Origin of the sequence: Streptosporangium canum, from assembly GCF_900113865.1 — a bacterium.
Lineage (GTDB): Bacteria > Actinomycetota > Actinomycetes > Streptosporangiales > Streptosporangiaceae > Streptosporangium > Streptosporangium canum.
The window spans coordinates 57,539-288,224 of the sequence record NZ_FOQY01000002.1; the positions used below are offsets into that span (position 1 = coordinate 57,539).

Genomic DNA, 230,686 nt, shown 5'->3' on the forward strand with positions numbered 1-230,686 from the left:
TGGTCGGGTTCGTCGCCCAAGTGCTGCTGGGCTCGCTGCTGCACCTGCTGCCCGCGGTGCTGGGCGGCGGGCCGGCCCGGTTCAAACAGAACGCGGCGCTGCTGGAACGCGGTTGGGCGGTCCGGCTGGCGGCCCTCAATCTGGGGGTGCCGCTGCTGCTGCTACCGCTGCCGCGGCCGGTGACATCGCTGGGCTGGGCGCTGGTGCTGGGCTCGGTGCTGGCCTTTGTCGTCTTGGCCGTGATCGCTTTGACCCGAGCCCGCCTGGCCGGTACACAGCCTGCGGTCGCCGCAGCGGCCACGGGGGCAAGTGGCCTGGCGAAGGGCGGCAGGACGTGGCGGCGATCGCTGCCGGTCGTCGCCGGGGTTGCCGTCGGCTGCCTGCTGACGGCTGCCGCGATCGTCGTCGCCACGACCGGCGGATCCGGGCCGGCGACGACGGTGACCGCGACCGGTTCCCGTACGGTCGAGGTGACGCTGTCCGGGATGAGCATCCGCCCCGCCGTGATCGAGGCGCCTGTAGGGACCGTGCTGACGTTGCGGGTCACCAACGCCGACGCGCAGCGGCACGATCTGCGCCTGGCGACCGGCGAACGCACCCCGATGCTGGCCCCGGGCCAGAGCGCCACGCTGAAGCCGGCGCCGCTGGGCGAGCCGGTGGACGGCTGGTGCACGGTGGCCGGGCACCGCGCGGCGGGCATGACCATGCGCCTCGTCCCGACCGGCACGGCCGCGGCGTCCCGGCCGCAGCCGAGCACCGGTCACAACGGGCACGGGCCGGCCGCCGACGGACTCGCCCGGCTGGACCTGGCCGCGCCCATGTCACCGGGCTGGAAACCGTACGACGCGACGCTCAAGCCCGTCTCCGGCGGCGCGGAGCACCACGTCGAGATCCGCGCCGACGACACGCTCGTCCAGGAGGTCGCGCCCGGGGTGCGGCAACGCGTGTGGACCTTCAACGGGACCATGCCGGGGCCGGTGCTGCGCGGCAAGGTCGGCGACGTGTTCGTCGTGACGTTCGTCAACGGCGCGACGATGGGCCACGGCATCGACTTCCACGCCGGGGCGACCGCGCCGGACGGGCCGATGCGCACGATCCAGCCGGGCGAGCGGCTGACCTACCGCTTCCGCGCCGACTTCGCCGGCGCGTGGCTCTACCACTGCTCGACCATGCCGATGACCCAGCACATCGCCAACGGCATGTACGGCGCCGTCATCATCGACCCGCCGGACCTGCCGAAGGTGGACCGTGAGTATCTGCTGGTCCAGGGCGAGCTGTATCTCGGCGAGCCGGGCAGCCAGGCCCAGGTCGCCAAGATCCGGCAGGGTGATCCCGACGGGTGGATGTTCAACGGTACCGCCGCCGGCTACGACCACGCCCCGCTGCGGGCCGAGGCCGGAGAGCGGGTACGCATCTGGGCCGTGGCCGCCGGCCCCAGCTCGGGCACCGCACTACACGTGGTGGGGGCGCCGTTCGACACCGTCTACCAGGAAGGCGCCTACCGGCTCCGCGCCCGGGACCCGGGCGGCGCGCAGGTGCTCGACCTGGCCCCCGCGCAGGGCGGCTTCGCCGAGCTCGTCTTCCCGGAGAGGGGCACCTACCCGGTGGTGGACCACACGATGCGCCAGGCCGAGGCGGGCGCACACGGCCTGTTCAAGGTGACCGGGCAGTGAACCTTCCGTGCGAGTCGCAGGCACATTCCGGCGTTGTCCCGCAGGGCCGCACGTCGCCTTACGACTCCTAACGGAATGATCCGCGTTGTGCTCCGCTCTCCCGCTGTAACGACAGCGGGGGAGCGGAGCCGATTGGCGCGGCTGAAGCCGTGGGAGGCCGGCGACAAGCTGGGGGCGATCATCGAGCCGCTGCCGCCCAGCCATCCGCGGCGAGTCCGCCGGCCAGGCTGAGAGCCGCCGATCCGCCGCAGGCCGTTCCGCATGTCGCGGCGGCCGGGGCGCCTACGGCATGTTCGGCGGCCGGCCCGCCGCCGGCTCTCCCGGCACCGGGCAGGGCGCCGGCCGGCCGTGACGTGGAGCCGGTCGTTTTGCCGGATCGGCAACGAGGTTTGTCGAACGGCGAGGTGTGGGCGGACCATCTTCATGAACGGAGGTGCTTCGCATGATTGCGCGAACACGGCAGATCTTGACATCCTCCCCCGGCTGAAGCGGGGGATTCCCGCCCTCGCAGGTGGGATCTTCCTGTTTCACCGCAGACCGCCCCCGGGACGGCCCCAAGCCGAGGTCTCACCCCCGCTCCGCGGGCGTTTCCCCGGCCCGGCGGCCAGGACCCGGACAGGCCGGCTTGACCATCGCCCGCCCGAATACACCGACCACACCAAGAGAAGGACGACGACATGCGGAAACCCCGAGGTCACCACACCCCCCGGGCCCTGCCGGCCCTCCCACCCTCCCCGTTCCTCCCCAGGGCCGAAGCCCGGGATCTCCTGGGGGGTTCCTGATGAGCGACGACCACCCCACCTCGGATGAGGAGTTCTGGGACACCCGCTACCGTCAGAGCGACCAGATCTGGAGCGGGAACCCCAACGCCGTCCTGGTCCGGGAAGTCACCGGCCTGGAGCCGGGCAGCGCCCTGGACCTGGGATGCGGCGAGGGAGCCGACGCGATCTGGCTCGCGCGGCAAGGATGGCGGGTCACCGCCGTCGACATCTCCCAGGTCGCCCTCGACCGTGCGGCCCGGTACGCGGCGGAGGCGGACGTCGCCGGCCGCGTCGACTGGCAACGGCACGACCTCGGGGTGTCCTTCCCCGCCGGGACCTTCGATCTCGTCTCCGCCCACTTCCTGCACTCCCATGGCGACATGCCGCGAGAGAGGATCCTGCGGACCGCCGCCTCGGCCGTCGCGCCCGGCGGAGTGCTCCTTGTCGTCGGACACGCGGGACACCCCTCCTGGGAGCACGATCCCCATTCCGGGGTTCGCCTGCCCACCCCGGAAGAGGTCCTCGAAGCCCTCGAACTCCCGGACGGGCAGTGGGAGGTGCTGCTCAGCGAGGAACATCAGCGGAGCCAGACCGGCCCCGACGGGCGACCGGGCACCCGTACGGACAACACCCTCAAGGTCCGGCGGCTGATCGGCTGAGCCCTCCGCGCCGAGTCCCGCCCCCGGCGCCCGCCGTCGCAAGGGGGGCGGGAGTCCGGTGCCGGCCTCCGAGCCTGTGCTGGGGAGAGTCGTCGTCTCCTCCGGCCGGCCACGGCATCCACCGACAAGTAGAGCAGTCTTGACAATAAAAATTTTCGGTGAGATCGTTGTCGCATGCGATCGGGAACCCGGTCGCAGCCGATCAGCCGTCACGCGAAAGTGCGCGACGACGACGTCGAAGCTCGCGGCACCTGGAGCTGAGGCGGCCGTCGCGCCCTCCGAGAGGACCGGCGGGCCGGAGGGTACGGCGCCGCCGTGGAGCCCGCCGGGTCGCCGTCGCCTTCGCGGCGGCGCCCACCCGGGCGCCGGAGCTCGGCGGCGGCGACCCTCGCTGACGGCGAAAGCGCACTTCCAGCACCGATGTCCGACGACCCGCACGACCGGGAGACCGATTCATGAGCACCGTAGTCTCGAAAGACGGCACCACCCTCGCATTCGACCGGATCGGAGAAGGGCCGGCGGTCATCCTGGTCGACGGTGCGCTCTGCCATCGATCGTCCGGACCGAACGGACCGCTGGCCGCGCTGCTGGCGGAGCGTTTCACCGTATACACCTATGACCGCAGGGGCCGTGGCGACAGCGGTGACACCGCTCCCTACGCGGTCGAACGCGAGGTCGAGGACCTCGAAGCCCTCATCGCGGAGGCCGGCGGATCGGCGTTCGTGTACGGCATCTCCTCCGGTGCGGCCCTCGCGCTCGAGGCGGCCGATCGCGGCCTCGCCATCGGCAGGCTCGCTCTGTACGAGGCGCCGTTCATCGTCGACGACAGCCGCCCTCCCGTGCCGCGGGACTACCGGGCCCAGATCTCCGAGCTGCTCGCGGCCGGTCGGCGGGGCGACACGGTCAAGTACTTCATGAGGAGAGCCGTCGGCCTTCCCGCCCTCGTCGTGGCCATGATGCGGTTCATGCCGGCCTGGTCGGGGCTCACGGCCGTCGCGCACACCCTCGCCTACGACGCCGCCGTCGTGGCCGGCACCCAGTCCGGGGAGCCCCTGCCGGCCGGCCGGTGGGCCTCCGTCACGCTGCCCACGCTTGTGGCGGTCGGCGGGAAGAGCCCCGGGTGGATGCACAACGCGATGGCGGCCGTCGCCGACGCCCTCCCCGACGCCCGGCACCACACCCTGAAAGGCCAGACCCACATCGTCAAACCGCAGGCCCTTGCCCCGGTGCTGATCGACTTCTTCGCCGGCTCCGGGCAGTTCGCCGGGCAGGGAGCGGACCGGATCTCGGCGGCGGGCCTCCCGGGGGGCGGTGGACAGCACGCCTCCGGCGGGCGGTCCCGGTAGCGGGCCGCCCTCCGGCCCCCGTCCCCGGCGATCTCGCGGTGCGCCGGGCCGGCGGGTGCGTAGGCTGACCCGGTGACGGAGACGCGGGCCACGGGATACGACTGCCTGTCATCCCGGTTCGTCCCGGAGGCCGAGCTACGGGAATTCCTGCTGGACTGCTTCGGGATCGCCGGGCACGAGCTGTTCGTCGGCCACGCCGACCGGGTCGCCGAGGGCCTGCCGGACGTCCCGCAGGACGTGGTGTTCGCCGCCTTCTGCACCTACCGGCAGGCCCGCGGCCACTTTGCGATGATCTTTGACGTCGGCGTCGAGGGACGTCTCGCCGACCGGGTGGGCCGCCGGGAGTTCGCCGAGAGGTTCGCCGCGCGCTTCGGCGCGTACGTGCTGTACGGCGACACCGAACCGCCGGGCCTGTGGACGGTGGTCCTGGCGGACGGCGGCCGTCTCCGCGCCGCGATGGAGGAGCGGGACGGCCGCTCCGTGCTCTACGCGGTCACGGCGCCGGTGCCCGGCCTCCCCGAGGTCCGGGTGGACGAAGGACTCCGGCGGATCCGATGAGCCTCACGGCTTCCCGGATCGGCCACCGCCCGCCACCTCCCGGACACGCCGTGCGGCGTGGTGGGGAGGCTCATCTCGGGAGCCGGACGCCCGTCGCGGAGGCGAGCCACGGACGCATCACCGGCAGGACGTGCGCGGCCTGCATGGCCTGGGTGTGGTCGAGCCCCTCCAGGACGCTCACCTCCCAGCCGAGGTCGCCGAGCTCCGCACGCCGGTTCACGACCGGGCCCGCCATGCTCACGTGCACCCCGCCCCACCGCTCGCCGTACTCTATTTCGTCCGCCGAGCCCACGAAGCAGAGGCGGGGACAGCTGATCCGCGCCTGGGCGGCGCGGTCGTCGAACCCCTGCAACGCCTGATACAGCGTGACGAACTGCCGGGTCTGCGCCTCCGTCATGGACACCTCCACCGACGACCAGTCGGGTTCCTCCGAGTTCCGCGAGGTCTGCGGGGTCGCGGGGGGGCTCTGGGGTGAGACGGCCATCTCGTGGGTGGCCATGGTCACGCGAAGCATCTCCGCGTACGGCCCGCCGAGCGGCGGGAAACCGCCCATGACGAGCGCCGAGAGCCGGTCGGTCCTGATCGCGAGCTGAAGCCCGCTCAGCGCCAGCCAGGAGTATCCGTAATAGGCGAACCGGTCGGCCCCCACCGCGTCGGCCACGGCGAGCAGGTCTCCGGCGACGTTGGCGGGTGTCAGGGTGTCTGGTTTGGGGGTGCCCAGGACATGACCTTCGTAGTCGAAGGCGACCACCTGGAACGCGTCGCTGAGGCCCTCGATGAGGGAACGGCCCAGGGCCGGGTCGGCGCCCCACTTCCGCATCGCCTCGGCCTGCGGCCCCTCCGCCGGACGCGGGTTGACCGGGAGCAGCACGGTGGGGCCCGCGCCGTGGACCTCCACGTCGACAGTGCTTCCGTCATGCAATTTCGCCTTGGTCATTGAAACCATCTCCAATTTCGATCCGCCACGACGGCAGACAACTCCTTAGGCCGTAAAGTATGGCCTCATGCCACAATAGTTTATAGCGTAAGGAGTTGTGTCGCGGAAACCTCGTCAGGAGGGGCGGCCGGCGGCCGCGCTTCAGGGGGCCCCGCGGGCGCGGGCCCGGGGGGAGGGGATCACGTCCCGGCTCTGTCCACGGTCGCCTCGATCCCGTCCAGCAGGACGGCGAGCCCGGCCTCGAAGGTCTTCCTCGCCTCCCGCTCCAGGTAGGGGACGCTCTCGTCCTCAGGAGGGGACGCCGGCCCGCTCTCGAGCCAGGCCACCATCGGGAAGCGCTCGGCGAAGTCGGGCGCGACCTCCCCCAGCAGGGCCGCGCGGGCCGGCCACCACTGCTCGTCGGACACCCCGGTCGCCGCCGCGGCCTGCCGTGACTCCGCGACGGTCTGCGCGGCCCCGCGCACGAAGTAGAACAGCGTCCCGACGACGCGTCGCAGCGGGCCGGCCTCCAGGCCGGTCGCGCGCAGGACGCCCACCACCGTCTCGAGCATGACGTACTCGTTGGGCCCCAGCACCGGCCGTACCTGCGACACCTGCAGCACCCACGGATGCCGCAGGTAGAACGCCCAGGCATTCTCGGCCCAGGACGTCACCCCGGCCCGCCAGCCCGCCCGCGGGTCGTAGCCGGCGGGCAGCTCGGCCAGGGTCCGGTCGTACATCAGGTCGACCAGCTCGCTCTTGCTGGGGACGTAGGTGTACAGGGCCATGGCCGTGCGCCCGAGCCGCTCGCCCACCGCGCGCATGGAAAGCGCGGCCATCCCCTCCGCGTCGGCGACGGCGATCGCCGCGTCCACGATCACGTCCACGCTCAGCCCCGGCTTGGGGCCCGGCCGCGCGTCCCCCGGCCCCTCGGTGCGCCACAGCAGGGCCATCGAACGGCGCGCATCGCCCTGTCCGGCAAAGACGACCACTTGCAGCTCCTTACAACATAAACTAACCTTGTCGATCGATCTCTTTATGGCATAAGGATATCAGCGGGCGGCGGCGCGGGCCGGTGGGGGACTGCGGGCGCGCCGTCCGGCGGCCGGCGGCGGGCCGCGGTGCCGTCACGGATGGCGAGGCGCTCGCTGGGCGGTCGCCGGCGGCTTGCCCGTCATTTCTCCTCCTGCCTGAACTGCTCCTCAAGTTTCAGGAAGAGGCGGCGTTCCCGGTAGGGCAGGTGCTCGTGGGAGGTGATCCGCTCGGGGTGCGGTGGCCGGCCGGGTGCCCGCTCCGGCCCGTGACGCGCCGGCCGCGTGGAGAGCTTGGCGGCCTCCGCCCGCAGGGCGGCCAGGACCTCGGGATTTGGCCACGAGGCCGCTCCGAGATACATCAGACCTGTTCCGAGGTAGGTCAGACCTCTTCTGAGGCGGTGTTTCATCCGCCGCAGAGCCCCTCTCTCCGGGGTGTCGTCGCGCATCCGGGCCTCCGGTGATCGATCCCGCGTCCGAGCCTGGCCGTGGCACCTCTCGGGCCGCTCGAGAACCGCTGGACTCCCACTCCCGCCGGCCGTACGGGCCCTTCTGGAAAAACGCGAAAGTGTGAAACGAGAGGAAGTGGTGTCAGAAGAGCATGGTGACGGCGATGCTGTTGGCGACGAGCGCCACCATCGCGAGTGCGGTGCGCAGCATGTGCCAGCGCCGCCACAGCGGGCGCGGATCCTGCCAGCCGGGCGGGATCGCGTCCGGATCGGTGCGGTGCACCCGCCTGTTGATCGGCACGTTGCGCAGGTGGGAGACCAGCGAGACCCCGGCCAGGCACACGGCCGCGCCGATGATCAGCGAGCGGGCCGTGGCCGCGGACGCCTGTACGGCGAGCACGATGTCCAGCAGCGTCGTGCTCAGCACGATGATCGGCATGGTGGGATCCCAGTTCCTGCCCAGCAACGTGTGCGTGTAGACATAGCGGTCCGGTGACATCGCGGCCAGGGCCGGTACCGTGCTGAGGGCCACCGCGAACAGCACACCGGCCACCGTTCCGCTGCCGAGCAGGGCCAGCACGCTGAGCACATGCATCATCGTGATCACCTCCAGACCGCACCGGCGATCAGATCCGCCTGAGCCGGGTCCGGGACGCACGGGAACAGGATCAGCTCGTCGCAGCCCGCGGCCCGGTAACCGGCGGCGAACTCCTGGAGCCGCCGCGCGTCGGTGAGCACGCCGCGCACGGCCATCTCGGCCTTCCAGCCGATGAAGGAGTAGTAGTCGAGCAGGTAGCGCTCGGCCTGCTCGCGCGCGCCCGGCCCCAGTGCCACATAGGCGATCGCCGCCAGGCGCGGCCGGTCGGCGCGGCCCGCGGCGCGCCAGGCCGTCCGGACGCGCTCGGCCAGTTCGGCGTAGCCCGCGGCCGAGCTGCCTCCGGCGATCCAGCCGTCGCCGAAAGCGGCGGCACGCCGCATGGCCGCGGGGGAGTGGCCGCCGACGAGCAGCGGCGGGCCGTCCTTCGCCCAGCGCGGGCCGGGGACCGGGCCGGCGGCCGTCCCGTCCCAGGACCGCCGCAGCTCGCCGAGCAGGTCGTCGAGCCGGCGCCCCCGCCCGGCGTACGGCGTCCCGCACGCCTCGTAGTCGTCCGGCCGCCCACCGGCCGCGACGCCGACCACGAGCCGGCCGTCGGAGAGCCGGTCCAGGCTGGCCAGCTGCTTGGTCAGCAGCGCCCTGTCACCCCGGTACGCGGCGATCAGGATGGTCGTGGCCAGCCGGATCCGGCTCGTCGCGCCGGCCGCGGCGGCGAGCGCGATCAGGGACTCGTAACCGTCGTACATCAGCCGGTCGAGCACGCCGAGGGAGGAGAATCCGAGTTCCTCGGCGCGCTGGGCCCAGACGAGGACGTCCCGGCCGGTGATCCCGGGGATCATCGTCGGCAGCCCGATCCCAACCTCCATGCCACCCTCCATGTCTCAGCCCGGCTGGGCGTCCTGGCCGGCTCGCGCCGGCGGTCCGGCTGTCACGGCTGCGCCCTCACCGCTCCACCGGGTGGGTGTCCACCGACAGCTGGGAGACGCAGCGCATGACCGCGTCGCGGAAGTAGGCTCCGAACGCCCCCGGCGTCGAGGTGTCGCGCTGCTCGGCGAGGTAGGGCGCGAGCTTCTCCTCGATCAGGTGCACGCCCCGCTGTCCCGCCATGTGCGCGGCCACGGCCCTGAAGTCGCCCTCGTAGTGGATCACGCGGACCATCACGTCGTCCTTGATGAAGACGGCCGTGCCGAGCAGGCGGCCGGCCTGCCCGCCCTCCTCGTCGCGCATGACAGGGGTGTCCACCCGCTGGAATCCGGCGAAGATTTCCGCGATCTCGTCCTCGTACCCGAGTTTGACCCGGTAAGTGATGGCAGCAAAGGGCATCAGATGCCTCCGTCCACGTTGAGAGTGACACCGGTGATGTACCGGGACACGTCGCTGGCCAGGAACAGCACGGCCGCGGCCACGTCGGCGCCGGTGCCCAGGCGGCCGAGCGCGGTCACGGCGCGGATGAGGTCGGCGACCGGGGGCGGCGGCCCGCCGCCGGGTTCGGTCACGATCACGCCGGGCGCCACCGTGTTGACCCGGATGCCGCGGCCTCCGAGCTCCCTGGCCAGTGACCGGGTCAGCCCGACGAGCGCGGTCTTGGAGGCGCCGTAGTGCGCGCTCTCCGGCCGCCCGCGCATGCCGGCCGAAGCTCCGATGTTGATGACCGAGCCGTTGTCGGCCAGCAACCCGAGCGCGGCCTGGGTCACCAGGAAGCAACTGGTCAGGTTCGTCTCGATGACCCGGTGCCACTTCTCCCCGGTGAGCTCCCCGAACGGCGACCGGCCGTCGACGCCGACGTTGTTGACGACCACGTCGAGCCCGCCCAGCGCCTCCCGGCAGGCGTCCGCGAGCGTGGCCACGCCGGCGGTGTCGGTGACGTCGGCCTGCACCACGCGGTGGCCGTCGCCCAGCCCCTTGAGCTCATGGGCGAGGGCGTCGGCCGCCTCGCCCGGGCTGCGGTTGCAGGCCACGACGCAGGCCCCGGCCCGGGCGAACGCGAGCACGGTCTCCCGGCCTATCCCGTGAGTGCCGCCGGTGACGAGGACACGTTTGCCGGCCAGTCCAAGATCCACGATTAACCTCCGTCAGGCAGTTACCTGACGAAGATGGTCCGGGTCACTCGCGATGGGCTGGAGTCCCGCTGGGCCGGCCCGCGAGGCGCCGGATCCGCGGCAAGCGGACCCCGTCCCGCCGGCCGATCACCGGCAGCTCACTGACCCCGCGCCCCCTCCAGCCCCTCCGCCGGGCGCCCCCTCAAGCCACCCTCGAGCCGTCCCCGCGCCACCGGTGGGAGTCTTCTGCGGCACGCACCCCCACCGCTCGGCCGTACGCCCTGACGACGCATCATCTGGAGGTCCTCCGATGACGACCACACGGAAAGCCCGCCGGCGGCGCCGGCCGCCGTCCGCTCCGGGTCCCCGGCGGTCACGATGACCGGCGCCAAGGTCGCGCTCGTCAGCGGTGGATCGCGCGGCATCGGCCGCGCGATCGTGCTGAGGCTGGCACAGGACGGGTTCGACGTCAGCTTCTGCTACCGCAGCGCCGAGGGACCGGCCGCGCAGCTCGTCAAGGAGGCCCGGCAGTCCGGCGGACGGGTGCTCCCGGTGCGGGCGGATGTGTCCCGCGGCGAGGAGATGCGCGCCTGGGTCACCCGCGCGGAAGAGGAGCTCGGCCCCGTCGACGCGGTCGTGACGTCGGCCGGCATCACCAGGGACGGGCCGCTCGTGCTCACCGAGGAGGCCGACTGGGAGGAGGTGACGCGCACCAATCTCGGGGGCGTCCACCACCTGTGCCGCGCCGCGGTGTTCGGCATGATGAAGCGCCGGTCGGGCTGCATCGTCACGATCTCCTCGGTGTCCGGGGTCTACGGCAACGCGGCGCAGACCACCTACTCGGCGTCCAAAGCCGGCGTCATCGGCTTCACCCGCGCGCTGGCGAAGGAGGTCGGCGGCCGCGGCGTGCGGGCCAACGTGGTCGTGCCGGGACTCATCGACACCGACATGACCGGCAAGCTCAGCGAGCAGGTCAGGCGGCGGCTGACGGAGGCGACAGCCCTGAGGCGGTTCGGCCGCCCGGAGGAGGTGGCCGAGCTCGTCGCCTTCCTGGCCTCCGATCGCGCCGCGTACATGACCGGAAGCGTCGTCGAGATCCACGGCGGGATCGCGATCTGAATGCGCGACACGACATGAACGTCCCCGTCGAGAGACGCCCGCCCGCATGGGACGTGATCGTCATCGGGGCGGGGGTGGGCGGCCTGGTGTGCGCCGCCTACCTCGCCGCTCCGGTCGTCGTCTCCAACGCCGACTACCGCCGCACGATCCTCGAACTGTGCGATGACGGCGCGGGGTTCCCGCCGAGACTCCTCGCCCGGGCGAGAGCCTCGACGATGCGCCTGCCGTGGGCGGTGCTGTACATCGCTCTCGACGTCGCCAAGCCGTACACCCCCGACGCCAACGTCTGGTGGTTCCCCGGGGAGGACATCGAGCGGAGCTACGCGCGCCTGCACGAGGGCGTCCGCGACGAGCTGCCGTTCGTGTTCGTCTCCTTCGCCCCCGAGGACGGCGGACGGGCCCATCCGGCCGGGCACAGCAGCCTTCAGGTGATGACCGTGTGCCCGCCCGGCCACGGATGGTGGGGGATGCCGGGCGGCCCGGCCGACGGCGTCCGCTACCGGCGCGATCCCGCCTACCTGGCGGCGAAGCGGGGGCTGACCGAGGCGATGCTGACGGCCGCGGAGAAGGCGGTCGGGCCGCTGCTGCCGGAGGTGCACGCGGGTGCGACGCTCGGCGATCCGTCGCTGCTGCCCGCCCGTCCGGCCGGCTGGGATCCGCCGGCGGTCTCACGCGGCCGCGGCAGGCGCGGGGCCCGCGGCCGCCCGCGCCTGCCGGAGGCCGGCTGACCTCAGCGGACGGCGGAGCGCAGCTCGGCGACGACGGCGGCGTCCTTGTCGCCGTCACCGGCGAGGACCGCCTCGGTGAACCGGTCGGCCGCGCCCGCCGTGACCGGCAGCTCAAGGCCGTGCAGGGCGGCCTCGCCCACCGCGAGGCGCAGATCCTTCTCCATCAGGGCGCTGCGGAACGCCGGGGGCTCGTAGTGGCGGGTGCGCATCAGCTCCGCCCGGAACGCCAGCGTCGGCGAGCTGAACCCGCTCTTGGTGACGGCGGCGAGAAGGAGGTCCCGGTCGAGCCCGGAGCTTTCGGCCAGCAGCACCGCCTCGGCCAGCGCGGCGACCTGGTTGCCGAGGATCAGGTTGAAGGACAGCTTCAGCACGCACGCCGAGCCGGCCGGGCCGACGTACAGCACGTCCTGGCCGAGTGCCTCCAGGACGTCGTGGGCCTCGGCGGCGTCCGCACGCCGTCCGGCCGTGAAGATCCGCAGCTTGCCCGCCCGCGCCATGGCGGGGTTTCCGAGCACGCAGGCCTCCACGCGCCGGGCGCCGGTCCGGGCCAGCCGCTCGGCCGCGTCCGCGGAGTAGGCGGGCGAGACGGTCGAGGTGTCCACGACGAGCGCGCCGGGACGCAGCCGCCCGGCCAGCTCGCCGAAGAGGACCTCTTCGACCGCCGCCTGGTCGCTCAGGCTGAGGATGACGATCCGCGCGCCCTGGGCGGCTTCGGCGCCCGAGGCGGCGACGCGCGCTCCCGCCTCGGCGAGCGGCGCGGTCTTGGCCGCGGTGCGGTTGTGCACCACGAGAGGGAATCCGGCGCCGCGCAGGCACAGTGCCATGCCGGCGCCCATACCGCCGAGTCCGACGAACGCCAGCTCGTTGTCGCTGCTCACCACGGTCACCCTTCGACGATGACGGTCCGTTGGCGCTGATGTGCCTGCCGTCACCCTGTGGCCCCGTACTCGAGCTGCGCTCGGAGCGCGGTCCAAGGCGTGCTCGGGTGACCTCGCGGCCGTCCCGGCGGTCGGTCCCCGCCGGGGCGGCGCCGCGCACCGAGGCCCGTGACACCTCCGCCCGGCCTGCTTCCCGGCGGCCGCCCGCCGGCATGCCCGGCGGACCTCCGGCCCGCCGCCGGACGTCCGCGCCCCGAGGGAGACGGTCCGGCGGCTGTTTCGAGCCGGATTCGACCGTAACCAGACACAAGGGCCTCAGCATGGCGGCACCGAACGAGAGGAGTTCCGGGGTGCATCGGACATTGATCGTCGCCCGGATGGAACCGGCCGAGGCAGACAACGTGGCGCAGATATTCGCGGACTCGGACGCCAGCGACCTGCCCCGGATGGTCGGAGTGTCACGGCGCACGCTCTTCCGCTTCCACGACCTCTACTTCCACCTGGTGGAGGCGGACGAGGACATCACGCCGAATCTCTACAAAGCACGCAGTCACCCGCTCTACGACGAGATCAACCAGCGGCTGTCCAAGCACATCCGGCCGTACGACCCGAACTGGCGGGAGCCCAAGGACGCGATGGCCAGCCCCTTCTACGTCTGGGAGGCAGACGGTGAGTGAGCCAGTGGACCAGCTGTCCGCGCCGGCGAAGGTCGCCGCGTGCGACGTCGCGCCGAACCGGCGCCGCGGCGGTGACATCCGGGTGGTGCTCAGCCCGAAGACCGTCGCCTCGACCTCCGGCTTCATGGGCACGCTGACGCTCGCGCCCGGCGAGTACGTGGCCGAGCACTACCACCCCTACTCGGAGGAGTTCCTCTACGTGGTGCGTGGCCGGCTGACCGCCCGGATCGACGGCGCGCGGATCGTCGAGCTGGCGGCCGGTGAGGGGCTGATGGTCCCCAAAGGGCTGCGGCACCGGGTCTGGAACGCCGGCGACGAGGAGATCCACGCGGTCTTCCACCTGAGCCCGCTGGCGCCGCGACCCGACCTGGGCCACGTCGACACCGAGCCGCTGCCGAGGTCGGGGATCGCCGAACCCGTACCCGACGTGGGAGGGCCGCGCTGATGGTCAACGACAGGCGCGTCGTCATCACCGGGATCGGTGTGACGGCGCCGGGCGGCATCGGGACCAAGGCGTTCTGGGAGCTGCTCACGGCCGGCCGTACCGCCACCCGTACCATCACGCTGTTCGACGCGTCCGGGTTCCGCTCCCGCATCGGGGCCGAGTGCGACTTCGATCCCGTCGCGGAGGGCCTGAGCCCGCAGGAGATCCGGCGGATGGACCGGGCCGCGCAGTTCGGCGTCGTGTGCGCCAGGGAGGCCCTGGCCGACAGCGGCCTGGAGGAGGGCGCCGTCCCGCCGGAGCGGATCGGCGTCAGCATCGGCAGCGCCGTGGGCTGCACGATGGGCCTGGAGCAGGAGTACGTCGTGCTGAGCGACGGAGGCCGGCGCTGGCTCGTCGATCCCGCCTACGCGGTGCGGCACCTCTACGGCTACATGGTGCCGAGCACGATGGCGTGCGAGGTCGCGTGGGCCGCGGGGGCCGAGGGGCCGGTGTCGCTGATCTCCACCGGGTGCACGGCGGGGCTGGACGCGGTCGGCAACGGCTGCCAGCTGATCTGGACGGGCCGGGCCGACGTCGTGATCGCCGGAGCCACCGACGCGCCGCTCTCGCCGATCACGGCGGCGTGCTTCGACGCGATCAAGGCGACCTCACCGAACAACGACGACCCGGCGCACGCCTCCCGGCCGTTCGACGCCGATCGGGACGGGTTCGTGCTCGGCGAGGGCGCCGCCGTCTTCGTGCTGGAGGAGCGGGAGGCCGCGCGCCGGCGCGGAGCGCACATCTACGCGGAGATCGTCGGGTTCGCCGGCCGCAGCAACGCCTACCACATGACCGGCCTCAAGCCCGACGGGCGCGAGATGGCCGAGGCGATCCGCCAGGCCATGCACCTGGGGAGGGTGGACGCCGCGGACATCGACTACATCAACGCGCACGGTTCGGGCACCAAGCAGAACGACAGGCACGAGACCGCGGCCTTCAAGCGCGCACTCGGCCGGCGTGCCTACGAGGTGCCGGTCAGCTCCATCAAGTCGATGATCGGGCACTCGCTCGGGGCCATCGGGGCGATCGAGGTGGCGGCCTGCGCGCTGGCCATCGAGCACCAGGTGGTGCCGCCGACGGCGAACCTGCACACCCGCGATCCCGAGTGCGACCTGGACTACGTGCCGCTGACCGCGCGTGAGCATCCGATCGACTCCGTGCTCAGCGTCGGCAGCGGATTCGGCGGCTTCCAGACCGCCATGGTCATCGTGCGGGACCGGGCGGCATGAGCAGACACGCTGTCATCACCGGGATCGGGGTCACCGCACCGAACGGGCTCGGGACCGAGGCGTACTGGGCGGCCACGCTCGAAGGGCGCAGCGGCATCGGGCCGATCAGCCGGTTCGACCCCGCCGGCTACCCGGTCCGCGTGGCCGGGGAGGTGAGCGACTTCACCGCCGCCGAGCACGTGCCCAGCCGCCTCATCCCGCAGACCGACAACTGGACCCACCTCGGACTGACCGCGGCCGCCTGGGCCCTGGACGACGCGGGCGCCGATCCGGCGGCGTTCCCCGAGTACGAGATGGCGGTGGTGACCGCCAGCTCCTCCGGGGGGACCGAGTTCGGGCAGCGGGAGATCGAGCGGCTGTGGACCAAGGGGCCCTCCTGGGTCGGCGCCTACCAGTCGATCGCCTGGTTCTACGCCGCGACCACCGGGCAGATCTCCATCCGCCACGGGATGCGCGGCTCGTGCGGGGTCGTCTGCGCCGAACAGGCGGGGGCCCTGGACGCGGTCGGGCAGGCGCGTCAGCTCATCCGGACCGGGACCCGGCTGGTGGTCACCGGCGGCGCCGACGCGTCGCTGTGCCCCTACGGCCTGACCGCGCAGTACAGCAGCGGCAGGCTCAGCCAGGGCGACGACCCCGGCCGGGCCTACCTGCCCTTCGACGTCGGCGCGGCGGGCTACGTGCCCGGTGAGGGCGGCGCGATGCTGGTCGTGGAGAACGCGGCCGACGCGCATGCCCGAGCCGCGCCGGTCATCTACGGGGAGATCGCCGGTTACGCCGCGACCTTCGACCCGCGACCGGGGTCCGGCCGCGAGCCGGGGCTGCGCCGGGCGATGGAGCTGGCGCTGGCCGACGCCGGCCTCGCCGCCGGCGGAGTCGACGTGGTCTTCGCGGACGCGGCCGGGGTGCCGGAACTCGACCTGCAGGAGGCCACCGCGATCCGCGCGGTCTTCGGCCCGGACGGGGTGCCGGTCACCGCGCCCAAGACGATGACCGGCCGGCTCTACGCCGGCGGCGCTGCGCTCGACCTGGCCGGCGCGCTGCTGGCCATCCGCGACGGTGTCATCCCGCCCACGGCGGGCGTCACCGAGCTGGCGCCGGGCTGCGACCTCGACCTGGTCCGCGGCGCGGCCCGCGAGGCGCGGGTCGGCACCGCCATGGTCGTCGCCCGCGGCTACGGCGGATTCAACGCGGCAATCGTCGTAACGAAGACCGACTGACGGAGCAACCCATGGCACAGCTTGGCTCATTCACCCTCGACGACCTGAAAGAGGTCATGCGCGCCTGCGCCGGGGTCACCGAATCCGTGGACCTCGACAGCGATATCGCCGACGTCACGTTCGAGGATCTCGGATACGACTCGCTCGCGGTTCTGGAGATGGCGGCGAAGCTCCAGAACCACCTGGGCGTCGTGATCCCCGACGACGTGGCGGAGCAGCTGCCCACGCCGCGCGCGCTGGCCGAGTACGTGAACGTCCGGCTGGCGGCCTGAGAGCAGGGCCGGACCAGCGTCGCGCAGCGGCCGCGGAGGCCAGACAAGGAAGAACCTCATGGCAGGACACACCGACAACGCCATCGTCATCAAGGCGCCCATGGAGCTGGTCTGGGACATGACCAACGACGTCGCGTCGTGGCCCCAGCTGTTCAGCGAGTACGCCGCCGCGGAGATCCTCGAACGCGGCGGCGACACGGTCACCTTCCGCCTCACCATGCATCCCGACGAGGAGGGCAGAGTGTGGAGCTGGGTCTCGGAGCGGACCGCCGACCCGGTGAAGCGCGAGGTGCGCGCGCACCGGATCGAGACCGGCCCCTTCGAGTTCATGAACATCTACTGGGAGTACCGCGAGGTCGAGGACGGCGTGCGGATGCGCTGGGTGCAGGACTTCCACATGAAGCCGCAGGCGCCGGCCGACGACGACGGGATGACCGAGCACCTCAACCGCAACACCGCGATCCAGATGGACCGGATCAGGGGGCTGGTCGAGGCGGCCGCGGCGGCGTTCGCCGGACCGGGCCGGCGGGCAGTGGAATGATCCGGGCGCTCGTCCCGCTGGCGCTCCTCGCCAACGGCATCGCGGCGGGCGTCATGCTCGGCAACGCGATAGGGCTGGCGGCGCACGCCCTCCGGCTGCCGTACGCGGGGTACGTCGATCTGATCAAGTTCATGTGGCCGCGCTACGACCCGTTCCTGCCCATCACGAACGTGCTGGGGTTCGGGCTGGACGTCGCCATCGCGGTGATGGTCCACGGCGAGCGGGGCGCGACCGGCGCCTCCGGCCTGTTCGGGCTGGCCGCGGCGCTGCTCGCCGTACTCATGGCGATCTCGCTGATCAAGAACGTTCCGATCAACAAGTACGTGACCGCGCTCGATCCGGCCAGCCCGCCGGACGACTGGCCCGAGCGCGATCCACGCGCCAGCTGGAAGAACTGGAACAACGTGCGGGTGGTGCTCTCCATGACCGCGCTGATCGCCAACCTGGCGGGAGCGGCGGTCCTCCTTTAGCCGCCCCGGCGGCCGATCCAGAAACGTCACAGAGATGGCAGAGGGACGATGGAACTCAAGCTGACAGGCAAGAAGGCGCTCGTGACCGGAGGCTCACGCGGTATCGGGCGGGGGATCGTCCTCGGCCTCGCCCGCGCGGGCGCCGACGTGGTGACGTGCTACCGCACCGAGAGCGAGGCCGTCACGAGCCTGGCCCGCGAGCTCAAGGAGACCGGCGGCGACCATCAGCTCGTCAAGGCGGACGTGAGCGATCCGGCCGAGGTCGACGCGCTCGTCGAGGACTGCCGCACCTCGCTCGGCTCCCTCGACGTGGTCGTGCACAACGCGGGCGTCATCAGCCACGTGCCGTTCGCCGAACTCCCGGTCGAGGAGTGGCGGCGCGTGGTGGAGAACAACCTGGGCGGGCCGTACCTGGTGACGCAGCGGGCGCTGCCCCTGCTGTCGGCCGGCGCCTCCATCATCTTCATCGGCTCCAGGGTGGCCACCGTCGGGATCCCGCTGCGCTCCCACTACACCGCCACCAAGGCCGGCCTGGTCGGGCTCACCCGCTCCCTCGCCAAGGAGCTGGGCCCGCGGGGGCTGCGCGTCAACGTGGTGGCGCCGGGGCCGATCGAGACGGAGGAACCCGCTCCGGCCGAGGTGCGGGAGCGCTACCGGAAGATGATCCCGCTCGGCCGGCTCGGCACCCCCGAGGACGTGGCCGGGGTCGTGGCGTTCCTGGCCAGTGACCTGTCGCGGTTCGTGAACGGCGAAACGATCAATGTCGACGGAGGGATCTGATGTACGACGAGAACGTCCCGGTACTGATCGTGGGAGGCGGCCCGGTGGGGCTGTCCACCGCGGTCTTCCTCGGCCGGCACGGCATCAGGTCCCTGCTCGTCGAGAAGCGGGCCGACACCTCCCTGCTGCCGCGCGCCCCCGGCCTGCAGGCGCGCACCATGGAGCTGTTCCGGGCGGCGGGACTGGGCGGGGAGATCCGGGCACTGGAGATCGGCGACTCGCACCCGTTCTTCGAGGGCGGCATCCTGCGGGTCAACACCTTCTCGGAGATCGTGGACGCGGAGGTCCTGGAGGCCCCCTCGCTGGACGGCCCCGACATCAGCCCGGAGCGGGTCATGGGGTGCGGCCAGGACCGTTACGAGGTGGTGCTGGCCGAGAAGGCGAGGGAGTTCGGCTGCGAGGTTCGCTTCGCCAGCCGGCTGCGGTCGATCGAGCAGGACGACGACGGGGTGACCGCCCACGTGGAGGACGTGGAGACCGGTGTGGTCCGCACGGTCCGCGCGAGCTACCTGGTCGGCGCCGACGGCGCGGGCAGCTCGGTCCGCCGGGCGCTGGGCGTCTCCCGCTCCGGCCGGGGCACCGTGTTCAACGCGCTCAGCATCTACTTCCGCGCCCCCGAGCTGGAGGAGATCCTGGCGGACCGGCCGTTCATCCTGTGCTACGCGACCGCCGGGGGGACGATGACCGGGCTGTCCCGCCTGCACGGGCGGGATCCGTGGCTGGCCGCCCCGGTGTACCACCCCGAGAAGGGCGAGTCCCCGGCCGACTTCACCGACGAGCGCTGCGTCGAGATCGTCCGGACGGCGTCCGGCAAGCCGGACATGCACGTCGAGATCATGGCGAAGGTCCCCTGGGAAGGCTCCCAGCTGGTGGCGGAGCACTTCAGGGTGGGCCGGGTCTTCCTGGCGGGGGACGCCGCCCACGTGCACCCGCCGGCCGGCGGGTTCGGCGCCAACACCGGCATCCACGACGCGCACAACCTGGCGTGGAAGCTCGCGGCCACGCTGCACGGCTGGGCGGGTGCCGAGCTGCTCGACACCTACCACGACGAGCGTCACGCGGTGGGCGAGGCGATGGCCGAGCAGGCGATGGTCCGCAACCGCATCCGGCACGGGTACGCCGGCGACGAGGTCCGCGCCCGGATGGTCGACGACATCATCATCACCCTCGGCTACCGGTACCGCTCCCAGGCGGTCGTGACCGAGGAGCACCGGCCGGTGCTGACGGCGCCGCTGGAGCTCACCGGGGAGCCCGGCACCCGGGCGCCGCACCTCTGGCTCGAACGCGACGGTGAGCGGCTGTCCACGATCGACCTGTTCTGGGACTCCTTCGTGCTCCTTACCGGGCCCGAGGGCGCGGCGTGGCACGAGGCGGCCGGCCGGCTGGCCGGGCGCACCGCGGTGCCGCTGCGCGTCGTGCGGATCGGTGCCGGCGGGGACTGCGCCGCGGTGGACGGCGACTGGGCCGCGGCCTTCGGCGTCTCGGCCCGCGGCGCGGTCCTGGTACGGCCGGACGCGTTCGTGGCCTGGCGGAGCGGCGACGGCCGGCCCGAACCCGAGAAGGTGCTCGCCGACGTCCTCGACCAGGTGGCCGGCACCGCGACCGTGGCCGCGATGGCGCGCTGACGATGACGGCGCCGGCCGGGGAGCACAAGACGATGCACGAGGAGCTGTCGGCGATCGCCGGCCCCGTACTGGCCCGGATCAGGGAGCATCCCTTCTGGGCCGGGCTGCGCGACGGCACGCTGCCGCCTGCCTCACTGTGGTACTTCGCCGAGCAGGACGCCCGCCACGTCGTGCCCGCGTACGCGCGGGCACTGGCCCGTTGCGGCGCGGTCGCCGACCACGACTCACACGGCGCGCTGCTCTGCTCGGCGGCCAGTGCCACGTTCGGCTCGCTCTCCCGGCTGGACAGCGAGCTGACCAAGCTGGCGGAGGCGCTCGGCAAGCCGCCGGGTGCCGCCGCCGTCACACCCGCCCCGCCGATCCACGCGCACACCTCCTTCATGCTCGCGGCGCCCGCCGTCTCGTTCGCCTCCGGCGTCGGCGGGCTCCTGCCCATGACCTGGTTCCATCTCGAAGTGTCCAACGATCTGCGGGAACGGCACGAGCCCGGATCCCGCTACGCCGCCTGGATCGACCAGTACTGCCCCGAGGGGGGCTTCTACCAGGAGTACGTCGCGGCGTACCTGGACATGGTCGACGAGGTGGGCGGGCAGTGCTCGGCCGGCGAGCGGGACCGGCTCGTCGACCATTTCCTGCTCGGCGCTCGCTATGAGTTTTCGTTCGTTGACGCAGCGTGGCGGCGGAGGGGGTGGTCGGTGTAGGACCATGCTTCGGGGCGGCGTTTCGAGCAGGCGTCGAGCCTGCCGGACCAGACTCGGCCCGACAACTCCCGGTTTATCCGGTGACCAGCACATTCTTGGAGTATGCGGCATGGGTATCACACCGAGTTCGACACGGAGAAATCGCGGTGCCTGGTATCGGACACGAGCCATTCGAGCACTCATACTCGCTGCCGGTATGAGCGTCGCAATCGCGTCCGTCGTGCCAGGCGCCTCGGCACAGGCCGGATCACAGGCGTCGAGCGGCAAGAAGTACTACCTCGACTGCGGTGCCGGCAACGACTCCGCCGCCGGTACGTCGGCCGGGACCGCGTGGCGGACCCTCGCCCGCGTCAACACGGTCACCTTCCAGCCCGACGACTCCATCCTCCTGCGCAGAGGCAGCACCTGCAACGGTGTCCTGCAGCCGCAGGGGTCCGGTACGGCGGGCAAGCCGATCACCGTCAGCGCCTACGGCAGCGGCGCCCGCCCGGCGATCGTCGGGGGCGGCGCCCGCGCGGCCGTGTTCCTGCGCAACGTCCAGGGCTGGGAGATCCGCAACCTCGACGTCTCCAACCCGGGCGCCGCCGACGGAACCCCGCGCACGGGCATCTACGTGCTGCTGGAGAACTATGGCACCGGCAAGCACTACGTGGTCGAGGACGTCAAGGTCCATGACGTGCCCGGCTGCGACTGCCTGCAGCCGGAGCTCGAGAACAGCGGCGGCATCCTGTTCAAGGCCGCCGGGTCGGGCACGCCCACCGGCTTCGACGAGATCCGGGTGTCCCGCAACGTCGTCTCCGGCGTCGACAACATCGGGATCGGCACCCTGTCGCAGTGGTCGCGCCGTACGCCCCTGTATCCGGCCGGCTCGAACTCGTTCGTCCCGATCACCAACGTGCACATATTCGCGAACAAGCTCAGCGACATGGGCGGCGACGGCATCCTCGTGCAGAACGGCGTGGACTCGCTCACGGAGTTCAACATCGTCAACGGGTTCGGCCGCCGCGCGACGGCCTCACACGCCGCGATCCTCGCGTTCAACTCCGACCGCCCGGTGATACAGCACAACGAGGTGACGGGCGGGGCCGCCTTCCCGCCGTCCTTCGCCTTCAGCGTCGACGCCGCCAACTCCGACATCGTGTACCAGTACAACTACAGCCACGACAACAACGGCCCGTTCATGCTCCTGTGCGCGTTCACCGGAACGAACACCGACGGAGCGACGATCCGTTACAACGTCAGCCAGAACGACAAGGACCTTCTGCTGGGGACATTCCAGATCCCCGTCATCGCCAACGGCTGCGACGTCCCCGTAACGGATGTGAAGATCTACAACAACGTGGTCCACAGCACATCCGCCACGGCGCTCGTCGGGACCCTCCACCCCACCCCGATGACGGTGAAGAACAACATATTCGTCGGCCGGCCGGAAGGGTCGACGATCATCGACACGGTGGGGGTGTACGACCACAACCTTTACCGCAACATCACCGCGGTGCAGCCGGGCGACACCCACGCGGTGACCGGCGACCCCCTGTTCACCAGGCCGGGAGCCTCCGGGACCGCCGGCGTCCTCGGATTCCGGCTCAAGTGCGGCTCCCCGGCCATCGGCGCGGGCACCGTCATCCCGGACAACGGCGGCCATGACCTCTACGGCTTCCGGGTGCCGAGCGACGCGGCGCCGAACGTCGGCGCCTACCAGGGGCCGTGCGCCGGCCGCTAGCTCCGCGCGGCTCACAGCGGGCAGCCTCCCCGTCCGGGGAGGCTGCCCGTCCGCTGTCCGGCCGCGGCCCGCGGGCGGCGGCGACAGGGCCGCCGCGCCACGCTCGCCCGGCACCCGAGGGGTTCTCGATCCGGGTCCGTCAACATCGGCAGACCCCTGAGATCGGAGACCGCCATGACGCCCGTGACCTCACCGGTCGGCCTGATCGGCCCGGACGAGTTACTGATCTTCCTGCTGCAGGTCGGGCTGCTGCTGCTCTGCGCGCTGCTGCTCGGCCGGCTGACCCTGCGGCTGGGGATGTCGGCCATCGTCGGCGAGCTGTGCGCGGGCGTGCTCCTCGGTCCCTCGGTGCTGGCGCGAGTGGCGCCGGGACTGAGCGACTGGCTGCTGCCCCGCGACACCGCCCAGTTCCACATGCTCGACGCGGTCGGTCAGGTCGGCGTGCTGCTGCTCGTCGGCATCACCGGCATCCACATCGACCTGCGGCTGGTGCGCCGCCGGGGGGTCACCGCGGCCCGGATCAGCCTCGCCGGAGTGGCCATCCCCCTCGGGCTCGGCGTGGCAGTCGGGCTCCTGCTGCCGGCCTCGCTCGTCCCCGGCTCCGCCGACCGCAGCACGTTCGCGCTGTTCCTGGGGGTGGCGATGGGCGTCAGCGCCATCCCGGTCATCGCCAAGACGCTGATGGAGATGCGCCTGCTGCACCGCAACATCGGGCAGTTGATCCTGTGCGCGGTCACGGTCGACGACATCGTCGGCTGGCTGCTGCTGTCCGTCGTCTCGGCCATGGCGACCACGGGAGTGCGGGCGGGGAACATCGCCCTCTCCATCGGCTACGTGGCTGCCGTCATCGCCGCCGCCGTACTCGCCCGCCCACTCGTACGGGGCGCGCTGCGGGCGGCGGACCGCTCCGACAGCAGGCGGGACGGCGGCGTGACGGTCACGCTGGTGGTCATCCTGGTGCTGCTGGCGGCGGCCGCGACGCAGGCCATGAAGCTGGAGGCGGTGTTCGGCGCCTTCGTGTGCGGGATCGTGATCAGCAGTTGCGGCACGCTGAACCCCGCCCGGCTGGCGCCGCTGCGCACGACGGTCCTGTCCTTCCTCGCCCCGCTGTTCTTCGCGACCGCCGGGCTGCGGATGGACCTCACCGCCCTGGCCCAGCCGACGGTCCTGCTGGCCGGGCTCGGCGTGCTGGTCACCGCGATCCTGGGCAAGTTCGCGGGAGCCTACCTCGGAGCCCGGCTCAGCCGGCTCGGCCACTGGGAGGCCCTCGCGCTCGGCGCGGGCATGAACGCCCACCTGAACACGTCGGCGGCGGCGCGGGGCGCCGCCGTTGAACGGTGCTCGAGCGGTCTTCCAACCGGAGCGGCGAGCATGCGGTCATGCGTGAATCGACCCAGATCCTGATCATCGGTGGTGGCCCGGCGGGCTCGACCGCGGCCGGCCTGCTGGCCCGTGAGGGCTTCCAGGTGACCCTCCTCGAACGCGACCGCTTCCCCCGCTACCACATCGGCGAATCGATCCTGCCGTCCTGCCGCCCGATCTTCGAGATGCTCGGAGTCTGGGACAAGGTCGAGGCCCACGGCTTCCAGCCCAAGGGCGGCGCGTTCTTCCAGTGGGGTCCCGAGGAATGGGAGGTGCGCTTCAGTAACCTGGGCGATGACACCCCCAACGCCTGGCAGGTCATCCGCAGCGAGTTCGACCAGATCCTGCTCGACCACGCCCGCGAGCTCGGCGCCGAGGTGATCGAAGGGGTGAGCGTCCGCGACATCGAGTTCGACGGCGACCGGGCCGTCGCGGCCCGCTGGTACGACACCAAGGATCCCGAGCGCGGCGGCCGCATCGAGTTCGGCCATGTCATCGACGCCTCGGGCCGCGGCGGCGTGCTGGCCACCCGCCATCTCAAGAACCGCCGGTTCCACGACGTGTTCCGCAACGTCGCCGCGTGGACGTACTGGAAGAACGCCAAACCGCTCGGCAAGGGGCCCAGCGGCGCGATCGCGGTGTGCTCCGTCGAGGACGGGTGGTTCTGGGCCATTCCCCTCCACGACGGGACGCTGAGCGTCGGCCTGGTGACCGGACGCGACCTGTTCAACGACAGCCGCGGACGGCTGAACGGCGACATCCAGGCGGTCTACGACGAGGCGCTCGCGAAGTGCCCGACCGTCCTCGAACTGCTCGACGGCGCCGAGCAGGTGAGCGGGATGAAGGTCGAGCAGGACTACTCCTACGTCGCGGAGAGCTTCGCCGGCCCCGGCTACCTGCTCTCGGGCGACGCCGCCTGCTTCCTCGACCCCCTGTTGTCCACCGGCGTCCATCTCGCCACCTACAGCGCGATGCTCGGCGCGGCGAGCCTGTCGAGCGTGCTGCGCGGCGAGGTCGCCGAGCAGGACGCCTGGCGCTTCTACAACACCATCTACCACCACGCCTACCAGCGGCTCCTCATCCTGGTGTCGGTGTTCTACGAGAGCTACCGGGGCAAGGAGCACCACTTCTACAACGCGCAGCGGCTGACCTCCGACGAGCGCGATCATCTGAACCTGCAGGCGGCCTTCGACCGCATCATCACCGGCATCGCCGACCTGAACGACGCCGAACAGGCCTACCAGCTGGTCCAGGACCACCTGCAGGGGGCCGAGAGCGGTGATCCCAACCCCCTGAACAACCTCAACCGGGTGCACGAGATCAAGCAGTCGCCGTTCGATCCGGCCAATGCCGTCGGCGGCCTGTACCTGGTGACCGAGCCCCGGCTCGGCCTGCGCTCCAGCGAGGCCCCGCCGCCGCCCGGCCCCTCCTGAGCGCACCGGACCCGCCGAGCCGCCTCCCGCGGCCGGCGGGCCGCATGCTCACGTCCTTGTACGGCCGGTGGGTTCGAGGGTCCGCACGATGACCGGCCCGGCGGCGATCAGGTGGAGGCCGCCGCCTGGCCGAGCCTGCGGAGCGTCCCCTCCGGATCGGCGAGAACGGGGAGCGCCGCGAACACCCCCGACACGCCGATCGACTCCAGCCGCTTCAGATGGGCGGCCACCCCGGGGACGTCCCCGGTCACGCCGGTCAGCCCGGCCGCGAAGTCGACGAGTCCCAGCTCCTCCAGCAGCCTCGCGTTCTTCCCCCCGACGGCGAAGTCCCAGACGTCGTAGCGGCGCTCCATCTCCTCGACCGCGCCCAGGAGGTCGGGGGGAATGATCGCCCGCATGTGCGGCGCCTTCAGGCGCAGGGCGACGTCGGAGGCGAGAGCCGCGCCGAGCTCGGCGTTCGCCTCGGCACGGGTGTCCTTGACCGAGATGAAGCTGAATCCCCAGATCTCGATCGCCTCGGGATCGCGCCCGGCCTTCTCCGCCGCCGCCCGGACCGTCGCCACCTTCCGCTCGACGAGCTCGGCCGACATGCCGACGGTGGTGACCACCCCGTCGGCGATCTCGCCCGCCAGGCGCAGGCTCCGGGGGTAGTCCGCGGCGAGGTAGACCGGCATGGGATGGACCCGGGTGAGAGGCTCGGTGGTGTGGCCGTCGACCTGTGCGGTGCCGCCGCCGAGGATCGCCCGCACCGCCGTGACGTAGTCGTGCAGCTCCTGCGGGGTCCCGACCGGGGACCGTCCGACGACCCGCCTGGTGCTGCCGCCGTTCCCGACGGCGAGCATGACGCGGCCACCCGTCAGCTCGTGCAACGTGGAGATCGCGGTGGCGGTGGCGGCCGGGTGACGGAGAAACGGCGTGGTGACCATCGGCGTCAGAATCGCGTTCCGGCTTTCCTGCGCCGCCACCGTGAGCGACACGTACAACTCGTATGCGCGGGCCGGTGTGTCCCCGACCCCGATGACGTCATATCCGAGATCGTCGGTCAGCCGGACCAGATTTCGGAATGTGGAGAGGTCGTCCATCCACTCGATGATCGCGCCTAGTTTCACGAATCATTCCTCCACGCAATAATCACGCTCGGCTTCACGAGGAACATAAATAAATCAATATGGCGCGCGCAATATGGTTCGAGATGCCGTCAAGCGGCGCTCGATGGCGGCCACCGGCAGCTGAATGCCGTATTCCAGTGACAAGGAGCCACCTGTCCCGGCGTCGCGGAGCCGTACACGCTCCGGGGGGCCTCCCCGTCAACGCCGGGCGGCGCGCCCGCGCGCCCGGCTGGGCGGTGCCGTGCCCGGGACGTCCGCACATGCTGCCCGGCGGATGCCGGCGGCCTCGCCGGGACGCTCCGGCGACGCGTGTCGACCGGGGCTCGACCACGGCCCCAGCGGCCGCCCGGACACTTGCTCACGTTGGTAGCCCGGCTGCTGGCGCGGCATGCCGCGTGAGACCTGCCCGTCGGCCGCGTAAGAGTCCAAGAGGAGCGTAATGGATATCGGAGTCTGCCTGCCGACCACCATCCCCGGTGCTGACGGCAGCCAGTTGATCGAGTTCGCACGCCGCGCGGATCGCCTCGGATTCCACAGTCTGACGGTGGTCGACCGGGTGGTCTACGACAACTACGACGGCATCGTCGCGCTTTCCGCCGCGGCCGCGGTCACCGAGCGGATCAAACTCGTCACGGCGATCCTGCTGGCCGCCTACCGGCCGAGCGCGGTGGAGCTGGCCAAGCAACTCGCCAGCCTGGACCGCCTCTCCGGCGGCCGGCTCATCCTCGGCGTCTCCGCCGGGATGCGGCAGGACGACTACGTCGCGACCGGCGCCGACTACAACACCCGTGGCCGGCGCCTGGACGCGATGATCGAGGAGATCAGGGAGGTGTGGAAGGGGGAGGGCCCGGTACCGGGTGTCGGCCCCCGCCCCACCAACGGCGACATCCCGATCTGGGCCGGCGGCCACTCGCCGGCCGGTCTCCGCCGGTCCGCCAAGTACGCAATCGGCTGGATCTCGCCGGGCGGCCCGCCGCACAAGTACCCGGAGCTGGTGACGAAGATCAAGGAACTCTGGGCCGAGGAAGGCCGCGCCGGTTCACCGAGGATGGGCGCCAACTGCTACGTGTCGCTCGGCCCGGACGGCAAGGAGCACGCCACCGAGCACATGCTCAGCTACTACTCCTACATGGGCACGATGGCGCAGCATCTCGTGGCGGGAGCCGTCACGGACGAGGGCAGGCTGCGCGACGTGGTGGACGGCTACGCGGCCAACGGCTGCGACGAGCTGCTGCTGCTGTCGTGCACGGCCGACCCCGACCACCTCGACCGGATAGCCGACGTGGTGCTGCGCTGACTCGGAGGACCTGATGGACACCCCTCGCGACCGGGGCCGGCCGCTGCGGATCATCATCATCGGCGGCGGCATCGGCGGACTGTGCCTCGCTCAAGGGCTGAGGCAGGCCGGTATCGACGACATCGCCGTATACGAACGTGACGGATCCGCTCGGGGGCGGATGCAGGGATACCGGCTGCGGATCAGTCCCGAGGGGGAGCGGGCACTACGGCAGTGCCTGCCCCGCCAGGCGCAGGACCTGCTCACCGCGACGTCGAACACGCGGCAGGAGGAGGGCCTGGCGGCCTACGACGAGCAGCTCAACCCGCAGTGGGCCCCCGCGTTCGACGATCCGCGCGGCGACGCGCCGGACAAGGTGGACGCGGTCGACCGGGTGACGCTGCGCCGCATACTGCTCGCCGATCTCGACGGCGTGGTGCGCTTCGGCAAACGATTCACCCACTACGAGCAGGTGGACGGGCGGGTCGTGGCGCACTTCGCCGACGGCGGCTCGGACACCGGCGACGTGCTGGTGGCCGCGGACGGGGCGAACTCCCAGGTACGTGCCCAGCTACGGCCGGCCGACCGCGCCCATGACCTCGGCGTGCGCGCGATCCTGTCCCGCACCTCGAGGGCCCGCGCGATCGAGGCCGGGTTGCCGGAGGTCCTGCGCGACCGGTTCGTCAACGTGACGGGATCGAACGGACTCCGCCTCGCGCTGATGCCCATGGTCTTCCGCACCCCACCGCGGGAGGCCGCCGAGCGGCTCTGGCCCGGCCTGGGATTCGACGACACCGAGGACTACTACATGTCGGTGTTCAGCGTGCACCGCGAGGTGCTCGGGCTGCCCGACGACTCGTTCTTCGCCATGACCGGCGAGGAGCTCCGCGAGCTGGTGCTCGAGCGCACCGCCGGCTGGCACCCGCACCTGCACGGCGTGTTCGCCCACGCCGAGGCGGAGGAGACCTACCCGCTCGCGCTGCGGGCCACGCTGCCCGTCGAGCCCTGGGCGCCGGGGAACGTGATCCCGCTCGGCGACGCGGTGCACACGATGCCGCCGACCGGCGGGGTCGGCGCCAACACCGCCCTGCGCGACGCCGCCTCGCTGTGCCGCGCGCTGACCGCGGCGACGCGCGGCGAGCGGCCGCTGCCGGCCGCCGTGGCCGAATACCAGGCGGAGATGGTCCAGTACGCGACCGAGGCGACGAACATGTCGCTGAAGATCGCCAAATGGTCCATGCAGAAGATCGACCTCAATGACAAGAAGCTCTCCCAAGCGTAGAAGGAGCCACGCAAGTGACGAGCATTCCCACGGACACCAGCCGTCCAGCCGGAATCCTGCGGCTGGCAAATTCCTTCTGCGACGCCAAAGCGCTGCTGACCGCCGTAGAACTCGACCTGTTCACCGTCCTGCACGCCGGCCCGGCCAGTGAGGAGGAGATCCGCCGCCGCCTCGAACTGCACGGCCGGGGCCTTTCCGACTGGCTCGACCTGCTCGTCGAACTGAACCTGCTGGAGCGGGACGGCGTCCGCTACCGCAACGGCGCGGGCGCCGACCGCCATCTGGTGCGCGGCGCGGACTCCTACATCGGCGGGTTCATCGAGCGGTCCAACCGCAACCTGTATCCGGCGTGGGGCAGGCTGTCCGAAGCGCTGCGCAGCGGCAAGCAGCAGTCCGGGAGCGACTTCGAGGCGGTGGTGGACAACCCGAAGGTGCTGGCCCAGTTCATCAACTCGATGGACGCGCTGACCGGCGTGCTCGGCCCGCAGCTGATCGAGGCCTACGACGGATGGTCCGGCTACCAGTCCGTGCTGGACGTCGGCGGCTGCCGGGGCGCTCTGGTGTCGCAGGTCGTCAGGGCGTATCCGCACCTTTCCGGTGCCGTCTTCGACCTGCCGCAGATGTCGCCCTTCTTCGAGGAGAAGGTCGCCGAGCAGGGCCTGGCGGGCAAGGTGACATTCCACGGCGGCAGCTTCTTCACCGACCCGCTCCCGTCGGCGGACGTCGTGATGCTCGGGCACGTGCTGCACGACTGGGACCCGCAGCAGCGGAAGTTCCTGGTGGAGCAGGCCTACCGGAGCGTCAACCCCGGAGGCGTGCTGCTGGTCTACGACCGCATGCTCGACCGTGCGTCCAGCCGGGTCGAGAACCTGGTGATCAGCCTGGACATGCTGCTGGTCACCGACGGCGGCTCCGAGTACACCGTGACCGAGCTGCGAGGACACGCCGAAGGGGCCGGATTCGCCTCGGTCGAGGACCGCCCGCTCGGCGACGACGACACGCTCGTGGTGGCCCGCAAGGCGCGCTGACCGCGGGCCCCGGTCACGGCGGGCGAGCAGACGCGGCCTCGCCCGCCGTGACCGTCCACTGCGGGAGAGCGATGTGCCTGCCGCGGCCGTTCACCGTGGAAGGACGGCGTGCCTGCCGCGGCCGTCCACTGCGGGAGGGCGATGTGCCTGCCGCGGCCGTTCACCGTGGAAGGGCGGCGTGCCCGCCGTGACCGGCCGAGGACCTGTCTGGAGAGTTCCGCCGAAGGAGGCGACCGATGATTGTGGTGTTCGGATCCACCGGCAATGTGGGACGGCACGTCGTGACCGGGCTGGTGGCCGCCGGCGAGCGGGTACGCGCCTTCACCCGCGATCCCGCCCGCGCCCGGTTCGATGAGAGCGTGGAGGTCGTGACGGGAGACCTCAAGGACCCCGGCACCGTGCTCGCCGCGCTCGCCGGCGCGGACGGCGTCTACGTGGCGACCAGCCCCGACGCGCTGGCACACGAACTCACCGTGGCCGCGGCGCTGCGCCGGTGCGGCGTCGGCCGCGTGGTGAAGCTGTCGTCCGTCGCCGCCAACGCGCCGGTGACCGACTCCTACGGAGCGGCGCACGCGGCCGCCGAGAACGCCTTCACGGAGTCGGGGGCCGAATGGACGGCGTTGCGCCCGGCCGGATACATGTCGAACGTGCTGCAGTGGAGATCGTCGATCACGTCGCAGGACAGGGTCTACCAGCCCTACGGAAAGGTCCGGCGGGCAGTGATCGATCCGGAGGACGTGGCCGCCGTCGCGGTCGCCTGCCTGACGACGGCAGGCCATCACGCGAAGGCCTACCAGCTCACCGGGCCCGAGGCGCTGACCGCACCCCAGCAGACGGCCAGGGTCTCCGCCGCGCTCGGCCGCCCGCTGGAGTTCGTCGACGTCGATCCGGAGCAGGCCAGGAACGGCATGATCCGCGCGGGGATGCCGCCGGAGCTCGTGGACGGGCTGCTCTCCTCGATGGCGGATCCCGGCCCGCTACGGGGCGGCACGCCGCAACCCACCGTGCGGCAGATCACCGGCCGCCCACCGGCGACGTTCGGCTCCTGGCTGGCCCGGCACCTGACGGAACTCCGCGGCTGACCTCCCGGGGAGATCAGCCGCGCGAGGGCGGCCGGACGCCGGCTTTGCGGCAGAGGACCAGCGTCTCGTTGTCGTCGAGCCGCCGGTGACTCACGGAGGCGAAACCGGCGGCCCCGGCGAGTTCGGTCAGTTCGCCGATCGTGTACTCCGAGCCCTCCTCGGTGACCAGCGCCATGATGAGGCTCGCCAGCAGGTTGTCGATGTCGGGGTGCTCGTCGTCCAGCATCCGGTCGTGCACCAGCAGCACTCCACCGGGGTTGACCGCCCGGAAAGCCTTGCGCACCAGCTCCTCCCGCTGCCCGTGCGGCCAGTTGTGCAGGATGTGCCCGAGGATCAGCACATCGGCGCGGGGCAGCGGGTCGCGGAAGAAGTCTCCGGCGTGGAAGCGCACCGCCCCGGCCGTGCCCAGCTCGGCCATGTGCTCCCGGAACAGCGGCTCCATCTGCGGCAGGTCAAATACGTGCCCGGCCAGCCCGGAGTGCGTGACGACGAGCTGCCCCGCCAGGCCGCCGCGGCATCCCCCGACATCCAGCACCGAACGGTATCCCGACCAGTCGACCGCCTCGGCCAGCAGCGGGATGAGCGGCCGCAGCGTGCCCTCCATCATGCGCACATAACGCCGCAACTGTTCTGGATCGTCCAGCATGGCGGCGAAACCGTCGGCAGCCGAGCGCGGCCGGCCGCTGCGCAGCGTCTCGGTCAGCCCGTCCCAGACCGGGTACAGGTTAGCCTTGGCCCCCAGCAGGGCGCCGCCGACGTAGCCGGGCAGCCCGCTGACGAGGTAGCGGTCCGGGCCGGCGGCCGCGCGGTAACGGCCCTCTTCCTCCTCCAGCAGGCCGAGCGCGACCAGCAGTCGCAGGAAGTCGCGCAGCCCGCGGCCGTGCAGCCCCAGCCGACCGATGATCTCCTGCTCGGTGGCGGGGTCGTCGTGCAGCACGGTGAACAGATCGAGCTCGACCGCCGTGAGCAACGCCTGCGCCTGGCAGAAGGCATTACCGAGCCGGAGAATGCCGTGCACAGAGCCGATGCCGGGGGCTGTGCTCACCATCGGCGGGCCTCCTTTCCCATCGCCGACCACAACGCCGCGATCGTGCCGCACCACCTTGGAACATCACTCGAAGGCCCGCGACCGCCGCCGGCGGCCGCTACACCGGTTCTCGAGCCCGGCACGAAGATCCGGTCGCACAGTACTCCTGGCGACGTACCGACGACCTTGGGAACGGTGATGGCGATGCACGTGAGCGCGACCAAGGAAACGTGCGCGGTGAGCAGTATGTGCGTCTACCGCGCGCCCAGGGTCTTCGATCAGGACGAGGACGGCACGGTCGAGGTCATCGACCCGAATCCCCCCGCTGAGCTGCACGAAGACGTCCGGAGCGCGGCGCGTGGCTGCCCGACCAGGTCGATACACGTCGAGTGATCGTCGAGGGCGTCTGGAAACACCGGCCGCATGCTGTGGAGAGCTGCGGAACCAACCGAAGGAGACGTGGATGTGCGGCATCGCCGGCTGGGTGGACTTCGGGCGCGACCTGACGCGGGAGCGGCCGACGCTGCAGGCAATGACCGATACGCTGGCCAACCGGGGTGTGGACGACCAGGGGCTGTGGGTGAGGGGCGACGTCGCGCTCGGGCACACGCGCACCGCCGTCATCGACCCGGCCGGCGGCGCACAGCCGCTGACCGTCGAGGAGGACGGCCGTCCCGTCGCGGTGATCGTCTACAACGGCGAGGTCTACAACTTCAAGCAGCTGCGGACCGAGCTGCAGGCGCGGGGGCAACGCTTCCGCACCCGCAGCGACACCGAGGTGGTCCTGCGCTCCTACCTCGAATGGGGGCCCGACTGCGCGAAGCGGCTTGAGGGCATCTTCGCCTTCGCCGTCTGGGACCTGCGCCGCGAGGAGCTCGTCCTGGTCCGCGACCGGCTGGGCGTCAAACCCCTGTTCTACACCCGGCTGCCCGAGGGCATCCTGTTCGGGTCCGAGCCGAAGGCACTGCTGGCCAACCCGCTGGTCCGCCCGGTCGTCGCCGTCGAAGGGCTCCAGGAGCTCTTCGCCACCGCCAAGAAGCCGGGACAGTCGGTCTTCCGTGACATGCGGGCACTGCTGCCAGGTCACACGCTGACCGTCGGCCGCGGGGGCGTGGTGGACCGGACGTACTGGACGCTGGAGGCGCGGCCGCACACCGACGACCTCGACGGGACCATCACCAAGGTCCGCTCGCTGCTGGAGGACATCGTGCTCCGCGAGCTGGAGGCGGACGTCCCGCTGTGCACGGCGCTCTCCGGGGGCGTGGACTCCAGCGCCATCACCGCGATCGCCGCCAAATGGCGCCGGGAGCTGGACGGCGAGCGGGTGCGGACCTTCGTGACCACCTTCGACGACTACGCCAGGAACTTCCAGCCCGACGACGTCCGGTTCTCCCCCGACGAGCCGTACGCGGCGGAGGTCGCCCGGCACCTCGGCTCCGATCACGTCAAGATCATGCTGAACACCCAGGACCTGATGGATCCGCAGACGCGTCTGGCGGTGCTGCTGGCGCAGGACATGCCGACCACGCTCGGCGACATGGACACCTCGAACTACCTCACCTCGCGCCAGATCAAGACCCACTCCACCGTGGCGCTGGCGGGGGAGGTGGCCGATGAGATCTTCGGCGGATACAACTGGATGTACAACCCGGACCTGCTCGACGCCGACGTCTTCCCGTGGGTGGCCAACGAAACCCGCCAGCAGGGCTCTCCCACGGGCCAGGGCAGGAGACTCTTCGACCAGGGGCTCATGCGCAAGCTCGACATGAACCACTACTACGCCGACCACTACCGCCAGGCGCTGGCCGAGGCGCCGCACCAGGACGGGGAGGACGCCAAGGAGCGGCGGATGCGCTCGGTCGGCTACGTCACGCTGACGCGGTGGCTGCCCATGCTGCTCGACCGCGACGACCGGCTCTCCATGGCGCACGGCCTCGAACTGCGGGTGCCCTACGCCGACCACCGGCTCGTCGAGTACATGTACAACACCCCCTGGAGCTTCAAGACCTTCGACGGCAGGGAGAAGAGCATCCTGCGCGCGGCGGTGCGCGACCTGGTGCCGCCGTCCGTCCTGGAACGCACGAAGAGCCCGTGGCCGGTCACCCAGGACCCGGCCTACACCAAGATGCTGCACGACGAGCTGTCCGCCCTGGTCGCCGACCCCTCGTCACCGGCCCTGCCGTTCCTGGACACCGACGCGGTACGGCACACACTCGACCATCCCTCGAGCATCGCTCACGAGTGGGTGAGCAGGATGCACATCGAGATGGCACTGCAGTTCAACACATGGCTGAGGCACTACAACGTAGAGCTGGCGATCTGACATCCGCGAGGTGGTCAAGCATGGATTTTGCCGATGTGCTGCGCAGGCGCCAGATGGTGCGCAGCTACACCGATGAGCCGGTGTCCGACGACGCGCTGAACCGCATCCTGCAGGCGCTGCGCCGCGCGCCCAGCGCGGGGTTCAGCCAGGGGCACCGGCTGGTCGTCGTCACCGACGCCAAGCTCAGGCAGCAGGCCGCCGACATCGCCGAGGGCCGGTATGTCGAGCTGGGCTTCCCCCCGTGGATCTCCGAGGCGCCCGTGCACATCTACGTCGGCACGCGCGAGAACTCCTACCACGAGCGCTACGGGGGAGCCGAGCAGGTCCGGCCCGGATACACGGAGATTCCCTGGCCGGTGCCGTTCTGGTGGTTCGACTGCGGCGCGCTGTTCATGCTGCTGCAGCTCGCCGCGATCAACGAGCGACTCGCGACCGGGTACTTCAGCTCCGTCTACACCGACGAGCTGGCCGCCCTGGCACAGGTGGCCGGCCTGCCGGACGACGTCGCCCTCGCCGGCGTCCTCACCGTCGGGCACCCTGACAACGGCCGCTCCCTGCCCATCCCCGCGAACGCCGTCTTCCGCAAGCCGAACGACGAGCTCATCGAGTGGCGCCGGTAGGCCGGGCCGGGCGGGCCGAGACGGCGGCGTCCAGGGACATCATCGGATAGGGAGCGACAACTGTGCGGAAAGTTGCGGCAACTCCGGCGGACCGGCGCATCGTCGTCCTCGGCGGGGGCATCGCCGGCCTGGCGGCGGCCATCGCCCTGGCCAGGCGCGGCTATCCGGTCACGCTGATCGAGCGGGACCCGCCGCCGCCGGCCGGCCGCGACCAGGACCCCTTCCTGGCGTGGAAACGCCGCGGCGTCCCCCAGTTCCGCCTGCCCCACGGCTTCTCGGCCCGGGCCCGCAGCCTGCTGGCGGCCCACGCGCCCGACGTCCTCGAACGGCTCCGGGCCGACGGCATCGAGGAGATCAACGTCTTCAAGCAGCTCGTCGCCCCGGACCTCTGGCAGCCCTCCGACGACGAGTTCACCGTCGTGTGGGCCCGGCGGTCGGCCTTCGAGCTCGCCCTGCGGCGCAGCGCCGAAGCCGAACCGGGCATCCGCCTGCTCAGTCCCGAGGTCGCGAGCGGGCTGTGCTTCGAACGGTCCCCCGGCGGCCCGCCGCGGGTCACGGGGGTCCGCCTGGCCGACGGCCGCGAGCTGGACGCGGACCTGGTGCTCGACTGCGGCGGCCGGCGCTCACCCGTGTCCCGGTGGCTCGCGGCCGAGGAGGCCCACGTCCGCACCGACCTCCAGGACTGCCAGACCGTCTACTTCAGCCGCTACTACCGCTTCACCCCCGGCTGTGCCCTGCCCAAGACCGCTGTCGCCGTCCTGCGGGGAGAGCTCGAAAGCGTCATGTACCTTGGTTTCCCCGGCGACCACGACACTTTCGCCATCTGCCTCGAAGCCCGTCCCGATGACAGGGACATGCGGCTGCTGCGCCACACGTGGGCATGGGAGGCCACCGCCCGCAGCATCGAGGAGGTGGCGCCCTGGATCGACCCGGCCAACGCCACCCCCGTGAACGAGGTCCAGACCATGGGCGGACACCACAACGTCCGCCGGCGCTACGTGGTCGACGGCCATCCGATCGTGCTCGGCCTGCTCGCCGTCGGCGACGCCCTGTGCACCACCAACCCCGCCTACGGCTGGGGGGCGTCGATGGCACTCACCTACGCCTTCGCCGCCGCGGAGGCCGTCGCCCGTCACGACCCGGATCCGGTCGCCGTGGCGCTCGCCTATGACGCCGCCACCGCGAGCGAGGCCGACGCCGTCTACCGGGAGTCGGCCGCCATGGACCGGGCCCGCATCTACCGCCACACAGGGCAGGAGGTGCCCGAGCACGACCGGGCCGAGATGGAACGCCAGCACCTCATCGCCGAGGCCGTCTCGGCCGGGGTGTTCTTCGACCTCGAAGTCGGCCGGGCCTTCTGCCGCCGGGTCAACCTCGCGGGCCCCGCCGATGCCGTGCTCGACAGCCCCGACATCACCCCGGGGGCCAGGCGCGCCCACGACCCGCCCACCTCCGCGCCGGCCCCGAAGGCCGGGCCCGACCGCCAGGAGCTGCGCTCCATCGTCCTGGCGGCCCGGCCGAGATCCACCGCCTGAACCGCAGGCTTCACCCCCGGACGGGAACGGGGGAGGCCGGGAGACGGGTCTCCACCTGAATCGCAGGCTTCACCCCGGACGGGGGCGAGGGCGGAGTCGCGGTAGGCCGGGAGACGGGCCTCCGCGCTGAGCCGGGCGGCGGCCTCCGCCGGAACCCCCGCTCTGACGTGCGACATGACGGTGCCGGGAGTTCCCTCCCGGCACCGTCACGTATCAGAAGGACGACGCGGTGGTGGGAGCATCACGTCCCGGCCACCCGGAGCCGGGCATCCGGCCGCGTCGTGCTCCGCCTGCCGTACGCCGCGCCGGGAGGATCCACGCCGCCCCTGCCCGGCAGCGGGAACAGGGGCCTCGGCGCGCGTCGCCGCCGAGAACGACGCGTTCACCTGGGCGGCTCCGGGCCGGCGTGCGGCTCAGTAGACGGCGGTCACCTCGTAGACGCCGAACGGCCTGCCGTCCGGCGCCCGCTGGTAGCGGCGGAGCGGAGTCGTGGTGCCGCGGTGCGCCGCGCCCTCCTCCCACGAGCGGAACGCGGCGAGACTCTCCCACTCGCTCATCACCACGAACGCCGCCGGGTCGTCGGCCGCGCGCAGCAGCTCGTTGCCGAGCAGGCCCGGCGTGCCCGCGAGGTCACGGCTGATCTGGTGGTAGGCCTCTTCGACGGCGCCGGGCTCCTCCGAGGGCGCGGCGGTGTAGATCAGCACCCTGGCCCGCGAGGCTCCGGATCCGCCGGCGCCGTTCGCTGTGGTGGAGGCGGAGGTGGAGGCAGGAACGGGGGCGGGACCGTCGGACGTCACAGGCCCGCCCCGGCGCCGGTCATCGCGTACACCACCCGCATGGTCGTCATCGATCCGCCCGAGCGGAACGGGTGCAGCCTGGTGCGGTGCGCCAGGTGCCCCTCGCTGTGCTCGAACTCCCGGAAACGCCGCTCGTCGGCCCAGTCGCTCACGATGTAGTACACCCCTTCCTCCTCCTGGCTCCTGGACAGCCACTGGCCCAGGTTGGCCGGATGATCGGTGACCGCCCTGCCGACCTGGAGCCAGGTCCGCTCGAACTCCCGCTCCATGCCCGAACGGATCTGCATCCGCAACAGCACACGGAACACCGGCGACCCCTCGGGCGACCCCGAAGGCGACTCCGACGGCGACTCCGACGGCGACCCGGACGGCGATGCGGACAGAGACCCGGACGACGCCTCGGACGGCGGTGTGGGCTGTGCCCCGGACGGCGATGCGGACGGCGTCTCGGGCTGTGACGCGGACGGCGATGTGGACGGTGCCTCGGACGGTGGTGCCGGTTGTGGTGTGGACATGGTGTGTTCCTCCCTCGGGCTGCCGGATCCGGCAGGTGAGCGCGTGCCTTCCAGCGGGCGGCCATGGTGCGGGCCGTCACCGACAAGCAGACCCCGTCCCGCTGGTCGATCGCTGGCAGCTCACTGACCCCGCGCACCCTCCCGCCCCTCCGCCGAGCGGCCCCCTCAAGCCACCCTCGAGCCGTACGGCCGCCGGCCTGCGACGGAGAGGTCCGCTGGGAGCCTCAGGCGGAGTGGTCGTGCTGCGGGGGAGAGCTCATCTCGGGTTGGATGAACTCGCGGTTCAGCCGTTCCCTTGCGTAGAGCCGGGTGAGCTTGTGCATTTCGTAGCGGATGCCGTCGATGCCGCCTTCTGACTTGACGTCGAGCAGGTGGCAGCTGACCAGCCGGGTGAGCTGGGCCTCTACGGCGTCGGCGGCGCTGCCGAGCAGGCCGGCGGCTGTCGCGGCGGTGAAGTCCTGCGGGGGGAGCAGGCTGAGGAGACGGAGAGCGCTGCGATCGTGGGGATCGAGCCGGAAGTAGGTGTCGTCGTAGTCGGCCCGCACGTCGAACTCCGCGAACCGCAGCTGGTCGAGGGGGGCCGGACCGGACTCGATCAGCGCCGCCATCTTCTGCAGAGGCCAGGTCCGTGCGGCGGCCAGGCGGGCGCCGACGGACCGCAGCGCCAGCGGCAGGTGCCCGCACAGATCGACGATCTTCTCGGCCTGCTCCCGCTCGGCGGCGACGCGGTCGGTCCCGATGATGCGGCCGAGCAGCTCCACGCCTTCGGTCAGGTTCATGACGCCGAGTTCCACGGTCTGCACGCCGGGCAGGCTCTGCAGTCCCTCGCGGCTGGTGATGATCACTGTGCACTGGGGGGTGGCGGGCAGCAGTGAGGCGACCTGGGAGGCCGCGCACGCGTCGTCGAGGATGACCAGGACCCGCCGGCCGTTGCTCCAGGTGCGGAAGAGGTTGCTGCGTTCCTCCAGGGAGGGGGGGATCTGGTGGTCGGGTACGCCTACGGCGCGCAGGAAGCTGGCGAGGACGTCGGTCTGCGGTGTGGGGGTGGCGGAGGCGCCGCGCAGGTCCGCGAAGAGCTGCCCGTCGGGGTACTGCGCCCGGTTGAGGTGGGCGGCGTGCAGCGCCAGGGTCGTCTTCCCCGCTCCGGCCATGCCGCAGATCGACACCGCGCGGGCTGTGGTGCGGTTGTCCTGGCCGGCGGCGAGTATCCGGCGGATGTGAGCGAGAGGTTCAGTCCGGCCGGTGAAGTCGGAGATGTCTGGCGGTAGCTGTGCCGGGACGGTCAAGGTGGCGGCGTACCGCGTGGCGGTGGCCACCGGCGGGACCGGCCTGGCCTTGGCCGGGCCGGCGGAGTCGGCGCTCAGCAGTGACTGGTGGAGGCGTTGCATGGCGGTGGACGGCTCAAGCCCGAGCTCGTCGATCAGCACCCCACGCAGCTGCCGATAGACCTCCAGCGCCTCATATCGGCGCCCGGACCGGTTCAGGGCCGTCATGAGGTCCCCGTGGAAACGTTCGTGGAGGGGGTAGGTGTAGACGAGCACTTTCAGCTCGCTGATGAGCTCCTGGTAGCGCCCCAGTCGCATGTCCGCCTCGATGTGCATCTCCAGCGCCCGCAGCCTGTTCTCCTCCAGGCGGGTCACGTGGGCGGACAGGATCTCTCCCGCGGTGACGCCGACGAGTGCCTGACCGCGCCACAGGCTCAGCGCCTCGGTCAGCAGCTCGCTGGCGTGCAGCGGGTCGCCTTTCTCCAGCGCGAGGCGTCCCTGCCGCGACAGCCGTTCGAAGTCGCAGACGTCGATGGCCTCGTCGGCGACGTCAAGGAGGTATCCGGACGGCTGGGTGTGCAGGCGGGCCAGCCCGGAAGGGTCCAGCACGTCTTTTCTGAGCTTGTAGATGTAGGTCTGGAGAGTCGTCATGGCGCTGTCCGGCGGATGACTGCTCCATAGCTCATCGACGAATTCGCTGACTTGCACAATCTGATTCCTGCGCACCAGAAGAAACGTCAGAACCTGACGAACTTTGGGTGCCGTCGGAGTGATATCCCGGCCCTCATGGGTTACGGCTAGCGGGCCGAGAATGCAGAAACCCATTTTGCCCCCTCCGATCACATATGTTCACATATGTTCACAATGAGCACACGCCTAGGATGCTAACCTCGCCCCACTAGAAATACACTCGAAGCCTAGTTGACCTCATTGTGTTTTCCATCCCCGTTTCGCCCCCGTTTCTTGCCTGTTTCGAGATATCGCCCAGTCCCGGTCATTTACGATCTTCACCGGGCGTCTGTCGCGGTCCCGGGTCGTTTGACCTTGGTGGCCTGCGTGCCGGCCCGTCCGGCTCCGCTCCGGGTAAGGCGGGTTTCCGGGTGGGGGAGTCCCGGAGGTCGCGACGTCGGCCGTGCCGTACAGCGGTCGGGTCAAGGATCTGTCAGGTGAATATGCGTGCGGTCCATAGTCGGGTCGCAGTGATGGTGGATGTTGCTTCCAGGTCGACCCGAGGCCAAGCCTAGTCGCATTCTTCCCCGTTTCAATATGCCGTCTAGAATGCGCCGACTGTCCTGATCCGACTCCGCTCCGCGATAATATCGGATGCGACAAAACGGCATGCTGAGCGTAAGCTCAAGATAAGCGGAGTGTGATCGCGGGTCGCTCTCTGCGGTCGTTTCGGGCGGGGTGTTTGATGTCCGCGGGGAAGATGTCCGTTTCCGGCCGATGGTCGATGGGGCATTTGCGCTGATGGTGGGCGGGTTTACGGGTTCATGCCGCATGGGTGGGGTGCCCGTCGCCCTCGGGATGCCTGGCAGGTCCGGTGGTGCCGCCGATTTCGAGCGGCTTTACGGTCAGGACGTAGTCGAGCGATTACTGTGTGATATATCCGCTGGAAGACGGGGTGTGCCAACAAATCATTCGCGCTGGATCAAGAACACGGTAAATGTGATGATCGTGGCATGTGAAATGTAGCGTAAGCACAAACAACCGACGAGTTCCACGGGCCTGGCCGGTTGAGGCCGCGGCTCACGACATCGGTTGGTCTCCGCGATCCGCCGTGTTAACGCTCGACCGCGTGACACGGCATCGCGCCGGCCGATCCGCCGCGGCCGATCGAGGACGGCCACGATCAGCCGGGCACACGCGCCGCCGCGTTCAGGGCCGGTGCCGCCGCAGCCGGATGCCGGCTCCCTGACCGGTCAGCGCCCGCCGGCGGTGTGGACGACCTCGCCGTTGATGTTGCCGTTCGCCTCGGAGCAGAGGAAAACGATCACGCGCGCGACCTCCTCGGCGGTGCTCAGACGCCCGCTCGGAGTCTCCCGCGCCGCCTGCTCCAGCAGCTCCGGGGCCACCGCCTCAAGGCTCTCCGTCAGCGTGCCTCCGGGCGCGACCACGTTCGCGAGCACGCCGTCCCGGGTCCACATCAGCGCCCGCGCGAACCCGTGCAGCGACGCCTTGGCCGCGCTGTAGAGCTCCGAGCCCGGATTCCCGTGGGTCGCGGTGACCGAGGACAGCAGCACGATCCGCCCCCAGCCGCGTTCGCGCATCCCGCCCAGGGCCTGCCGGACGGTCCACATGTGGCCTTCGACGTTCTCGCGGAACCGGGCGAGCCAGTAGTCCATGGGGAAGTCCTGGTAGGCGGGCATGTCCTCGGGGTTGACCCACACCCACGTCTGGGCGTTGGCCACGACGACGTCGACTCCGCCCCAGCGGCTCTCGACCGCGCCCACCGCCTCCCTGATGGAGGCCGGATCGGCGAGGTCGCACCGGAGGGCGCACGCACGGTCGTCGCCACCGAGCTCCTCGACCACGCGCATGGCCGCGGCGTCGGAGGTGTGGTAGGTGATGGCGACCCGGGCCCGTTCCTCGGCGAACACGCGCGCGGTCGCGAGGCCGATGCCGCGGGTGGCGCCGGTGATCAGTACCCGCTTGTCTTCCAGGCCAAGGTCCATCGCGTATTCCTCCGGCTCCGCCGCTCGGCTGTGTCTGCTGCCCGGCATCGAGGACATGCCAGTCATCACTCTCCGTCGCCGGGCTCGAAGAAGGCTGGAGCGCGCCGGCCGGGTGCGCCGGGGCCGGAACTCCAGGAGGCGTCAAGCAGGGGCCGCTACCGTCCCCACCGGAGTCCGCACCGTGACGGAGGAAGGCCCATGCTGCAGGAAGAACTCATGGAGATCAGGGACCCGCTGCTGCGGAAGGTGCAGGACCACCCCTTCTGGTCCGGCCTCCGGGACGGCTCGCTGCCGGCGGAGGCGCTCGCCCGCTTCGTCCGGCAGGACACCGGGTTCCTGCTGCCCGCCTACGCCCGCGCCCTGGCCCGGTGCGCGGCGGTCGCCCCGGACGACGCGGACACGCTCCTGCTCGGGCAGTCGGTCGCCGGCACGCTGACGGCCAGGGACAGGCTGCGCCAGGCATACACCACCCTGGCGGGCGAGCTCGGCCTGCCGGAACTCGGGGTACGGCTCGCGGCGGACCCGGCCACCCAGGCGCACATGTCGTTCTTCGCGGCCGCCGGCGCGCGGTCCTTCTACGCGGGCATCGGCGCGCTGCTCCCCATGGTGTGGTTCAACGCCGAGGTGTCCGACAACCTGAGGGACAACGCGGTGCCCGGCTCCCGCTACCTGCCGTGGATCGAGGTCTACCACCCGGGCGAGTCCTACGGGTACGCGGTGCGGGCGTTCCTCGACATGGTCGACCGGGCCGGCGAGAGCTGCTCGGCCCGGGAGCGTCGGCTGCTCGTCGAGCAGTTCTCCATCAGCGTCCGTTACGAATGGGCATTCGCCGAATGCTGCATACGACAGCCCTCATGGCCGGTGTGACACGTGGGTCCCGGACACGCGCAGCCGACGAGAAAGGTCACCAGCGAGATGAACACCAGAAGTCCGATCCCCTACCCCTTCCAGTGGACGCCGCCGATGGAGGTCCCCGACGGGCTGCGCGGGCTGCGGGAGAAGGCCCTCGTCGAGGTCAGGCTGCCCAGCGGCGACACGGCGGTGATGGTGACCCGCTACAAGGACGTCAGGAGGCTGTTCGCGGACGAACGGCTGAGCAAGAACATAGCCAGGCCGGGTGTCGCGAGGATCTCCGCCGACAACGAGCTGTTCGTCGACCCCGAGATCGACGCCGACCCGCCGGACCACACGCGGATGCGCGGCCTGGTGACCAAGGCGTTCACCGCGCGCCGGATAGAGCTGCTGCGCCCGTTCGCGCGGGCGGTCACCGATGACCTGGTGGAGAAGATGGCGCAGGGGCGGGGGCCGGTCGATCTGAACGAGGCGCTCGCCTTCCCGCTGCCGATCCTGGTGATCTGCAAGCTGCTCGGCATCCCGCCGGAGGACAGGAACAAGTTCCGCGGGCTGGTGGACGGATTCCTGTCGGTGACCAAGTTGCCGCCGCAGGAGGTCGAGGAATGCCGCAAGGGCCTGTGGGACTACCTCGTCGAGCTGATCGCCGCCAAGCGGGCGGATCCGGAGGACGACCTGATCGGCGCTCTGATCAAGGCGCGGGACGAGGACGACAACCGGCTCTCCGAGCACGAGCTGCATTTCTGGACGCAGAGTCTGCTCATCGCCGGCTACGTCACCACGGCGAGCCAGATCGGCACCGGGACCGCCGTGCTGCTGCACCGGCGGGATCTGGTCGAGGAGATCCGGGCCGACTACTCGCTGGTGCCGTCGGCGGTGGAGGAACTGCTGCGGACACAGATCATGGGGTCCTCGATCGGCACGCTGCGCTACGCGCTGACGGACATCGAGCTGTCCGACGGCACGATGATCAAGAGCGGGTCCAGCGTCCTGCTGTCGGAAGAGTCGGCCAACATGGACGAGAGCGTCTTCACCGACCCCTTCACGCTGGACATCCGGCGTAAGGAGAACCACCACATGACCTTCGGCGCCGGCATCCACTACTGCGTCGGTGCGGCGCTGGCCCGGATGGAACTCCAGGTAGCGACCGAGAGCCTGCTGCGCCGGTTCCCGGACATCCGCCTCGCGGTCCCCGCCGACGCTCTGCCCCGGGGTCTCGGCGGATTCATGGAGGGCTTCAGCGAGATCCCGGTCACCTGGTGACCGGATGATCCGAGCCGGCGCCGGCCCCTCCGGAACGCGACCGGCCCGCTACCCCATGGAGGTAAACGGATGACTCACGGCAGCGCGGCGGCCGGGCGGCGCACCGCTCTTGTCACCGGAGCCAACCGCGGCATCGGCCGCGCGGTCGCCGCCGAGCTGTACGGCCGGGGCCTGCGGGTGGTGGTGACCGCGCGGAACGCCGACGAGGCCCGCGCCGCGGCCGCCGAGATCGGTCCCGGCGCGCGCCCGCACGAGCTGGACGTCACGGATCCGGACGGCGTCAGCCGGTTGACCAAGGAGACGGGCCCGGTCGACGTGCTGGTGTGCAACGCCGGCGTGCTGCTGGACGCGGGCACCGATCCGCTGGCCGTGCCGCTCGAACTCGTCGAGCGGACGCTGCGGGTGAATCTGCTCGGGTCGTGGCGGGTGGCGCAGGCGTTCGTGCCGCCCATGGTCGGCCGGGGGTGGGGCCGCGTGGTGCTGATCTCCAGCGGCACCACCGCCGAGTTCGGCGGCGCCCTGTTCACCGGCGCGCCCGGCTACTCGATATCGAAGAGCGCGCTGAACGGGCTCACGACGATGCTGGCCGCCCAGACCGCCGGGTCGGGGGTGCTGGTGAACGCGGTGAACCCGGGACGGGTGCGCACCAGGATGATGCCGACCCAGCAGACCACGCCCGAAGAGGCGGCCCGGTTCATCGCCGACGTGGCGACCCTTCCGGACGGCGGGCCGACCGGGCAGTTCCTCACCGAGAAACGCGGCCAAGGCTGAGGCCCGCGTCCCAAGAACAGGAGACGGCATGGAATTCGACCTTTCCGGTAAGAAGGCCGTGGTCACCGGCGCCGGCGCCGGCATCGGGCTGGCGGTCGTACAGGCACTCGCCTCGGCGGGCGCGGACGTGTTCGGCGGGGCGCGCACCATCACCCCGGAGCTGCTCGCCGCCACCCCGCACGTGTTCGAGGTCGACCTCGTCACCCCGAAAGGGCCGCAGCTGCTGGTGGAACGGGCGCTCGCCGAGTTCGGCGGCGTCGACATACTCGTCAACAACGTCGGCGGCGGCGTGAAGCTGGCGGCCGGCTTCCTCGACATCGAGGACGAGGTCTGGCAGCACACGTTCGAGCTCAACGTCTTCACCACGATACGGGCGACCCGCGCGGCGCTGCCCAGCCTGATCGAACGCAACGGCGCGATCGTCAACATCGGATCGATGAACGCGAGCATGGTGGATCCCCGCCTCGCCCACTACTCCGCGGCCAAGGCCGCGCTCGCCAACATCGGCAAGGCGCTCTCCGCGGAGTTCAGCCCGCTGGGCGTCCGCGTCAACACCATCTCTCCCGGACCGGTACGGACCCGGCTCTGGACGAATCCGGAGATCGCGCGGCGAGCCGGGCTGTCACCGGAGGAGTTTCTCGCGTCGGTCCCCAAGATGGCGGGGCTGTCCACCGGCAAGATAATCGAGCCCGACGAGGTGGCGGCACTGGTGGTGCTGCTGGCGTCCGGCAGGGTGCGGAGCATAACGGGTTCGGACTACACGATCGATGCCGGCATGGCTCCTCCGGCGCACTACAACCGTCCGGCGTGAGAGGCCTCGCCGCGCGCCGGTGACGTCCTGCGAGCGGTGTGAACGCCGCGGCCGCGGGCGGGTGTCCAGCCCGCCTCCGGCCGCGGCGTTCGTCGCCGTCGCCCGCGGGTCAGCCCGCCGTGCCGAGGAGGCGGTGGAGCGCGCCGGTGAGCAGCGCCGCGGGGTCTCCGCCCGGGGAGGCGCTCCGCCAGGCCACGTAACCATCGGGGCGGACGAGCACCGCGCCGTCACGGCCGAGGTCGTAACGGGGCTGCCAGTTGCCGTCGAGGTCGACCAGTTCGGCGCCGGCCGGGGCCGGGCCGACGCGGTAGGCCCGCAGCGGGACGGAGGTCCGGCCGGCGACCTCGCGCACCGCGTCCGTCCACGCGGTGCCGGCGGACCCGGTGAGCAGGACGAAGGCGTCGTGGAAGAGGTCGTGCACGGCGATCGTGCCGCCGTCCAGGCCGAGCCGGAGATGCGGCGCGCGCGTGCCGGGGACGGCCCGCTGTTCCAGCTTGTCGCCGTAGACCGTGTCGTGCCCGGCGCCGGCGACCGCCGAGGACCGGTACCGCTGGCCGAGGGTGCACAGCACGTCGTCCACGTCGTCGCCGTCCGGATCGCCGCCGAACCGGGCCTGCTGGCGCCGTACGGTGATGTCGGCCAGGGCCTCCGCGACCGGACGGCGCTCGGCTCCGTAGGAGTCGAGCAGGCTGTCGCCCGCCCAGCCGTTGATCGCGGCGGCGAGCTTCCAGGCCAGGTTGTGGGCGTCCTGCACGGCGGCGTTCGCCCCCATCGCGCCGGCCGGCGGCCACACGTGCGCACTGTCCCCGGCGAGGAAGACCCGGCCGCTGCGGAACCGGTCGGCGACCCCGACCGCCTCCTCCCAGCTCGCGATGTCCAGGATCCTGACGGCGACGTCCCGGCCGATGACCGCCCTGGCCACCTTGGCGCACCGCTCGGGCGTGAAGTCGGCCGCCGACTCCTTCCCGGGGTCGTAGGCGACACTGATCGCCCACTGGTCCGGGACCGCCGTGGTGAGGAACGAGCCGAGCCCGATCTCGGGGTTGACGACGATCCAGAACAGGGCCCTCTTCCGTACGATCTCCGACAGGTCGGCCTCGACGACGAAGGTCACCCAGTGCTGGGTGACACCCGGTCCGGAGCGGGCGACGCCCAGCCGCCGCCCGATGGTGCCGCGGAAGCCGTCGGCCGCGATGAGGTAGTCCGACCGCACGGTGCGCCGTCGCCCGGTGCCGCGGTCCTCGGTCACCGCCGTGACGCCGCCGGCGTCCGCCTCGACCGAGACGCACCGCGTGCCGAACCGGATGTCGGCGCCTTCGCCGCGTGCGGCGTCGATCAGGATGGGCTCCACGCTGCGCTGGTCGGCCATGCCGAACTCGCAGGCGGTCAGCTCGGGCAGTGCCCCGCGCGTGTCCTCCTCCAGGATCCAGTTCCAATCGCCCGCGAGGTTCTCGCAGCGGACCACGCCCGCCTCCCCGTCGAAGGGCCGGCCGACCTCCCTGACGCGCGCCTCTATGCCGAGCGGGCGGTAGATCTCCATGGTCCGCTGGTTGATCCCGCGCGCGCGGCCCTGGATGGACACGGCCGGATGGCGGTCCACCAGCACCGAGCGCACACCGTGATGCGACAGGAACAGCGAGGACGCCAGGCCCGCGTATCCGCCGCCGACGATGAGGACCGGCGTGGTCTCGTCATGCGCCGTCATCTCGCCCCCCCTTTTCCGGTGCTTTCCCAGCGCGCCAGCCGGTTGCTCGGCATATTCGACCTCCAGCCTTCCTTTTGTGAGGTTTGCACGGCCGGCTCGAACATCGCTGGGGCGGTTGACCGGCGCCCGCGGCCGACCGCCGATCGAGCCGCATCCGAGCCAGGTCGCGCATTCTCGGCACATCGACGGATGCCGAGGGAGAATGCGATGCCGTTCGTAGCGATCACCTATGACATAAAGGGCGGGAACGAGGACAGGGTCGCCGAGGTCTTCAGCGATTTTCAGCGGCCGAAATCCGCTGTGGTCCCCGGCGCCGACGGCAGGGCGGCCGGCCGGATCCTGGCCACCGCGGTGTTCATCAGGGACAGCCTGCTGGTGCGGTTCATCGAGTTCGAAGGCGACCTGGACGCGGTGGCGCGGCACATGGCCGCCCAGCCGGGCGTCCAGGAGGTTGAGCGCAAGCTCAGGCCGTACCTCAACGCGCCGCGCGACACCACCACGGTCGAGGGGTTCGTCCGGACGTTCAAGAGCAGCATGCTGCGCTGCGTCATCCAGCTGTCGGTGCCCCGGCAGCGCGCCTGATACACGCTTGCCATGACAAGGATGATTCCGCTGGAGGCCGGGGTCACATCTCCTGCTGGTCGAGCCGGTCGAGTTGGGCGGCGGACCGGGCCGGAGCCGCCGCCGCGGGTGACGTCGGCCGGGCCGGTGGTTCGAGGACGGCACCAGCGGGTCTCGAGGGAAGCGCCGGCCGGGCGGATCGCCTCCGGCCGCCGGGGGAGGGGGCACCGAGGCCGCCGGCCGGGGACGCCCCGGAGGCGGATCAGCTCCGCCGGAAGCGGGCCACGGCCAGGGCGGAGAACACGATCATGATGCCGGCGGCCCATATCAGCGAGTACGTGACGTAGTACGCGGCGCTGTGGCCGAGGAAGTCCCGGGCGTGGTCGCCGAGGGTGAGCGCCCGCACGGCGTTGGCCATCCAGGTGACCGGCTGGTTGTCGGCGAACGCGCGCAGCCATCCCGGCATGGTCTCGACCGGCACGTACGCGCTCGACCCGAAGGTCAGCGGGAAGACGAGCATCGCCATGCCCTGCGCGGCCTGGCCGTTCCCGGCGATCAGGCCGAGGGTGATGAAGACCCAGCTGAAGGCGAGCCCGAACACCAGGCACAGCCCGAACGCCGCCAGCCCCTGCGCGATCGAGCCGTGCAGGCGGAAGCCGATGGCGAAACCGACCAGCGTCGCGATCGCCAGGCTCCAGGTGAGCACCACGCTGTCGGCGAGCACGCGTCCGGTCAGCACGGCCGCGGACGGGAACGGCAGCGAGCGCAGACGGTCGACGAACCCCCTCCGGAGATCCTCCGCCATCACGACGGCCGTGCCGATGAGGGTGAAGGGCACTCCGGCGGCGATGAAGCCGGGAACGGCGAAGTCGACGTAGGGCAGGCCCCGGCTGGTCCCGAACGCCCCGCCGAAGACGTAGCGGAAGGTCACCAGGAACCCCACCAGCTGCACGGTGCCGACGATGACGAGCTGGGGCGTCCGCAGGAAGGTCAGCACGGCCCGCTTGGCGACGAGCACCGTGCCGGTCGCCAGGCCCGCCCTGCGCAGGCCGGCGGCCGCGGCGGAGGGCATGGCCGTCTCCTTTCCCGAGCTCATCGCATCGCCTTACCGCGGGTGCCGGGCATCCCGTCCACCTCGTCCTGACCGGTCAGCGCGAGGAAGACCTCTTCGAGCCCGGGCTGGCGCACGCTGATGCCGGCGAGCTCCACCCCCGCGTCCTCGACGGCCCGCAGGCCGGCCAGCAGCCCCCCGACGGCGTCCCCGTCGCCCGCGCCCACGCTGACGCGGCGGGTCGCCTCGTCGACCTGCGGCGCCGTGTGACCGGGGCGGGCCAGGGCGGCGGTGACCGCCGCCAGGTCCGCGCGGTCACGCACGTGCACCTCCAGCACGTTGCCGCCGACACGCCGCTTCAGCTCGGCGGGCGGCCCGGAGGCCACCGCCCGCCCGCGATCGATGATCACGATGTGCCCGGCCAGGCGTTCCGCCTCGTCCAGGTACTGGGTGGTGAGCAGCACATCGGTCCCGTGTTCGACGAGACCGTCGATCGCGTCCCACAGCTCGATGCGGGAGCGCGGGTCCAGGCCGGTCGTCGGCTCGTCCAGCAGCAGCAGGCGGGGCGTGCTCACCAGGCTGGCTCCCAGGTCCAGCTTGCGCCGCATCCCGCCCGAATAGGTCCGCGCCAGCCGGTCGGCGTCACCCGCGAGGCCGAAGCGCTCAAGGACGCCGGCGGCGCTGGCGCGGGCCGTACGGGCCGGCTGGCCGTAGAGCCGCGCCACCATCTCCAGGTTCTCCCGGCCGGTCATGGCCGGCTCCACCGAGGCGTACTGGCCCGCGAGCCCGATCGCGCGGCGGACCTCCTCCGGCTCGCGCCGGACATCGAAGCCCGCCACCCGCAGTGTGCCGCCGTCGAGGCGCAGCAGAGTCGCCACCGCCCGGACAAATGTCGTCTTCCCTGCGCCATTGGGGCCCAGGACCGCCATGACCCGCCCCGGTTCGACCGCGAGATCAAGCCCGTCCAGAGCCGTTCTCCTGCCGAAACGCTTGACCAGTCCCCGCGCCTCGATCGTGAGCTCCGCCATTGCATCACCTCGAACGTCGTTTTGTCGGTGGCCTGCCGGCCCGTCAAGTAATATCTCGAACAGTGTTCCGGCCGGGCGTTGTCTCCGTTCGCCGGCATCCAACCGGGACCGCTCGCCCGCCCGTGCGCCGGGAATCGACCCCGTTCGCCGGCCCGGACGGCGGGCCGGCGTCCGTCCCGGAGGGGCCTCCCGGGGGAGGCCCCGCCCGCCGTCCGTGACGAGGAGATGGTGACCGCCCGGCCTTGAGCGGCGGTGGAGGCGTTGACAAGCGGCAGGTGCTGCCATGGGCGGATGCGCATACTCTTCACTGCCTGGGCATGGCCGTCACACCTGTACGCGATGGTTCCGGTCGCGTGGGCGTGCCGGGCCGCCGGCCATGACGTGCTGGTGGCAAGCCAGCCGGAGCTCACCGACGCGATCTCACGCACCGGCCTGCCCGGGGCGTCGGTCGGCCGCGACGTGGACGCGGTGGCGACCTTCCGGGACATCGTGCTGCCGCCGCCGGGTCGGCAGCCGGGCGCCGGCGGCCCGCGCGTCCTCGGCCTGCTGACCGCGCTGGCCGAGGCCATGGTCGACGACCTCGTCGAACTCGGCAGGAACTGGCGCGCCGACCTCATCGTGTTCGAGCCCACAGCCTTCGCCGGGCCGCTGGCGGCCGCCGCGCTGGGCATCCCGGCCGTACGGCACCTGTACGGCACCGACCTCATGAGCGTCGTCGGCCGGTTCCTCCCGGACGCGCTCGGTCCGCTGTCCGGAAAGCTGGGCCTGGACACCGTCGACCCGTTCGGCGTGGCGACCGTGGACCCGTGCCCCGCCGGGCTTCAGGTACCCGTCGGCTCCCGTCGGCTGCCGGTGCGCTACGTCCCGCACAACGGGCCGGGCATGCTGCCGCCGGAGCCGCCGGAGCCGTCCGGCCGCCCGCGCGTGTGCGTCACCTGGGGCACCACGCTGAGCCGGGTGGACCCCGGGCTCTTCCTCGCCGGCCAGGCCGTACGGGCGATCAGCGCGCTCGAGGTGGACGTGGTGGTGGCCGTCACGCCCGGCCAGCGGGCACTGCTCGGCCCGCTGCCGTCCGAGGTGCGCGTCGCCGAATCCGCGCCGCTGCATCTGCTGCTCCCCACCTGCGACGCCGTGGTCGCCCACGGCGGCGCGGGCACGTTGCTGACCGCCGTGGCGTACGGCCTGCCGCAGCTCCTCCTCCCGCGCCTGCCCGACCACGTGCGTCACGCGGGCCGGCTTGCCGAGGCGGGGGCCGGCGTCGTGCTCGCGGCACCGGTGGAGGACCCGGCGGCGATCAGCGATCGGCTGGCCGAGCTGCTGGCCACGCCCGCCTACCGGGCCGCCGCCGAGGAGCTGCGGCAGGAGATGCGGGGCCGGCCGTCGCCGGCGCAGGTCGTGCGCGAGCTCGAACTCCTCGCGGCGGGTGCCGTCCGGCCGTGACCGGGACCGGCCGCTGTCGAGCCGTCCACGAGCCGCTCTCGATCTTCCGGTGCGAGTCTCTGAACGAGACCGGCCGGGTTGAGCGGAAAGCCGGACCGGGTCACAGGCGTCGCCTCCAGCGGCGTGCGGCCGATCCGCGACGGGCTCCGCGGCGAGCCCGGCCGGACACGGCGCGGTACCGGAGACGAGCTGTCAATCCTTTCGAGACCTGGTACGGGAGCACCACATGAACTCCTCTCCCAATTTCGAACACGAATCCTTCGCGCAGCGGCATCGCGGGGGGATGCTGCTCGAGAGGCACGGCCTTGACCTCTACCTGCATCCCTTTCTGGGATTCACCCTTGCTCCGGGCCACCGGTCGGCCGTGCTCAACACCGATGAGGAGGGCTTCCGCCTCTCCGACTCACCGTTCGGCACGGTCGACAGCGCCACCTGGCTCTCCGCCGGCGGGGGCGGACTCGTGCTCGGCAACTCGGTGGCCATCGGCCTCGCGGCGAGCTCCGACAGCGCCACCCCGGCGTCACATCTCGCTTTCCTGACCGGGGTCCGGCAGCTCAACCTGGGACTCTGCGCGGCGGTCTCCCTTCAGGAGCTGATCGCCGCCATGCCTTTCCTGCACGCCGCGACCGCTGTGGTGATCATTGGCGGGGGTCCCGACTTCGTCAACCTGGTGGGCTCGCTGACCCCGGACAACCTGTTCGGCACCGTGTCCTACGAGCGCACGTTCGCCGAGCTGGCGGAGGTCCCGCTGTTCGACCTCGCGACGCTCGCCTCGGGTAAGGCCCTCCCCGACCTCGATGCCTATCGCCGTACGCACCGGAAACCCGCCGCGTGGGACCTCGCCGACACCCTGCCCCGGATGGAGGAGGCCGCCCGCAGACGCCTGCGGGACCTCGCGTTCCTGTCCCGGGCGGCAGGCGAGGGGACCCGGATCCTCTTCTGCCTCCAGCCGTTCGCGAGCTCCCGCACGCGCGCGATCACCCCGGAGGAGAGGGAGCGCTACGACTTCGACGCCCCCGTCTTCGGCATCCTGCACAGCGCCATCGAGAAGAACTGGGACTCCTACGCCGACCGGCTCGCCGAGGGCTGCGCCGCACTGGGGGTGTCCTTCCTGAACCTGGCCGCGGACCGGTTCACGGGAGACTCCTTCGCCGACACCGTGCACTTCACGGACGGAGGCAACCGGCAGGCCGCGGAGATGATCCACCAGGCCCTCGCAGGGCCGCCGGCCGCCGGGAGCGTGCCGCGCCCGCGGTGAGAGCCGCCGCTCCGTCGGTGTCCGCCGATCGATGGCCGCGCGGTCGCCCAGACGGCACGGCACGGGTCAGATCCGAGTCGCGCCTCCTCGAAGTCGCACCTCCTCGAAAAGGAAGAACAATGTCTCAAGCGGCAACGACCCGGTACGAGCGGCTCCAGCAGCTGCGCGACATCCTCACCGACGTTCTCGACCTCGAACCAGGTGAGCTCACGGAGACCAGCAATTTCGTGAACGACCACGGTGCCGACTCGTTGCTGGCCATCGACATCATCGCCAGCATCGAGCGGGACATGGGCGTGCACATCCCCAGCGAGGCCCTCCCCGAGATGATCAACCTGAACGCCGTCCTCGGCCTCGTGACGCGCTACGCGAAAGAGGCGGACCTCGATGCCTGAAGGCGCCTCGCGCCGCGTGGCGGTGACCGGCCTGGGGGCGGTGAGCAGCCTCGGAACGGGGGCCCATACCTTCGCCCAGGCCATCCGCGAGGGGCGCAGCGGCGTGTCGCCCATCCGGAGCTTCGACGCCAGCGGGTTCCCCTACACCTTCGCGGGCGAGGTTCACGACTTCGAGCCGGAACGGCTGCTGCGCAGGCTGCGCATCGACGAGTGGGGCCGCAGCAGCCTCTTCGCCGCCTCGGCCGCGCGGCTGGCGCTGATGGACGCCGACATCGACCCCGGCCAGGTCTCGGCCGCCCGCGCCGGCTCCGCGATGGGGACCACCCTCGGCGAGTCGGCGGTCATCGAGGCGCTCACGAGCCAGTGGGTCCACGGAGGCCTGAAGGATCTCGACCCGGCGCTGGTGCGCCAGGCTCCGGCCGGCCGGATCGCCACCGCGGTCAACGCCGAACTCGGGCTCACCGGTGAGGCCCACACCATCGCGACAGCCTGCTCGGCGAGCAACTACACGCTGGGCTACGCCTACGACATGGTCCGGACCGGCGAGGCCGAATTCATGATCAGCGGTGGGGCCGACTCCGTCAACCGGTGGGAGCACGCCGGCTTCTACCGGCTCGGCGCCCTGGCCGAGTCGGTGTGCCGGCCCTTCGACACCCACCGCTCGGGAATCCTCACCGCCGAAGGCGGTGTGGCGCTGTTCCTGGAGCCGTTCGAGGGCGCGGTGGCCCGCGGGGCGCGGATCTACGCCGAGGTGCTCGGATACGGCGTCAACTGCGACGCCAGGCACCCGGTCGCGCCCGACCCCACCAGCATCGCCGAGTGCATCCGAGCCGCACACCGCAACGCAGGCGTGCGCCCGGAGGACATCGACTACATCTGCGCGCACGGCACGGGGACCCCGACCAACGACGCCACCGAGGTCAAGGCGGTGCGGGAGGTGTTCGGCGACGCGCTGCCGCCGATCAGCTCGATAAAATCCATGATCGGCCACACGATGGGCGCCGCCAGCGGCTTCGGCGCGCTGATCTGCTGCATGGCGCTGCACGACGGCTTCCTGCCGCCCACGGCCAACGTGACGGAGACCGATCCGGCGCTGGGCTCGGGCGTGGACTGCGTCCCGGGCACGGGCCGCGCGGCCTCGCCGCGGATCGTGCAGAACCACGGGTTCGCCTTCGGCGGCAACAACGCCATCACGATCCTGGGGAGAGCCGCGTGACGACCGTGACGACCGTCGCTCCTCTGGTGATCACCGGCTGCGGGGTGGTCTCGCCCGCGGGCGTCGGCCTGGAGCCGCTCGCCGCCGCGGTGAGCGGGACCGGGCGCGAGGAGGCCGATCTGGCGGCGATCGGCGGGGAGTTCCCGCCCATGCCGCTGGCCGCGACGCCGGACCTCCGGCCGGAGGAGTACCTGGGCAGGAAGGGGATCCGCTCCCTGGACCGGACCACGCAGCTCGCTCTGGTGGCGAGCAACCGGGCGCTGGCGGGGCTCGGCGCGCCGCTGGCGGACCGGGACCGCGCGCGGACCGGCGTGGTGATCGGGACCAGTACGGGCAGCATCCGCAGCTCCAGTGAGTTCTCGCGCGAGACGCTCGTGCGGGAGAAGCCGTATCTGGTGCGGGCCAGCTTCTTCCCCAACTCGGTGATGAATTTCTGCGCGAGCCAGATCGCGATCTGGAACGCGCTGCGCGGCGTGAACGCGACGATCGCCGACGGCCGGGTGTCGGGTCTGGCCGCGGTCCGGTACGCCCGCAACGCGATCGTCCAGGGGCATGTCGACCGCGCCCTGGTCGGCGCGGTGGAGGAGCTGTGCCCCCAGTCCGCATGGGCCTGGTACCTGTCGGGCGCGCTCACGCCGGCCGCGGCCGTCGGGGAGGGGGCCGCGGTGTTCGTCGTCGAGACGTCCGAGGGCGCCGCCGCGGCCGGCCGGGCGCCGCTGGCCGAACTGCTCGCCTGCGAGGTCGGCACCCTGGGCATGTCCGATGTGCGCCGCGGCCTGACCGTGTGCGTCGAGCGCGCCCTGCGGCGCAGCGGCGTGCCGGCTGAGGCGGTCACCGCGGTCTCGCTGAGCGCGACGGGTCTGCGCGGTCTGGGACCGGCCGAGGAGGACGGAGTCCGCGGCGCCCTGGGCGACCTGCCGCCCCATCGGATGAGGACGGCCGCTCTGGTGGGCGAGAGCTTCAGCGCGAGCGGCGCTCTGCAGATCGCCGGGCTGCTCGCGGAGTGGCGGGCCGGCGCCGCCATCGGCCCGGTGGCCCTGGTGACCTCCGTCGGGGACGACGGCAACATCGGCTGCCTGGTGGTGCGCCGCCCCGCCCTCTGACGGGCCCTTCCCCCGGAGGCCGGTCATCGGCCGGCGGCGCGTCCGGACCGCCCCCGCCCGCCAGGTCGCGGCGGCCGTACGGCAGGCCGTCCGGACCGCCGTCCAGGGCCGATTCCGATGGCGGAGCACCCGCCGGTACCGGTTCGCGCGCGATGCCGGGCCGGTGGACCTGGTGACCGGGTGAACCCAGGTGGGCCGGCGGACCCGGTGGACCGGATGGCCACCGGGAGGGCCGGTGACCGGTGGACCGGTTGGACACCCGGAGGGCCGGTGGGCCCGCGACGGCCCGGGGCGATCACGGGGCGGTTACTCCCCGAATCATTCCTGTCACGTTACGCGCCGGCACTCTTACGTAAAACCTTGTCGACGCCACGCACGCGTCGGTGCGTCCAAAACAATGGTCCGCGCCCCGGGTGGCGTTTTCGCGGTGCCGGAATAGGGGAGTCCGCCGGCGGCCGGGTCTCCGCAGTGGCGCCCGCGCCTGATATGGCGCGCCCGCGGGCCGGGAAAAGGACGTGCGAGCCTCCGCCGCCATCGGCGCGGCGCCGTACCCGTGGCGGGCCGGTGATGGTCCCGGCAGCCGCAATGCCTCCGATCCCCGCGCCTGCGGATTCAGTGCGCGGAATCAGGGCATGTGATGTATTGCGATCCTGCCGTCCATGTGTGGCGTGCGGCATTCTGTGCGTGCCGCAGACAGCCGGTCGGGCCACTGGCGCGGGTCGACTCGTGTATACACGGTGAGGCAAGGTAAGTGTGGCCGTTAAAACAGATCCCCCCGTTCGATATCCGCCCCTGCATAACCTGTTCTCGCGGTGTCACCTGTTGTCACGATATTGATCCGGCAGAACACTATTTACATAACGGCCACCAAGGAAAGTGGCGGTTGACTAATGATGTTACCGATAGTAAATATGAGATATATCTCGATGGGCCGGGTGCTCATCGGCCTCTGTCCCGGTAGGTGGTCATCGCGAGCTCACGTTGCCCACCGACCCACCCGCTCGGGGCGGCGATATCCGGGGCGCCGCCACGTCTCGTAGAACCGCGCCGAGCCGACTCCGCGGCACAGCCGCGTCAGTCGAGGCGGCAAGGAAGGTGCTCCAATGTCCGAACACGCACTTCACGTTGTGATCATCGGGGCCGGTCTGGGCGGTGCGAGCCTGGCGCACGGGCTCAAAAAGGCCGGCATCAGCGTGGCCGTCTATGAGCGCGAACCGGCCAGGCATGACGGCTCCTTCGGTTTCCGCGTCGCGATCGGGCCGGGCGGCAGCCGTGCGCTGCGCGATGTCCTCCCGCCTGACCTCTACGAGACCTTCGTCGCGACCTGCGCCAAGCCGCCGCGGCACCTGACGGTCTATTCGGAAGGGCTCGACGAGCTGTTCACCACCAGCCTGCCGATGGCAGGGCAGGCGGGCGCGGCCGCCGCTGTGAACATGAAGTCGGCGAGCCTCATGACGTTGCGGCAGCTGCTGCTCACCGGGATCGAGGACGTCGTCCGGTTCGGAAAGGAGTTCACCCGTTACGAGCGGCGGCCGGACGGCCGGATAACCGCGTTCTTCGCGGACGGCACATCCGCGGTCGGTGACGTACTGGTCGGCGCCGACGGCCCGCATTCCCAGGTACGGCACCAGTACCGGCCCCAGGCAGACGTTCAGGACTGCGGTCTCGTCGCCGCGTACGGGCAGGTGGACCTTGACGAGGCGGCCCGGCTGCTGCCGTGGGAGAAGATGCTCCGGGGGATATCGCTGGTGCGCAGCCGTCAGGGGCTCTCCTTCATCGCCCAGCCCATGGAGTTCCGGTGGGACAGCGAGGGCGAGTTGAAAAGCCGCATCGGCACCGTCGACGCGGCCCTCATCAAGACCTGGTCCGGCATGCGGTACGACAACACCCGCGACCACCTCATGTGGGGCATCATGGGCTCATCGCGTCTGTTCCGGGCCGAGCCGGAGGCGCTGCGCGGAACCGGGGTCGTCGACGCCGTCGCGGACATGACCAGGCGGTGGGATCCGGCCCTGCACGCGCTGGTCACCATGACGGATCCGGCCACGGTCGCGGCGACGCGGGCCGTCGTCTCACGTCCGGCCGATCGCCGGGAGGCGACCAAGGTCACCCTGCTCGGCGACGCCGGCCACGTCAGGTTCCCCGCGCCGGGCACGGGGGCGAACGCGACGCTCCGCGCGGCCGGGCTGCTGTGCCGCCTGCTCACCGGGGCCGTGACGGATCAGTGGCCGGTCGTCGCGGCCATCCGCGACTACGAGGCGCAGGTGCTCGGGTCCGGCTTCGGAGCCGGACGCTCATACTGGAAGTGCCTGAGCCGCAAGGTCCGGATGAACAGGCCGGTCATCGGCCCGGTGCTCGCCGCGGGCACCCGCACCCGCCTGCGGGTGGCCAACCAGGTCCCGAGCCTGAAGAGGCGGGTGGCCGGGGAGTTCAGCTGGGTGCAGGGCGGCAGCGCGGCCTGAGCACGCGGCTCCCCGCAGGGCCGTGACCCGGCGGCGGCGCGAGGCGCCCTCGAGCGGGTCGAGAGCGCACGAGGTCACCCGGGCCCGCGCCCCGCCGCCGCCGGGACGGGAACGCCGTCGCCGCACCCGGAGTCGTCCGCGGCCGGACCGGCGACGGCGCTCACCCCTCCGGCCGCGGACGCCCGGGGGCGAGCCCCGCGCGGAAGGTTCAGCCGCCTTCCAGCGGTCGTTGAGCCGACGGTGTCAGCCTGCCGGGGTGAGCGTCCGAACAATGGCTTCCGGAGCGGCGGAGTGGGTCAGCTGTGCCCGGTGCCGAGAACTGACCTACGGCAGGCGTTTTGAACGCGACCTGCGAGTATGCCCGGGGTGTGGTGCGCACAGCCGCCTCACCGCCTGGCAGCGCATCGGCCAGCTGCTGGATACCGGCTCGGTCCGGCAGCTCGAACAGCCGGTGGTGGCCGAAGATCCCCTCGGTTTCATGGACTCCCGCCCCTACCCGGAACGGCTGCGCCAGGCGCGCGAGCAGACGGGAACGGAGGAGGCCGTCATCTGCGTCACGGGCACGCTGATGGGGCATCCGGTGGTGGCGGCGGTCATGGACTTCCGCTTCCTGGGCGGCAGCCTCGGGGTCGGAGTGGGCGAAGCCATCGCGGTGGCCGCGGAGACCGCCCTGCGCGCGCGCAGCCCCCTGATCATCGTCACCGCTTCGGGCGGCGCCCGCATGCAGGAGGGCGCCTTCTCACTGATGCAGATGGTGAAGACCAGCCAGGCGCTCGCGGAGCTGGACGAGGCGGGGATTTTCACCATCTCGATCATCAGCGACCCCACATACGGGGGTGTGGCCGCCTCCTTCGCCACGCTGGGAGACGTCATCCTGGCGGAGCCCGGAGCGCGTATCGGCTTCGCGGGTCCGAGGGTGATCGAGCAGACGATCCAGGCCGACCTCCCCAAGGGTTTCCAGACGGCCGAGTTCCTGCTGGCCCGCGGCCTCGTGGACGCGGTGGTGCCGCGCTCCGCGCTCCGGCCGACGATCGCGTGCCTGCTCGACGCCCAGGCGCCCGCACAGCCCTCCACGGCGACCGGAGCGGGGGAGGGCCTCATCCGTGACCCCGGCGACCTGCCCGAACGGGAACCCGAGCAGGTGGTGGAGGCGGCCCGCCACCAGCAGCGGCCGACCGCGCTCGACTACATGAACCAGTTGCTGGACAACTTCCAGGAGCTGAGAGGCGATCGGATGTCCGGCGACTGCCCGGCTATCGTGGGCGGCCTCGGCCGCTTCGACGGCCGGCCGGTCATCGTCCTCGGACACCAGAAGGGCCGCGACACCACCGAACGGGTCCAGCGCAACTTCGGTATGGCACTACCCGAGGGGTACCGCAAAGCCGCGCGGCTGATGCGGCTGGCGGTCAAGCTGGGGCTGCCGATCGTCACCCTGGTCGACACGCCCGGCGCCCATCCCGGCATCGGCGCGGAGGAGCGGGGACAGGCGTGGGCGATCGCGGAGAACATCCGGCTCATGTCCGGACTGCCCGTTCCGATCGTGGCGGTGATAACGGGCGAGGGCGGCAGCGGCGGCGCGCTCGCCCTGGCCGTGGCCGACCGGGTGCTCGCCTGCTCCGGCGCGATGTACTCGGTGATCAGCCCGGAGGGCTGCGCGGCCATCCTCTGGAAGGACCGGTCCGCGGCCCCGATGGCGGCGGCGGCGCTCCAGCTCGGCGCGCGCGACCTGCTCCGGCACGAGATCGTCGACGCGGTCGTGCCGGAGCCGGAGGGCGGGGCGCACCGAGACCCCGTGGCAGCCGCCGAACTGCTGCGCGCGGCGCTCTCGGAGACCTTGCGCGAGGTCGTCGCCATCTCCCCTGACGATCTGGTGGCACAACGCCGACGACGGTTTCGGCGATACGGCGTCGAGATGCCGAGGTGCATATGAACAACGAATCCACTGGTGCCGCGCCGAGCGGGATCGACGAGCTCTGCCGGCAGGCCGCCAACCTCATCGAGGCCGCCAAAGGGCCGCTGAAGAGCGTGCGGGTGCAGGCGGGCGACCTGCTCGTCCAGGTCGAGTGGCCCGAGCCGGGCCCCGCTCCGAACACGCAGGCCGCCCCGAACACGCAGGCCGCCCCGAACACGCAGGCCGCCCCGAACGGGCAGGCCGTTCCGAACGGCCAGGCCGTCGCCTGGGGGCGTCCCGAGGCCGCGGCGCCCGCCGGACCGGAGGCCGGCCCGGGGGAGGACGACGGTCCGTTCGTCGTCCACGCGCCCCTGGTCGGAACGTTCTACCACGCCCCCTCACCCGGTGCGCCGCCGTTCGCCGCCGTCGGGGACGAGATGGTGGCGGGGCAGCAGGTGGCGATCGTGGAGGCGATGAAGCTGATGAACGCGGTCGAGGTCGATCGGCCCGGCCGCGTCGTCGAGGTGCTCGTGCCCGACGGGTCACCGGTGGAGTACGGCGAGGCGCTGTTCGTCCTCGCCCCCGTGTGAGCCGAGTCCTCGCAACCACCGCGATTGAGAGGAACCCATTGTTTTCGACGATCCTGATCGCGAACCGAGGCGAGATCGCGCTCCGTGTCGCCCGCACCTGCCGTGAGATGGGCATCCGGACCATCGCGGTCTGCTCGGACAGCGACCGTGAGTCCGCCGTCGCCCGCTTCGCCGACGAGTGCGTCCGCATCGGCCCCCCGTCCCCCCGGCTCAGCTACCTCAACGCCGCCGCGATCGTCACGGCGGCGCTGCAGACCGGTGCCGACGCCGTGCATCCCGGGTACGGCTTCCTGTCGGAGGACCCCGACTTCGCGGAGATCTGCGAAGCCGAGGGGCTGACCTTCATCGGTCCCTCCGCTTCGCTGCTCAGCCGGCTCGGCGACAAGGCGCAGGCCCGGGAGATCGCCCAGGCAGCCGGGCTGCCGGTGGTTCCCGGCAGCTCACGGTCGCTCGTCACGCTTGAGCAGGCCAAGTCCGTCGCCGGCGAGATCGGCTATCCGGTGATCATCAAGGCCACCGCCGGCGGAGGCGGGCGCGGTATGACCGTGGTGCGGGACGCCCGGGAGCTGCCGCGCGCCTACGCGCAGGCGCGTGCCGGCGCCCAGGCGGCCTTCGGCGATCCCCGCCTCTACATGGAGACGTTCCTGGAGAACGCCCGGCACATCGAGGTGCAGGTGCTCGGTGACGGCGCGGGAGGCGTGGTCCAACTCGGCGAGCGGGACTGCTCGGTGCAGCGGCGCCGGCAGAAGCTGATCGAGGAGACGCCCGCCCCGGGGCTCCCCCGGGAGCTGGCCGACCGCATCTGCGCCGCCGCGGTGCACGCCGCCCGGGAGGTGAACTACGCCGGGGCGGGCACCTACGAGTTCCTCGTCGACGGTGACGACTTCTTCTTCATGGAGGTCAACTGCCGGATCCAGGTCGAGCACCCGGTCACCGAGCTGGTGACCGGTGTCGACCTGGTCCGGGAGCAGCTCCGCGTCGCGGCCGGGTACGGGCTGTCCATCCGCCAGGAGGACGTCCGGCCCCGGGGCGTGTCGATCGAGTGCCGCGTCAACGCCGAGGATCCCCGCCGGGGGTTCCTGCCGACGCCCGGCGTGGTCGAGGAGTTCCTGCCGTCGAGCGGTCCGTTCGTGCGGGTGGACACCCACGGCTATCCCGGCTTCCGGGTGACGGCGGACTACGACCCGCTGCTGGCCAAGGTCGCGGTCTGGGCCCCGGACCGCCGGCAGGCCATCGCGCGGGCCGGCCGCGCCCTGGAGGAGTTCCGCGTCTCCGGGCGGGGGGTGCACACGACCAGGGACTTCCTGCGCGAAGTGCTGGAGAACCCGGTGTTCCGCGCGGCCAAGCACACGACGGCCCTGGTCGACGACATGGGTACCGGCGGCGCCTGACCGCCGCGGCCCGGCGGAGCCGCCTGCCGGACGGGGACGGCGGGCCCCGTCAGGGGGTGGCGGTGTAGGTGGCCGTGATCCGATCCGCCGCGGCCCGCGCCTCGGCTCCGTCCGTGCCCGCGGCGATGCTCGCGTCGCACCACTGCCGGCTGCTGAGCGACATGAACCGCCTGCCCTGGTCGGACGCGGTCCATGCCGCGCTCTCCTGCGGGTCCACGGCCTGTCCGGAAGACAGGTGGGTGGCCAGGCCCATGAGTCCCAGGTCCCAGCCGACGCCGACCATGCCGGGTCCGAACTGGGCCCACTGTTCGTCGTCGACGTGAGCGGTGTGCTCAAGCTCGAACCGGGTGCCGCCCTCGGAGGCGGGCGTCAGCCGGACCTCGATCCAGCTGACGTTCCCGCCGTACTCCCAGGTGGCCGAGAAGCTCGCGGGCGGGTCGCAGCGCTCGATCCTCCCGCCCGCGTTGCCCTGAAGCTGGTAGCGGCCGTTCAGGCGCAGGTCACCCGAGACGGGCAGGAACCACCGGGAGATGCGCTCAGGATCGGTGCAGGCGTCCCAGACGTCGTCGACACCGGCCTCGTAGGTCTGGCTGATGGTCACGATCCGGGCCTCACCCGCCTCCAGCACGCGCTTGCCGACCTCGCGCCGCACGGCGTTGATCTGCTGAGTGACATCGATCATGAAGTTCTCCTCTGACCTGGTTTCTCGCCGGGATCGCGAGCCGGCATTCACGTCCGCCCCGGACCGCTTCCGCTGCGGGCGGCTCCGGGTGCGGAGTGCGGGGATGCCGGACGGGATCGCACCGCGCGCCGGCGCCTCGAACGCCCACATGACGAGAGAAAATATTAGATACTGCTTATATAAGTCAAGGCCGTGCGACGGCCTCTCCGCCGGTTCTGGTCCGCCTCCGGCGTGGTGCCGTGGCGGTCGGGCCGCATCCGCGACGACGGTGCGCGGATGGTGTCGCCCGCAGGCCTGTGGCCAGGTGGAAGTTAAACTCGCCGCCGGTGGCGTGGTGGCGCTCGGCCTGACGCTGGCGGAGTACGGGAACTTCTGGATCGCCAACGCGCTCTACCTGGCATTCGTCCTCGACGCGCTCGCCTCTTCGATCACGAAGATCGTCGCGTACCGCCGAGGCTTCTAGCCGTGGTCAAGCCCACCAGAGTCACGAACGCGATCCGGTCCCTCCGGTTCGCGCACGGAGAGATGACGCAGGCGGACCTGGCGGACCGCATCGGCGTGACCCGCCAGACCGTCATCGCCATCGAGGGGGGACGTTACTCGCCCTCGCTCGAGATGGCGTTTCAGATCGCCCGGGTGTTCGGGGTCCCGCTCGACGAGGTCTTCCAGTATCCGGACACCGAGGCGTAGCCGTCCTCGCCGAGCCCGGCACGCGCGACCGCGCCGTCCCCCGGCCGCGGCCCGAGCCGCGCCCACCCCGAAAGACCCACCATCACGCCCACTGGCACCGGAGGCGACATGACGACGATGAAGGCGATGGTTCGAGACGCCTACTGCTCACCTGACGCGCTGCGGCTCGGCGACATCGACAGGCCGGTCGCCGGGGACGACGACGTGCTCGTACGCGTCCACGCGGCCGGCGTGGACCAGGGCGTCTGGCACCTCGTCACGGGCCTGCCGTACGTCGTCCGCGTCGCGGGCTTCGGGCTGCTCAGGCCCGCGTCCCGGGTGCCGGGCCTGGACGTCGCCGGGCGCGTCGAGGCGGTCGGCCGGAACGTGACCCGGTTCCGGCCCGGCGACGAGGTGTTCGGAACCTGCGGCGGCTCCTTCGCCGAGTACGCGTGCGCCCGGGAGGACAGGCTCGCGGGGAAGCCGGCGAACGTCACCTTCGAGCAGGCGGCGGCGGTCCCCACCTCCGCCGTCGCCGCCCTTCAGGCACTCCGCGACCGGGGACAGGTCCGGGCGGGCCAGAAGGTGCTGGTCATCGGCGCGGGCGGAGGCGTGGGGACGTTCGCGGTGCAGCTGGCCAAGGCGCTCGGCGCGGACGTCACCGGCGTGTGCGGCACGACGAAGACGGACCTGGTCCGGTCGATCGGCGCGGACGACGTCATCGACTACACACGCGAGGACTTCGCGGACGGGGCGCGCCGCTACGACCTCATCCTCGACACCGCGGGACGCCGCCCGCTGTCCCGCCTCCGGCGCGCCCTCACCCCCCGGGGAACCCTCGTCATCGTCGGCGGCGAAGGGGAAGGGCGGTGGTTGCAGGGTACGGACCGCCAGCTCCGGGCACTCCTGCTGGCGCCGTTCGTACGCCAGAGGCTGCGCGTGCTGATGTCGGCGGAGCGCGAGGAGGACCTCCGGTACTGCGGGGAGCTCATCGAGGCCGGCGAGATCACGCCGATCGTCGACAGGACCTACCCGCTGAGCGAGGTCCCCGAGGCCATCCGGTATCTGAGAGGAGGCCACGCGCGCGGCAAGGTCGTCATCACCGTGTGAGGCGGCAGTCCCGGCGGTCCGACCGCCGGCACGCTACCGTTTCGCGGGGAGGGGAACAGTGGGCTGGTGGCAGGTCAACGCGGACACCCTCGCGGGAAGCCGGTTCGTCGTCTCCCCGCTGGCCGAGGCGACCGCGAGGCTGAAGACCCTGGAGCGCGGGACGGCCGCGCACCCGGGCGAGCGCGCGTGGCTGGACGCCCACCTGCCCGGCTACCGGGAGCGGCTGGCCGGCGACCAGGTCACCGCGCTGCTCGTACGGGCCGCTCTGGGGCGCAGCTGGAACGCGACCTTCCTCACTCCCACACCGGCGGGCGAGGGCGAACAGACGTTCGAGGAGGAGCTGGCGCGCATACGCGAGACGCCACCCGAGGCCGCCCGCGCCGACCTGGCCGTGTCGCTGGGCGGCCCGCTCCCCGCCCGGCTGCACCGTTGCGACCTGCCGGCCCGCGCCGCCGAGCTCCTGGAGTGGGTGTGGACGGAAGCGGTGCTCCCCTCCTGGCCGCGGAGCCGGCGGATCATCGAGGCCGACGTCATCGCGCGGACGGCGCGGCTGGGCCAGGGCGGCTGGAGCGCCGTCCTGGACGGCATGCGCCCGGGGATGCGCTGGCTCGGGGAGAGCCGGTTACAGATCACCACGGGCGACGACCCGCCGCGAGAGCTCTCCGGGGCCCGGCTGATGCTCGTCCCGGTCACGCCGGGCCAGAGCTGGGTCTCGTGGGACGCGCCGCACCGGTACGCCGTGGTGTACCCCTGTTCGGGCGCCCTGGCCGAGGCGGGCCGGGCGCCGGCGCCCGGCACCCTGCGCGTGTTGCTGGGGCCCGCGCGGGCGGACGTCCTCGTCCTCCTCGACACCCCGAAGAGCACCTCCCAGCTGGTGGCGCTGACCGGCCAGGGGCTGGGGTCGGTGGGCCGCCACCTCAAGGTCCTGTTCGACGCCCGGCTGGTCCGGCGCCGGCGTGCCGGGCGGTCCGTGCTCTACTACCGGACGGACGCCGGCGAGGTCCTGGTGGAGGCGCAGGGAGACGGATGAGCGCGCGTCCGGCAGCGAGGGTCAGGGATCGAGCTCGGCCGTGAGGCGCAGGAGGAGCAGGGCGATGTCGTCGCCGCGGCGGCTGGTCCGCCGGGCGTGCCGGATCATGGCGTCGGCCAGCTCGTCGAGGTGCTGATCGCCGAGGCGCGCCAGCTCGACGCCGAGTTCGGCCAGGGCGTCGTCGAGATCGGTCCCGGGGGTCTCGATCAGGCCGTCGGTGTAGAGGGCCAGGACGGAGCCGACCGGCAGGGGGATCTCCGCGCACGGATACTCGGCCTCGGGGTCGAGGCCCAGCAGCAGGCCGCCGGGCACGTCCAGTACCCGCACGCCGCCGTCGGGGTGGCGCAGGAGGGGCTGGGGATGGCCGGCGCGGGCCAGGCACGCCCTGCGGCGGCGCAGGTCGAGCTGGACGTAGACGCAGGTGGCGAACAGGTCGAGGTCCAGGTCGGCCAGCAGGCGGTTGGTGCGGGCCAGGACCTCGCCGGGGTCGGCGCCGGTGGTGGCGTAGGCGCGCACCGCGGTGCGCAACTGGCCCATGAGGGCCGCGGCGGTGACGTTGTGCCCTTGGACGTCGCCGATAATGGCGGCGACGGTGCCATCGGTGAGCCGGATGACGTCGTAGAAATCTCCTCCGATGTCCATGCCCGCGGTGCTGGGCAGGTAACGGGCGGCCGCGGTCAGGCCGGGCAGCCGGGGGAGGGCGTGGGGCAGCAGGCTCTCCTGCAGGCCGTGGGCGAGCTCCAGCTTGGCGTCGTAGAGACGCGCGCGTTCCAGCGCCTGGGCGATGAGCCCGCCGAGCGAGGTCAGCACGGCGCGTTCCTCGACGGTGAAGCGGTGGGGCCGGGAGAAGGCGAGCACGCAGGTGCCGACGGGCCGGCCCGAGGCGATCAGCGGCATGAACGCCCAGGCCGCCATCCCGTCGTCCGGAGCGACGGCCAGCGGGTAGATCTGGTCCAGTGCCTCGGCGGATTCGAAGAAGCTGGGCACTCCGGTGACCATCGTCCGCACGCTCGGGGTGGGCGAGGTCAGCGGGAGACGGTCGTACTGCTCGATGATGTGGGGCGGGTAGCCCCGGTGGCCGACGACGCCCAGCCGGCCGTCCTGGGCCACCAGCAGGGCCAGGGCCTGACCGCCGAAGGCGGGCATGATCTGGCCGGCGACCAGGTCCACCACGTCCTGCACGCAGGCGGCCTCCGTCAACGCGCTGGCCAGATGCAGGACGTGGTAGATCGCCCCGACGCGGGTGGGCATCGCCGGGTCGACCGCCGACGTGCGCACCGGGACGTTCTCCGGCTCCACCGGAGCCGGGGTGATGCGCGCGGTGATGCCGGAGACGGTCGGATACAGCTCGAAGCACAGCCAGCGGTCCGGAGGGCGCAGCGCCACGAACGAGGCCGGCTGCTGAGTGATCATCGCTGCGCGGTAGCGGTCCTCGTACACCGGATCGTTCAGCCAGGGCAGCACCGTCCAGGGCTGGGCGCCGATCAGCCGCCGGGGCGACTCGCCGATCAGCGCGGCCCCCCGCGGGCTGATGAAGGTGAGGCGGCCGTGGTCGTCCATGGCGCATATCCCCTCGGGCAGGCGTGCCACCATCGCCCCGAGCCCTTCGGGGGGGACCGCGCCGGCCGGGACGGGGGTGCGCGGTCCCGGATCCGGCGGGCCCGGCCGGCCGGACTCCGCGAGCTTCCGCGCCAGGCCGGCGACCGCGGCCGTGAGACGGCCGCGTTCGCCGGAGGACAGCCGCGGGGGATGGGAGCCGGGCCACAGCACGAATATCACTCCGTAGTCGGCCGTGGCGGTGGCCAGCGGCAGCGCGGCCAGGCGGAAGTCGTAGGGCAGGGCGAGCGCGATGCCCGGGTAGCGGCGCACCATGTCCTCCTCGCCGCCCACCCACACCAGCCGCCCCTCCCGTGAGGCGTCGGCCACCGGGACGGGAGCGGTCAGGCTCACTCGCTCCCACGGCCGGACGAACTCCCGCGGCAACCCCTCCAACACCGTCATCTCCAGCACCTGGCGGTCGGGGGCCAAGCGGTAGATCGCCCCCGCGTGGGCGCCGACGTCCTCCAGTATGGACAGGAGGCTCCCGGCCAGCCCGTCGGGGCCGTCCCCGCCGAGCCTGCCGTCCGGGGGAAGGAATCGTCCCGCCACGGTCAGCGCCTCATTCCCCGGCCCGCGACCGCGGGGCGATCATGTCGCTCCGCCGCACGCGGGCTCCCCGGCCGGCGGCAGGACGGCCAGGCGTTGCTTTCCGCCGTGTCGATCGACGTGACCCAACGCACATATATCGACGTGACTTAACGCACATATATGGACGATACCTTCGCTGACCAGCAGTTTTGTAGACTCTTCCCAAGTCGGGGCCGGAGCCCCGAGACCGCCGGCCGGCGGAGCCGCGGACGGATCGCCGAGGGCCGCCGGGGGGCGCCGCCCGTACGGCGGACGGCGCCCCCGGGGCTCAGCGCCCGGCGCCCGCGCCGGCGATCCGGTCCGCGAGCTCGCCGTGCCGCTCCCGGAGCTCACGCTTAAGGATCTTGCCGCTCGGGTTCTTCGGGAGCGCGTCGACGAACGCGAACGCCTTGGGGACCTTGAACGGCGCCAGCCGTTCACGGGCGTGCGCCCGCAGCTCCTCCTCGGTGACGGCCGCACCGGCCTTGGCCACCACGATCGCGACGACCGCCTCGATCCAGCTCGGATGCCTGACCCCGACGACCGCCACCTCGGCGACGGCGGGGTGTTCGTAGATCGTCTCCTCGACCTCGCGGCTGGCGACGTTCTCCCCGCCGGTCTTGATCATGTCCTTGATCCGGTCGACGACGGTGAGGTAGCCCTCCTCGTCCATGGTCCCCAGGTCGCCGGAGTGGAACCAGCCGCCGCGGAACGCCTCGGCGGTCTTCTCCGGGTCGTCGAGGTATTCGAGGATGGCGTGCGGGCTCCGATGGACGATCTCCCCGATCTCGCCGGCGGGCACGTCCCGGCCCTCGGCGTCCACGACGCGGGTCTCCACGTTCAGGGCGGCCTGCCCGGCGGAACCGGCCTTGCGGATCTGGTCCCCGGGCTGGAGCATGACGGCGACGGGCGCCATCTCCGTCTGGCCGTAGAAGTTCCACAGGCGCACGCCGGGCAGCCGCTCGCCGATCTCCCGGAGCACCTCCACGGGCATGATCGCCGCTCCGTAGTAGCCCTTGCGCAGCGAGGAGAGGTCGCGCCTGTCGAAGTCCGGGTGGCGCAGCAGGGCGATCCAGACCGTGGGCGGCGCGAAGAACTTGGTCACCCGGTGGCTCTCGATGGCGGCGAGCACCGCGGCCGGGTCGGGGCCGGGCAGGATGACGCTGGAGGCTCCGAGCTGGATGTCGGGCACCAGGAAGCAGTGCTGCTGCGCGCAGTGGAACAGCGGCATCGAGTGCAGCTCGACGTCGTCGCGGTCCATGCCGCCGTCGATGACGCAGCTGCCGTACTGGGCGATCAGCGCGGCGTGGGACAGCACCGCGCCCTTGGGGCGCGACTCGGTGCCGGAGGTGTAGAGGATCTGGGCCGGGCCGTCCGGCGCGATGGGCACCGCGGGCTCGCGGGAGTCCCGGTGCTCCAGCAGGGCCGAGAACGGCTCCCAGTCTCCGGCCGCCTCGCCGTACACGATCCGGGTCCGCAGGCGGTCCGTCGCCTTGGCCGCCTCTTCGGCGACGGGGAGGAGCTCGTCCTGCGCGATCAGGGCGACGGCGGAGGAGTGACCGACGACGTATCCGACCTCCTCGCCCCGGAGCATGAAGTTGATCGGCACCAGTACGGCGCCCGCCCGGGCGACGGCGAAGATCGTCTGGACGTACGCGACGCTGTTGCGCGAGAGCACCGCCACCCGGTCGCCGGGGCCCACCCCCCTTTCCAGGAGCGCGTTGGCGATCCTGGAGACGTCCTCGTCGAGCTGGGCGTAGGTACGGCCGCTCGCGCCGTCCGACACGGCGAGCCGGTGGGGATGGCGCCGGGCGGACCGGCGGAGCAGGTCGGCCAGCGATTGGCGGCGGGCGAGCGCGACATCCGCCTGCTCCGGGGCTCCGGCAAGAGACATGGGCTTCTCCAGAGTGTCTGCTACAGACAAAACTTCTGGTAAGCGTAGCGATATCCGCCCTTTCTCGGCGCACAGCGGGCTCTGACCGGCGACTGCCACCCGAACGCAGAGCTGCCGGGTGGCGGGGAGATCCCCACCACCCGGCGGACTCTTCGATCAGCGGACGGTTCAGCGCAGGTTGAACAGGCGGGTGCTGGTCTGCTTGAGGCGGTTGCCCTCGGCGTCCCAGGCTTCGACCTTCAGGCTGACCGCACCCTTGGTGTCGCGCAGGGACGGGTAGCGGGTGCTGGCGGTGTAGGCGCCGTCACGGTCGCGCTTGACCGAGACGGGCGTCCACTTGGCGCCGTCGTCGGTGCTCATCCACAGCTTGAGCCCGGCGATCTTCGGCATCTTCGCCGCGGACGGCGAGTGGTAGGCCTCGACGGTGAACCTGTGGGATCGGCCGGCGCGGACGGTGTTGTCCATCGCCAGGGTGTCGCCCAGGTCGTAGCCGGCGAAGACGACGGGCGTGGGCCGGCACTGCTCGGTGACTCCCTCGATGATCCAGTACTTGCAGAACGATCCCGGCAGTACGTGTTCCTTGGCCGGCGGGGCGCGGAACGTCCACTCGGTGTCGTGCTGGGCGTTCTTCGCGGTCAGCCGGTAGGTGCCGGAACCCTCGGGCAGGGTGAACGCGGGGAGCTTGTCCAGGCCGGGCACCGTGACGCGCGGGATCTCCGTGCCGTCCCGGTAGAGATGCAGGTCGTAGTCAGGGGTGAGGAGAGCGTCGTGCTTCCAGAATCCGTCGCTGACGGGGTGGCTGTCGGTCGTGCCCGCCGGGAAGAACTCGGCCCAGAGGGTATCGCCCTGCACGCAGAGCGTGCACGTTACGCTGATGCCCTGGGTCGTGAGGGGCGGCGCGTCCTTGTCGGCGCGCGCGTAGACCTTCTGCGACGCGGTCTGGGCACCCGGCGTCAGGCCCGCGGTGAACCACTGCTGCCGGGTACGACCGGGCCGGTCGAACACCTCGACGCGGAACCGGGTGTCGTAGAAGGTCGTCCTGTCGAGGTTGGACGAGGACATGCCGTGCGAATGGATCACCGTGGGATCGAGCGGCCCGACCCATTCGGTCCGAGTGGTCGGTCCGGTGAAGGCCATCGCCCCCCAGGACGAGACGGACGTCGTCGTATCCGTGACGTCGTCCTGCTTGTAGATCGTGCGCCAGTGGTTGAACTTGGTGGGCTGGGAGGCGTGGACGTCCAGGTCGACCTGGGCGAGCTGCCGGTCGGTGAAGGTGTAGTGCATGGACTTCGGCACGCCGCCCTCGGCGTACGGCTTGAGGACGTAGCTGTAGGGCGTCTCCGGCGTGCCCGTCACCTGGACGGGGACCGCCTCGCGGGCGAGCTGCGCGCGCAGCTGCAGTCCCTCCTTGTTCGACAGGGACACGTTCGGGATGCTGATGGGCTTGGGGTCGCCGGTGTTGATCTCCTGCCCGACGTCGAGCGGAAGGGCGCAGAGGCCGCTCTTCGACGGGAAGGTCGCCAGTCCGGCCGCACCGGCCTCACGGATCGGAATGATCCGGCTGATCCAGGTGAAGCAGTTCACGGTGCCGTTGGGCGCGAGTCCCGTCTCCATGAGGACCAGCTTGCCGCGCAGGTCCTTCCCGGCGATGTCCTCGGGCCGGCCCTCACCGACGTCGACGAGCGGCAGGTTCTGTGTCCCGGTGAACGGCTTCCAGTCGGGCTGGCCGTTCTGATGGGGCCCGGTCCCGTAGTCGCTGTGCGGTGGAGCGATCGGATGCAGGGTGATCGGCTTGCGCCTGCCCGCGGTCATGGTGACCTGGGACTGTCCCAGCGTCCACTGGCTGGCGAAACGGAACTCGCCCTTGGTGACCGGCTTGGTGGGGGTGACCCACATCTTCGACCATGCGCCCTGCTGCATGCCGGGGGTCAGGGTCATGCCGAACGTCTGGCCGTTGATAACGGTCCGCTGGTGGGAGGCGACCCATATGTTGTTCAGCGGCTCGGCCGGCTTCGGGGTGGTGAAGCGGACCTGGGAGGCCTGCCGGGCGTCGAGCGTGATCTCGGTGTCACCGGTGACGGTGACCTCCGGGTTGATCAGGAACGTCTCGTTGTTCCGGTCGTCCTCGTCCATCCAGGTCAGCCACTGCAACACCGAATGCGTGCCGACCGGAACCCGGGTGACCGTGGTTCCCTCCTTCGACACCACGGTGTTAAGGAGGTATCCCTTCGCGCCGTCGACGTCGAGAGTCTGCTGGTACCACGGCGTGGCGGGCTTGCCGTCCCTGCCGATGGTGTGGACGGTGAGCTGGACCAGCGGAGCCTCGCGCACCATGCCCACCGGGGTGGTCAGCCGGACACCGTCGGCCTCGGCCGTCACGGAGCCGGAGTAGGTGCCGAACTTCAGACCGGTCGGGTCAAGAGTGACGATTGCCGAGGCGGTGCCGCCCGCGGGCACGGTGAGGGTCGCATCGGTGCTCAGCCTGCCTTCCACCGGGTTCCCGCTCACCGTGCGCAGGGCGGGGGTGAGCGTGAGGGTGACCGGCCGGTCGGTGAGGTTGGTGTAGGAGAGCTCACGCCGCAGCGACTCGCCCTCCTCGGTCACCGAGCCGAAGTCGATCCCGCCGGTGGTGGCGAAGACCCGCTGGGTGTACGCCTTGGCGAGGTCCACCCGCCCGGCGCCCTGCTCGTACACGGTGAAGCCGTCGTCCTTGGAAGTGGACATCAGCGCGGCCTTGAGCAGCGGCCCCTTCCAGTCGGGGTGCAGCTGTGCCATGATCGCCGCCGCGCCCGCCACGTGCGGCGTGGCCATCGAGGTGCCGGACGCCCCGGTGTAGTGGTCGTCGACGGGGGTGCCCATCGCGGTGCCCGTGGCGCGGGCGGCGGCGATGTCCACGCCGGGCGCGGCGATGTCGGGCTTGAGCCCCGAGTCGCCGAACCGCGGCCCCCGGCCGGAGAAGCCGGCCATCTGGTCCTGCTTGTCGACCGCGGCGACGGTGAGCGCCGCCTCGGCCGTGCCGGGCATGGACACGCTCCCGGGCAGCGCGCCGGAGTTGCCCGCCGCGATGACGAACAGGGTGCCGGTGGACGCGCTCAGGCCGTTGACCGCCTGGCTGATCGGGTCGGTGCCGTCGGTGGGGCCGGCGCCCAGGCTCATGCTGACGACCTTGGCGCCGCTGGACGCGGCCCACTCCATGCCCTCGATGATCCACGAGTCTTCGCCCGACCCGGCGTCGTCCAGCACCTTGCCGACGACCAGTTGCGCGCCCGGAGCCACGCCCTTGTACTTGCCGCCGGACGCCGCTCCGGAGCCGGCGATCGTGGAGGCCACGTGGGTGCCGTGGCCGTGACCGTCCTTGACCGGCGCGTCGGGGACGAAGGACCTGGAGTCCGCGATCTTCCCTGCGAGGTCGGGGTGGGTGGCGTCGACGCCGGTGTCCAGCACCGCGACCTTCACCCCGGTGCCGTCGTGCCCGCCGGCCCAGGCCTGCGGCGCGCCGATCATCGCCACGCTCTTGTCCAGGATGGCCTTGACCTTGCCGTCCAGCCACACCTTGGCGATCCCGCCGCGCAAGGTGTCGGGCACCGCTCTCATGCCCTGTCCGCCCGATCCGGTGGGGACGGCGCGTACGGCGTTCCAGAATGCTCCGGACTCGGCCTTGGCGACGTCGAGGGCGGAGGCGTGGATGCTCTCCAGGTCATGGGTGGGGACGCTCGCCGGGATCGCGGCGGCGGCGCTTCGGACCGCGGCGAGACCGTGCTTCTCCGGGTACTGGACGATGACCGGGACCTGCTTGGTCCGGTCGTCGGTGTAGCCGTTCTCCGCCAGGTACTTGACGTTGAACAGCCGCATGTCCAGCCGCCCCGCCTGAATGGCGGGCATCGCGTCGGACGGGAGGACGAAGACGCCCTCGGGGGTGGTCTGGGTGAGCAGCTTCGGCCGGTGGCCGTCCTGGCGGACGGCGGGTTCGGTCTTCACGTCGAAGCGGCCGGTGACAGCCTGGGTGAGCGTGACCTTGTCGCCGGTGATCAGGGTGATGACGTGCGGACCCGGGCCGACGCCCTGGAGTGCGAGGGGAGCCGCCGGGGGCGGCTGCGCCGGCTCGGCGGCCAGCGCCGACGTCTGCGGCAGCGCGGTCGCGGCCAGCGCGAGGAGCGAGGTCAGCAGGACGGCGCGTCTCACGCGGTCCTCCCGGGAGGTGACGGCCGGAATCCGTTGTCGGACATGGCGGGGCACTGCCTTTCTGCGTGATCACGATGGGGGGAGAGCGGGGAGAGCGGGATCACAGGGGCTCGAATCCCTCGGGGAGCCGGGGTGCTACGGCGACCGGTTGGGTCACCTCTTCGGACTGCGCCTCGTGGCCGGGGCCCTCGTCCGATGCGGGCTCGGGCGCATCCTGGTCAGACATGAGGCAAGCATCGTCGCCACCCCCTCGTGGGGGTATGGGGTGACAGATGGGGTAAACGCCCCAACTTTCCCGATCAAGGTCCTGCGGGGTGGTCCAGGTGGCGGGCGAGCTCCGTGCGCGAACGCGCGCCGAACTTGCGCATCGCCGCGCCGAGATGCTTGTCGACGGTCTTCGGCGACAGGAACATCTCTTTGGCGATCTCCTGGTTGGTGAGTCCCGCCGCGGCCAGCCGCGCCACCTGCTGTTGCCGTGCCGACAGGGAGTCGTTCGCCCCGTCGCGCGACGGGGCGGGAGGAGCCGGGCGCAGGCCCCATCGCCGGGCCAGCCGGGTGGCCCGATCCAGGTCCCATCGCGCGCCCATCCCGCCGTACACGGTGATGGCCGCCTTGAGGGTGGGTTCCGCGGCGGGATCGCCGAGAGCGAAGAGGCAGGCCGCGGCCTGCTCGTCCGCCTGGGCCGCCTCGTAGGGGGCCGGTAGCCGCCGGAAGTCGGCGGCGGCGGCCGTGAAGTGCTCCGCGGCCTCGCTCCACCGCTGCTCCGCGGCGGACATGAGCCCGCGGGCCTGCCGTAGCCCCGCCGGAGCCAGCGGCGCGTCCAGCCCCAGCAGCCGGGACTCGTACCGAACCACCACCTCGGCCGCCTCCGCAGGCCTGCCCGCCGCCAGCAGCGCCTCGACCAGCGAGGGAACCGCCCGGACCCCCACCGGCCAGAAGCCGTTGGCCTCCCACATGGCGACGGCCTCCGAGGTCCCCGCGATCGCCGCGGCGGCCTCACCGCGGGCGGTGGCCACCCGCAGCAGCATGCTCACCGGAAACGGGAGCAGATCGACGTCTCCCATGCCCCCCACCCGCTGGACGACGTCACGCAGGAGATCCTGAGCGGCGTCCAGACGGCCCGGGGAGGGCGACAGGCAGGCCGCCACGGCGTCCAGGAGGTTCACTTCGACCGGGCGGTCACTGCGCCCGTGGCGCAGCGCCTCGACCTCCTCGCCCAGCCCGTCCCAGGCACCCCGGCAATAAGCCACGATCGTCATCGAGGCGCGGCAGCGGAACTCCGCTCCGCCGGTGACGTCAGCGCTCGCCGCACTCTCCAGCGCCTTGGACAGCAGGCGGAGCGCCACCTCGTGATGTCCGCTGAAACAGGCCTCGTCGCCGATGGAGCGATAGGCGTTGACCTCTCTGCGGCGACCGGCGTAGCCGCCCGTCTCCCGCACGACGCGGTCGGTCAGCTCGGCCCAGCGCGGGTCGCCGACCACGGTGAACACCATCGCGACCTTGCTCAGCACGAGGAGACGGGTCGCGGGGTCACCGACCTCGGGCAGCGTCTCCAAAGCGCGCTCCAACCACCCCAGACGCTCATGGGACGGCACGTCCATGGTGGCCGGCAACGCCAGGGCCACCATGGTCCAGGCCGCCAGGTCCGGCCGCTCGGCCAGATCCTCCAGGGCGTCGGTGAACATCCGATACCTGCGCGCCGGGTCCGTCCGGGTCACTTCGAGCTGCATCCCCAGCAGGAACCGCAGCTCGCCGCGGACGGGCCCGGCAGGGGCCTTGTCGAGCGCCTCGGCGAGCAGGTCGCCGACGTCCGGCAGGTGCAACAACTCCGAGGCGGCCCACCCCAGCCTGATCGTCAGGGCCGCCCGGCGCTCGGGCGCCAGATCCGCGTGGCGCAGCACGTCCTCCAGCAGCCGCGCCACCTCGGCGTCGTCACCCAGCGCGAAGGCCTGGTCGGCGGCGCTCTCGGCGGCGTCCACCCAGTCCCCGAGGCGACCGGCCTGCCGGAGGTGGTACGCCACCCGCCCCAGCGGCACCGGGCGCAGGTCACGCACGGCGGTCGCGGCGGCGGCGTGCAGCGCCTGCCTGCGCCCCAGCGAGATCCCCTCGTGGACCGCCTGGGCCGCCAGCACGTGCCGGAATCGCACCGTCCCGTCCCGCTCGACGAACAGGCCGGAGTCCAGCACCTCGTCCACCCCGTCGGCCGCCTCCGCCGGGGACAGGCCGGTGACGCCGGTCAGCACCGCCACGGGCGAGGCCAGCTGAAGCGCCGCGGCCGCCTCCGCCACCCCCCTGGCCGCGGGTGACAGCCGTCCCACCCGCTCCTGCACCGACGCCCGCACCCCCACCGGCACGTCCAGCGCGTCGAGGGCGCGCCGCGCCCAGCCGCCCTCCCAGCGGATCAGCGCCCCCCGCGTCCGCAGCAGCGCCAGCAGCTCCTGGATCGCCAGCGGCAGTCCCGACGCCCGTACGCACAGGTGCGCCGCGAACTCCGCGGAGACCTCCTCGCTGCCCAGGATCGCCGCCGCGAGCGCACGCGTCTGCGCCTCGTCCAGCGGTGCCAGCTCGACATGCTCGTGGGTGATCGCATCGGCTGGGCGCGCGGTCAGCGCGCGCACCTCGGCCGGCGCCTCCTCGCCCCGGTAGGTCAGAACGACCGACAACGTGCCGGGCGGGTTCGCCAGCAGGTACGCCAGGAACTCGACGGTCTGCTCGTCGGCCCAGTGCAGGTCCTCGACCACGAGTACGGCGGGACCGAGCGCGGCCAGCACCGCGCCCAGCCCGCGGAACAGCCGGTGCCGCTCGGCCGCCCGGTCGTCCAGCGGTCCGGGCGCGCCGGGAAGAACGTCCGCCAGCTCGGGAAGGAGCGACCGCAGCGCGCCGGCGACCGGCGACAGCGCCGCCCCGGCCAGGTCTCCGCCGCGCGACCGCAGCGCCTCGACGAGCGGCCCGAGCGGGAACGGCTCCCTGATCTGGCTGCACCCGCCGCTCAGCAACCGCAGCCCCGCCACCTCCGGCCGCGCGGCCAGCTCCGCGACCAGCCGGGACTTGCCGATGCCCGCCTCACCCTCGACCACGACCACCGAAGGCCGCGCGGCCACCGCCGCCGCCAGCCGTGCCAGCTCCGCGTCACGCCCGACCAGGACCGGAGAGACCGTCCGGCCCACGCCCCTACGTCCGTCCGCGCTCATCCGCTCCGCATCCAGCCACCGGCCCCGCCATTAAGTTCTCGCCGTAATCACGCGATATTTAAGTCCCTAATGCCACAAAAGTCACTATCGCCGAGGCCTTATGCCGGTGCCGGGCCGGCCGGACCGGCATGCGGGCGGATGAGGTCGCGCCTACACCCACGGGTGTACATCCCGTGCCCCGCAGGCCCGCCGTACATCCTGGGATGTACGGCGGAGAGCCACCCGGGGGAGGACGATCTCCCGGATCGGGCGCGCCAGCATGGTGCCCATGAGCCTCCCCTCCACCGCCCACCGGACACGTGCCCCCGGCTGGATCGTCTGGTCGTTGCGCGCCGGCGCCACCCTGCACCTTCTCGGCGTGCTCGGGCAGGCGGTCCTGGCCGGGCTGTTCGTCACCGGCGACGTGGACATGCTTACCGCGCACCGTGACAACGGCGGGTTCACCTACGCCATGCTGTACGTGCAGCTCGTGTCCGCGGTCCTGCTGTGGCGCCCCGGAAGGGGCCCCCTGTGGCCGGCCCTGGCGAGCGCCGGGCTCGTGGCCGCCGAGACGCTGCAGATCGTGCTGGGACAGGAGCGCGTCATCGCCGCGCACTTCCCGCTCGGCGTGGCCGTCTTCGGCGCCGCCGCGGTGATGACCGCCTGGACCTGGCGGGGGACGGCGTGATCTCCCGGCGGGGCTTCCTCGGCCTGCTCGGCGGCACCGGGCTCGCCGTCGCCGGATGCGGGACGTCGGCCGGCGAGACCGCCGGCCAGACCCTGGCCAGCGCGCTGGCGCCGCCCGCGCCGTTCACCGTGCCGCTCCCCGTCCCCGAGACCGCCGTTCCCGTACGGCCGGGCCACTACGAAGTGGTCCAGCGCGCGGCCCGGGTGGAGATCATCCCGGGTACGACGACGGAGATCTGGGGATACGACGGCACCTTCCCCGGCCCCACCTTCGACCTGCGCCGCGCCGGCCGTACCGTCATCCGGGTCCGCAACGAGCTGCCCGTGCCCACCTCCACGCACCTGCACGGCGGGGTCACCCCGCCCGGCTCCGACGGCTACCCCACCGACCTGGTGGTGGCCGAGGGCAGGGGGTTCCGGCCGCCGCCCGGCGCGCACGCCGGCCACGACCTGTCGCAGTGGACCTTCCACTCCGGGGCCAGGGACTACGTCTACCCACTGGACCAGCGGGCCGCCACGCTCTGGTACCACGACCACCGGATGGACTTCACCGCCCCGCAGGTCTGGCGGGGCCTGGCCGGCTTCCTGCTGGTCCGCGACGACGAGGACGACGCGCTGCCGCTGCCGAAGGGCGCGCGGGACCTCCCGCTGATGATCTGCGACCGGTCCTTCGAGGAGGACGGCGCGTTCCGCTACCCGGAGGTGGACCCGAGCCTGCTGGTCAAGGCGGGGGTGGAGGAGGACTTCATGGAAGGGGTCGAGGGCGACGTGATCCTGGTCAACGGCGCCCCCTGGCCGGTGGCCGAGGTGGACGCCGCCCGCTACCGGCTGCGGCTGCTCAACGCCTCCAACGCCCGCCGCTACCGCCTCGCGCTGACCCCCGGCGGCAGGTTCGTGCAGGTCGGCAGCGACCTCGGGCTGCTGGCCGCCCCGGTGACCCATGAGGCGATCACCATCGCCCCGGCCGAGCGGTTCGACGTGGTCGTGGACTTCTCCGCCTACCCCGTCGGCACCGAGGTGACGCTGGTCAACACCCTGGGCACCGGATCGACGCGCGACGTGATGCGGTTCCGCGTCACCCGCAAGGCGAAGGACGACAGCGCGGTACCCGGGCGGTTGTCCCGGATCGACCCCCCTGACCGGTCCCGAGCGGTGGCCACGAGGGTCTTCGACTTCCGCATGACCGGGCAGGGCGGTGGAGCGGCCTGGACGATCAACGGGCGGCCGTTCCGGCCCGGCAGGCCGCTGGCCAGGCCGCGGCTGGGCACCACCGAGGTGTGGCGGTTCACCAGCGACTTCCATCACCCCGTGCACGTGCACCTGGCGCACTTCCAGGTGCTGTCACGCGGCGGCAGGCCGCCCGCCCCGACGGACGCGGGCTGGAAGGACACCGTCGACGTCCGGCCGTACGAGGTCGTCGACGTCCTGGTCCGTTTCGAGGGATACCGGGGCCGCTACATGCTGCACTGCCACAACCTCGAACACGAGGACATGGCGATGATGGCCGACTTCGAGGTGGTCTGACCGGCCGCGGCGGCCCGCCCGCGGGACGGGGCTCAGCCGAGCCGTACGGTGACCGTCTTCGAGCTGCCGCCCCGGTCCGACAGCCGCCCGAAGGCCAGCGTGAGCTTCGCGCCGGTCGTGGCGCCCGCCAGGAGCGGGTGCCCACGGAGCACCTCGGTCACCGGCCGGTCCCAGGTCACGGTCAGCCCGTCCAGGTCGCGCCGCGGGTCCGACACGGTCAGCGTGGCCGTGCCGTCGCCGCGCTCCCTGACGAGGACCGCGCACGGGGCGGAGGCGGTCAGGCCGCCGGCGGCTCCGTCGTTCCAGAAGTTCACGGCGGTGATCCCGAGCGACGGGACCCGGACACCCTGCTGGCGGGCGGTGTTGGCGAGCACGCGCGCCCAGCCGGGGTCGGCGGCGCGGGCCCGGGTCCGCGCCAGGCTCGCACCCGGCAGGAGCAGGTAGACGTAACCGGCCGAGCCGGGGTCGACGCCGTGGTCGAGCCAGAGGGTCACATAGCTCCGGGTGACCGGTTCCGGGCCGCCGGTGCGTTCCTCGCGCAGCGTGCGCAGGCGGGCGCAGGGCACGACGTAGCCGCCGTGCCCCTCCAGGTGTGCCCAGCCCGCCCTGTTGTCCACGGTGAGGAACGCGTCGGTTCTGCGGTTGTCCACGACGGTCTCGACCGGGACGCCGTCCTCACTGGTGATCGCGGCGCCCAGGCAGACCACCGCGTCGTCGAAGAAGAACCACGACTTGAAAGCCTCCATCGTGCTCTCGAAGCCGTTCAGATGCTGGCCGACCGTCGCGTACGTGCCGTCGGTCGCGCCGCCCACCCAGCGGCCCGGCGGGCAGGTGTCGCCCCACTCCTCGCCGGCGCCGTCGGCCAGCCGCCGGGTGGAGACGGTCGTGCCCGGTAGGCGGTAGGGGTCGACGGTGGCCCAGAAGGAGTCGGAGTACTGGTCGCCGTGGCCCTCGCCCCACCAGTAGAGCATTCCCGAGCCGGTGTGCCAGCCCCGGAGGTTCTCGCCGTTGCCGTGCTCGTAGTGGCCGATCCGGTGGGAGGCCATGCTGAGCCCCGCGCACCAGCCCGGCCTGCGATGGACGGCGCGGGCGCTCATCGCCGGCAGCCGGTGCCCGGTGGGCTCGTCCGCCGCGGGGATCGCGTCGTCGTCCAGGACCGCGGCGAGGCGGGCGTGGAACCCCAGATCGCTCCGCTCGGCCGCGCCGAGCATGGGCCGGCAGGTGTCCCGCAGCGCCCACCCCTTCACCATGCCCTGCCAGCGGGCCCGCTCGGCGGCGGAGGCCGCGTCCCCCAGCAGCAGGATCGAGGAGGCGATCCCGTGGCCTCTCCTGTGGTCACCGTACGGCTCCCTGCCGATCCCGCGGCCGCTGACGAGGTCCATGCAGAAGCCGTCGTGGACGAACGGCGCGAACGACCTCTCGACGGCGTCGAAGACGATCTGCCGGCCCGGGTCGGTGACCTCCCACCGCGAGCCGCGCAGCACCGCGAACAGCGTCGCGAGACCGGACAGCATCACCGCCCCGTACCCGCCCTGGTAGGGGACGGAGGTGTGCTGGACGAACGAGCCGTCCCGGTAGATCCCGTCTCCCTCGGAGACGTAGGGGAAGACCGGGGAGAGGGCCGAGGCGGCCAGCGCGGCCTTCGCCGGGTCGGACCCGAGGATGGCGCGCAGCAGCGTCACCGTGCACAGGTCCACCCGGTTGGCCCCGGTGCTGGTGCCGCTGTAGTCGTTCAGGCGGCACTCGGGGAGGAAATGGTCCACCGCCTCCCCCAGCGCCCGGCTCTGCCGGTCCGCCAGGTGCGGGCCGATCAGCACGGCCGCGTCGAGGAGCCTTCTGGGGGTGCCGATCTGCCAGTTCCACCAGTTGCCGGCCGGGTCCGCGCCCGCGGCGTACACCCGCCGCCGGTAGTGGTCGACGCCGGCGGCGACGGCCGCGGCCAGGTCCGCGTCACCGGTCAGGCCGGTCCCCGGCAGGGCGTACGCGCGGGCCATGGTCCGCAGCCGCGCCGGGGTGGCGGTGAAGGAGGGGAACGCCAGATCGGGCCAGAGCGACGCGCCGGCGGGCGCCATGGTGTCCCGGTATCCGGCCGCCGCCGTCCCCAGCTCCGCGAGCCGGGTCCGGTACGGTTCGGCCGCAGCGTCGAATCCCGACCCCGCCGTCACGTCCCGCCATCGGCGGCGCAGCAGGGCGAAGGGATCGTCCTGCGCGTGCGCGGAATGCGGCCGGATCAGCGTTCCAACCGTGGCGACCCCGCTGAGCTGCAGAAATAATCGCCTGGAATATCCGTTCACGCGTAGATTTTCGGGTGGAAATCGCCGCGGCCCCGGATGCCACGCCGTACCGCCTGGCGTTGCCGTTCCGGAGGCGGACCGGGAGGGCGGCACCTTCCTCCGGGACTCAGGGAAGGCAGCCGACGTGCGCGAGGGCCTGCTTCAGCAGGACGCCGTGGCCGCCGGTCATCTCCTGCTGCACCAGCGGCGACGCGGCCTCCTGTGGGGTGAACCAGACCAGGTCGAGGGCGTCTTGCCGGGGCCGGCAGTCACCCGCGACCGGGACGACGTAGGCGAGGGACACCGCGTGCTGCCGGGGATCGTGGTACGGGGTGACGCCCTGCGTCGGGAAGTATTCGGCGATGGTGAACGGCTGCGGGGAGGCCGGCACGTGGGGCAGCGCCACCGGGCCGAGGTCCTTCTCCAGATGGCGCATGAGCGCGTCACGGACACGCTCATGGTGGAGCACGCGACCGGAGACGAGGGCGCGGCTGACCGTCCCGGCCGATCCGATGCGCAGCAACAGGCCGACATGCGTGACCGCTCCCGTGTCGTCGACTCGCACCGGAACGGCGTCGACGTACAGGATCGGCATCCGCGCGCGCGTCGACTCCAGCTCTTCGGGGGAAAGCCAGCCGGGCTTGGCTTCGGTCATTTCGGTCATTGACCGATCGTACTTCGCGGCCGGCTCCGGAGATGCGATGACTCTCCGGAGCCGCGGCGACCGGCGCTACCGGGTCCGGGACGCCCGCCCGCGGATGAGAGCCGTCGCCATTTCACCGGGTTTGGTAATAGCCGATTATGTCCGGCCGCTCTGCGGCCGGAGGCGGTTTCGGGGCAACGGGTCCATACGTGGGTGTGCTGTTTCGGGGTCACGGGTCCGTACGTGGGTGCGGTGGTAATGCCTCCGGCTCCGCCGAGAATGGCCGGCCGGAATGCGCGGGCCCGCTTCATGCTCCAGATGGTCGGCCTTTCCGCAGGTGGCCGTCGTTCGGGCGGCGAAGGAGTCGTCGGGGTGGGGGCATGGTCCGCCGGAATTGCGGAGTAGCCCGGCCATTTCGACGGCCGCGAAATTCGGAAGAAACATCGCGGTCCATCGCCTTATGTTGTGAGCGTTTGACGATCTTGTCAAGGCTGTCCCTATACGGAATATAGGGCTACAGTTCTGATCGCTTAAACCACGTTTCGCGAGGTTGTTGTCGTGCCTTTGAGGAGATGGCCATGACGCAAGACCACACCGTGCAGGTCCCATCCGAGACGCCCGGCCGCGCAGGGGCGCAGGTCGCGCCGGTGGCCACGTCCATCTTCGTCAACGGGCGGTTCCCCCGCAGACGCGGACTGATCATCCTGGTCAGTGCTCTGGTGGGCTTCCTGCTGACCATCGTCTGGTCGGCCGAGTTCGTCGATCAGACGATCGGCGACAACGTCGCCAACACGCTGCTCGGGCACGACGCGAAGGAGACGCCGATCGCCGGTATCGCCGCCGGTATCGCGTTCGCCTTCGTCAGCGGGCTCGCCGGCTCGTTCACGGCCTGCAACATCGCCGCGTTCGGCGCGGTGGCCCCCATGCTGGGCAACGTCGGCAGCCGGTGGGGCCGTCTGGCCCACGCGCTGAAGCCGCTGGGCCGGCTGTCGATCGGCATGATCACCGTGTCGGCCGTCTACGGCGCGATCGTCGGGTTCGTGGGCACGAGCATGCCGCAGTTCTCCACCGCGCAGAACACGCCCGGAACGCTCTCGCCGCGAGGCATCCAGTCGATGGTGGTCTATGGCGTGATCGGGCTGGTGATGCTCTACCTGGGGCTGGCCGCGCTCGGCGTGGTGCGTGACCCGTTCGCCCGTATCTCCCGGCGCTTCCCCAACGCGCCGATGGTGTTCATGGGCGCGTTGATCGGCGGGTTCCTGATCGGGCGGCCGTTCGCCCTGTTCAGGCAGATGTTCCGGGACGCGGCCGAGAGCGGCAACCCCCTGTACGGCGCGGCGGCCTTTGTCCTGCAGTCGCTCGGCAACATCGTCATCATGACGGTGCTGTTCCTGATCCTGTCGTTCGTCGCGGGCAGCCGGCTGCAGCGGTGGCTGACGGCCAAGCCGAGCCGGATCGCGGTCCTGACGGCATCGTCCCTGATCGTCGCCGGGGTGTTCACCTTCCTGTACTGGGACGTGCGGATGCTCGCCCGGCGAGAGATCATCCCGTGGTACCCGACGGCACCGTGGTCGTGACCCGCGTCCGCGCCACGGTCCCGGCCCGGTCACGCCGCGGAGGGCCGCGCGCGGGTGAGGAGTGGTTTGCCGCAGGCAGGCGGAGCCGTCATGCGGTGTACGGCCGAGCACCACGCGGCCGAGCGCGCCCAGGGTGACACCACGACCCTGCGCCGCGACTCCGCCGCGATGGTCCGTGACCAGGTCGGCCCGGCCCTGGCGGCCGGCGTCGACCCGGCCTCGCCGCAGGCCGGTCCGATCGTCGCGGCGGTCACGGCCCAGTACGCGCACGTCTTCGGCTGTCCTGACGACGCCGGTCTCCGGGACCGGCTGCTGACCCGGCTGGAGACCGCGAACGACCCCCGCAGGGATCAGTACCTCCAACTGCTCGCAGTGATCAACGGCTGGCCGGCCCCGGGGAGCCTGGCGCCGGTGTTCGACTGGTTCATCCAGGCCCTGCGTGCCCAGGCGACCGCCCGCGAGGCCGTCCGGCGCGGCTGATCTGATCCGCTCGCGGCGGTGACGTGTCGACAAGCGCCGGTGCCGGGCCGAGGGCGAAGGCTTGCGTGCTGTCGGATTTCGACCGGTGTGAGATCGGCTCGGAGCCGGCCCGACGGCCCGGGGCCGGTCCCTCATCGCGAGGCGGACGCAACGGTGAGGTTACGGGCGCTGTCATGCCCCGCGCGCCGGACCTCTCAGGCCGGGGATGAGCACCGCCGCGACGACCAGGTGCATGCCGGCCAGCGTCACCGTGCTCGCGGTGCCGACGGCGCCGCCGAGCGGCCCGGCCAGCGACAGCACGAGCACCACGACCGCGATGACCGTCCAGGTCCGCCCCGGCCGTTTCAGGATCCGTTCCAGCGAGGCGAGCAGCGCCCAGCCTGCCAGCCCGGCGAGCAGGCTCGCCACGACGACCGCACCCGGCCCGACGGGCTGGACCCCTCCGTCGATCCGGACGGTCAGGTCGATTCCGGCCACCGGCCCGGCCAGCGCCCAGAGGGCGAGGGCCGCGGCCGTCGCGCCGGCCACCGTCAGCGCCCGCCGGGCGGCGCTGCCGCCGGCGCGCCCCGGTACGGCACGGGTGGGAGTGGTCTGACTGGACACGAGTTTCCCCTTTCGAAGCACGGGGCGGGCCGTCCCGCGAGCCATCCGCCGATGGTCGCCGCGGCCGGTCCCCGTCTGGTTCACGTCCACCAGCCTCCCCGTCGCGGTGCGGTCGCCGCATCGGGCGCGCGGCGGCGGCGAGTCCGACCGCGGGAGGGCCGGACACCTACTTTGGTAGGTGTCGGCGCCGTGGCACCCGGAGTTACCCTTGGCCCGTGAACGGCGACATCTACTGCGACGCGGAGGCGGGATCCACGCGCCGGCGCGCCCTCGGGACCGGGATACCCGCCGTGGCCGCCGTGCTCGTCGGGATGGGCGCCCTGGCCGCGCTGACGATCTGGGGCCTGTCCGACGGGCGTCCGACGGGGGAGTCGCCGGCGCTTGACATCGCGGCCGGGGTGCTGGGATGCGTCCTGTCGCCGGTCCTGCTGTGGCGGCCGGCCATCGGCGCGCTGGGGCTCACGTTGCTGGCGACGCTGTCGCCGGCGGCCACCCCGGCGGCCACGCTGGGCGCTCTGCTGGTCGCCCAGCGGCGCGATTTCCCGGTCGCGGTCGCGGTGGCCGCGGCGGGGATCGCGGCCCACGCGGTGCAGGGCATGTGGCGGCCGAACGGGGGGATCTCCTTCGGCTGGTGGCTGGTCCTGATCACCGTCGGGTACGGCGCGCTGGTCGGCTGGGGCGCGCTGGCCCGGGCGCGCCACGCGCTCATCGCCTCGCTGCGCGAACGCGCCCGCCGCGCCGAGGCCGAGCAGGGCCGGCGGGTGGCCGAGGGCCGGATGCTCGAGCGGACCCGGATCGCCCGGGAGATGCACGACGTGCTGGCCCATCGGCTGTCCCTGCTGGCCACATACGCGGGTGCGCTGGAGTACCGCCCGGACTCCCCGCCCGAGCAGCTCTCCCGCGCCGCCGGCGTGGTCCGCGCCGGAGCGCACCAGGCGCTCGACGAGCTCCGGGACGTGATCAACCTGCTGCGCGACGAGGACACGGCCGAGGGTCACGATCCCGGCGGGCGGCCGCAGCCCGTACTGGCCGACCTTCCCCGGCTGGTCGACGAGTCCCGCGACGCCGGAGGGCGGGTGCACCTGCGCGACGGTGTGGTCGACCCGGACGCCCTGCCCGCCGCCGCCGGCCGGACCGCCTACCGCGTCGTGCAGGAGGGGCTGACCAACGCCCGCAAGCACGCCACGGGCCGGCCGGTCCAGGTGAGGCTGGAGGGCCGGCCCGGCGCCCGGCTCGTGATCGACATCCGCAACCCGCTGCCGGAGGACGGAGCCGCCACGTCGAGCACCCCCGGCACCGGCACCGGCCTGGTCGGGCTCACCGAGCGGGTGCAACTCGCCGGCGGGCGGCTCGACCACGAGGTGACCGCCGGCGAGTTCCGCCTGCGCGCCTGGCTGCCATGGCCGGCGTGAGCCGCCCGCTGCGCGTCCTCGTCGTGGACGACGACGCCCTCGTCCGCGCCGGGCTGTCCATGATGCTCGACGGGATCCACGGCATCGCCGTGGTGGGCGAGGCCGCCGACGGCGACGAGGTGCCCGCGGCCGCTGACGCCTACGCCCCCGATGTCGTGCTCATGGACCTTCGGATGCCGCGTGTGGACGGCATCACCGCCACCCGCAGGCTACGGAGCCGCCGGCACCCGCCCGAGGTCATCGTGCTGACCACCTTCGACGCCGACGAGAACATCCTGCACGCGCTGCGCGCCGGCGCCGCCGGCTTCCTGCTCAAGGACACCCCGCCCGCGCAGATCGTCGAAGCGGTCCGCCGGGTCGCCGCCGGAGACCCGGTGCTGTCCCCCCGGATCACCCGCCGGCTGATGGATCGCGCCGCCGTCCAGGCCGGGGCCTACCAGCGGGCCCGCGCCGCACTGGCCACCCTCAGCCCTCGCGAGCACGAGGTGGTTCTCGCCGTGGCCCGGGGACGGACCAACGCCGAGATCGCCGAGGAGCTCTCCATGAAAGTGACCACGGTCAAGGCCCACGTCTCCCACATCCTCGGCAAGCTCGAACTCGACAACCGGACCCAGATCGCCCTGCTCGCCCACGACGCCGGGCTCGCCTGACGCGGGGCGGGCTCTGATCCACAATGTGTCGGTGGCGACTGTCGTGGCGGGGGCCGGCCCGCCCCTTCCTCATGACCGCGGGAGAACTTCTTCCCAACCGGCCGCTCAGGCGGCCTCTCCGACCCTCTCGGCATGTCACACGCCTAACGGTCGAGAGCGGCCTGTTCACACGCGTGGTCCCGGGAGCCGCCGTCGTCGATCGGGGCGACCGCGCCGGAGGTGACGAACCGGCGGCCGAAGGAGCGCCAGGCCGCGGCCGTGAGCACGGCCATCACCACCGCCGACGCCCAGAAGGGGCCGGTGATGCCGGTCCAGCCGGCGATGGGCCCGCCGACCAGGGCTCCCAGCGCGGAGCCGCCGACGGCGAACATCATGTACACGCTCTGCACGCGGCCCCGCAGTTCGTCGGGCACGGCCCGCTGGCGCAGCGTGACGCTGACCGCGCCGAAGATCGAGCTGTGGACGCCGAAGGCGATCAGGACGGGCCCGGCGACCCACACCGTGGTGGCGAGCGCCAGCCCTACGTGCGTCAGCGTCTCGATGATCAGGCCGGTCCGGAGAAGCAGCGAGTCGGAGAACCGTGCTTGGAGGCGAGGGGCGATCGTCACACCGACCAGCGAGCCCGCCGCGGACGCCGTGATGAGAACGCCGTAGCCGTACTCGTTGAGCCCGAGCCGGTCACGGCTGTAGAGCACGAGGATCGAGAAGCCCGCGATGAGCGTGACGTTCATCAGGCACAGCGCGAGGGAGAGCATCCGGATCGCCGAGTGGTTCCAGAGCCAGCGCATGCCCTCGCCGATGTCGGCGCGTACGGACCGCCGCTCGGCCGGAGCGCTCTGCCGTATCCCGCGCAGGGTGGAGATCAGTACGGCCGCCAGCACGAACGTCGCGGCGTTGATCCCGAACGGCAGCGCCGCAGCCACCACGAACAGGGCGGCGCCCAGCGGCGGCGCGGCGAACTGGTTGACCGCGAAGAAGACGGCGTGCATGCGTGCGTTGGCGCGGGGGAGATCCTCCGACTTCACGACCATCGGGACGAGCGTCCCCGAGGCGTTGTCACCGAGGGTCTCGCACGTGCCGAGCAGGAACCCGGCGGCGTAGATGACCGGGATCGTCGCCGCGTCCCGCCACACCGCCAGCGCCAGCACGCCCACGACCAGGCCGCGGAGCACGTTGACCACCACGATCAGCCGCCGGCGGTCGAGACGATCCACATAGACGCCGCTGACCAGCGAGAACAATACCCAGGGCAGTTGCTGGACGAACACGGCCAGGCCGACCAGCACCGGATCGTCGGTGACCGAGGCGACCAGCAACGGCGCGGCGGCCGCCGCTATGCCGTCGCCGATGTTGGAGACGGTGGTGGCCGCCCACAACGTGTTGAAGTTCCTGCCGAGTCCGGCCACCTTCTGCACTCCTGTCTTTCGGATGTGGAGAAGCATGGCCTGCCGAGACGCGTCGCGGGGTGGTCGGAATGATGAAATACGCAAATCAGCGTAGGCGGCGAGCACCGTGACACCGGGGATCCCGGGCGGGGCCGCCCTGGCCCCGCCAGAACCCGAAGGTCACGTAGGTGGAGTAGGCCTTGACGTAGCAGACCGGGGTCCTGCCCGGGGCCGGGCCCAGGCTCCACACCGTGTGCCCCTACCAGACGGCACCGGTCCCCGGCAGCGCCGCCTCGATGAGCGGCAGGAGCTCGCCGGTGATCTCGCGCTGGGACTCGGGGAGGGAGGCGAGGTAGTCCGGCACGGTGGCGAACTTGGTCATGTCGATGTCCTTGCTGCTGGTGGGAGGGGTTCAGGCGGGCCGGTAGGTCAGGGGTCCCGCACCGGGCCGGTGCGGGGGGCAGGGTGCGGGCGGTCATGCCGTCCGGCGGAGGCGGGCGGCGGTCAGGGAGACCCAGAGCATCGCGGTGATGGCGCCGACGGCCAGGGCCAGGGACCCGGCCGTGCCACCGCTCATCGACCAGCCGTTGCCGGCCAGGAGGGCGGTGCCGGCGACGCGGGAGGCGATGGCGTGGCCGCGGTTCCCGGCGCGGCTGAAGTGGCGGCCCAGGACGTAGCAGGCGGCGATCAGGGCGATGAAGGCGATCGAGCCGGCGGCCATGTGGCCGTAGCTGTGCCAGGTGAGCGTCTCGGGCATCCCGTAGGGGGTGCCGGCGGGGAACCCGTCGGCCGGGTCCATGACGAAGACTCCCGCGGCGATCATGCCGATGCCGTTGACCCGGACCAGCCGTGGCGCCCACCTGCCTCCGGGGGCGCCGTGCAGGGCCCGGCGCAGGCCGGCCGCCCCGGCGATGGTCAGGACGCCGGCGACCATGAAGTTGGTGATCTGCAGCCAGCCGAGGGAGCCGGTGCTCAGCAGGCTCAGCGGGTGGCGGGTCAGGTCGAAGCCCTCGCGGGTGGCGGCCTGGGTCAGCGCCACGACCGCCCACAGGGGCCCCGCGACGGCCGCGCAGGTGAGCAGGGAGCGGGTGGCGGCCGAGGTGCCGGTGGAGGCGGTGGTGGCGGGGATCTGGATGGCGGTCATGGCCGGTGCCTTTCGCGGGTTCGTCTTCTTCGGTTCTCACTCACTCGTCGATTCGGCGATGTGACAGGGAACGCCGCCGTTACCTGTCACATACGTTTGTTCGACGTATGGGCAGAACCCGATGGAGAAGGAGACACGGCGGTGCGATTCCTCATGACGAGCACGAGCGAGCAGGCGGCGGACGAGACGCTCTACATCGAGATGGGCGAGTTCATCGAGGAGCTGACCAAGTCCGGTGTGCTGCTGGCCACCGGCGGGATGGAGCTGGAGGGCAGTCTGATCAGGTCCTCCGGCGGCGAGATCACCGTGATCGACGGCCCCTTCACCGAGGCGAAGGAGGCGGCCGGCGGGTTCGCGCTGATCGAAACCCGGTCGAAGGAGGAGGCGCTGGAGGTCTCCCGCCGCTTTTTCAAGATCTTGGGTGATGGCGAGGGGCGGATCCAGCAGATCTTCGGATGACACTCCGGAGGAGCGCCGCCCCCGGCTTGCACGGGAGCCGGGGCAGTGCTCTCATCGTGCCCATGGTGGCCCGGAACGCCCATGATGCGATCGACGCGGTCTGGAAGTTCGAGTCCGCGAGGATCATCGCCGGGCTCACCAGGATGGTCCGCGACGTCGGCCTTGCCGAGGAGCTCGCGCAGGACGCGCTGGTGGCCGCGCTGGAACAGTGGCCCGGACAGGGTGTCCCGGATAATCCGGGCGCATGGCTCATGACCACCGCCAAACGCCGAGCCATCGATCACATCCGCCGCGGCGAGCGGCTGGAACGCAAGCACGAAGAGATCGCCCACGCGCTGGAACAGCAGAGTCTCGAAGAAGGCGTGGACGACGACGTCCTGCGTCTGATGTTCATCTCCTGCCACCCGGTGCTGCAGGCCGAGGCGAGGGCCGCGCTGACGCTCCGCCTGCTCGGCGGTCTGACCGCCCTGGAGATCGCCCGGGCGTTCCTCGTGTCCGAGCAGGCCGTCGCCCAGCGCATCGCCGGCGCCAAACGCACTCTCGCCGACGAGAGGGTTCCGTTCGAACTGCCTCCCGGGCCGGAACTCGCCGGACGGCTGGCGTCCGTGCTCGAGGTCATCTACCTGATCTTCAACGAGGGCTACTCGGCGACGTCCGGCGACGATCTGATGCGCCCGTCCCTCTGCCTGGAGGCGCTCCGGCTGGGCCGGCTGCTGGCCGAGCTGGCGCCCCGGCAGGCCGAGGTCCACGGCCTGGTCGCGCTGATGGAGATCCAGGCGTCGCGTTCGGCCGCGCGGACCGGCCCCTCGGGCGAGCCCGTCCAGCTGCACGAGCAGAACCGCGGACGCTGGGATCAGCTCCTCATCCGCCGCGGTTTCGCGGCGATGTTGCGGGCGAGGGAGGCCGGCGGCCCGCCCGGCCCGTACGTGCTGCAGGCCGCGATCGCCGTCTCCCACGCGCAGGCGAAGACCGCCCAGGAGACGGACTGGGGGCAGATCGCGGCCCTCTACGGAGCGCTGGTCCGGCTGGTGCCGTCGCCCGTGGTCCAGCTCAACCGTGCCGTGGCGCTGGGGATGGCCCGCGGGCCCCAGGCGGGGCTGGACATCGTCGACACGCTGACCTCCGATCCCGCGCTCAAGAACTACCATCTGCTGTCCGGCGTGCGCGGCGACTTCCTGGCCAGGCTCGGACGGCATGACGAGGCCAGGACGGAGTTCGAGCGCGCGGCCTCGCTCACGCACAACGCCCCCGAACGCGCTTTCCTGCTCAAGCGGGCCGCTACCGGCACAACCCGGGTGGCGGGAGTCACGCTGGGCCAGGCCGCGGAGAGGTTCCTGGCCCGCGAGGATCTGGACGCCGAGACGATCCGCTCCTACGGCCAGACCCTGCGCCGGATGTGCCTGGACCTCGGAGCGGGCACCCCGCTGGCCGAAGTGACCGCAGGGAAGATGTCCACGGTCTTCGCCGTCGTCTGGAACGGGGCGGCCGCCAAGACCTGGAACCGGCACCGCGCGGCCGTCCGCTCCTTCTCCGCCTGGGCGTCCGTCGACGATCTCTCCGCCGGACTGGCCCGAAAGCCGGAGAGCCGCGAGCGCAGACCGTCCATAGGTCCGCCACAGCTCGACGCCCTCTGGGAGCGTCGGGACACGGCACCGCGCGAGAAGACGTTGTGGCGGCTCCTTCACGAGTCGTCGGCCGCCGCCAGAACGGCTCTGTCCCTCAACGTCGAAGATCTCGACCTGGAGAACCGGCGCGGACGCGTCACCACCAAGAACGGGCCGGTCTGGCTGTCCTGGCGGTCCGGCGCCGCCCGCCTGCTGCCCCAACTGGTGGAGGGCCGGACCCGAGGCCCGCTGTTCCTGGCCGACCGGAGACCCGCACCGGCCCGGATGCCCCGACCCGCCGACCTCTGCCCCGACACCGGGCGGGGACGGCTCTCCTACGAACGCGCCGAATATCTCTTCAAACAGGCCACCAGGTCACTCGACCCGTCAGGCGCGGGCTACACTCTCCACCAGCTCGGCCGCTCCGCCCTTGACCGTCGGCGAGATTCTCCGGTGCCCCGCTGACCTGTGGCGGAGGTGGGGAGAGACCGAAAACGGGTCGACAGAAGACGCGCCGGACGATGGTATGAACATCGGCCGGGGACGTCGGGCGGACGGCGGGTGCGGGCCGTATCGGGTCAGCCACCAGACCGGCCCTGACCGGCATGGTTATTCATTCCGGTATGGGTCTCATCCTGCTATCGATATTGGACATGACCCGGACCGGCCTGGTCTGCTCTCACCGTTCACCGACAGCGAGGAGTCCCCATGTCACATCGCCTCACCCCCACCCGAGGGCCGCGGTTCAGGACGGAGCCGGGTGCCGCCGTCCTGACCGTGTCCGGGTGAATTCTCCTCGGCGGTCCGTGGTCCGCCGTCGCCGGGCGGGCAGGCCATCGGATCGGCGGGTGATCGTGGTGGTCGTGGGAGTGCAGTTCGCCATCTCGCTCGGATTCTTCGCGGTGATGGCGCACCTGGTGTCCCATCTGCGACATGATCTCGGCATGCTCGCCGGGACCATCACCCTGGTGCTCGGCGCGCGGATCGCGGTCCAGTACGCGCTGTTCCTGCCGGTGGGCGCGGTGACCGATCTGATCGGCGCGACCAGGGCGGGGGTTCTGGCCTGCTCGCTGCGCGCGGCGGGATTCGTGCTGCTCGGGACCGCGGACGAGCTCGCCGGGCTGCTCGGTGCGGCCGTGCTGCTGGGAGCGGGCGGTGCGCTGTTCCATCCCACCGCCCAGTCCCTGCTGGCCGGGCTGGCACCCGCTCGCCGCTCCCGGGGATTCGCGGCCTACGTGATCGCCGGGCAGGTGGCGGCGGTGGCCGGTCCACCTGCGGGGCTGGTCCTGCTGAGCGCCGGATTCTGGGTGCTGTCGGCCGCGGCGGCGGCCGCGTGGGCGATCGCCGCCGTGCTGTTCATCCTGCTGGGGGAGGAGCGTCGCACCGCTCCCCACCCGGACCCGCGTCCCCCCGCGGCGCGATGGGCCGGCGTCCGGCTCGGCACGCGGATGGTCGCCGAGGGAGTGGCGGAGGCGCTGCGCGATCGGCGGTTCGTGCGCTTCGCCATGGTCGCCGCGCCCAGCACGTTGCTCGTCGACCAGATCGTGACCGTCGTCCCGCTCAAGGACGTCGGGGCGGGCGCGACGACCCTGTTCTTCTCGGTGGTGGCGATGGTCGCGACGGCGGTGCAGCCGTGGTGCGCGGCGGGCGGGCGGGGGGAGCGCCCGTGGGTGCTGCGGGGCGGGCTGCTCTGCGCGGCAGCCGGCTATCTGGTGCTGCTCGCCACGCCGTCGGAGGGCGGCGGCCAGATGGCCGGGATCCTGGCGGCCGCCGTACTCAACGGGCTGGGCAACGGGCTCATGCAGCCGGCGCTGTTCCAGACCGTCACGCGGTGCGCGCCGGCCCATCGGTTCGGGGCTTATCTGGGGGTGCTCAGCTTCCTGTCGGGCGGGTGCGCCTTCCTGGGAGGGCTCGCGGTGGGCCGGCTGTTCGACGCCGGGGAGTGGGGGCCGTCGTTGGCGCTGGCAGCCCTCGGCCTGGTCGCGCTGCTGTCCGCCGCGGCCTGCGGCCTGCTCGACCTCCGGCCCGCCGGGAGCGGAGCCGTGCCTCCGCACCGCCCCCACCCCGTCCCGGCCACGCCCGGCGCGGCTGAGGGATCCGGCGGTCGATGATCTCAGCGCCGGCCGTCCGTCACCGGGCCGCGGGATCGGCGCCGGCGTCCGTTCTCCTGCCTGCGGCACCGGGCGTGATCAAGGTCGACGCGTCCGGGCCACGTGCGTCACGTCCGCTCACGGGGGCGCGGCACGACGGGTCCCGTTCGGGGGCGGGTCCGGTGAACGCCCGGCGGCTGTGCACGAGCAACTCGCGCATCGCGGGGCTGTGCGTGTCCTTCCAGATCAGGGCGAGCAGGGCGGGTGTTTCGACGTCGTCGACGGTGAGGGCGGTGAGCCGGTCGCGGTGGTGCGCGGCCATCGAGTCGCTGAGGACGGCGACGGCGAGCCCGCGGGCGGCGAGGTCGGCGATGGCGTCCGCGGCGCTGGCCTGCAGCGCGATCACCGGCTGGATGCCCTGTGCCGCGCAGGCCTGGTCGAACACCGTGCGCAGGCCGGTGCCGGGGGGCATGCACACGATCGGGTAGGCGCTCAGGTCGCGCAGGGTGACCCGCTCCTGTTCCGTCAGGGGGTGCCCGGCCGGCACCGCCGCGACGAGCCGCTCGCTGATGATCGTCAGCGCGTCCAGCCCGCCGGGGGTGGCGGTCGCGGTCCCGACGAGAGCCAGGTCGAGGGTGCCGCCGCGCACCCCCTCGATGAGCCGGTCGGAGTTGTCCTCCAGCAGCGAGATCTCCACACCGGGATGCGCCCGGTGGAAGGCGGCGAGGGCGTCGAACAGCGGCGTGACGGTGCAGCCGATGACCATCCCGACCGTGAGCCGGCCCCGGATCAGGTCGGTCACCTCGCCCACCGCCTGGCTGAGGGCGCCGACGGCGGCGAGCGCGGCGCGGGCGTGTTCGAGCGCGGCCTTTCCCGCGACGGTGAGGGTGGCGGTGCGCGCCGACCGGTCGAACAGCTCGGCGCCGAGCTCGCGTTCCAGCTGGCGGATCTGGGCGCTGACGCCGGACTGGCTGATGTGCACCCGCTCGGCCGCCCGGGTGAAGTTCCGCTCCTCGGCGACCGCGACGAAGTATTCCAGCTGCCTCAGTTCCATGAATACGGATTCTAGCTTTTAGTAGATCCATCTGTTGAGCTTCTGGCCATCGGGTGACCAGGGGTGGTGTCCAGGCCCGGCCTCGGGAGGAGGCCGCGCGCCAGCGCCAGCGTGACCGTCACCGACGCCCCGGCCATGACGGCGATCGCCGTACCCGGCGAGGTGTGCTGAGCGAGCGTGCCGGCGAGGGCTGCGGCGACGCCCTGCATGGTGATCATGCCGGAGGAGTGCAGTCCCAGCGCGTGCCCGCTCATCTCGGCCGGGGTCAGGTCCATCAGCCGCCGCTGCAGCACCAGGCTCGCCGCGTATCCGATCGAGGCCACCGTCACGGCCGCGACGGCGAGCGGCACCGGCGGATCCACGGCGAACACCAGGTACGGCGCGGCCAGCAGGAGCAGCAGCGCGGTGCCGAGCCGTGCCTGCCACCGCGCCGGCACGAACCGGCCGACCAGAACGTCCCCGGCCAGCATGCCGGACGCGGCGCAGGCGAAGAGCGTCCCGGCCTGCTCGGGCGCGAACGGTACGAACAGCGACTCGCAGCCGACGATCAGCCCGTTCGGCACCCACAGTGCCAGGTAGACGCGGCGGCGGGGCGCCGAGGACCACAGCCGCGCGTTGGAGCGCCACGTCGCGGCCGCCGACGGCCGCCCCGAGGCCCGCGGCGCCCGCGCGCTGAGACCGAACCTGGCGGCGCCCGCCGCGACGAGGTACAAGGCGGCGCCGGCCAGCAGCGTGCCGCGCGGCGACAACGCCGACACCAGCACGCCGCCCGCCGCGAACCCGCAGACCTGCATGATCCCGACGGACATGTTGACCAGCGACCGCCCGAGCAGGTAGCCGTCCGCGGGCAGGATCTCGTTCAGCAGCCCGTAGCGCACCCCGCCGCCCACCGAACCGACCAGGCCGAGCCCCAGGATGATCGCGAAGACGCCCGGCAGCGGCAGACCGGGCACGGCCAGGACCGCGGTGCCGAGGCAGAAGGCCAGCGCCACTCCCGTCATCGCGGCGCGCGGCGGAAGCCGGTCGGCGGCCGACAGCAGCACGGCCGCGCCGATCACCTGGGCCAGCGAGGAACCGAACATGCTGAGGGCGGCCAGCAGCGGTGACCCGGTGGCCGCGTACACCAGCACGCCCAGCGCCAGCCCGCTCACGGTCATGGCCGCCACCTGCGCGGAGACGGCCAGGAAGAGCGGAGTGAACTCCGGCGTGCGCAGGAGTTCGCGGTAGGTACGCATGATCGGATTCTGGGTGAGCCCGCCGTACGGGCAGTAATGTTTCGCGGAGGGGCGAAACGGTGGGCCGGGTCGGGCTCACGCCGTGAGCACGATCTTGCCGCGGGCGTGCTCCGCCTCGAGGAGGCGGATGGCGTCGGCGGTCTCGCTCAGTGGGTACGTCCGTTCGATCACCGGGGTGATCTTTCCTGTCGCGACGAGCCCGGCGAGGAGGGCCAGGTCCTCGGCGCTGCGTCTGGCGGCCAGTCCGCGGAGTCTCTGGCTCAGGAACGGCGAGGTCACGGCGGCGGCGATCAGTCGTGGCAGGGGACCGAGCACCGCGCCGCCGGCGCCGCTGGAGGAGACGTAGACACCCTTCGGCGTGAGCACCCGGCGGAACGCGGAGAGCCGGTGGTTGCCTGCGAGGTCGATGACGACGTCGAATCGGCCCGCGCCCCGGGTGACGTCCTCGCGGGTGTAGTCGATCACGTGGTGGGCGCCGATCGAGCGCACCAGATCCAGGTTGCGGGTGCTGCAGACGCCGGTGGCCTCCGCGCCGAGCGTCCTCGCGAGCTGGACGGTGAAGGTGCCGACCCCACCGGAGGCTCCGTTGACGAGCACCGTCCGGCCGGGTCCGGCCTCGCCGAGCCGTAGCGCCTGCAGCGCGGTCGTCGCGGCCACCGGCAGGGTGGCCGCCTGCGCGAACGTCACCTCCGCGGGTTTCGGGGCCAGGTGCGCTACCGGCGCCGCCACGTACTCGGCGAAACCCCGCTGGCTCATCTCGCCGAACACTTCGTCGCCGACCCGCAGCCCCGTCGCTTTCGCGCCGACCGCTTCCACCGTCCCGGCGACGGCGCGCCCCAGGATGGTCTGTCTCGGGCGCCGGAGCCCGAACGCGAGGCGCAGGAGGGCGGGGGAACCGTGCATGGCGGCCAGGTCGCCGTGGTTGACGGAAGCGGCGCGGACCCGCACGAGCACCTCGTCGTCGCCGATGGCGGGCTTCTCGACATCGGTGTGGCGCAGGACCTCGGCTGAGCCGTACTCGTCGTAGACGATCGCTTTCACGCGTGCTCCTCGTTTCGGTGGCGGATCGGCGCGGCCCCCGGGGCGGGGGACGTCGCGCGGGAGACGTTCGCCCGGTGTGGTTCTCCAGGGCCGGTGTGGTTTTCCAAGGCCGGTGTGGTTCTCCAGGGAGGGCATCGGCGGCCGCTCAGCGGCGACGCGCTCGGGCGATCCCCTCGGCGACGGTGTGGACGAGCGTGCCGACGGAGGTCACGACGAGTCCCGTGCCGATCCACTGAGGTACGCTCTGCGGCCACCCGGCCGCCTCGACGAATGCCGGGTTGAGCACCCTGTCGTTCACCGCGAGCCAGATCAACGTGACCGCGCAGGCGATGAGGACCAGCGACCCGGTGACGGCGAGGGGAACGCTCCAGCGCGCGTAGTACTTCGCGAAGGAGAAGCCGAGGCTCGCGATCACCAGGGCGATGAAGAGGTACACGATGCCGGTCTCCCACAGCCAGGGCGAGAGCACGCCGATGGGATCGCCGGCCGCGTCCGTCTCGGTGCTCACCGCCGGTGAGAGCAGCACGAGGGTGGTGAAGAGGACCAGCAGCACCGTCTGGGTGATCAGCTCGCCGTACCGGGCGCGGCGGCTGGGCGGCTCCGGCAGCGCGGCGGGGGTCCAGGGCCGTGCCGGCGTCCGGCGCGGTGCGGCGGTGCGTTCGATGATCGCGAAGAGGAGCGTCGTCCAGAGGACGATGTGGGCGCCGGCCGTGAGGGCCGCGCCGAGGGGGTCGCCGATCAAGCGGGGGGCGGTGGCGCCCTGGAGGCCCCGCACGAGTCCGACGACCGCGGCGACGGCGGGCACGATCGTCGTCAGCAGGGTGGCCAGCAGCCGCGTGTAGTCGAGGTACAGTGCGGGGCCGATGAGCTGGAGCGGACGATCGGCGTAGCCGGCGGCCAGCCGCGCCGGGTCGCCGAGTTCGGTGAGCGCCGCGAGCTCCGCTTCGGCGGGGCCGCTCCCGGCTTCGAGACGATCGTCGACGGCGTCCGCGATCGAGGCGCGGAGTTCCTTTTCGATGCCGGGGCGCTGCCTGCCGGGCAGGTGGCGCAGGATCGCGTCGACGTAGCGGTCGGTGAGGGTGCTCGTGGTGGTCATGACTCGCCCTTCAGGGTGCGGAACGCGGTGTCGAGCTCATCCCAGCCGCGGCTCAGGGTGTCGGCGAGTGCGACGCCCTTGTCGCTCGTGCGGTAGAACTTGCGCGGCCGGGACTCCTCGGTGTTCCAGTCGCTGGTCAGGAGCTCCTGTTTCTCGAGGCGGCGCAGGAGCGGGTAGAGGGTGTTTGCGTCGACGGTGAAACCACGCCGGCCGAGCAGGTCGAGCAGGGCGTATCCGTAGTTCGGCTGCTTCAGGATGAGCAGGCAGGCGAGCACGACGGTGCCCCGTCGAAGTTCCTGCAGGTGGGTCGAGAGCAGCTCATCGTCCAGCATGGAAACACAATATTGTGTGCCACACAGTAATGCAATGCGCCGGCCGGAGGAACGGATCTCCAGCCGGGCCGCGTAGCACGCCGTCGTCTCCGACCATCAGGGGCAGGAAGTCGGCGTACAGGAGGCGCCGCCGGTGGTGCGCCGGGTACGGTGGCCCCCGCCCATGACGTCATGGCTGGGAGACAAGCTGGATCCGGATGCCGTTGTCATAGGGAACGACGATCGTCTGGTCACGGCCGAGGGTCCAGGTCCCGCTGACGAGGAAGAGACGGCCGCCGGAGGCCAGGAGCAGCCGGAAGCCGCGATACCGGTAGGCGGAGGCGGGATCCTTCAACAACAGGCTCTGATTGGACAGACCCGTCATCTCCAAGGAGACGCCGAAGCAGTCGAAGCGGGCGCGTGTGGCGACATAGCCGAAGTAGATCAGCAGCGCGGTCGCCGGCGTCGTCGGGCCGACCGCCTCGGTGAGCTGCCGGATCCGGGCCGAGATCGGTTCCTGCGGCGGCGGCTCCTGGCTCGTCACTCTCCCCCGGCGACGGGCCGGGGCTCTCCGGGAGCCGGTTACACGGTGCGGGCGAGCCACGAATACCGCGCCGGGGAGGTGCCTGTCGAGGCGGTGAAGTCGCGGGTGAAATGGGCTTGGTCGGCGTAGCCGAGTTCGGCGGCGAGGGCGGACCAGTCCTGTGGGGCGGCGGCCGCGCGTGCGGCGGCCTCCTGCATGCGGGCACGGCGGATCACCCACTTGGGGCCGACACCGACGTACTCGGCGAACAGCCGCTGCAGTCGGCGCGTGTTCACGCCGGTGGCCGCGGCGAGCTGGGACACCCGTAGGACGGAGGGGTCACTGATGATCGCCGCGACCAGACCGGCGGCCTCGTCGACGGCCGGGTCCGGCTCGGGCTGACGGCTCCGCAGCAGTCCGGCCGCGAGGTCGAGCGCGGCGGGGACCGAGGGTTCGGCGATGATCGCGTCCGCCGTCGTACGGGCGTCCGGGCCGAAGACCTTCTCGATGTCGAGGGTCCGGCCGGTGAGGGCGGACACCGGGGTCGTGAGGAAGGGGCGGAAGCCTCCCGGCCGGAACCGTACGCCCACGACCCGGCCGGCGCCGGAGATCTCCTCGGTGAACGCGTCACGGACGACGCCGGTGACCCGTGCCCGCCCGCCGGTGGTGAAGCTCAGATGAACCATCGGATGGGTGAGGACCCGCTGCCGGTGCGGCCCGGTCAGGTCCCAGTGGAGGATCCAGTAGCCGTCGACGAACCGCGCCAGATCCGCGGGGGCCGGTTCCCGGGTGAGCCGGAACCGCTCGGCGGCCGTCCGGGGGTTCAGGATGCCCCGCTGTCGCGTTTGTTCAATACCGCCCATCGTCGTACGTCTACCGTGTCCTGGGTGAGAGCGAGAAGGGGATGACATGGAGCTGAGATCTCTGATGACCCGCGCGTCGGAGGCGGCCGTCGAGGTCGTGCGGGGGCTGGAGCGGGACCGGCTCGACGGCCCCACGCCCTGCCCGGAGCTGGATGTGCGGGCGCTGGTGAACCACCTGATCCTGTGGAGCGGGTTCCGAGGGTACACCGCGGGGCTCAAGCAGCCGCCCGGGGGCCCGGCGGACGATCATGACTTCACCGCGGAACCGGGCTGGGCCGACGCGTACGCCACCCGGTCGGCGGAGGCCGCCCGGGTCTGGAGCGATCCGGAGGCCTGGACCGGTGAGACCGGGGTGACCGGGAAGGGGCTGATGCCCGCGCCGTTCGTCGGCGGGATCGTGCTCGGCGAGTGGCTGTTGCACGGCTGGGACCTGGCCGTCGCCACCGGTCAGACGCTGACCGTGGACGAAGAGCTGGCGGTGGCGCTGTACGGCACCATCGCGAGCAAGGCCGAGATGGCCCGGCAGTACAAGGTGTTCGGCCCCGAAGTTCCCGTGAGGAAGTCCGCGCCGTCGTTCGAGCGCGCCCTGGGGCTGGCCGGCAGGGATCCGTACTGGAAGCCCTGAGGTACGAGGGTCGCGGCAACCGCGACGTATTTCCCGAAGGGCTCAGATCTCCGGCCGGAGGGGGGCTTCGAAGCGGGTCAGCCAGGTGGTGAGGAGTGCTTCGAGGTGTGCGGCCTCTTCGGGGGGCAGCTCCTCGACGAGGCGGCGTTCGTTGCGCATGTGTTCGGCGAACGCCCGGTCGATCAGCTCCTTGCCCGCGGCGGTGAGCGCGACCACCCGCCCTCTGCCGTCGCTCTCGCTCGGGCGGCGGGTGACAAGCCCGTCGCGTTCGAGCCGGTCGACGCGTTTGGTCATCGCGCCGGTGGTGACCATGGTGAAGGCGGCGAGCTCTCCGGGAGCGCGCTCGAACGGCGCGCCGGCGCGCCGGAGGGCGGCGAGGACGTCGAACTCCCCCTCTCCGAGCCCGTAGCGCCGGTAGACGACACAGAGCTGTTCGGTGAGGTGTCCGGCGAGGCGGTGGAGCCGGCCGATCACTCCCTGCGGGCTCACATCCAGGTCCGGGCGCTCGCGCGCCCATTCCTGCTGGATGCGGGCGACGTGATCCAGCGGTTCGGTCATGAAGACAATATAGCTTCCAAGGAAGCTATATTGTCTTCCGTGGAAGCTACCTTTCGCTGGGCGTTGGTCACCGCGATAGCGCCGGTCGCGTGGGGGACGAACTACTTCGTCACCCACCGGTTCCTCCCGTCCGGCTACCCGCTGTACGGGGCGGCCATCAGGGCGCTGCCCGCGGGACTCCTGCTCCTGCTCGTCAGCGGGAAGCGCCCCCGCGGATCGTGGTGGTGGAAGTGCCTGGTTGGCCACCGGCACCGCGAACACGCCTGGCCGGGAGGTCATTCACAGGGGACGCCGAGCTGGGCGCGCAACTCCAACTGATCGAAGTAGAGACGCAGGCTCACGATGAGCCCGTTCTCGACCGTGCAGACATAGCAGCAGCGCAGTGAGACGGGGCGATCCGTCGGCGTGATCACTTGACCGTCGGGCATCGTGTACGGGCCCTTGTGGGTGCCCACCATCAACAGCTCGTCAACCGCCACGTCACCGACGTCGAACGACTCCACGACCATCGCGTAGACGTCCGGAAAGGCTTCCCAGAACTGTCCTATGTATGAGGCGAGTTCCTCATGGCCCTGGGACAGGCCTTCCGGGCTGACGGTCACCCCGGTCGGGCTGACGGTGCGCAGCAGCGCGTCCATATCGTGAACGTTGAACGCGGCGGTGTATCTGTCGCGTACCTCCCGGGCATCGGTCATGGTGTCGCCCTCCTCCTCCCGAGTCGGCGCGTGCGACGCGGCCGCCTCCCCTCCGGCCGGCCGCCTCTCCAAGGGAGGCTGTCGTATCGATCGCCACGACGACTGAGGCGAACCTCTCGCCGAACCCGCTCATCCCAAGCATATGACCAGGGCGGTTCCGCCGGCCCGGCGCCAAGCCCGGTCGAGGTCCACGCGCCGCCAGGCGCCGGCGGCGACGCGCGGCCGCGCGGTCGGCGCCGGTTCAGCCGGGGCCGGCGGACCGATCTGCGCCGCCGCCTGGGTTACCTCCCGCAGGAACCGGGCTTCTATCCCCACTTCACGCTCTTCGAGCTGGTCGACTACGTGGCGATCCTCAAGGAGCTGACGGACCGGCGCGAACGCCACCGGGAGGTGCGCCGGGTCCTCGCGGAGGTCGGCCTGGCCGACCGCGCCGGGACGAAGGTCCGCAAGCTGTCCGGCGGCATGAAGCAGCGGCTGGCGCTGGCCCAGGCGCTGCTCGGCGCGCCCGACCTGCTCATCCTCGACGAGCCCACCGTCGGCCTGGACCCCGAGCAGCGCATGCGATTCCGCGCGCTCGTCTCCCGGCTCGGCGAAAGCCGTACCGTGCTGCTGTCCACCCACCAGGCCGAGGACGTCGCCGCCTTGTGCGAGCGCGTGATCGTGATGAACCGGGGACGCGTGGTGTTCCAGGGAACCCCCGCTGAACTCGCCACCGCCGCGTCCGGCCAGGGGTGGCTCTCCGACGCGCCTCCCTCCGGCTCCCACCTGTTCTGGCGGACCGCGGACGGCCGCTACCGGACCCTGGGAGTCCGCCCGCCGGGCGCGGCGCCCGCCGTGCCGGCCGTCGAGGACGGTGGGAGGGCGGCCGCCCTCGCGGGGATGGGCGGTCTGCTGGTGATCGTCTCGGTGAGCCTGGTCCTGCGGGGACCGTACTGGCCGTGGCTCTATCCGGAGGAGGAGAACTGGGAGATCGTGCACCACGGATGGCTGGCCGTGCTGCCGCCCGTGCTCGCCGCACTGAACTGGGCGGGCCGGGATTTGCGCTGAGGAGACGGACGGGGGCGTCGCCGGCGGCCCGGGGCTCGCGTACGGTCACCCGATCGCGGTCCGCCGCCGCTCACACGGTCTGGTCCGGAACATGTTGCACGCAGTCAAGACCATGTGCGTCCCGCGGGGAAGGTCGGCCACACGCGCCCGTGGCCGACTACCACCGGGGCATCGTCACAGATCGGTGGCTATGATCTTTTCGATGTTCCGTTCGGCGAGCGCCGTGATGGTGACGAACGGGTTGACGCTGGTGTTGCCGGGGATCAGCGAGCCGTCGATGACGTACAGGCCGGGATGGCCGGTGAGACGGCCGTAGTTGTCGGTGGCCTTGTTCAGGACCGCGCCGCCGAGCGGGTGGTAGGTGAGGTGGTCGCCCCAGATCTTGTAGGTGCCGAAGAGGTCGGTCCGGTAGATCGTCCCCTCCTTTGAGTTGATCTTGTCGAAGATCGTCTTGGCCATGTCGATGGACGGCTGTTTCCAGGAGGTCTGCCAGTTCAGGTCGACCTTGCCGGTCGCGGCGTTCCAGGAGAACTGGGCGCGGTTCGGGTTCTTGGTGATCGACAGGTAGAACGAGGCGTAGGTCTCGATCCCGGTGGGCAGCGGTGCGACCTCGGCGAACGCGCCGCCGGCCGCCCAGTTGTCGATGCCGGAGCAGGGGATGGCCGACTGGAGACTGCCGGTCGGGTCCCACATGTGGTTGGCGCGGCCGCACATGACGTTGCCGTTGTCGCCCCAGCCTTTGCCGACTTCGTCGTTGAGGTTGGGCAGTGCGCCGGTGGCCTTCAGCTTGACCAGCAGCTTGCTGGTGCCGACGCTGCCGGCGGCGAAGAACACCCTGTCCGCGGTCACGGTCTTGGTGGCCGTGGTGTCGCCGTTGGTGTTGATCTGGTCGATGACGACCGTGTAGCCGCCGCCGGCCGCCGGAGCGACCGAGGTGACCTTGTGCAGCGGCGAGATGGCGACCCTGCCGGTGGCCTTGGCCCGGGCGATGTAGGTCTGCTGCAGTGATTTCTTGCCGTGGTTGTTGCCGTAGAGGATCTCGCCGGCCAGTGCCGACTTGGTGACGGTCCCGGCCGCCTCCTGCTTCATGTAGTCCCAGTCGTAGACGTCGGGCACGAAGACGAAGGGGAAGCCGGAACGCTGGGCGTGCTTGCGGCCGACCCGGGCGTACTGGTAGCAGGCGGTGGAATCGAACCAGGCCGGATCGACGGAGTTGACCCCGAGCCCGGCGTTGGCGCGCGGGTAGTAGATGTCGTACATCTCGGCGGCGTTCACCGAAGGGAGGACGGCGCCGAAGTTCTCGCGCCTGGGGGTGACCGCCATGCCGCCGTTGACCAGCGAGCCGCCGCCGACGCCGCGACCCTGGTAGACCGTGATGCCGCTGAAGTCCTCGGCGTCCAGGATCCCGGTGTAGCGGGAGATGTTCCTGTCGATCGGGAAGCCGAGGAAGTAGTTGAGGGGCGCCTTGCTCTTGGTGCGCAGCCAGTAGGACCGGTGGTCCGGCTCGCGCGTGTTGCAGAAGATCTTGCCGTCGGGGCCGGGGGTGTCCCAGGCCATGCCCATCTCGATCATGTGCACGTCGACGCCCGCCTGGGCGAGACGCAGGGCGGCGACGGAGCCGCCGTATCCGGTGCCGATCACCAGGGCCGGGACGTGGGCCCCGCTGGTGATCGGAGCGGCCGTGGGGAGGGCCGCCGCCTGGGCTGCGGTGGCGCGGCCCGTGAGGGCCGCGACCCCCAAGATGGAACCGGTTCCAGCGATGAATCCACGACGTGAGATCCCTTTGGAGCCGGTACTGCCCGAGGTGCTGTCGCTCATGTGCTGTTCCTCACTCTCAATGAAATGAGAACGGGTTCTACATATTGCTCACGCGTTGAGCCGCTCCGTGCCTCACCGGTGCTTTCTGTCCGACCGGATGCCTGGAGCGCCAGGTCACCGCGCGTCTGCCCGCCTGGCGGAGGGTGATGAGCCGCCGGGCAGCGCGCACACGGTGTCGAGGCCCAGCACATGGTTGAGCCGGCCGAACGCCAGCCAGGAGCCGATGCTCATGCTCAGCTCCACGATCTCGAGCTGGCTGTAGTGCGCGGTCATCCGAGTCCAGAACTCGTCGTCGAGGCCATGGTGATCCAGGGCGTACCGCTCGGCGTACTCGGCGGCCAGCCGGGTGCGGTCGTCGAAGGCGTCGGTGGTGCGCCACCGGGTCACCGCGTCGGCGAACTCCTCCTCGACCTTCTGCCCGTCCCGTTCGGTCCGCCAGTCGAGGCAGAAGACGCACCCGTTGATCTGCGCGATCCGCAGCCGAGCGGCCTCGAACTCGCGGAGCCCGAGGGTGGTGTGGGCGTACACCGACAGTGAGAAGTTCGAGGCGGCGATCCCGATGCCGGGAACCATCTCGCCCCACACGTACTCGATCGCGTCCCTGCCCTCGGGGATGTCGATGTTCATGGTTGTCTCCTCCCGAGTTTGCCGACCGCGGGACGCAGCGGGACGTCGAGCGCGTCGTAGAGTCCGGGTTCCGCGTCCAGGAGCCAGTCGATGGCGCTCACCAGCCGGCCGACCGCGGTGGCGTTCCCGCCCGCGGCCCGGCTGCCGCCCTCGTCGGTGGCCTCGACCGTGACCTCGATGCGCGGGCGGCCCTCGATGATCACCCGGTGTGCCCCGTCGCCGTCGGGCGGCGTCGGCCAGTCCGGCGCGCAGGACGGGTGGATGCGGGTGACGTGCTCGATGACGATGCGGGGTTCGCCCTCGACGACGCCCTGCACCTCGAACCGGACCGCGCCCTGGGTGCCGGCCTCGAACTCGCCCATCGTCGCGGTGCTCACCGTGGAGTCGAGCGGGCGCCGGTCCAGGGTCTCGCGGATCTCGTCGAGTTCGACGCCGAGGGCCCTGGCCATCAGCCGTACCTGCCCGCCCCACACCATGGTCGGGACCGTCGGCGCGATCATCGGCGGCTCGTAGTCCATCGGCTGGCCCATGCCGACCAGGTGGCGGACCGAGTCGGGCTGGTCGTAGGTGGAGTAGTCGAAGATCTCCTGGCAGCGGATCACGTCCACGACGGTGCCGAGCCCGCTGATCAGCAGTGGCAGCACGTCGTTGCCCCAGCCGGGGTCGACGCCGGAGACGAACAGCGAGCCGCCGCCGTCCGCGATGGCGGCCAGCACCGGTTCCCGCAGCTCCGGCGGGGCGTTGCGCTGGTCGTAGAGCGCGTACATCGCGGGGGTGACGACCACGGCTCCGGCCCGGATCGCCCTGGTGATGTCGGCGAGGGCCTCGTCGGGGCGGATGTCGCCGGACGCCGCGTACACCACGGCGCGGGGGCCGGTGGCCAGCACCGCGTCGATGTCGTCGGTCGCCGCGACCCCCAGATCGCGGTCGAGCCCGCCGAGATCGCCCGCGTCGCGGCCGACCTTGCCGGGGTCGTGGACGAGCACGGCCGTGAGTTTCAGCGCCGGGTGGGCCTCGACGGCGCGGATGGCCGCGCGGCCGACGTTGCCGGTACCCCAGACGATCGTGGACACCATGGCCGGAGCGTAGCAAGCGCTTGGTTCAGTGTATAGTGCCGCGGCGACGGCGCCTCCTCCGCCCTGCTGTCCCACTGAACGGGTGGATATCGCAACCTGGTGTGAGACAGTGGCAGACGTGCTCATCCTGGCTGGATGTCCCGTGCACGAGCTGCTGGAACGCCAGGCGACCAGCCTGGCCAGGCAGCTCGTACACGTCTTCGTCGAAGAGATCCCCATCTACCGGCGACTGCCCAGGGAGGAGCTCGACGGCGACATCACCATGATCACCGAGCACAACCTGCGGATGATCTGCGAGATGTTCCGCCACGGGCACCCGCCCTCCTCCGCCGAGCTGGCGCCGTTACGCGCCTCGGCCGCGCGCCGCGCCCAGGAACGGGTACCGCTCGAAGCCCTGCTGGCCGCCTACCACCTGGGCGCCCGCTGGATCTGGGACCGCCTGATCGCCACCGCCACACCGGCCGACTTCGCGGCGGTGGTCGACATGAACCGCCTCGTCCTGGTCTATATCGAGGCGGTGACCTCCGCTGTGGGCGCCGCCTACCTGCAGGAGCGCGAGGGCATGCTCAGCCAGGAGCAGCACGCCATGCACGCCGCCGTCTCCGCGCTGCTCGGCGGCGATCACACGGCCCTGGCAGCGGTACGGCTGGCGCCCGGCTACCTGGTCATGGCGATCGCGGTGGGCACGCACCCTGACGAGAAGCAGGACGAGCCCGGCGGATCGATCGCCGCCCGGCGCAAGCTGGCCAGGATCAGGGCCGCCGTGCAGCGTTACGCCTCCGAGCAGGTCCTGTTCGTGCTCGACGCGACGGGCGGTCTCGTGCTGCTCCCCTGCGGCGGCGAGGCGCCGGCCGTGACCGAGGTCGTCGAGGCGATGTCCAGGGCGGCGGGGGTGCCGGTCTGGGCGGCGGCCGAGCAGGCGACGCCCGCCGAGGTCTCGGCCGCCGCGCGAGTGACGGAGGAGGTGCTGGAGGTGGCGCGGATCTTCGGGCATCCGCCGGGCGCCTACCGGCTGGCCGACGTGCTGCTGGAGTACCAGCTCACCCGGCCGAGCAGGGCCACCGCCAGGCTCGCGGGCCTGCTCGACCCTCTGCTGGACAACCCCGACCTGCTCAGGACGCTGAAGGTCTATCTGGAGACCGGGCTCGACCGCCGCCGCACGGCCGAGCTGCTGCACGTGCACCCGAACACCGTCGACTACCGGTTGCGGCGGGCGGTGAGCTTGACCGGCCTCGACCCGGCCGACCCGGCGCAGCTCCAGCAGATCGGAGCCGCGCTGGCGGCCAGGAGGCTCACGCCCCGCTGACGGCGGCGATCACCGCGTCCGCGAAGCCGCGCATCCCACGCGCGTTGGGGTGGAAGGGCGTCGCCGGCGAAGCCGGGACGTAGGGCTCGATCCACCGCGTGCCCGCCGAGGTGCACGGGTCGTGACCCGTGCTCGGCGTCTGCAGGTCGATGAAGGCGACGCCCGCCGCCGCCGCCTGCTCCGCCAGTGCCCGGTTGAAGTACTGCAGGGTCGCGCGGATGTAGTTGGCGTCCTGCTTGATGATCGGCACCCGCGGGTAGCAGCCGTTGGGCGGGGCGTAGGTCCCGTAGCCCACCACGAAGATCCTGGCCTGCGGCGAGCGGGTACGGATGTCGGCGACCAGAGCGGTCAGCTTCGGGCGCAGCGCGTCGGTCTTGACCCGCCAGGTGTCCTGCCCGTTCTCCGTGTAGTCGTCGTTGCAGGCGTCGCCGACGGGCGGCGGCAGCAGGTTCAGGCAGTCCTCGATGAAGCCGGTCAGACCGATGTCGTTGGCGCCGATCTGTACGGTGACCAGCGTGGTGTCCTGGCTGAGCGCGTTCAGCTGCGGCGGCACCGAGCCGAGGTCGGTGCCCTGCGCGTTGTACATGTCCCTGGTGTCGGCGCCCGAGCAGGTGACGTCACGGAACGCGGCGGCTCCGATGGCCTGCGCGGTGAGGTGGGCGTAGTTGCGGTTGGAGCGCCAGCACCCGAGGTCGGGTACCACCTGGTCGGGCACCAGCGGCCCGGAGGCGGCCGAGTCGCCCAGGGCCACGTACACCTCACCGGCTGAGGCTTGGGCGGGCGGGGCGATGGAGACCGCCAGGACGATCGCGGCGATCACTGATCGGATCACACTGAACTCCCTTCGGAAAGGATCGGCTCTGCCGTACGAGGTCTGAGCAGGAACCCGGCTGCTGCCGCGGTGAAGAACATCAGCACGCCGTAGGTGGCGGCCGGGATGGCCATCTGGGTGCTGTTCAGCAGGGAGAGCGCCACCGCGATCGACAGCGTGCCGTTGTGGATCCCGATCTCCATGCAGGAGGCGACGGCCTGGTCGCGCCGTACTCCGGCCAGGCGCGGCGCCCAGTAACCGACCGTCAGGCTGATCACGCTGAACGCCAGCGTGATCAGGCCCACCGACTGGATGTAGCCGCCGAGGTTGTCGAGCTCCTGGAGCAGCGCGCCGGCGATCACCAGCGCCAGGATGACCGCCGACCCGATCTTCACGGGCGTGTTCATCCGTTCGGCGAAGCGCGGCGCCATGGCGTGGACCGCCATGCCGGCGGCGACCGGCACCAGCACGATCGCCATCACCTGCAGGGTCTTGTCGAACTGCAGGCCGAGCGTGCCCGAGCCGCCGTCGAAGTAGGACAGCGACAGGTTGGTCACCAGCGGCAACGTCACCACGGCCAGCACCGAGTTGATCGCGGTCAGCGTCACGTTGAGCGCGACGTCGCCGCCGAACAGGTGGCTGTAGAGGTTGGCCGTCGTGCCGCCGGGCGAGGCGGCCAGCAGCATCATGCCGACGGCGAGGGCGGCCGGCAGGTCGAAGGCGACCACCAGGCCGAAGCAGATCGCCGGCAGCAGCAGGATCTGGCAGCCGAGCGCCACGACGGCGGCCTTCGGGTAGACGGCGACGCGGCGGAAGTCGGAGATCGCCAGGCTCAGTCCGAGGCCGAACATGATGATCGCCAGCGCGATGGGCAGGAGGGTTCCGGCAAGGGCCATGGGGGGTGCTCCTCGGGAGGGGTCAGCGGCGGAAAGGCCCGCTGACCTCATAGGTGATACCGCCCGTCCCCGCCCGTTCGCCGCTGGTGCCGCGCTGGGAGGAGAAGTACAGGCGGGTGCCGTCGGGGGAGAAGGCGGGGCCGGTGATCTCGGATTCGCTCTGGCCGTCGAGCCGCAGGACCGGCGCGACCACCCGGTCCGGGGTGATGATGTTGATCTCCATGTTGCCGCCGTCCTCGGCGACGTAGAGGTCACCGCCCTGGGTGCCGGTGATGTTGTCGATGCCGGTGAGCGTGCCGGTGCTGTCGTAGATCGCGGTCACCGTCTGGCGCGCGGCGTCGTAGGCCCACACGCTCCGGTCGCCCTTGGCGGTGAAGTAGCAGACGCCGTCCGCGTAGTGGCAGCCCTCGCCGCCGTCGAAGTGCCTGGCCTCGCTCACCTGATGCCTGGTCTGCTTCTGGAGGACGCCGGGCGCCGGGTCGGGTACCGCCCGCCAGAGGTTGTCGGTGCAGAAGACCTCGAGACGGCCGCTGGACAGCTCGCCCCAGACGTTCGGAACGAAGCGGTAGAAGCAGCCGTCATCCTCGTCCTCGGTCAGGTAGACGACCCGGTGGTCGGGGTCGCAGGCGGCGGCCTCGTGTTTGAACTTGCCCATCGCCGGACGCTGCTGGGCGCCGCGCGCGCCGTACGGATCGGTCTCATAGACCTTGCCGCGGAAGATCTCCTCGCACGAGAGCCAGGTGTTCCACGGCGTGCGCCCGCCCGCGCAGTTGAGGTTGGTGCCCGACAGGATCCGGTAGGCCCGCTCGATCGAGCCGTCGGCCCTGAACTTGATCGCCGAAGCGCCCCCGACCAGCGGAACCTCGGAGTTGGAGACGTAGATCCAGCCGGTGCCGTCGGCGAAGCAGGCGCCGCCGTCCGGGGCCGGATGCCAGAGAGTGCCGCCGACGGAGTGACCCGACCTGGCCACCACCCTGCTGCTGAACCCGGCCGGCAGCGCGACGCCGTTGGCGTCGGGCTCGCCGAGCGGGCCGTACGGGCTCTCGCCCGCGACCACCGTGGAGGCGAGCGCGGCGTTCTGCCACAGGGTGCCGGACAGAGCGACGGCGGAGAGGGACACGATGAAGGTGCGGCGTTGCATAGGGGCTCCAGTGATCGCCTACATTTCTCCCCCCCAAACCATGGGCTGGCGGCGGTCTTCTGGGAACTGGAGGAGGCAGTAAATCTGAGCGGTCAAATCTGTGACGGATCACAAATCTCGGACGGCCCCTGTGCGGCCCGCGTGACGGGCACGGGACACCGCGCCCCGCCCCCGAATGCCCTGCCGTCCGCGAGAGCGCGGGGCGGCCGGGGCGCCCCTCTGGAACTTCCCGTTCACGGGTGATGCGGGTGTGCTGTGCCAGGATGAGCCGGATGAGCGTCATATCCGCCCTTCGGGCCCTGCCGGCCGTATCCCTGGGCGCCGTGCTCTGCCTCGCGGGCTGTGGCGCGCAGGCGGCCGGCGGGGGACGCACGGAGGCCGCCCCGGTCCCTACCCCGCTGACGGTGTCTGCGCCCTTCGACCGGCCCCACCAGGTCGAGGCCGACTCGTCGCAGGACTCCCCGCCGCCCGCCTGCCCCGACTCGGGAGTGCTCCTGTCCGCCGGACCGGCAAACGCCGCGCTGGGGCTGCGGGTCCAGACCGTGGTGCTCACCAACTGCGGCCACCGGGTGCGGAAGGTCGGCGGTTACCCGAGCGTGCGGCTCCTGGATGAGGACGGCGACCCGCTGAAGGTGAAGATCGACCCGGGCGCGCGGCGGGTGACCACGGCGGTCAAGGACCCGGGGCCGAAGCCCCTGGCCGTGCGGCCGGGCCGCTCGGCCCGCTTCAGCCTGGTGTGGCGCAACACCTACGACGACACCAGCCGCCCGCCCGCCGTCGGTGCCACCGTGATCGTCACCGCGGGCCCCGGCGGCTCCGAGCGGCGCGTCAGCAGCCTCATCGACCTCGGCTCCACGGGCCGTCTCGGGGTCACCGCCTGGCAGGAGGTCCCGGCGGGCACCCGCTGAGGGGCGTGTCCCGGCCATGACCGCCGGCGTGCTCCGGTGACCGCCGCCGGAGGCGGTCGCGAGCGGATGGCCGGACCCGTCCGGATCCGGCCACCCTTCCGGGGCTGGGCGGTTACTTTCAGGTGTGGGTGCCGGTGGACGGAGTGGTGAGGGTGCGGTCTCCCGCGGCGGACCGGCTAACGGGTGAGGATGCTGATGCCCAGCATGCGTGCCCCCGTCTCCGTCCGCGGGCGGTGTGTGCTGCCCGGTGCGAACACCACGTAGCTGCCCGGCCCGAGCCGGTGCCCCCGGTCGATGAACTCGCCCGACACCACGAAATAGCGTTCCTCGCCGTCGTGCACGTCCACCTCGGGCCACTCGGCTCCGGGAGCGAAGTCGTACATCCAGCCGCGAGCCCACTCGGTGGTCGGCAACCGCCGCCGGACGATCCCGGCGGCGACCTCGACGGGTTCGACCTCGTCAACGTTCAGGATCTGAATATCGTGCGTCATGACCTCATCGTCGCGGCAGGTGTCCGCCCCGGCCCAGTGTCCGGATTGACACCTATGGGTATTTTTCTGCCATGAGGGTTCATCGGGTGGTCGCACTGGTCCTACCGCCGCAGTCCACGTTCGAGCTCGCGTGCGCCGCCGAGGTGTTCGGTACGCGCCGCCCCGGTCTGCCGGCCCGTTACGAGTTCGAGGTATGTGCGGAGCGCCCGGGCGCCGTGCCGACGCTGGCGGGCTATCAGATGGTGGTGCACCAGGGGCTGTCGGCGCTCGCGGTCGCGGACACGGTGGTGATCCCCGGCTGGCAGCGCCTCGAACAGCCCGCCCCGCCCGCCGTGATCGACGCGGTACGGCAGGCCCATCGGCGAGGCGCCCGCACCGTCGCGATCTGCTCGGGAGCCTTCCTGCTGGCCCAGGCGGGGTTGCTGGACAACCGCCGGGCGACCACGCACTGGCGGATGGCGGCCGAGCTGGCGGCCCGCTTCCCCGATGTCCAGGTCGAGCCCGACACGCTGTACATCGACCTGGGCGACGTCGCCACCAGCGCCGGCACCGCCGCGGGCATCGACCTGTGCCTGCACCTGGTCCGCGCCGACCACGGCGCCGCCTACGCCGCGCAGATCGCCCGCCACATGATCATGCCCCCGCACCGCGAGGGCGGGCAGCTCCAGTACGCCATGCAGGCTCCCGCCGGCCGGCCGCCCGACTCCCTGGCCGCCGTTCTCGACTGGGCCGCCGAACGACTGCACGAGCCCCTCACCGTTGACGACCTCGCCGCGCGGGCCGGGCTCTCCCCGCGGACGCTCGCCCGCAGATTCGCCGACCAGCTCGGCGTCAGCCCCGGCAGGTGGTTGCTCCGCCAGCGCGTCACGGCGGCTCAGGCCCTCCTGGAGGAGTCGGATCTCCCGGTGGAGACGATCGCGATCAGAGTCGGTCTTTCCTCGGCCACCAACCTCCGCAGGCACTTCCACTCCATGGTGCACGCCACACCCGCCACCTACCGGCGGTCCTTCGGCCGTCACTCAGGTGGCTCGCGGCCGAGCGACTGAGTCCCCGGCCGCTTCGCCGGGCTTCCCGGCGCTCTGCGGGATCAGCCGCGGGGAACGGCCGGTCCGTCGCCTGCCGCCCCGTAATTGCACCGATCGATGCAAAACATGTAGCGTGTCCGCATGGCTCGACCGCGGACATTCGATGAGGACCGGGTCCTGGACGCCGCGATGCAGGCCTTCTGGGAGAACGGCTATGAGGCCACCTCGACCAGAGACCTGTGCGAGGTCATCGGACTGGACCGCAGCAGTATCTACAACGCCTTCAAAAGCAAGCACGAACTGTTCACCCGTGTGCTCACCCGCTATATCGACAGCACGACCGCCACTCACCTGGAGATTCTGGAGGACCGGGAGCGGCCGGCCGCCGAGCGGATCCGCGCGCTGTTCACCGAGATCATCGAGGTCGAGTCCGCGAACCGGCGGGACGGCCGTGGTCGCGGCTGTCTGACCGTCAACACCACGGTGGAACTCGCCGGACGCGACCCGGAGATCGCCCGGCTGCTGGATCGGGACATGGCCCGGCGGCTGGATTCCCTCAAGGCGGTCATCGCGGCCGGGCGGCGCGACGGCGACATCACCTCTCCGAGAGACCCGGACTCGCTCGCCCGGTTTCTCAACGCGGTGATCGCGGGGATCCGGGTGGCCGCCCAGGGCGGAGCCGATCGCGCCGTCCTGGAGGGCATCGCGGCAACGGCGGTAGACGCCCTGACGCCCTGACCCGCCGTATTCGCTGACACACCGCGGACCGCCGCGGCGTGTTCGCACGCCCAAATTTTACATCGATCGATGCAAAACTCGCCGACACAGGAGCTCCCTTCATGCCCCGTGCTGTATACCTGCTGGCCTTCGGCATCTTCGCCATGGTGACCAGCGAGTTCGCCGTCGCTGGCCTGATGCCGCAGATGGCCGACGGACTGAACGCCACCATCCCGCAGATCGGCTATCTCATCACTGCCTTCGCGGTCGCCATGGCCGCCGGAGGGCCGTTCCTGACCCTCGCGGTGCTGAAACTGCGCCCCAAGCCGGCGCTCATGCTCCTGTTCGCGATCTTCCTGGCGGGTAACCTGCTGGCCGCGACCGCTCCCTCCTACCCGGTGATGATGACGGCGCGCATCATCACCGGCGTCGCCTCCCAGGCGTTCTTCGGAGTCGCCATCTCACTGGCGGTCCGGCTGACGCCGCCGCAGATGCGCGGCCGATCCATCGCGGTGGTCATGAACGGGCTGATGGTGGGCACCCTGCTGGGGCTGCCGCTGTCCACGCTGATCGGAGAACGTCTGGGCTGGCGCGCAGCCTTCTGGGTCGTCAGCGCCCTGACCGTCCTCGCCGCGCTCGCCACGATGGCCGGCATGCGCCGGCTGGAGCGTGCCGAAGGCGACGGCGGCGACTTCCGGCAGGAGATGCGCGTCTTCGCCAATCCCAAGCTGTGGCTGGTGTTCGCAACCAGCGCCTTCATCATCGGCGCGACCTTCTCCGCCTTCAGCTACCTCAACCCGATCCTCACCCAGGTCACCGGATTCGGCTCCGGAGCCATCCCGCTCCTGCTCATCGCCTACGGCGCCGCCACCGTGATCGGCAACAACATCGTCGGGCGGCTCGCCGACAGGCACACCGTCAGCGTCCTGCTGTGCGGGCTGGCTCTGAACCTGATCTTCCTGACCGGGTTCGCGCTGCTGGCCCACCTCGGCATCCCCGCCGTGGTGTGCATGCTCGGCATCGGTCTGGTCGGCGTCACCATGAATCCGGCGATGGCCATCCGCGTCCAGCGGACCGGCAACGCCCGGCCGCTGGTCAACACCGTCCACTCCTCCTTCATCACTCTCGGCGTCATCATCGGCTCCTTCGCCGGAGGAGTGGCCATCGACAACTTCGGCCTGCGAGCCCCGCTGTGGCTCGGCGCCGCTCTGGCCACACTCGGGATCCTCACCCTTCTCCCCGAACTCCCCCGCCGTTCCGCTGCCAGGCCCGCACCCGCGTCCGACGCGCCCGCCTCCCAGGAGGGGCCCACTGCGGCCACCGAGAAGCAAGCGATCTAGAAGGTCGAGGATCACATGTCGGGGGTCGCCGAGCCGCCGGGCACGACGGCCCTCTCCGTCCGGGGAATCGCCCGTGATCGCGGTGCCGGTGTGGGTTGCCTCAGCCAGTCGGGCTTGGTACCGTCGCGGCGGCGCGTGATAGGCGTGATCACTACCTGACGAGGGAGGTTGATGAATATGGCTGCCATCGGCTGTGTTCAGCATGCCCTTGTCCGGTCCGCGCGAGGCTAGAGCGCGGCCCGGTCGTCCGAACGACCAGGAGTGTCACATGTCTTCCTTCATCTCACCGACCGATACCGACCTGAGCACCGACCGTCTCATCCTGCGGAGCTGGACCCCCGGCGAGGTCGGCGCGGTCCTCGACGGCTCCCGGCTCGCGCACTGGGCCGAGGACTTTCCCTCCGAGGGGGACCGCGTCATCGCCGGCCTGTTCGGAGAGCACCCCGGATGGCTGGGCGAGTACGGCCACCGCCAGATCATCGAGCGCTCGACCGGCCTGGTGGTCGGCTCGATCGGCCTGTTCTGGCCGCCCGGCGACGGCACCGTCGAGATCGGCTACGGCATCGTCGCCTCCCGGCGGGGCCGCGGCTACGCCCCCGAGGCCACCCGGGCGCTGACGGCGTTCGCCTACACCGCCCCGGACGTCCACACGGTGTACGCCGACGTGGAACTGTCGAATCCGCCCTCGGTCCGCGTGCTGGAGAAGGCGGGCTTCGAGCGGTGGAGCTCTGAGGAGAACCTGGCCAGGTTCCGCGCCACCATGCCGGGCCCGGCGCAGCGGTAGCCCTCTCCGGGAAAAAGGGAAAAGGGAAGGGTGCGGGCCCGGGGAGACGCGGGCCCGCACCCGCTCAGGAGGCGGGGCCCACCGTGATGGTGGTGCGGAGGCCCCTGGCGGCTTCCCGGATCACCTTGATCTCGGTGTTGGTGTCGGGCGGCCGAACGCCCCGCAGGGGGTTGGTGCTGTACCAGTAAACGCCGCTGCGGTCATTGAAAGCCGGGGTGGCGGGGAGCGAGGGGAAGATCGTCCTGGCGCCGTCCTTGTGCAGTGCCAAACGGCCGGTGGAGGACAGGCCGAAGGGGGCGTCGAAGCCTTGGACCCGGTCGTTGACCATGCTGTTGTCTTTCCAGAGCAGAGGGAGCGGGTGGGCGTCGATCGGCAGGATCATGCCCTCACCGGGGTGGTTACGGGTGGCGTTGTCGGTGTAGTAGGTGTCCCAGAGCCAGACGAGGACGCCCTCCCGGTAGGGGTAGTGCTCGTAGATCTCGCGCCGGGCGGGGTTGTCGGAGAAGCCGGCGTGGTAGGGACCGGTTTCGAGGTAGGCGCCATAGCCGGTGTAGCGCCGGTTCTCGGCGATGTAGGAGCGAGGGTGCTCCTTGGTCGCGATCTTGCCGACGCGGCTGAAGCCCGCCGCGGTCCAGCCGTTGTCGCCGTTCTCCGCGTCATCGGTGACGGCGCCGGTGATGGCGTCGACGATGAAGCCGTTCTCGGTGGTGTTGGTATCGGTGAAGTAGCGGAACCGGAACTGGATCCTCCTGCCCGCGTAGGCGTCCAGCGGGAGGACCAGGTCCGTCCAGCCGCTGAGGCCGGTGATACCGGGGACGCCGTTGACGCTCGGGATCGGCTGCCCGCCGACGGTGCCGCCGATCGGCGTCCAGACCTCGCCGTCCTCGGAGACCTCGGCGTAGAGGTAGTCGAAATCCTGCTCGATCTGGTACCAGACTTTGGCGGTCAGGGCCGCTGATGTCACGCCGGTGAGGTCGATCCGGCGGGTGAGTGTCTCGTTGAGGTAGTCCCCCTTGCCGCTCCACCACTGGTAGGAGCCCTGGACAGGTTGGACCAGCTCGGTGTCGACCCGGCGCGGCGGCAGGTCGACGATGACGGCCTGCGGGTCGGTGGTGTTGTAGGAGCTCACGCCGAGGGTGTGAGTGGAGGCCGTGGCGGCCTCGGCTCTGTCGTAGGACAGCCAGCCGAGCCGCAGTTTGCTCCAGGCGTCCAGGTCTCCGGGGTACTCGCCGCTCTGCCCGTTCTTCTTGCTCAAGTACGAGGCGCTGGACATGAGCGACCAGAACTGGACGCTGTTGCTCCCGCCGCCGTCGTACAGGTCGGGTAAGCCCAGATCGTGGCCGTACTCGTGGGCGATCAGGCCGACGCCGCTGTTCTCGCCGGCGGTCAGGAACCTGCCGACCCAGATGCCGGTATCGCCGATCTGAGTACCGCCACGCAGGTTGCCCGCGGGGCCGGAGCTTCCGCGGGTGTTCCAGTAGGCGTCGTGGTTGACCGCCCACAGCGCGTCTTCGCCCTGCGCGCCACCGCCCCACGTCTCGTCGACGCCGGCGTGGATCACCTGGAACCGGTCGAGGTAGCCGTCGGGTTCGTCGAAGTCGCCGTCGAAGTCGTAGTCGTAGCGGTCCCAGACGTCATAGGACTTGAGCTCGGCCGTGATGTCCTCGACGCTGCGGCCCTTGGCGCGCTCGGCGTCGTACCAGGCGTTGGCGGAGTCCTTGACGAAATCGAACAGGGGGAGGTCGCAGTCCAGGCCGCTGTCGCAGCGCGGGGTGCCGTAACGGGACTCGTTGTAGGGAACCTTCACCCAGTCGGAGACGTAGCCGTCGAAGTCGTACCGGCCGGCGGACTGGAGCCGGTAGAAGTTGCGGAGCGAGTTGGCCCCCCGGGAGCCGTTGAAATAGATGTCCTGGTAGTAGGCCCGGTCGAAGTCCGGCTGCCAGAGTGTGTGGTTGTCGTAGCTCCGCTGGGGTCTGGGGATCCGGTTGTGCAGCGGGCCGGGTACGCCGCCGTAGCGGATCTTTTCTTTATGCAGGGTCGCGTTGTCGATTTTGTCGCCGAATTCGGCGAGCACGGTGAAAATCTTGTCCTTGCGTTCGAGGGCGAGTTCGACGTACCGGTCGCCGACCTTGACCTTTCCCGCGGAGAGCTTGTTCGCCTGGGGGGCGGTCAGCGCCTGCTTCATGGCTTTGGTGCGAAGAGACTGCTCTTCGAGAGCGAACGGACTGATCGCAGCCGAATGCCGGCCGTTACCGGGTTCGGCGACGGGAGGCTTGGAGGCCGGGACCGCCGCGGCGAGACCGGGCAGCGCGGAGGCGCCCAGGGCCGTCCCCGCCAGCCCGGCTGCGAGCATGGTGATGATCTTACGCACGTGAGGGGGAGTTCCTTTCGGAAAAGAGGGGTGTCACGCGTAATATGTCACATCACATTCATGGTGAACAGTGGGGGTTTGACGGAGTCGATAATCCTATTAAAGGGCGATATTTAATATTTGATACCTATCCTGCATATCGTCCTATTTAAGGAGTGATGTGCGGTTTATGGTAGAGAGGGGGGCGGTGCGATGATGGCCGTCGCCCTCCCGGGTCGGCCGTCCAGTCGAACGCACTTACCGTTACTTCATGATTACAATGAGTTGTGCATGGTGCGGGGTTGGAGTTCAGGATCCTGGGGCCGCTCGAAGTGCTCCACGGGCCTGATCACGTGGCGGTCAAGGCCGCCAAGTTGCGGATAGTGCTCGCGGCTCTGCTGCTCGACGCCAACAGGGTCGTCTCCGTCGAGACGTTGACGGACCGGCTGTGGGGCCAGGACCCGCCCGACGGCGCCCGCAACACCTTGCAGAACTACGTGTTCCGGCTGCGTCGCCTGCTCGGCGGCGCCGGGACCGGCACGCCCCTGCTGACGAGCCACCGCGGTTACCTGATCGAAGTGACCGCCGGCGCGCTTGACCTCGACCGCTTCGACGTCCTGCTGCGTCGTGCCAGAACGGCCGCCACCGCCGACGAGATGGAGCAGGCGTCGACGCTGCTGCGGGAGGCGTTGCGGCTGTGGCGCGGCGAACCCCTGCTGGACGTTCCGTCGGAGACGCTGCGGCGGGACGTCGTCCCGGCGCTGCGCGAGCGCAGGCTGGACGCGCTCCAGCTCCGGATCGAGGCCGACCTGGCCCTCGGCCGCCATGAGCGCGTGCTCGCGGAACTCCAGGAACTGACCACCGCCCATCCACTGAGAGAGCGGTTCTGGGCTCAGCGCATGCTGGCGCTGTACCGGTCGGAACGCCGGGGCGAGGCCCTGTGCTGCTACCGCGAGGCCCGGGAGACACTGGTCTCCGAGCTCGGCGTCGACCCGGGCGCCGAACTCCGCGAACTGCACCAGCGGATGCTGTCCGCCGACCCCGCGCTCGTCAACGCGGGCGATTCGAAGACGAGCGGAAACCTGCCGGCCGAAGTGACGACGTTCGTCGGCCGGCAGCGGCAGCTCGCCGAGATCGGGCGGCTGCTGGCCGCGGGCCGCCTGGTCACCCTGACCGGCGTGGGCGGGGTGGGTAAGACCAGGCTGGCGCGGCGGACGGGCGCGGAGCTGGCTTCCAGGTTTCCCGGCGGCGTGTGGCTGGCCGATCTCACCGCGCTGGTCGAGCCGCGCCTGCTCGCCCGTACGGTGGCCCATGCCCTCGGTGCGCGCGACCAGTCGGCCCGTCCCAGCGTCGACGTCCTGCGCGATCACCTGCGTGACACGCGGTTGCTGCTGGTGCTCGACAACTGCGAGCACGTGGTGGGCGCGGTCGCGACCCTGGTCGACACCCTCCTGCGGGCCTGCCCCGGCCTGCGCGTGCTGGCCACCAGCCGGCAGCGGCTCGCCGTACAGGGCGAGCACGTCCTGCTGGTGCCGCCGCTCCCGCTGCCTCCGGCGACCGATCCGCAGGCCGCGGACACCGGCCCACCGCTGACCGACTACGACGCGGTGGCGCTGCTCGCCGACCGCACCGCGGCCGCCGCGCCCGCCTTCCGGATCGACCGGCACAACCGGGCGCTCGTCGTCCAGCTCTGCCGGCGGCTCGACGGCATCCCACTGGCGATCGAGCTCGCGGCCGTACGGCTGAGCACCCTGGCCATCGGCGAGATCCTCGATCGCCTCGACGACCGGTTCCGGTTGCTGGCCGACGGCACCGCGCAGGTCACACCCCGCTATCACCAGACCCTCCACGACGTGATCAGTTGGAGCTACGACCTCTGCACCGAACCCGAGCGCCTGCTCTGGGCGCGGTTGTCCGTCTTCTCCGGCGGGTTCGACCTCGAGGCGGCCGAGGCGGTGTGCTCGGGCCCTGACGTCCCCCGCCGGGATGTCATCGACATCCTGGCGGGCCTGGTGCACAAGTCGATTCTCGGGGTGAGCACCCGGGCCGCCCGCACGCGCTACCGGCTGCTGGAGACCGTCCGGCAGTACGGCCGGCAGCGGCTGGCCGACCTCGGCCTGCACGACGCCGTACGCCGCCGCCACCGCGACCACTACCGGCGGCTGGCCGCCGGAGCCGCGGCCGGCTGGTGCGGCCCGTGCGAAGTGGAATGGCTGTCCCGGCTGCGGCAGGAGCTGCCGAACCTGCGTTCGGCGCTCGACTTCTGCATCACCGAGCCGGGGCAGGCCGCCATCGGGCTGGAGATCGCCGCCAACCTCACCCGCGTCCGGTTCTGGTTCTTCAGCAGCACCATCGGTGAGGGCCGGCACTGGCTGGAGCGTACGCATGCGCTGTCCGCACCGGCTGCCGGAGCGCTGGGCACCGGCGCGGTGGCGATGCTGAGCTGGCTGTCCCTGGTTCAGGGCGACAAACGGGCCACCGAGACGTTCCTGGCCGACTGCAGGGCCTCGGCGGCCGAGGCGGATCCCGCCGCCGCCTACCTCGAAGGTGTCCACGCGCTGCTCGTCCGAGGCAGCGTCCAGGCCATCCCGCTGCTGGCGCGGGCGAGAGAGATGTTCCGGCAGGCCGGCGCCCGCGGTGACGCCCACATGGCCACCATGTTCTGGGCCATGGCCTGCGCCTTCCTCGGAGACCGGGACACCGCGGTCGCCGCGGGTGACGACTACCTCGCCGAGGCCGAGGCGAGCGGCGCGGCATGGGCCTACTCGTGGGCGTTGTGGACGCTCGGCCTCGTCGAACTGCGGAACGGCGTCGCGGCCAGATCCGCCGAGCTGTTCCGTGAGTCACTACGCCGCCAGCAGGACATCGACGACCGCTGGGGCCCCGCGTGGGGCTCAGAGGCGCTCGCCTGGGCCGTTTCCGCCACTGGCGACCACGCCTTCGCCGCCGAGCTCCTCGGTGCCGCAGGGCGCCTGCGCCGGATGACCGGCGTGGGACTCATCGGCCTGCGCCCGTTCCACGACGCCCACACCGAGGCCGAGGCACTCGCACGCCGGGCGCTGGGCGCCGAGGAGTACGAGTCCGCCTACGAACGGGGGAGCCGGGCCGGCGACGTCATCCTGTTCACATGCGCGGGCGCGCGGAACGTCGCAGACGGAGACGGAGACGACCGGCCCTCGCCGTGATCTCCGGGTGCTCACGGCTGGCATCCGTACCCCTCCACGTGCACCACAACGCCATCGCGGCCGTTCTCCGGCCGAATACCGGCATCGTCGTCCCTCCGTCGTCGCGCGGCGGCCGCATCACGTCCGGAAGAGTGCTTCAGACCGGTGGTTCACCGGTCACCGGCCTCTTCCACGCTGCTCGTTCCGGAGTGACCGCCGCGTGACCGCCGGGTCAGGGGCCGGCCCCATTCTCCTTGGCGGGGGCACGGACGATCGCCCGGGAAACGACAGAAGGAAACAGCGGCATTCTCTGCAGGAGGTCTGTAATGCACGATCCCCACGTGAGCATCGCGAGTCCCCTGCCGGAGCGGCCGTCATGGAGCGACGACGTCCTCGATCCCGCGCTGGAGCCCGGCACCGCCGCGGCACCGAACTGATCCGGTCGAAAGGAGACCGCGCACATGCACAAGGCGATCCACGTCGTCGACGGCTTCTACCCCCGCGCGCCGCTTGACCGCGACGCGACGGGAGAATCTCCGGCCTTCAGGCCGGGGAGGAGTTCAAAACCGCCTGCTGCTGTTCAGGGGACGTGAGCTGTTTCACGCGCCGCTCGGCGGCCAGGGCGCGAGGCCGGAGGACTTCCGCCTGACCCAGATCTTCTGCTTCGACGAAGTCCGCGGGGCCGTTCCTCCGCTGACTCCTGCGGGGAGGGGGGGACAGGAGCGGGGCGGGCACATGACGGAGTCCCCGGTGGAGCGGCACCCGTCCCGCGAGGGCTACGCCTGCGGCCAGGAGGTGCAGGGACCGCTGCGAGGGCGGGAACTCAACCTGTTCAAGAACGTCTGGGACCTGGCGATCTACCAGCGACTCCTGCTGGAGGTCCGGCCGCGTTCGATCATCGAGCCGGGCTCCGGAACCGGTGCCGGCGCGCTGTGGCTCTCCCCGATCCGTCATGGCCGCCCGCCGCCCATTACCGGCAAAGTCGAAATGCCCAGTCACGCGGCCGCGGTCCTGACGGCCTCGACGAACCGGCCCGCGTCGGGGATGGAGAGGACCACCTCGTCGAACTCGCCGCCGGAGCTCGCGCGGTCCAGCAGCAGGTGCACTCCGGGCAGGTTGCGGTTGGCCGACACCAGCTGGCGCGGGCCACCGTAGATGCCCCAAACGCCGATCTTGGTGTGGCCCGACACCGTCAATCCCTTTCTCGCACCGTGCGGGATGCGCAGCGGCTGATCGGTGACGACCGCCTGCCGTACCGCCGGCAAGGGGATGGTGTGCCGGGCTCGTCCGGTGAAGATCCGTTCCCACGCGCCGAACTCGATAGTGATCGAACCACTGGTGATCATGACGGTTGCCATGGGTCAGCCTTTCGTCAAGGGAAGAAGGATCGTCGCCAGCAGGCGGGGCGCCCGGTCGCCGCCCGGCTCGTTCGCCAGCAGGGGTTGCATCAGCTCGGTGAAGCCCTGGGCGAAGCGGATGAACTCCTCGTCGTTCAGGTGCAGCACCGTCTGCTGGTAGCCGACGCCGTCGGCCACCAGGTCGATGTTCCCCCTGGCGAGGTAGCGCGAGAACTCCGACAGCAGGCTGGAGACGAACGCGGTGAAATACCGCGCGTGGTCCTCGGGGGAGGCCGAGGCCAGCGTCTCGGCGGTCGGCGTCACCCCGCCCTCCGGCAGCGCGTACACCCGCTCCGTCGCGCCTCCGACCTTGCGCTCCTCCACGACGTTCAGCATTCCGGCCTTGGCGAGAGTGGCGATATGCCGGTACAGCGTCGCCTGGGGCACGTCGGGCAGCAGGCGGGCCAGGTCGGACGGCGTACGGCGACCGCCGGCGGTGGCGCCCAGGATCCGGATGCGCACGGGGTGCAGCGCCAGCTCGGTCCAACGCTCTTTCGAAGTGCTCACAGGACAACGATATCATTATCGATAATGAGAGGGAAGCTGTGCGCGTCCGCGCATGATCCGAAGCTTGATCACGTGTCAGATGCGTGCCAGAACAGGCGGGGAACCACGGTGACTCGACCCGCGCTGACCTGCACCCCCGTTTTCCCAGCTCAGAGCAGCAAGGTCAGTAGATGACCCTCAAGCTGACAGCACGGATTTGCTTCTATCGCTCGCCTCGACTCCAACAGCTGACGATCTTGACGCTGCACCACGGCGATGGCAGCATCCAGTCACAATGACTATCGACTCCTCAAACCCGAACGAGCAAAACTACAAGCCTCTGGCCTTCATCCTCGTCTTATTCAGCTCCATCCTTATGGTCATGCCGATCGACGTCGTGATCAAGGTGAGCGAGTCCGTGCGACACCCGGTTACTCCGGTGTTTATTCCGGCATTGATCTTGGTCGGATTGCCTACGCTCGGGGCTCTCGTCGGAGCCTTCCTGAGGTTCCAGGGACCTGGTGGCAGATTATTCGGGGTCATATTGGGGATCTTTATCGCCAGCGTGATCCTGATGGCACTGCTCGTTTGCTGGCTTTTCTACTCCGTCGACTGATCTGCCCCAGGACATCGCCCCGCCGAGGGCAGCGGGGTTGCAATGCAGAGTTGTTCGGAGCCGTTCAGGACGGCCACACGTTCTTTGGTCGGCCTTGAGCATCCGGAACAGCCCAAGGTCGATCGTGTCGTGTTCAACCTCGCGGGATATATGCGGGATGATCTTCTGCGGTCATGACGGGGAAGGGTGCTTCCGCCCTGGCGAGAAGCCCTGTCACTGCTTGGAAAGTAGCCCTCTTGAAAACCGCTGCCTCTGACTACGGGCGGCCGTGAGGGGCTGCGGTCGCTAGCCGGGTTTGGTGTCCTTCAGGTAGTGCTGCCTGGTCCAGCCCGGATCGTGCACTGCGCGGCTGGCGCCGTGGCGCCGCCGGTATCGCGCTGTCCAGCCCGGACTTGCGGACCGTCTCGACCAGCGGCACCGATCCGGCCTGCGTGACCACACCTCGGCCACCACCTTCGACGCGGACACGCGGGCAGGCGACATATGTTCGTGACGACCTCCAGGAGACGGCGGCGCGCTCGACGGCGTTCGGGCCTTGCCGACAAGGGAAAGAACGTCTGGTTCCGCAGCCGTATCCGTAGGCCGACGAGACATCCGCCTGGGCCAACCCCGCGTACCTGTACGCGGCGCGCCACCGCTTCACGAGGGGCTTGTCAGTTCCAGCGGGCGCCAAAAGGCAAAGGCAAGGAGATCTCCCTCCCTGCCACTATCAAGGTATAGCGCACTGGGGGGCTTGCGGCAAGACCCGGGTCGTGGCGCAAAATCGTCGGCCGAGGCCACAATCTGCAGAAATGAGGGCACGACGTGCATGTGTTGTTGTCGACGTATGGGGGACGCGGTCACGTCGAGCAGTACGTGTTGGATCTTCAAGAGGTTGACGAGACGCAGGTTGCGGTCGTTGGCGGCAAGGGCGCGCACCTGGGCGGGCTGTCGCGGATCGAAGGCATCCGCGTGCCGGGTGGCTTTTGCGTGACGACGGACGCCTTCCGGCGGATCATGGCGGAAGCACCGTCGATCGACGATCGGCTCGATGAGCTGTCGCGTTTGAACCCGGACGACCGGGAGGCGATCGGCACGCTCAGCGCGCAGATTCGCCGGACCATCGAAGGGATTGCCATCCCTGGCGATCTCGCGGCGGCGATCACCCGCGCGCTCGCCCAGCTCAGCGAGCAAGCCGCCTACGCCGTCCGATCCAGCGCGACGGCAGAGGACCTGCCGACGGCATCCTTCGCCGGCCAGCAGGACACCTACCTGAACGTCGTGGGGCCGACGGCGATCCTCCAGCATGTCAGACGGTGCTGGGCATCACTGTTCACCGAGCGGGCCGTGACCTACCGCCAGCGGAACGGCATCGACCACCGTACGGTCCACATGGCCGTGGTCGTGCAGCAGATGGTCTTCCCGCATGCGGCCGGCATCCTGTTCACGGCCGACCCTGTCACGGGCAATCGGAAGGTCGCCACCGTGGACGCCGGCTTCGGCCTCGGCGAGGCCCTGGTCTCCGGCCTGGTGAACCCGGACGTCTACAAGGTGCGACACGGCGAAGTCGTCGCCAAGGCGATCGCCGCCAAACAGCGTGCCGTGCACGCCCTGCCGGCCGGCGGTACACAGGAAGTGGCGATCGACTCGCAGCGGCAGGAGCAGCCGGCGCTGACGGATGCGCAGGTCGTGCGGCTCGTGCGGCTCGGGCGGCGGATCGAAGCGCACTTCGGTCACCCGCAGGACATCGAATGGTGCCTGGTCGATGATGGCTTCCAGATCGTTCAGAGCCGGCCGATCACCACGCTGTTCCCCATCCCCATCCCCGAGACCGACGACCAGGAGAATCACGTCTACGTCTCCGTTGGTCATGGGCAGATGATGACCGATCCCATGAAGCCCCTGGGGCTCTCCGTGTGGCGGCTGACGGCCATGGTGCCGATGTGCGAGGCCGGCGGGAGGCTGTTCGTCGACGTCACCCGGCGTCTGGCCTCGCCCGCGAGCCGCGCCGGCCTCCTGGACGCCATGGGGAGAGGCGATCCGCTGATCAGGGACGCTCTGGAGACCGTCCTCGACCGCGACGATTTCGTCCCGTCGCTCCCGGACGCGGGTCCCGGCGGGCCGCCGGCCAGCGGTGCGTCCACCCCGATCGAGACCGATCCGGCCATCGTCACCGAGCTGATCGAGCGCAGCCAGGCATCCGTCGCCGCCCTGGAGCGCGACATCCGGACGAAGACCGGACCGGCGCTGTTCGACTTCCTGCTGGAGGCATTCGAGGAGCACAAGCGAGTCCTCAGTGATCCGCTGAACCTTCAGGCGATCATGGCGGGGATGGAGGCCACGTGGTGGCTCAACGACAAGCTGCAGGAGTGGCTGGGCGAGAAGAACGCCGCTGACACGCTGACGCTGTCCGCCCCCGACAACGTCACCTCGGAGATGGGACTGGCGCTGCTCGACGTCGCGGACGTGATCCGCCCGCAGCCGGAGGTGGTGGCGTTCCTGCAGGGCGTCGAGGACGAGGGCTTCCTGGACGAGCTGGCGAAGCTCGCGGGCGGGACCGAAGCGCGCGACGCCATAGAGGCCTACCTCGACCGGTACGGCATGCGCTGCGTCGGCGAGATCGACATCACGAGGCCACGTTGGCGCGAGCGCCCCACCACGCTCGTGCCCGTGATCCTCGACAACGTCAGGAACTTCGAGCCGGGCGCCGCCGAGCGGCGCTTCGAGCAAGGGCGGCAGAGGGCGCAGAAGAAGGAACAGGACGTGCTGTCACGCTTGCGGGCCCTGCCGGACGGGGACCGGAAAGCCGACGAGGCCAAGCGGATGATCGATCAGGTCAGAACCTTCATCGGGTACCGGGAGTACCCGAAGTACGGCATCATCAGCCGCTACTTCGTCTACAAGCAGGCCCTGCTGGAGGAGGCCGAGCGCCTCGTGCAGGCCAACGTGCTTGCTGAGAAGGAGGACATCTTCTACCTCACGTTCCAGGAACTTCACGACGTCGTGCGCTCGAAGCGGGTGGATGACCAGCTCATCCAGCAGCGCAAGGACGCGTTCCGGTCCTACCACGCGCTCACACCGCCCCGGGTGCTCACATCGGACGGTGAGGCCGTCACCGGGGCGTACCGGCGCGACGACGTGCCGACCGGCGCCCTGATCGGCCTACCGGTTTCCGCCGGGACCATTGAGGGAAGGGCCCGCGTCATCCTTGACATGGCGCAGGCCGATCTCGAGGCGGGCGACATCCTGGTCACGACCTTCACCGACCCCAGCTGGTCGCCGCTGTTCGTCGGAATCGCGGGCCTGGTGACGGAGGTGGGCGGCCTGATGACCCATGGCGCAGTGATCGCCCGGGAGTACGGCTTGCCGGCCGTCGTGGGCGTGCAGCAGGCCACCCGGCTGATCCGGGACGGGCAGCGGATCCGCGTGCACGGAACCGACGGGTACGTCGAGATCCTGCCCTGACCGACCACACCGAGAAGCCTGAGTCGTACAGGGCGAGGCGCCCGGCCATATGGCCGATGAGGGCGCGTTGACAGTCCTCCACGGCGTCACCTTCTCGATCTCCCGGTCATTATGTCGGTGGCCGGCCGGCGCGGGATACACGCGAGGTGATCTTTATTGCGCGAGCACGAAGGAGGTGTTCTCGCCCTGACAGAAGGCCCTGTCGATGTTTGGAACGCAGCCCTCCTGAAAACCGCCGATCGGCGGCTGATCATGCTGTCCGGTTCCATGGCGAGCCGATCGGCCGGCTCGCGGGTGTAGCGTCTGGGCAAGCGAGTCGATCATGAAGGATGCCTGCTGTCGGAGCTGCGAGGTGCACAGTTGGACATGTCCCAAAGTGAGCGTGTCGGCAGATACAGCGAGGTGGCGAGTGCGCTGGCGTTGCGCGGTGAGACGTCGAGGCCGTCGTGCGGTACTGGGACGGGTCGTCGGCGGTACGGCGACGCCTGCACGCCCTCGCGCGGGCCTCGGCCGGCATCGTGCTGTTCCAGGAGTTCATCCCGTACAACCTCGATGACTGGCTCGCCGCCCGGCTCGCCGCCGGCCAGGACGCCGCGGTAGCGGCATGCGCCATGGTCGAGTCGTGCCTGCCGGCCGATGTGGCGTTCATGAACGACCATGGGTTGATGCACTTCGACGCCCACTTCGGCAACATCCTCACCGATGGCCGGCGTCTGTACATCGCCGACTTCGGGCTGGCGACCTCCCCTCGATTCGACCTGTCCGCACAGGAGATCGGATTCCTGAAGCGCAACGGGACCCATGACATGGGTTACGCGCTGATGCGGCTGGTCAACTGGCTCGTCACCAACGTCTGCGGGGTGGCGGCGCCACGAGAGGGCGGCCCGGTACGGCGCAACGAGTACATCCGTGCGTGCGCGGCCGGTGCGGTCCCCGCCGGTGCTCCGCCGGCCGTCACCGCAGTGCTCCGGCGGTACGCACCCGCTGCGGCGGCCATGAACGACTTCTACTGGGACCTGTTCGGCGTCGATCGGGCAACGCCGTACCCGGGCGAGAAGGTCGAACGCGTCCTGAGCGCGATGCGCTGATCCGCAAAGGACCAGCGCATCTCAACACCCCGTCCGAAGTCCTCCGCACGGATGGACGGACGGCCCGACCGGTGTCCGCTTTCAGCGGGTAGTCCTGGGTCCGCCGGTTGCGCGGATCCAGCTCACCCGCGTCGAACGGCAGCACCCTCTGGCTGCGGACCGCCTCAGCGGCCACGGATGTCGGGGCCGGGCGGGCGCGGTCGTCGGCGCGGGTTGGGGAGCCCCTACACGTCGTCCCAGGCCATCGAGCTCATCCTCCAGCCGGCGGGTGTCCGGACGAACTGGGTGGTCTTGCGGCCGGAGCCCTCGAACCACTCGCCGTCGAGGAAACCGGACTTGCGGTAGTCGCTGAACCGGTGCGCGATCGACCCGAAGATCTCGGTCCGCTCGGCGACTTCCCATTCGGAGAACTCGGTCAGCGTCCCATCGGTGAGGATCTTCTCCCGAGGCGCGACGAACGCGTCGAGGTCGTAGATCACGGGTTCGGCTCCGACATTCTTGATGATCATTCCTTGCGGAATGAACACCTCACGGACAACCCCGACGTTCGGCGGGCTGCCGCCGGTGTTGGTGAACGCACCGAGGAAGGTGCGCATCAGCTGGTCGAGCTCGGCCTTGACGTCGGACACGGATACTCCTCCTGGGGGTGGAACGCCTCGCGTCTGATCGTCACCTACCGCCACAGTGTCGGCAAGTCCGGCCTACGCGGCCCACCGCACAACTGCCGGCAGGACCGTCAGACGGTCATCGCGCCGGCGGGTGCCCTACCCGGTCAGCTACAACTCGCGGTCCGCGGGCGTGCAGCTCAGCAGGTACGCGGTCGCCAGGAAGCAGGTGATCTTCGGCGACGTCAGCGGATACCGGGACAACGTCCAGGTCACCGCGTTCGGCTACGGCCCGGAGTTCTGCAACCTGTTCGCCCCCTGGGAGCCGTACTCGACGTCCGTGAGGATCCGATACGTCACCTGCTACAACGGCGCCGTCCAGGTCGACCACCCGGCGATGATCACGTACATGGCCCGCTAACGCGAATCCCCCTCCGCTTCCTCGGCGACGCGCTTGATACTCGCCAACCGCCGATCCCAGTCGGCTGCGAGCGCGGCCATCCACCGCGCCGTCGCGTCCAGCGCCGCGGGCCGCACCGCGTACCGCACCTCGCGGCCGACCCGGCTGCCGGAGACCAGCCCGGCGGCGTCCAGGACGGCGAGGTGCTTGACCACCGCCTGCCGCGAGACGGGAAGTCGTCCGGCGAGCGTCGTCGCGGTGGCCTCGCCCTGTGCGGCGAGCAGATCAAGCAGCTGACGTCGCGTCGGGTCGGCCAGCGCGACGAGGACGCTGTCGGCCGCCTCGACGGCGCCGCCACGTTCGTCCGTCACGCGGATGACTGTTCGGCGCGCGTCCCGAGCGTGTCGAGCACCTGGGGCCAGCCGCCGGCGTTGTCCTTCACCGCCTGGCGGCGCAGCTCCTCGGTCCCGGCCAGCGCCGCGAACCCGCTTTCGACGACGCGGAGCCGCGTCTTGTCGCCTTCCGGGGTCAGCGTGAACTCCACGAGGGTGCTGTTGTCCTCGCGCAGCTCCTCTCCGGGGAACGCGCTGGCCCAGCGGTAGGCCACGTACGTCGGCGGCTCAACCCTTTCCACCCGCACCGGGAAGTCGCCGTACTCGGCGTTCTTCGCCACCGTCGACTCGCCTTCTTCGGCCACGGTGCCGGGCGGGCTCGCCTGGTCGGCTACCCAGAACCCGGGTTCGGTCACCAGCGACCAGACCCGCTCCAGGGATGCCGCGATCAGGGTTTCGCGTTCGATTCGATCTTCACTCATGAGAGGCTCCTCCGCCGTCGTCATTTGGTGCAACTATAGAGTTGCATATCGACCTTTCATGTGCAACTTGAGGGTTGCACTGAAACCGGCGGGGCGCGGCGCCCCGCCATGGACCTCTCCATCAAGATCGACCTCTTGTTGCACACAGATTGCAAATGCATTCACCTTGCAGAAGGTGTCCGGGGTCAGTACTGTGATCTTGTGTCCAGAGTCTTCACGGTGGTCCAAGCTTCTCCAGAGGACGGGGATGTGGTGGGTGAGATCCACGCAGAGTCCTGGAGAGCCGCCTACGCCCCCTTCTTCGCCCCGGAGTTCTTCGCTGAAGCGGTGCGGCGGCGGCGCGGCAGGTGGCGCGGCGTGCTCGCCGAGGACAAGGGCACCGCCATGCTCGCCGCGTCGGACGGAAGACCGCTGGCCTTCTCCTACTTCGGCTCCTCGCCGACGCGGCTGGAGTCGGCGGAGATCTTCGGCTTCTACGGTCACCCGGACGGCTGGGGGAGCGGTGTCGCGAATGCCCTGGTGACCGCTTCCCTGCACAGGATCCGCGAGAAAGGCTTCAGGCGGGTCCATCTGTGGACGCTACGTGACACGCCTCAGTCGCGCCGCTTCTACGCCAAGAGCGGCTTCGTGGAGTCGGGTGCGGCCCGCGGCCACGACTTCGGTGACGGCAACCTCATCGAGCAGGTCGAGTACGAGCTGATCTTTCGCTGATCCGGCCCTCGTGCGGCACCGGGGCGCCGGGCGGACCGAGCCGCGGCTGCGCCCAGGCCCATGCCGTCACCGTTGACGCGTCGTCGTGCTCGAACCGAACCGTTCGCCGAGGTCGCGTGCGAGCCGCAGGGCGTGCGCGTACTCACTCTCACTACGGTCGGTCTGCCCGGCGAGTGCGGGAACGCTGGACGCCAGGGTCAGGCTGGTGGTGATCACGGTGACGGCCATCCCCATCTCCTCCCCCAGAATCAGCTCCAGGACAGGAGTCGCGTGGTCGCGCCCCTCGTTCACCGTTCCACTGTCGTAGTCGCCGCCCCGGCTGGTGACCAGCACCGCTGGTCGACCGGTGAGAGGGGCGCCTGAGATCGCCGACGGTGCCGTCTGTCCCGGGACGTGAACATGGTCGAGCCAGGCTTTGAGGCTGGAGGGCAGCGAATAGTTGTACAGGGGGAAGCCGAGCAGGAGCACGTCCGCCCCCAGCAGTTCGGCGATGAGACGCTGCTGGAGGTCCTCGGCGGCCGGTTCCGGGCTCGCGTCCGCCGACCGCAGGCGTGCCGCCCAGTGCAGGCTCGCATCGGCCAGGTGCGGCAGCGGGTCGGCGTGCAGGTCGCGGTGGACCACCGTGTTGCCCGGTTCGGCGTCACGAAAGGCCGAGGCGAAAGCCGCGGTGATGGCCCGTGACCGCGACGTCGAGCGGTCGGCCGAGGAATCCAGATGAAGCAGCGTCGACATGTCGGCAGTCCTTCCCGGCGCCAAGGCGAGGCGTACGGCGACCGGTGAAGATCATAGCCAACGGGCCCGATCTCCTCCGTCGGCGACCACCCCGATCACCTCGCCGGGGGCGCGGCGGTGGGTGGTGCCGATCGGGGCCGATCAGGGCCGGTCGGCACCGCCGGGCGCCCGGACCGGTGAAGCGCGGCGCGAGCCGGTGGCCGGGCGCGGCCTCAGGTGAGCGTGCCGGCATCGACGTGGTAGAGCGCGCTCAAGAGCGGCCAGGTCAGGGTGGCCATCTCGGCCGGTGACCGCGGGCATCCGCGCTGGAGCCAGTCGGCGGCCACACCGATGAGCGCCCCCGCGGTGAACACCGCCGGGACGTCGTGCGGGGTGTCCGGCGGCGAGCCGGCGCGCTCCGGGAGATCGTCGCCGGAAACGGCCTGGTGTATGTGGTCATGGACGGCCGCGGCGATGCGGCGGCGGATGTGGTCGACGAGGCGTGCGCTGCCCTGCGGCCCCAGCAGGGCGCGGTAGAGCCCGGCATGCTGGGCGAGGCTGGTGAAGAACGCCTCCAGCGACTGGGTCGCCTCCGGCGCCGGATCGGCCGAATCGGGGCCGGGGGCGGGCAGGGACCCGATCAAGCCGTCGATCATCGCGGTGCAGGCGGTCTCGGCCAGCTCGTGGACGTCCCGGTAGTGGTCGTAGAAGGTCGAGCGGCTCACTCCGGCGCGTTCGGCGACGTCGGCGATGCTGATCCGGGACAGGTCCTGCTCCTCGACGAGCTGGATCAGCGCGCTTGCCAGGGCCGCGTGGGTGCGGCGCACGCGCCGGTCGCCCGATGGGGGAGTGCTGTCTCTGATCGTGGCCACGCCCCTCAGCCTACCGTCAAGCTACATATGCAGGATTTCCTACACGTGTAGGGTAACCTCGCTGAGAAGGGATGATCGAGAGGAGCGAGCCGTATGCGGATACGTGTAGGCCGGACCGCAGCCCTCCACCTGAGCGACACCCCGTGACCTCGCTCGGGAGCATCCTGACCGTCGGGGCGCCGGCCTCCGGTCTGAGCGCGGCGGAGGCGTCGCGGCGCAGCACCGATCAGCCGCCTGTTCGCAGGTGACCGACCATCCGTATAGAAGGAGATGCCGAATGAGCCTCAATGAGCAGGTTCTGAGCTACCCGATCCCCAACGACACGGCGCTGGAGCCGCCCGCCGAATGGGCGGAGCTGCGCGGCACCTGCCCGGTGGCACACGTGAAACTGCCCAGCGGCGACCAGGCGACGCTGCTGACCCGCTACGCGGACGTCAAGCAGGTGCTCGCCGACCCCCGCTTCACCCGTCAGCTCAACGCGCCCGACGCGGCCAGGCTGTCGGCGGAGGGAGGCGGGGTGTTCAACAGCGAGATAGCGACGATCATCCCCGACGGGGGCGAGGAGCACCAGCATTGGAGGCGCCTGGTCGGCAGGTGGTTCACCGCCAAGCGCATGGCGGCCCTGCGGCCCTCGATGACGGCGATCGCCGAGCAGCTCATCGACGACATGGTCAAGCGCGGCCAGCCCGGCGACCTCAAGGCCGGCCTGGGCTTCCCCCTGCCGGTGTACGTCATCTGCGACATGCTCGGCGTGCCGGCCGCGGACCGGGACCGGTTCTCCTACTGGTCCGACACCCTGCTCAACCTCACCCGCTACACCCAGGCCGAGATCGAGGCCGCCCAGGGCGAGTTCTTCCAGTACATGTCCGACCACCTCGCCGCCAAGCGGGCCGAGCCGGGCGAGGACCTGCTGAGTGAGCTGATCGCGGTCGGCGGTCCCGAGGACGGCGGGCTGGCCGACATCCAGATCCTGGTCACCGGCATGGCGTTGCTGGTCGCAGGGCACGAGACCACCGCCAACATGATCGGCAAGATGGTCTCCATGCTGCTGGCCGACCGCAGCCGGTGGGAGCGGCTGCTGGCCGACCCGTCGCTGATCCGTACGGCGGTGGAGGAGACGCTGCGGCTCGACGCCAACTCCGGCTTCGGCCTGCCGCGCTACCTGCGTGAGGAGACCGAGGTCAGCGGCACGGTTCTGCCTCGGGGCACCACCGTGGTGTGCAGCATGGCCGCCGCCAACCGCGACGAGAGCGCCTTCGAGGCCGCCGCCGAGATGGACCTGAGCCGCAGCCCGAACCCGCACCTGTCCTTCGGCACCGGCGCCCACTCCTGCCTGGGGCAGGCACTGGCCCGCACCGAGCTGCAGGTCGTGCTCGAGGTACTGCTGCGCAGGCTTCCGGCCCTGGAGCTGGCCGTACCGGTGGAGGAGCTGGAGCGGGTGGAAGGGCTGGCCGTCGGCGGGCTGCGCACGGTCCCGGTCCGCTGGTGACCCGGCACCGCCACACCCGACCGACAGAGAGGAACCCCACATGAAAGTCACCGTGGACGAGGACAAGTGCTGCGGCGCCGGCCAGTGCGTGCTGATCGCGCCGGAGGTGTTCGACCAGCGTGAGGACGACGGCGTCGTCATCCTGCTCGAACCCGAGCCCGGCGCGGACCAGCACGTACTGGTCCGCGAGGCCGCCGCCGTCTGCCCCGCCGCCGCCATCGAGGTGAGCGAGGAGGCGTGAGCGTCAAGCACGCCCGTCCCGTTTGACCAGGTGGATCGCTGCGATCCCATGACAGGCATGGCGAGACGATCGAGCTCGCCAGGTCGTCTGACCGCAAGGACTGAAGCCTCCGCGCCCGGAAAAGGCGCGGCGTTGGCGGTCGTACAGGGGACCGGCGTACCCCGGCGGCGGCGACTCAACGGTCTTCCTGCCGCACCGCTCCGCTGAAGGCGGCCGGCCTCCGTTCGCCATGCCGTACGGCGTCGCGCTCGTCGACCGCTCGGAGTGCGTCTGGGCCGTGCGATCCGCGGTGCCGTGTCGCGCCCTTGACGGCGTCGGTCAGATCGATTAGACCACAGAGAGCCCGTCGATCATCCTCCAGGAGGACACCATGTCTGACAGAGCGTTGTTACGTCTCGCGATGCGTGCCGCGGTAGCCGCAGCGATGACGGGCTCGCTGGTCGCGTTCGGGGCGATGCCCGCTTCAGCGGCCACGGATGCGGCCGGAGACAGGCCGCCGAGGACGACGAAGGGGCCGTGCCACTACACGGAGACTCCGGACGAGCCGGCCGTACGCAAGGTGCCGCTGCCGCCGGACCCGCGCCGTACTCCCACCCGGCGGGTCTCCGCGGTCCTCGAGACCAACCACGGTGACATCGGGCTCACCCTCGACCCGGCCAAGGCGCCGTGTACGGTGCAGAGCTTCGTGCACCTGATCCGGCACAAGTTCTACGACGTCACCTCGTGCCACCGGATGACCGCCTACGACCGGCTGAAGGTGCTGCAGTGCGGCGATCCCGGCTTCACCGGCGAGGGCGGGCCGGGCTACCGGTACAAGGATGAGCTGCCCGTCGATCTGCCGCCGTGGCCGGGCACCCCCACCGGGGAGCGGAAGACGTACGCGCGCGGGGTACTGGCCATGGCCAATGCCGGACCGGACACCAACGGCAGCCAGTTCTTCCTGGTCTACGGTGACTCCGGGCTGTCGCCCAATTACACGATCTTCGGGACGGTCGACGCCGCGGGGCTCGCCGTCCTGGACCGCATCGCCGCCGGTGGCATCCAGCCCGCTCCGGGAGGCCCGACACCACCGGTGGACGGCAAGCCCGCCCTCCCGGTTGACATCGGCGACGCCCGGGTCGGCCGTTAGCCTCACCGGATGGGGCCACCGCGGTTCACGTCTCGCGGGAGAGCAGCACGGGCGCCAGATCGGGGCGCTTGGCGCTGCGGCCGTCGCCGGAGGATCTGCCCTGCATGCGGCGGTAGATCCACGGGCCGGCGAAGCCGGCGACCCAGCGGAACTCCGTCCCCGCGTTTCGCAGGCGGCCGCGCGGGGCGAGCGGTGCGAGCGGGGCCGACCAGGTATCGTCGCTGCCCGGGAGCCCGAGGGCGTGCGCGAAGGCCGCGGCTATCCGGGCGTGGCCCAGGGGACTGGCGTGCAGGCGGTCGACGCTCCACATCCTGGCGTCGGTGGCGAAGGCGAGCGGGAAGGTGTCGATCACGGTGACGCCATGGCGGGCCGCGGCCTCGCGGACCCGCTCGTTCAGGGCAAGCACGCGGGGGAGCAGCGGCCTGGCCAGGGGGGCGATCTTCGCGATGTCGGGAAAGGTCACCGTGAGGACGTGGGCGCCCGACGCGGTGAGCGCGGCGAACATCTCCTCCAGGCTCGCGGCGACCGCGTCGGCGTCGAAGGCGGGCCTGATCAGGTCGTTCATCCCGGCTATGACCGTGGCCAGGTCGGGCCGCAGCCGCAGCGCCGGGGCGAGCTGCTCGGCGTGGACCTGCGCGGCGAGGCGTCCCCGTACGCTCAGGTTGGCGTAGTGGACGTCCGGGGCCGCCGTGGCGAGGTGCTCGGCGAACCGGTCCGCCAGGCCGCGGTAGCCGCGGATCTCGTCGCCGTCGCCGAGGCCCTCGGTCTGGCTGTCGCCGAGCGCGACGTACCGGGTGAAAGTCCTGGCCGCCCCCTGGGGCGTCGCGCTGTAGGTCATCTGCTCTCCTCGGTGTGGCTCGCCGTGCGGGAGCGGAGCAGGGCGGCGGTGGTCAGACACCAGTCGCGCATCTCCCGCTCCAGGCGGCATCCGGCCAGGTAGGTCAGGTACGGGCCGATCCGTTCGGACGAGTGGAGGAACTCCCCCTCGTCGAGGTCGCCCCGCAGCCGCCGCATGCCCCGGTCGAACAGCGCCAGCCGGGCGGCGGCCTCGACGGCCCGCTCGTCGAGCTGGGCCAGCACGGGAGCGGGGTCGAGGTGGTCGACGGCCTGGACCTTCACCGCCAGATCGTCGCGGATGGACAGCGGCTTGGACGCGGCCGCGGCGAAGGCCGCCAGCTCGTCCAGGCCCGCCTCGGCGACCGTGAAGACCCGCTTGTTCGGCCGGTCGAGCTGGATGACCTGCCTCCCGGAGATCATCCCGGCCTTCTCCAGCTTCGCCAGCTCGGTGTAGATCTGCTGCGGTGCCGCGTACCAGAAGTTGGACACGCCCACGTCGAAGATCTTGGCGAGCTGGTAGCCGGTGTATTCCCCATCCAGCAACGCCGCCAGCACTGCATGCCGTAACGCCATAAAGCAGACTATGTACTCAATTTCATGACTAGTCAAGAAATATGGACCGAGCCCGCGCACCCCAGAACGTCGCGGGGATCGGGCTCGTCAGCGCTCAGGGTCGACCTCGCCGGCGACCGGCTGCGTGGGTGTGGCCGACGACCGGCCTCGCCCCAGTTCCGCGATGCGGGTCAGGGCGGGCAGCGCGCCGGCGATCGCCTGTCGCTGTCCGGCGGTCAGCTGGGCGACGAGCGGGGCCAGGTGGCGTGTGCGGTCGTCATGGCGTGAGCGGCCGATCCGCCTGCCGGCCTCGGTGATGTGGACGAGGACGGCGCGTCCGTCGCTCGGGTCGGGGCGGCGCTCCACCAGTCCGTCGCGCTCCAGCCGGGTGACCAGCTGAGTGATGCCGGGCTGGCTGACCTGCTCGGTCTTGGCCAGGTCGGTCAGCCGCACCGGGCCGTCGCCGTGCGCGAGGGTGTCCAGCACCGACAGCGTCGTGAACGACAGCTTCTCCAGCATCGGGAGCCGGATGTAGAAGCGGTTGAAGTTCTCGACCGCCGTGGCGAAGGCGTCCAGGTCCAGGTCGTCGTCCGAGGTGTCGTTCACCCCAAAAATATATCGCATACTTATTTAAGTTGCTTATGATGTTCTCTCGGACGCCTCCGCGCCGCTGCGTGGCCGGGCGCCTCCCCCTCGTCGGCGCAAGAAGAAGGAACCATGACTGTTCGTATCGGCATCAACGGCTTCGGACGGATCGGCCGCAACGTCTTCCGCGCGGCAGCCGCCCGGGACGCGGACCTGGAGATCGTCGCGCTCAACGACCTCGGTGATGTGGCGACCATGGCCCATCTGCTGGCCTATGACTCGATCCTGGGCCGCTTCCCCGGCGAGATCACCGCCGAGCCCGGTGCGATCCGTATCGGGGACAGGACCGTCAAGGTCCTGGCCGAACGCGACCCCGCCGACCTGCCGTGGGGGGATCTGGGAGTGGACGTGGTCATCGAGTCCACCGGGATCTTCACCCATGCCGCCAAAGCCCGCGCGCACGTCGACGGCGGCGCGAAGAAGGTCATCATCGCCGCCCCGGCCAGCGGCGAGGACGTCACGATCGTGCTCGGCGTCAACCAGGACGCCTACGACCCGGAGCGCCACACGATCATCTCCAACGCCTCGTGCACCACCAACTGCCTCGGGGTGCTGGCCAAGGTGCTGCACGACGCCGTCGGCATCGACTCCGGCATGATGACCACCGTCCACGCCTACACCCAGGACCAGAACCTCCAGGACGCCCCGCACGGGGACCTGCGCCGCGCCCGCGCCGCGGCCCTCAACATCGTGCCCACCTCCAGCGGAGCCGCCAAGGCCATCGGCCTGGTCCTGCCCGAACTCCAGGGCCGCCTCGACGCCTTCGCCCTGCGGGTGCCCGTCCCCACCGGCTCGGTCACCGACCTGACCGTCACCACCAGCCGCCCCACTACCGTGCAAGAGGTCAAGGACGCCTACGCCCGGGCCGCCGCCGGTCCGTACAAGGGCCTGCTGTCCTACACCGAGGCGCCCATCGTCAGCACCGACATCGTCAGCGACCCCGCCTCCTGCGTCTTCGACGCCGAACTCACCCGCGTGCTCGGCCCGCAGGTCAAGGTCGTCGGCTGGTACGACAACGAGTGGGGCTACTCCAACCGCCTCATCGACCTGGCCCTCCTGGTCGGCAGCACCCTGTAGACCGGCGGCTCGCCACCGGCGGACATGGCTCCACGCCGAAAGCGGCGGTCCGGCGCGGTCGGCCCCTGTTCAGGGGCGGGCTGCGGCGTACAGGATGTCGCGCATGCCGGGCAGCGACTCCCGGTCCTCTCGCCAGACGAGCCGCAGGCTGAGATCGGGGAGCGGGAGGTCGAGCCGGACCAGGGCGCCGGAGCGGAGGCTGTCGGCGACCGCGAACCGGGGGAGAAGCGAGATCCCGAGTCCGTGCTCGGCCCATGCGCGCATCACCGGGACGCCTCCGGCTTTGATCCGTTCGGGGCTGGGGCCGAGGATCTTGTTCCCGGCCATCCAGAACGAGCATTCGGGGACGTTGACCAGGAGCCGCTCGTGTCTGAGGTCATCGGGGGTCAGAGCGGTCCGGGCGGCGAGAGGGTGGGCCGGTGCGGACACCAGTACGAGGGGGACCGGGTCGAGATCGACGAAGGTGAGCGGTCCGGCGGGGGCGGGGAAGCCGAGTCCGCCGACGTCGTCGCCGGAGTCCAGCAGCAGGGCGGCTTCGAGCCGTCCCTCGATCACGTCGGCGAGGAGTCCGTCACGGGCGCGCTCGGAGTGGATCTCGACCTCGATGTCGGGCCGACGTTCGGCGAATCGGGCGAGGACATGGGGCACGTGCGAGCCGGCGAGGGTTTCCAGCGCGCCGAGCCGCAGCAGCCGCCGTTCGCCTCTGACGTCGCGGGTGGCCTGCTCGGCCTGGTCGAGCAGCGACCGCGCCCATCCCCGCAACCGCTGCCCGGCGGGGGTCGGCTCCATTCCCTTGGGGCCGCGCACGAACAGGGCCACGCCGAGCGCTCCTTCGAGCGTCCGGATCTGCTGGGAGACGGACGAGGGGGCGAGGTCGAGCGCGACGGCGGCGTCGGTCACGGTCCGGTGCCGGACGACGGCCTCGAAAGTCCTGAGCTGGCGGAGCTCCACACGCAGAGGAACGGCGCCGGGCGTTCGGAAATTCCGAACGAGCCGTGCGGCCGAGGCGGTGGAGCCGCAGGCCTGCCGGATCGCACAGTGGGTCGCGTCATCCTCACTTTTGTCTTCGGGAGCTGTCTCAGGCATGACCCTTTTGAATTCACCCGCGCCGGTGCTGGCGGATCCCCGTCCGGGGCGGGGGCGTGCCCGCGCGCTGGCGGGCATTTCGCTGGGCTACTTCATGGTGCTGCTGGACATGACGGTGCTGTCGGTCGCCGAGCCCGATCTGGCGTCCTCGCTCGGCGCCTCGATGGCCGGGCTGCAGTGGGCGACCACCGGCTACACCGTGGCGTTCGCCGCGCTGCTGCTGTCGGCGGGGGCGGCGGCGGACCGCTTCGGCGCCGAGCGGCTCTTCCGGGCCGGGATCGCGGTCTTCACGCTCGCGTCCGCGCTCAGCGCGCTCGCTCCGGGACTGTGGGCCCTGGTCCTCCTCCGGGCGATCTCGGGGGTCGCGGCGGCGGCGTGCGTGCCCGCCTCGATGGCGATGATCGCCCAGCTCTACCCGGAGCCCGCGGCGCGGGCGCGGGCGGTCTCGGTGTGGGCCGCGATCAGCGGTGCGGCCGTTGCGGCCGGTCCGATCGCGGGCGGCGCCCTGGTGGGCGCGGCCGGATGGCGGTCGGTCTTCCTGGTCAATGTGCCCATCGGCCTGGTGGTGCTGGCGCTGACGCTGGGCCGGGCGGTGGCCTGTCCGCGCGGTGACCGCCGGATCGACTGGCCCGCCCAGTTGGCAGCCGCCGCGGTGCTGGCCCTGTTCACGGACGCGCTGATCTCCGCCGGTTCACAGGCATGGGTCCACGCCGCGTGGTCGTCGGTGGGGCTCGGGGTGTCGGCGTCGGCGTTCTGGGGCCTGGAGCGCCGCAGCCAGGCGCCGGTACTGAACCGGGCCCTGCTGCGGTCAGGCCGGGTACGGGCCGGGCTGCTGGCCGCCGCGGGGGTGAACTTCGCACTGACCGGGAGCCTGTTCGTGCTGCCGTTGCTGTTGCAGCAGGAGCGGCACCTGGACCCGCTGCAGACCGGACTGGCATTCTTGCCGCTGACCGTTCCCTTCGCCGCCAATCCGCCGTTCACGGGCAAGATCGTGGCGCGGGTGGGGCCTCGCCGTCCGATCCTGGCCGGTCTGGCGCTGCTGGCCGCCGGAGGCGCCGTGCTGGCCGGCGCGGTCTTCGCCGGCGGGAGCTACCCATGGCTCGCGGTGGGCCTCCTGATGACCGGCTTCGGCGTCTCCTACGCCCTGCCGGCCCTGGTCGCGGCCATGGTCAGCGCCGCCCCGGCAGGGACGGCCGGCGCGGTGGGCGGCCTGCTCAACGCGGTGCGCCAGGTCGGCGCCACCCTCGGCGTCGCCGTCATGGGTGCCGCCGTCGCCGCAGGTACCGGATGGGCTCTGCTGCTGTCGGCCGCGGTCTGCACCGTCGCCTGGTCCGTGTTCGCGCTCGCACGCGGTGCGGAGACGGCCGGATGACGCCCGACCAGGGCCGAGTCATCGCACGGACACGAACTCAGTGGGGACTGTCCGCGTCGCGAAGGTCACCCGCCCCTTCAGGAAGGCGCGGACCATCTCCTCCGCCCGCTCCGCGCGGTAGGGGCGGGCAGCACCGGACGGTGGCGACAGCCTGTGCCGGTGCTCGGCTGGGCGTCGACCACCGCGGTCATGTCAACCATGTGTCCCGCCGTGCGTGTGCCGTGCGGCCTTCGAGCCCAGCCGACTGCGCAGCGACTCGAACTGCCCGGCCACCTGGCCGATCCGGTAGTACAGCCGCGGCGGGACGTGCGGGAGCAGGGGGGAGTGCCGCCGGCCGAGCAGCGTGAACATCTGCGCCGGTGGAAGGCTGATGTAGCGCGGGAGGTTCTCATACCACTGAGCGCTGTAGCGGGCCGCTCTCTGGGTGCCCACGATCGAGGATCTGCGTTCCCGCTCGTAGCGGGCGAGGGCGGGCTGGAGGTGGGTGTCCTCGTGTAGCGCGCTGGCCAGGAAGGCGGCGTCTCCCAGCGCGAGGTCGGTGCCCGCGCCGATGGAGTAGTGGGTGGTGTGCGCGGCGTCCCCGAGCAGGACGAGGTTGCCGCGGTACCACGTCCGGTTGGTCAGGGTGCGGAAGTTCAGCCAGTGCGCGCGGCCGTCGGCGTGCGCCCGGCCGATCAGCGGGTGTCCGTCCAGCATGTCGGCGAAGAGCTTCTCCAGCAGGGCCAGGCTGTCGGCCTCGTTCGCCTGGTGGAACCCGAGTCCCCTCCAGGTCTCGGGGGAGCACTCGATGACGCAGGTGCTGTGCTCCTTGCTGAATCCGTAGCCGTAACACCAGATCCAGCCGTGCGGGGTCTCCACGAAGGCGAAGGTGAAGGCGTCGAACACCTTGGTGGTGCCGAGCCAGATGTAGCTGTTTCGCCCGACCGTGACCTCGGTGCCGAAGTGGTCGGCGTGGCGTTCGCGCAGCACGCTGTTGACCCCGTCGCCGGCGACGACGAGGTCGGCGTCGGCCAGCTCGTCCTCGCCGGCGATCTCGCGCTCGAACTCGATGCGCACGCCGAGGGAGCCGGCCCGCTCGGCGAGGATGCCGAGCAGCCGGCGCCGGCCGATGCCGAAGCCCTCGTCTCCGTGCTCCTCCGTCACGGTCATGCGGTCGTGGACGTGCACGACCCAGCTGTCCCAGCGGAACGAGTTCTCGTTGATGGCGCGTGCGGACTCGGGGTCGGCGTTGTGGAGATTGTTGAGCAGCTCGTCCACATAGGTCACGCCCCAGCCGTAGGTCCACCCGGCTGGGTTCCGCTCGTAGACGGTGATGTCATGGGACGGGTCCACCCGCTTCATCAGGATCGAGAAGTACAGGCTGGCGGGTCCGCCACCGACGCAGGCGACCTTCACACGAACTCCCGTTATAGCGCAAGGTAATCAATTCGTAGCATAGAGTAGCAGATGAGGTGCGCGGTGAGGCGACCCCATCCCGCTGAGCCGCCGGTCACGAGATGGTCAATTATCGGAACGCCTCCGACGTCGGGGGAGAGGTTGAACGGATGGGCGTGCCGTCCGGGCCGTGGCGCGGCGGCTCCGCCGGTCTGCGCGGCAGGTCCGTCGAGACCTCGGCTCGCCGTACGGCTCGCGGAAGCGGGGGTCAGCGCTCCTTGGCCTGGTGGGCGGTGAGGGCGTCGAGCAGGCCGGGGAACACCTCGTCCACCTCGGTGCGGCGCAGGGTGTTCATCCGTGAGGTCCCGACGTAGTGCTGCCGGATCAGGCCCGCCTCGCGCAGCACCTTGAAGTGGTGGGTGGCGGTGGACTTGCTGACCTGTATGTCGAAAGCGCCGCACTTGATGTCCTCGTCGGAGGCGTCGAGCTGCGTGACGATGCTCCGGCGCACCGGATCGACGAGGGCCTCCAGCATCCGCTGGAGGTCGAACTGTGACGCTTCCGGGTGTGGTGGTGTACGTCCCATAGGTCCAATAGTACGACACGCATCGAAGTTTGACGGTTATCGTACTTATGCGCCATGGTGGATCACGTTCACAGCGAGCGAAGGACGGTGTCATGGCAAGGACGGTGCGGTTCCACGAGGTCGGCGGGCCCGAGGTGATGCGACTGGATGACCTGGAGACGGGTGAGCCGGGACCTGGCGAGGTGCGGATCCGGGTGGAGGCGATCGGGATCAACAGGGCCGAGGCGTTGTTCCGGAGCGACCAGTACATCGAGCCGGTCAGGCGTCTGCCCGCCATGCTCGGCTCCGAGGCCGCCGGTGTGATCGAGGCGGTCGGCCCGGAGGTGACCGGATTCGAGGAGGGGCAGGCGATCAGTGTCCTGCCGGGCTTCTTCTCGCAGAACGACTACGGCGTCTACGCCGAGCGTGCGATCGTCCCCGCAGCCGCGCTCCTGTACCGGCCCGACGGGGTGGACGCGGTGTCCGGCGCCGCGGTGTGGATGCCCTACCTCACCGCATATGGCGCGTTGGTGGAGGTGGGCGGAATGCGAGCGGGCGATGTGGTGGCGCTGAACGCCGCCTCCAGCAGCGTCGGCCTGGCCGCGATCCACACCGCCAACCGGGTGGGGGCCACGCCGATCGCCATAACCCGCACCGGCGACAAGAAGGACCGGCTGTTCAAGGAGGGCGCGGCCGAAGTGATCGTCTCCGACGAGGAGGACGTGGCGGCCAGGCTGCTGGCCCTGACCGGCGGCAAGGGGGTCGAATATGTCTTCGACGCCGTCGCCGGGCCGGGCGTGACCGACCTGGCGCGGGCGGTGGCGCCGGACGGCACGCTCTTCCTGTACGGAGGGCTGAGCGGGCAGCCGACGCCGTATCCGGGATTCGCCCTGGGCATGCCCGCCCTCAACATGCGCACCTACACGGTGCTGGAGATCACGAAGGACCCCCGGCGGCTACGCCGGGCCGAGGCGTTCGTCGCCTCGGGCCTGCGTGCCGGGGTCTTCCGTCCGGTGGTGGATCGCCTGTTCCCGCTGGAGGAGATCGTGCAGGCACACCAGCACATGGAGTCCAACGCCCAGTTCGGCAAGATCGTGGTCACCGTGGCCCACTGAGCCCAACCGCGAGGCGTAGGGCGGTGCGGGAGACGGGCGACGAGCACGCGTCGACATCCGCTCTCGGCGCGGATGATCAGGCCGGCGGCGTGCGCGTATGGTGGCGACTCAGCCGGCCTCGGGGTCGGCGGACGGCTCCTCTGTCGGGAACAGGATCGGGCTGAGCAGATATCGCGCGCGGCCGGGTGCGGGCTGGTTGGCCAGCCGGGGTGCGATCGCGCTGCGCAGTTCGCCGATCATCGCAAGGAGTTCGTCTCGGCTGAGCCAGACGGCATGCTGCCGGTAGCCCACGAGGTCTGCCGCCGGGTCGGCGCGGTCGCGGTCGAGGTAGGCGTTGAACTCGGCGAGCAGGGTGGCCGTCGCGGTGGCGAATGTGCGCCGGTGGTCGTCGAGCGACAGCGACTCGAACGTGTCGGCGTCGATCGCCGCCCGGTCCTGACGCAGCCGGTATCGGCGCTCCACCGCGCCGCGCACTCGCTGCTCGTCGGCCACCTCCAGGATTCCCCCGGCGGTGAGCAGGTCGACGTGCCGGTAGACGGTGGCCTTCGAGACATCCGGGATGCGAGCGCACAGCTGGGACGTCGTCAGCGTCCGTCCTCCACGCATCGCGTGCACAACGCGTAGTCGCACCGGGTGCCCCAGAAGCTCGAACGTGTTCACCTCTCTACGATCTCATATCGTGCTACCTTTCTCAAATATCGAGAAAGGTAGGGGTGGGGATGACGATGGGAACCGACCCGGCAGCGACCGCCGTCGCGGTTGTCGAGATGGCGTGCAAGGGACGCTTCACCGAGATCGAACGGCTCTTCGCGCCGCCGCTGCGGGCGTTGGTCGACGCTGAGGCGCTGCGGGCCGCTTGGACGTCCGTGATCGGCAAGCGCGGACCGGTCGCCGCCATCGGGGAGCCGGTGAGCGAGCCGGCCCGGGCGGGATTGGTCGGTGTGAGTGTCCCGGTGGCCTGCGAGCGCGGGGAACTCGCCGTGGTGGTCGCGGTCGACCACGACGGCATGCTGAACGATCTGCGGCTTGCCGCGGCCACCGCGCCCTGGGCGCCGCCGCCGTACGCCGACCCGACGAGGTTCGACGAGCACGACGTCACGGTTGGCGACGGCCCTCTCGCCGTGACCGGCACGGTGAGCCTGCCGCGTGGGCCCGGCCCGCGGGCGGGCGTCGTGTTGCTCAGCGGGGGAGGGCCCTTCGACCGCGACGCCACCAGCGGAGCCAACAAACCGCTCAAGGACCTGGCCTGGGGGTTGGCCGGCCGTGGTGTCGCGGTGGTGCGGTTCGACAAGGTGACCCACACCCACAGCGGCAGGGTGGCGGACACGGCCGGCTTCACGATGGCCGACGAGTACGTGCCGCACGCGGTCGCCGCCGTTCGCCTGCTCCAACGGCAGCCGGGCGTGGACCCCGCCCGCGTCTTCGTTCTGGGCCACAGCATGGGAGGCAAGGCAGCACCGCGGGTCGCGGCCGCCGAGGCGTCCGTCGCCGGTTTGGTGATCATGGCCGGCGACACGCAGCCGATGCACCAGGCCGCCGTCCGCGTCGTCCGATACCTCGCCGCACTGGATCCCGGCCCGGCGATGGAGGCCGCCGTCGAGGCGTTCACGCGGCAGGCCGCGATGGTCGCCAGTCCCGGCCTGTCGCCGTCGACACCGGCCGAGGCGCTGCTGTTCGGCTGGTCGGCGGAGTACTGGCTGGATCTGCGCGGCTACGACCCGGTCGCGACCGCGGCGGCGCTGGACAAGCCGATGTTCATCCTCCAGGGCGGCCGCGACTACCAGGTGACCGTGGCGGACGATCTGTCAGGGTGGGAGGCGGGCCTCGCTCACCGGCCGGATGTCACGATCCGCGTCTACGACGCCGACGACCATCTGTTCTTTCCCGGCGCGGGCCCGTCCACGCCTGCGGAGTACGAGCCCCCGCAACACGTGGACCCGGCCGTCGTCGCCGACATCGTGGAGTGGCTGACGCCGGGCTCCCCGCCCGTGCGGTGAGCGTCAGCCCCGCCGGCCGGGGTGCGCTGGGGTCCACCGACGCGACATCAAGACCGTCCGCACCCCGCAAGGAAGGCCGCCACGCGCCGGCCGCAGGCTCCGCGACTTCCGGCACCCACAGCGGGTTCTCACTCGGCTGCTCGCCCGGGAACACCTCGGCCGCAATCACTGAGTCAAGGCCGCAGCCAGTGTCCTGCGCCTGAGACAGCGAGTTCACGTTGTTCGCTGAAGCCCGTCGGTCAGCGGGCTGAACCAGCGCTCGACCTGGTTGATCCAGGAGGGGCCGGTGGGGGTGGAGTGGACTTCGCGATCGCCTCGCGGACCGATGGGACGATTTCCCGGGCCCAGCGGGCCAGGAGGGTGAGGTCAGGGGCGCCGTGGCCGGCGGAGAAGAGCGTGAAGCCCGACGCGCCGTGCTCCAGCACGGCTCCGGTCAGTTCCTCGATCCACTGGCCGGCGGAACCGCCGAGCCGGCGGCCGTCGCGGTCGCGGGTGGTGGGCAGCGGCCGGGTGGGGCCCGGCCGCCGGCTTCGCGTGCGGGCGCCGCACCCGTCAGGCGTCGAAGCGGCGGCGGGAGGCCTCGATGTGACCGAGGTAGTGCTGGGCCCAGCCGCACATTCCATCCACCGTCCCGCGCAGGGCCTGGCCCGGCTCGGTGAGGGTGTACTCGACCCGCGGCGGCACGGTGGGGTACACCTTCCGCTCGACCAGGCCGTTGCGCTCCAGCATGCGCAGGTTCTGGGTGAGCATCTTGTGGCTGATGCCCTCGATCTCGTTGCGCAACTCGCTGAAGCGCAGGGTGCGTTCACCCAGAAACTCGATGATCAGGAACGCCCACTTGTTGGCGACGTCCGAGAAGATCTCCCGCGCCAGAGAGTCCGCGCGCGTCAGGTCTGCGTCCTCGGGTGAGCCCGTGAACTGCTTGGTGGTCACCATAAGGTTCCCCAGTCACTGAAAAGTGCGTTCTTCCATGTCAGCGAACACTCTCCTACAGTTCCTGAGTAACCACAAGAGACCAGGGGCGTCCTGGTCCGGTGGAAGCGAGCCCACAGGCTCGCATGAGACAAGGAGGCAGACAAGTATGGCCATCACCCTGGTGAACCCCAGCGGATTGCCGGAAATCGATGTCTACCGGCAGGTGTCGATCGCGACCGGGTCGAAGCTCGTCTTCATCGCCGGGCAGGTCGCCTGGGATGCCGAGGGGGTCACGGTCGGCGCAGGTGATCTCGCCGCTCAGGTCGAGCAGTGCTACCTCAACGTCGGCACCGCCCTGGCCGGGGTCGGTGCCTCCTTCGACGACGTGGCGAAACTGACCGCCTACGTCGTCGACTGGACCCCCGACAAGATGCCCCTGTTCCTGGAGGGGCTCACCCGGGCGGCCGCGAAGCTGGGGGTCACTCCGGTACCGCCGGCCACGCTGCTGGGCGTCGCGGCACTGGACGTGCCCGACCATCTGGTCGAGGTCGAAGCCACCGCGATCATCGACTGAACGTTCCGGCGATCCGGCTCGGGGCGCACGCGCGCGAGCCCGCGAGATCGCCTCCCGCCTCGCCGTCACCCGGGGAACTCGCCGTCACCCGGGGAAGAAGAAAGGCCGGCGCCCTCCGGCCGCACCGCCTCAGACCTTCGCGCCTCCGCCCCGAACCGTGGTCGACATGCGCTTGGCTCACCGGATCGGGGGCGGCGTGGAGGACGCGCCGGCCGCGGCGTCGGCGTAGCGGCGGGCCAGGCGCGCGAAGGCGTCCCTGAGCTCGGCCGGGCCGACGACCTCGATGTCGGCGTCGAACCTGCCGATGGCGGCGGCCAGGCCGGGCCATGACCACGAGCCCAGGACGAGCCGGCAGCGGTTCGGGCCGAGTTCCTCGACGACTCCGTCGCGGCTGTGGCGGGACACGACGGCGGCGGGCAGGTCGAGGATCACCTCGCCACGGCAGGGCCAGTCGTCCGAGCCGTCGGAGCCCCGGAACCTGCCGGCCACGAAGGCGGCCACCTCGCCTCCGGGCAGCTCGCGCGGGGTGAAGCGGGGCCCCGCGGGGGTGCGCGGGGTGATCCGATCGGCACGGAAGGTGCGCCAGTCCTCGCGGTCGAGGTCCCAGGCGAGGAGGTACCAGCGCCCGCCCCAGGTGAGGAGGTGGTGGGGCTGCACCCGGCGCGGAGGGGATTCGGCGCGGTCGTCGCCGGTGGCTCCCGGCGGGGACGCGGGGGCGTAGTCGAAGCGCAGCGCTTCGCGGGCGTGGACGGCGGCGCTGAGCGTCATGAGCACGCTGCTGTCGACCTGCGGGTCCGGCCGGCTCGCGGGCCGCTCGACGGCGGTGACCCGGAGGGTGTCGATCCGGTGGCGCAGCCGTACGGGCATGACCTGCCGGACGGTGTTCAGCGCGCGTGCGGCGGCCTCCTCGATGCCGGCGCCGGTGGTGGTGGCGATCTGGAGTGCGATGGCGAGGGCGACGGCCTGCTCGTCGTCGAACAGCAACGGGGGCAGTTGCGTGCCGGCGTCGAGCCGGTACCCGCCGTCGGGGCCTTTGACGGCCACGATGGGATAGCCGAGCTCGCGCAGGCGGTCGACATCGCGGCGCACGGTGCGCGGGCTGATGTCCAGCCGCTCGGCCAGTAACGCCCCGGGCCAGTCCCGGCGCGCCTGGAGCAGGGAGAGCAGCGAGAGCAGTCGCGCTGAGGTCTTCGGCATGACGTCATATTGCCCCAAGAAGCGGCCACATCCTGGCCGCTTCCCCTGCGACTGTTGTCTCGCGGCCAGCCAACGAGAACAACCGGAAGGGCTCGTGACCGCTACGACCCCGGCACCCCCGAAGAGGGCGCGGCGGGGTCGGTTTCGCGCCCGTCCGGCTGCTGGAGCGCCTGGTCACCGCTGGCTGCTGGAGCGCCTGGTCACCGCCGGCTGCCTCGGCCGCGAGACCGGCTGTGCCTTCGGCGACCGCGGCCGAGCTGCCTCAGTCCAGGCAGAACTCGTTGCCCTCGGGGTCGGCCATCACGATGAAGCCGGCGCTCAGCGGGGGAGCGGGCTCGTAGCGACGTACCCGCGTCGCGCCCAGCGCGACGAGCCGGTCGCACTCGACCTCCATCGCCGCCATCCGCTCCTCTCCCCGCAGTCCGGGAGCCGCGCGGACGTCGAGGTGGACGCGGTTCTTGGCGACCTTGTCCTCGGGCACCTGCTGGAAGAACAGCCGTGGGCCGTGCCCGTCCGGGTCCTCGATGGCCGAGCTCGTGTTGCGCTGCTCCTGCGGTACGCCGGCCCGCGCGAGGAAGTCGTCCCACGCGGCCAGCGGGTCGGCGTCCTCGGGCAGGTCGACTCCGGGCGGGCCGGGGTGGACGTAGCCCAGTACGTCGCGCCAGAAGGACGACAGGGCCCGCGGGTCGCGGGCGTCGAAGGTGACCTGGAGGTGGCGGCTCATCGGGTTGATCCGTTCGTGGTGGGTTTCGTGTGCAGGTAGAGGTCGCGCAGCAGGCAGACCTCGGACAGGTGGTGGATCAGCTCGCGGTGGATGTGCAGCACCAGATCGGCCATGGGTGCCTCGGGGAAGGGCTCCTTCGCGCCGACCGGGACCCGGAGCCCGGCTTCGCCGAGGTCGCGCACCCCGGCCAGCCAGACGTCGAGCTGGGCCTCGAGCTGGTCGAGCGCGGTGGCCGCGCTGCCGGCGTACTCCCAGGTCTCGTACGACGCCGGCGGCGCGCCGAAGTGCGCCGCGTTGCGCGCGGCGAGCACGCCGACGATGACGTGACCGAGTCGCCAGGCGATCGTGGTGAAGGCCGCGGGGACCGGCCCGGGGAAGGCGTAGTCGATCGTGAAGTCCCCGGCGCCGAACTGCATGGGCGCCGTCGAGCTGCCGTGCGGCCGCACGCTCCAGGCGTCCGGCACCGGCGACCAGAAGTACTCGTCGTCGGTGAGGCCGTCGAGCCGGGCTCGGAGCTGATGGTTCCAGTGGAACTCCCACTGCTCGCGCAATGTCCGGTTCCAGTCGAGTTCGTCTGCGTCCATGGAGCCACCCTGACACCCCTGGCGGACAGGATCGGTCCGCTATCTCTGGCAGGGTGGGCGGCATGGATGCGGCAAGCGCTGAGGAGCGGGGTACGACGGAGCGGGTGCTGACCCTGCTCGGGCTGCTGCAGCAGCGCCAGGTCTGGACCGGTCCCGAGCTCGCCGACCGGCTCGGGGTCACACCGCGCACGGTACGGCGTGATGTCGGGCGGCTGCGCGCACTCGGCTATCCGGTGCATGCCAGCCAGGGGGTCGGCGGTGGCTACCGGCTCGGCGCGGGGCAGGATCTGCCGCCGCTGCTTCTCGACGACGAGGAGGCGATCGCCACCGCGGTCTCGCTGCTCGCCGGCGCGGGTGGCGCGGTCGCCGGCGCCGGCGACGCCGCGCTCCGGGCGCTGACCAAGCTCGACCAGATACTGCCCATCCGGTTGCGGCACGAGGTGCGCGCGCTCTGCGGCTCGGTGGAGTTCTTCGGCGGAGGCCGCACGCCGGTCGACCCCGAGGTGCTCATGACGCTGGCCAGAGCCTGCCGCGACGAGGTCGAGGCCGACTTCGGCTACCCGTCCGGGAGCGAGGTGCGGCGGCGGCGGGTCGAGCCCTACCGCCTGGTCGCCTCCGACCGGCGCTGGTACCTCCTCGCCTACGACCTCGACCGCGACGACTGGCGCAGCTTCCGCGTCGACCGGATGACCGACGTGTCCGCACGGACCTGGCGCTTCGACCCGCGTACGGCGCCCGACGCGGCGACGTACGTGCAGGAGGGGGTGGCGAGCCGGGTCTACCCGCACCAGGCGCGCTTCCTCGTGCACGCGTCGGCCGACACGGTGCGCGCGCAGATTCCGGCGTCGGCGGCCGTCATACGACGGCGAGGCGGCGAGCTCTGCGAGGTGCTCAGCGGCGCCGGCAGCCTCGACTTCGTGCTCATGCACGTGCTCCTGCTGGGGCACGACTTCGAGGTGGTCGACCCTCCGGAGCTCGGGACGCGCTGTCGCGCGCTGGCGCGGAGACTGCTGTCGGCCGGTGCGGCGATCCCACCGGCGCCGGACACGCAGGAGTCATGAGCCACGACCACGCCGGCGCCGAAGAGCGCTTCCGCCGCCTCCACGCCGAGCATGATCGAGGTCGGCGCCACGGCGGCCGGTACTACAGCAGGCTGTACCCGCTGTCGGGGGGTGAGGGGGATTCTCCGTGCCTGGCCCGATCCATAGCGTTGTCCTCATGAACGATCCGTATCGAATCGAACCCGGTGCCCGCCCGTCCGCTGTCCCGCGCAAGCGGGGCGGTTCCCCGGTGAGCGCGCTGCTCTGGGTCCTGCTGGTGGTGGGCGTGGCGGTGAACCTGGTGTCCAACCTCGCCATGAGGGGCGAGCTCACGCCGGTCGGGTTGGCGGGTGGGGTGGTCGGCCTCGCCGCCGCGGCCGGCCTGGTCGTTCACCACGTCAACCGGCGCCGTCCGTGAGCCCGGTGGTCACCCTGGACCGGGTCACCAAGAGCTACGGCGAACTCGTCGCGCTGGACGAGGTCACGCTGGCCTTCCCGCGGGGCAGGTTCGTGGCGGTGATGGGGCCGTCGGGATCGGGGAAGAGCACGATGCTGCACTGTGCGGCCGCACTGGACCCGCCGACCTCGGGCTCGGTCCTGATCGGGGAGGTGGACGTCAGCGGACTGTCGGAGACCAGACGCACACAGCTACGCAGGAAGCACATGGGCTTCGTCTTCCAGTCCTACAACCTGCTGCCCGCCATCACCGTCGAGGACAACATCACGCTGCCGCTCCGGCTGGCGGGCGTCCGGGCGGATCGGGACTGGCTCGGCGAGCTGGTCGACGAGCTCGGCCAGACGGTCGTCATGGTCACGCACGACCCCGCGGCCGCCGCCCGCGCCCATGACACGCTGGTCATGGCCGACGGCAAGGTGATCGAGGTGCTCGACGCGCCGACGCCGGAGGATCTCGCGGTACGGCTGACGCGCCTCACCGGAGAGCCCGTCGCATGATCAGGATGTCGTTGGCGATGGCCAGGATCGGCGGGCTGGTCGTGGTGTTCGTGGCCGTGCTCGGCGGGATGGCGCTGGTGACCGCGACCGGGGTGATGGTGGATTCGGGGTTCCGCGCGCAGCCCGCCGTACGGCTGGCCGCGGCGGATGTGGTGGTCTCCGCGCGGCAGTCGATCCCGCGCAAGGAGGATCTGCCGGTGGCGCTGCCCGAGCGGGCAAGCGTGCCCGGGTCGCTGGTCGGCGTGGTCGCCGGCGTTCCGGGGGTGGCGGCCGCGATCGGGGACCTCGGTTTTCCCGCCGCCGTCCTCGACGGGGCGGGCAGCCGTGGCGCGGACCCCGCGACGGGAGGGCACGGGTGGTCGTCGCTCTCGATGAGCGGGCAGATGATCGCGGGACGCCCGCCGCGCGCCGCCGACGAGATCGCCCTCAGGGGCGCGCGGATCGGGCAGCAGGTGCGGATCGTGGCAGGCGGCCGGCCGGGGACCTACCGGGTGACGGCCCTGGTGAACGCCTCCGGCCTCTACTTCGCCGATGCCGCCGCCGCCGAGCTGGCGGGCAGGACGACCGGCGCGCGCGCGGGCACCGTCGATCTCGTCGCGATCCGCGCCGCTCCCGGCCTCGCCCCCGAAGATCTCGCCGGGAGGCTCAAGGAGCGACTCGGCGAACAGTACGAGGTCGCGACCGGCCGGTTCAGGGCCGACGCCGAGTCGCCGGGAGCGGCGGCCGGACGTGGGCTGCTGCTGGTGCTTCCCGGCTCGATCGGCGGCATCAGCCTGATGATCGTCGGATTCGTGGTGAGCGGTGGGCTGTCACTCTCGATCAACCGCCAGCGTCGCGAGCTGATCTTGCTGAGGGCGGCGGGGGCGACCCCGCGCCAGGTGCGCCGCGTGGTCGCCGTCCAGGGGGTCACAGCCGCGGGACTGGCGCTGGCTCCCGGCGCGGCATCGGGCTATTTCCTGGCCGCTCGCCTCGGTGAGCTGCTGGTGAGCGTCGGGGCGCTGCGCGCCGATCAGCCGCTGGTGTACGGACCGCTGCCCGCTGTGGCCGCGGCGCTGTTGCTGCTCGGCGTCGTACGGGTGGCGTCGTGGGCCGCCTCGCTTCACATCTCCCGCATGCCGGTCATCTCCGGTATCGCGGAGACCCGGCCTCCTTCGCGGGTCCGTACGAACGCGGGCCTGCTGCTCATCCTGGCCTCCCTGGTGCTGGCCACCGCCCCGCTCGTCATACAGACGGAAGCGGCCGCGATCGGCCCGGCCACGGCCGCGCTCCTGGCGGTGATCGGCCTGGCGCTGGCCGGACCGCGGCTGGTCCGAGCAGGCCACGCTCGGCATGCGGGGCCTGGTCACCGTCACCGCTCCCGGCCTGGGCGGCATTCCCCGCGGTCTGCTCTCCGACGTGCGGGCCGTCACCCCGGCGGCCGGGGTGGCGACGACCACCGTGGTGACCGAACCGCTGCTCTTCGGCGACGATCCGAGCCTGATGTCCAGGCCCGCTCTTGCGCTCGGCCCGGACGCCGGCGGGCTGGTCGACCTGGAGGTCGTGGACGGCGGCCTGAACGGGCTGCGCGGCCACGCGATCGCGCTCGACGAGCGGGTGGGCCGGGTCGGCCGCAGTCTTGACGTGATCATGGGCGACGGCGCTCGGGGCCGGGCGCGGGTGGTGGCGACCTACCGGCGCGGGCTCGGGTTCGGGCCGGTCGTGGTCTCCCGCGATCTGGCCGCCGCGCACACCACGACCGGTCTCGACAGCGCGATCCTCGCCCGCCCCGCGGAGCTCGGCCCGCTGCTTGCCCGCTGGCCCGGGGTCGAGCTCACGACCCGGCCGGAGGGCCCGCAGGCGGGCTCGGCCTCGGCCCAGGCGCTGGTGAACATGGCCGTTCTCGCCGTGCTGCTGGCCTACGTGCTGGTGGCGGTGGCCAACCGGCTGGTGGCGACCACCACGGGCCGGCGTGACGAACTCGACGGCCTGAGGCGGCTGGGCGCGACGCCACGTCAGCTCAGGCGGATGATCCGCTGGGAGGCGGCGATGATCGCGGCCGGGGCGTCGGGGGCGGGGCTCGTGCTCTCGGCCGTGCCGCTGGTCCTGCTCGGCGTCGGCTTCCTCGCCCGCCCGGCGCCGTCCGGGCCGCTGTGGCTGGCGCCGGCGTCCGTGCTGGTGGTGGGCTTGGTAGTCTGGTCGGCCATGGAACTGCCCGCCAGAAGGATCATCCACTAGACGCGGCTCATGCGACTGTGGCGTGAGGTCCGCTATCTCCTGGTGGTTCTGCCGGCCTCGATCGCGACGTTGGTCTTCCTGCCGCTCCTGGCCGCCGGCCTGGTGTCGACAGGGGTGGGCGGGCTCGGGCTCGTGGTTGTCCCGCGCATGATGACGGCGCTGCGGCGCTGGGCCGAATGGCACCGGCGCCGCGCCGCCTCCCTGCTGGGAGTCATGATCTCCGAGCGGGAGGCGCGGCTGCCCAAGGGCCTGCGCGCGCAGTGGCGGCGGGTCACGGACGATCCCGAGTACCGTCGCGACCTGCGATGGACGCTCCGGAACATCGCCACAGGCGTCCCCGCCGGTCTGGCGGCGCTGACGGTCATCGGCTTGGTGGTGACCCCCGTGGTCGAGGCCCCGCTGTGGTGGCTGTTTCCCGCCGAGGACCCCCTGAGGCTGTTCGTGGTCGTCCCGGTGACCGGATGGGCCGGCGCTTTCTGGCTCGGCGCCGCCCAGGTCGCCATGGCCGTACCGCTCACCTGGTGGGCGGTGCCGCGGCTGGCTCGCCTGCACGCGCGAGGCTGCCTGTCGGCGCTGGAGCCGTCCCCGGCCGAGCGGCTCGCCGAGCGGGTCGGCGAGCTGACCGAGAGCAGGGCGGGCGTGCTCGACGCCCACGACGCCGAGCTGCGCCGGATCGAGCGCGATCTGCACGACGGCACCCAGGCCAGGCTCGTCGCCATCGCGCTGCGGCTGGGCGTGGCCAGGGAAGCGCTCCCAGAGGACGCCGGGCTCCTCGCCCAGCTGCTCAGAGAGGCCCACGAGGGGACCGAAGAGGCGATGGCCGAACTGCGCGAGGTGATCCGCACCATGTATCCGCCCATCCTCGCCGACAGGGGACTGCCCGGTGCGCTGACCGCGGTGGCCGCACGGGCCGGCGTCCCCGTCGAGGTGACGCTGGACGGCCTCGGGCACATCCCCGCGGCGGTCGAGGCCGCCTCCTACTTCATCGTGGCCGAGTCGGTCACCAACATCACCAAGCACAGCGGCGCCGCACGGGCCACCGTACGGCTGACCAGGCGAGACGACACGCTCGTCATCGAGATCACCGACGACGGACGCGGCGGAATCGACGAGAGCCGCGGCACGGGCGTCATGGGCATCCGCAAGCGGACCGCCGCCTTCGACGGCGTCGTGCGGGTCCACAGCCCCGTCGGCGGACCGACCGCCATCACCGTGGAGTTGCCGTGCGCGTCGTGATCGCCGAGGACAATGTCCTGCTCTCAACCGGCCTGGAGCTGCTCCTGGGCACCAAGGGCATCGAGGTGGCCGCCGTCGTCACCGACGGCCCCGGCCTGGTGGAGTCCGTCGACCTGCACCGGCCCGACCTCGTGATCGCCGACGTGCGGCTACCGCCGTCCTTCCGCGACGAGGGCATCAAGGCGGCCCTGGCGATCAGGCAGGCACACCCCGGCCTGCCCGTCCTGGTCCTGTCGCAGTACGTCGAGCAGGTCTACGCCCGCGAACTGCTCGCCGACGGCTCCGGCGGGGTCGGCTACCTGCTCAAGGACCGGGTCGGCCGGGTCGGGCAGTTCATCGACGACCTGCGCAGAGTCGCCGGTGGCGGCACCGTGATGGACCCCGAGGTCATCGCCCAGCTCATGGCGGCCGGCGACGCGAACGCGCTCGACAGGCTCACCAACCGGGAGCGGGAGGTGCTGTCGCTGATGGCGCACGGCCTCAGCAACGCCGAGATCGGCCGGCGGCTGTCGGTCACGGACAACGCCGTGCACAAACACATCGGCAACATCTTCGCCAAACTCGGCCTGCCGGCCTCCGACGGAGGCCACCGCAGAGTGCTCGCCGTGCTCACGTTCCTGGATCACCGGTAGCGGCGAGTGCCGGCCTAACGGGCCAGCTCGTCACCGCGGGCCTGACCGCACCCCCCACCCCTGAGGAGAGACATGGCAACATTCGCCGTCACCGGTTCGGCCTCGGGCATGGGCGCCGCCAGCGCCGCGACCCTCAGCGCCGCCGGGCACACTGTCATCGGCGTGGACCTGCGCGACGCCGACATTCTCGCCGACCTGGGCACCGCCGAGGGGCGTGAGCGGGCGGCCGAGGAGATCCTGGCCCGGTGCGGCGGGACGCTGGACGGCGTCGCGGCCATCGCGGGGGTCGGCCCGAACCTGCCCGACGCCGCCGCCGTCATGTCGATCAACTACTTCGGTACGGTCCGCCTGCTGGAGCGGTTGCGGCCCGCGCTGGCGGCCTCGGGTGCCGGACGCGCCGTCGTGATCGGGTCGAACGCGGCCTCGACCGTCCCGATCATCGATGATGACCTGGTGGAGCTGGCGCTGGCGGGCAAGGAGCAGGCGGCCCGTGAGCGTGCCCGCGCCGCCGCCGAGGCGATGCCCGCCGAGGTGCGCGCGATGGTGCCCAGCATCTCCGCCTACGCCTCCTCGAAGTTCGCGCTCATCCGATGGGTCCGCCGCACCGCCGTCACCCCCGCATGGGCGCGGCAGGGTGTGCTGCTCAACGGCATCGCGCCCGGCGCGGTGCTCACCCCGCTCATGCTCGGCGCCACCGGTGACGCCGCCGACTACGACCCGGACGGGTTCCCGACGCCGATGCCCCTGGGCGTCTTCGGCCGCCCCGAGGACATCGCGTTCTGGGTGCAGCAGTTCCTGCGGCCCGAGGCCCGCTTCACCACCGGCGCGATCCTGTACGTCGACGGTGGCACCGACGCCGCCATGCGCCCCGACGCGCAGCCGACCGCGATGACGCCGTAGGTCGGTCCAGGCAGGAGGCCGGCCAGATCTCCGACAGTGCGGTCGCGCTGCCCTTCGCCTCCGGACGGGCGGCGCGCGGGCGCACGACGCGGCGGCCCGGCGCGGGGCGATGTACGGCTCGGCGTGGCCGCGGTGGCGGATCGGGAACAGTACGTGGCGCGCACGATCAGGAGGCGGAAGCCCCTCATCCGTTCGGGGCCGTGGCCTTCACCGCCGACAGCAGGAGGTCGATGCCGAAGGAGTAGTAGGCGTCGAGGTCGGGGGGAGTGGAGAGGGTGGCGGCGAAGGCGGCCAGGTGGGGGTAACGGCCGGGAGGCAGGCGTTCCAGGTCGAGGCGGTGCTGCCGCCGGAGCTCCGTGGCCTCCTCCTCGTCGTTTCCCACGCCGCCGGGCTGGCAGGACACCATCGCCGTGGCCCCCAGGAGCAGGTAGGTGGCCACCTGGTCGGCTTCCTGGAGCGTGAACCCGGCCTCGGTGAGCAGCCCGATCGCGACGTCGGTGGCCCGGCGGTATTCCTCGGCCGCGCTCTTGTCGATCATCGGCAGCAGGGTGGACAGGTATGGGTGCGCACGGGTCTGCTCCACCAGTGCGGTGATCATCACGCGCAGGCGCCGACTCCAGGGCCAGCCCGGGTCCACGTCGGCGACGAGCGCCGCGAGCAGATGGTCGGCGAGCGCGGAGAGCAGCTCGTCCTTGTTCTTGACATGCCAGTACAGCGCCGTCGGCGTGACGCCGAGCTCGGCGGCGAGCCGGCGGATGGTCACCGCCTGAAGCCCGTCGGTGTCGGCGAGCTTCAACGCCCGCTCGATGACGGCCTGGCGGGTCAGTCTCTCGGGAGCCACTTGACAACTATATGCGGCGCAGGATCTCCTAAGCAACGTACATGTACAGCGTTCATGAACGACGTACAGGGCAGGTCGGTGGCTGATCGGGCGACCGTTCCCGCGGGAGGCGCGCATCGCGGTCATCCCGGCAAGACCAGATCCACAAGGAGGCACCAGATATGAGACACGACGAGAAGGCCGGCCCCACGCGCCTGCACCGCTTCGACCACTGGCTGTATCGCGGCGGCCGGCCCAACCGCCTGGCGCGGGCGATCAACCGGGTCTGGGCCACCGTGTTCGCGGCCGGGATGCTGCAGCCGGACCGGATGGTGACCCTGCAGGTGCCGGGCCGGAGCACCGGCCGCGTCATCTCCTTCCCGCTGGTCGTCGCGGACCACCAGGGCGAGCGCTACCTGGTGGCGATGCTCGGCCGGAACACCAACTGGGTGCACAACGTCCACGCCGCCGGAGGGCGGGCGGTGCTGCGGCACGGTCGCAGCGAAGCCGTACGCCTGGACGAAGTCGACACCGGAGACCGGGCGCCCATCCTGCGCCGCTACCTGGCCGTCTCGCCGGGAGGCCGTACCCACATCCCGGTGGCCCCGCAGGCGCCGCTGGAGGAGTTCGAGCAGGTCGCCGCGGATTACCCGGTCTTCCGCATCACGCCCGACCGGTCGGCTCAGGAACCGGGAGGCGCCGGTCATTGAGCCGCAGCTAACGTGACGGCCATGGACATCACCATTCACACGAGCTCCCTCCCGCATACCGACCCGGACGCCTCCCCGGCCTTCTACCGCGACACCCTCGACTTCGAGGTCGCGCTCCAGCCGGGCTACGGCCGGGATGGCCGCCGGCTCACCGGAAAGACCGGCGTGACCTTCCTCCCAGGAGCTCGTGGCCGACGTCAGGAGCTCGTGAGGATGACGAGTCGCTGGGTCGCCCGGGTCATCGCGACATAGCGGTCGACCGCTCCTTCGATACCCGTGCCGAACGCCTCCGGGTCGATGAGGACGACCAGGTCGAATTCAAGCCCTTTCGACAGCTCCGGGGTCAGCGACCGGACGCGGGACGTCGCCCGGAACGTGGGATCGCCGATGACACAGGCGATCCCGTCGGCATGCGCGGCGAGCCAGGTGTCGAGGATCGAGCCCAGATCCGCAGCCGATCCGTGCACGACAGGGACGTCGCCGCTGCGGATGGAGGTCGGCACGTTGGCGTCCGGGAGCGCGGCCCTGATGACCGGCTCGGCTTCCTTCATGATTTCTTCCGGCGTCCGGTAGTTGACGCTCAGGGAGGCCAGGTTGACCCGGTCGAGCCCGATCCGCTCGAGCCGTTCCTGCCACGACTCCGTGAACCCGTGCCTGGCCTGGGCGCGGTCCCCGACGATGGTGAAGCTCCGGGACGGGCAGCGGAGCAGCAGCATCTGCCACTCGGCGTCGGTCAGTTCCTGAGCCTCGTCCACGACGATGTGCGCGAACGGGCCGGCGAGCAGGTCCGGGTCGAGGGCGGGCAGCTCGGACTCGTCGACCAGATTTCGCTGGAGGTCCGCTCGGCGCAGCTGTGTCACCAGGCCCTCGCCGTCGTCATCGGCCTCGATCAGGGTGTCGACGACCTGGGCCATGCGCTCGCGCTGGGCGGCGAGAGCGGCTTCCTGCCGGCGTTTACGTCGTGACGCCTCCGGGTCACCGAGCCGCTGTCGCGCCGCGTCCAGGAGCGGCAGGTCGGACACCGTCCAGGCCTGGGCGTCCGCGCGCTGCAGTCGCCGTACGTCGTCGACGCTGAGCCGGGGGGCGCACTTGCGCAGGTAGGCGGGTACCGACCACAGGTCGCCGACGAGGTCGGTCGCTTCGAGCAGCGGCCACGCGCGGTTGAGGGTCGTGAGCAGCTCCCTGTTCTGCAGCAGCGACTTGCGGAGCAGGTGGTCGGGGGCGTCGCCGTCGTGCTTGTCCACCAGGATCGTGAGCAGCTCCTCCCAGATCTGGTCGCGCGCGTCGTTGTGCGGAGTGCCGGGATCCGGTGCTTCGAACGCCTCGGCCCAATCGTCGGCGCTCAGCCAGATGTCGGACCAGGGGGTCGTGACCGTCATCCCCTTGGCGGGCGGGTTCTCGTAGAACGTGACAGCGGGCTCGATCGCCTTCACCAGGTCCGCCGACGACTTCAGGCGAGCCACGTCCGGGTCGGTCTCGATCGCCGCCGCGGCTCCCTCCGGGACGAGGTCGCGCAGGGTGCAGGTCTGCACGCCCTCCTCTCCGAGGCTGGGCAGGACGTCGGCGACGTAGGCCAGGTAGGGCTGGTGCGGGCCGACGAACAGCACGCCGCCCCGGTGGTGACCGAGGCGAGGGTCGGAGTAGAGGAGATAGGCGGAGCGGTGCAGAGCGACGACGGTCTTCCCCGTACCCGGACCGCCGTCGACGACGAGAGCGCCGTGGGACCCCGCGCGGATGATGGCGTCCTGGTCGGCCTGGATGGTGCCGAGCACGTCTCGCATCCTGGGCGACCGGTTGCCGCCCAGGCTGGCGATGAAGGCGGACTGGTCGTCGAGCGCGGCGTGCCCTTCGAACCCGTCCGAGGTGAACACCTCGTCCCAGTAGTCGCTGATCCGGCCGCGGGTCCAGCGATACCTGCGGCGGCTCGCCAGCCCCATCGGGTTGGCGTGGGTGGCTCCGAAGAACGGCTCAGCCGCGGGGGAGCGCCAGTCGAGCAGCAGCCGGCGGCCCGCGCTGTCCGTGAGGCCAAGCCGTCCGACGTACACGGGCTCGGGGGTGTCCGCGTCGACCATGTGTCCGAGGCACAGGTCCAGGCCGAAGCGGCGCAGGGCGCGCAGGCGGGCGGTCAACCGGTGGATCTCCATGTCCCGGTCCATCGCCTGCCGGCCTATGCCGCCGGGCGCCTTGCGCTCGGCGTCGAGGCGGTCGGACAGGTCGGCGATCGACTGCTCGAGGCTCTCCGCGATGGCCGCGAAGTGCTGCTCGTCGCCGGCGATCAGCGCCGGGTCGGCCTTGGGGGAGAGGTGGTCGGGAAGGTCGAACGCGCTGGTAGTCAGAGGGGTCATGTCATCAGTTCCGTTCTGGGGTGGACAAGGCGCTTTCCGGCTCGACGAGCCGCGTGGTTCACGTGGACACGGGCGGCCTTTCACGGCTGACCGCGCCGAGTTCCCGCAACCGCACCGCGAGCCCCACCACCGGTCCGACGTCCCCGTGCGACCCATACGTCGACAACAACACCCGCATTTCCTATCCCCCGTTTCCTCAGGTTCTGGCCTCGGCGGACGATTCTGCGGCATGACCCGGGTCTTGTGGCAAGCCCCCTGGTGCGCTATACGTTGAGAGTGGAGAGGGGTGGGCACTCTCCTTCACTCTGATCGCCGCTGTGGACGGACGACCTCCTCGCGGCGAGCGCGGACATCCCCGCTGCCCGGCGGATCCATCCTGCCGCGGTGGACTTCCGCGCCGCGCAAGAGCTCGGCATCGACCTGTCCCGGCGTGAGCCGAGCAGCGTCGAAGAGGTCTGACCGGTCCCCATGCGCGACCTGCGGGTCCCGGCCGCCGCTTGTCGAGTTCGGCGGCCGGGACATGCCGTTCCCGCGGAGGCCCGTCGACAGCGTGATCAGCGAGGAGTCACCCGTTCAGGTCACCGGGCCACGGCCAGGCGGTAGTTCTCGTCCGTGGTGAGGAGGTTGCGATGGGTGTCCTCCGCGGTGATGACGCCGTCGTCCAGGACGAGGACCCGGTCGGCGGCGTCCAGGAGGGCCGGGCTGCTGGTGATCACGATGGTGGTGCGGTCCCGGCGTAGCTCCGCGACGTTGCGCGCGATGAGCTGTTCGGTGACCGCGTCGACCGCTGTCGTCGGGTCGTGCAGGACCAGGACGTCGGCGTCGGCGGCGAGGGCGCGGGCCAAAGACAGCCGCTGGCGCTGCCCACCGGAAAGGTTCGCGCCGCGGTCGCGGACGCCGTGATCGAGTCCTTCGCGGTGGAGGGCGACGACGTCGGTCAGCATGGACGCCTCGACGGCCTCGGAGACCATACGGCCGGCGCCCGCCGGGTCGATGTTCGTGTGGAGAGTGCCCGCGAAGATCTCCCCGTCGTACGGGTTCACCAGCATGTGCTCGCGGACCGCCTCGATCGACAGGTCCGCGAGCTCCTGCCCGCCGACCCGCACCACTCCTTCATACGCGTCGGGCGGGACGTTCACGGCCAGGATCGACGCGAGGTCGGCCGCCGCGCGCGGCTGGTAGACGGCGATCGCCACGAACTCGCCGGCGGACACGTGGAACTTCAGCTCGCGCAGGGATCCGTACCGGACGCTGTCGACCTCGAGGTCTCCGCCCGCGGACGGGCGCCCCTGCCCCGGGGTCATCACCGGAGGCGCGGCCAGCACCAGCGCCATCCGCTCGGCCGACGCGCGCGCGATCATCACGTACTTCGGCATCTCCGAGAACAACCTGAGCGGTTCCATGATGAACTGCGCCAGCCCCACGGCCATGACGAGCTGCCCGATGGTGATCCGGCCGTTGAACGCCAGCCAGCCCGCCGTCAGGGTCACGGCGGCGGCGAGGATCGCGTTGAGTGCCAGCGCGGTGCCGGCGTACGCGCCGTTCACCTTGGCGACGGCGATCGCCTGGCTTTTCGCCTCCGTGCTGACCTTCCGGTAGGACAGGAACCCCGCGTGGTTGCCGCCGAAGCCGTGCAGCGGACGCAGGCCGGTGATCAGGTCGGCGACCTTCGCGCCGGCCCGCGCCACCCGGGCCTGCTGTTCGCGGGTGCCGGCGCCGATCCGTTTGGACATCACGCTCAGGATCGACAGGATCGCGACGGTTCCCACGATCACCAGCAGGCCGAGCCGGACGCTGGCCATGCCCAGCGCGACCGCTGTGATCAGCACCGCGACCAGCGAGCTGATCAGCAGCGGCACCACCTCGATGATGTCGGCGGTCTGGTCGGCGTCCTCGGTGGCGATGGTCAGGACCTCGCCGGACTTGAGATCGGTGTCCCTGGCGACCGGTTGGAGTCCGCAGGCCGCGACCCGTACCCGCCAGCGGTGTGCCTCGGTCGTGTTGGCCTTCTGCAGGACGCGCATCCCGAACCGCCACGACAGTGACACGGTTGTGATGATCACAGCCAGCGCGGCGATCGACAGGGCGAGGGAGCCGAGGCTGCGGTCCCGCATCGTGTGCTCGACTATCAGGCCGAGTGCGATGGGAAAAGCGGTCTCGCCGGCCTGGTACATGCCCATGAGGACGGTGCCCCAGGTCATGGCGCCGGCGTTGCGCCGCAGGGCGGTCCGGAGGATGTCGGGCCCCGTGCGGGACCTCTGCTTGTCAGGAGTTGTCATCGAGGTGTCGGGCAATCGCTTCCGGGGTTCGCAGGGTGAGCAGATCACGGACGGTGATCACGGGACCGTACTCGCGGCGGAGCAGGCCGATCAGCCGCACCGCCAGCATGGAGTGCCCCCCGAGGGACATGAAGTCGCTCACCGCGCTCACCTCGTCATCATCCAGGTCCAGTGCCTCGGCGAAGAACTCGCACACCACGGTCTCGGTCTCGGTCACCGGGCCGCGCTCGGCCGACGTGGTCAGCGCGCCCAGCGGTTTGGCCTCCGGCAGCGCCTTGGCGTCGGCTTTCCCGTTCACTGTCAGCGGGATGGCATCGACGTGGGCGTAATGCGTGGGGCGCAGGTAGTCCGGCAGCCCGGCGCCCACCTCGGCGGCGACCGCCGCCAGGTCGGAGCCGTCCAGCACGAGGTAGGCGGCCAGCCGGAACGCGCCGTCGACCTGCGGGTCGGGCCGGGCGACCGCGGCGGCGAACCGCACCGCCGGGTGCGCCTCGAACGCGGCCTCGACCTCGCCCGGCTCGACCCGGTGCCCCCGGATCTTGACTTGCTGGTCGGTGCGGCCCAGGTACGTCAGGTTCCCGTCGGGCCGCCGGAGCACGAGGTCCCCGGTGCGGTACATGCGCTCGCCGGGTTCGCCGAACGGGCACGCGACGAACCGGTGCGCGGTCTGGGCGGGCTGCCCGAGGTAGCCGCGCGCGATGCCGATACCCGACACGTACAGTTCACCGGGCACGCCGTCCGGCACGGGCCGCAGCCACGGGTCCAGCACGTACACACCGGTGTTGTCGATCGCCACGCCCACCACCGGGTCCTGGCACTCGAAGGTGCCGACGCCGAGGGTGTTGATGGTGTACTCGGTGGGTCCGTACAGGTTGTAGCCGACCGTCCCCTCGGTCGCGGCGAGCCGATGCCACAACGTCGGGGTGACCGCCTCGCCGCCCAGCAGCACCAGCGCGGGTCGCCGCGCGGGGTCGTCGAGCAGCCCCTCGGCCACCAGCTGCTGCGCGTAGGTGGGGGTCACGTTGATGACGTCGATCCCGTGCTCGAGGCAGTACTCGACCAGCCGGGGCGCGTCGCGTCGCAGCTCCTCGTCGCAGATGTGCACCTCGTGGCCGTCGGCGAGCCACAGCAGTTCCTCCCACGACATGTCGAACGCGAACGACACGGTGTGCGCGATCCGGAAGACCCGGTGGGCGTGCTCGGCCAACACCGGCTCGAAGATGCGACGCCGGTGGTTGATCAGCATGTTGGTGAGCCCGGCGTACTCGGTCACCACGCCTTTGGGCTTCCCGGTCGATCCGGAGGTGTAGATCGTGTACGCGGGGTGCCGCAGGCGGGCCGGGTCGTCCGGCGCGAACGTCACGAACGGCTCGGCCTCCGGCAGCGGGCGGTCCAGCTCGATCAGGTCGCCGCTCAGCCGGGGAGAGACGGCGCTCACGGTGAGGATCACGTCCGGGCGGGCGTCCGCGACGATCGCGGCGATCCGCTCGTCCGGGTGGTCCAGCTCCAGCGGCACATACGCGGCGCCGGCGCGCAGCACGGCGAACAGCGCCACGATCGAGTCGAGAGAGCGCGGGATCGCGAGCCCCACGGTCGTCTCAGGGCCGATACCGCGCTGGACGAGCAGACCCGCCACCGCGCGGCTGCGGTCCCGGAGCTGGGCGAACGTCATGGTCCGGCCGTGGGCGACGAGCGCGACCCGCTGCGGGCTACGCTCGGCCGCCTGGTCGAACCGGTCGACCACGGTGTCCGTGCCGACGTCCGTACGCTCGGCCGGCTCCGGCTCCGGCCCCAGACCCCGCAGCGCGCCCACCGGCCCGGTCGATCGGGCCAGATCCTCGAGCACGCGCAGGTAGTCGTCCAGGAGACGGCGGGCGCGCTCGGCGTCGTCGTCGCGGTACTCCAGCTTGACCGTGAGCCGGTCGCCAGGCGTGACGACCCAGGTGAACGGGTAGTGCGTGGAGTCGTCGGCCCGCACCGCGGTGATGCCGTGCCGGGCGTTCATCCTGGCGAACGCGTCCATGTCCAGGAAGTTCTGCAGCACGAACAGGTTGTCGAACAGGGTGTCGTGCCCGCCGGCCCGCTGGATCTCGCCGAGCCCCAGGTGCTCGTGCTCCATCGCCGCGACTCTGGCCGCCTGCACGGCGGCCAGGTACTCCCGCACCGTGTCATCCGGCCGTGCCCGCGTCCACATGGGCACGGTGTTGAGCAGCACGCCGACGATGTCGGACAGCCCCTCGCCCTGCCTGCCGGAGACGGTCACGCCGAACACGGCGTCACTGCGGCCCGTGTGCGCGCCCAACAGCAGGCCGAACGCGCCGGTCAGCACCGAGTTCAGCGTTACGGCGTGCGTCCTGGCCGCTTCTCGCAGCAGTTGCGACTGTTCGGCGGACAGCGTGTGCACGAGTGCGTGCGGCAGGTCGTCCGGAAGCGACGGTGACGGCCCGGCGAGCAGCGTCGGGCCGGGGAGAGCGGACAGGTGCTCCGTCCAGAAGCGTTCCGACGCGGAGAGGTCCCTGGCGTCGAGCGCCCGGGCGTAGTCCTCGAAGCTCGGCGTGGCCGGGGCCGGATCCAGCGGCTCTCCCATGACGACGGCCCGATAGGCGTCGAACAGGTCCCGCAGCACGATCTCGCGGGACCAGCCGTCCCACAGCAGCAGGTGGTAGCTCAGCAGCAGGCCGTCGCGGTCGCCGGGCAGGCGCACCACGGTCAACCGGATCAGCGGTGGCTCGTCCGGGTCGAAGCCCGTGTCGCGGTCCTGGGCGCGCAGGGCTTCGACTTCCGCCTCCGTCGGCAGTACGACCGTGCGGACGTCGACCCGCCGGCCCGCTGCCAGGACCTGGACCGGGTTTCCGCCGGCGTCGGTGCTGAAACCGGCGCCCACGACCGGGTGCCGCGCGATCACGTACGCCATCGCCTCGGCCAGGGCGTCGGTGTCCAGCCGCCGGTCGAAGGCGAAGTAGTTCTGGGCGACGTAGTGTCCGGCCGAGCCCGCCAGCTGGGCCTGGAAGAACAGGCCCTTCTGAAGCGGGGTGACGGGCGCCGTCCACTCGGCCGTCGCGGAGGCGTCCGCGATCCGCTCCAGCGCGTGCCGCCAGTGCTCGGCAAGCTCGTCGGGAATGCCTTCGGCGAGGGTGAAGGCCGCGCGCAGGCTTCCGGTGGCCGCGTCGATCCACGCGTTGACCTCGACAGCGTACGGGCTGCCCTGGTCGCCGCCGGCGATGTGCGGCGCCTGGGACTCGCTGCCCCGGCCGAGGTAGTTGAACAGCACCTGCGGGCGCGCGTTCAGCAGCGGTGCCGTCTGCGGGTTGAGATACCTGAGCTGGCCGTAGGCGACATGCCCGCGCTCGTCCGGCTGGCGTTCGGCGACCTCGCGCGCCGCCGCCACGGGGTCGGTGTGCGCTGTGAGCCGCACGGGCGCGATGGAGGTGAACCAGCCGACCGTGCGGGTGTAGTCGTGGTGTTCGAGCACCGGGACCCGGCCATGCCGTTCCACCTCGATCGCGAGATCGGTGGGCGACGGTTGGATGCGCGTCAGCGCGGTCCGCAGCGCGCCGCACAGCAGCTCGGTGAGACCGACGCCGAGTACGGCGGGCGCGGTACGCGTCACCTGGGCGGTCAGCTCGGGCGCGACCTCCACGGTGGTCTCGCGCAGCCCCCCGACCACGGGCAGCAGCACGGGCGCTTCGAGCGTGGAGACCCAGTGCCCGAGGTCGTCGATCACCTGGGCGGACCGGGCCGTCAGCGCGTCGGCGTACTCGGCGTAGGACGTGGTCGGCGGCACCAGGGGCGCCCCGCGCATGGCGGCGGCCAGGTCGTCCAGCAGGACCAGCCAGGACACCGAGTCGACGGCGAGGTGGTGCACGGTGACCACCAGGGTCCGGCTCGCCGCCAGCCACGAGAACGCGATCACCTCCCCGGACTCGGGATCGAGCCGTCCGGCGGCTCCGTCCGCCGCGGCCGCCGCGTCGGTCGCGTCGGTCCGGACGACGGTGACCTCGCGGGCGGGTTCGGTGCGCAGGGCCCACACCCCGTGCTCGACGCGCAGCCGCAGCCGGAGGGCCGGGTGTGCGGCCACGACGGCGTTCGCGGCGCGCTCGGCGTCGGCGAACGTGGTTGCCTCGGGTGCCGCCACTGTCCTGGCCTGGGCGAACCGGGCGAGAGAGCCGCCCAGTTCCCGTTGGCGCAGGATGATCGGCGTCGGTGCCAGCGGGCCGTCCTCGCGGCGGGCGGGCGCGGACGCCGCGGCCCGCGGCGGGCGCGTCCCCAGGTGCCCGGCGAGTGCGCGCGGCGTCCTGAACAGGAACACGTCCCGTGGGGTGATCGGCAGGCCGAGAGCCCTGGCCCGGTTGACCACGGTGATGGCGACGATGCTGTCTCCTCCGGCCCCGAAGAAGTCGGTGTCGCCGTCCGCGTCGCAGCCGGGCAGCGTCTCGGCGAAAATGCCGACCAGTGCGGCAAGCGTGGAATCGCTCGCGGGCACGGGGGTGTCGTCGTGCGCGGCGCGCTCGCTCAGGGTCTTCCGGTCCAGCTTGCCGTTGACCGTCAGCGGCAGGGCGTCGACCCGCAGCACCCGGCCCGGCACCATGTGCGCGGGCAGTTTCGCCGACAGCGGGCCGGTGACGTCGCCGGGCACCCGACCCACGACGTGCGCGACCAGGTGGTCGCCGCTGCCGGCCACGGTGACGGCCACATCGACCACGCCGTCCAGTTCCCTGACCGCGGACTCCACCTCGCCGAGCTCGATGCGGAAACCCTTGAGCTGCACCTGATCGTCGGCGCGGCCGGTGAACTCCAGCTCGCCGTCGAGTGTACGGCGGGCGAGGTCGCCCGTGTGGTACATGCGGGAGCCGTCGCCCGCGAACGGGTCCGCCACGAACCGGCCCGCGGTGAGCCCCGGCCTGCCCAGGTAGCCGAGCGACACCTGGTCGCCGGCGACGTAGATGGCGCCCACCCGGCCCGGCGGCACCGGCCGGAGCCGGTCGTCGAGCAGGTAGGTGACCAGGCCGGGGATCGGGCCGCCGATCGGGCTGACGTCGTCGCCGGAGGCGAAGTCCTCGTCGGTCAGCACCCGGTGCGTGACGTGGACGGTGGTCTCGGTGATGCCGTACATGTTGACCAGCTCGGGCGAGCCGGTGCCGTGCCGCTCGACCCAGCCGCGCAGTCGCCCGAGATCCAGTGCCTCGCCGCCGAAGATGATCCGGCGTAGCGACGCGACCGGCTCGCCGGCGTGCCGGTCGGCCTCGATGAACTGGTAGAACGCCGACGGGGTCTGGTTGAGCACGGTCACTCCGCGCTCGCGGACCAGCCGGTGGAAGTCGACCGGGGAGCGGGTCAACCCGTACTCCGGCACCAGCAGCTCACCGCCGTGCGCCAGCGCGCCCCACAGCTCCCACACCGCGAAGTCGAAGGAGTAGGAGTGGAACTGGACCCACACGTCGTGCGGACCGAAGTCCATGCCGGGCTGGGTGTTGGCGAGCAGCGTCACCACGCTGGAGTGCGGGACGACGACACCCTTGGGACTGCCGGTCGATCCGGACGTGTAGATCACGTACGCCGGGTCGTGCCAGCCGGCCTCGGGCGCGGTGGTGGCCGGCGGCGGCTCGTCTCCCGGTACGAGCAGGTGGGCCGGCACGCCCGCCCTGGCCGACAGCTCCGCGAAGCGGTCCCGCTGTTCCCGGTCCACGAGAACGACCTGCGGGGCGGCGTCGGCGAGGATGTACTCCAGCCGTTCATCCGGGTACGCCAGATCCAGCGGCACGTACGCGCCGCCCGCGGTGACGATCGCGACCAGGGCGACGACCTGCTCAAGGGAGCGCGGGACGGCGACGGCGACCCGTTTGCCCGGTCCGACCCCGGCCGCCCGCAGCGCCGAGGCCAGCGCGTTCTTCGCCTCCGCCAGTTCGCCGTAGGTGAGCGAGCGGGTGCCGCCGTCGAGACCGCACTGGGTGACGGCGACGGCGGCCGGGTCGCGGTCCGCGGCGGCGTCGAACAGTCCGCCCAGGGTCGTCGGGGTGATCGGCGCGGGGCGTCCGGCGCCGTCGGGCACCGGGGCGTCCGGCCGGGTGAGCAGGCCGGTCAGGGCCCGGGTGAACGCGCGCAGGATCACCTGGGCGCGCGTCTCCCGCAGCAGTCCGCTGTCGTAGATCAGGTTGAATCGCGGCCGGCCGTCGAGCGCGCGCTCCACCACGAGCGTCAACGGGTAGTGCGGGACGCCCTCGTTCACGATGCCGGTGATGACGAGCTCGTCGCCAGGCCTCCGCAGACCGTCCACATCGGTCGCGACGTCGAACACCACCAGGGTGTCGAACAGGGGACCGCCGCCGACCCGGCGGCCGATCCCGGTCAGGGAGACATGCTGGTGCGGCAGCACCGCGCTCTGGTGTTCCCGCACCGAGGCGAGCAGTTCGCGCGCCGTGGTGGCGCCGTCCCATCGGGCGCGCACGGGGATCGTGTTGATGAGCAGGCCCACCATGTCCTCGATGCCGGGCACATCCGCGTCACGCCCGGACACCGTGGAGCCGAACACCACGTCCTTGCCCTGCAGGATGCCGCCCAGCGTCACCGCCCACGCGCTGTGCACGGCGACGCTCAGCGGCACGCCCGCTGACCGGACGGCCGCGTCGATGTCGTCATCCGGCTCCACCGCGGTTTCGGCGAACCGGCCGGACGGGGTGTGCCCCTCGGCGACCAGCGAAGGGCCGGGCAGGCCGGCGAGCTGATCGCGCCATACCCGGTCGCTCTCGTCGTCGTCGCGTGCGGCGAGCCGGCGCACGTGGCCGGGGAAGTCGCCCCGCGGGTACACGGTCCCCGGCGCGTGATACTCGGCCAGCAGCGCGCGCAGCATCGGGGGCACCGACCAGCCGTCGGCGATGATGTGGTGCACGGTCTGCACCAGGACGTTCCGGCCGGCCCCCGTGCGGATGAGGGTGTAGCGCATCAGCGGGCCGGTGGCGAGGTCGAACCCGGCGCGGCGGTCCCGCTCGGCGTGGTCACGGATCTCGTCGTCGGTGATGCCGGGGCGCTCCAGCGTGGTGAACGGCGGTTGCACACCGCTCTCCAGCACCGAGACCACGCGGCCGTCGGCGAGGGCCACGAACCGCGCGGCCAGGTTCGGGTACAGCGCGAGCAGCCGGGTGGTCGCCGCCGCGAGCCGGTCGGCGTCCACCTCGCCGTCCAGCGTCAGTATCTGCTGCTCGACGTAACTGCCCGCCGAGTCGTCGTCGAAGACCGAGTGGAAGTACAGGCCCTCCTGCAACGGGGTCAGCGGCAGGATGTCCCGCAGCGCCGGGCCGTCCAGGGCGTCGACATCGGCCTGCGTGAGAGACAGCGCGCCGAAGTCGCCGGGGGAGTGGCCGCCCTGGTCGAGCGCGGCCAGTCCCGCCAGGGCCGCCCGGAAGTACTCGCCGATCGTGGCGATGTCCGCGTCGGCGAACACTCCGTCCGGCCACGAGATGGTGGTGACCAGCTCGTACTCGCCGGTCGAGCCGGGTTCGGCGATCGCGTTGAACTCCAGGGCGCGCGGCAGGCGCATCCTCGGGTCGCGCCTCTCGCCCAACTGCCCGGTGGCGCCTGCGAGCCGCCAGTCCCCGGACGCGCCCGCGTCGAAGCGGCCCAGGTAGTTGAACAACACCTGCGGGGCGGACGCGTCGAACCCGGTGCCTGTCAGGTACCGCAGGGCGCCGTAGGACACGCCGTTGCCCGGCACCCGGGCGAGGTCCTCCTTGACCGACTTGAGCGCGGCGGACAGGTAGTCGGGGGCGGTGAGATCGGCCGTCGCGCCAGGGTCCACGGTCACCGGGAACAGCGTGGTGAACCAGCCCACGGTCCGCGACAGGTCCGGCTCGAAGCCGGCGGCGCCCGCCACGAACCGTCCTTCGCGGCCGTGGCCCTCGAGTTCGATGTGCGCGAACGTCTGATCCTGCCCGAGGTCGCGGCGCCACCGGGCGAGGGCGACGGCGAGCGCGGTCAGCAGCACGTCGTTGACGCCCGCGTGGAACCTCGCGGGAATCTCGCCCAGCAGCGCGGCTGTGACCTCGGGGCCGACCGAGACGGCCCGCACCCTCTCGCGTGCGACGGTGTCGGATTCCGACAGCGGACGCCTGCCCAGCGGTCCGTCCGCTCCCGGCAGGGGACGCTGGAAGTAGTCGCGGTCCGTGTCGGACGTCGCGCGCTCAAGCAACTGTGTCCAGCGCCGGAACGACGTGCCCACCGCGGGCAACTCGATCGGCGTGCCCGAGGTGAGCTGCCGCCACGCCGTGGCCAGGTCCTCCATCAGGATCCGCCATGACACGCCGTCGATCACCACGTGATGGACGGCCATGACCAGTTGCCGGGCCTCGCGCCGCCAGACGGCACGGAGCATCACGCCGTTGTCCGGGTCCAGCCCGGCGGCGGCGAGCTCGACGCACTCGCCGAGCGGCAGGTCGCTCTTCTGCCACCCCGCGACGGCCTGGTCCGCCTCCGGGATGTCGAAGCCCCAGCGGGCGCCGCGCACCAGTTTGGCGCGCAGCATGTCGTGCCGCCTGACCACGGCGGCGAGCATCTCGTCGAGGGCGTCGGCGGTCAGGTCCGCCGGGGTGTTCAGCACCACCGACTGCACGAAGCCGTCGATCGCGTCCGTGCTCTCGCCGAGCCACTGCACGATGGGCGTCCCCGCGACGGGACCGGTCGCGACATCCTCGCGGTCCACAGGGGAGACGTCGTCACGGCTCGCCGCCGCCGCCAGCGCCCCCACGGTGCCGCCGGCGAAGATCTGCGCCGCCGTTACGTGGAGGCCCGCGTCGCGCAGCGCGCTCAGCAGCGAGATCGCCAGAATGCTGTCTCCGCCGAGCCTGAAGAAGTTCTGGTCGACACCGACCTCGTCCAGCCGTAACACCGACGCGACCGCCGCGCACACCACGCGCTCGTTCTCGGTGGTGGGCGGGACGGACGGCCCCGCCTCGATCGCCGGCTCCGGCAACGCGCCCCGGTCCAGCTTGCCGTTCGGGGTGAGCGGGAACTCCTTCATCACGACGATGTGCGCGGGCACCATGTAGTCGACCATGTGCTCGGCGGCCCACGCCCTGACCTCGTCCGCCCGCAGGTCCTCGCTCCCGGCCACCGGGATCACGTACCCCGCCAGGTATGTGCCGCCGGCCGCGTTCTTCTTCGCGACGACACAGCTGTGCCGTACCCGGGGGTGCTCCGCGAGACCGACCTCGACATCCTCGATCTCCAGCCGCATGCCGCGGATCTTGATCTGGTTGTCGGCCCGGCCGAGGAAGTCCAGTGACCCGTCCGGGGCGAACCGCGCGAGGTCACCGGTCCGGTACAGCCGGGACCCGTCCCCGGCGAAAGGGTTCGCCACGAACCGGGATGCCGTCAGGCCGGGCGCGTTGACGTACCCGCGGCCCAGGAGGAACCCGCCCACGTACAGCTCGCCGCCGACACCGACCGGGACCGGGCGCAGCTCCTCGTCCAGCACGTACAGCCCGGTGTTGGGGTTGGCCCTGCCGATCGACGTCGACAGGCGTTCCGCCGCGCCCCGGTAGATGACGTGCGAGACTCCGATCGTCGTCTCGGCCGGGCCGTAGCCGTGGTACATGGGGATGTCGAGCCGGGTACGGAACCGTTCGTACAGCTCCGGGGTCAGCACCTCGCCGCCGCACCACACGTGCCTCAGGCTGTCCAGCCGCCCGGAGTCGCCCACGATCTCCAGCAGCACGTCCAGCATGGACGACACCAGGTACGTGAAGGTGACGCGCTGCTCGGCGATCACGCTCAGCAGGTGGTGCGGGTCGCGTTCGCCGCCGGGCCGCAGGACCACCAGCCTGCCGCCGCACACCAGCGGCAGGAAGATCTCGTTGATGGAGATGTCGAACGACAGCGGCGCCTTGAACAGCGACGCGTCGTCGGGGCCGAAGCCCAGGATCTCGTCGACCTGCCACAGCAGGCGCTCGCTGATCGCCTCGTGCCGGATCATCGCGCCCTTGGGCCGCCCGGTCGAACCGGACGTGAAGATCACGTATGCCAGCGCGGGGCCGGGGACGGCCACCTCGGTGCTCCCGGTGGGATACGGGCCGAACCGCCACTCGTCGAGGTCGACGGCCACGGCTTCCGGTTCGCCCGCGTCGTGCTCGCCGGAGTCGTTGAGCTGCACCACGACCCGGGCGTCGTCGATGACGACCGCTCTGCGCGCGGCGGGCCAGTGCGGATCGAGCGGCACGAACGCGCCCCCCGCCTGGAGCACGCCGAGCAGGCCGATCACCATCTCGGCGGAGCGGCCCAGCGAGATGCCGACGACCTGTTCGGCGGTGAGTCCGCGTTCGATCAGGTGGTGGGCCAGCTGGCTGGACAGCTCGGCCGCCTCACGGTAGGTCAGCGACCGATGGTCGTCGACGATGGCGATGGCGTCCGGCCTGGCGCGGACCTGCTCGCGGAACATCTCCACGACGGTCGGGCGGACCCGGTCGGCCTGGTTGTCGTTCCACTCGGCCAGGGCTTCGAGCCGTGCCGCCACGCTGGAAGGGCTGATGGTGCCCACCGGCCGATCCGGGAAGTCGGCCAGGTCGTCCAGCGCGAGCTGCGCGTCGGTCAGCACGACGCCCTCGGGGACGGTGATGCTCCGGCCGTCCGCGCCGACCTCCCAGCCGCCGACCCCGTCCCCGCCGTTGTCGACCCATCCGAGGACGTCGGCGAACAGGGTGCCGGAGGTGAGATGGAGGCTGCCGGGGCTCTGGCCCGTCGCCCAGTAGGCCAGCCCGATGGCGCACGCTTCGGTGATGGTCCTGTCGGAATATTCGCCGGTCCGCCGGCGCACGTCGGCCAGGCGCGAGGGAGAAAGCAGTGCGAGACGAGTGCCCGGTTCCATCATCGAAGACTCAGTCGCCCTTTCAGGTATGAAAGTTAGCCTAACCTAATTTAAATTCCTCAACTGCCTTCTTGCCACGCACGCCACAGTCGCGCGTACCGCCCGCCCAGAGCCACCAGTTCCTCGTGGGTGCCCTGCTCCACAACGCGTCCCGCGTCCAGCACGGCGATGCGGTCCGCCGCCGTCGCCTGGGTCAGCCGGTGCGCCACCAACAGCGTGGTACGGCCCCGGCACACGGCCGACACGGCCCGCTCCAGCTCGGCGGCGCCCTGGCTGCCCGCCTCCGCGGTCGACTCGTCCAGCACCACTACCGGCGATCGGCCCAGAACCAGCCGGGCCAGGGCGATCTGGGCGACCTTGGTGCCGTCCAGGCGCTCGCCGCCCTCGCCGACCATGGTGCTCAGCCCGTCGGGCAGCGCCGCGACCCACGTCTCGGCGCCGGCCGTACGCAACGCGTCCATCAGCTCGGCGTCGGTCGCCTCCGGCGCGGCCAGCCGCAGGTCGTCGGCGAGCGGACCGGAGAACACGTGCGTCTCCTGCGTCAGGATGCTCACCAGGGCCCGCGCCCCGGCCTCGTCCAGCTCGGCGAGGTCGGTCGACCCGATGCGCACCGACCCGGCCTGCGGGGTCCCGATGCCCGCGATCAGCGCGGCCAGGGTCGTCTTGCCCGCGCCCGTCGCCCCCACCAGCGCGAGCGAACCGCCCGCCGGGATCACCAGGTCGATGTCCCGCAGGACCGGCTGCTCGGAATCGGGATAGCCGAACGTCAGCCCCTCCACCGTCACCGGGTACGGCCCGGCGTCCGCCGGCGCGACGGCCGCATGACCCACCAGCCTCTCCTCCGCGGCCTCGCCCAGCACCCCGACCAGCCGGGTCAGGCTCGCGCCCGACTTCTGCGCCTCGTCGAAGGTGAACATGACGGCGCCCAGTGGCGTGAACAGCCGGTGGAACAGCAGCGGGGCCACCGACGCCTCACCCAAGGTGACGGCATCGGCCTCCAGCAGGACGTACCCCACCACGATGATCAGGACCAGCCCGATGAACTCGGCGCGGTTCTCCCTGCCGACGAACCGGCCGAAGAACCGGAACACTTCGACGCCGAGATCGCGCACCCGCCACGACTCGCGGGTGACCCGCGCGCGGAAGGCGTCCTCAAGGCGGTACGCCCGGACGGTGTCGATCCCGTTCAGGCCGCTGATCAACGCCTGCGCGCGATCGGCCTGGGCCTCCCGCTGCCGCTGGTAGAGCGGTGCGGACCGGGGGAGATACCAGCGCAGGGCCAGCCCGTACGCGGGCAGCGCGCCGGCACCCGCCAGGCCGAGCCGCCAGTCCAGCCCGAACATGCCGACCGTGGCGATGACGACCAGCACTCCCGCCGAGAACACCGTGGGGATGGCCGTCCGGATGCCCTTGGACACCACGGCCACATCGTCACCGACCCTGGACAGCACGTCGCCCCGGCCGACCTGCTCGATCCGCGCGCTCGGCATTCCCAGCACCGCCTGGACGGCGCCCTCCCGCAGCCGCGCGAGCAGATCCGCGCCCAGCCGCCCGATCAGGTACGTCGACGCCGCGGTGGCCGCCGAGCCGAGCAGCGCGGCGGCCGCCATCAGTATCCCGACCGTGATCAGGATCGACTGCGGTCCGCCCCCGATCACCCCGTCGACCACCCGGCCGAGCAGGAGCACCGGCAGCACCTGGAGCGCCGCCCCGGCCACCGTGGTGAGCACGGTGGCGGTCGTCAGCCATGGCACCTCGCGGGCGTGCGCCGCGACCCATCGGATGGCCTCGCGTCCGGTCGCCGTGCGCAGGATGGCCGAGGCGACGCGCGTGTCGGTGGCGCTCACGCCCGGACCGCGGTGGTCCGGGGGCGGAAGACGTCTGCGGGCATCTCTAGCCGGCCGACTTGACGAGTTCGTCGATCGCGTACGGCAGGGACAGCAGGGTGCCCTGCGACATGGCCGCGCCGATCGCCGGGCCCTCGCTGTCCAGCAGGTACGACACCTTGCCGTTCTTGACCGCGGGCAGGTTGGCGAACAACTCGAACCTCTTCAGCGCGTCCTGGTCCGCCTGGTCGGCGATGACGAAGATGCGGTCGACATCGATCAGGTCGATGCGCTCGGGGGACAGCACGGTGTAGAAGCTGCCGGCCGCGAGTTTGTCGATCTCCGGCGCGCCCTTGAAGCCGATGCCCGACACCAGCCGCCCGCGCACGTCGGTGGTGGTGAACGGCGCGACCGAGTCCTTGTACCAGGACACCGCGACGGCGGTCCGGTCGGCGAACTCCGGGTGCGCCTTACGGGCCGCGTCGAGCTTGTCCTGGATGCCCTGCACCAGCTTGGCGCCCTCGTCCGCCTTGCCGAGCGCCTTGGCGATGTGAACCGCGTTGTCCTGCCACGGCGCGCTGAACGGCTCCTTCTCTCCCTTGGTGCGGCCCACCGTCGGGGCGATCTTGGAGAGCCGGTCGTAGGCGGCCTGGTCGATCTCGGAGTAGACCGCGATGATCAGGTCGGGCCGCAGGGCGGCGATCTTCTCATAGTTCGGGCCGGGGTCCCCGTTGTTCATGATGACGTCGGGACGGGTGTCGCCCCACTTGTCCTTCACCCAGGGCCACTGGGTGTTGATGTCGGGGGTCTTGCCCGGCGGGTTCGGGTACTGGTCGACCATGCCGACCGGCTTGATGCCGAAGGCCAGGATGGCCTGGTCGTCGGTGTAGCCGACGGAGACGACCCGCTGGGGGGCCTTGGTGATCCGCGTGGACCCGAACGCGTGCTCCACGGTGAGCGGGAACGCGCCGCCCGTGGCGGCCGCGGTGTCGCCGCTCGGCTTGTCCGCCGAGCCGGAACCGCATCCCGCGAGGAGGCCGGCGCCGAGGGCCGCAGCGGACAGTACCGCCGCGAAGCGCCGCAAGGTCTTCGTAACTGTGGTTCGGTGGGGGGGCATCCAGAATCCCTTGCTTCCGTGCTGTCCGCTGCAACCCTGTATGAGGAGCAGGAAAACCGTAGCACGCGGGAGTTAGGTGAGGCTAACCTTGCTTGTCGGGCCGGGGGTGGACGTGACCGATCGGCACGATGACCGGCCGGTCGCTCACCCGGCCGGCTCGGGCAGCCGCCGGTCTGTCCTCACCTCCCCTTCCGGAGATTCGCCCTCACCAGCAGGTAGACGAGGAAGGGGCCGCCGATCGCGGCGGTGACCACGCCGACCGGGAGGGTGATCGGCAGCGCCGTACGCGCCACCAGGTCCGCGCCGATCAGCAGCACCGCGCCCAGCAGCCCGGAGGCCACCAGCGGTGGCGTCGGGTACCGCGTCAGACGCATCGCCACCTGCGGCGCCACCAGCGCGACGAACGGGACCGGGCCCGCCGCGCTCACCGCCACACCGGCCAGCAGCACCGCGCACAGCAGCAGGACCGCCCGCACCATCGAGTACCGGACACCCAGGCCCGCCGCGACCTCGTCACCGAAGTGCAGCGGCCTGAGGTGGAACGCGACGCATGCCACGACGGCCAGGAGGGCGAGCGCGCACCACAGCGCCACCCAGACCTCGTCCCACGACCGGTTGTCCAGCGAGCCGACCAGCCACGCCTGAGCCCGGGCCACGTCCCGGATGTCGGCGGTGACCAGCAGCCAGGCCGTGATCGCCTCCGTCACGGCGCTCACCGAGATGCCGATGAGGATGAGCCGGAGGCCGTCGATCCCGCGCCGCCACGCCAGGAAATACACCAGCAGACCGGTGCCGAGACCGCCCGCGAGTGCCGCCGCGGACAGGCCCACGGAGTTGACGATCGTCGCGGCGGCCCCACCCGACACCGTCACCAGGAACACCGCGACCGCGCTCGCGCCCCCGGTGATCCCCAGGATGTCCGGGCTGGCCAACGGGTTGCGCGCGATGGACTGCGTGATCGCCCCGGACACCCCCAGCGCGCCCCCCACGATGAGCCCGGCCAGGGCGCGCGGCATCCGCAGATCCATGATCACGAACTCGTCGACCCGCTCACCCCGGCCGAGAATCGTGGAGATCACCTGGGGCAGGCCGATGGGGAAGTCCCCGCGGCCGATGGACAGGCAGAACACCAGAAAGGCCGCCGCCGCCAGTAGCAGCGTGACGAACACCATCCAGGGCCGCCACACGAACGACGCGTGGCCGAGCCGCAGGCCCGGCGCCGACGACTGCTTCACCGCTGTCTTGTTCATACCGTCTTGAACTTTCCACGCCACACCAGCGCCGCGAAGAACGGGGCGCCGACGAGAGCGACGACGACGCCTGCCTGCAACTCGCCCGGCCGTGTCACCACGCGCCCCATGACGTCGCAGGCCAGCAGGACAACGGCGCCGAGCAGACCCGCGCACGGCACCAGCCAGCGATAGTCCGGCCCGGTGAGATACCGGGCCACGTGGGCCACCATGAGCCCGAGAAACGCGATGGGGCCGCATGCCGCCGTCGTCGCGCCCGCCAGCAGGGTGATGGCGACGATGCCGACGGTCCGGCTCAGCGCGATGTTCACCCCGAGCCCCCGCGCCATCTCCTCACCCAGGTTGAGCAGGTTGATGGCGGGCAGTGTGGTCAACGCCAGCGCCAGCCCGACCACGATGAACGCCGACACCGGCCAGATGACGTCGAATCCGACCCCGGACACGGAGCCCGCGTTCCAGAACCGCAGCGCGTTCAGCGACGCCTGGTCCGACAGCGCGACCGCCACGGTCATCGCCGCCAGGAACACCGCGATCCCCTGCCCGGCCAGCGCGAGCGTCAACGGGCTGCCCGCCCCCCGGCCGAGGCTCGCCAGCCCGAACACGACGACACCGGCGACCGCCGCCCCCAGAAAGGCGAACCAGACGTATTGGTACGGATTGGCGAACCCGAACAGCAGGCTCGCCGACACCACGGCGAACGAGGCGCCGGAGTTCACCCCCAGCAACCCCGTGTCGGCGATCGGGTTGCGCGTGTAGCCCTGGATCAACGCCCCGCTGACCCCCAGGGCGGTGCCCGCCACGATCGCGAGCACGGTCCGGGGCACCCGTACGGTCTGCACGATGAGCGTGATCTCGGTGAGCCGCTGGTCGGAGCCCGGCGCCGCGAACAACCCGTGCCACACCTCCGCGGGACTCAACGCGCGCGCGCCGACAGCCACCGACACCACCCCCGTGACCAGGAGAATCACCACAAGCGCGGCCAAGCTCACGACCCGCCGCCGGCGGGCCTCGGTGGCCTCGGACGCGGGACGTTTCCCCACAGTCGTACTTATTCGACGCACGTTATCCCTTTGATTCACCGGGAACACACGGCCGGAGGGGCCGTCACGAGCCTCATGAAGACACCCCATGTCCCGCCTCGGCGCCGGCCGGTTTCGGACACGCCGTCCGAGAAGAACCACGCCCGCCATCGCCTCGGGCTGTCCCGGGGAGACGACTTCGCGGCCGGCCGCCGCGCGATCCGCTGAACGCTCCGCTCCCCGAGACCGCCTCGACCGGAAGCGGCCCGGCCGGAGCGGACGGTCGGGACACGGGAGCGGTTGCGGCTCGTGTGTTCTCCGAACCCGCCACTTCGATCCGTCAACTTAGGTAAGACTATCCTTAACCTCTGGTTGACGGTAGGGACGGAGGAGGGTTGCGATGGCGGACATCTTCGCCCGGTTCGGGTTTCCCGGCGAACCCGGTACCGACGAGTTCTGGGCGGCGGCGGGGACACCCACGTCGATATCCGGCGACGGCGGCGGCTGGACGACCCTGTTCCTGTGGCGCGGGTCCCCGGCGAGCGTCGGCTTCGAGAGCTGGTCGGAGCCGGTCCCCCTACGCCGGTGGGGCGACACGGACTGCTGGTACGCCGAGGTGGTCATGCCCGCGCGGCTGCGGGTGACCTACCAGTTCCTCACGGACGACGCCGCCTACGCCGACCCGTTCAACCCGGTCGGCGCGGGTGGCGACCGGTCCATCGCCGCGACCCCGGACGCCCCGGCCCAGCCGCACTGGCCCGCCATCGGCACAAACGACGTCCTGCCCCTGCCTCGCACCCGTTTCCGCTGGTCCAGCGACAGGCTCGGCGGACGGCGCACCGTGCGGGTCCACCCGGCGGGCGGTGGCGGGCCGATGGTCCTGCTGCTCGACGGGGACGACTGGCTGTACCTGCACCCGGCCATGACCGCGTTCGACTCGGCCGTCGCCCATGGTGAGATGCCCGCCGTCACGCTCGTCTTCCTGCCCGCCCAGGCCAGGGACGCCGAGTTCGGGTGCCGGCCCGAGCTGTGGGAGGCGATCCGGGACGAACTGCTGCCGCTGGTAGCCGAAAGCGGCGTACCCGCCGACCGGGACCGGCTGGTGGTCGCCGGGCAGAGCCTCGGCGGGCTGAGCGCGCTGTACGCGGCACTGGAGTTCCCGGATCTGGTGTCCGGCGTCGCGTGCCAGTCGGGGTCGTTCTGGTGGACACCCGACGCCGCGGACCTGGCCGACCCCATGGGCGGCCCGGTCGGCGGCGCCATCGCCGCGCGTCTGCGGGAGCGCCCCGACCTGTCCGGTCTGCGTCTGGCGTTCGACGTGGGGGAACACGAGACGCGGATGCTGCCGCACTGCGGGCTGGTCGAGACCCTGGCCGAACAGGCCGGCGCGGCCGTGCGGGTTTCGCGGTCGGCCTCCGGACACGATCGAGCGGGCTGGCGGCACGCCCTGCTCAGGGATGTCGCCTGGGCGCTCGCCTAGACGCACTCGGCCGTCAGGCCGTATCGGTGAGAGGAGCTCCGGCGTGCGCCCGGCGCTCGTGCGGCGCGATGGCCAGGGCGAGGTCGGAAGGCCCGGAACCGATGCCGGCGAGGTCGTGGACGGGCGCTACCCGGTCAGCGTCACGTGGCCGAGGAGCGCGTACGGACAGCAGGAGCCCTCACGGCCGTATGCCTTCGGGGAACCCGGTCCAGCGCAGGTCGGCCGGGAGGTGGCTCATGTCGTTGAACATCACGATCGTGGGCGGCAGGCCGCTGCGGTACTCGATGACCGTCAGCGCGGTGTTGGCGCTGTTCAGTCCGAGCCACCGGGACGGCGGCGCGTCCAGTGCGTGCCGCACCAGCCACGCGATCTGATAGGCGTGCGTCACCAGGACCTCGTGCGTGTCGGGCCAGGCCCCTTCCGTGGCCGTGCCGGGGACCTTGGCGAACCGGGCGACCAGGGCTTCGGCGAGCCTTTGGCCCGAGGCCGCCTCGTCGTCGTCGTAGCCGTCGAAGAAACCGGCCCAGGACGGGGGCGTTTCGGCCGCGCTGGGGACATAGGGCACGTGGTCGACGAGTTCGGCGGCCTCGGTCACGGGCACGCCCGGTAGATGCCGGGCGAGTTCGTGCGCGCTCGCCACGGCGCGTGGTAGCGGAGAGTGCCACACGGCGTCGACCGGTAGGCCGGCGAGCCGTTCGCCCAGCAGGCTCGCCTGCCGGTGCCCGATGCCGGTGAGCTCCCCGAACGCGTTGGCCGCGCCGTGACGTGCCAGGTAGAGGTGTCGTGTCGTCATAGACGGTCAGGGGCGCGGTGCCCGTGCGGGTCCGCTTCCCCTCTCCTTTCGATCCGTGGGTGTGGGTTCGGCGGCGTGCGACTTTCGGCGATGGCTCCCGGCCGGGGGCGGAAGCGATCAGTCACGCGTTTGCCGCCGTGACGGTGCCGATGGTGCCGTCGATGGTGATGACGGTGTCGTCGTGGAGCCTGCTCGTCGCGTTCGGGATGCCGAGGACGGCGGGGATGGCGTGCTCGCGAGCGACGATCGCGGCGTGGGAGAGCACGCCTCCGGTTTCGGTGACGACGCCGGCGGCGATGCGCAGCAGCGGCGTCCAAGCGGGGTCGGTGAAGGGGCAGACGAGGATGTCGCCCGGGTGCACGCGCGCGAAGTCGCCGGGACCGCGGACGATCCTCGCGGTGCCGGTCACGGTCCCGCGGCTGCCCGGTGTTCCGGTGAGCGTGGCGGCCGGGGTGTCCGAGGCGGTGGAAGGCGATGACGGCGGTGGGAGCGCGGCGGTGACCGGCCGTGCCTGCAGAATCCAGACGCGGCCGTCGACGATCGCCCACTCGATGTCCTGCGGTCCACCGAATGCGGCAGCGATCTCCTTGCCCAGCTCGGCGAGCCGCGTGGCGGTCGCGTCGTCGATCGCCGGTCGCTCCCGGGCGCGGGTGGGTACGTCGCGGATGACGAGCTGCGTGCCGTGCCGGTCAAGGCGGGTCCGTTTGTCCGCGACGGTGCGTGTGACCGACCCGTCCTCGGCGACGCGGTAGGCGTCAGGGGTGACCGTGCCCCCGACGACGCTGGGGCCGAGGCCCCAGGACGCCTCGATCTCGGTCGCGCCGTCCGGGCCCGCGGGTGTGAACATGACCCCGGATACCTCGGCGTCCAGATGGCGTTGGACGATGACGGCCATCACGGGATCGTCGGAAGGCCGGCCGTCGCGGCCGCAGGCACCCCGGTAGTCGATGGCGCGTGGAGAGAACAGCGAGGCCCAGCAGGCACGTACGGCGTCGGCGACCTCGCTGACTCCGTGCACCGCGAGAAAGCTCTCGTGCTGGCCGGCCGCCGACGCCTGACCGGTGTCCTCGTCCGCCGCCGATGACCTCACCGCCACGGGCGGGTCGCCGAGCTCGTCGAGTGCGCGTCCCAGTGCGTCGATCACGGCGGCGCGGACCGGGCGGGCCTCGATCATCCGCCGCGCCGCGTCGAGATCGTCCGACTCGCCGGCGGACCGCGCGAGGTCCGGGTCGCGGACCGCGTCGAGGTAGGCGGCGAACGGGACGACGAAACCGTCGGGAACCGGCAGGCCCGCGCGGAGCAGCGCACCGAGTGCGCCGGCCTTGCCGCCGCAGGTATCGGTGACAGCCTCCATGAGGGGAACGAGCATCCACTCCCGCCTTTCAACGAAATGTTGACGATGGGTTGTTGATTGTGGATCATTACCTGCATGCAACGCAAGCAGGACCTCGACCAAGCCATGCACGCCGACCACGCCCAGGCCCAACGTGAGCGGGACGCGCGTGAGCGTCTTCTGGGCCTGGGCGCAGACATGCTCGACGCCCGTCCGTGGCAACCCTCCTCCGTCCCGCCGTCGGCGGTCGACCTCGCGAGGTTCGCCGTCTGGCGCTCCGCCGACCTGGACCCGGAGGGCATCCTGAGCGCGCTCGCTCTCCTGCCCGCCGCGCGCGCCGAGGTCGAAGGGATCGAAGCCGCCCTGCTGTTCACGGCCCGGAGCGCGGGACTGACCTGGGCGCAGATGGCGCACGCGATGGGGTTCAACTCCCCGCAGGCGTGCCAGCAGTGGTACACCCGCCTGGCGGCACGACAGGAGGCCGGCTCGTGACGCGGGACTCTCCGCACGACCTCCTGGTCCTGCACGCCGTGCGCATCACCGGGTTCGCGGACACCCCGGTGATCGCTCATCGGTACGGGCTCGATGCGGCCGAGACGGAAGAGGCGCTGCGCGACGCCGAGGCACGCGGGTGGGTCGAGCACACCGCCTTCGCCGGCACCGGAGGCTGGTCGTTGACCGAGTCGGGCCGAGCCGAGAACGAGCGCCTGCTCGCGGCCGAGCTCGCACGCGCCGACGGCGCCGACGAGGTCCGTGACGTCTACCGCGAGTTCCTCCCGCTGAACGCCCTCCTGCTACAAGCCTGCACCGACTGGCAACTCCGGCCCACCGCCGGTGATCGGCTCGCCGTCAACGACCACTCCGATCCCGCCTGGGACGCCGGAATCCTCTACGAGCTCGCCGGCATCGACCGCGCACTCCCGCCTCTCGCGGACCGGCTCGGGAGCGTCCTCGCACGGTTCCGCGGATACGACACACGATTCGCCGCGGCACTGGCGCGCGCCCGAGCCGGGGAGGGCGCCTGGGTCGACCGCACCGACGTCGACTCCTGCCATCGTGTCTGGTTCGAACTCCACGAAGACCTCATCGCCACGCTCGGCCTCGACCGGCACGCGGAACCCTGACCCCACGCTCCGCCGCTCTCGGCACGGGCCCCGATCACCTGCTGTGCCCTGGGACGACTGTCTGCTTCGGGGCTCATCGCACGGACCCGGGTGGAGGGCCGTCTCAGGCGGGCTCTTTCACGACGCGTCCGCCGGCCAGCACGAACAGCGGATCGAGCAGGACCCGAACGTCCTCGCGCGGGTCGCCGTCGACGGCGATCAGGTCGGCCAGGTAACCCGGCTTGATGGCGCCGGCCTCGTCGTAGCCGTCGCCGCCCTCCGGCGAGATGAACGTGCCGTGCTCCACCGAGTCGACCCCGGCGGCGGCCGCGGCCTGTACGCCCACTGTGGACAGGGCGATCTCCGAGGACCCGGCGCCGATCAGGACGGCGAGCGAGTCGTACACCGCCGCCAGCTGCCCGGCCCGCTCCCGTTGCGTCTCGTACCCGCCGTGTGTCGCCTCGGCCCGCAGGTAGTCCACCATCGTGTCCAGGACGGCGGCGGGCGGCAGCGCGCAGCCCGCGTTGTTCAGGTGGGCGAGGTCCCGGCAGCCCGGCGTATCGTCGCGGACACGGTCAATGTCGATCATCAAGATGTACGTCAGCCTCGTCTCAGGAAATCTCGGGCTCGTGCCGTCTGCGGATTCGAGAGCACGGCGTCCGGGTGGCCCTCCTCAACGATGACGCCGTCGTCCATGAAGCACACGTGGTCGGCGACTTCGCGGGCGAAGCCCATCTCGTGCGTGACCACGGTCATCGTCATGCCCCCGGCGGCGAGGTCGCGCATGACGGCGAGCACCTCGCCCACCAGCTCGGGGTCGAGCGCGGACGTCGGCTCGTCGAAGAGCATGACCTTGGGCCGCATCGCCAGCGCGCGGGCGATGGCGACGCGCTGCTGCTGCCCGCCGGACAGCTCGTTCGGGTAATGGCCGCCGCAGCCGGCGCCACCGCCCCGGTTGTGGCGCGAGCGGGTGTGTCCCGTAATCGGTGGTAGCGCTGTGTGATGTTTCATGGGAGCAGGATGCGGTGGCGGAGGAGCGCGAAACCGGCTCGTCCGTGCATCTGTCTCATGATCCTTTTGGTGCGTGTGTTGACGCCCTCGGTTCGGCCATTGTGGTGGGGCATTGTGAGGGCGGCGTTCACGGCGGCGCGGTCGAGTTCGAGGCCGTTGCTGAAGCCGTGCAGGTAGGGCAGGTCTGTAGTGCGGACTGCTGTGATCCATGCGGTGAGCTTGGCGTCGTTGCCGGTGGCCGTGCTACGGGGGGAAGCTCACCGCAGGTAGCTCGTCAGTGACGATGGGTCATGTCACGGTGAACATGAGTACGCCCGTCAGGGCGGTGTAGCCGTCGTTGTGGAGGTACCAGGCCGCGTAGGTGCCCGGGCCGGGCAGGGCGGTGGTGGGAATGGCGAGGGTGCCGTCGGCCCCAGGGGCATATCCCCAGGCGAGGGCTTCCACCTCCGAGGGCTTCTTGTCGACCGGATACAGGCCGACCCAGTTCTTGGCGCTGACGGTGCCGGCCGGGGTGGAGTAGTGGACGGTGAAGTTCGTCCCCTTGGCGACGGACTTGGTGGTGCTGGTCAGGGTGCTCACGGGCGCCGGTGCGGCGGGCGTGAGGGCGGGGGCGTCGGAGGGGAGGTTGTAGTAGGCGGCCAGGCGGCCCACGATGGTCTCGGCGTAGGGGACAAGGCTGGCGAAGTGTGTGGCCAGAGCGGTTTTGGCTGCCCTGCTCAACGTGTTGAAGTCGCCGGTGGCGCCGGTCAGGTAGGGCTGGAGGCGGTGGATGAGCCCATAATCGCTGGTGATGCCGAGGGCGCCCATGGCTTGGGCCAGGGACGGGGTGGTGGTGGCGGTGTCCAGGACGCGGCTGACGAAGGTGACGCGGTGCATGATGCGCCAGCAGGGGGGTTTGCGGTCGGATTGCTGGGCGCGCTTGAGCGCCAGCGCGTTGGGGTCTTTGCCGCGGTCCAGCCATTCGGGGTCGATGACCTTGCCGTAGAAGTCCTCGAAGTTGTCGGTGGTGGTGTCGAGGTAGAGGGTCATGAAGCGGTAGGCGTCGACGCGGCCGGGCACCAGGATCGGTTTGCCGTCGGCGTCGAACACGGGGGTGTCGCCGTTGTGTTTCTGTAGCTGGTTGCCGGGGGCGCAGGTGACGTCCAGGCTGAAGGTGCGGGTGGCGTCCTTGGATTTGCTGCGGGTGACGCTGTAGCCGGTGGTCGTGGTGGACTCGAAGCCGAACTTGGCGCCGACGTTGCCGATCGCGAAGCCCCCGACTTCGCTCCAGCCGATGGCGGCGGTGAAGGTGAAGGAGCCGGCCGTGGTCTCGGTGACCTGGTCGGTGGTGCCGGTGGTCTCGGCGAAGAAGCCGCCGGCGGCTGTCCACACGTAGGTGTTGACGATGTTGCGGCGTGAGGCGGCCCGGGTGGCCGCGCGTCCGGCCTCGGGGTTGCCGCCCTGGGCGATTTCGGCGCCGGTGCCGCCCATCATGCCGTTCAGTACCTTGGCCGCCTGGCCGTGGGTGGGGTCGGGGGCGTGGGTCTCGGTGGACACCGATTCGTAGAAACCCTGCAGTTGCTGCTGTTCGCGCTGGATCCGCTTCTTGATCCGGTAGGCCTCCACCGGCCGGTAGTAGCTGAACTCGCCGCGCTCCCCCTGGCCCGCCTTGGGGAAGTGCGGGTCGGGGAAGGCGCGCAGTCCTGGGGCCGTCTCGTGCTTGGCGTAGCCGACGACGCCGTCCAGGGTGCCCTGCTTGGTGTAGCGGGGGTTGATCGGGAAGGGGATCAGGTTCCAGTCGCGGGGGATGTCGGGGCTGGGCAGCATCCGGTAGGCGACCAGGGCGCCGCTGTGGACCAGGCGCAGCGCGTACAGGTCGGCGGTCTCGGACTGCACCACGGCGAATCCGGTGTTGGCCGGCACCCAGCGTCGCCCGGCGGTGGGGTTGACCTGCTTGGTCGGGTCGGGGTCCTCCCAGCCGCCGGTGACCTCCACCTTGCTGGTACGGGTGGTGTTGGTGCCTTGGGACACCTTGGTCTCGTTGCTCCAGGTGTTGGCGTACTTGAGTTCGACGTTGAGCCCGAGATCCAAGGTGGCTTCGGCCAGGGGTTGCGCCGTACCGGCGCCCAGGGGGGCGGCGACGGTCCAGATGCTCTGGGCGGTCGCTATCTCGAATTTCACCTTCGCGGACGTGTCGATGCTGTTGTTCTTGTTCGACGACAGGGCGTTGACGACGTTGTCGGCCTGGACGAAGGCCACCGAGGAGGCGCCCTTGTAGTCGTCGGCGGTGCCGGCGATGAGGTTCTCCGACGGGATCGGCGGGGCGCCTTCGATGTAGCCGATCAGTTGCGGGTCGAACTGGGCCTGGCCTACCCAGGTGGTGGTCAGCTCACCGACCTTGTACCCGGTGTTGAGCACCCACGACTTGTCGGCCTGCAGGTAGGTGTAGGCCCGTTTCAGCACCCCGATGAGCGAATCGTCGGTGAGGCGCTGGATGTCGCCGTACTCGGTGGCGGCCGGGGTGGCTGCGATCAAGGTGTGGAAGGCGGTGCGGATGCCGGTCAGCGCGGAGCGGACCTGGGCGGTGTCGGTGGAGATCGGCGCGGTGGACAGCACGATCTTGGGGGGCGGACTCGACTGGGTCAGGTGATGGCCGCTCAGGCCGGCGTCCTTCACCGCCACCCCGGCCACGGTGTCATCGGCATCGAAGGGGTAGTAGGCCAGCAGGTCCTGGCGGTCGCCGCGGACGCGGCCGAACATGTTGTCCAGGATCTGCTCCTGGGTGCGGGCGGTGCGCCACGCCCGGATCTCGTCCAGGTCACCGGTGAACCCGTCGGCCACCACCGAGCGCGGGGAGGTGGGCCGCACCACGCTCGACGTCGTCGAGATCGTCTTCCCCGAGGGGACGGGGCTGCCGTTGCGGTAGAAGGTGAACCGGTTCCCGTCGGGGTCGGGGGTGCGGACGCGGGTCACCGCGTGCAGCGTGGCCGGGTAGGAGCCGCACAGGTCCCGGGTCTGGGAGCCCTTGCTCTCAGGGAAGGTCCACCACGCGGTCAGGCCGGAGGCCTTGGCGGTGATCGGCACGCCGATCTGGTCGCCGTTCCTGACGACGGTCCAGATTCGCACCTCCGACAGCGCGCCCTTCAGACCGGAGGCCGTCTTGCCCACCATCATCCGGCCCAGCTCGGCCGGCGCGTCGTTGCCCACGGGCTTGGCGCCGCCGTACCACTGCGAGTCGCCGACCTTCTTGCCGTTGATGAAGAAGCAGATCTCCACCTCGGTCGTGGTACCCGTCGGGTTCTTGCGGGTGACGGCGACCTTGTTGAAAGTGCCCGCCGTCAGGGCCGTCGTCGACTTGTAGACCTTCGCCGCATCCGAGCCGGAGCCGGGTTCGAAGGTGAAGGCGAGGCGACCGTCGGTGTCCACATACAGGCAGTAGGGGACGGCGGTGTGGTTGCCGGCGCCGAGCGCGCCCTTGCCGACCAGTCCCTGCTTGGCGCCGATGGAGTCGAGTTTGACGAACGCCTCGATGGTCAGGTCGTCCACGAGGTCCAGGCCGCCCGCGCCGCCGGCGTTCAGGTGGCCGGTGCCGTCCATCTGGATCGCCCAGTCCTGTTCAAACGACACCGCCAGATGCGCCCATTCGGCCAGGGGGAACACTTCGGAGCTGCGGAAGGCCTGATTGTTGATGTTCGCGTTGATGACGTAGCCGGACTCCCCGTTGGTCCGGGTGCCGTGCTCCACACCCAGCGCGTACCAGGTGTCGCCGACATCGGTGTGCAGGATGGTGTCCAAGCCGTCGACGAACGTCGGCTTGGCCCAGGCCTCAAGCGTCAGGTTCCCGGTCGCGGCCAGGGCGGATATGTTCGCCGTACTCGTCAGTTCCAGACGGTGCTTCTGGGCGGCGTCGAAGGAGAACGCCCGTCCCGGCGCGTCACCGTGCCAGCGGGGCCCCAGTGGTTCGCTGAGATTGGACGCGGTTCCCGCGGGCACCGACGAGGTGAGGGACCCGGCGTAGGCGCTGATGAGCAGCGAGCCGTGAGCCGGCGACATGCCGGCCACGTTGCACGAGGCCAGCGTGTAATCGTAGGCCGCGATGCGGACCTTGGCGCCCGTGCCGGCGGTGAGGTTGCCGGTGGTGAGGGTGATCTGCGCCGACCCCGACTGCCCGCCTGCGACGGTGCGGCTGTCCCCGCCCACCGTGATGACCGAGCCCGCCGTCAGCGTGGTCGTCAGCGGCTCGGCCAGCGTCACGGTCTTGTCCTGGACCGACAAGACCGTCCCCAGGTCCGATCCTCGTGCCGAGCCGTTCAGCACCGCGGCCAGGAGGTCGGCCCGGTCGGGTACCGAGGTGAACGTCTCGACCGTCGTACCCCGGCTCACCTCCACCTTGCACATGCCGGTCCCGGTCGCGGTCACCTTCACGTCGAAGTCGGCCAGTTTCATCGCCACATCGCGGCCGGACAGGCGCAACGTGCCGCCCGTCACGGCGATCTCCTTGACGGCGGGGGAAATGGTGGTCGCGTAGTAGACGGCGAAGAACTGGCCCTCCCCGCCACGGAAGTACAGCGCCACCTCACCGGTGGAGCTGTCCAGCAGCGCGGGGGCGTGACTCGTCCAGGCGACCGACAACAGGGCACCCAGCACGGTCAGGCCCGAGCGGTCGATGCACACCTTGGGCATCGCCAAGACCGCCTCGGCCGCACCGAGCAGCGCCCCGGTCAGCGTGGCCTGCGCGTTGAGAGCCGTCTCCAAGGCCGCCTTGTCCGCGCCGAGTCGCTTCTGGGCCTCGGACTGGCGATCAGCTTCCGGATTCAGGACGGCCGCCTCGGCGAAGAGTCTTCTCTCCCTCTCCCGGTGGCCGCCCCAGTCGCGGGCCGGGCCAACGATGGTCCGGTTGAGCGTGTACAAGCTGATGGCGCCTCCGTCGTACAGCTCGTGATCGATCTGGGCCAACCGCGCCCTGGTGCCCGCGAGCCGCGCAGCGAGCACCTGGTCGTTGTAGAGCTGACCGCGGGCCGCGGTGACGGCCTCCTGGGCGGCCCGCAGCTTGTCGCTGTCCTTGGTGGGGTCGGGCACGCCGATCCAGGTCAGATCGATCACTCCCGGCGCTGTGGCCAGCCTCCCCTCCCGCGACAGTGCGAAGTCCAGGGTCGCGACGTAGGAGCGGCCGGTCGGCTCACCCGTCGGCGGCGGCCCCGAGGTGGCGAAGGCCAGCAGTACCCGCGCCTGCCCCTTCTCCGGCGACGGCGTGTGGCCGTATCCCGTCACCGCTGGTTGCTGCTGGTAGTACAGGGTCGCGGTCAGACCGCAGACCACCTTGCGCCCGGTGATCGAGAACGACTGGCGGCTCATCCCCGGGCCGTCGAACAACGGTGCGTCCGAATCCGTCCACACCGGACCGGCCTCGAACGTGCCCTCGAACTTGTTGACACCGCGGTCGTGCACCTTGGTGCCCGAGCCCTCGTCGAAGGGAAAGTAGGCATACAGCCCGGCCTCCGTGCCGGCCGGCCGTTGCCCCCGCGCCGAGAAATCACCGCGGGGAAGCGTCCAGATCCGCACCTCGTCGATGTGCCCGTTAAAGGGATCGGCCTGCGCCGGGCCGGAAACGACCCGTTTGCCGACCACGAGCTGGGCGGTGACCTCGACTTTCGTGGCCGTGGCGAGGGTCCCCACGGCCACGCCGTCCAGGAACAGTTGCATCTGCGACCCGTCGAAGACCGCCGCCACATGCGAGTAGACGCCCATCGGCACCGCCGAGGTGGAGGTGAGAGTCTGAGAGTCGTGGCCGAACAGCAGCTTGCCGTCGGCCTTCAGGCTCAGATAGGCCGGGGTGGCCAAGCCGGTCGTGTCGGTGCGGCCCACGATGAGGCCGGTGGTGGCGGCGGTGGCGGGCTTGATCCAGGCCTCCATCGTGTACGGCCCGGCGGTCACCGCCGTGGAGGTCTTCCCCGCGATGACCGGGGCGCTGGCCGTGTTGTCGAATCGCAGCGCGGTGCCTCCCCGGTTCTGCGGTGGGCGCACCGGCACCAGCAGTTTCCCGGTGTGGGAGTCGATGCCCGGGGCCCGCTCCAGCACTGAGCTGGCGAATTTGGGGTCGGGACTGGTGTAGAGCTGGGTGCCGGCGACGTTGAACAGCCCTTCGGGACTTTGCTCCAGGTTGTAGCTGTGCAGGAGGCCGGCGTCGTCGGCGGTGAAGATCTGCCAGCGCGAGAACCCCGAGATCGCGGTCGGCAGCGACAACACCGAGAAGATCCCGCCGCTGAGCTTGCCCGCGAAGGACAGCTTCATGGTCGGCTCGTAAAACAGCCGCCCCTCCATGTCGCGGGTGCCGAGTGTGTCTCCGCCCGAAGCGGGGGCGATTCGGCTGCGGCTGCGCTGGTAGCGCGCCTCTACGACCGGTTTGAGTTCGGCGCCGACCAGCACGAACCGGTCGCACAGCAACGCGGAGTCGGCTGCGGCGACCTTGGCCCCGCCGACCAGGGTGTAGTCCTTGCGCGTCGAGTCCCCCGACCACAGGCCCCCGCTCGTCTTGTACACCGACCCCGAGTCACCGGCCGCGACCGACTGGCGAAACACCAGGATGTGCCGGCCGTCGGAGAGCACCTGGATGGGGAAGGTAGAGGTCAGCCGAGCCGTCGTCGACAGGAACGGATCGTCCTCTCCCGGCAGCAGCTTCTCCGAGAACGACGCCTCCACCGAGCCGCGCCTCTTCACCGTCGGCATGACCGCCGTCAGCGGCGTCTCCGTGCTCACCTCGACCATCTCGGTGGGGAAGGGCAGCAGTCCCGGGTCGCTGTTCCAGTAGGCCGCATCCAGCGCTCCCCGCGCCCGGTCGGCCTGGTCCAGGCTCAGCACGCTGTAGTAGATACGCCGGTCGGCCCCCACTGCGAAGGCGACGACCATGCCGTCGTGGCGGACCATCGTCGTGGAGACGTACTCGCGGTCCTTGTAGACCTTCACCAGGTTTTTGTCGTGCACGAAGCAAACTCCTGACCATTGACGCCCGAGAAACACGTGAAGACATCCCCGCACCACAAAACAAAACGTGATGCGGCCGGATTGAATACGTGCGCGAACACGCGCACGCGAAAGAATTAGATTTGCGCGCCCGTCAAGGGGGCGCGCAATAACGGCTCAAATATCACACGTCGGCGCCGTGAGCCGACGTGTGCGGCCCATGCCCGGCGGCGCTGTAGAGCTTCTACCTCATCGCCTGGGCAGACAGACGCCACCCCTGGTTCGACTTCCTCTCTCCGTAGGACTGAGGCGCGTCTTGGGCGACAGCGATGCACATCCCGCCGATACCGCCTGCCCAACACGGACCATCAACTAAGACATCACATTGCGTGGCAAATAACAACAGACGGTTTCGGTGTGTTGTGCCGTTTTTCGGCGTGGCTGCGATTTCTGCATGTCGTTGTGGGTGGTGAACGTGGTGCAGAAATCCTCAACCACGGAAAGATCCACTGTCACGCGCTCCACTCCCTGAAGAAGGCGAAACTGATCATCGCACGCCATGATCCCGCCGTCATCGCGTGGCTCGATGCGGCCGAACCGGCCGGCGATCCGGGCCATCAGCTCGTTGAAGATGACCATCCAGCCATCAGGGTCTACGCCGTGGCTCGCGGCCACCGCACGATCTTTCGTTGTCCTCACAAACTCCGAATGATCACGCGGTGGCTGTTGCTATGTGACCCCAACCCTTCAAGATCGCGAAGTGTCACTGGAGTACTGGGCCTTGAGCCGGCCCAGCTCGGCGGCCGGGAGGGCATAGCCGGACATCCCCCACTTGTCGTAGATCTGCTGGTACTCGGGCCGGCTGTGCAGCACCTCCATCGCCTTGACCAGTGCCTCCGTGAGGTCGCTTTTCCCGGTTTTGGCCGACATAAGGGATCTTCGCGGGCTCGCGGTGGGAATCCGGGGAGGGGTGCCGCCGTCAGGACTTCGCGGGAGCGGCCGGGCGGAGATGCGTCGGCCCGTGCCGACTGCCCGGAGTCCCGACGGCGGCGCCACAGGCGCCGAGGGGAGGTGCGAGGTGCGTGGAGCGGTGCTTCACGGTCCCGGTGACGTCCGGGTGGAGGAGCGGCCGGACCCGGTGATCGTGGAACCGGCCGAGGCGACATCGGCTGGTCGCGGGCGGCGAACAGGTGCCCGACTCCGCGAGGGCGGGTACAGGTCCGTGCTCGGCGGCGGCGTCAAGGTGACTGCGGTCGCTGCAGTCCCCGAAGGAGTAGTTCGACCAGCCGGCGGGGGTCGTAGCGGGGGTCGCTGTCATGTCCGACGCAGAGGTTGCCGACGCCGCGCATCAGTTCGTAGGCGTGCGTATCGGGCCTGATTTCGCCGGCGTTGACTGCGGCGTCGAGCAACTGCGCGCAGACGGGCACCAAGCGGTCGAGGAAGTAGGCGTGTAGCGCGTCGAAGCCGCCGCTGTCCGATTGCAGCGCGTTGGCGAGCCCGTGCTTCGTGACCAGGAAATCAACGAAGAGGTCGACCCACTGACGGAGTGCCGCGAGCGGAGAGTCGGCACTGCCCAGCAGGCTCGGGCCGGCCTCGGCGCATGCCTCGACCTGGTGGCGGTAGACGGCGACGACGAGATCCGCCCGAGTCGGGAAGTGGCGGTAGATCGTCCCCATTCCGACGCCCGCTCTGGCCGCGATCTCCCGGATCGGCGCATCGACGCCGGAGGTGACGAAGACCGCGGCGGCGGCGGCGAGCAGCGTCTGCTGGTTGCGCAGCGCGTCAGCCCGCCTGCTTCGGGCCGGTACCTCCCCGGCCTGGCCTGTAGTGGGCACCACGCGCTCCTTCCGACGGTCGTTGACAAAGCGGAACACTGCTCCGTATATTAATCGGAACAACGCTCCGATTTTAGCCTAGCTGAAGCCGGACGCTCCTGACCGCCTCGCCCGCCGCCGGTCGAATGAGACCGGCAGCGGAGGCCATCGAACGGAACCACGCATCATGAGTGAATCGACTTACCCAGCCGACATCTTCGGCTCGCCCACCCCCGTCCTCTCGGTCAGCCCGGTAGTGCTGTCGACTCCCGGCCGAGCAGTGGACCTGGAGGTGCGAGTCTCCGCACCCGTGACCGGGAGCGAGCTGCCGGTCATCCTCCTCTCGCACGGCCAGGGCTACTCGAACAACCTCTCCTCACTGAACGGCTACGCGCCACTCGCCAACTTCTGGGCGGCGCACGGCTTCGTCGTGATCCAGCCCACCCATCTGAGCTCCACGACGCTGAGCCTGGATCCCGATACCCCCGGGGCTCCGCTGTACTGGCGATCGCGGGCCGAGGACCTGAAGTGCGTCCTCGACCGGCTCGACGTGATCGAGGCCGCCGTCCCGCAGCTCCTCGGGCGCCTGGACCGAAGCAAGGTCGCCGTGGCCGGGCACTCGATGGGCGGGCACACCGCGAGCCTGCTGCTGGGCGCCCGGCTCACCGATCCGCAGGACGGAACGGAAGTGAACCTGACCGAGCCCCGGATCAAGGCGGGTGTGCTGCTTGCCGCGCCCGGCAGGGGCGGCGACGCCCTCACCGAGTCCGTGGCCGAGAATCTTCCCTTCCTCTTGACCGCGGATTTCTCCGGGATGACGACGCCCGCGCTCGTGGTCGCCGGCGACAAGGACATCTCTGCCCATCTGACGGTTCGGGGCCCGCACTGGCACGCCGATCCGTACTTCCTCTCCCCGGGCCCCAAGTCCCTGCTCACCCTGTTCGACGCGGAGCACGGGCTCGGCGGGGTCTCTGGATATGACGTCGCCGAGACCACGGACGAGAGCCCCGAGCGAGTGTCCGCGATCCAGCGGCTCACCTGGGCCTACCTCCGCGCCGAGCTCTACCCCGGGGATTCCGCCTGGCGGGCGGCGTGTGACGCGCTGGCGGCCGGCCCCGACCCGCTCGGACGGGTCGAATCCAAGTAAGCCGACATCGACGTGTCCGACGGATACCCCACCGTCGCTCCGAAAGGCCTCATCCGCGACCATGGCCGGATGGACACCGACCTGCTCCAGCGAGCCGGAGTGAGTTCCACCGCCGGGACGGCCGCACGACCGAAGTAGAACCGGGCGTTGGCTACGGGAACCATCGTGTCGTCATCGCCGTGGGTCTCCCGTCCGTCCCAGCCGGCGACTCCCACATGGTCACCGGATGCCCGGCCGCGGTTCCGGTGCGGAAGACACCGATGGCATGCTGGGGGCCGGCGATCCTAAGGAGATCAGCGATGGCCCACCCTCTCGGCACACAGCCCGCGCCCCGGCGCACCCCTCTCAGTGCGGAGGAGAGGGTCCGGAGCGAGGCGGACTTCGCCTCCCTCGTCGCCCAGCAGCTCGTCGCCAACGGGCGGTTCAGGGTGAGCGCCGACACGCCGGAGATGGTGGATCTGTTTCAGGCGGTCGCCCGCAGGGTGGGCGAGACGCTCCAGCGGCCAGTGGTCAGCTACGCCAACGGCAGATACATCGTGATCACCTTCGGCCAGGAGGAGTCCCCGGCCGCACCGGCCGAGGCGCCCACGATCAGGACGTCGTCCGGGATCGTCAAGGCTGCTCGGCCAGGGTGATCGCGGCGGTGGGAAGGCCGGGAGCCCGCCCGGCGGGTGGCCGCCGCACGGGTGTGGGCGTTGCTCCGCGAGGGGATGGACGCCTGATCACGCCTCCGGCAAGGGACACGGCTCCGTAGGAGGTGGCGGAGACCTTCACCGTCGCCTGGCGCCGGATGGGCGAGCTGCCGCCGGGGCAGGAGGCCAGACTCTGGCTGTACGGCGTGGCGCGCAAGGTGCTGGCCGACCACCGCCGCAGCACGGTCCGGCAGCGGCTGCGCAGCGTGGAGCTTGACGCGGAGATGGCCGATCTTTACGGGGATTCCCCGGACAGCGGCGTTGGGCTGAGCGTGATCGCAGCGGTGTTCCGGAGCCTGTCCGACGACGACCGTGAGCTTCTTTCGCTGGTCGCCTGGGAGGGCCTGGGACGCGAGGAGATCGCCACGACGCTGGGTGTGTCACGCAACGCCGTACGCATCAGGTTGTATCGCGCCCGCAGACGTTTTTCGCGCGCGCTTGACGAAGCCGGTGTCCGGTCCGCATCGGAGAGCCGGATGGGTGCGACGGGGAGGTCGCTGTGAGGAACGTCGATGAGATCGACGAACTGCTGAGGCCGCTGGCCCGGGTCGAGCCCGGACAGCAGGACAGCCGCGCGTCCGGTGCGGGGGCACGGGCGTTGCTGGCCTCGATCGCCACCCAGGAGTCCGGTACCGCCTCCGGAGGGCTGGGACGTACCCGCCGGTACGCTCCGCGCGGCCCTCGCCGTCTCGCGCTGGGCCTGACCGCCGCGGCCGTGCTCGCGGCAGGCGTCGTCGTGGGTCCGAGCCTGCTGGAGGACGGACGTGGCGTGGCGGTCTCCTACGCCAACTCCGCGGTGGAGATCCGCCGGGAAGGCGACCAGTACGTCGCCCGCATCAAGGATCCGTTCGCCGACCACGCCAAGTACACCGAGGCGTTCCACGCGGTGGGCCTGAACGTCGATCTGCACCTGGTGCCCGTCTCACCGGGCGGAGCGGGGAAGATCATGGGAATGATCATCACGGCCGGGGGTTCCTCCCGCCCCGACCCGGAAGTCAGGCCAGACCCCTCCGGCCCCCGGTTCAACGATGTCGCCCTGTCGATGGAGACGGCGCCCAAAGGATGCCGGCCGGTACAGAACGGCCATTGCGTCATGGTGATGCGGATCCCCGCCGCTTTCACCGGGCATGTGGATGTCAGGCTGGGACGCCAGGCGAAGCCGGGGGAGGAGTACGCGAATTTCGACTCGGCCATGGCGTCAGGCGAGATGTTCGACGGGGTCCGGCTGCGAACCGGCCGCCCCGTGGACGACGTCCTGGCTGAGGCGCGCAAGCGTGACCTGACCGCGGTGTTCAGCCTCGTTCGGATGGATGAGAGAACGGGCTTCATGTCGTCCTTCGACCCGCTGCCCGCGGACCGGGTCGGACCCGGCTGGATCGTCTGGAACGCGTGGCAGGTGAGGGCCGGCGTGATCCGGCTGCTCGTCACGCCCGAGCGTCTGCCCAAGAACCCGTTCTACGACGGAAGCGCGCCACCGCCCGCCTCCTGATCACACGCACGATCCGCCTCCCGCCTCCCGCGGCGGGCGGGAGCCGTCCGGGTCTGGAACGTCGTCACAGGGGGAGGCGGCCGGAGGCTTTTTGAGGATCTCCGGTCCCTGCGAGGCGCGGGTCAGGCCACGGAGTGGCTTATCGTGCCGGTGTAGGTGCCGGCCACCGTCTGGTCCGGGACGTCGATCACGATGGTGGGATCCCAGGTGGCGGAGTTGTCGCCGGCCCCGCTCGTCTTGCTGAACGCGGTGTACGGCTCGTTCAGCACCTCCGCGTCGGCGGCATCGGGCTGACCGGGGACGAAGGTGCCGTCGCCGGTGGTGGCCGTCGCCGGGCCCGACCAGTAGGAGATCGCCGTGGTCGGGACGGTCTCGGCACCCGTTCCACCGCCCGTGGTGAAAGCCGTGCCCGAGACGGTCGCCGTCCAGGTGGCGGTGAGCGCGGCCCGTTCGTCGGACACCGTGACCGCGCCGAGCTGCCCGCTGATCTGCGTGCCCGGCACGCCGCTGCCGATGTCGACCGGACCGTCAGGCGTGCTGATCTCCAGCCCGTTGCCGGCGGTCACGGTGAAGGTCACCGTCGTGGCACACGTGGTCGACGGAGCGCACGTGTCGGCTGCGGAGGGCGCGGCGAGCACCGTGGACACCATCGCGGCGGCGGCACCCATTCCCAAGGCCCCGAAACGGCTCTTCGACACGGCGATCTCCCTCAACGCGCCCTGACCCGGCCGGCGGCCAGGCATGTGCTCACATCGTGCTCAGCAGGCAGCATCCGGAAACGGGGGGAACGTGTATCTGGCAGCTCCTTTGCCATGATCTGGTGCTGTTTGGCAGCCGGTCGAGCAGGCGCGGTGTCGGCTGGTGAACGCTCCCGTGCCCAGGAATCCGGTTCCGCCCGAACATCCGCCGCGCCGGGAAAACCTGTGACTCCATGTCACCGTTCATCCCCGGCGCGGCCTTCCGGTCACTGCGGAGCCGGGGCCGTACAGGGGGAGTTCCACGGCCGTAATAAGGACTTTCGGCCCTGGAGGCGCCGGTGAGGCGGGTGAATCCTTGAACATGGGGGTGGTTTACATGAAAGAGAACCACGAGTTCCGATGGGGTGGCATGGCGGGTATCGGCGCGCTGGTGCTCGCCTTCATCGGACGGCTGATCATGGGGAACGCTCCGAGGATCACCGAATCCACGACGACGATCGCCGGATACCTGTCGCAGTATCGCGGCCAGGTTCTGATGGGGGCGTTGCTCTACGCCATCGCGACCGCGCTGTTGCTGTGGTTCGGCGTCGCGCTGGCCACGGCCTTCCGCCGCGCCGACGAGAGCGGCGACGCGCCCGCGCTGGTGCTGGCGGGCTACATCCTCATCTCCGTGATCGGGTTCATCGGCCTGTCGGTGTTCGCCGGAATGACCTACGCGATGACCGCGCACAGGGCGCTTCTGCCCATCGCCGCCGGGCCGTACACCGCCTTGACGGTGATGGGCACGATCTCGGGGATCGCGGTCGCCGTGCCCTTCGCGGCCTCGGCCGTGGCCATCATGCGCACGCATGTGTTCCCGGTGTGGATGGCCTGGTTCGCCCTGCTCGTCGCGGCGCTGAACGTGCTGGCCGCGTTCGCGGTGGGAATCACGGGAGGCGTGCTCGCCCCCGACGGCCTGCTGGTGGGGTACGTGCCCGGCGTGCTGACGGGCCTGTGGGTGCTGGCCGCGAGCGGGTTGCTCATCCGCGAGCACCTGCCGATCCCGAGCGCAGGAGCAAGGCCCGTCATGGGGTAGTGGCGCCGCCTGGCCGCAGGCGGCCGGAAGGAGGCGCAGAGCACGCCGGACCGATCCGGTGTGCTCTGCGGCTGATACGAGGTTCTGGAGCTGTGACCCGGGTCTGTCAATACCTCGCAGGTCACCTCCTTGGTGGACTCCGTGCAGACGCGGCAGGCCGTTCCCGGGCGCGATCGTTGGAGGCATGCGACCATCCAGACTCCAAATCGCGGCGTTGACCGCGTCCGTGCTCACATTCATCGCCGCATTGGCCACAGCGGCACTGCCCTCGCTGTCCTACACCACCGGGTTCGCGCCGCACTGGGTGACGGCCGCCGCCGCCTTGGCCGGTGCGGGCTTCGCCGTCTTCGAACGGCCGGTCGCCGCGGGCTGGCTCTCGTCGGTGCTGTTGCTCTGGTCGGCGGGTGGGCTGGTGCTCGACTGCTTCCGCGCGTTCTTCGTGGTGACCGGGATACCGGCGGGGGAGTTCGCCCGGGTGGACGGGCCTGGGATGGCGGGACGGGCACTCAGTCTCGCCGCCACCGGGCTCGTCGGGGCGCTGGTGCTGCGGCGCACCCGGCTGCCGAGCGGGTCGTGGCTCGGTTACACGGCCTTCGCGCTCGGGTTCATCTATCCGACGGTCAAGCTGTACTGGTCGCTGGGCGGGTCGTTCCTGCGCCCCGCCGGCTACTCCGAGGGATTTCCGTACGGCGAGTTGATCATGCTGGCCATCGGGGCGGTCGGATCGCTGGCCCTTGTTCAGGCGTGGGGGAGGCGGCTGCCGCGCAGGCTGGTGCTGTTCGGCGGTTGGACGGGAGCCGCTATGTTGAGCACCATGGGGAGCATGTCCGTGTTCGGCACCCTCTCGCAGCTCATGGGGGTGACCGACGGGCCGGTGCCGCTCGCCGACGCCTCAGCGGTCGTCATGGTCTCCTGCGTGTACGGGAGCTGGCTGCTGTTCGGGCTCGCGGTGGCCGGGGCCACCCTGGCCTACCAGCGGCAGACCGTCAGGGTGCTCGCGCGGTGACGCGGTGGGTGGCGGGGCCGCGGGCGGACGCTGTGGCCGCGTTCGTGATCGGGGTACCACTGTTCCCGCTCTCGGTCGTGGTGGCGGTGCTGTCGGTGCCGGGGGAGCGGGCGGCGATCCTGGTGGCGGCATGCCTGCTGGCGCACGTGGCGTTCGCCTTCCGCCGGGACCCGCGAGTATTCTTCGTGATCGCCGTGGCGCTGGCCGTACAGGCGGTCGTGACCGGGCTCTTCATCGTCTTGCCGACCGTCGTGCTCTTCCCGCTCGCCCTCTACTCCTGCACCGCGTACGGCAGGTCGTACCTACCCGTGGTCGTGGGACTGGCGGGGGCGGGACTGGCCGCGGCCAGGTTCGCCACGGACTCCAGCGTCACGGCCGCCCATCTGGGACCGGATCCGTGGATGCTGCTGGGTCTTCTGGTGGCCATTGTGGTGGCGGCCTGGGGGCTTGGCCTGTACCGCAGGACTCAGCTCGCCTACGTCGACCTCCTGAAGGAACAGGCCGGCGTGTCAGCCGCTCAGGCCACCCTGGCGGAACGGGCCAGGATCGCCCGCGAGATGCACGATGTGGTGGCCCACGCCCTGGCCGTCATCGTCGCCCAGGCCAGAGGCGGGCGACTGATCCCCGACCGCGCCACCGAGGTGCTGGCCACGGTGGAGGAGACCGGACGCCAAGCGCTCACCGAGATGCGCGGCCTGGTCGGCGTGCTCCGCTCGGACACCGCCCTCGGCTCCGAGGCCGGCGATCTGCGGCCGCAACCGGGGCTGGCCGAACTCCCGGAGCTGCTGGATCGAACTCGCGCGGCCGGACTCGCGGTGACCATGACCACCTCCGGAAGGGCGCGGCCGATCGGGCCGGGGGCGGAGCTGGCGCTCTACCGGGTGGTCCAGGAGGCGTTGACCAACACGCTCAAGCATGCGGGCGGCGGAGCGAGCTCGTCGGTCGGATTGTCGTGGACGCCGGCGCACCTGGAAGTGACCGTGGCGGACGACGGCCGGGCTCCCACGCCGACCGCAGGCACGGCGCCGGGCAACGGGCTGGCTGGAATGCGCGAGAGACTGTCGGCAGTCGGTGGCACGCTCTCCGCCGGAGCCGCAGGGGAGCGGGGCTTCGTGGTGACGGCCCGCCTGCCATACCAGAAGGGCGCAGTGTGACGATCCGGGTGTTCGTGGTGGACGATCAGGACCTCGTGCGTACCGGCACGATCATGGTCATCCAGGCTCAGGGCGACATGACTGTCGTGGGGGAGGCGCGTGACGGCCTCGAGGCCCTGGCCAGGCTCGGGAAGGTCGTCGCCGACGTGGTGCTCATGGACGTGCGGATGCCTCTCCTCGACGGTGTGGAGGCCACCCGCAGGCTCCTGGCCGGGGCCGGGGCCGGGCCCAAGGTCATCGTGCTCACCACGTTCGACCTGGACGAATACGCCTTCGCCGCGCTCCGTGCGGGCGCCTCGGGGTTCCTGCTCAAGGACGCGCCCGCCGAGGAGATCGTGGCCGCCGTCCGGACCGTGCACGAGGGTGACGCGGTCATCGCACCCTCCACCACCCGGCGGCTGCTCGACCACGTCGCCCCCACCCTGCCGCTGCCGGCCGATCCGCCCATCCCCCTCACGGACCGCGAGCGGGAGGTCCTCCAGCACATCGCGCAGGGCGAGACGAACGCCGAGATCGCCGGGCGCCTCTTCCTCTCGGAGGGCACGGTCAAGACCCACGTCGGTCGCATCCTGGCCAAGCTCCACCTCCGCGACCGCGTCCAGGCGGTCATATGGGCCTACGAACATGGCCAGATCCCCCGCATATGAGCTCCGCACGGATCGCGGTCTGGTCCCGGAGAGCCAGTAGCGGCGGAAGCCGTCGTCTCGCCGCAGAGAGACGGCCTCGATGGCAAGGGTGAGCCCGTGCGGGCCGGAGCGCGGTTGGCCGACCCACTACGCCAGGTGATCGAACCGGTCGCCGGAGGGTTCCCCGATCGTCTGGCCGGGCTGTCCGGGCGGGCGTTTTGTCGTGGGACGGGCGCGCAGGTGCGCGCGCTCACCCTGCTTGCCGAACAGGCTGAGGAACTCGACCGGTTCGGTGTCGGCGGCGCCGAACCAGTGCGGTACGCGGGTGTCGAACTCGGCCGCCTCGCCGGGTGAGAGCACCAGATCGTGTTCACCGAGGACGAGCCGTAACCGTCCGTTGAGTACGTACATCCATTCGTAGCCCTCGTGGGTCTGCGGATCGGGTTCCTTCCGCCGGCTGCCGGCCGGGATCACGAGCTTGTAGGCCTGGATGCCGCCGGCCCGGCGGGTCAGGGGCAGCATGGTCATGCCGTGGTGGGTGACCGGACGCAGGTGGATGCGCGGGTCGCCGGTGGGCGGGGCGTCGACGAGTTCGTCGAGCGTGACGCCGTGGGCTCTGGCCAGGGGGAGCAGGAGTTCGAGGGTCGGCCGGCGGGTGCCGGACTCCAGCCGCGACAGGGTACTCACCGAGATGCCGGTCGTCGCCGACAGGTCGGCCAGCGTGGTCTCGCGCTGCCGGCGCAGCGCGCGCAGCCGGGGTCCGACCGCGCCGAGCGCTTGGTCGAGGTCGTTGTCCATGCCGCCAGTTTGCCAGGTCGGCAACAGAGTTTGCGGCAATGGCCGATGGGCCCGCATCCTCGTCGTGGAGGTGGTCATGGTGACCGATCAGCTGAGGAACGGCTATGACGTGGTGGTGGTCGGCGGTGGCGCCGCGGGGTTGAGCGGGGCGCTGATGCTGGCCCGGGCGCGGCGGTCGGTGGTGGTGATCGACGCGGGCGCTCCGCGCAACGCCCCGGCCGAAGGTGTGCACGGGCTGCTGGCCAGGGACGGGATCCGGCCGGCCGAGTTGCTGGAGCGCGGCCGCGCCGAGGTCCGCGGCTATGGCGGTCACGTGGTGCCCGGCGAGGTCGGCGCCGTGGCTCGTGAGGACGACAGGGAGGACACCGGGTTCGCGGTGACGCTGGCCGACGGCCGGACGGTCCGTGCGCGCCGGCTGCTGGTGGCCACCGGGGTGGTCGACGAGCTGCCGGACATACCGGGACTGCGGGACCGGTGGGGCCGGGATGTGCTGCACTGCCCGTACTGCCACGGCTGGGAAGTCCGTGACCAGGCCATCGGCGTGCTGGCCGGCGGGCCGCTGGCGGTGCACCAGGCATTGCTGTTCCGGCAGTGGAGCGCCGATGTCACGCTGTTGTCCCACACCATGGCTCCGCCGACCGGCCAGGAGGCCGAGCGGCTGGCCGCCCGCGGAGTCAGCGTGGTGGACGGCGAGGTGGCGTCCCTGGAGATCGTCGAGGACCGCCTGGTGGGAGTACGGCTGAGCAGCGGCGCGCTGGTCAGCCGTCAGGCGCTGGTGGTCGCGCCGCGGATGGTGGCGCGCGCCGGCTTCCTGGCCGAGCTCGGACTGCGGCCGGCCGAACATCCGAGAGGCGTCGGCGAGCACATCCCCTCCGACGCGACCGGCCGTACCGATGTGCCCGGGGTGTGGATCGCGGGCAACGTCACCGATCTGGTCGCCCAGGTCGGCAACGTCGCCGCGGCTGCCGCTGCCGTGGCAGCCCAGATCAACGCCGACCTGGTCGACGAGGACACCCGGCGGGCGGTCGCCGCCTGGCGGGACCCGTTCTCCGCCGAGTCCGAAGCACGTGTCTGTGAACGGGTGACGGGCGACCGTCGCCACGGCCTGTGAACCCCTGTGAACCACGGAAGGGAACCGTTGTGTCCGAGGAATTCGGCGCGGAGTACTGGGAAGAGCGTTACCGCGGCCACAGCGCGGTCCACAGCGGGCGGCCCAACCCGCAGCTGGTGGCGGAGGCCGGGGATCTCGCGCCCGGCACGGCACTGGACGCGGGCTGCGGCGAGGGAGCCGATGCCGTCTGGCTCGCCTCGCGCGGCTGGCGGGTGACGGCGGTGGACATCGCCGCCACCGCGCTGCGCCGCGCGCGTGAGCGCGCCGAAACCCTCGGCGCCGACGTCGCCGGCCGGATCGACTGGGCACAGGCCGATCTGACCGGTTGGACACCCGCCGAGGAACACTTCGACCTGGTCTGCGCCCACTACGTACACCCGGCGGCATCGCGCGAGGCGCTGTTCCGCCGGCTGGCGGCAGCGGTCGCGCCGGGCGGCACGCTGCTCATCGTCGACCACCACCCGTCACATCCGCAGACCGCCGCCGCGCACGCCTCCGCACCGAAGGCGCACATCACGGCCGAGGAGCTCGCGGCCGGCCTCGACCCCGACCGGTGGGACATCGCCGTCGCCGAGGCCAGGACTCGGACGGCCACCGACCATCACGGCCACGAGATCACCCTCCATGACGCGGTCCTCAGGGCCCGCAGGAGCGCGGCGTAGATGCCTCCCGTCCGGCGCGCCGGACGGGAGGCCGGGGCCACGTCCGCCGAGTCCACTTCCGGATCACCCGTCCGTTCCGGCGGGACGCGGGGGCGGGTGGTGGGTTTCCGGCACTTGCGGCGGTTGCCGGCATGGCCGGCGTGCGACACGGAGATCGCGTGCACGCTTGGCGTCATTGATCGATTACGGAGAGTAGTGTCCGTTGTGAAGTTGATCTACGAGGGCATCCTCACGACGGAATGGAAATTCAGGTTGATGTCACAACGATCCAGCTCCGCGCTCACCGCGCTGGCCTGCACCCTGCTGACGCTGGCCACACCGGGCACGCCGGTGGCGGCCGACACCGGCGCACACGCCGCCGGCGGCGTGCGGCAGGCCGCCACGAGAGCCGCCGCGCCCTGTGTCCGGCCGGGGCAGACGACCTACCCCGTCGACTACTACTGGAAGAACGTCCTCGGCATGCGGCTGGGCAGCGGGTCGGTCGCGGTCAACACCTCCCCGTCCCTGTGGGGTGGGCAGATCGCGCCGGGCAGCGTCTTCACCCTCACTCTGACCCACCGTACGAACCAGTGGCCGCTGCTGGTCAGGAGCTACACCACCATGTGGGACCTGTCGTCGCTGCTGGCCGGCGCCGACATCATCGGCCAGTCGGGGACCGGCACCATCAGCGGCACCACCCTGTCGATCACCTCGCAGGGCTCCAAGACCGACCCGGTCGCGAAGGTCATCACCTTCCAGGTCAGGCAGGGCGCCATCGGGGCCGCCATGACCATCCGGCCCACCGGGATCAGCAGCGTCATCGCCGCTCCGGGCCAGCTCGGAAACAACACCCCCGCCCCGCCGATCCAGATCGTGGCCGGGCAGTCCATCGCCCCCACCAACGCCGCCGCCGACACCGCCACCACCGCGATGGGCACCGCCGTCAGCGTGCCCGTCCTGGCCAACGACACCGCGACCGCACCGGCGATCAGCGGCCTCACCCAGCCCGGCAACGGCACCGCGACGATCTCCGGTGGCAACGTGGTCTACACCCCCGCCGCGGGTTTCATCGGCACCGACACCTTCACCTACACCATCACCACCGCCTGCGGGAGCAGCACCGCCACAGTCACCGTCACCGTCCCCTGCCCCTGGAAACCGGTCAACCTGGTCAACGGCAGCTTCGAGGCACCGCCCGTGGCCTCGATCGACTGGTCCATCCCCGACGCCTCCGTCAACCCGAGCGCCGGCTGGCACACCACCGCCACCGACAACAAGCTGGAGTTCTGGCGGGGCGGGGCGTCCGGGGTCCCGGCAGCCGACGGCCAGCAGTTCGCCGAGCTCAACGCCAACCAGGTCTCCACGCTCTACCAGGACGTGCCCACCGTTCCGGGGACCCCGATGACCTGGTCGCTGTATCACCGGGGCCGTCTGGGCACCGACGTGATGCGGGTGCTCGTCGGCGCTCCGGGCGCGACCGTGGCTCAGACTCCCACCGGGGCCTCCTCACCGGACATCTCCGACGACAACACCGCCTGGCGCCACTACACCGGGGTGTACGTCGTCCCGCCGGGACAGACCACCACCCGATTCGCCTTCGAGTCGGTGTCGGCCGCGGGGGGCACCCCGACGGCCGGCAACTTCCTGGACGGCGTGGTGTTCCAGACGCCGCCCTGCCCGGCCACCGGCAAGAACGTGGTGCAGACGAGCTGAATCCCGGGCAGTCGCCCGTCAGGTGTCCCCGTGTCCTTGTGCGAGCTGGGCGTCCATGGTGGAACACAGCTGGGCCAGGACGGTCTCGAGCTGGTGAAGCAATTCAGGCGGGTACTGGGCCAGGACGGTGTCCTGGCGTTCGTTGACGGGGGCGAAGAAGTCATCGGCGAATTCCCTGACCTGCGCGCTGCTGTGCAGGGTGACGATCCGCCGGTCGGCGTGCTCGCGGGTGCGGGTGACGTATCCGGCCTGTTCGAGGCGGTTCAGCAGCGCGGTCATGGCCCCCGAGGACAGTGAAATGCGCCTGCTGAGCAGGGCGGGGGAGAGCGGGGCGCCGCTCGCCTCGGCGGAGGCGATCTCCAGCAGCGCGAAAGCGTCGGTGGAGTGCACCCCCAGCCGGGCCGCGAAGCGGCGGCCCAGTTCGGTGAAGCTCGCGCCGTAGGCCCTGAGCCCTTCGGCCAGCCGTTCGCGCTGCGCCGCGACGCCGTCGAGCACCGATTCCTCCATCTGGGCCTCCGCCTTCCCTCCGACGCCGGTGATCCACGCCGGCGGCACATGTTGACAACCTATCGTTGGCCAATCTACCTTCCTCGTGAAGTTGCTCCACCATAAAGTTACTTCACGATGGAGAAAGATAGATGTCTACTTCTGCCCCCGCCCAGCCCCCTGACCGAGGAGCGCGGCGCGGCATGACCACCTCCCCCCGCCGCCACGGCGGCGCGACGACCCCCGCCCTCCTGTCCGGGCGCACGGCGGTCGTCGTCCTGGCCGCGATCCTCATCGCGGACTTCATGGAGCTCCTCGACGCCACGATCGTCAGCGTGGCGGCTCCGGCGATCGCCGAGGACCTGGGCGCCGGTGAGGCGGCGCTGCAGTGGATGATGGCCGGGTACACACTCTCCGCCGGAGCAGGCCTGATCACCGGTGGCCGCATCGGCGACCAGTTCGGGCGCCGCCGCGTGTTCCTCCTCGGCCTGGCCGCGTTCATGCTGGCCTCGGCCGGTTGCGGGCTGGCGCCCAACTCCGGCGTGCTGATCGGCATGCGGGTCGCGCAGGGCCTGGCCACCGGACTGATGATCCCGCAGGTGTTCGGCATCATCCGCGCCTCGTTCGAGCCCGGCGCACGAGCGAAGGCGCTCGGCGCCTACGGCGCCGTGCTCGGCCTGGCCTCGGTGGCCGGACCGCTGCTCGGCGGAGTCCTGGTCGAAGCCGACCTCTTCGGCCTGGACTGGCGGGCGATCTTCTGGGTCAACGTCCCGATCGCGATCATCGCGCTGATCGTGGGAGCCCGGTTCATGCCCGAGTCCCGCGTGCCGGGCGACGCCCGGCTGGACCTGACGGGCGCGGTCCTGGCCGCCGCCGCCGTGGTGCTCCTGCTCCTGCCCCTCATGCAAGGACGCGACTGGGGCTGGCCCTGGTGGGGCTTCCTCATCCTGGCGCTCTCGCTTCCGGTGACGACCCTGTTCCTCATCAGGCAACGGCGACTGGCCGCACGCGGCGGGCAGCCGATCCTCGACCCCGCCCTCCTCCGGGTACGGGCCTTCGCCGGCGGCCTGTCCGCCTCCCTGCTGTTCTTCGGAGCACTCGGCTCCTTCTTCCTTCTGCTGTCGCTCTACCTTCAGCTCGGCACCGGACGCACCGCGCTCGAAACCGGTCTGGTGATCCTGCCCTATGCCGTCGGCTCGATCATCACTTCCGGGATCGGTGTCCAGTTCGCCCACCGCGCTCTACTCGTGTCGGGCGCGCTGGTCCTGGCCGCCTCCCAGGTCGCCCTGCTCCTCATCGTCCGCGGCGGCGCCGAACCCTCCTACTGGGCACTCGCCGCGCCGCTGTTCATGGGCGGTCTGGGGCTGGGACTCACCGCCCCGTCCCTGATCAACGTCGTTCTCGCCGGCGTGCCCGGCAAAGACGCCGGTGCCGCGGGCGGTGTCCTCACCACCGTCGGCCAGGTCGGCAACGCGTTCGGTGTCGCCGTCCTCGGCGTCGTGTTCTTCGCCCGGTTGGAAAGCTCCTTCACCGATGGAGGCGACGCCCTCATCGCCTACGGCGACGCCCTCACCGCGATCCTGCCCTGGCAGGTCGCCTGCTACGTCGCCGCGGCCGCGCTCATGCTCCTGCTCCCCAGGCGCGCGAACGCCTCTCACGAGTGACCGTGAGCACGCCGCAGGCCGTGACACGGCCTGCCGTGCGGCCGGACACGGCCGGCACCGTCCCCGCCACCCCCATCCAGACAGCTTCCAAGGAGACCCGATGACCGACGCGTCCCGTGCCGCCGCCGACCCGTTCGCCGTCACCGTCCGCGGGGTCGGCGAACCCCACCCCGCCCGCGCCGCTCTGCGCGCCGCAGGTCCCATCGTCCGGGCCGAGGCGCAGCTGCACTACCTGATCTTCACACTGATCTACGCCGGACAGCTCACCACCGACCCGTCGCTGGGATTCCTGCTCGCGCGCGTCTTCGACGTCGACCGCGACACGGCGGCGGAGACCACGATCGAGGAGTTCGTCCGGTGACGCTGCGCCTGCACTCGCCGGCACCCTTCAGCCTCTGGCGGTTCACCTCCGCCGACATCGAGCTCGCCGGGGTGCGGCTCCCCGCTCGCTCGCCGGTGCTCATCGACATCCAGGGCATCAACACCGATCCCGGCCGGTCGATCGGGCCGGACCTCACCTTCGGAGCCGGCCCGCACTACTGCACCGGCGCTCAGCTCGCCCAACTCGAGCTGAGCGCGGTCGTGGAGGTCCTGCGGGCCGACTTCCCCGACGCGCGCCTCGCGGTGCCGTTCGCCGAACTCCGGCAGACCGACCTCGGAGGCATACAGGGGAGCCGGTTGACCACTCTGTCGGTGAAGCTGCGGGGCTGAGGCCCCCGGCATCCGACGCGGTGCCGGAAAACGGTGACGGTCTCCAGCAGGGCTCCGCCGGGTGGTCAGGGCGGCTGGTCCCGGCCCTGGCGTCCGGGGATCTGCCGTGGGGCGATGAGGAGCCGGACGTCGCGTGCGGTCCATGAGATGATTACTCCTACGGTGCCCTCTCGGCCTCGGGTGCAGCAACCCGGGCGAGAGGGCTTTCTCATGCCCGCACCCGCGGTGACACCTCATCCTGCGGCCGGTATGCCCACCCGATCAAGGAGTGCTCGATGAAACTCGGTCTGACCTGCCCGCGCTTCACCTGGCCCGGCGGCGACTCCGCCATCGCCGGGCGGTTCGCGGCCGTCGCCCGCGGCGCCGACGGAGCCGGGCTGCACAGCCTGTGGGTGATGGACCATTTCTTCCAGATCCCCAACTTCGGCGCGGTGGAGGATCCGATGCTGGAGGCGTACGGCGCGCTGTCCTATGCGGCCGCACTCACCAGCCGGGTCACGCTGGGCGCCCTCGTCACCGGCGCCGTCCACCGCGAGCCCGGACTGCTGGTGAAGCAGGTCAGCACCCTGGACGCGCTCTCCGGCGGCCGCGCCGTCCTCGGCATCGGCGCCGGCTGGTACGAGCCGGAGGCCCGCGGCCTCGGCCTCCGATTCCCCTCCCTGGCCGAGCGGTTCGAGCGGCTGGAGGAGACGCTTCAGATCGCCCGGCAGATGTGGAGCGAGGAGGACAAGCCGTACGAGGGCCGGCACTACAGGCTGGAGCGTACGCTCAACGCGCCGCAGGCACGGCCGCCGATCCTGATCGGCGGCAGCGGGGAGAACAAGACCCTCCGTCTCGTCGCCGAGTACGCCGACGCCTGCAACTTCCTGCACGGCGCCGACGTACGGCACAAGCTCGGCGTGCTGCGCGCCCACTGCGAACGGCTGGGCCGGCCCTATGAGGAGATCGAGAAGACCCTCCACATGCGCATCCCCGACGGCCAGAGTGTCGCGGAGAGCGTCCAGCGCTGCGGCGACCTGGCCGCCCTGGGCATCGACCACGTCATCGTCGCCGTCCCCGACGCCGCCGCCGACTCCTCGCTCGCGCACCTGGCCGCGCTCGCCACGCAGATCTCCGCCATCACCCCGGCCGGCCGCTGAGCGGGCGCTCCAATTTTTGATCGTGACAGGTGCCGCCGGGGGCGGAGCTGACAGCGAGCTGTCCACGCGTGGCGGGCTCCGGCGTCCTGCGGGTCCACGAGCAGGGCCGGTGTCCTTCCGGGGCCGCCCTGGAAGGACCCTTCGCCGAGGTTCTGGGCGGCGTTCCCGCTGCTTCCGCGGTGACCACTGCCGGGCTCCCGTTCCGCCCGAGCACTTCCCGAAAAATTTGCGCGACATGCATATTTGCTGACTACGCGAAAATTGGTATGGCGGCGTCGAGCCCGAGGCCGATGTAGTCCGACGGGATGTAGAGCCGGTATCCGGTGATGAAGGTGTAGCCCGTCGTGAGCAGCAGCCGCCCGGTGAACGCCCATCGGCCTCGGCCGGCGTCATCGTCACCAGCTGGTCGGTGAGCCCACCGCGGATCCGCACCACCGGCGCAACCTGCCACTCATCCTGGACGAGGAACAGGTGAAGCCCGTCCGGCCTCCACACGCCTGTGGATCTTCGGCAAGCTCGCTGAAATCGAGGCCAAGAGACCTACAAGCGAGACCAAGCGACCTACAAGCGAGGCCAAGCGGCCTACAGGCGCGACCAGTCACGATCGGCGGCGACTGACAGTCCCCAAGCCGCGCTCGGGAGGGCACGGCCATAGTCATGGAGTCACTCCTTTGCACTGGTTATTCAGTCGAGCCTCCTCTCGGCGGATCGCGGCACGATGGTTAGGGATATGGCTGGTCACCGCGGTGGCCGGCTCTCTCGTCCTGCCCACATCCGCGATCGCCGCATCCGCCCCCGAACCGCCTCCGAACAACGAGGCGGCATCCGCGGCGGGCGAGGTCAAGCTCATCGATCTCGGCTCCCTCAACGGCCGCGATGACGGGGTGTACAGCAGCCTCGGCTATAAAGCCAACGCCCGGGGCATCAACAACATGAGCCAGGTCGTCGGGACGGCCACTGTCTCTCACTTGAACGATCACCAGAGAGCCGTTCTGTTCTCCGGCGGATCCGTCAGGCAGCTGCACGACAGCCTCGAGGGCCTCGGCGACGGCGGGATCGTTCACAGCCATGCCTGGGGCATCAACGACGACGGCACGGTGGTCGGCACGTTTTCGGACATGGGCCCGGATGACGAGAAGACCTTCGTCCTCAAAGATGGCAAGGCGACTCTCATAGAGCAGCGCTTCGGGAGGGCCATCAACAACAAAGGGCAGATCGGGGGCGGCGGCTGGGTACGCGATCCGGACGGGTCCGTACTGCAGCTCCGTGCGTTCAAGGACCAGAACATGGGGGTCTCGGCGCTGAACAACTCAGGTTCAGTGGCCGGTAACGCCGACATGGACCCCGACCGGTCCGTCTTTGAGATACGCGCGTTCCGCACCAAGCCCGGACAGCCCCTCGACCTGGCCAAGGACATTCTGCAGTACGCCGGCGAGACCAAGGCCGCTGACATCAACGACAAGGGGCAGGTCGCCGGCCACGGGAAGAATATAAACGGCGGTATCGTCCCTATCATCTGGGACGCGAGCGGTGTGGCCGTAGAGCAGGACACCCCCCTCGGCGGCGAAGCGTACGCGATCAACAATGCGGGCATCGCCGTGGGATTGATGAGGACCTCCTCCGGGCCGACGAGAGCCGCCATGTACGCAGGCGGTGCCGGAATCGACCTGAACACCCTGGTGCCGGCGGGCACGAACCTGCGCTTGACAAGGGCCCTCGGCATCAACGACCTCGGTCAGATCACCGGTGTCGCAACGAACACGACCACAGGCGTGGGGCACGCCTTCCTGCTCGACCTGGGACTCGCCAAGCCCGTCATCAATTCGGTCACCCTCGAGACCAAGAGATACCCGTCCGAGGCGTGGGGTGAGGCCGGGGCCGTGACCGACGGCGACCCGGCGCGCATCACGGTTTCGGTGACCAATCCAGGCTCCATGCCCGTTTCCGCGCAGATCAAGCTGTACCAGGCGCCGAATCCGGGCGAGGCCGTGGACTACACGCCGTTGCCCAAGGTGGAACCGATCGAGGTTGAGCTCGAACCGAACCAGACCGTCAACGTGCGGGCGAATTGGGACACCGCTGGGGTTGCCTGGGAGAGGGGCGAGGCGAACCTGGTCCGGTATGTGAAGGCGCGGCTCTACATGGGCGGTGTCAGGCAGGGGTTCGCCGAGTCGGCGAAAATCACTACCAGGCCGAAGCCCGTGGTTCTGGTGCACGGCTGGAAGTCCAACGCGGAGATCGCATGGGGGCACACTCATGCGATCCTGGACAGCCTGCATCCCTATATCGGGTCATTCGCCGTCGGTGACGGAGAGTTCGGCCCCGATGGTGGCACCCTTGACACCGGTGACCTGTCGGACTCGTCGAAGCAGACCAATACGCTCGCTGAGAACGCCAAGGAGTTGGCGAAGTACCTGGAGAACGTGCGCACGCGGACGGGCGCGTCGCACGTCGATGTCATCGCCCACTCGATGGGCGGTCTGATCACGCGGCAGTACATCCAGACCGAGATGCCGAGCTCGCCGGATCACAAGCCGGTGGTGAACCGGATGCTGCAGATGGGCACCCCGAACCGGGGGACTCCCTGTGCGGACATGGTCGTGCTGAACGCCACCCTGACTGATGGTTCCGTTCCGTTCTCCCCGGCCACGGAGCAGAACACCGCTCGGTTCGTACGCGGTGTGTTCAACGAGCAGTACACGAACCTCAAGGGCGTGACCCCCTCCAACCTGGCGGGCGTGGGCAGGCCCCTGCCCTGCCTCGCCCCTCCCGAGCACACGGAGTTCCACGACAGTGACCTGATCGTTCCGTTGTGGAGTGCGCGGTTCTACCCCGACGTCCCCAGGACCGGAACCGTGCACATGTCGATGACCGACTCGGCGCGGGATTTCGAGAGCTACGTCAAACCGCGGCTGGCGTCGGTGCCGGGCAAGGACGGTGACCCGGATCCGCCCAGGTTGACCAAGGGGGTCACCGGCGACTCGGCCATGGCCGCCGCGCCGGCCGCCACGGCCACGGATGATGGCGGTACGGACGCGGGTTCCGTGTTCGCCGCGTCGTCGACTGCGGTGGAGGCGGGGAAGACGGTGAGTGTGCCGTTGGACGTCCCGCAGGGTTCGGCGTTCGGTGTGACGGGGTCGTTGCCGTCGACCGTCGGGTTGGTGTTGCGTGATCCGTCTGGGGAGCCGGCCGCGCAGTACGCGGCGGGCAGTGATGAGGCCAAGCAGCCGGTCCAGGGGTTGAGTGTCGCCAAACCACGGGCGGGTGCGTGGAAGCTGGAGATCACGAACTCGGCCACTGAGCCGGTCACGGCCAATCTGGGTGCCTGGGTCGCCGGTAACCCGGTGAAGGTGGCGGCCACGGTGGAGCAGCCGTCGGAGGATGGCCGGGTCAAGGTGACAGGCACCGTCACCGATGACGGTAAGCCGGTTACCGCGGTGCCGGTGCAGGCGATCGTGATCGGCGAGGACGGCGCGCGTGTTGAGCTGTCGTTGAAGGATGACGGCAACAGCGGTGACGGCGGCGCCGGTGACGGCGTGTACGGTGCCACCTCTGAGTCGTTGGCCGAGGGTGTGTATTCGGTCACGGTGAAGGCCGACACCGCCAAGGGGCTGCGGGCCGCACTTGATGTGGTCGAGGTGAAGAAGCCCGATCTGCGGGAGTTCGAGCTGACGTTGTCGGCGCAGCCCGGTGGTTCGGTGGCGGCGTCGCCGGCGCAGGACACCTACCGTGCCGGCACCAAGGTGACGGTGACCGCGACCCCTGAGGCCGGGCGGATCCCGATCGGGTGGACCGTGGACGGTGAGGAGCGGGGCGCGGGTGCGCTGAGGCTGACCATGGACGGCCCGCACACGGTGGTGGCGCGGTTCGGCGCCTACACGGTGACCGAGCTGGGTGCGGCGTCGCCTGGTCGAAGTGCGGCGGAGACGAGGGCGGTCGCGCTCAACGACCGCGGTCAGGTCGCCGCCACGGTGGACCAGAACCATACTCATAGGACGAGCGCTGTGCGCTGGCAGGCCGGTGAGTTCACCGATCTGGGTGACCTGCCGTGCACCGATGACCCCCGCAGCACCAACAGGTGCAGGGCGGTCGCCACGGGGATCAATGAGGCCGGGGACGTCTCCGGCTGGGCTACGTCGGGAGAGGGTGGGGCCAACCGCGCTGTCGTCTACCGCAAGGACGGTTCGGTCACGAATCTGCAGCCGGAATCGGGCGGATCGGCCCTGGGCCTGAACGACACCGGCCAGGTGTTCGGCACGGCGGGCGGTAACCATGTGATGTGGGATCAGGGGGGCGCGGTCCAGCTGCCCGCCAACCCGGTGTTCGACACGAAGTACACCTATGTCTCCGGGTATGCCTCCGCTTTCTCATCCCGGATCAACGCCCGGGGCACGGTGGCTGGTAACTATGTGATGGGAAGAGACCCGATCTACGGCAAGCCCGTCCGCTGGGGGCCCGCGCTCTACCGGGACGGGGTGACCACGCCGCTTGCGGTGCCAGGTTGCCCGTACAAGGACAATGAGTACGGCGACGCCTATGACGTCAACACCGCCGAGGTGGTGGCGGGTAGCGTGGATTGCGGCCCCAACAATCCCACGCGCGCCGTCCTGTGGAAGGACGGTCAGCCGACCGAACTCGGTGAAGGCGAGGCGACCGCCCTCAACAACCACGGGCTGGTGGTCGGCCGCGCGCTCGACCAGGACGCCTCTACCCCGGTCAAGACGATCTGGGAGCCGGTGATATGGCTGGAGGGCGAGAAGTACGCGCTGGCGGATCTGCTGCCCCGGCCGCTGTGCCCGCGGGAGCAGGAGGACACAACCGGGCCGTGCATGGGCCTTGATCGCCTGTATGACGTCAACTCCTCCGGCCAGATCGTGGCGCAGGGCTTCATCCGCGACCGTTCGACCACGGATCCGACCGGCTTCTCCGCCCATGCGCGGTCGTTCCTGCTGACCCCGACCACCGCCCGGGCGGATCTGGAGGTCAAGCAGACGGTGTCGGCGACCGAGCCGGGGCCGGGCTCGACGGTGACCTGGACTACCACGGTGACCAACAAGGGTGACGACACCGCGACCGACGTGCGGTTGGACATGCTGATCCCGCAGGCCGTCACCGGCGCGACGTGTGACACCTGGCGGGGCATCTGCACCGCGATCAAGGGCGGGTTCCGTAACACGGCCAGGGTGCTGGAGCCGGGCTGGAGCGCCACCGTCGAGGTGAGCGCGACCGTCCCGGACAACGCAGCCAACGGCACCGAGCTCAAGGCGGGGACCGGCGGCTACAGCCTGGCGGTGACCGACCCCAAGCCGGCCGACAACACCGCTTCGACCACCGCGACGGTGCGTCCGCTGCTGAACCCGTCCGGGGTCGACTGGACCGATCCGGTGGAGGCCGGCCAGGTCGGCTACCCGAATTCGGTGACGTTGACCAACCGGCTGAATGATCCGATCCCGTTGAAGGTGATCGCGGTCAGCGGGCCGTTCACCCAGAGCAACGCCTGCCCGGTGGAGCTGGCGGTCGGCAAGGCGTGCACGGTGGAGGTGAAGTTCGCCCCCACCGCGGAAGGCCCGGCCGCCGGTGCGCTGACCTTCACCACCGCCGACGGCGCCGCGCCGGCCTACACCGTGCCGCTGACCGGCAAGGGCATCAAGGCCGGTGGCATCCCGGTGGTGCAGGCCCCGGCCGCGCCGTTGCGGGGCCAGGTGGGCAAGCCGTTCACCCTGCGGGTGGACTTCACCGACACCGAAGCCGGCGACACCCACACCGCCAAGGTCGCCTGGGGAGACGGACCGCCGGTGGACGCCGTGGTGACCCCGCGGCCCGAGGGCGGCACCGTCACCCTCACCCGCACCTTCACCGCCCCGAAGAGCGGCACCGCCATGGTGATGGTCTACGACAGCGGCGACAACCTCGGGGATGCGGGCGTGCCGTACGTGATCAGCGAGGCGGCGCCCAGCACCGCGCCGGTGGTCACCGCCGGAGCCGACGTCGAGCTGACCACAGGCGAAGATCTGCAGCGCACCGTGACCTTCGCCGACCCGGACTCCACCTCCTGGACGGCCACGGTGGACTACGGCGACGGGGCCGGCCCCCAGCCGGTCACCCCCGACGCCGCCAAGCAGATCACGCTGGAGCACCAGTGGGCCACCCCGGGCACCTACCCGGTCACCGTCAAGGTGAAGGACGACGGCGACCTGGAGACCACGGCCACCTTCATCGCCACGGTCGTGGCCGCCGAGACCCCGAACCAGGCCCCGACGGTCACGGTGAGCCCGGCGTTCGACACCGTGGAGGCGGGAGCCGTCTGGGTCGCGCCGGCCTCCTTCACCGATTCTGATTCCACCTCCTGGACCTACATGGTCGACTACGGGGCCGGGGCCGGACCGCAGCCGCTGTCCAAGGTCGCCGGGCAGTTGAAGCTCGAGCACGTCTATGCCTCGGCCGGTGACTACACGGTCGTGCTGACCGTCACCGACGACAAGGGCGCCTCAGGCGGCGTCCAGGTGACCGTGCACGTCACCAACGCCGCACCCGAGGTGGCCCTGACGGCGCCGGCGGCGGCCAAGCAGCCTGCGAAGGTGGCGAAGGTGGGCGAGGCGGTGTCGCTCAGCGCCTCGTTCACCGACTCCGGTAAGGCCGACACGCACACCGCCACCTGGAGCATCGGCGGCGAGCCGGTGCCCGCAGCGGTCGCCGGACACGGCGGCAAGGGCACCGTGAGCGGGTCGCATGTGTTCACCAAGGCCGGGCTGTACCCGATCTCGGTGACGGTCACCGACAACCACAGCGGCGCCACCAAGGCCGACACCGCCGACGGCAAGCAGGCCTACGTGGTGGTCTACGACCCGGCCGGCTCGCTGGTCGGCGCCGGGCGGACGGTCTCACCTGCCGGAGTGTGCACGTTGGACGCCGCCTGCGCCAAGGAGGGCGAGGCGAACCTCGACGTCACCGCCCACTACCGCGACAAGGACACCACCCCCACCGGTGAGCTGCACTACAACGCCCCTGGGTTCGACCTGCGCGACGACTCCTCCACGGTGCTCGCCGTGGCCGGCGGCACCGCGATCCTGCGCGGAGAAGGAAAGGTCAACAAGACCGTCGACGTCACCTACGAGATCACCACTGTCGACTCCGGCAAACCGGCCGACAACACCGACCAGCTGGTGGTCAGGGTCTGGAAGAAGAACGGAGAGCTCATCTACGACACCAGCGGCAAGCCCGCACCGGTGAGTGGCGTCATCCGCGTCAGCGGCTGAGCCTGACAGTTCCGCGGGCCGTAGAGACCCCACCTGAGGCCTGCGGACAGCCGGATCAAACCCCACCCACAAACCCCCAAATAAACACCGAAAAGTACGCAGATCCCGTCCGTCCAGTGCACGGGCGGGATCTTTCGTCGGCGTGCTCCATCATCGAACCGATAAAGAGATCAGTAATGAGGTCAGGAGTCTCGGCTGGAGTGTCAAGGCACGTGGGGAAAGACCTCACAACTTGCCGACCTTGCCCGGTCCCGCCACCACATGAGCCCGTTCTGGCCTGCCAGTCGTGTCAGCGTCTCAAGGTGCCGGGAGGCGGCGGCGTTGTCGCCCAGCGCGGAGGCGAGCAGGGCCAGGTACCAGTCGACGGGCCCCATGCAGACCACCGCCGAAACCACGGAGATCCGCCCGGAATACGGCAGCAGCGCCGAGTAGGTCACCTGGCAGGCCGGCAGGTCCCCGATGGCGGCCTGGGCCGCGCCCTGCAGACAGGTCATGGAGAGCCACGACCAGTCCGGCGGCGGTGCCGGCCAGCCGTTCGCGGCCAAGGCACGGGCCTCCCGCACGCGGCCCTGCGCGCACAGCTGCAGCACCCGAGCATCGTGATCCGCACTGGGATGAACGCCGGTGATCGCGTCGATCAGCGGCCCTGCCTCCGCGATGGTGCCCTGGTTGTAGCGCAATATGAGACGCCCGATCGCCACCACTCCGCCCGCATACCAGTAGCCGATCCGGGTGGCCTGGCGTTCGGCCTCGCCGTACAGGTTTTCGGCGTCGTCGAACCGCCCGCTCAGGACGAGCCTGTTGATCCGCCATATGGTGTGCTGAAAGCGCGGCCATGGCAATGACAGCCGCTCCAGCATGACGTCGCAGCGGACGGCGGCCGCGTCCGCGGCGGCCAGGTCGAACAGCTCCAACCGGTGGTGGGCGAACATCATCTGGGCGAGCAGTTCGAATCCCGGCATTCGTGTGCGCAGTGCGAGCTCGTGCAGTTCCTCGGTGAGCTCCAGCAGCTCGGGGATGTGCAACGGCTGAGGCAGCGACAGGTGCCGGGCGTTGAGCATCCGCATCAGCAGATACGGGTCGCCCAGCCGGCGAGCCATCGCGATCGCCTCTGCGGAGAAGGCGTCACCGCGGGGGTCATCAGTCCCGTACAGCTCCTGTGCCAGTCCGCCCAGGAGGAGGGCTCGCTCGTGGCTGTCGGCTTCAGGCAGCGCTCGCAGCGCGGCCTCGAACCGTTCCACCAGCCGCAACTCCGCCGCCCCGTACAGATCACGCAGTGTCCAGATCGCCGGGGCGTCCAGTGCGGTGAGGGCGCGGGCGGTCAGCTCCGAGTTCCCCCCGCCTCGGTCGGCGGCACGTACGGCCTTCGCGCGGACCTGTCGCGCGCCGATCACGTCCCCGGCCTCCAGCAGCGCACGGACCTGCCGCAGCAGCAGCTCCACGTGCTCTACCGGGTCACCCGCGCAGGCGCCGTGCGCGGCGACCGCCCGGCCCCACCAGACAGCCGCCTCCTCGTAGGCCAGGCGCAGGCTCGCCTGTTCGGCGGCGGCGATCGCCCAGCGCGTGGCATCGGCGTACGCGGCCGGGCCGGCCTCCACCGCGTGGTGAGCGATGACCGTGACGTCCACGCCTGGCCGGAAGGACAGGGCGGTCATGACCGCCTGGTGGATGACCGCCTTGCGCAGCGGCGGGATCTCGCGGACAAGGGTCTCCCTGACCAGGTCGTGGGCGAACGCCATGGAAACCTCACCGGCAACGGTCAACCCGGCCCGGGCTGTCCGGTCCAGCGTGTCGTAGACCTCCACCCATCCGATCTCGGATGTCTCGCACACCTCGGCGACCACGGCCGGGTCGAAGTCCCGACCGATCAGTGCGGCGACACCCAGAACCTCACCGGCCTGCGCGCCCAGTCTGCCCAGCCACCAGCGGATCAGGTCGGCCACCGCCTCGGGAACCGCCTCCAGATCTCGCCCCTGGGCCAGCAGCCGAGCGCTTTCCCGTACGAAGAAGGGGTTGCCGCCGGTCCGCTCGGACAGGCGCTCGGCGGAGGACTCGTCCATCTCGGCGCCCATGGCCGAGGCGATCGCCCGCACCTCCTCCACCTCCAGACCGGTCAGCCGGATGCGAAGCAGGTCGTACCTGGCGAGCTCCCCCAGCAGACCGTCCAGTGAGAGATGGAACGAGCCACGGGGAAGTGCTGTGCCATGAATCGCCGTCTCGCGGAAAGCCGTCTCGCGGAAAGCGGCGACCAGCGTCAGCGGGACGTTCGCCGTCTCGCCGCCCGCCAGCATGGCGACATCTCTGAGCAGTGCGAGTGAGGCCGGGTCGGCCCAGTGCAGGTCGTCGAGGATGATCACCAATGGCTGGGTCTGCGCGGTCGCGGTGAGCCAGCGAGCGATGACCTGGTTGCGGTGGAGCAGCGCCGCCGCGGTGGAGCCGCTGGGCATCTCCTCATCGAGGAACCCGGCCAGCGCCTGGCGGTCCGGCGGTGGCCAGATCTCATCCAACGTGCGCAGCACCTGAAGCCACGGCCACAGGGCCGGGGTCCCCTCCATGTCGTGGCAGTTGCCCCACAGCACCACGTAGCCGAGGTCGGCGCACTTGTCGCGAAACACCTCCAGCAGCCGGGTCTTGCCGATGCCCGGCTCACCGCTCACCGCTGCGACGGCCACGCCGTTTCGACTCGCACGTATCGGCAGCGTCTTCAACTCCGAAAGCTGCCGCTCCCGCCCGACAAGGAGCCGCGGTGGCGACTGCGGAGGTACGGGCACCGACACCGCGGTGGCGGTCAAGAGCGGGTTCGTGAGCGAGTCGGAGTGCCGGAGGATATCGTTTTCCAGCGCCCGTAGTTCCGGGCCGGGGTCGAGGCCGAGCTGTTCGGTGAGCAGGTTCCCGGCATGGCGGAGCACGGCGAGCGCGTCTGCCTGCCGCCCGCTGCGGTACAGGGCCACGGCCAGCAGCCACCACAGCCGCTCGCGCAGCGGGTGCGCGGCCGCCTCGGGCTCCAGGTGGGTGATCACCGCCTGCGGGCGGCCGAGGTCCAGCAGGGCCTGGGCGCGCCGCTCGACCGCGACCAGGCGCAACTCGCGAAGGCGGCTGACATCCGTGACGGCCCAGGTCTCATCGGCGAACTCGCCGTACGGCCGGCCTCGCCAGAGCCGCAACGCCTCGTCCAGGGAGACGAGCACCTCACCGGGGGGACGTGACTCCGATCGGGTGACCAGTTTGGCGAACCGGATCGCGTCGACGTTCGTGGTGGCGAGCAGGTAGCCGGGAGGCTGCCCGAGGAGCAGCAGGGGAGGTGTCCGGGGGCTGCGGCCGGGCTCAATGATCCGGCGCAGATTCGACACATACGAGTGCAGGCTGGACAGGGCGCTGGCTGGGGGCGCCCCGCCGTACAGGTCATCGATCAACGTGTCCGCAGACACGACCGCCCCCTGCGCGAGCAGTAACCGGGCCAGCACCGCACGCGGGCGCGGACCGCCGAGATCGACCTGAACCCCGCCATCGCTGTAGGCCCCCACCGGGCCAAGAACCCGAAACTCCACCCTTACCACCTACGATCTCAGCGGCACGTCGCTACGAGGATGTCCACGGGTTCGTGAAACCCGATGAACGGCTCCCCTGCCTCGCCGGGGCTCTGCTTCCTCGTTTCACATCGAGTGACTCCTGAGGAAGAAAGCTGCGCGACATCCGATGTATCGTGACTGCCCGCTTTGTTGTAGATCGTCCCTCGTAAGGGTGATATCGAATCCGCTGGACGGCGGATGCCCGACCTTTGATCGCCCGCCCTGAGCAGCCGGGCGATCAGGACGAAGATTCCGCCCGATCCATCAGGCCGGGCGGAATCCGTCATGTGGCGGGGTAGGTGATGTCAGATCGACTGCAGTCCCCTCCCGGAGTCATTCCCGCCGTCCCCGGAGTTCGTGACCGCGAGGCCTCCCGCCGTCGAGCGATCGGAGCCGCTTGGAACGGCTTCGGGTTCCTTCAGGTGGGTGAGGGTGACAGTGGCGAGATCGCCGATCGTGCGGCGTTGCAGGAAAACCGCCACCGGCAGGATGACGCCGAGGTCGGCCGCGATCCGGTTGCGCAGCTGGACTGCCATGAGGGAGTCGAGGCCCATGCGGTGCGGGCGCTGCGCCGCGTCGACCTTCTCCCGGGGGAGCTGGACGATGGCCGCGACCTGCGTGCACAGGTACGCCGCGATGAGCTGTCCGGCCTGCTCGTCGCCGAGGCCTGCGAGGTCGGCCGGTTCGAGCTCCGCCGCGGGGGCGGCGTCCCCTGGACCGCCTTCCACGAGGTGCCGCAGAAGGGACGAGGTGCGCAGAGCGGGGAAGTAGTGGGTCCAGGCGGTGGGGTCGAACGACATGACGGACGCCTGGGCATGCGGGGAGGGGAGCAGGCGGTCGAGGACGGCCAGGCCCTCGGCGGGAGCGAAACCGGCGAAGCCGCGCTCGTTCAGCCGGAGGTCCTTGCTCGCCTTGGCGACCTGTCCGGTGGCGGACCACTGTCCCCAGTTGACGGTCAGGGCCGGGAGCCCGTTGGCCCGCCGGTGCCAGGCCAGCCCGTCCTGGTAGCCGTTGGCCGCGGAGTAGTTCCCCTGTCCCGGTGAGCCGATCACGGAGGCCGCGGACGAATAGAGGAGGAAGAAGTCGAGGGGCAGGTGGCGGGTGAGTTCGTGCAGGTGCCATGACCCGTGGACCTTGGGAGGCATGGGAGCGAGGAACCGCGCACGGTCCAGCTGCGCCAGCGTCCCGTCGTCGAGGACGACGGCGGAGTTGACGACTCCCCGCAAGGGAGGCATGTGCCGGGCGATGTCGTCGAGGAGATCCGCCACCGCCACCCGGGACGCTATGTCCGTCCTGGCGATCAGCACCTGCGCGCCGGCGGACCGCATCGCGGCGATCCGGTCCATCACGCCCTCCGAAGCGCCGCCGCGGCCGACCAGGACGAGGTGGCGCGCGCCGTTCTTGACGAGCCACTCCGCGGTGAGCAGTCCGACCCCGCCGCAGCCGCCGGTGATCAGATAGGTCCCGTCCGGCCGTACGGGGACCGGGCTCGCGGAGGGAAGCGGTCGGTGGCGGAGCCGCGCGGTGTATCTGCGGCCGTCCCGCAAGGCGATCTCCGTCTCGATCCCGTCGGCCCTGATCTCGGCTGAGAGGGCGCGGAGGATGCCGGAATCCGGATCCTCAGGAAGGTCGATCATTGAGCAGCGCAGTTCGGGATGCTCGTAGGGGATCACGCGGCCGATGCCCCACACGGCGGTCTCCGCGGGATTGACATCGCCGGTACCGTCCGGAGTCTGGGCAGCGGTGGTGATCAGCCAGAGCCGGGGAGCAGCCTGCTGATCACTCGTGAGCCCCTTGACCAACGCGAGCACCTCGTAGGAGCGCTCCAGCGCGTCCGGCCGGGTCGCCTCCTCGACGGAGGGCGCGGTGGACAGGCGCACGACAGCTCTCGGGGGCCACGCTCCGCTCTCCGACTGCTCCTTGATGAGGATCGTCCAGTCCTCGGTGGAGGCGAGGTCGAGCACGCACCGGTGGGGGTCGAGCCTCCGGTAGCCGGCACCCGGCTGGACCAGCAGCGGCTCGCCTCCAGCGGCCGCCAGCGAGGCGCACAGTTCGGCGCCGAGGGGGGAGTCGCTCACCACCAGCCAGGGAGCCCGCTCGGGTGCGGGGTCGGTGAGAGGCTCCAGTTCCGTCCACTCGACGCCGTACAGCAGACGGCCGGCCTTGCGCTCGACGACCTCCGGCGGATCGGCGACCAGCCGCTGGATCTGGAAGCCGTCGATGGAGGCGAGCACGCGGCCCTCGTCGTCGCTGACCAGCACGTCGAACTCGACCAGGTCGGGCTCTTGCGCGGTCGAGGTCCGCACGGCGGTCGACCACAGCCGAGCGCCTGGTTGCGGGCGGGCATGCACCCGGCAGCGCCTGGTGCGCACCGGCAGATAGGTGTCGTCCCCGGTGTCACCGTTGCCGAGCACGGCCATCACGGGCTGGAGGGCCGCGTCGAGCAGTGCCGGATGGCATAGGTAGCGCTGCAGTCCGGCGGTGATCGCGTCGTCGATCCGCAGTTCGGCGGCCACGGCCGCGTCCGTGCGGTGGAGTGCGACGATCGACTGGTAGGGGCCGGTCTGCTTGATGCCGCGGCGGCGCAGTTCGGCGTAGTGCTCCGCCACGTCGACGGTCTCCCGATAGCCGGCGACGCCGGGCAGGTCGATGTGGCGGTCGCCGGCGGTGGGAGAGCAGTGGCGCACCAGCGCCGTGGCGACCCGCGTCCATTCCGTGGTCCCGCCGGTGCTCACCTCGACGAGGTAGCACGTCCAGCGGCGGCCGCGGTCGGCCTCATCCGGATCGAGGCGAGCCTGGAGGCGCTGGGGTGTTCCAGGGGTCAGGAACACGGCTCGCTCCAGGTGGAGCTCCTCCACGGCGAAGGACCGGTCGCCGTACGCCTCCTCCCCGGCGGCCAGGGCGAGCTCGTGGTAGCCGGTACCCGACAGCATCGGCATCTCGTGCACGCGGTGGTGGTTGAGGTAGGGCAGTCGCTCGACGTCCAGGGCGAAGTCCCATACCAGGGTTCCAGTAGGGGCCAGGGTGAGCGCCGTGCCCGTGATCGGGTGTCCGCCGCCGTCCCGGACGGTCGCGGCCCGCCTGACCGGGTTCTTCCAGTACCGCTCGTGCTGCCAGGGGTAGGAGGGGAGGGGGACGTGCTGTCCGCTGTGGGGCTGCATCCGGGAGAAGTCGATCGCCCGCCCCTTGACGTACAGCTCGGCGGCGGCCTCCAGAAGGGAGGTACGGCCGGGCGTGTCGCGGGCGAGTGCGGTGACGACCGCCCCGTCCCCGCCGACATGGCGCAGGTTCTGCTGGACGGCTCGGGCGAGCAGCGGGTTGGGGCTGAACTCCATGAAGGTGTCGAATCCCTCCTCCACCAGATGCTGGACGGCGTCCGCGAACAGCACCGGCTCGCGAAGGTTGTCCACCCAGTACGCCGCGTCCATCCCGGACCCGTCCAGGAAGCGGCCGGTGACCGTGGAGCACAGCGGGACATCGCCCCGCCGGGGGCGTAGAGGGGCGAGCAGTTCGAGGAGCGGTTCGCGGAGGGGGTCCATCTGCGGGCTGTGCGAGGCGATGTCCACCTGTACGCGGCGCCCGAAGACGCCTTCGGCGTCAAGGTCGCGGAGGATGGCGTCGATCTCCTCGGGCTCGCCGGCGAGCACGCAGGACGTAGGGGAGTTGCTCACTGCCAGGACCGCGGTGCCGCCCCGCTCCGCGATCAGCGCCTGGACGCGCTCGGACGACAGCTCTACCGCGGCCATCGCCCCCTGACCGCTGGTGGCACGGATCAGCCGGCTGCGGCCGCAGATGATCCGGGCGGCGTCGTCGAGGTCGAGGACTCCGGCCACGTGAGCGGCCGCGACTTCTCCCATGGAATGCCCGATCACGGCATCGGGCTCGAAGCCCCAGGATCGCCACAGGCGGGCGAGCGCGACCTGCACCGCGAAGATCGTCGGCTGGGCCACATCGATCTCGGCGAGGCGGGAGGTCTCGGGGGCGGCGTTGAGCTCGGCGGTCAGCGACCAGTCGACGTAGCGGCGCATGGCGTTCTCGCAGTCGGCGATCGCCGTGGCGAAGACCGGCTCCTCGTCGAGCAGGTCGCGGCCCATGCCGACCCACTGCGCCCCCTGGCCGGGGAACACCCACGCCGTCAGGTGCGGGGCGCCGGGATCACGGACGTCATCGGCCTCGCCGGCGTACACGCCCTCCGCGTGACCGTCCGCGGCGAAAGCGTCCAGTTTGGCGGCGGCCTCCTCGCTCGTGCCGGCGACGACCGCCAGCCGCTGGTCGTGGTGGCTGCGCCGTGCTCCCGCCGCGCCGGCGATCTGGTGCAGCGAGGAGGGAAGCAGGTCCCGGTAGCGTGCGGCGAGCGCGCCGAGCGCGGAGGGAGTACGCGCCGAGATCGGCAGCAGCACCGCGCGGTCGCCGTCCTCGCGCCGCTCCTCCTGTCGGCTCCACTCGTCCGGCCGCGAAGCGGAGGGCGGCTCCTCGACGACGATGTGCGCGTTGGTGCCGGTGATGCCGAAGCTGCTGACCCCGGCCCTGCGGGGGCCGTCCAGGTCCGGCCAAGGCTGTCCCTTGTCGCACACCCGCACGCCGATGCTGTCCCAGGGGATGGAAGGGTTGGGCGTGGTGAAGTTCAGGCTCGCCGGGAGCCAGCCGCGCTGCACGCACAGCAAGGCCTTGATCAGGCCGGTGATACCGGCCGCACCCTCGGTGTGGCCGAGGTTGGTCTTCGCCGAGCCCACGAGGAGCGGCCGACCTTCGGGCCGTCCCCGCCCGAGCACCGAGTCCAGGGCGGCGATCTCCACGGGGTCTCCCGCGCTGGTGCCGGTGCCGTGCGCCTCCACGTACGCGACGCTCGCCGGATCCACCCCGGCGTCACGATAGGCCGCCGTCAGGGCGGCCTGCTGCCCAGGGATCTGCGGGGTCATGAAACTGTCCGAGTGCCCGTCGTTGCTCGCGGCGGCCCCGCGGATCAGCGCGTGGATCCTGTCCCCGTCGGCCAGTGCCCGCGACAGGGTCTTCAGCACGACGATGCCGGCGCCCTCGCTGCGCACGTAGCCGTTGGCGCGCGCGTCGAACGCCTTGCACTGGCCGTCCAGGGCCATCATCGATCCCTGGGAGAAGCCGATGGCGTGGTCGGGGGTGAGGATGGCGTTCACGCCACCGGCGATGGCCAGGTCGCACGACCCGGCGCGTAGTGACTGGACGGCGAGTTGCACGGCGACCAGGGAGGAGGAGCAGGCGGCGTCGAGTGCCACACTCATCCCCTTGAGGTTCAGGGCGTGGGAGATCCGGCCCGCGTTGCCGCCACGGGTGCTTCCCGTCACCGTGTGCACGTCGAGCTCTTCGGCGGCTCCCGACTGGCGGTCCCAGTAGTCGCTGGTGATGACGCCCATGAAGACCGCTCCGGTCCGTTGTGGCATCTCCTCCAGCACCAGACCGGCGTCGTCGAAGGCTTCCCAGGCCACCTCCATCACCATGCGGTGCTGGGGGTCCATCGTGGCCGCCTCGCGCGGCGAGATGCCGAAGAACGCCGCGTCGAACTCGTCGATGCCCGAGACGAAACCGCCGTACTTGGAGGCGAGCTTGCCCGGCACACCGGAGGCGGGGTGATAGACCTCCTCGACGGGGAACCGATCCGGCGGAATCTCGGAGATCGTGTTCTCGCCACGGCACAGCAGCTCCCACAGCTCTTCGGGTGAACGGGCGCCGGGCAGTCGGCAGGCCATCCCCACGACGGCGATCGGCTCTGACGCGGATGTGGTTTCTTGGTTCAAGCTCATGGCGGTTTTCCCCTGTCACGGTTTCTGGGCGGAGGCGGGAGACTCTGCGCCGTGTGCCTGGGGGAGCAGCGCGGAGTCACCGCGGCCGGAGGAGGGGACGCGCACCTTCGCAGCCCGCTGTTCCAGCGCATCGAATGATGACGATCGCTACTTGCCGCCGGCTTGGGGGCCCTCTTGCCGCCGGCTTGAAGATGTTCCCGTGCCGCACTTGCCGGCCGAGAACCGCGAACGTGGCTATCCCGGCAGCACCGACCTTCTGGTCCGCGCATGCCTTCGGGGTCTCCGCGGAAGCGGGGACAACGGCTTCCGGCAGTGGCGTGACGCCGGAGTATCCCCCTTGACATGCAGAAACAGGATCACGCGAAGATCGACTCATACACCACGTCCGTGGACGTGACCCCGGGCCCTGACAGTACGGCTGAGCTAGCCGCCCAGAAGGAACGGAGCGCCGGGCGCCGGGCGGGGAAGCCCGCTCATCCCGGTGGGGGCGAGAGCGGGTGGACGTTCCCGGGACACTCTCACCGTGGCATTCCGTCAATTCTGTAAATCAAATACCGATATTTCCCACTATTCACTTGGTAAACAGTAAGGATGATCTAAAGGTATAAGCTTCCGCTGTTCCTGGTTTGGCATCGCACTTTCCATCGTTGCCGCGTACCGACAGGCCCGCAGGCCCGTCGCCTGCCCGGCGCGGTGGCGGGCGGCGCCGCTCTCCTGGCGGGGCGCACGAGTGGCACCGCCTGCGCGTACACCCGAGATCACGGACGGCGTGGGGCAGGTGGGGATGGCGACGGTCGGCGAACCGGATCGGATCGCTCTCGACGGCGACGGGAGCCGGCCGTGGGCGGGCGTGGCCGGGGGCCTGCCCGGCGGGGCGGGGCGGTGGTACCGCCGGGACCCGCTGGGGTTCGTCGAGCGGGCGGCCCGCGAACGGGGCCCGGTGTTCCGGCTGCCCGACGACGGATCGTTGTGCGTGGCCGACCCGGTGGAGGCCCTGCGGGTGCTGCACGACGAGGAGGGCCACTACGACGAGGTGTCCGACTTCTTCCACCTCCGCGGCGGCCGGCTGGAGCCGCGGGCGACACAGGTCGCGATCGGGCGGGCGGCGCGCGCGACGTTACGCGCCCACCTGGCCGCGCACCGTGAACGGCTGCCCGCCGTCGTGGCGGAGCTGGGGGAGGTCAGCGAGTGGCCGTCGGCCGGGCGCGCCGCCGCGCACCGGTTCCTGGCCGGGGCGCTGCTGCGCCCGGACAGCCCGCCGGCGCTGCGGGAGCTGATGGCGCGGGTGGTGCGGCGCGATGTCCTGATCCGTCCCGCCGGCCCGCTGGCGCGCGTGGCGCAACAGGCGCTGTGGGCGCGCGCGGTACGGGCGGTCGCCGCCGAGGCACGCGCCCGGCGGGCCGGTCCACCGCCCGGCCGGTCCGGCGACCTGCTGGACGCCGTGCTCGGGGCCACCCCGCCCGGCACTCCCGCCGCGCAGGTCGCCCAGGCGTACCTGCTGCTGTTCCGGACCTCGGTGGCGCCGGTGGGCCACGTGGTCGCCTGGGCGCTGCTGGCGGCCGCGACCCACGGCGTCGACCTGGCGGCCGTGCCCGCGGAGTCGGCCGTACGGGAATCGCTGCGGCTGTGGCCGGTGGCGTGGCTGCTGGGCCGCCCGGTACTCCGCGCCCACCACATCGGCGGCGTGCGGCTGGAGCCGGGGGAGAGCGTGGCGGTCTGCTCCTACCTGCTGCACCGCGACGACCGGCACTGGCCGCAGGCCAACCGGTTCCGGCCCGACCGGTGGGACGGCCCCGGCCCCCGCGGGCCCTACCTGCCCTTCGGCGGCGGCCCGTTCACCTGCGCCGGCGCCGCCGTCGCCCAGACCCTGGCCACTGACCTTCTCGCCGCCGTGACCGACGGCGCCCGCCTGGAGGTGCGCGGCGGCCACGGCCGCCCCCATGTCGCCGGCATCATCACCCCTCCCCGGTTCCGGCTGCGCCGGACCCCCCACCAGGCCCCGAGCACCAGCCGCGCCCAGGAAAGGAGGTGAGTTACATGAGGAAGCTGCTGCGCCGGGTTACCGGCCGCCGGGTCAACCGGCAGGCATGGCACATCTGGTAAGTCCTCTCCCAGTGGCCGCGCCGGGCCCGACGGCCCGGCGCGGCCCTCGACCCGGCGTGCGGCCGACGGGACACCCGTGCGCAGGAGGCGCGCATGTCGCATGTGGATGAGACGCTGGCGGCGTACGAGAGCGTCGCGGCCCGGTACGACGAGCTGAACGCGCGGTTGGACACCGCCAGGCTGGTGGACCGCTACGTGGAGGTGGTGGAGCGGTACGGTTCGGGCGGGCGGCGGCTGCTGGACGCCGGGTGCGGGACCGGCCGCAGCAGCGCGGCCTTTCGCGAGCGGGGGTTCGAGGTGACCGGCTACGACCTGTCCCCGGCGATGGTGGCGATGGCCCGGCGCCGGCCCGGGGCCGAGGGGATCCGGTTCCAGGTGGGACGGCTGCAGCAGCCCCCGCCCGGGTTGACCGGCTTCGACGTGGTCGCCTGCGTGGATGTGCCGATGGCGTACCTGACCGACACCGACCAACTGCGGCGGGCGCTGGCGGCCGCGCGTGACCAGCTCACCGAGGACGGGGTGCTGGTCTTCGACCTCAGCACCGTCGGCCACTACCGGCGCGCGTTCGGCGTCCCCACGATCGCCGACCGGGGGGACCGGTACGTGGCGTGGTTCGCGGTGTCCCCGCGGATCGAGGCCGACGCGGTCGTGGTCACCCAGTTCGACCTGTTCGAGCGGGCCGGCGACGGTTGGGAGCGGGTGTCGATGCGGCACGTGCAGCGGCACCACTCCGACCGGACGGTGCGCCGGGTGGCCGAGCAGGCAGGGCTGCGCGTCGTGGCCACCCGAGGTCTGGTGGGGACGTCGGCGCGGGAACCGGCCGACGAGGACGACCACGACCGGATCCTGTACGTCGTCCGCCGGTCCGGCTGAGCGCGCCCGCGTCCCGCGACGCCCGCCTCGAGACCTTCCGGCGGTCTAAGGGGTGCCGGCGAGGCTCCGGACGCAGGTCGCGAGAGCCTCAAGCAGTCCCTTCTGCTGGGCGGGTGTCAGGTCGGCGCACATCTTCTTCTCGATCCTGCGGATCGCCACGCTGGCCGTACGCAGGTGGTCCAGGCCGGCCTGGGTCAGCACGGTGGGCAGTTCGCGGCCTCTGGGGGCGGTCGCGGGCCGGGTGACCAGGCCGCGATCCTCGAGTCCGCGCAGGACGACGTTCATCGACTGGCGGGTGACGAAGGTGCCGCGAGCCAACTCGGCGTTCGACAGTCCTGGGCGCTGCCCCAACAGTTCCAGGCACGCGTACTGCGGCACGGTCAGGTGCAGCGGGCGCAGCGCCACGTCCATGGCGTTGCGCAGCGCCACCGCGGCCTGTTTGAGGACGTAGCCGACGGCGTCGTCCACCGGACCAAGCATCTCGCCTTGACTCATGTCAACATCCTGACACATAATGCTCTATGTCAGGACTTTGACATAGCGGAGGAGAGCGCCATGACCGTTACCGGACCCGACTTCATCGCCCTGCAGGTGCGCGACCTGGATCGCGCCGCCGCCTTCTACGAAGACCGGCTCGGTCTGCGCCGCCCCCCGGCAGGCCCGCCTGGCGCGATCGTGTTCGCCACCACACCCATCCCGTTCGCGCTGCGTGAACCGCTGCCCGGCGTCGACCTGGACGCGGCCGCCCGGCCGGGTCTCGGCGTGGCGCTGTGGTTGCACGCCACCGACGCGCAGGAGGTGCACGACGCGCTGGACGCGGCAGGCGTCCCGGTCGTGACGCCGCCCTTCGACGGCCCGTTCGGGCGTACGTTCACCTTCACCGACCCCGATGGATACGCCGTCACGATCCACGACAAGCGGTGAGCTCCACACCGGTCGTTGCGGTCAGTGAGAATCACCCGGCGTGATCGATCCCGGACCGCGGACGTCGTCTGATCCTCACGGTTCTCATCGCTCAGGCTCTCCGGCGGCCGGCCCATCGGGACAGGGCGCCGGCCAGGGAACCGGCGTCCGAACCTGCCCAGCAGACGTAGCCGTCAGGGCGCACCAGCACGGCCTCAGCGCCGAGCTCGCGCGTGATCCCCGCGTAGCCGATCCGGTCCGACCACGGGGCGGCGGCCGTACGCAGACGGTCTGTCGTGGTGAGCAGTACGGCGCGGCCGTCTCGCAGGTCGAGGCCGGGCAGATGTCGCCCGGCCAGCGGGTGCGGCTCTCCCGGCATGGGATAGCGGATGTCCAGCCCCGAGATCATGCCCGCCACGACCTTGTTGGCCTCCGGAACCCGCAGCAATTCCTCGACAATGTCGCGCAGGGCCAGATTCTCCTCATGGGGCACGAGCAGCACGGCCTGGGCGCGGGTGTTGGCCAGCACTCGCGCGGCCACGGGGTGCCGCTCGTCCTGGTAGGTGTCGAGCAGCCCGTCCGCAGCCCAGCCGTTGACCTCGGCGGCCAGCTTCCAGCCCAGGTTGAAGGCGTCCTGCAGGCCGAGGTTGAGCCCTTGCCCGCCCATGGGGGAGTGGATGTGCGCGGCGTCGCCGGCCAGCAGTACCCGCCCGTGCCGGTAGTTCGTGACCTGCCGCGAGGCGTCGGTGAAGCGGGAGGCCCAGCGGATCCCGGTGAGCGTCACCTCCGGTCCGAAGGAGTTTGCCAGTGCCCTGCCCACCTCCTGGTGGGTGATCGGCGCGTCCCTGGACAGGCTCTGCTGCTCGGGGCCGTAGAAGAGGAAGCGGTGCACGCCGTCGCCGAGCGGCGCCAGATAACCCTTGCCGGTGGCGGAAGGGGTCATGATCGGCAGGCTCCACGAGGTGGGCGCGGGCCCGGTGAGGGTGAGGTCCGCGACCGCCATGCGCAACCGCCCGTCCAGCCCGGGGAAGCCGATCCCCAGTAGCTCGCGCACCGCGCTTCGACCGCCGTCACACCCTACGAGATAGCGGCCACGCAGCCGTACCGGACCGGCGGTGGCGGTGACACCGTCGTCGTCCTGTGCGAGCGCGGTCAGCTCGTGCCCGCGCAGTATCCTGGCCCCCAGCTCTGCCGCCCTGGCTTCGAGCAGCGCCTCGACCCGCGTCTGCGGGATGCCGATCATGTACGGG

General features: G+C 71.0%; 195 protein-coding genes and 2 pseudogenes (2 of these 197 cut by a window edge). 109 read left to right on the top strand and 88 right to left on the bottom strand.

From position 1 onward, the window contains the following. The 4 genes from BM085_RS02560 to BM085_RS02575 all read left to right on the top strand — a co-directional run. Positions 1-1,673 carry the 3' portion of a multicopper oxidase domain-containing protein gene (locus tag BM085_RS02560; RefSeq protein WP_093885418.1) on the top strand. 976 nt of this gene lie to the left of the window's left edge, so only the last 1,673 of its 2,649 coding nucleotides appear in the window; the start codon falls outside the window, past its left edge; its stop codon occupies positions 1,671-1,673. Positions 1,674-2,454: 781 nt separating this feature from the next. After that, positions 2,455-3,093: a class I SAM-dependent methyltransferase gene (locus tag BM085_RS02565; RefSeq protein ID WP_093885419.1), complete on the top strand. Its 639-nt coding sequence runs from the start codon at positions 2,455-2,457 to the stop codon at positions 3,091-3,093. A 455-nt stretch (positions 3,094-3,548) separates the two neighbouring features. Further along, a complete protein-coding gene (locus tag BM085_RS02570) occupies positions 3,549-4,439 on the top strand; it encodes an alpha/beta fold hydrolase (RefSeq protein WP_093885420.1) in 891 nt (296 codons plus the stop codon). Between the two features lie 72 nt (positions 4,440-4,511). Continuing rightward, the gene (locus BM085_RS02575; RefSeq protein ID WP_093885421.1) at positions 4,512-4,997 is read left to right on the top strand and encodes a hypothetical protein; all 486 of its coding nucleotides are present in this window, start codon (positions 4,512-4,514) and stop codon (positions 4,995-4,997) included. A gap of 70 nt (positions 4,998-5,067) precedes the next feature. Here the strand turns inward: BM085_RS02575 and BM085_RS02580 are convergent, their stop codons facing one another. The 7 genes from BM085_RS02580 to BM085_RS02610 all read right to left on the bottom strand — a co-directional run bounded on the left by BM085_RS02580 (position 5,068) and on the right by BM085_RS02610 (position 10,048). Further along, positions 5,068-5,934 carry an alpha/beta fold hydrolase gene (locus BM085_RS02580; protein ID WP_093885422.1) on the bottom strand — a complete coding sequence of 289 codons (867 nt, stop codon included), beginning with the start codon at positions 5,932-5,934 and terminating at the stop codon, positions 5,068-5,070. 179 nt (positions 5,935-6,113) lie between these two features. Then, positions 6,114-6,905 (bottom strand): TetR/AcrR family transcriptional regulator C-terminal domain-containing protein, encoded by a 792-nt coding sequence (locus tag BM085_RS02585; RefSeq protein WP_093885423.1) that lies wholly within the window; start codon positions 6,903-6,905, stop codon positions 6,114-6,116. Positions 6,906-7,087: 182 nt separating this feature from the next. After that, positions 7,088-7,393: a hypothetical protein gene (locus tag BM085_RS02590; RefSeq protein ID WP_143120775.1), complete on the bottom strand. Its 306-nt coding sequence runs from the start codon at positions 7,391-7,393 to the stop codon at positions 7,088-7,090. A 142-nt stretch (positions 7,394-7,535) separates the two neighbouring features. Further along, positions 7,536-7,991 carry an anthrone oxygenase family protein gene (locus tag BM085_RS02595; RefSeq protein ID WP_031173397.1) on the bottom strand — a complete coding sequence of 152 codons (456 nt, stop codon included), beginning with the start codon at positions 7,989-7,991 and terminating at the stop codon, positions 7,536-7,538. Between the two features lie 5 nt (positions 7,992-7,996). Continuing rightward, a complete protein-coding gene (locus BM085_RS02600; RefSeq protein WP_093885425.1) occupies positions 7,997-8,854 on the bottom strand; it encodes an LLM class flavin-dependent oxidoreductase in 858 nt (285 codons plus the stop codon). Positions 8,855-8,930: 76 nt separating this feature from the next. Further along, positions 8,931-9,311 (bottom strand): SchA/CurD-like domain-containing protein, encoded by a 381-nt coding sequence (locus BM085_RS02605; protein ID WP_093885426.1) that lies wholly within the window; start codon positions 9,309-9,311, stop codon positions 8,931-8,933. Next, entirely contained in the window at positions 9,311-10,048 is a 738-nt protein-coding gene (locus BM085_RS02610; protein ID WP_093885427.1) for an SDR family NAD(P)-dependent oxidoreductase, read from the bottom strand. Before BM085_RS02610 ends, BM085_RS02605 begins: the two co-directional genes overlap by 1 nt. Positions 10,049-10,405: 357 nt before the next feature. Between BM085_RS02610 and fabG the strand changes: the two genes are divergently transcribed. Both fabG and BM085_RS02620 read left to right on the top strand, forming a co-directional pair. After that, complete coding sequence (gene fabG, locus BM085_RS02615; RefSeq protein ID WP_093885428.1) at positions 10,406-11,146, top strand: 3-oxoacyl-ACP reductase FabG; 741 nt, start codon at positions 10,406-10,408, stop codon at positions 11,144-11,146. A gap of 14 nt (positions 11,147-11,160) precedes the next feature. Then, positions 11,161-11,874, top strand: a complete 714-nt coding sequence (locus tag BM085_RS02620; RefSeq protein ID WP_177244925.1) for a phytoene desaturase family protein — start codon at positions 11,161-11,163, stop codon at positions 11,872-11,874. A 2-nt stretch (positions 11,875-11,876) separates the two neighbouring features. Here the strand turns inward: BM085_RS02620 and BM085_RS02625 are convergent, their stop codons facing one another. Next, a complete protein-coding gene (locus BM085_RS02625; RefSeq protein ID WP_093885429.1) occupies positions 11,877-12,761 on the bottom strand; it encodes an NAD(P)-dependent oxidoreductase in 885 nt (294 codons plus the stop codon). Between the two features lie 341 nt (positions 12,762-13,102). Between BM085_RS02625 and BM085_RS02630 the strand changes: the two genes are divergently transcribed. From BM085_RS02630 to BM085_RS02690, 13 genes are all read left to right on the top strand, one after another. Continuing rightward, positions 13,103-13,429 (top strand): TcmI family type II polyketide cyclase, encoded by a 327-nt coding sequence (locus BM085_RS02630; protein ID WP_031172343.1) that lies wholly within the window; start codon positions 13,103-13,105, stop codon positions 13,427-13,429. After that, the gene (locus tag BM085_RS02635) at positions 13,422-13,874 is read left to right on the top strand and encodes a cupin domain-containing protein (RefSeq protein ID WP_093885430.1); all 453 of its coding nucleotides are present in this window, start codon (positions 13,422-13,424) and stop codon (positions 13,872-13,874) included. The genes BM085_RS02630 and BM085_RS02635 overlap by 8 nt, the downstream gene beginning before the upstream one ends. Beyond that, a complete protein-coding gene (locus tag BM085_RS02640) occupies positions 13,874-15,142 on the top strand; it encodes a beta-ketoacyl-[acyl-carrier-protein] synthase family protein (protein WP_093885431.1) in 1,269 nt (422 codons plus the stop codon). The genes BM085_RS02635 and BM085_RS02640 overlap by 1 nt, the downstream gene beginning before the upstream one ends. Continuing rightward, the gene (locus tag BM085_RS02645) at positions 15,139-16,359 is read left to right on the top strand and encodes a ketosynthase chain-length factor (protein ID WP_093885432.1); all 1,221 of its coding nucleotides are present in this window, start codon (positions 15,139-15,141) and stop codon (positions 16,357-16,359) included. The genes BM085_RS02640 and BM085_RS02645 overlap by 4 nt, the downstream gene beginning before the upstream one ends. 11 nt (positions 16,360-16,370) lie before the next feature. After that, positions 16,371-16,631, top strand: coding sequence for an acyl carrier protein (locus BM085_RS02650; protein WP_031172335.1), 261 nt, complete (start codon positions 16,371-16,373; stop codon positions 16,629-16,631). Positions 16,632-16,689: 58 nt separating this feature from the next. Beyond that, on the top strand, positions 16,690-17,172 hold the full coding sequence (locus BM085_RS02655) for an SRPBCC family protein (RefSeq protein ID WP_093885433.1): 483 nt from the start codon (positions 16,690-16,692) through the stop codon (positions 17,170-17,172). Then, entirely contained in the window at positions 17,169-17,642 is a 474-nt protein-coding gene (locus BM085_RS02660; RefSeq protein WP_093885434.1) for an anthrone oxygenase family protein, read from the top strand. Before BM085_RS02655 ends, BM085_RS02660 begins: the two co-directional genes overlap by 4 nt. A 48-nt stretch (positions 17,643-17,690) precedes the next feature. Next, on the top strand, positions 17,691-18,422 hold the full coding sequence (locus BM085_RS02665; RefSeq protein WP_093885435.1) for an SDR family NAD(P)-dependent oxidoreductase: 732 nt from the start codon (positions 17,691-17,693) through the stop codon (positions 18,420-18,422). Beyond that, positions 18,422-20,047 carry an FAD-dependent monooxygenase gene (locus tag BM085_RS02670; RefSeq protein WP_093885436.1) on the top strand — a complete coding sequence of 542 codons (1,626 nt, stop codon included), beginning with the start codon at positions 18,422-18,424 and terminating at the stop codon, positions 20,045-20,047. Before BM085_RS02665 ends, BM085_RS02670 begins: the two co-directional genes overlap by 1 nt. Positions 20,048-20,049: 2 nt before the next feature. After that, complete coding sequence (locus BM085_RS02675) at positions 20,050-20,748, top strand: TenA family protein (protein ID WP_218158576.1); 699 nt, start codon at positions 20,050-20,052, stop codon at positions 20,746-20,748. Positions 20,749-20,944: 196 nt separating this feature from the next. After that, complete coding sequence (locus BM085_RS02680) at positions 20,945-22,471, top strand: right-handed parallel beta-helix repeat-containing protein (RefSeq protein ID WP_143120776.1); 1,527 nt, start codon at positions 20,945-20,947, stop codon at positions 22,469-22,471. Between the two features lie 174 nt (positions 22,472-22,645). Continuing rightward, a complete protein-coding gene (locus BM085_RS02685) occupies positions 22,646-23,875 on the top strand; it encodes a cation:proton antiporter (protein ID WP_245789077.1) in 1,230 nt (409 codons plus the stop codon). Further along, positions 23,851-25,266 carry an NAD(P)/FAD-dependent oxidoreductase gene (locus BM085_RS02690; protein ID WP_093885438.1) on the top strand — a complete coding sequence of 472 codons (1,416 nt, stop codon included), beginning with the start codon at positions 23,851-23,853 and terminating at the stop codon, positions 25,264-25,266. The genes BM085_RS02685 and BM085_RS02690 overlap by 25 nt, the downstream gene beginning before the upstream one ends. A gap of 107 nt (positions 25,267-25,373) precedes the next feature. Here the strand turns inward: BM085_RS02690 and BM085_RS02695 are convergent, their stop codons facing one another. After that, entirely contained in the window at positions 25,374-26,375 is a 1,002-nt protein-coding gene (locus tag BM085_RS02695; RefSeq protein WP_093885439.1) for an LLM class flavin-dependent oxidoreductase, read from the bottom strand. Between the two features lie 439 nt (positions 26,376-26,814). On the opposite strand from BM085_RS02695, the gene BM085_RS02700 reads away from it, so the two are divergent. The 4 genes from BM085_RS02700 to BM085_RS02715 all read left to right on the top strand — a co-directional run bounded on the left by BM085_RS02700 (position 26,815) and on the right by BM085_RS02715 (position 31,043). Further along, positions 26,815-27,672, top strand: coding sequence for an LLM class flavin-dependent oxidoreductase (locus BM085_RS02700; protein ID WP_093885440.1), 858 nt, complete (start codon positions 26,815-26,817; stop codon positions 27,670-27,672). 13 nt (positions 27,673-27,685) lie between these two features. Further along, entirely contained in the window at positions 27,686-28,933 is a 1,248-nt protein-coding gene (locus BM085_RS02705; protein ID WP_093885441.1) for an FAD-dependent oxidoreductase, read from the top strand. Between the two features lie 14 nt (positions 28,934-28,947). Then, positions 28,948-29,961, top strand: coding sequence for a methyltransferase (locus tag BM085_RS02710; protein ID WP_093885442.1), 1,014 nt, complete (start codon positions 28,948-28,950; stop codon positions 29,959-29,961). Positions 29,962-30,197: 236 nt separating this feature from the next. Further along, positions 30,198-31,043, top strand: coding sequence for an NAD(P)H-binding protein (locus BM085_RS02715; protein WP_093885443.1), 846 nt, complete (start codon positions 30,198-30,200; stop codon positions 31,041-31,043). 13 nt (positions 31,044-31,056) lie between these two features. Here BM085_RS02715 and BM085_RS02720 read toward each other — a convergent pair whose 3' ends face one another. Further along, positions 31,057-32,091: a methyltransferase gene (locus tag BM085_RS02720; RefSeq protein ID WP_093885444.1), complete on the bottom strand. Its 1,035-nt coding sequence runs from the start codon at positions 32,089-32,091 to the stop codon at positions 31,057-31,059. A 177-nt stretch (positions 32,092-32,268) separates the two neighbouring features. On the opposite strand from BM085_RS02720, the gene BM085_RS02725 reads away from it, so the two are divergent. The 4 genes from BM085_RS02725 (at position 32,269) to BM085_RS45660 (ending at position 36,548) form a co-directional block, all read left to right on the top strand. Then, positions 32,269-32,463 (top strand): ferredoxin, encoded by a 195-nt coding sequence (locus tag BM085_RS02725; RefSeq protein WP_081937925.1) that lies wholly within the window; start codon positions 32,269-32,271, stop codon positions 32,461-32,463. 70 nt (positions 32,464-32,533) lie between these two features. Continuing rightward, positions 32,534-34,393 (top strand): asparagine synthase (glutamine-hydrolyzing), encoded by a 1,860-nt coding sequence (gene asnB, locus BM085_RS02730; RefSeq protein ID WP_093885445.1) that lies wholly within the window; start codon positions 32,534-32,536, stop codon positions 34,391-34,393. Positions 34,394-34,413: 20 nt separating this feature from the next. Beyond that, positions 34,414-35,013 (top strand): nitroreductase family protein, encoded by a 600-nt coding sequence (locus tag BM085_RS02735; RefSeq protein WP_093885446.1) that lies wholly within the window; start codon positions 34,414-34,416, stop codon positions 35,011-35,013. Positions 35,014-35,075: 62 nt separating this feature from the next. Next, the gene (locus BM085_RS45660) at positions 35,076-36,548 is read left to right on the top strand and encodes an FAD-dependent oxidoreductase (RefSeq protein ID WP_093885447.1); all 1,473 of its coding nucleotides are present in this window, start codon (positions 35,076-35,078) and stop codon (positions 36,546-36,548) included. A 413-nt stretch (positions 36,549-36,961) separates the two neighbouring features. On the opposite strand, the gene BM085_RS02745 is transcribed toward BM085_RS45660, so the two are convergent. From BM085_RS02745 to BM085_RS02760, 4 genes are all read right to left on the bottom strand, one after another. Next, positions 36,962-37,345 carry an antibiotic biosynthesis monooxygenase family protein gene (locus tag BM085_RS02745; RefSeq protein ID WP_093885448.1) on the bottom strand — a complete coding sequence of 128 codons (384 nt, stop codon included), beginning with the start codon at positions 37,343-37,345 and terminating at the stop codon, positions 36,962-36,964. Continuing rightward, entirely contained in the window at positions 37,342-37,653 is a 312-nt protein-coding gene (locus BM085_RS02750) for an antibiotic biosynthesis monooxygenase family protein (RefSeq protein WP_245789078.1), read from the bottom strand. The genes BM085_RS02745 and BM085_RS02750 overlap by 4 nt, the downstream gene beginning before the upstream one ends. 431 nt (positions 37,654-38,084) lie before the next feature. Continuing rightward, the gene (locus BM085_RS02755; protein ID WP_093885449.1) at positions 38,085-39,950 is read right to left on the bottom strand and encodes an AfsR/SARP family transcriptional regulator; all 1,866 of its coding nucleotides are present in this window, start codon (positions 39,948-39,950) and stop codon (positions 38,085-38,087) included. 1,097 nt (positions 39,951-41,047) lie between these two features. Next, positions 41,048-41,800: an SDR family NAD(P)-dependent oxidoreductase gene (locus tag BM085_RS02760; RefSeq protein ID WP_093885450.1), complete on the bottom strand. Its 753-nt coding sequence runs from the start codon at positions 41,798-41,800 to the stop codon at positions 41,048-41,050. A gap of 198 nt (positions 41,801-41,998) precedes the next feature. Here BM085_RS02760 and BM085_RS02765 point away from each other — a divergent pair, with 198 nt between their 5' ends. The 4 genes from BM085_RS02765 to BM085_RS02780 all read left to right on the top strand — a co-directional run bounded on the left by BM085_RS02765 (position 41,999) and on the right by BM085_RS02780 (position 45,497). Beyond that, a complete protein-coding gene (locus BM085_RS02765; protein WP_093885451.1) occupies positions 41,999-42,667 on the top strand; it encodes a TenA family protein in 669 nt (222 codons plus the stop codon). Positions 42,668-42,715: 48 nt separating this feature from the next. Further along, positions 42,716-43,915: a cytochrome P450 gene (locus BM085_RS02770; protein WP_093885452.1), complete on the top strand. Its 1,200-nt coding sequence runs from the start codon at positions 42,716-42,718 to the stop codon at positions 43,913-43,915. Between the two features lie 69 nt (positions 43,916-43,984). After that, positions 43,985-44,686 (top strand): SDR family NAD(P)-dependent oxidoreductase, encoded by a 702-nt coding sequence (locus tag BM085_RS02775; protein WP_093885453.1) that lies wholly within the window; start codon positions 43,985-43,987, stop codon positions 44,684-44,686. Positions 44,687-44,714: 28 nt separating this feature from the next. Continuing rightward, the gene (locus tag BM085_RS02780; RefSeq protein WP_031160157.1) at positions 44,715-45,497 is read left to right on the top strand and encodes an SDR family NAD(P)-dependent oxidoreductase; all 783 of its coding nucleotides are present in this window, start codon (positions 44,715-44,717) and stop codon (positions 45,495-45,497) included. A 109-nt stretch (positions 45,498-45,606) separates the two neighbouring features. Here the strand turns inward: BM085_RS02780 and BM085_RS02785 are convergent, their stop codons facing one another. Next, positions 45,607-47,202 carry an FAD-dependent monooxygenase gene (locus BM085_RS02785; RefSeq protein ID WP_093885454.1) on the bottom strand — a complete coding sequence of 532 codons (1,596 nt, stop codon included), beginning with the start codon at positions 47,200-47,202 and terminating at the stop codon, positions 45,607-45,609. Positions 47,203-47,409: 207 nt separating this feature from the next. Here BM085_RS02785 and BM085_RS02790 point away from each other — a divergent pair, with 207 nt between their 5' ends. Next, on the top strand, positions 47,410-47,784 hold the full coding sequence (locus tag BM085_RS02790) for a SchA/CurD-like domain-containing protein (RefSeq protein ID WP_093885455.1): 375 nt from the start codon (positions 47,410-47,412) through the stop codon (positions 47,782-47,784). 241 nt (positions 47,785-48,025) lie between these two features. Here BM085_RS02790 and BM085_RS02795 read toward each other — a convergent pair whose 3' ends face one another. Both BM085_RS02795 and BM085_RS02800 read right to left on the bottom strand, forming a co-directional pair. Next, positions 48,026-48,859, bottom strand: a complete 834-nt coding sequence (locus tag BM085_RS02795; protein ID WP_245789079.1) for an ABC transporter permease — start codon at positions 48,857-48,859, stop codon at positions 48,026-48,028. Then, complete coding sequence (locus tag BM085_RS02800) at positions 48,856-49,842, bottom strand: ATP-binding cassette domain-containing protein (RefSeq protein ID WP_093885457.1); 987 nt, start codon at positions 49,840-49,842, stop codon at positions 48,856-48,858. The genes BM085_RS02795 and BM085_RS02800 overlap by 4 nt, the downstream gene beginning before the upstream one ends. A gap of 291 nt (positions 49,843-50,133) precedes the next feature. Here BM085_RS02800 and BM085_RS02805 point away from each other — a divergent pair, with 291 nt between their 5' ends. From BM085_RS02805 to BM085_RS02845, 9 genes are all read left to right on the top strand, one after another. Continuing rightward, complete coding sequence (locus BM085_RS02805) at positions 50,134-51,282, top strand: nucleotide disphospho-sugar-binding domain-containing protein (protein WP_093885458.1); 1,149 nt, start codon at positions 50,134-50,136, stop codon at positions 51,280-51,282. 283 nt (positions 51,283-51,565) lie between these two features. Further along, positions 51,566-52,540 carry an SGNH/GDSL hydrolase family protein gene (locus tag BM085_RS02810; RefSeq protein ID WP_143120777.1) on the top strand — a complete coding sequence of 325 codons (975 nt, stop codon included), beginning with the start codon at positions 51,566-51,568 and terminating at the stop codon, positions 52,538-52,540. A gap of 119 nt (positions 52,541-52,659) precedes the next feature. Then, positions 52,660-52,935 carry an acyl carrier protein gene (locus BM085_RS02815; RefSeq protein ID WP_012890833.1) on the top strand — a complete coding sequence of 92 codons (276 nt, stop codon included), beginning with the start codon at positions 52,660-52,662 and terminating at the stop codon, positions 52,933-52,935. Then, on the top strand, positions 52,928-54,151 hold the full coding sequence (locus BM085_RS02820; protein WP_093885460.1) for a beta-ketoacyl-[acyl-carrier-protein] synthase family protein: 1,224 nt from the start codon (positions 52,928-52,930) through the stop codon (positions 54,149-54,151). Before BM085_RS02815 ends, BM085_RS02820 begins: the two co-directional genes overlap by 8 nt. Next, on the top strand, positions 54,148-55,254 hold the full coding sequence (locus BM085_RS42650; protein WP_177244927.1) for a beta-ketoacyl synthase N-terminal-like domain-containing protein: 1,107 nt from the start codon (positions 54,148-54,150) through the stop codon (positions 55,252-55,254). The genes BM085_RS02820 and BM085_RS42650 overlap by 4 nt, the downstream gene beginning before the upstream one ends. A 1,103-nt stretch (positions 55,255-56,357) precedes the next feature. After that, entirely contained in the window at positions 56,358-57,716 is a 1,359-nt protein-coding gene (locus tag BM085_RS02830) for an FAD-dependent oxidoreductase (RefSeq protein ID WP_143120779.1), read from the top strand. Positions 57,717-57,987: 271 nt separating this feature from the next. Beyond that, positions 57,988-59,646, top strand: coding sequence for an acetyl-CoA carboxylase carboxyltransferase subunit alpha (locus BM085_RS02835; RefSeq protein WP_093885462.1), 1,659 nt, complete (start codon positions 57,988-57,990; stop codon positions 59,644-59,646). Then, positions 59,643-60,197 carry an acetyl-CoA carboxylase biotin carboxyl carrier protein gene (locus BM085_RS02840; protein WP_093885463.1) on the top strand — a complete coding sequence of 185 codons (555 nt, stop codon included), beginning with the start codon at positions 59,643-59,645 and terminating at the stop codon, positions 60,195-60,197. The genes BM085_RS02835 and BM085_RS02840 overlap by 4 nt, the downstream gene beginning before the upstream one ends. Before the next feature lie 38 nt (positions 60,198-60,235). After that, entirely contained in the window at positions 60,236-61,588 is a 1,353-nt protein-coding gene (locus tag BM085_RS02845; RefSeq protein WP_093885464.1) for an acetyl-CoA carboxylase biotin carboxylase subunit, read from the top strand. A 49-nt stretch (positions 61,589-61,637) separates the two neighbouring features. Here the strand turns inward: BM085_RS02845 and BM085_RS02850 are convergent, their stop codons facing one another. Continuing rightward, positions 61,638-62,270 carry an SRPBCC family protein gene (locus tag BM085_RS02850; RefSeq protein WP_093885465.1) on the bottom strand — a complete coding sequence of 211 codons (633 nt, stop codon included), beginning with the start codon at positions 62,268-62,270 and terminating at the stop codon, positions 61,638-61,640. A 304-nt stretch (positions 62,271-62,574) separates the two neighbouring features. On the opposite strand from BM085_RS02850, the gene BM085_RS44155 reads away from it, so the two are divergent. The 4 genes from BM085_RS44155 (at position 62,575) to BM085_RS02865 (ending at position 65,079) form a co-directional block, all read left to right on the top strand. Continuing rightward, positions 62,575-62,733 (top strand): hypothetical protein, encoded by a 159-nt coding sequence (locus BM085_RS44155; RefSeq protein ID WP_177244928.1) that lies wholly within the window; start codon positions 62,575-62,577, stop codon positions 62,731-62,733. A gap of 2 nt (positions 62,734-62,735) precedes the next feature. After that, a complete protein-coding gene (locus BM085_RS02855; RefSeq protein ID WP_093885466.1) occupies positions 62,736-62,960 on the top strand; it encodes a helix-turn-helix transcriptional regulator in 225 nt (74 codons plus the stop codon). A 108-nt stretch (positions 62,961-63,068) separates the two neighbouring features. After that, positions 63,069-64,049 (top strand): NAD(P)-dependent alcohol dehydrogenase, encoded by a 981-nt coding sequence (locus tag BM085_RS02860; RefSeq protein ID WP_245789081.1) that lies wholly within the window; start codon positions 63,069-63,071, stop codon positions 64,047-64,049. Between the two features lie 58 nt (positions 64,050-64,107). Next, positions 64,108-65,079, top strand: a complete 972-nt coding sequence (locus tag BM085_RS02865; RefSeq protein WP_093885467.1) for a helix-turn-helix domain-containing protein — start codon at positions 64,108-64,110, stop codon at positions 65,077-65,079. Positions 65,080-65,100: 21 nt separating this feature from the next. On the opposite strand, the gene BM085_RS02870 is transcribed toward BM085_RS02865, so the two are convergent. From BM085_RS02870 to BM085_RS02885, 5 genes are all read right to left on the bottom strand, one after another. After that, complete coding sequence (locus BM085_RS02870; RefSeq protein WP_093885468.1) at positions 65,101-67,227, bottom strand: SpoIIE family protein phosphatase; 2,127 nt, start codon at positions 67,225-67,227, stop codon at positions 65,101-65,103. 307 nt (positions 67,228-67,534) lie between these two features. Next, complete coding sequence (locus BM085_RS02875; RefSeq protein WP_093885469.1) at positions 67,535-69,139, bottom strand: fatty acyl-CoA synthetase; 1,605 nt, start codon at positions 69,137-69,139, stop codon at positions 67,535-67,537. A 168-nt stretch (positions 69,140-69,307) separates the two neighbouring features. Beyond that, the gene (locus BM085_RS02880) at positions 69,308-73,321 is read right to left on the bottom strand and encodes a S8 family peptidase (RefSeq protein WP_093885470.1); all 4,014 of its coding nucleotides are present in this window, start codon (positions 73,319-73,321) and stop codon (positions 69,308-69,310) included. 100 nt (positions 73,322-73,421) lie between these two features. Further along, complete coding sequence (locus BM085_RS46695; RefSeq protein WP_281249807.1) at positions 73,422-73,547, bottom strand: hypothetical protein; 126 nt, start codon at positions 73,545-73,547, stop codon at positions 73,422-73,424. 73 nt (positions 73,548-73,620) lie between these two features. After that, a complete protein-coding gene (locus BM085_RS02885; protein WP_093885471.1) occupies positions 73,621-76,512 on the bottom strand; it encodes an ATP-binding protein in 2,892 nt (963 codons plus the stop codon). A gap of 268 nt (positions 76,513-76,780) precedes the next feature. On the opposite strand from BM085_RS02885, the gene BM085_RS02890 reads away from it, so the two are divergent. Continuing rightward, positions 76,781-77,179, top strand: coding sequence for a hypothetical protein (locus tag BM085_RS02890; RefSeq protein WP_245789082.1), 399 nt, complete (start codon positions 76,781-76,783; stop codon positions 77,177-77,179). Beyond that, entirely contained in the window at positions 77,176-78,702 is a 1,527-nt protein-coding gene (locus BM085_RS02895) for a multicopper oxidase family protein (protein ID WP_093885473.1), read from the top strand. Before BM085_RS02890 ends, BM085_RS02895 begins: the two co-directional genes overlap by 4 nt. A gap of 32 nt (positions 78,703-78,734) precedes the next feature. On the opposite strand, the gene BM085_RS02900 is transcribed toward BM085_RS02895, so the two are convergent. Together BM085_RS02900 and BM085_RS02905 are read right to left on the bottom strand one after the other, a co-directional pair. Beyond that, positions 78,735-80,996: a polysaccharide lyase 8 family protein gene (locus tag BM085_RS02900; protein ID WP_093885474.1), complete on the bottom strand. Its 2,262-nt coding sequence runs from the start codon at positions 80,994-80,996 to the stop codon at positions 78,735-78,737. Positions 80,997-81,102: 106 nt separating this feature from the next. Further along, positions 81,103-81,639: an NUDIX hydrolase family protein gene (locus BM085_RS02905; RefSeq protein ID WP_197048460.1), complete on the bottom strand. Its 537-nt coding sequence runs from the start codon at positions 81,637-81,639 to the stop codon at positions 81,103-81,105. A 557-nt stretch (positions 81,640-82,196) separates the two neighbouring features. On the opposite strand from BM085_RS02905, the gene BM085_RS02910 reads away from it, so the two are divergent. Both BM085_RS02910 and BM085_RS02915 read left to right on the top strand, forming a co-directional pair. Then, positions 82,197-83,195, top strand: coding sequence for a hypothetical protein (locus BM085_RS02910; protein ID WP_218158577.1), 999 nt, complete (start codon positions 82,197-82,199; stop codon positions 83,193-83,195). Between the two features lie 90 nt (positions 83,196-83,285). Beyond that, a complete protein-coding gene (locus BM085_RS02915; RefSeq protein WP_177244929.1) occupies positions 83,286-83,675 on the top strand; it encodes a hypothetical protein in 390 nt (129 codons plus the stop codon). A gap of 171 nt (positions 83,676-83,846) precedes the next feature. On the opposite strand, the gene BM085_RS02920 is transcribed toward BM085_RS02915, so the two are convergent. After that, entirely contained in the window at positions 83,847-84,278 is a 432-nt protein-coding gene (locus BM085_RS02920; protein WP_218158578.1) for a DUF6069 family protein, read from the bottom strand. A 215-nt stretch (positions 84,279-84,493) separates the two neighbouring features. Between BM085_RS02920 and BM085_RS02925 the strand changes: the two genes are divergently transcribed. Together BM085_RS02925 and BM085_RS02930 are read left to right on the top strand one after the other, a co-directional pair. Beyond that, on the top strand, positions 84,494-85,690 hold the full coding sequence (locus tag BM085_RS02925) for a sensor histidine kinase (RefSeq protein ID WP_245789083.1): 1,197 nt from the start codon (positions 84,494-84,496) through the stop codon (positions 85,688-85,690). After that, positions 85,678-86,340: a response regulator gene (locus BM085_RS02930; protein ID WP_093885475.1), complete on the top strand. Its 663-nt coding sequence runs from the start codon at positions 85,678-85,680 to the stop codon at positions 86,338-86,340. The genes BM085_RS02925 and BM085_RS02930 overlap by 13 nt, the downstream gene beginning before the upstream one ends. Before the next feature lie 143 nt (positions 86,341-86,483). Here the strand turns inward: BM085_RS02930 and BM085_RS02935 are convergent, their stop codons facing one another. The 3 genes from BM085_RS02935 to BM085_RS02945 form a co-directional block, all read right to left on the bottom strand. Continuing rightward, positions 86,484-87,746 (bottom strand): MFS transporter, encoded by a 1,263-nt coding sequence (locus tag BM085_RS02935; protein WP_245789084.1) that lies wholly within the window; start codon positions 87,744-87,746, stop codon positions 86,484-86,486. A gap of 238 nt (positions 87,747-87,984) precedes the next feature. Further along, positions 87,985-88,107, bottom strand: a complete 123-nt coding sequence (locus BM085_RS46700; RefSeq protein WP_281249808.1) for a hypothetical protein — start codon at positions 88,105-88,107, stop codon at positions 87,985-87,987. Positions 88,108-88,200: 93 nt separating this feature from the next. Continuing rightward, entirely contained in the window at positions 88,201-88,869 is a 669-nt protein-coding gene (locus BM085_RS02945; protein ID WP_093885477.1) for a DUF998 domain-containing protein, read from the bottom strand. A gap of 141 nt (positions 88,870-89,010) precedes the next feature. On the opposite strand from BM085_RS02945, the gene BM085_RS02950 reads away from it, so the two are divergent. The 3 genes from BM085_RS02950 (at position 89,011) to BM085_RS02960 (ending at position 93,043) form a co-directional block, all read left to right on the top strand. Beyond that, the gene (locus BM085_RS02950; RefSeq protein WP_093885478.1) at positions 89,011-89,328 is read left to right on the top strand and encodes a YciI family protein; all 318 of its coding nucleotides are present in this window, start codon (positions 89,011-89,013) and stop codon (positions 89,326-89,328) included. Between the two features lie 62 nt (positions 89,329-89,390). Next, complete coding sequence (locus tag BM085_RS02955; protein ID WP_093885479.1) at positions 89,391-91,397, top strand: RNA polymerase sigma factor; 2,007 nt, start codon at positions 89,391-89,393, stop codon at positions 91,395-91,397. A 383-nt stretch (positions 91,398-91,780) separates the two neighbouring features. Continuing rightward, positions 91,781-93,043: an MFS transporter gene (locus BM085_RS02960; RefSeq protein ID WP_177244930.1), complete on the top strand. Its 1,263-nt coding sequence runs from the start codon at positions 91,781-91,783 to the stop codon at positions 93,041-93,043. A gap of 19 nt (positions 93,044-93,062) precedes the next feature. Here BM085_RS02960 and BM085_RS02965 read toward each other — a convergent pair whose 3' ends face one another. The 7 genes from BM085_RS02965 to BM085_RS02995 all read right to left on the bottom strand — a co-directional run bounded on the left by BM085_RS02965 (position 93,063) and on the right by BM085_RS02995 (position 99,145). Then, positions 93,063-94,076 (bottom strand): LysR family transcriptional regulator, encoded by a 1,014-nt coding sequence (locus BM085_RS02965; RefSeq protein WP_245789085.1) that lies wholly within the window; start codon positions 94,074-94,076, stop codon positions 93,063-93,065. An 11-nt stretch (positions 94,077-94,087) separates the two neighbouring features. Beyond that, positions 94,088-95,311, bottom strand: coding sequence for an MFS transporter (locus tag BM085_RS02970; protein ID WP_218158579.1), 1,224 nt, complete (start codon positions 95,309-95,311; stop codon positions 94,088-94,090). 75 nt (positions 95,312-95,386) lie between these two features. Continuing rightward, positions 95,387-96,352: an NAD(P)-dependent alcohol dehydrogenase gene (locus BM085_RS02975; RefSeq protein ID WP_093885481.1), complete on the bottom strand. Its 966-nt coding sequence runs from the start codon at positions 96,350-96,352 to the stop codon at positions 95,387-95,389. Between the two features lie 145 nt (positions 96,353-96,497). Continuing rightward, positions 96,498-97,448, bottom strand: coding sequence for a permease prefix domain 1-containing protein (locus BM085_RS02980; RefSeq protein WP_093885482.1), 951 nt, complete (start codon positions 97,446-97,448; stop codon positions 96,498-96,500). Next, positions 97,445-97,780 (bottom strand): PadR family transcriptional regulator, encoded by a 336-nt coding sequence (locus BM085_RS02985; protein WP_093885483.1) that lies wholly within the window; start codon positions 97,778-97,780, stop codon positions 97,445-97,447. Before BM085_RS02985 ends, BM085_RS02980 begins: the two co-directional genes overlap by 4 nt. 169 nt (positions 97,781-97,949) lie before the next feature. Then, entirely contained in the window at positions 97,950-98,303 is a 354-nt protein-coding gene (locus BM085_RS02990; protein ID WP_093885484.1) for a hypothetical protein, read from the bottom strand. 38 nt (positions 98,304-98,341) lie between these two features. Continuing rightward, positions 98,342-99,145: a helix-turn-helix domain-containing protein gene (locus BM085_RS02995; RefSeq protein ID WP_093885485.1), complete on the bottom strand. Its 804-nt coding sequence runs from the start codon at positions 99,143-99,145 to the stop codon at positions 98,342-98,344. A 46-nt stretch (positions 99,146-99,191) separates the two neighbouring features. Between BM085_RS02995 and BM085_RS03000 the strand changes: the two genes are divergently transcribed. Next, positions 99,192-99,770: a TIGR03086 family metal-binding protein gene (locus tag BM085_RS03000; RefSeq protein ID WP_093885486.1), complete on the top strand. Its 579-nt coding sequence runs from the start codon at positions 99,192-99,194 to the stop codon at positions 99,768-99,770. A 42-nt stretch (positions 99,771-99,812) separates the two neighbouring features. Here BM085_RS03000 and BM085_RS03005 read toward each other — a convergent pair whose 3' ends face one another. Next, positions 99,813-100,328, bottom strand: coding sequence for a MarR family winged helix-turn-helix transcriptional regulator (locus BM085_RS03005; RefSeq protein ID WP_093885487.1), 516 nt, complete (start codon positions 100,326-100,328; stop codon positions 99,813-99,815). A 39-nt stretch (positions 100,329-100,367) separates the two neighbouring features. Between BM085_RS03005 and BM085_RS03010 the strand changes: the two genes are divergently transcribed. Beyond that, entirely contained in the window at positions 100,368-100,646 is a 279-nt protein-coding gene (locus tag BM085_RS03010; RefSeq protein WP_218158580.1) for a hypothetical protein, read from the top strand. Here BM085_RS03010 and BM085_RS45665 read toward each other — a convergent pair. Continuing rightward, positions 100,604-101,023 carry an ester cyclase gene (locus BM085_RS45665; protein WP_093885754.1) on the bottom strand — a complete coding sequence of 140 codons (420 nt, stop codon included), beginning with the start codon at positions 101,021-101,023 and terminating at the stop codon, positions 100,604-100,606. The two genes, BM085_RS03010 and BM085_RS45665, sit on opposite strands and share 43 nt — an antisense overlap. Before the next feature lie 30 nt (positions 101,024-101,053). Here BM085_RS45665 and BM085_RS45670 point away from each other — a divergent pair, with 30 nt between their 5' ends. Further along, positions 101,054-102,070: an ATP-binding cassette domain-containing protein gene (locus BM085_RS45670; RefSeq protein WP_425443254.1), complete on the top strand. Its 1,017-nt coding sequence runs from the start codon at positions 101,054-101,056 to the stop codon at positions 102,068-102,070. A gap of 174 nt (positions 102,071-102,244) precedes the next feature. Here BM085_RS45670 and BM085_RS03025 read toward each other — a convergent pair whose 3' ends face one another. The 3 genes from BM085_RS03025 to BM085_RS03035 all read right to left on the bottom strand — a co-directional run bounded on the left by BM085_RS03025 (position 102,245) and on the right by BM085_RS03035 (position 105,591). Further along, the gene (locus BM085_RS03025; RefSeq protein WP_093885489.1) at positions 102,245-103,888 is read right to left on the bottom strand and encodes a GMC oxidoreductase; all 1,644 of its coding nucleotides are present in this window, start codon (positions 103,886-103,888) and stop codon (positions 102,245-102,247) included. Positions 103,889-104,002: 114 nt separating this feature from the next. After that, the gene (locus BM085_RS03030) at positions 104,003-104,515 is read right to left on the bottom strand and encodes a carboxymuconolactone decarboxylase family protein (RefSeq protein ID WP_093885490.1); all 513 of its coding nucleotides are present in this window, start codon (positions 104,513-104,515) and stop codon (positions 104,003-104,005) included. Beyond that, complete coding sequence (locus BM085_RS03035; protein WP_093885491.1) at positions 104,512-105,591, bottom strand: NAD(P)H-dependent amine dehydrogenase family protein; 1,080 nt, start codon at positions 105,589-105,591, stop codon at positions 104,512-104,514. Before BM085_RS03035 ends, BM085_RS03030 begins: the two co-directional genes overlap by 4 nt. Before the next feature lie 118 nt (positions 105,592-105,709). On the opposite strand from BM085_RS03035, the gene BM085_RS03040 reads away from it, so the two are divergent. Beyond that, entirely contained in the window at positions 105,710-106,897 is a 1,188-nt protein-coding gene (locus BM085_RS03040) for a PucR family transcriptional regulator (protein ID WP_218158581.1), read from the top strand. Here the strand turns inward: BM085_RS03040 and BM085_RS03045 are convergent. From BM085_RS03045 to BM085_RS03055, 3 genes are read right to left on the bottom strand one after another with little or no spacing between them, the layout of a single operon-like run. After that, the gene (locus BM085_RS03045) at positions 106,884-107,729 is read right to left on the bottom strand and encodes an SGNH/GDSL hydrolase family protein (protein WP_093885493.1); all 846 of its coding nucleotides are present in this window, start codon (positions 107,727-107,729) and stop codon (positions 106,884-106,886) included. The two genes, BM085_RS03040 and BM085_RS03045, sit on opposite strands and share 14 nt — an antisense overlap. Then, a complete protein-coding gene (locus tag BM085_RS03050; protein WP_245789086.1) occupies positions 107,726-108,604 on the bottom strand; it encodes a bile acid:sodium symporter family protein in 879 nt (292 codons plus the stop codon). Before BM085_RS03050 ends, BM085_RS03045 begins: the two co-directional genes overlap by 4 nt. A gap of 22 nt (positions 108,605-108,626) precedes the next feature. Further along, positions 108,627-109,745, bottom strand: coding sequence for an alkaline phosphatase PhoX (locus tag BM085_RS03055; RefSeq protein WP_093885495.1), 1,119 nt, complete (start codon positions 109,743-109,745; stop codon positions 108,627-108,629). Positions 109,746-110,017: 272 nt separating this feature from the next. Here BM085_RS03055 and BM085_RS03060 point away from each other — a divergent pair, with 272 nt between their 5' ends. After that, positions 110,018-110,653, top strand: coding sequence for a DUF4232 domain-containing protein (locus BM085_RS03060; protein WP_177244931.1), 636 nt, complete (start codon positions 110,018-110,020; stop codon positions 110,651-110,653). Between the two features lie 176 nt (positions 110,654-110,829). On the opposite strand, the gene BM085_RS03065 is transcribed toward BM085_RS03060, so the two are convergent. After that, positions 110,830-111,144, bottom strand: coding sequence for a cupin domain-containing protein (locus BM085_RS03065; RefSeq protein ID WP_031160299.1), 315 nt, complete (start codon positions 111,142-111,144; stop codon positions 110,830-110,832). Between the two features lie 71 nt (positions 111,145-111,215). Between BM085_RS03065 and BM085_RS03070 the strand changes: the two genes are divergently transcribed. From BM085_RS03070 to BM085_RS03085, 4 genes are all read left to right on the top strand, one after another. Beyond that, positions 111,216-112,190 carry a helix-turn-helix domain-containing protein gene (locus BM085_RS03070; RefSeq protein WP_093885497.1) on the top strand — a complete coding sequence of 325 codons (975 nt, stop codon included), beginning with the start codon at positions 111,216-111,218 and terminating at the stop codon, positions 112,188-112,190. Positions 112,191-112,310: 120 nt separating this feature from the next. After that, on the top strand, positions 112,311-112,907 hold the full coding sequence (locus BM085_RS03075; RefSeq protein ID WP_093885498.1) for a TetR/AcrR family transcriptional regulator: 597 nt from the start codon (positions 112,311-112,313) through the stop codon (positions 112,905-112,907). A gap of 101 nt (positions 112,908-113,008) precedes the next feature. Continuing rightward, complete coding sequence (locus tag BM085_RS03080) at positions 113,009-114,226, top strand: MFS transporter (protein WP_093885499.1); 1,218 nt, start codon at positions 113,009-113,011, stop codon at positions 114,224-114,226. Positions 114,227-114,494: 268 nt separating this feature from the next. Next, the gene (locus tag BM085_RS03085) at positions 114,495-115,010 is read left to right on the top strand and encodes a GNAT family N-acetyltransferase (RefSeq protein WP_093885500.1); all 516 of its coding nucleotides are present in this window, start codon (positions 114,495-114,497) and stop codon (positions 115,008-115,010) included. A 64-nt stretch (positions 115,011-115,074) separates the two neighbouring features. Here the strand turns inward: BM085_RS03085 and BM085_RS03090 are convergent, their stop codons facing one another. Then, entirely contained in the window at positions 115,075-117,381 is a 2,307-nt protein-coding gene (locus tag BM085_RS03090) for an immune inhibitor A domain-containing protein (protein ID WP_093885501.1), read from the bottom strand. A gap of 281 nt (positions 117,382-117,662) precedes the next feature. Between BM085_RS03090 and BM085_RS03095 the strand changes: the two genes are divergently transcribed. Next, positions 117,663-120,545 carry an AfsR/SARP family transcriptional regulator gene (locus BM085_RS03095; RefSeq protein ID WP_245789087.1) on the top strand — a complete coding sequence of 961 codons (2,883 nt, stop codon included), beginning with the start codon at positions 117,663-117,665 and terminating at the stop codon, positions 120,543-120,545. A gap of 974 nt (positions 120,546-121,519) precedes the next feature. Here the strand turns inward: BM085_RS03095 and BM085_RS03100 are convergent. Further along, on the bottom strand, positions 121,520-121,882 hold the full coding sequence (locus BM085_RS03100) for a hypothetical protein (RefSeq protein ID WP_093885503.1): 363 nt from the start codon (positions 121,880-121,882) through the stop codon (positions 121,520-121,522). Positions 121,883-121,885: 3 nt separating this feature from the next. Continuing rightward, positions 121,886-122,428, bottom strand: a complete 543-nt coding sequence (locus tag BM085_RS03105) for a helix-turn-helix domain-containing protein (protein ID WP_093885504.1) — start codon at positions 122,426-122,428, stop codon at positions 121,886-121,888. Positions 122,429-122,702: 274 nt separating this feature from the next. Between BM085_RS03105 and BM085_RS03110 the strand changes: the two genes are divergently transcribed. From BM085_RS03110 to BM085_RS03125, 3 genes are all read left to right on the top strand, one after another. Further along, positions 122,703-123,023, top strand: coding sequence for a hypothetical protein (locus BM085_RS03110; RefSeq protein WP_093885505.1), 321 nt, complete (start codon positions 122,703-122,705; stop codon positions 123,021-123,023). 804 nt (positions 123,024-123,827) lie between these two features. Beyond that, positions 123,828-126,467: a rifamycin-inactivating phosphotransferase gene (gene rph / locus BM085_RS03120; protein WP_245789088.1), complete on the top strand. Its 2,640-nt coding sequence runs from the start codon at positions 123,828-123,830 to the stop codon at positions 126,465-126,467. Positions 126,468-126,913: 446 nt separating this feature from the next. Continuing rightward, complete coding sequence (locus tag BM085_RS03125; protein ID WP_177244932.1) at positions 126,914-127,555, top strand: hypothetical protein; 642 nt, start codon at positions 126,914-126,916, stop codon at positions 127,553-127,555. Positions 127,556-127,779: 224 nt separating this feature from the next. Here BM085_RS03125 and BM085_RS03130 read toward each other — a convergent pair whose 3' ends face one another. Beyond that, positions 127,780-128,184 carry a DUF4440 domain-containing protein gene (locus BM085_RS03130; protein ID WP_093885508.1) on the bottom strand — a complete coding sequence of 135 codons (405 nt, stop codon included), beginning with the start codon at positions 128,182-128,184 and terminating at the stop codon, positions 127,780-127,782. Positions 128,185-128,314: 130 nt separating this feature from the next. Between BM085_RS03130 and BM085_RS03135 the strand changes: the two genes are divergently transcribed. After that, on the top strand, positions 128,315-128,581 hold the full coding sequence (locus BM085_RS03135) for a hypothetical protein (protein WP_093885509.1): 267 nt from the start codon (positions 128,315-128,317) through the stop codon (positions 128,579-128,581). On the opposite strand, the gene BM085_RS03140 is transcribed toward BM085_RS03135, so the two are convergent. Together BM085_RS03140 and BM085_RS03145 are read right to left on the bottom strand one after the other, a co-directional pair. Next, positions 128,578-128,931 (bottom strand): ArsR/SmtB family transcription factor, encoded by a 354-nt coding sequence (locus BM085_RS03140; protein ID WP_093885510.1) that lies wholly within the window; start codon positions 128,929-128,931, stop codon positions 128,578-128,580. The genes BM085_RS03135 and BM085_RS03140 overlap by 4 nt on opposite strands. Continuing rightward, positions 128,928-129,374, bottom strand: a complete 447-nt coding sequence (locus BM085_RS03145) for an SRPBCC domain-containing protein (protein ID WP_093885755.1) — start codon at positions 129,372-129,374, stop codon at positions 128,928-128,930. Before BM085_RS03145 ends, BM085_RS03140 begins: the two co-directional genes overlap by 4 nt. Before the next feature lie 252 nt (positions 129,375-129,626). Between BM085_RS03145 and BM085_RS03150 the strand changes: the two genes are divergently transcribed. After that, positions 129,627-130,085 (top strand): GNAT family N-acetyltransferase, encoded by a 459-nt coding sequence (locus tag BM085_RS03150; RefSeq protein ID WP_245789089.1) that lies wholly within the window; start codon positions 129,627-129,629, stop codon positions 130,083-130,085. Between the two features lie 66 nt (positions 130,086-130,151). Here BM085_RS03150 and BM085_RS03155 read toward each other — a convergent pair whose 3' ends face one another. Together BM085_RS03155 and BM085_RS03160 are read right to left on the bottom strand one after the other, a co-directional pair. Continuing rightward, the gene (locus BM085_RS03155; protein ID WP_093885512.1) at positions 130,152-130,817 is read right to left on the bottom strand and encodes an FMN-dependent NADH-azoreductase; all 666 of its coding nucleotides are present in this window, start codon (positions 130,815-130,817) and stop codon (positions 130,152-130,154) included. A gap of 212 nt (positions 130,818-131,029) precedes the next feature. Continuing rightward, positions 131,030-131,668 (bottom strand): TetR/AcrR family transcriptional regulator, encoded by a 639-nt coding sequence (locus BM085_RS03160; protein ID WP_093885513.1) that lies wholly within the window; start codon positions 131,666-131,668, stop codon positions 131,030-131,032. Positions 131,669-131,945: 277 nt separating this feature from the next. Here BM085_RS03160 and BM085_RS03165 point away from each other — a divergent pair, with 277 nt between their 5' ends. From BM085_RS03165 to BM085_RS03175, 3 genes are all read left to right on the top strand, one after another. Then, positions 131,946-133,157 carry a cytochrome P450 gene (locus BM085_RS03165; RefSeq protein WP_093885514.1) on the top strand — a complete coding sequence of 404 codons (1,212 nt, stop codon included), beginning with the start codon at positions 131,946-131,948 and terminating at the stop codon, positions 133,155-133,157. Between the two features lie 40 nt (positions 133,158-133,197). Then, positions 133,198-133,398: a ferredoxin gene (locus BM085_RS03170; RefSeq protein WP_093885515.1), complete on the top strand. Its 201-nt coding sequence runs from the start codon at positions 133,198-133,200 to the stop codon at positions 133,396-133,398. Between the two features lie 370 nt (positions 133,399-133,768). Then, on the top strand, positions 133,769-134,527 hold the full coding sequence (locus BM085_RS03175; protein WP_093885516.1) for a peptidylprolyl isomerase: 759 nt from the start codon (positions 133,769-133,771) through the stop codon (positions 134,525-134,527). A gap of 25 nt (positions 134,528-134,552) precedes the next feature. On the opposite strand, the gene BM085_RS03180 is transcribed toward BM085_RS03175, so the two are convergent. The 3 genes from BM085_RS03180 to BM085_RS03190 all read right to left on the bottom strand — a co-directional run bounded on the left by BM085_RS03180 (position 134,553) and on the right by BM085_RS03190 (position 136,522). Beyond that, positions 134,553-135,365, bottom strand: coding sequence for an SGNH/GDSL hydrolase family protein (locus BM085_RS03180; protein ID WP_093885517.1), 813 nt, complete (start codon positions 135,363-135,365; stop codon positions 134,553-134,555). Beyond that, positions 135,362-135,937 (bottom strand): PadR family transcriptional regulator, encoded by a 576-nt coding sequence (locus BM085_RS03185; protein ID WP_093885518.1) that lies wholly within the window; start codon positions 135,935-135,937, stop codon positions 135,362-135,364. Before BM085_RS03185 ends, BM085_RS03180 begins: the two co-directional genes overlap by 4 nt. Positions 135,938-136,024: 87 nt before the next feature. Beyond that, entirely contained in the window at positions 136,025-136,522 is a 498-nt protein-coding gene (locus BM085_RS03190) for a MarR family winged helix-turn-helix transcriptional regulator (protein WP_245789090.1), read from the bottom strand. Between the two features lie 111 nt (positions 136,523-136,633). Here BM085_RS03190 and gap point away from each other — a divergent pair, with 111 nt between their 5' ends. Continuing rightward, a complete protein-coding gene (gene gap, locus BM085_RS03195) occupies positions 136,634-137,638 on the top strand; it encodes a type I glyceraldehyde-3-phosphate dehydrogenase (protein ID WP_093885520.1) in 1,005 nt (334 codons plus the stop codon). Between the two features lie 69 nt (positions 137,639-137,707). Here gap and BM085_RS03200 read toward each other — a convergent pair whose 3' ends face one another. After that, entirely contained in the window at positions 137,708-138,589 is an 882-nt protein-coding gene (locus tag BM085_RS03200; RefSeq protein WP_093885521.1) for a LysR family transcriptional regulator, read from the bottom strand. Between the two features lie 133 nt (positions 138,590-138,722). Here BM085_RS03200 and BM085_RS03205 point away from each other — a divergent pair, with 133 nt between their 5' ends. Then, positions 138,723-140,096 (top strand): MFS transporter, encoded by a 1,374-nt coding sequence (locus BM085_RS03205; RefSeq protein ID WP_093885522.1) that lies wholly within the window; start codon positions 138,723-138,725, stop codon positions 140,094-140,096. A gap of 192 nt (positions 140,097-140,288) precedes the next feature. Here the strand turns inward: BM085_RS03205 and BM085_RS03210 are convergent, their stop codons facing one another. Then, positions 140,289-141,491 (bottom strand): FAD-dependent monooxygenase, encoded by a 1,203-nt coding sequence (locus BM085_RS03210; RefSeq protein ID WP_177244933.1) that lies wholly within the window; start codon positions 141,489-141,491, stop codon positions 140,289-140,291. A gap of 247 nt (positions 141,492-141,738) precedes the next feature. Continuing rightward, positions 141,739-142,056 (bottom strand): ArsR/SmtB family transcription factor, encoded by a 318-nt coding sequence (locus tag BM085_RS03215; protein WP_093885523.1) that lies wholly within the window; start codon positions 142,054-142,056, stop codon positions 141,739-141,741. Between the two features lie 92 nt (positions 142,057-142,148). On the opposite strand from BM085_RS03215, the gene BM085_RS03220 reads away from it, so the two are divergent. Then, positions 142,149-143,150: a zinc-dependent alcohol dehydrogenase family protein gene (locus BM085_RS03220; RefSeq protein ID WP_093885524.1), complete on the top strand. Its 1,002-nt coding sequence runs from the start codon at positions 142,149-142,151 to the stop codon at positions 143,148-143,150. A 108-nt stretch (positions 143,151-143,258) separates the two neighbouring features. Here BM085_RS03220 and BM085_RS03225 read toward each other — a convergent pair whose 3' ends face one another. After that, positions 143,259-143,810, bottom strand: a complete 552-nt coding sequence (locus tag BM085_RS03225; RefSeq protein WP_093885525.1) for a helix-turn-helix domain-containing protein — start codon at positions 143,808-143,810, stop codon at positions 143,259-143,261. A 59-nt stretch (positions 143,811-143,869) separates the two neighbouring features. Here BM085_RS03225 and BM085_RS03230 point away from each other — a divergent pair, with 59 nt between their 5' ends. Then, on the top strand, positions 143,870-145,147 hold the full coding sequence (locus BM085_RS03230) for an alpha/beta hydrolase family protein (RefSeq protein ID WP_093885526.1): 1,278 nt from the start codon (positions 143,870-143,872) through the stop codon (positions 145,145-145,147). 552 nt (positions 145,148-145,699) lie between these two features. Here BM085_RS03230 and BM085_RS03240 read toward each other — a convergent pair. After that, positions 145,700-146,080 carry a winged helix-turn-helix transcriptional regulator gene (locus BM085_RS03240; RefSeq protein ID WP_093885757.1) on the bottom strand — a complete coding sequence of 127 codons (381 nt, stop codon included), beginning with the start codon at positions 146,078-146,080 and terminating at the stop codon, positions 145,700-145,702. Positions 146,081-146,228: 148 nt separating this feature from the next. Between BM085_RS03240 and BM085_RS03245 the strand changes: the two genes are divergently transcribed. Continuing rightward, a complete protein-coding gene (locus BM085_RS03245) occupies positions 146,229-146,636 on the top strand; it encodes a RidA family protein (protein ID WP_093885527.1) in 408 nt (135 codons plus the stop codon). A gap of 177 nt (positions 146,637-146,813) precedes the next feature. Here the strand turns inward: BM085_RS03245 and BM085_RS03250 are convergent, their stop codons facing one another. The 3 genes from BM085_RS03250 to BM085_RS03260 all read right to left on the bottom strand — a co-directional run bounded on the left by BM085_RS03250 (position 146,814) and on the right by BM085_RS03260 (position 149,141). Continuing rightward, the gene (locus BM085_RS03250; protein ID WP_093885528.1) at positions 146,814-147,833 is read right to left on the bottom strand and encodes a helix-turn-helix transcriptional regulator; all 1,020 of its coding nucleotides are present in this window, start codon (positions 147,831-147,833) and stop codon (positions 146,814-146,816) included. A gap of 262 nt (positions 147,834-148,095) precedes the next feature. Beyond that, positions 148,096-148,557, bottom strand: a complete 462-nt coding sequence (locus BM085_RS03255; RefSeq protein ID WP_093885529.1) for a VOC family protein — start codon at positions 148,555-148,557, stop codon at positions 148,096-148,098. Continuing rightward, positions 148,554-149,141: a DinB family protein gene (locus tag BM085_RS03260; protein WP_093885530.1), complete on the bottom strand. Its 588-nt coding sequence runs from the start codon at positions 149,139-149,141 to the stop codon at positions 148,554-148,556. Before BM085_RS03260 ends, BM085_RS03255 begins: the two co-directional genes overlap by 4 nt. A gap of 62 nt (positions 149,142-149,203) precedes the next feature. On the opposite strand from BM085_RS03260, the gene BM085_RS03265 reads away from it, so the two are divergent. The 8 genes from BM085_RS03265 (at position 149,204) to BM085_RS03300 (ending at position 156,117) form a co-directional block, all read left to right on the top strand. Continuing rightward, on the top strand, positions 149,204-150,202 hold the full coding sequence (locus BM085_RS03265; protein WP_093885531.1) for a helix-turn-helix transcriptional regulator: 999 nt from the start codon (positions 149,204-149,206) through the stop codon (positions 150,200-150,202). A gap of 157 nt (positions 150,203-150,359) precedes the next feature. After that, positions 150,360-150,599 (top strand): hypothetical protein, encoded by a 240-nt coding sequence (locus BM085_RS42660; protein ID WP_143120781.1) that lies wholly within the window; start codon positions 150,360-150,362, stop codon positions 150,597-150,599. Continuing rightward, positions 150,596-151,135 carry an ABC transporter ATP-binding protein gene (locus BM085_RS03270; RefSeq protein ID WP_093885532.1) on the top strand — a complete coding sequence of 180 codons (540 nt, stop codon included), beginning with the start codon at positions 150,596-150,598 and terminating at the stop codon, positions 151,133-151,135. Before BM085_RS42660 ends, BM085_RS03270 begins: the two co-directional genes overlap by 4 nt. Next, complete coding sequence (locus BM085_RS03280; RefSeq protein ID WP_218158583.1) at positions 151,132-152,754, top strand: ABC transporter permease; 1,623 nt, start codon at positions 151,132-151,134, stop codon at positions 152,752-152,754. The genes BM085_RS03270 and BM085_RS03280 overlap by 4 nt, the downstream gene beginning before the upstream one ends. Further along, on the top strand, positions 152,675-153,349 hold the full coding sequence (locus BM085_RS03285; protein WP_177244934.1) for an FtsX-like permease family protein: 675 nt from the start codon (positions 152,675-152,677) through the stop codon (positions 153,347-153,349). Before BM085_RS03280 ends, BM085_RS03285 begins: the two co-directional genes overlap by 80 nt. A 9-nt stretch (positions 153,350-153,358) precedes the next feature. After that, positions 153,359-154,585 (top strand): sensor histidine kinase, encoded by a 1,227-nt coding sequence (locus tag BM085_RS03290; RefSeq protein WP_093885535.1) that lies wholly within the window; start codon positions 153,359-153,361, stop codon positions 154,583-154,585. Then, the gene (locus tag BM085_RS03295; protein WP_093885536.1) at positions 154,573-155,217 is read left to right on the top strand and encodes a response regulator transcription factor; all 645 of its coding nucleotides are present in this window, start codon (positions 154,573-154,575) and stop codon (positions 155,215-155,217) included. The genes BM085_RS03290 and BM085_RS03295 overlap by 13 nt, the downstream gene beginning before the upstream one ends. Positions 155,218-155,289: 72 nt before the next feature. Further along, the gene (locus tag BM085_RS03300) at positions 155,290-156,117 is read left to right on the top strand and encodes an SDR family oxidoreductase (RefSeq protein WP_093885537.1); all 828 of its coding nucleotides are present in this window, start codon (positions 155,290-155,292) and stop codon (positions 156,115-156,117) included. A gap of 184 nt (positions 156,118-156,301) precedes the next feature. On the opposite strand, the gene BM085_RS03305 is transcribed toward BM085_RS03300, so the two are convergent. Beyond that, positions 156,302-156,958 carry a TetR/AcrR family transcriptional regulator gene (locus BM085_RS03305; RefSeq protein ID WP_093885538.1) on the bottom strand — a complete coding sequence of 219 codons (657 nt, stop codon included), beginning with the start codon at positions 156,956-156,958 and terminating at the stop codon, positions 156,302-156,304. A 161-nt stretch (positions 156,959-157,119) separates the two neighbouring features. Here BM085_RS03305 and BM085_RS03310 point away from each other — a divergent pair, with 161 nt between their 5' ends. After that, entirely contained in the window at positions 157,120-157,647 is a 528-nt protein-coding gene (locus BM085_RS03310; protein WP_093885539.1) for a nitroreductase/quinone reductase family protein, read from the top strand. Positions 157,648-157,668: 21 nt separating this feature from the next. Next, positions 157,669-157,899, top strand: coding sequence for a VOC family protein (locus tag BM085_RS47310; protein WP_425443255.1), 231 nt, complete (start codon positions 157,669-157,671; stop codon positions 157,897-157,899). Here the strand turns inward: BM085_RS47310 and helR are convergent. From helR to BM085_RS03350, 7 genes are all read right to left on the bottom strand, one after another. Next, on the bottom strand, positions 157,845-159,992 hold the full coding sequence (helR, locus tag BM085_RS03320) for an RNA polymerase recycling motor ATPase HelR (RefSeq protein WP_093885540.1): 2,148 nt from the start codon (positions 159,990-159,992) through the stop codon (positions 157,845-157,847). The two genes, BM085_RS47310 and helR, sit on opposite strands and share 55 nt — an antisense overlap. A 578-nt stretch (positions 159,993-160,570) precedes the next feature. Beyond that, complete coding sequence (locus tag BM085_RS03325; RefSeq protein WP_093885759.1) at positions 160,571-162,271, bottom strand: ABC transporter transmembrane domain-containing protein; 1,701 nt, start codon at positions 162,269-162,271, stop codon at positions 160,571-160,573. Next, complete coding sequence (locus tag BM085_RS03330) at positions 162,258-173,126, bottom strand: non-ribosomal peptide synthetase (RefSeq protein WP_093885541.1); 10,869 nt, start codon at positions 173,124-173,126, stop codon at positions 162,258-162,260. Before BM085_RS03330 ends, BM085_RS03325 begins: the two co-directional genes overlap by 14 nt. A 56-nt stretch (positions 173,127-173,182) precedes the next feature. Further along, positions 173,183-174,970: an ABC transporter ATP-binding protein gene (locus tag BM085_RS03335; protein WP_093885542.1), complete on the bottom strand. Its 1,788-nt coding sequence runs from the start codon at positions 174,968-174,970 to the stop codon at positions 173,183-173,185. Between the two features lie 46 nt (positions 174,971-175,016). Next, a complete protein-coding gene (locus BM085_RS03340) occupies positions 175,017-176,066 on the bottom strand; it encodes an iron-siderophore ABC transporter substrate-binding protein (protein ID WP_093885543.1) in 1,050 nt (349 codons plus the stop codon). A 179-nt stretch (positions 176,067-176,245) separates the two neighbouring features. Beyond that, a complete protein-coding gene (locus tag BM085_RS03345) occupies positions 176,246-177,316 on the bottom strand; it encodes a FecCD family ABC transporter permease (RefSeq protein ID WP_093885544.1) in 1,071 nt (356 codons plus the stop codon). Next, positions 177,313-178,356, bottom strand: coding sequence for a FecCD family ABC transporter permease (locus tag BM085_RS03350; RefSeq protein ID WP_245789091.1), 1,044 nt, complete (start codon positions 178,354-178,356; stop codon positions 177,313-177,315). Before BM085_RS03350 ends, BM085_RS03345 begins: the two co-directional genes overlap by 4 nt. Positions 178,357-178,735: 379 nt before the next feature. Here BM085_RS03350 and BM085_RS03355 point away from each other — a divergent pair, with 379 nt between their 5' ends. After that, on the top strand, positions 178,736-179,815 hold the full coding sequence (locus BM085_RS03355) for an alpha/beta hydrolase-fold protein (RefSeq protein WP_093885546.1): 1,080 nt from the start codon (positions 178,736-178,738) through the stop codon (positions 179,813-179,815). Positions 179,816-179,993: 178 nt separating this feature from the next. On the opposite strand, the gene BM085_RS03360 is transcribed toward BM085_RS03355, so the two are convergent. Both BM085_RS03360 and BM085_RS03365 read right to left on the bottom strand, forming a co-directional pair. Further along, entirely contained in the window at positions 179,994-180,608 is a 615-nt protein-coding gene (locus tag BM085_RS03360; RefSeq protein WP_093885547.1) for a histidine phosphatase family protein, read from the bottom strand. A 121-nt stretch (positions 180,609-180,729) separates the two neighbouring features. Continuing rightward, complete coding sequence (locus BM085_RS03365) at positions 180,730-181,977, bottom strand: PEP/pyruvate-binding domain-containing protein (RefSeq protein WP_093885548.1); 1,248 nt, start codon at positions 181,975-181,977, stop codon at positions 180,730-180,732. Positions 181,978-182,037: 60 nt separating this feature from the next. Between BM085_RS03365 and BM085_RS03370 the strand changes: the two genes are divergently transcribed. Together BM085_RS03370 and BM085_RS03375 are read left to right on the top strand one after the other, a co-directional pair. Further along, positions 182,038-182,433, top strand: coding sequence for a DNA-binding protein (locus BM085_RS03370; RefSeq protein ID WP_093885549.1), 396 nt, complete (start codon positions 182,038-182,040; stop codon positions 182,431-182,433). After that, on the top strand, positions 182,430-183,065 hold the full coding sequence (locus BM085_RS03375) for a transcriptional regulator (protein WP_093885550.1): 636 nt from the start codon (positions 182,430-182,432) through the stop codon (positions 183,063-183,065). Before BM085_RS03370 ends, BM085_RS03375 begins: the two co-directional genes overlap by 4 nt. 103 nt (positions 183,066-183,168) lie before the next feature. Here the strand turns inward: BM085_RS03375 and BM085_RS03380 are convergent, their stop codons facing one another. The 7 genes and pseudogenes from BM085_RS03380 to BM085_RS03410 all read right to left on the bottom strand — a co-directional run bounded on the left by BM085_RS03380 (position 183,169) and on the right by BM085_RS03410 (position 192,829). After that, a complete protein-coding gene (locus tag BM085_RS03380; protein ID WP_093885551.1) occupies positions 183,169-183,633 on the bottom strand; it encodes a hypothetical protein in 465 nt (154 codons plus the stop codon). 11 nt (positions 183,634-183,644) lie between these two features. After that, positions 183,645-183,968 (bottom strand): annotated as a pseudogene (locus BM085_RS03385) (amino acid ABC transporter ATP-binding protein); the annotation flags it as partial. An 83-nt stretch (positions 183,969-184,051) separates the two neighbouring features. Continuing rightward, positions 184,052-184,288, bottom strand: a pseudogene (locus tag BM085_RS03390) (transposase); the annotation flags it as partial. Between the two features lie 55 nt (positions 184,289-184,343). Then, a complete protein-coding gene (locus BM085_RS03395) occupies positions 184,344-191,015 on the bottom strand; it encodes a LamG-like jellyroll fold domain-containing protein (RefSeq protein ID WP_093885552.1) in 6,672 nt (2,223 codons plus the stop codon). A gap of 351 nt (positions 191,016-191,366) precedes the next feature. Beyond that, positions 191,367-191,669: a hypothetical protein gene (locus tag BM085_RS03400; protein ID WP_093885553.1), complete on the bottom strand. Its 303-nt coding sequence runs from the start codon at positions 191,667-191,669 to the stop codon at positions 191,367-191,369. A gap of 72 nt (positions 191,670-191,741) precedes the next feature. Next, positions 191,742-191,924 carry a hypothetical protein gene (locus tag BM085_RS03405; RefSeq protein ID WP_093885554.1) on the bottom strand — a complete coding sequence of 61 codons (183 nt, stop codon included), beginning with the start codon at positions 191,922-191,924 and terminating at the stop codon, positions 191,742-191,744. A gap of 308 nt (positions 191,925-192,232) precedes the next feature. Then, on the bottom strand, positions 192,233-192,829 hold the full coding sequence (locus BM085_RS03410) for a TetR/AcrR family transcriptional regulator (RefSeq protein ID WP_093885555.1): 597 nt from the start codon (positions 192,827-192,829) through the stop codon (positions 192,233-192,235). A gap of 166 nt (positions 192,830-192,995) precedes the next feature. Here BM085_RS03410 and BM085_RS03415 point away from each other — a divergent pair, with 166 nt between their 5' ends. The 4 genes from BM085_RS03415 (at position 192,996) to BM085_RS03430 (ending at position 196,136) form a co-directional block, all read left to right on the top strand. After that, a complete protein-coding gene (locus BM085_RS03415; protein WP_093885556.1) occupies positions 192,996-193,955 on the top strand; it encodes an alpha/beta hydrolase family protein in 960 nt (319 codons plus the stop codon). 299 nt (positions 193,956-194,254) lie between these two features. Next, positions 194,255-194,590, top strand: coding sequence for a hypothetical protein (locus BM085_RS03420; RefSeq protein WP_093885557.1), 336 nt, complete (start codon positions 194,255-194,257; stop codon positions 194,588-194,590). 155 nt (positions 194,591-194,745) lie between these two features. Beyond that, positions 194,746-195,150 (top strand): RNA polymerase sigma factor, encoded by a 405-nt coding sequence (locus BM085_RS03425; RefSeq protein ID WP_093885760.1) that lies wholly within the window; start codon positions 194,746-194,748, stop codon positions 195,148-195,150. After that, a complete protein-coding gene (locus tag BM085_RS03430) occupies positions 195,147-196,136 on the top strand; it encodes a hypothetical protein (RefSeq protein WP_093885558.1) in 990 nt (329 codons plus the stop codon). The genes BM085_RS03425 and BM085_RS03430 overlap by 4 nt, the downstream gene beginning before the upstream one ends. A gap of 122 nt (positions 196,137-196,258) precedes the next feature. Here the strand turns inward: BM085_RS03430 and BM085_RS03435 are convergent, their stop codons facing one another. Beyond that, positions 196,259-196,834: a hypothetical protein gene (locus BM085_RS03435; protein WP_245789093.1), complete on the bottom strand. Its 576-nt coding sequence runs from the start codon at positions 196,832-196,834 to the stop codon at positions 196,259-196,261. A gap of 376 nt (positions 196,835-197,210) precedes the next feature. On the opposite strand from BM085_RS03435, the gene BM085_RS03440 reads away from it, so the two are divergent. The 4 genes from BM085_RS03440 (at position 197,211) to BM085_RS03455 (ending at position 200,716) form a co-directional block, all read left to right on the top strand. Next, the gene (locus BM085_RS03440) at positions 197,211-197,909 is read left to right on the top strand and encodes a hypothetical protein (RefSeq protein WP_093885560.1); all 699 of its coding nucleotides are present in this window, start codon (positions 197,211-197,213) and stop codon (positions 197,907-197,909) included. 184 nt (positions 197,910-198,093) lie between these two features. Next, positions 198,094-198,915 (top strand): hypothetical protein, encoded by an 822-nt coding sequence (locus tag BM085_RS03445; protein WP_143120784.1) that lies wholly within the window; start codon positions 198,094-198,096, stop codon positions 198,913-198,915. Continuing rightward, the gene (locus BM085_RS03450) at positions 198,912-200,069 is read left to right on the top strand and encodes a sensor histidine kinase (protein ID WP_143120785.1); all 1,158 of its coding nucleotides are present in this window, start codon (positions 198,912-198,914) and stop codon (positions 200,067-200,069) included. Before BM085_RS03445 ends, BM085_RS03450 begins: the two co-directional genes overlap by 4 nt. After that, complete coding sequence (locus tag BM085_RS03455; RefSeq protein ID WP_093885563.1) at positions 200,066-200,716, top strand: response regulator; 651 nt, start codon at positions 200,066-200,068, stop codon at positions 200,714-200,716. The genes BM085_RS03450 and BM085_RS03455 overlap by 4 nt, the downstream gene beginning before the upstream one ends. A 126-nt stretch (positions 200,717-200,842) precedes the next feature. Here BM085_RS03455 and BM085_RS03460 read toward each other — a convergent pair whose 3' ends face one another. Beyond that, a complete protein-coding gene (locus BM085_RS03460) occupies positions 200,843-201,493 on the bottom strand; it encodes a helix-turn-helix domain-containing protein (RefSeq protein WP_093885564.1) in 651 nt (216 codons plus the stop codon). Between the two features lie 76 nt (positions 201,494-201,569). On the opposite strand from BM085_RS03460, the gene BM085_RS03465 reads away from it, so the two are divergent. The 3 genes from BM085_RS03465 (at position 201,570) to BM085_RS03475 (ending at position 204,958) form a co-directional block, all read left to right on the top strand. Beyond that, positions 201,570-202,604 (top strand): NAD(P)/FAD-dependent oxidoreductase, encoded by a 1,035-nt coding sequence (locus BM085_RS03465; RefSeq protein ID WP_177244935.1) that lies wholly within the window; start codon positions 201,570-201,572, stop codon positions 202,602-202,604. Positions 202,605-202,633: 29 nt separating this feature from the next. Next, a complete protein-coding gene (locus BM085_RS03470; RefSeq protein WP_093885566.1) occupies positions 202,634-203,266 on the top strand; it encodes a class I SAM-dependent methyltransferase in 633 nt (210 codons plus the stop codon). Between the two features lie 255 nt (positions 203,267-203,521). Continuing rightward, positions 203,522-204,958, top strand: coding sequence for an Ig-like domain-containing protein (locus BM085_RS03475; RefSeq protein ID WP_143120786.1), 1,437 nt, complete (start codon positions 203,522-203,524; stop codon positions 204,956-204,958). Positions 204,959-204,976: 18 nt separating this feature from the next. Here BM085_RS03475 and BM085_RS03480 read toward each other — a convergent pair whose 3' ends face one another. Next, positions 204,977-205,465, bottom strand: coding sequence for a MarR family winged helix-turn-helix transcriptional regulator (locus tag BM085_RS03480; protein WP_093885761.1), 489 nt, complete (start codon positions 205,463-205,465; stop codon positions 204,977-204,979). 182 nt (positions 205,466-205,647) lie between these two features. Between BM085_RS03480 and BM085_RS03485 the strand changes: the two genes are divergently transcribed. From BM085_RS03485 to BM085_RS03500, 5 genes are all read left to right on the top strand, one after another. Continuing rightward, on the top strand, positions 205,648-207,108 hold the full coding sequence (locus BM085_RS03485) for an MFS transporter (RefSeq protein ID WP_177244936.1): 1,461 nt from the start codon (positions 205,648-205,650) through the stop codon (positions 207,106-207,108). Between the two features lie 100 nt (positions 207,109-207,208). After that, a complete protein-coding gene (locus tag BM085_RS45675; protein ID WP_245789094.1) occupies positions 207,209-207,469 on the top strand; it encodes a hypothetical protein in 261 nt (86 codons plus the stop codon). Beyond that, positions 207,466-207,819 carry a cytochrome P450 family protein gene (locus BM085_RS03490; protein ID WP_245789095.1) on the top strand — a complete coding sequence of 118 codons (354 nt, stop codon included), beginning with the start codon at positions 207,466-207,468 and terminating at the stop codon, positions 207,817-207,819. The genes BM085_RS45675 and BM085_RS03490 overlap by 4 nt, the downstream gene beginning before the upstream one ends. Positions 207,820-208,094: 275 nt before the next feature. After that, positions 208,095-208,958, top strand: coding sequence for an LLM class F420-dependent oxidoreductase (locus BM085_RS03495; protein ID WP_093885569.1), 864 nt, complete (start codon positions 208,095-208,097; stop codon positions 208,956-208,958). Positions 208,959-209,704: 746 nt separating this feature from the next. Then, complete coding sequence (locus BM085_RS03500; RefSeq protein ID WP_093885570.1) at positions 209,705-216,214, top strand: PKD domain-containing protein; 6,510 nt, start codon at positions 209,705-209,707, stop codon at positions 216,212-216,214. A gap of 203 nt (positions 216,215-216,417) precedes the next feature. On the opposite strand, the gene BM085_RS03505 is transcribed toward BM085_RS03500, so the two are convergent. Beyond that, the gene (locus BM085_RS03505) at positions 216,418-219,762 is read right to left on the bottom strand and encodes an ATP-binding protein (RefSeq protein WP_177244937.1); all 3,345 of its coding nucleotides are present in this window, start codon (positions 219,760-219,762) and stop codon (positions 216,418-216,420) included. A 326-nt stretch (positions 219,763-220,088) separates the two neighbouring features. Further along, positions 220,089-225,557: a type I polyketide synthase gene (locus BM085_RS03510; protein WP_093885572.1), complete on the bottom strand. Its 5,469-nt coding sequence runs from the start codon at positions 225,555-225,557 to the stop codon at positions 220,089-220,091. 769 nt (positions 225,558-226,326) lie between these two features. Here BM085_RS03510 and BM085_RS03515 point away from each other — a divergent pair. Beyond that, entirely contained in the window at positions 226,327-227,589 is a 1,263-nt protein-coding gene (locus tag BM085_RS03515) for a cytochrome P450 (RefSeq protein WP_143120787.1), read from the top strand. A gap of 164 nt (positions 227,590-227,753) precedes the next feature. Continuing rightward, positions 227,754-228,533 carry a class I SAM-dependent DNA methyltransferase gene (locus BM085_RS03520; RefSeq protein WP_093885574.1) on the top strand — a complete coding sequence of 260 codons (780 nt, stop codon included), beginning with the start codon at positions 227,754-227,756 and terminating at the stop codon, positions 228,531-228,533. Between the two features lie 45 nt (positions 228,534-228,578). Here BM085_RS03520 and BM085_RS03525 read toward each other — a convergent pair whose 3' ends face one another. Next, positions 228,579-229,028: a MarR family winged helix-turn-helix transcriptional regulator gene (locus BM085_RS03525; RefSeq protein WP_093885575.1), complete on the bottom strand. Its 450-nt coding sequence runs from the start codon at positions 229,026-229,028 to the stop codon at positions 228,579-228,581. A 60-nt stretch (positions 229,029-229,088) separates the two neighbouring features. On the opposite strand from BM085_RS03525, the gene BM085_RS03530 reads away from it, so the two are divergent. Then, entirely contained in the window at positions 229,089-229,457 is a 369-nt protein-coding gene (locus tag BM085_RS03530) for a VOC family protein (protein ID WP_093885576.1), read from the top strand. Positions 229,458-229,548: 91 nt separating this feature from the next. Here BM085_RS03530 and BM085_RS03535 read toward each other — a convergent pair whose 3' ends face one another. Then, positions 229,549-230,686, bottom strand: partial view of an FAD-dependent monooxygenase gene (locus BM085_RS03535; RefSeq protein ID WP_093885577.1) — the 3' portion only. Its footprint extends 269 nt past the window's final position; the window shows 1,138 of its 1,407 coding nt (coding positions 270-1,407); the start codon falls outside the window, past its right edge — the gene reads right to left on this strand; the stop codon is at positions 229,549-229,551.

Excerpts from the sequence above, each read along its gene's own strand:
- BM085_RS02565 (WP_093885419.1), top strand. The coding sequence starts at position 2,455 with ATGAGCGACGACCACCCCACCTCGGATGAGGAGTTCTGGGACACCCGC.
- BM085_RS02570 (WP_093885420.1), top strand. The coding sequence starts at position 3,549 with ATGAGCACCGTAGTCTCGAAAGACGGCACCACCCTCGCATTCGACCGG.
- BM085_RS02580 (WP_093885422.1), bottom strand. The coding sequence starts at position 5,934 with ATGACCAAGGCGAAATTGCATGACGGAAGCACTGTCGACGTGGAGGTC.
- BM085_RS02590 (WP_143120775.1), bottom strand. The coding sequence starts at position 7,393 with ATGCGCGACGACACCCCGGAGAGAGGGGCTCTGCGGCGGATGAAACAC.
- BM085_RS02595 (WP_031173397.1), bottom strand. The coding sequence starts at position 7,991 with ATGATGCATGTGCTCAGCGTGCTGGCCCTGCTCGGCAGCGGAACGGTG.
- BM085_RS02600 (WP_093885425.1), bottom strand. The coding sequence starts at position 8,854 with ATGGAGGTTGGGATCGGGCTGCCGACGATGATCCCCGGGATCACCGGC.
- BM085_RS02605 (WP_093885426.1), bottom strand. The coding sequence starts at position 9,311 with ATGCCCTTTGCTGCCATCACTTACCGGGTCAAACTCGGGTACGAGGAC.
- fabG (WP_093885428.1), top strand. The coding sequence starts at position 10,406 with ATGACCGGCGCCAAGGTCGCGCTCGTCAGCGGTGGATCGCGCGGCATC.
- BM085_RS02620 (WP_177244925.1), top strand. The coding sequence starts at position 11,161 with ATGAACGTCCCCGTCGAGAGACGCCCGCCCGCATGGGACGTGATCGTC.
- BM085_RS02640 (WP_093885431.1), top strand. The coding sequence starts at position 13,874 with ATGGTCAACGACAGGCGCGTCGTCATCACCGGGATCGGTGTGACGGCG.
- BM085_RS02645 (WP_093885432.1), top strand. The coding sequence starts at position 15,139 with ATGAGCAGACACGCTGTCATCACCGGGATCGGGGTCACCGCACCGAAC.
- BM085_RS02650 (WP_031172335.1), top strand. The coding sequence starts at position 16,371 with ATGGCACAGCTTGGCTCATTCACCCTCGACGACCTGAAAGAGGTCATG.
- BM085_RS02655 (WP_093885433.1), top strand. The coding sequence starts at position 16,690 with ATGGCAGGACACACCGACAACGCCATCGTCATCAAGGCGCCCATGGAG.
- BM085_RS02660 (WP_093885434.1), top strand. The coding sequence starts at position 17,169 with ATGATCCGGGCGCTCGTCCCGCTGGCGCTCCTCGCCAACGGCATCGCG.
- BM085_RS02665 (WP_093885435.1), top strand. The coding sequence starts at position 17,691 with ATGGAACTCAAGCTGACAGGCAAGAAGGCGCTCGTGACCGGAGGCTCA.
- BM085_RS02670 (WP_093885436.1), top strand. The coding sequence starts at position 18,422 with ATGTACGACGAGAACGTCCCGGTACTGATCGTGGGAGGCGGCCCGGTG.
- BM085_RS02675 (WP_218158576.1), top strand. The coding sequence starts at position 20,050 with ATGACGGCGCCGGCCGGGGAGCACAAGACGATGCACGAGGAGCTGTCG.
- BM085_RS02680 (WP_143120776.1), top strand. The coding sequence starts at position 20,945 with ATGAGCGTCGCAATCGCGTCCGTCGTGCCAGGCGCCTCGGCACAGGCC.
- BM085_RS02685 (WP_245789077.1), top strand. The coding sequence starts at position 22,646 with ATGACGCCCGTGACCTCACCGGTCGGCCTGATCGGCCCGGACGAGTTA.
- BM085_RS02690 (WP_093885438.1), top strand. The coding sequence starts at position 23,851 with ATGCGTGAATCGACCCAGATCCTGATCATCGGTGGTGGCCCGGCGGGC.
- BM085_RS02700 (WP_093885440.1), top strand. The coding sequence starts at position 26,815 with ATGGATATCGGAGTCTGCCTGCCGACCACCATCCCCGGTGCTGACGGC.
- BM085_RS02705 (WP_093885441.1), top strand. The coding sequence starts at position 27,686 with ATGGACACCCCTCGCGACCGGGGCCGGCCGCTGCGGATCATCATCATC.
- BM085_RS02715 (WP_093885443.1), top strand. The coding sequence starts at position 30,198 with ATGATTGTGGTGTTCGGATCCACCGGCAATGTGGGACGGCACGTCGTG.
- BM085_RS02720 (WP_093885444.1), bottom strand. The coding sequence starts at position 32,091 with ATGGTGAGCACAGCCCCCGGCATCGGCTCTGTGCACGGCATTCTCCGG.
- BM085_RS02725 (WP_081937925.1), top strand. The coding sequence starts at position 32,269 with ATGGCGATGCACGTGAGCGCGACCAAGGAAACGTGCGCGGTGAGCAGT.
- asnB (WP_093885445.1), top strand. The coding sequence starts at position 32,534 with ATGTGCGGCATCGCCGGCTGGGTGGACTTCGGGCGCGACCTGACGCGG.
- BM085_RS02735 (WP_093885446.1), top strand. The coding sequence starts at position 34,414 with ATGGATTTTGCCGATGTGCTGCGCAGGCGCCAGATGGTGCGCAGCTAC.
- BM085_RS02755 (WP_093885449.1), bottom strand. The coding sequence starts at position 39,950 with ATGGGTTTCTGCATTCTCGGCCCGCTAGCCGTAACCCATGAGGGCCGG.
- BM085_RS02760 (WP_093885450.1), bottom strand. The coding sequence starts at position 41,800 with ATGGACCTTGGCCTGGAAGACAAGCGGGTACTGATCACCGGCGCCACC.
- BM085_RS02765 (WP_093885451.1), top strand. The coding sequence starts at position 41,999 with ATGCTGCAGGAAGAACTCATGGAGATCAGGGACCCGCTGCTGCGGAAG.
- BM085_RS02770 (WP_093885452.1), top strand. The coding sequence starts at position 42,716 with ATGAACACCAGAAGTCCGATCCCCTACCCCTTCCAGTGGACGCCGCCG.
- BM085_RS02775 (WP_093885453.1), top strand. The coding sequence starts at position 43,985 with ATGACTCACGGCAGCGCGGCGGCCGGGCGGCGCACCGCTCTTGTCACC.
- BM085_RS02780 (WP_031160157.1), top strand. The coding sequence starts at position 44,715 with ATGGAATTCGACCTTTCCGGTAAGAAGGCCGTGGTCACCGGCGCCGGC.
- BM085_RS02785 (WP_093885454.1), bottom strand. The coding sequence starts at position 47,202 with ATGACGGCGCATGACGAGACCACGCCGGTCCTCATCGTCGGCGGCGGA.
- BM085_RS02790 (WP_093885455.1), top strand. The coding sequence starts at position 47,410 with ATGCCGTTCGTAGCGATCACCTATGACATAAAGGGCGGGAACGAGGAC.
- BM085_RS02795 (WP_245789079.1), bottom strand. The coding sequence starts at position 48,859 with ATGAGCTCGGGAAAGGAGACGGCCATGCCCTCCGCCGCGGCCGCCGGC.
- BM085_RS02800 (WP_093885457.1), bottom strand. The coding sequence starts at position 49,842 with ATGGCGGAGCTCACGATCGAGGCGCGGGGACTGGTCAAGCGTTTCGGC.
- BM085_RS02805 (WP_093885458.1), top strand. The coding sequence starts at position 50,134 with ATGCGCATACTCTTCACTGCCTGGGCATGGCCGTCACACCTGTACGCG.
- BM085_RS02810 (WP_143120777.1), top strand. The coding sequence starts at position 51,566 with ATGCTGCTCGAGAGGCACGGCCTTGACCTCTACCTGCATCCCTTTCTG.
- BM085_RS02815 (WP_012890833.1), top strand. The coding sequence starts at position 52,660 with ATGTCTCAAGCGGCAACGACCCGGTACGAGCGGCTCCAGCAGCTGCGC.
- BM085_RS02820 (WP_093885460.1), top strand. The coding sequence starts at position 52,928 with ATGCCTGAAGGCGCCTCGCGCCGCGTGGCGGTGACCGGCCTGGGGGCG.
- BM085_RS02830 (WP_143120779.1), top strand. The coding sequence starts at position 56,358 with ATGTCCGAACACGCACTTCACGTTGTGATCATCGGGGCCGGTCTGGGC.
- BM085_RS02835 (WP_093885462.1), top strand. The coding sequence starts at position 57,988 with ATGGCTTCCGGAGCGGCGGAGTGGGTCAGCTGTGCCCGGTGCCGAGAA.
- BM085_RS02840 (WP_093885463.1), top strand. The coding sequence starts at position 59,643 with ATGAACAACGAATCCACTGGTGCCGCGCCGAGCGGGATCGACGAGCTC.
- BM085_RS02850 (WP_093885465.1), bottom strand. The coding sequence starts at position 62,270 with ATGATCGATGTCACTCAGCAGATCAACGCCGTGCGGCGCGAGGTCGGC.
- BM085_RS02860 (WP_245789081.1), top strand. The coding sequence starts at position 63,069 with ATGACGACGATGAAGGCGATGGTTCGAGACGCCTACTGCTCACCTGAC.
- BM085_RS02875 (WP_093885469.1), bottom strand. The coding sequence starts at position 69,139 with ATGTCTCTTGCCGGAGCCCCGGAGCAGGCGGATGTCGCGCTCGCCCGC.
- BM085_RS46695 (WP_281249807.1), bottom strand. The coding sequence starts at position 73,547 with ATGTCTGACCAGGATGCGCCCGAGCCCGCATCGGACGAGGGCCCCGGC.
- BM085_RS02885 (WP_093885471.1), bottom strand. The coding sequence starts at position 76,512 with ATGAGCGCGGACGGACGTAGGGGCGTGGGCCGGACGGTCTCTCCGGTC.
- BM085_RS02890 (WP_245789082.1), top strand. The coding sequence starts at position 76,781 with ATGAGCCTCCCCTCCACCGCCCACCGGACACGTGCCCCCGGCTGGATC.
- BM085_RS02905 (WP_197048460.1), bottom strand. The coding sequence starts at position 81,639 with ATGACCGAAATGACCGAAGCCAAGCCCGGCTGGCTTTCCCCCGAAGAG.
- BM085_RS02910 (WP_218158577.1), top strand. The coding sequence starts at position 82,197 with ATGACGCAAGACCACACCGTGCAGGTCCCATCCGAGACGCCCGGCCGC.
- BM085_RS02915 (WP_177244929.1), top strand. The coding sequence starts at position 83,286 with ATGCGGTGTACGGCCGAGCACCACGCGGCCGAGCGCGCCCAGGGTGAC.
- BM085_RS02930 (WP_093885475.1), top strand. The coding sequence starts at position 85,678 with ATGGCCGGCGTGAGCCGCCCGCTGCGCGTCCTCGTCGTGGACGACGAC.
- BM085_RS46700 (WP_281249808.1), bottom strand. The coding sequence starts at position 88,107 with ATGACCAAGTTCGCCACCGTGCCGGACTACCTCGCCTCCCTCCCCGAG.
- BM085_RS02945 (WP_093885477.1), bottom strand. The coding sequence starts at position 88,869 with ATGACCGCCATCCAGATCCCCGCCACCACCGCCTCCACCGGCACCTCG.
- BM085_RS02955 (WP_093885479.1), top strand. The coding sequence starts at position 89,391 with ATGGTGGCCCGGAACGCCCATGATGCGATCGACGCGGTCTGGAAGTTC.
- BM085_RS02965 (WP_245789085.1), bottom strand. The coding sequence starts at position 94,076 with ATGGAACTGAGGCAGCTGGAATACTTCGTCGCGGTCGCCGAGGAGCGG.
- BM085_RS02970 (WP_218158579.1), bottom strand. The coding sequence starts at position 95,311 with ATGCGTACCTACCGCGAACTCCTGCGCACGCCGGAGTTCACTCCGCTC.
- BM085_RS02980 (WP_093885482.1), bottom strand. The coding sequence starts at position 97,448 with ATGACCACCACGAGCACCCTCACCGACCGCTACGTCGACGCGATCCTG.
- BM085_RS02985 (WP_093885483.1), bottom strand. The coding sequence starts at position 97,780 with ATGCTGGACGATGAGCTGCTCTCGACCCACCTGCAGGAACTTCGACGG.
- BM085_RS02995 (WP_093885485.1), bottom strand. The coding sequence starts at position 99,145 with ATGGGCGGTATTGAACAAACGCGACAGCGGGGCATCCTGAACCCCCGG.
- BM085_RS03000 (WP_093885486.1), top strand. The coding sequence starts at position 99,192 with ATGGAGCTGAGATCTCTGATGACCCGCGCGTCGGAGGCGGCCGTCGAG.
- BM085_RS03005 (WP_093885487.1), bottom strand. The coding sequence starts at position 100,328 with ATGACCGAACCGCTGGATCACGTCGCCCGCATCCAGCAGGAATGGGCG.
- BM085_RS45665 (WP_093885754.1), bottom strand. The coding sequence starts at position 101,023 with ATGACCGATGCCCGGGAGGTACGCGACAGATACACCGCCGCGTTCAAC.
- BM085_RS03025 (WP_093885489.1), bottom strand. The coding sequence starts at position 103,888 with ATGAGCGACAGCACCTCGGGCAGTACCGGCTCCAAAGGGATCTCACGT.
- BM085_RS03030 (WP_093885490.1), bottom strand. The coding sequence starts at position 104,515 with ATGAACATCGACATCCCCGAGGGCAGGGACGCGATCGAGTACGTGTGG.
- BM085_RS03035 (WP_093885491.1), bottom strand. The coding sequence starts at position 105,591 with ATGGTGTCCACGATCGTCTGGGGTACCGGCAACGTCGGCCGCGCGGCC.
- BM085_RS03050 (WP_245789086.1), bottom strand. The coding sequence starts at position 108,604 with ATGGCCCTTGCCGGAACCCTCCTGCCCATCGCGCTGGCGATCATCATG.
- BM085_RS03055 (WP_093885495.1), bottom strand. The coding sequence starts at position 109,745 with ATGCAACGCCGCACCTTCATCGTGTCCCTCTCCGCCGTCGCTCTGTCC.
- BM085_RS03060 (WP_177244931.1), top strand. The coding sequence starts at position 110,018 with ATGAGCGTCATATCCGCCCTTCGGGCCCTGCCGGCCGTATCCCTGGGC.
- BM085_RS03065 (WP_031160299.1), bottom strand. The coding sequence starts at position 111,144 with ATGACGCACGATATTCAGATCCTGAACGTTGACGAGGTCGAACCCGTC.
- BM085_RS03070 (WP_093885497.1), top strand. The coding sequence starts at position 111,216 with ATGAGGGTTCATCGGGTGGTCGCACTGGTCCTACCGCCGCAGTCCACG.
- BM085_RS03075 (WP_093885498.1), top strand. The coding sequence starts at position 112,311 with ATGGCTCGACCGCGGACATTCGATGAGGACCGGGTCCTGGACGCCGCG.
- BM085_RS03080 (WP_093885499.1), top strand. The coding sequence starts at position 113,009 with ATGCCCCGTGCTGTATACCTGCTGGCCTTCGGCATCTTCGCCATGGTG.
- BM085_RS03085 (WP_093885500.1), top strand. The coding sequence starts at position 114,495 with ATGTCTTCCTTCATCTCACCGACCGATACCGACCTGAGCACCGACCGT.
- BM085_RS03100 (WP_093885503.1), bottom strand. The coding sequence starts at position 121,882 with ATGGCAACCGTCATGATCACCAGTGGTTCGATCACTATCGAGTTCGGC.
- BM085_RS03110 (WP_093885505.1), top strand. The coding sequence starts at position 122,703 with ATGACTATCGACTCCTCAAACCCGAACGAGCAAAACTACAAGCCTCTG.
- BM085_RS03145 (WP_093885755.1), bottom strand. The coding sequence starts at position 129,374 with ATGAGTGAAGATCGAATCGAACGCGAAACCCTGATCGCGGCATCCCTG.
- BM085_RS03155 (WP_093885512.1), bottom strand. The coding sequence starts at position 130,817 with ATGTCGACGCTGCTTCATCTGGATTCCTCGGCCGACCGCTCGACGTCG.
- BM085_RS03165 (WP_093885514.1), top strand. The coding sequence starts at position 131,946 with ATGAGCCTCAATGAGCAGGTTCTGAGCTACCCGATCCCCAACGACACG.
- BM085_RS03170 (WP_093885515.1), top strand. The coding sequence starts at position 133,198 with ATGAAAGTCACCGTGGACGAGGACAAGTGCTGCGGCGCCGGCCAGTGC.
- BM085_RS03175 (WP_093885516.1), top strand. The coding sequence starts at position 133,769 with ATGTCTGACAGAGCGTTGTTACGTCTCGCGATGCGTGCCGCGGTAGCC.
- BM085_RS03180 (WP_093885517.1), bottom strand. The coding sequence starts at position 135,365 with ATGACCTACAGCGCGACGCCCCAGGGGGCGGCCAGGACTTTCACCCGG.
- BM085_RS03185 (WP_093885518.1), bottom strand. The coding sequence starts at position 135,937 with ATGGCGTTACGGCATGCAGTGCTGGCGGCGTTGCTGGATGGGGAATAC.
- gap (WP_093885520.1), top strand. The coding sequence starts at position 136,634 with ATGACTGTTCGTATCGGCATCAACGGCTTCGGACGGATCGGCCGCAAC.
- BM085_RS03205 (WP_093885522.1), top strand. The coding sequence starts at position 138,723 with ATGACCCTTTTGAATTCACCCGCGCCGGTGCTGGCGGATCCCCGTCCG.
- BM085_RS03215 (WP_093885523.1), bottom strand. The coding sequence starts at position 142,056 with ATGGGACGTACACCACCACACCCGGAAGCGTCACAGTTCGACCTCCAG.
- BM085_RS03220 (WP_093885524.1), top strand. The coding sequence starts at position 142,149 with ATGGCAAGGACGGTGCGGTTCCACGAGGTCGGCGGGCCCGAGGTGATG.
- BM085_RS03230 (WP_093885526.1), top strand. The coding sequence starts at position 143,870 with ATGACGATGGGAACCGACCCGGCAGCGACCGCCGTCGCGGTTGTCGAG.
- BM085_RS03245 (WP_093885527.1), top strand. The coding sequence starts at position 146,229 with ATGGCCATCACCCTGGTGAACCCCAGCGGATTGCCGGAAATCGATGTC.
- BM085_RS03250 (WP_093885528.1), bottom strand. The coding sequence starts at position 147,833 with ATGCCGAAGACCTCAGCGCGACTGCTCTCGCTGCTCTCCCTGCTCCAG.
- BM085_RS03255 (WP_093885529.1), bottom strand. The coding sequence starts at position 148,557 with ATGAGCCGCCACCTCCAGGTCACCTTCGACGCCCGCGACCCGCGGGCC.
- BM085_RS03260 (WP_093885530.1), bottom strand. The coding sequence starts at position 149,141 with ATGGACGCAGACGAACTCGACTGGAACCGGACATTGCGCGAGCAGTGG.
- BM085_RS03265 (WP_093885531.1), top strand. The coding sequence starts at position 149,204 with ATGGATGCGGCAAGCGCTGAGGAGCGGGGTACGACGGAGCGGGTGCTG.
- BM085_RS42660 (WP_143120781.1), top strand. The coding sequence starts at position 150,360 with ATGAACGATCCGTATCGAATCGAACCCGGTGCCCGCCCGTCCGCTGTC.
- BM085_RS03280 (WP_218158583.1), top strand. The coding sequence starts at position 151,132 with ATGATCAGGATGTCGTTGGCGATGGCCAGGATCGGCGGGCTGGTCGTG.
- BM085_RS03290 (WP_093885535.1), top strand. The coding sequence starts at position 153,359 with ATGCGACTGTGGCGTGAGGTCCGCTATCTCCTGGTGGTTCTGCCGGCC.
- BM085_RS03300 (WP_093885537.1), top strand. The coding sequence starts at position 155,290 with ATGGCAACATTCGCCGTCACCGGTTCGGCCTCGGGCATGGGCGCCGCC.
- BM085_RS03310 (WP_093885539.1), top strand. The coding sequence starts at position 157,120 with ATGAGACACGACGAGAAGGCCGGCCCCACGCGCCTGCACCGCTTCGAC.
- BM085_RS47310 (WP_425443255.1), top strand. The coding sequence starts at position 157,669 with ATGGACATCACCATTCACACGAGCTCCCTCCCGCATACCGACCCGGAC.
- helR (WP_093885540.1), bottom strand. The coding sequence starts at position 159,992 with ATGACCCCTCTGACTACCAGCGCGTTCGACCTTCCCGACCACCTCTCC.
- BM085_RS03325 (WP_093885759.1), bottom strand. The coding sequence starts at position 162,271 with ATGACAACTCCTGACAAGCAGAGGTCCCGCACGGGGCCCGACATCCTC.
- BM085_RS03330 (WP_093885541.1), bottom strand. The coding sequence starts at position 173,126 with ATGATGGAACCGGGCACTCGTCTCGCACTGCTTTCTCCCTCGCGCCTG.
- BM085_RS03340 (WP_093885543.1), bottom strand. The coding sequence starts at position 176,066 with ATGCCCCCCCACCGAACCACAGTTACGAAGACCTTGCGGCGCTTCGCG.
- BM085_RS03345 (WP_093885544.1), bottom strand. The coding sequence starts at position 177,316 with ATGAACAAGACAGCGGTGAAGCAGTCGTCGGCGCCGGGCCTGCGGCTC.
- BM085_RS03355 (WP_093885546.1), top strand. The coding sequence starts at position 178,736 with ATGGCGGACATCTTCGCCCGGTTCGGGTTTCCCGGCGAACCCGGTACC.
- BM085_RS03360 (WP_093885547.1), bottom strand. The coding sequence starts at position 180,608 with ATGACGACACGACACCTCTACCTGGCACGTCACGGCGCGGCCAACGCG.
- BM085_RS03365 (WP_093885548.1), bottom strand. The coding sequence starts at position 181,977 with ATGCTCGTTCCCCTCATGGAGGCTGTCACCGATACCTGCGGCGGCAAG.
- BM085_RS03370 (WP_093885549.1), top strand. The coding sequence starts at position 182,038 with ATGCAACGCAAGCAGGACCTCGACCAAGCCATGCACGCCGACCACGCC.
- BM085_RS03380 (WP_093885551.1), bottom strand. The coding sequence starts at position 183,633 with ATGATCGACATTGACCGTGTCCGCGACGATACGCCGGGCTGCCGGGAC.
- BM085_RS03405 (WP_093885554.1), bottom strand. The coding sequence starts at position 191,924 with ATGTCGGCCAAAACCGGGAAAAGCGACCTCACGGAGGCACTGGTCAAG.
- BM085_RS03415 (WP_093885556.1), top strand. The coding sequence starts at position 192,996 with ATGAGTGAATCGACTTACCCAGCCGACATCTTCGGCTCGCCCACCCCC.
- BM085_RS03420 (WP_093885557.1), top strand. The coding sequence starts at position 194,255 with ATGGCCCACCCTCTCGGCACACAGCCCGCGCCCCGGCGCACCCCTCTC.
- BM085_RS03425 (WP_093885760.1), top strand. The coding sequence starts at position 194,746 with ATGGGCGAGCTGCCGCCGGGGCAGGAGGCCAGACTCTGGCTGTACGGC.
- BM085_RS03440 (WP_093885560.1), top strand. The coding sequence starts at position 197,211 with ATGAAAGAGAACCACGAGTTCCGATGGGGTGGCATGGCGGGTATCGGC.
- BM085_RS03445 (WP_143120784.1), top strand. The coding sequence starts at position 198,094 with ATGCGACCATCCAGACTCCAAATCGCGGCGTTGACCGCGTCCGTGCTC.
- BM085_RS03460 (WP_093885564.1), bottom strand. The coding sequence starts at position 201,493 with ATGGACAACGACCTCGACCAAGCGCTCGGCGCGGTCGGACCCCGGCTG.
- BM085_RS03465 (WP_177244935.1), top strand. The coding sequence starts at position 201,570 with ATGGTGACCGATCAGCTGAGGAACGGCTATGACGTGGTGGTGGTCGGC.
- BM085_RS03475 (WP_143120786.1), top strand. The coding sequence starts at position 203,522 with ATGTCACAACGATCCAGCTCCGCGCTCACCGCGCTGGCCTGCACCCTG.
- BM085_RS03480 (WP_093885761.1), bottom strand. The coding sequence starts at position 205,465 with ATGGAGGAATCGGTGCTCGACGGCGTCGCGGCGCAGCGCGAACGGCTG.
- BM085_RS03485 (WP_177244936.1), top strand. The coding sequence starts at position 205,648 with ATGACCACCTCCCCCCGCCGCCACGGCGGCGCGACGACCCCCGCCCTC.
- BM085_RS45675 (WP_245789094.1), top strand. The coding sequence starts at position 207,209 with ATGACCGACGCGTCCCGTGCCGCCGCCGACCCGTTCGCCGTCACCGTC.
- BM085_RS03495 (WP_093885569.1), top strand. The coding sequence starts at position 208,095 with ATGAAACTCGGTCTGACCTGCCCGCGCTTCACCTGGCCCGGCGGCGAC.
- BM085_RS03510 (WP_093885572.1), bottom strand. The coding sequence starts at position 225,557 with ATGAGCTTGAACCAAGAAACCACATCCGCGTCAGAGCCGATCGCCGTC.
- BM085_RS03520 (WP_093885574.1), top strand. The coding sequence starts at position 227,754 with ATGTCGCATGTGGATGAGACGCTGGCGGCGTACGAGAGCGTCGCGGCC.
- BM085_RS03525 (WP_093885575.1), bottom strand. The coding sequence starts at position 229,028 with ATGAGTCAAGGCGAGATGCTTGGTCCGGTGGACGACGCCGTCGGCTAC.
- BM085_RS03530 (WP_093885576.1), top strand. The coding sequence starts at position 229,089 with ATGACCGTTACCGGACCCGACTTCATCGCCCTGCAGGTGCGCGACCTG.